Source organism: Streptomyces sp. HUAS MS02 (assembly GCF_055702265.1).
Window position 1 is genome coordinate 227,508 of record NZ_CM146747.1, and the last position, 226,407, is coordinate 453,914.

Consider the following 226,407-nt stretch of genomic DNA (forward strand, 5'->3'; position numbering starts at 1 on the left):
GCCGTCCGGTGATGAAGCTGTCGGCGGCCAAGGTGACGGCCCCGGGTGCCAAACAGGTGTTCCGCCGCCGCGGCTGCGCCGATGTGGTCGGCCTCGCCGACGAGGAGCGACCGGACGACGCCCTGGCGCTGCTGGAGACGGTGATGCGGAACGGACGGCGCACGCGAAGGCCGTCCACGCTCGACGAGTGCCGGGCGAGATGCGCGGACGACATGGCGGAACTGCCGTCTTCGGCCCGGCGGATCAGGGCACCGGTGGCGCCCCGTGCCACGCCCTCGGAGCGGCTGACCGGACTCACCGCACGGGTCCGGCACCGCGTCGAGAACACGGTCGCGGCTCATCGGCCCGTGCCGGGATGAGGAGGAAGGCCATGGCGCACGTGTCGGAATGGAGGGTTCGCCTCCATCTCTTCGAGGACGACGAGGGAAGGACCGAGGCCCGTCTGGTGGTGGACACCGGTGCCACGCAGATCGTCGGCCGCGGCTCGGCGCACCGGCATCCCGCGGACGCCGAGGTGCCGGAGATCGGTGACGAACTGGCGGCGGGCCGCGCGATGAACAACCTCGCCCGGCAGCTGATCAGGGCCGCCGAGCGTGACATCGAGGGCGTGGGAGCCGCACGGCCGAGCAGCTCGCAGGCCACCGGGTGGTCCCTGTGAGGACCGGACGGCCATGTGAAGACCGGACCGGCCCCGGTGATGCCACGACGGGGCGCGAGGCCCGCAGGAGCGAGGAAGCCGAGGAGGAAGCAGCCATGACACATCCCGCACGACACTCCACCACCGCCTCGCCGGGCGCTCTGCGCGAGTTGGACGACCTGCGCGCGCGGGTGGACCAGTTGATGCACGCCGCCTTCGTCGGTGGCGGATGGCCCACGTCCGGCGGTTCCGAACCGTGGGCGCCGGCGGCCGACATCGAGGACGCCGAGGACGCCTACCTGATCGAGCTGGAACTGCCCGGCATGGACAAGGAGCAGATCACCGTCGAGGTCTCCGAGGGTGAACTCGATGTCCACGGTGAGGTCCGGCAGAAGGAGCGCACGGGGGCGGTCCGCAGGCACACCCGGCGCATCGGCCAGTTCGACTACCGCACGACCCTGCCACCGAACGCCGATGCCGAGCGCATCAGCGCCGAGCTGAACAACGGCGTGCTCACGGTGCGGGTCCCCAAGACCGAGAAGGGCAGGGCCCGGCGGGTCGAGATCACCGGCTGAGCCCCGTCGTGCGGGCCCGAGGGCCGACGGGTGGCCTGCGTCGGCCCGACCTCGCCGCCACGGGCCCCGGTTCGTGGCACGGCACAGGAAGACTCTGAGAAGTGGGGCGACATGCAAGCTCATCTCGGCGACCAGCTCGTCATCGAAAGCACGACGTCCGGCGCCGCCCGGCGGGACGGGGAGATCGTCGGACTCCACCACGAGGACGGAACACCGCCCTACGAGGTGCGCTGGTCGGACACGAACGAGGTGACGCTCGTGTTCCCCGGCCCCGACGCCCACGTCAACCATCTCGAGTCCGCAGCGCCCGCGACGGCCTCCCGCGCGGCGCACGACGGACCCGCCGACGCCGAACGGGCACCGTCGTCGGACGCCGTCGGTCCCGGTGACATCGGCCGACGCGTGCGCGCGGAACGAGAGCGGCGGGGGCTCAGCCGCGAGGAGACGGCCCGACGCGCCCGGATGTCGCCCGGCTACCTGGCCTATCTGGAGGAGTATCCCGCCGACCCGACCAGGGCGGCCCTCATCAGCCTGGCCGACGCGCTGGGCACCACCGCCACCGCTCTGCGCGGAGGGGGCGTCGATCAGCCGCCCGGCCAGGGGCGGGCACTGCCGCATCCGCGGCTGAGGGACCTCGACGTGGACGAATGCCGGGGGCTGCTGTCCACGCACGGCGTGGGACGCGTCGCGGTGACGGCCCCCGACGGCCGCCCGGCGGTCGTCCCGGTCAACTACGAGGTCGTCGGCGACACCATCGCCTTCCGGACCGCCCCCGAGTCGCTGCTCGCGGCAGCCGTCGGAACGGAGGTCGCCTTCGAGGTCGATCACGTGGACGAGCCGCTGAGCCAGGGCTGGAGCGTGCTCGCCGTCGGCCCCGCGAGCGTCGTCACGGAAGCCGGCGCCGTACGCCACCTCACCGAGCGGGCGCACACGACGCCCTGGTCGGGCGGCACGCGCGACATGTGGGTGTCCATCCGGGCCGAGCGCCTGACCGGTCGACGGATCACGCCGGCGGAGGAATGAGGTGGCGCCCCGGCCTGCGGCCGCTGGTCAGCGCTCGTCCGCGGGGCCGGGGGCGGCGTCCACGTCGCCGAGCCGGGAACGCACGTCCACCACGCCCTCCACAGCGCGGACCAGCCGCTCGGCGACCCAGCCCAGCGCGGGATCCCGGACCCTGCCGACGAGGGTGACGACCCCGTCGTGCACGGACACATGGATCGTGTGACTGAGTGCGGGGAAGAGGTAGGCCACCACCGTGCGGCGCACTTCCTCCTCGATGTCCTCGTCCGACCGCAGGAAGACCTTCAACAGGTCACCACGGCTGACGACGCCGAGCAGCCGTCCCTCGTCGTCGATCACCGGCAGACGCTTGACCCCGTTGACGGCCATGATCCGGGCCGCCTGCCCCAGCGTGACGTCCGGCGCCACCACGATCGCGGGCGCGCTCATGACCTCCTCCGCGGTCACCGCCCCCGCCTTGGCGAGGTCGGACATCCGCCGGAGCTGCTCGGCCCGGGTGAGGTCGCGGTCCCGGAACTCCTCCTTGGGCAGCAGGTCGGCCTCGGAGACCACACCGACGACCCGTCCGTCCCCCTCCACCACCGGCACGGCACTGAGCTGCCGGTCCGTCATGGCCCGCACGACGTCCTTGAAGAGTGTGTCGCGCCGGACGGCCACCGCCGGGAGGGTCATCACGTCACTGACGATGTGGGGGGTGTCGGGCATGGGCACGGGTCCCTTGGGAGCGGAGGTTCGAGATCACTTGTGGTCAGGTGACCCGGGACGGGTTTCGACCGCACGTCTCCAGCATCGACGGGCCGTGGGCCCGCGCAACCCGGGCCGCTCGCCGACCGGTCCGTGTCGCGACGGTCCTCGGGTGGTGCGACGGTGTTTCCGAAGGAGTCTCGACAGCAGGCGGACGGGAAGGCGGAGATGGTGATGGAACTGCCGCTGGTCGTGGGCGTCGACGGATCCGAGTCCAGCCTGCTGGCGGTCGACTGGGCGGCGGACGCGGCCGCACGGCACGGACTGCCCCTGCGCCTGGTGCACGCCTCCCGCTGGGAACGCTACGAACGGGCCGTGCCGTCCTTCTCCACCGGTCGTCCCGCCGGGGACGTGCTGGCGGAGCACATCGTCGCTTCCTGCGCGGAGCGTGCGAGGCTCCGCGCCCCCGGGGTGAAGGTGTCGGGCGAGGCGGTGCCCGACGACGCCGTACCGGCCCTGCTGCGGACGGCCACCGAGGCGTTCGCCCTGGTCGTGGGAGAGCGCGGGCGAGGTGAGCTGGCCGGGCTGCTGCTCGGCTCGGTGAGTCTGGCGGTGGCGGCACGCGCCGTGTGCCCGGTCGTCGTGGTCCGTGGCCCGGAGCCCCGTGCCGCGGACCACGGCCCGGTCGTGGTGGGCGTCGGCGACGACCCCGAACACACGGACGCCGTACGGTTCGCCGTCCGTGAGGCCGAGTTGCGCGGCTGTGCCCTGACCGCCGTACGGGCGTGGCGCAGTCCGGCCCATGAGCGCATGGACAGTCCGCTGCCCGCGGACCACACCGATCAGGGGTACCGGGAGAGGGCCTCGGCCGATCTCGACGAGGCGCTGAACGAGGCCGTACGGGAACACCCCGGCGTCGAGATCCGACGCCACCCGGTCGAGGGTCCCGCACACCGTGTCCTGCTGGACGCCTCGGTGGACGCCGGCCTCGTCGTCGTCGGAGCCGTGCGTCGCCAGGGGCATTTCGGTCTCCAGCTCGGCCGGGTGGCCCACACCCTGCTGCACCACTGCGCGTGTCCGGTCGCCGTGGTCCCGCGGCGGACCGGGCGTGCCCACGGCTCTGCACCAGCAACACCGAACGCACCGCGGCCCTGACACACCTGCGACCACCACCACTGGGCGGGCAGGAGGTGAGTCAACGGTCGATCAGCCGTGGACGCGGGGCCTCACCCGTGGACTCCGCGTCGGTGTCGTCGGTGCCGACCGGGCCGTGGGGAAGCATTCGGTCCAGCCACTTCGGCAGCCACCAGTTGGTCCGGCCGAGGAGTGTCATGGTCGCCGGTACCAGCACCATGCGTACGACCGTGGCGTCGATGAAGATCGCGGTGGCCAGGCCGAGCCCGAACATTTTGGTGGAGGGGTCCTCGGCGACGGCGAAGGACAGGAAGACCGCCACCATGATGAGGGCGGCCGAGGTGATGATCCGGGCGGTGCCCGAGACGCCCTCGACGATCGCCGTGCCGTTGTCGCCGGTGCGCAGGTACTCCTCGCGTACGCGGGAGAGGAGGAACACCTCGTAGTCCATCGACAGGCCGAACAGGATGGCGAAGAGGAACATGGGGATGAACGACACGATCGGAACGGTCGCTTCCAGCCCGATGAGTGCGCCTCCCCAGCCCCACTGGAAGACCGCGACCATGATGCCGTAGGCCGCGCCGATGCTCAGCAGATTCAGCAGGACCGCCTTGAGCGGCACGAGTATCGAGCGGAAGACCAGCATCAGCAACAGGAACGACATCGCCAGCACGGCGGCGACGAACACCGGCAGGCGCTCGCTGGTGCGTCGGCCCACATCGGACAGGCTCGCGGCGGCGCCGCCGACGTGGGCCCTGGCCGGGCCGTGCCCGACCGCCGTGGGCAGCACGTCGGTGCGCAGCCGGGCGATGGTGGCGGCCGTGGCCTTGTCCTGAGGGCTGGTGGTCGGGAACACCACGAGGGTCGCGATGCCGGTGGCCCGATCGATCTGCGTCGGCGCGACGGACGCGATACCCGGATCCGCCGCGACCGCCCCGACGAGTCGGTCCAGCACTCCCGGATCACCGGCGGGGTCCGCGGCGATGACGAGGGGACCGTTGGTGCCCGGGCCGAACCCCTCGGCCACGAGGTCGTAGGCCCGGCGCTCGGTACGGCTGTGGGGCAGTGAGCCGTCGTCGGGCAGGCCGACGCGCAGGCCGAGCACGGGCAGCGTCGCGGTCAGCAGCAGCCCCGCCGCGCCGACCGCGTAAGGCACCGGGTGCCGGCCGACGTGCCCGATCCAGCGGCGCCACCCGGCGGCGGGGGCGTTGCCTGCCGCCGGGTCCCGCCGCCGTGCGAGGCGGCCCGGCTTCCGGGTCTGCAGAGCCCGGCCGATCCGGCCGGCCCGGGCCAGGCGTGGGCCGGCGGCGCCGAGGAAGGCCGGCAGCAGCGTCACCGACGCGACCACCATGGTCAGAACGACGATCGAGACGGCGAGCCCGCCCACCGTCATGAACGGTACGTTCGCGACCGCCAGGCCGAGGATCGATACGACGACGATGCCGCCGGCGAAGACCACCGGCCGCCCCGCCGTGGCCACCGCTCGCCCCGCCGCCTCGTGCGGATCGAGCCCGCGCACGAGGTACTCCCGGTGCCTGGCGAGCACGAACAGCGCGTAGTCGATGCCCACTCCGAGCCCGACCATGCTGCCCAGGACCGGTGCGAAGGTGGGGACGTCCGTCACCCCCGCCAGTACCGTCATCGTGGCGACCCCGACGGTCAGTCCGAAGACCGCCATGCCGATCGGCAGCGCGGCGGCGACGAGCGAACCGAACGCCAGGAACAGGATCGCGGCCGCGGCGAGGAGGCCGATCAACTCGCTCACGCCGCCGTCGGGTTCGGAGAAGGCGTAGAAGAGGCTCCCGCCCATCTCGATGCGCAGGGGCAGTTCGGCGCGCAGCCGGTCGCCGAGATCGACGAGGGCGTCGAGGTCTGCGGCCGACAACCTGCTCTGGTCGGGGTACTGCACCCGGACGACCGCGATCCGCCCGTCGGCCGAGACGAGGCCGCCGCGCACGGCGGTGTCCCCGCCCGCGCCGAGCGCCCCCGCCGGGTCGCTCGTGCCGAGCACGTGCGGCAGCCGCTTCACCTCGGTCCGCAGCCGCGTGAGAGCGGTACGCGCACTGTCGTCGTCGACGAACGTCGCGGCACCGTCGAGGGGGGTGACGACCACTTGGGCGGTCATCCCCTCCTGGTCGGTGCCGGCCCGCTCGATCAGTTCCGCGGCCCGTTGGGAGTCCAGTCCCGGAGCGGTCATCGAATCCGCATTCCGCCCGCCGAAGGCGACGGCGGCGAGGACGGCGAGCGTGGCGGCGATCAGCCATGCCGCGATCACCCGCCAGGGATGGCGAGCGGCGCTTGCGCCCATACGCAACAGGGCTTTCGAGAGCATCGGGTCCTCCAACCACCTCGTCGGCCGTCCTTGTACGGCCGCCGCTGCCGAGGTTGGTCGCCACGGCGCTCTGCGGCATCGGCTCCTGGGCCTCGGATGCGTCGGCCCCAAGTCGGAGTGACACCCCGTCCTTTCGGCCGATGCGCGGCACGGCGGGGTCTCTAGGCTGAGAACCGTGCTGCGAGACGACCTGCGAAACCTGTGGACCGAACCCCGGCCGCCCGGCGCGCCCGCCCGGGTGTGGCGGGACTGGGCGCTGCTCGCCGTGGGCCTGGGCGGTGTGGTGCTGGAGGCCACCCTGCGCGACGACGTCGTGTGGCGGCCGGTGGCGGTGGTGTTCGCCGTAGGGCTGTGCCTGCTGTCCCTGTGGCGCCGGACCCGCCCGCTGGCGATGGTCACGCTGGCGTTCGGCTCGGTGATGCTGCTCCAGGTGGCCTCGTTCGTCGCCGCGTCGCGCGAGCCCGTCGGCCTGTACACCGGCATGGTCGTGCTCGTGCTGGTGTACGCGCTGCCCCGGTGGGGATCGGGACGGGAGATCGTGCTGGGCGGCGCGGTGATCCTCACGGTCGGCGTGCTGTGTTCCGTCACGGACGAGACGCCGGTCGTCGAGAACGTCGTGGGCATCGTCTTCCTGCTGCTGCCCGGCGTGGTCGGGGCTGCCGTGCGGTTCTGGGTGACCGCTCGCGAGCGGCAGGTGGAGCAGGTACGGTCCCGCGAGCGCGAGCAGCTCGCCCGGGAACTGCACGACACGGTGGCCCACCACGTGTCGGCCATGGTGATCATCGCCCAGGCGGGCGGGGTGCTCGCCGGCGCCGACCCGTCCGCCGCCGTCAAGGCGCTGGAGGAGGTCGAGGAGGAAGGGGCGCGCACGCTGGAGGAGATGCGCGCCATGGTCGCCGCGCTGCGCGACCGCGGAGTGGGCGCCGAGCTGGCGCCCCCTGCCGGAGTCACGGATCTGGAGCGCCTGGTGCGCACCCCGGGTGGCCGCCTCAGGGTCGACCTGGGGCTCGACGGCGAACTGGACTCACTGCCCCCGGCCGTGGACGCGGCCGTCTACCGCATCGTGCAGGAGTCGGTGACCAACGCGCTGCGCCATGCGGTCGACGCGACCGAGCTCGTCGTTCGAGTCGCCGCGCAGCGGCACACGGTACGGGTGAGCGTGCGCGACAACGGCCGGCGCACCGGCCGGGGTCGCGACGGATACGGGCTTACCGGGCTGCGCGAGCGCGCGACCCTGCTCGGCGGCACACTACGAGCCGGCCCGGGTACCGACCGGGGCTGGCATGTCGAAGCCGAACTGCCGAGAGCGAGGAACGACAGCGGTGTCCATTCGCGTCCTCGTCGCTGACGACCAGACGATCATCCGCACCGGGTTGCGGATCATGCTGAACGCCCAGCCCGGCATCGAGGTGGTCGGCGAGGCCGCCGACGGACACGAAGCGGTACGCCTGGCCCGCGAACTGCGCCCCGACGTCTGCCTGTTCGACATCCGCATGCCTCTGCTGGACGGACTCGAGGCCACCCGGCTGATCGCCGGCCCGGGCGTCGCCGACCCGATGGTCGTGGTCGTCATCACCACGTTCGACCTCGACGAGTACGTCTACGGCTCACTCCGTGCCGGCGCCCGCGGATTCCTCCTCAAGGACACGGGGCCGGACCTTCTGGCGCAGGCCGTACGGTCGGCGTCCGACGGCGAGGCGCTCATCGCACCCAGCGTCACCGTCCGTCTGCTCCAGGCGTTCGCGGACCTGCCCGCCGGCCGGCCCGCGGCCCAGCCGGTCTCCCCCGTCACCGCCCGTGAGGAGCAGGTGCTCCTGGCCGTCGCTCGCGGGCTGACCAACACCGAGATCGCCGATGCGCTGCACATCAGCCTCAGCACGGTGAAGACGCACCTGGCGAGCCTGATGGCCAAACTCGGCGCCCGCAACCGGGTCGAGATCGCGATGTGGGCCTACGAGACGCGCCGTATCCTCCCCGGGACCTGAGCACGTCCTGGTCGACGGCCGTGAGTCGGTGCTCGTGCCGGTCGTGCGCGCGGACAGGCGGATGGCCGCCATGGTGCCGGACGTGCCGCCGCCGAGGACGCCGATGTGTGTGCCCATGTCCCCACCGTCGTACGGGAGATGACCTCGACGGGCGCCCTCACCCGGAGTCCCGCTGACGCCTCGCACGCATCCTGATAAAATACCCGGCAGGGTATATAAACCGCAGAGGCGGGCACGAGGGCCGTCGGCCGGTCCGCTCCCATCGTCGGCCACTCCCCACGCCCCCGCGGTCCACCGAATCCTCGAGCGGTGGACACGAGCGAGAAGGGCCCGGCCATGACCGCGAGCACGCCCCAGAGCCCCGGCCGGCGACGGCGCGGCGACATCGTGGATCGCGTCCGCCGCGGCCTCATCGGCGACGACGAGGTCCTGGAGGGCCCCTACGGGCCGAAGCGGATCGTCTACGCCGACTACACGGCCTCCGGCCGCTCGCTCGACTTCATCGAGGACTTCGTGCGCGAGCAGGTGCTGCCGCGCTACGGCAACACCCACACGGAGAGTTCCAGCACCGGGGCGCAGACCACCCGGCTGCGCGAGGACGCCCGCCGGATCATCCACGAGGCGGTCGGCGGCACCGAGGACGATCTCGTCGTCTTCTGCGGCTCCGGAGCCACCGCGGCGGTCAACAAGCTGGTCGGCATCATGGAGTTGCGGCGTCCGGACCGGCCCCGGCACGCCCGGCGTCCCGTGGTGTTCGTCGGACCGTACGAACACCACTCCAACGAACTGCCGTGGCGCGAGTCCGTCGCCGACGTGGTGGTGATCGACGGGGATCCCGACGGTCACATCGACCTCGCCCGGCTCGAAGCGGGACTGCGGCGTCACGCCGACCGCCCGCTGCGCATCGGCAGCTTCTCCGCCGCCTCCAACGTCACCGGCATCCTCACCGACACCGACCGCATCGCGCGCCTGTTGCACGCCCACGGCGCACTGTCCTTCTGGGACTACGCGGCGGCGGCGCCGTACATCCCGATCCGGATGGGCGAAAGCGCCCCCGGCGCCGGGGACCACAAGGACGCGCTGTTCCTGTCCCCGCACAAGTTCGTCGGCGGCCCGCAGACACCGGGCGTCCTCGTCGTGCGGCGGGAACTCGTGCGCAACCCGGTGCCCACCGTGCCCGGCGGCGGCACGGTCTCCTTCGTCGATCCGCTCGTCCACCGCTACCTCGACGACCCCGTGGTCCGTGAGGAGGGCGGTACCCCGGCGATCATCGAGTCCATCCGGGCCGGACTGGTCTTCGCCCTCAAACAGGCCGTCGGGGCGGACGCCATCCAGGCCGCCGAGGAGCGCCACTGGCGCCACGCGCTCGCGCACTGGGATCGCGCGCCCGGTATCGAGGTCCTCGGGAACCGACACGCCCGCCGCCTGTCCATCGTCTCCTTCCGCATCAGGTACGGCGAGCACGGCTATCTGCACCACAACTACGTCGTCGCCCTCCTCAACGACCTCTTCGGGATACAGGCCCGCGGCGGCTGCTCCTGCGCCGGCCCCTACGGACACAGACTGCTGGCCATCGACGCCGCCACCTCCCACGCACTGCTCGACGAGGTCGTGCACGGCTGCGAGGGCATCAAGCCCGGCTGGACACGCGTCAACTTCAACTACTTCATCAGCGACACCGTCCGCGACTACCTCGTGGAGGCCGTGGACCTGGTCGCCAGGCAGGGGCACCGGCTCCTGCGGGACTACCGCTTCGACCCGCACAGCGGACAGTGGCACCACCGCAGCGGCCCGACCGCGTCCCCGCTGCGGCTGACCGACCTGCGCTTCGACTCCGACGGGCCGATCGTCGCCCCGGCCCCCCGGCATCGCCGACTGGGCGAGGAAGCGCTGGCCGGACAACTCGAACGCGCCCGTGAAGTACTGGCGGCCCAGCCCGCCTCCGTCGACGACGGTCCCACCGGACTGCCGGCCGGCTTCGAGCACATGCGGTGGTTCCCGCTGCCGCCCGTCTGCCTGGAACAAAGCCGCGCCGGCACCGGTTGAACCGGGCGGCCGGATGCCCCGCGGGGTATCCGTGGGCGTAGCACGACCGATGGTCGACACCCACCCGAATCGGGGCATAGAGTACCCCCAGGGGTATTAAGCGAGGAGTGATCGTGAACTTGGAGCTCGAGGGTGCGGACCTGCGGACCGTCCTGAACCGGCTGCGCCGCGCGCAGGGCCAGATCTCCGGCGTGATCCGGATGATCGAGGAGGGACGGGACTGCGAGGACGTCGTCACCCAACTCGCGGCCGCCTCCCGCGCCCTGGACCGGGCCGGTTTCGCGATCATCGCGACGGGCCTCCAGCAGTGCGTGACCGACATCGAGTCGGGCCGCCGCGACGGCGAGGCCACCGAGCAGACGCGCGCCCGCCTCGAGAAGCTCTTCCTGTCCCTGGCCTGAGCACCCTCGTCACGCGGGACGCTCACGCGACGCGCGTGCACGCCGGACGCCGACCGACCCCCCACAGCCGACGGCTCGCTCGGCCGCACGCCGCACGCCACACGCCGCACGCCGCACGCCGCACGCCGCACGCCGCACGCCGAGAACGAGTCCGGCGCCCGTCCGGCGACACGGCTCACACAGGTCTGCCGCCCCTCCCCCACCGTCACGCGTCCCGCGTTGCGCATCGCTCCTCACGCACGTGCGACACGGGTACATCGTTCTCGACAGAGATACGCCCGGGAGTGTCCTGGGCACCCCCCAGGGGGTATTTCCCGACCAGGCGGGACGACCGAAGGGCAGGCCATCGCCTTGCACTACGACCGCACCGTGCGCCTCGGCGCCGACTTCACCACCACCGCCTCGACGCCGCCCTGGCCTCGCTCGTGAAGGGCGACACCGGGAGCTGACACCGCGAGACCCGCGGGCACCGCGCGTGGCTCACTCGTGGGGGACGACGGCCACCGGGCAGGTCACCCGATGGACCGCGGCGTGGGTGACCGGTCCGGTGCGCGGGAACGTCGGCCGGTCCGTCAGGCGGTGGCCCACGACGAGGAGGCTCGCCGCCGAGGCGGCACGGACCAGCGTGGTCGCGGCCCTGCCCTCTGCCACGGTCTCCAGCACGGTCGTCTCGGGGTACTTGTCCCGCCACGTCCGCAGCACCGCGGACATGAACCCCTGCCACTCCTGCCCCTGAAGCACCTCGTCCACCAGGCCCACGTCCCCGGGTCCCAGAGAGATCGCGGACGGGGTCTGCCAGGCGTGCACGACCCGCAGACGGGCGTGGCGCAGTCGAGCCGCCTCGAACGCGAACTCGATCACCTCGTCGCACGGATCGTTGAGGTCGAGGCCCAGCACCACGTCCCGGTGGCCGGTGAGGGCCGACGCGCCGCCGTCCGCCCCGGGCGGACGCTCGTCCGCGGCCTGTTCCTCGGCCCGTACGAGGACGACGGGGCGCGTGGCCTTCGCGACCACGCCCAGGGCGACGGAACCGACCAGGAACCCCGTGAAACCGCTCAGTCCTCGCGAGCCCAGCACGAGCAGTTCGGCCTGCTCCGCGGCCCGCAGCAGGGCCGGGGTGGCCGGGCCCTCGGCCTGCTCGTCGGTCAGTCGCACCGTGGGGCACACGGCACGGACCCGTTGCTCCGCCTGGCGCAGGATCCGTCGGCCCAGGTGCCGCTGAACGGCGTGCTCGCTTTCGCTCTCCGAGGAGCGGGGTTGCCAGTTCCAGGCGTGTACTAGACGAAGGGCGCGCCCCCGGAGGGCGGCCTCGCGCGCCGCCCACTCCGCGGCGGCCAGACTCTGCGCCGATCCGTCCACACCGGCGACCACAGGCGGAAGCATGATGTGTCCCTCCCCTATTCGATCCACTCGTCGATGCGATCCACTCGTCCCGGTCGGCTCGCGGTCGACTCGTCACCCTCAGCGTCGTGCCGCGTCGGGTCCCGCGGGCATGGGCCACCAGGTCTGCGTGCGGGGCCGACCGGCCCAAGCGCGCCGGGTCCCGGGCTGGGCGAGACGACGGGCCGGCCGTCGGCGCCGACCGTCCCCCGTGCCGGTCGGCCGATCGCCGGTGTCGAGGGACGAGCGGCCCCGCTCTGGTGCCCGTTCAGCCCCTGGGAACGGAGCCCCGACCCTCCGAGGCTGGAAGCGAGGAGCCGACCCGGGAGGGGCCGCCGGACGACGGCGGGGCCCGTCCGCCCCAGGGTTCCTCTCTGCCCCGGGGACGGCCCGGGTCCGCAGCAGGAGGAGATCATGATCCCGTTCATTCTGATCGGCGCGGCGGTGCTCGGTGCCTGCCTGGTCTTCGGCTACAGCTCGCTCGTCGTCGGCTTCGTCCTGATGGCATTCGGCTTCCTCGGACTCATCGCCTTCCTGGGAACGCCCGGTGTGGTCCGGCGGCCCGGCGAACGCGAGGTCGTCCTGGAGGAGCGCCACTACATCGGCGAACACGACGACCATCGCCACTACCGACAGTGATCAGCACAGTGCCGGGGGGACCGAGAACAGCTGGGAAAGGACCCGAGAACCATGGCATCGGAAACAGTCCCGCCGAGTGCGCGTCCCCTTCAGCCGGTCCGGGTGACCGCGACCTGTGATCCACAGCTGTCCCGCTGGCTGTGGCTCGTGAAGTGGCTGCTCGCGCTGCCCCACTACATCGTCCTGGCCCTCCTGTGGGTGGCGTTCGTCGTGGTGGGCATCGTGGCGTTCTTCGCGATCCTCTTCACCGGCCGCTATCCACGCCCCCTGTTCGACTTCAGCACCGGAGTGCTGCGCTGGAGCTGGCGGGTGGCCTTCTACACGTACGGCGCCCTCGGCACCGACCGCTACCCGCCCTTCACCCTCGCCGAGGTGCCGGACTACCCGGCACACCTGGACGTGGCGTATCCCGAGCAGTTGTCCCGCGGGCTGGTCCTGGTGAAGTGGTGGCTGTTGGCCATCCCCCACTACCTGGTGCTGGGCATCATCGGGGGTGGCATCCACGTCACCTGGACCTCGGGAGGGCTCATCTCGCTCCTGACGTTCTTCGCCGGGGTCGCCCTGCTGTTCACCGGTGTCTATCCGCGCGGCATCTTCGATCTGGTGATCGGCCTGGACCGGTGGGTGCTGCGGGTCGCCGCCTACACGTCGCTGCTCACGGACGTCTACCCGCCGTTCCGTCTCGACCAGGGCGGCAGTGAGCCGGGGACGCGCCCATGACGATTGGGCCGGTCCGTCGTCCCGGCCGGCGGCCGTGTCGGGCCGGCGGCCGGGACGAGGAAGACCGGCCCAGGGCAACGGGCCGTTCGGCCCCTGCTGAGCGGCCGCGTCCCGACGGACGGTGGGGACCATGACGAGGGGCAGCAGGATCGCCGTCATCGGCGTCGGGAACGAGTTCCGCCGTGACGACGGCGTGGGCTGGGCCGTGATCGCCCGGCTGCGGAAGCGGGCGGGCGGCCCGCCGCTGCCGGCGGACACCGTGCTCGCCACCTGTGACGGTGATCCGGCCAGGCTGATCGGTCTCTGGGAGGACGCGGGTCTCGCCGTGGTGGTCGACGCGGCCCACGCGCATCCGGGGAGTCCCGGGCGCGTCCACCGCCTGGAACTCGACGGCGAGCGCCTGGCACGGTCCACAGCGACCAGCTCGCACGGACTGGGCCTCGGTGAGGCCGTCGAGCTGGCCCGCGCCCTGGGGCGGCTGCCGGAGCGTCTGGTCGTCTACGCGGTGGAGGGAGCCGACGATTCCCTCGGCACCGGCCTCTCCCCCGCCGTCACGGCCGCGGTGGACCCCCTCGTGGGCACGGTCCGGGACGAGATCGCGCGGTATCGCGCCGCGTCGGTGGGGAGGCTGCCATGACCGTACGGCCCGAAGCGACGCAGGGGGCGGACCCAGGGGGCGGGAACCGCCCGCCTCCCCAGCGCGGCCCCACGGCGCCCGTTCCGCCCGCCCGTGGCGGAGCCGGCCGCACCGTGCGCCGCTTCCAGGTGGACGGGATCGTCCAGGGAGTCGGCTTCCGGCCCTTCGTGTACCGCACCGCCTCGACGCTCGGGCTGAGCGGCTGGGTGGCCAACGTCAACGGGCACGTGGAGGGCGAGGTCGCCGGAGAGCCCGGCGCCGTCGACGAGTTCGCGGCGCGGCTGCGGATCGACGCGCCGGCACTCGCCCGGGTGCGCCACGTCCGGCTGACGCCCGGCGCGCGGGAGGCCGCGCCCCGGGACGGCTTCCAGGTGTGGCACAGCCCGCCCGGCCGGGCGGGAGGAACACCGCGCGAGCTCCCGCCCGACGCCGGAATCTGCGACGCCTGTCTGCGTGAGCTGCGTGACCCCCGCGACCGCCGCCACCGCTACCCGTTCATCAACTGCACCGACTGCGGGCCACGCGCCACGATCATCGAGGACCTGCCGTACGACCGGACCCGTACGACGATGCGCCGCTTCCCGCTGTGCGCCCGGTGCGCGGCCGAGTACGCCGATCCCGGCGACCGGCGCTTCCATGCCGAGCCCGTCGCGTGCCCCGTCTGCGGGCCGCGCCTGGCGTGGGGGGAACTGCGCGGTGAGGACGCGCTGCGCGCGGCTGCCGAGGCCGTCGCCGGAGGCGGGATCGTCGCGCTCAAGGGACTCGGCGGCTACCAACTGGTGTGCGACGCGGGCGATTCCGCGGCCGTGGCGGAGCTGCGCCGCCGCAAGCGCCGTCCCACGAAACCGTTCGCCGTGATGGTGCGCGACACGAGGGCGGCGGCGCGGCTGGCCCGGATCGGCGCCACGGAGTACGAGGTGCTCACCTCCCCGGCCCGGCCCGTGGTGCTGCTCGCCCGCTGCCGACGCCACGGCGACCTCCTGGCCGAGGGGGTCCACCCGGGTCTGGGCCGCGTCGGCCTGTTCCTGCCCACCACGGGCCTGCACCAACTGCTCCTGGACGATCTGGACCGCCCGCTCGTGGTGACCAGCGGCAACCGGTGCGGTGAACCCATCGCCCTCGGGGACGCGGAGGCCCGGCGGACCCTGAAGGGCGTGGCCGACGGGTTCCTCACCCACGACCGGCCCATCCGGTCCCGGTACGACGACTCCGTGGTGGAGGTGACCGGCCGGGTGCGGGTCACCGTCCGCCGGGCCCGTGGCCTCGCGCCCGCGGCGCTGCCCCTCGACGTACGGGAGCCGGTGGCGGGGGCGGGCGGGCACCTGAAGCACACCTTCACGCTCGCCGCCGACGGCCGGGCCCATCTCGGGCCGCACACGGGCGACCTGGCCGACGAGGCCACGTACGAGGCTTTCCGGGCGTCGTACGACGACCTCAAGCGGCTCACCGGCATCGAACCGACGGCGATCGCTCACGACCTCCACCCCGGCTATCTGTCCACCCGGTGGGCGCGGGAGCAGGGAACACGTCTCGTCCCCGTCCAGCACCACCACGCGCACGTGGTCGCCTGCGCGGCCGAGCACGGGGTGCGCGGGCCTTTCGTCGGTGTCGCCTACGACGGTCTGGGGCTGGGCGACGACGGCACCCTGTGGGGTGGTGAGGTTCTCGTCGCCGACCGGCGCGGCTACCGTCGCGCGGGCAGGTTCGCGACCGCTCCGCTGCCGGGCGGCGACGCGGCGGTACGCCATCCGTCCCGGACCGCCCTCGGCCATCTGCTGGACACCGAGCGTCTGGGCACCCCGCGGCCGTACCCGTGGCTGACCAGGTCCTTCACGGACCGGCTCGATCCGTCGGAGGTCGCGGCGGTACGCGCCATGGTGGCCCGGGACGTCAACTGCCCGCGCGCCTCCAGCGCCGGACGGCTCTTCGACGCGGTCGCCTCGCTCCTCGGCCTCTGCGACGAGACCGGCTACGAGGGCGAGGCCGCCGTGCTGCTGGAGGCGGCGGCCGGGGCCGAGCACGCGCTGCCGCTCGCCCACCGGGTCGTCCGGGCGCAGGGGCTGTGGGTGTACGACTCCACAGCGACCCTCACCGATCTGTTGCGGCGACGGCTGGACGGGGAGCCGGTCACCCGGTTGGCGGCGGCCTTCCATCTGACGCTCGCGACCGTCACCGCCGACCTGGTCGCCCGGATCGTGGCCGACGGCGCGCCCCGCACGGTGTGCCTGGGCGGCGGCTGTTTCGTCAACCGGCGGCTGCTCACCGAGACCCGGCGGCGGCTGCGGGCGCTGGGGGTGCGGGTGCTGGTCGGTGGCGCCGTGCCGGTCGGGGACGGCGGCATCAGCTACGGCCAGGCGGCGGTCGCCGCCGCCCGGCTGGCCGGAGAGGGGTGAACGGAGATGTGCCTGGGCGTTCCGGGGCTGATCCTGGAGGTGCACGAGGACGCGGGGCTGCGCATGGGCACCGTCGACTTCGGCGGCGTACGGCGCGAGGTCTGCCTCAGCTGTACGCCCGACGCGGGTGTCGGGACGTATGTGATCGTGCACGTCGGCTTCGCGATCACCGAGGTGGACGAGGCGGAGGCGCACCGGACGCTGGAGGTGCTGCGGGCGATGGCGGGTGCGGTGGAGGCGGAGCTGGGCGCTTCGCCGACCTTGCCGTCTCCCGGCTCCGCCACAGAGCCGTGAGGCGCCGCGGACCGTCCGCCGCGGCGGCCCGGCCGGCCACGACCGGGCCCGACCGGCCCGGTCCAGGGGCCTTACGGCCCCTGCCGTGGACACCGGGACCGGCCGGACGCTGGAAGTCAGGCGCAGGCAACCGCCTCGACGGAGGAGGAACGCGATGACCCGCACGGCGCCCCCGGCGGTACTGGACCGCGACGGCCTCGACGCCTTGGTCGCGGCCCTGGTGGCCGACGGCCGGACCGTCGTCGGACCGACGGTCCGTGACGGCGCGATCGTGCTCGCGGAGCTGGACTCGGCGGCCGAGCTGCCCTATGGCTGGGGAGTCGAGCTGGAGGCCGGCCGGTACCGGCTCGTCCCCCGCGAGGACGGCGCCGCGTTCGCGCACAGCGCGGGTCCGCAGTCCTGGAAGAACTTCCTCCGCCCGCCGCGGGAGAAGCTGTGGAGTGCCGACCGGACGGCCGACGGCGAGCCGGTGTTCACCGCGCACCAGCCCTCGGCACCGGCGTACGCCTTCCTCGGGGTCCGGCCCTGTGACCTGCGGGCCATCGCGATCCAGGACCGGGTCCTGACCGGGGGGCGGTACGCGGACGGCGGCTACGGCGAGCGTCGCGGACGGGCGCTGCTGATCGCGGCCGAGTGCACCGAGCCGGGCGCCACCTGCTTCTGTGTGTCGACGGGCGGCGGCCCCGCCGCCGATCCCGGGTACGACCTCGCGCTCACCGAGGTCGTGGACGACGACGGACACCGCTTCCTCGTCCGGGTCGGCAGCGACGAGGGGGCCCGGCTGCTGGACCGGGTGCCGCACCGCGAGGCCGACGCGGGCACGCGGGACACCGCCCGCGCCTCGGTGGACGCGGCGCGGGAGCGCATGGGCCGGTCCCTGCCCCCCGTCGACCTGCGGACGCTGCTGGGCGCCAGCCTGGAGGCCGAGCGCTGGGACGACGTGGCCGCCCGTTGTCTGACCTGCGGCAACTGCACGATGGTCTGCCCGACCTGCTTCTGTGTCACCACCGAGGAGGTCACCGACCTGACCGGTGACCACACCGAGCGCTGGCAGCGCTGGGACTCCTGCTTCGACCTGGACTTTTCCTACCTGCACGAGGGCCCGGTGCGCTCCTCGGGGCGCTCCCGCTACCGGCAGTGGCTCACCCACAAGCTCGGCACCTGGCACGACCAGTTCGGCACCTCCGGATGCGTGGGCTGCGGACGGTGCATCGTCTGGTGCCCGACCGGCATCGACATCACGGAGGAGGTCGCCGCGCTGGACGCGGAACTCGACCCCGACCGTCGCGAGCCCGCCCCGGAGGCATGAGCGATGAGCGTCTCCCCCATGCTGCGCCTGACCCACGCGCTGCCTCCCGAGCATCGCGACCGGCTGCTGCGCGTCGCCCGCGAGGTCGATCTACCGCCGGGCCTGCGGCTTTTCGAGGAGGGCGCACGCGCCGACCGCTTCTGGGTCGTGCGCAGCGGCCGCGTCGCCCTCGATCTGCACGTACCCGGTCGTCACGCGCCGGTGATCGAGACCCTGGGCACCGGCGACCTGGTGGGCTGGTCCTGGCTGTACGAGCCGTACATCTGGCAGCTCGGCGCCGAGACCGTCACCCGGGTGGCGGCGCACGAGTTCGACGCCGTCGCCGTGCGCCGGATGTGCGAGGAGGACGCCGAGTTCGGCCGGGCCGTCGGTCACTGGGTGGGCCGGGTCGTCTCGCAACGGCTCAACGCGGCCCGCGCCCGTCTGGTGGACCTGTACGGCTACGCGCCTGGCGGGGGTGCGCGATGACCGCCGTGCCCGTCCCGCATCTCGTGGTCGACCGGCGGCGGGAGACCCCGGAGACGGTCACGCTGCGGCTGGAACCGGTGGGCGAGACGCTGGCGGACTTCGCGCCGGGACAGTTCGCGATGGTGCACTGCTTCGGCCGGGGCGAGATCCCCCTGTCGGTCAGCTCCGTTCAGGGCACGGGCGGCCTCGCGCACACCGTCCGGGGGGTGGGCGCCGTCTCGGACGGGCTGTGCGCGGCCCGGGCGGGTGACGTACTGGGCGTGCGCGGGCCGTACGGCACCGGCTGGGAGGTAGGGCGGGCGCGCGGCCGGGACGTCCTGGTGGTGGCGGGTGGCATCGGCCTGGCTCCGTTGCGCCCGCTGATCCTGAGCGTGCTCGCCGAGCCCGGGGCCTACGGCCGGCTCAGCGTGCTCGTCGGGGCCCGTACACCGGGCGACCTGATCGGCCGGGAGGAGGTCGACGGCTGGCCGACGGCGTACACCGGGGTGACCGTCGACCGGCCCGACCCCGGCTGGCGGGGAGATGTCGGCGTGGTCACCCAGCTCCTGGGCCGGGCACCGTTCGAGCCCGACCGCACCTGGGCCTTCGTCTGCGGCCCCGAGCCGATGATCCGCGCCACCGCCCGGGACCTCGCTCACCGCGGGGTACCCGCGGAACAGATCCGAGTGTCCTTGGAGCGGAACATGCGGTGCGCGACGGGAACGTGCGGGCACTGCCAGCTCGGTCCGCTGCTGGTGTGCCGGGACGGTCCGGTCGTCGGCTGGGACCGGGCCGAACCCCTGTTGTCCGTGAGGGAGTTGTGAGATGACCGTGCCGAGGCTCGCCGTGTTCAAACTCGCCTCCTGCGACGGCTGCCAGCTGACCCTGCTGGACTGCGAGGACGAACTCCTCGCGCTGGCGGGGCAGGTGGACGTCGCCCACTTCCTGGAGGCCTCCAGCGCGGTGGGGGACGGACCGTACGACCTGGCTCTCGTCGAGGGTTCGGTCACCACCGCCGAGGACGCGGAGCGGATCCGGGAGATCCGGGCCGCCTCGCGTCGACTGGTCACCATCGGGGCCTGCGCCACCGCCGGCGGCATCCAGGCGCTGCGCAACTACGCGGACGTCGACGAGTACCGGCGGGTCGTCTACGCGCATCCGGAGTACGTCTCCACCCTGGCCACGTCCACACCCGTGTCGGCCCACGTGGACGTCGACTTCGAACTGCGCGGCTGCCCGATCGACAAGCGGCAGCTCATCGAGGTGATCACCGCGTTCCTCGCCGGTCGCCGGCCGGACGTGCCCGACCACAGTGTGTGCTTCGAGTGCAAGCGGCGCGGCACGGTCTGCGTGATCGTCGCCCACGGCACGCCCTGCCTCGGACCGGTCACCCACGCCGGCTGCGGGGCCCTGTGTCCGGCGTACGGGCGCGGCTGCTACGGCTGCTTCGGGCCCTCGGGCACGGTGAACCTGCCCGCGCTGATCCCCGTGCTGCGCCGGGACGGCCTCGACGAGGACGCCACCGACCGCATGCTGCACACCTTCAACGCCCCTGCTTTCGAAGAGGAGTTGACGAAGTGACCCATCGCGGCTCCCGAGTGCTGCACGTCGGTTCGCTCGCCCGGGTGGAGGGCGAGGGCGCGCTGCGGCTGAGCGTCCACGACGGTACGGTGCGCGAGGCCCGGCTCGACATCTACGAACCGCCCCGCTTCTTCGAGGCGTTCCTGCGTGGCCGGGCGTACACCGAGCCGCCCGACATCACCGCCCGGGTGTGCGGAATCTGTCCGGTGGCCTACCAGATGAGCGCGTGCGCGGCCGTCGAGGACGCCTGCGGCGTCACCGTCGACCCGCGGATCCGTGACCTGCGCAGGCTGCTGTACTGCGGCGAGTGGATCGAGAGCCACACCCTGCACGTCTACCTGCTGCACGCGCCGGACTTCCTGGGCCGGGCGAGCGCGATCGAGCTGGCGCGCACGCACCGGGCCGAGGTCGAGCGGGGGCTGAGGCTGAAGAAGGCGGGCAACTCCCTGATGGAGCTGCTGGGCGGACGGGCCGTCCATCCCGTCAACGTGCGGCTCGGGGGCTTCCATCGCACTCCGACCCGTGCCGAACTGCGGCCGCTGGCACAGGAGTTGCGGAGAGCTCTCGACGACGCGCTGGAGACCGTGCGCTGGGTGGCCGGATTCGAGTTTCCCGAGGCCCGGGTCGATGCCGACCTGTTCGCGCTGGCCTCTCCCGACACGTACGCCATCGAGGGCGGCACCCCGACCGTGCTGCGCTCCGACGGCACCCTCCGGTCCTTCCCGGTGCGGGACTTCACCGACCACGTCACCGAGACCCAGGTGCCGCACTCCACGGCTCTGCACGCCCGACTGGACGGGCGACGCCATCTCACCGGTGCCCTCGCCAGGTACGCGGTGGGCGGGCGTCTGCTGTCACCGCCGGCGCTGGAGGCCGCCCGTGCGGCGGGGCTCGGCGATCCGCGCGAGGGCGTGGTGTGCCGCAACCCCTTCCGGTCGATCCTGGTGCGGGCCGTGGAGGTCGTGTACGCCGTCGACGAGGCGCTGCGGATCATCGACGCGTACGAGCCGCCGCCCCGCCCGTACACCGAGGTGCCGCCGACCGCCGGGGTCGGCCACGGAGCCACCGAGGCCCCGCGCGGACTGCTCTACCACCGCTACGCGCTCGACGCGGACGGCATCCTCACCGACGCCCGGCTCGTGCCGCCGACCGCGCAGAACCAGGGCGCCATCGAGGACGATCTGCTGCGCCTCGCCCAGGACGCGATCACCGACGGCGACCCGGACGACGCGGAGCTGACGGCCCTGTGCGAACGGGCGATCCGCAACCACGACCCGTGCATCTCGTGCTCCACCCACTTCCTCGACCTGACCGTCGTCCGCACCTGAAGGAGGCCCCGATGCCTGACTCGCCGTACACCGTGAGCGATGTGATGACGCACACCGTCGTCGCCGTGGGACGTGACGCGCCCTTCAAGGAGATCGTCCAGCTGTTCGACCAGTGGAAGGTCAGCGCCCTGCCCGTACTGGAGGGCGAGGGCCGGGTCGTCGGCGTGGTCTCGGAGGCCGACCTGCTGCACAAGGAGGAGTTCCGGGACGCCGACGACACCCGGGGCGAGCTCGCGGACCGCCTCAAGGCGGGTGCGGTGACCGCCGGTGAACTGATGAACGCCCCCGCCGTCTCCGTCCACGCCGACGCCACCCTGGCCGAGGCCGCCCGCATCATGGCGCGCCGCAAGGTCAAGCGGCTCCCGGTCGTCGACCGGGTCGGCATGCTCCAGGGCGTGGTCAGCCGCGGGGACCTGCTCAAGGTGTTCCTCCGCCCCGACGAGGAGATGGCCGAGGAGATACGCGATTCCGTCCTCACCTCGCTCCCGTCCACGGAGGCGATCACGGTCACCGTCACGGAGGGCGTGGTGACGCTGGGCGGTTCGCTGCCCGAACGCGCACTCGTGCCCGTCCTGGCCCGTGCCGTGCGGGCGGTCGAGGGTGTCGTCGACATCCGTCTCGACCTCTCGCACCGCTGATCGCCCCCGGGCCGGGCCCGACGACTCGCCCGAGGTCTCCATGAAGTACCTGGACGAATACCGCGACCCCGTGCTCGCCCGGCAACTGCTGGACGAGCTGGCGGGCACCGCCACGCGTCCGTGGCGGATCATGGAGGTGTGCGGGGGCCAGACCCACACACTGGTGCGCCAGGGCATCGACGAACTGCTGCCCGCCGGGATGCGGATGATCCATGGTCCCGGCTGCCCGGTCTGTGTGACCCCGCTGGAGGTCCTGGACCGGGCCATGGCCGTCGCGGCCCGCCCCGAGGTGATCCTCACGAGCTTCGGTGACATGCTGCGCGTGCCCGGCACGCACACGGACCTGCTGTCGCTGCGGGCCCGGGGCGCCGACGTACGTGTCGTGTACGCCCCCATGGACGCCGTACGCCTGGCCGCCGAACACCCCGACCGAGAGGTCGTCTTCCTCGCGGTCGGGTTCGAGACGACCGCGCCCGCCAACGCCACCGCCGTGCTGCACGCGGCCCGGCTGGGCCTCACGAACTTCTCCGTGCTCGTCAGTCACGTTCTCGTGCCGCCGGCGATCACCGCGCTGCTGGAGGATCCCGACTGCGAGGTGGAGGCGTTCCTCGCGGCCGGGCACGTGTGCGCGGTGATGGGCTGGCGCGACTACGAACCGATCGCCGAGACGTACCGGGTGCCGATCGTGGTCACCGGCTTCGAACCGCTGGACCTGCTGGAGGGCATCCTGATGGCGGTGCGGCAGCTGGAGGCCGGGCGGCACGTGGTGGAGAACCAGTACGCGCGGGCGGTGCGGCGCTCGGGCAACACCCGGGCGCAGGACGCGGTGCGGGCCGTCTTCCGGGTCACCGACCGGGCCTGGCGCGGCATCGGCACACTTCCCGCCAGCGGGCTCGAACTCACCGACGCCTACCGGAGTTTCGACGCGGCCCGCCGCTTCGCCGTGGACGGACTGCGGTCCGTGGAGGATCCCGAGTGCATCGCGGGCGCCGTGCTCACCGGAGCGCGGCTGCCCACCGACTGCCCCGCCTACGGCACCCGTTGCACGCCCCGCCACCCCCTCGGCGCCCCCATGGTCTCGTCCGAGGGCACCTGCGCCGCCTTCCACGGCGCGGGACGCGCGAGGACGACTTCCCCACCGACGACAAGGAGCCCGGGATGACCATCGAGTGCCCCACCCCGACGCACGAGGACGAGGTCGTGCTGCTGGGCCACGGCGCCGGCGGACGGCTCACCGCCGAGCTGCTCGACCGGCTCGTCCTGCCGTCCCTCGACGGCGCGCCGGGCCCTCTGGAGGACGCGGCGCTGCTGCCCGGCTACCGGGAGCTGGTGATCAGCACCGACAGCTTCGTGGTGAGCCCGTTGTTCTTCCCCGGCGGGGACATCGGTTCCCTCGCCGTGCACGGCACGATCAACGACCTCGCCATGCGGGGCGCCTGGCCGATCGCCCTGTCCGTCTCCCTGATCATCGAGGAGGGGCTGCCGCTGGCGGAACTCCACGCGGTCGTCGCCTCCTTGGGGAAGGCCGCTCGGTCCGCCGGGGTCCCCGTGGTCACCGGCGACACCAAGGTCGTGGGGCGCGGGGCCGCCGATCGGCTCTTCGTCAACACCACCGGCGTCGGGCAGCGGCACGGTGCGTTGCACCCGTCCGCGGCCCTCGCCCGACCCGGGGACGCGGTGCTGCTGTCCGGGCCGATCGGACTGCACGGCACGACCGTCCTCAGCACCCGGGAGGGGCTCGGCTTCGAGAGCGACATCGCCTCGGACAGCCGTCCGCTGCACCGCCTCGTGGAGGCGCTCGCACACGTGGCCCCGGACGTTCATGCCCTGCGCGACCCGACCCGGGGCGGGCTGGCCGCCGCGCTCAACGAGATCGCCCGGGACTCCCGGGTCGCCGTCGAGATCGACGAGAGCGCGGTCCCGGTGCCCGAGGCCGTCGCGTCCGCCTGCGACCTGCTCGGCCTGGATCCGCTGACCGTCGCCAACGAGGGCTGTCTGGTGGCCTTCGTCTCGGCGCCGGTGGCCGAGACGGCCCTGGCCGCGATGCGGTCCCTGCCGGAGGGCGCGCGGGCGGTGCGGATCGGTGAGGTGGCGGCGCGAGGACCGGCCGGACGGGTGACCCTGCGGACGAGGGTGGGCGCGCGGCGGATCATGGACATGCCGCTGGGCGAGCAACTGCCGCGTATCTGCTGAGAGTTCGAGCGACGTTCCCGGATCCGGCCTGGAGCCGCACGGCGCGCACGTCCGCGGTTCGTCAGCCTGTCGCCCGGTCGAGGCCGTCGAGGATGAGGTCCAGTCCGTAGAGGAACTCGTCACCGTAGGAGTACCCGGGGCGCATGACGTGAGCGGTCGCGATCTCGGTCAGGTAAGGGTACTCACCGTCACCGAAGCCACCCATGATGGATTCCGCCAGTTCGGCGGTCTGCTCGGGGGACTCGAAGGGCAGGCTCTTCTCCTGCAGGGCGAACCCATAGATGTAGCTGTCCAGGACCGAGATGGCGTGGGCGGTCAGGGTGAGGGTCAACCCGCCCTGGCGGAGGCAGCCGAGAACGGCGTCGTGGTGACGCAGAGTGGCCGGCCCCGGAGTGGACCGGGACTCCATCAGCCCGATGGCCCAGCGGTGCCTGGACAGCGCGAGGCGCATGGAGATCGCCCGCTGCCGCATCGCCTGTCGCCAGTCGTCGCCGGGCCGGGGCAGCTCCACCTCGCCGAAGACCAGGTCGACCATGCCGTCGAGCAGGTCGTCCTTGTTGGCCACGTGGTTGTAGAGGGACATCGCCTCGACCCCGACGGCCTCGCCGAGCTTGCGCATGCTGAGCGTCTCCACGCCGCCGGCGTCGGCGAGTTCCACGGCGGCACGCAGGACGCGCTGCCGGGTGAGCGGCTCACGGTCGGTCTGTGGGGTCGAGCGTCGGGGCACGGTGGGCGTCGCTTCCTCTCGCGGTCTCTCTTCGGCATTGACGAGCTTACGGTGTAAGTGTTTACTTACGGCGTAAGTAAACACTTACACCGTAAGTTCATGGAGAGGGAACAGGGACGATGACGACAAGGAAGAGGAGCCGACCGACCGCGACCGACGAGAGCGCGACCATGGCGGCGGTCGTGCAGGAGCGGTACGGCACCCGGCCGGAAGCAGTGCTCCGCATGGCGCGGACGGCCCGGCCCGAGATCGCGCCCGGCGAGGTACTGGTACGGGTCCGCGCATCCAGCGTCGACCGGGGCACCTGGCACATGATGGCCGGACTGCCGTACGCGGTCCGCCCCGTGAGCGGGCTGCGCGGGCCGAGGCTCGCCAATCCCGGCCGCAACCTCGCCGGTGTCGTCGAGGCGGTCGGGCCCGCCGTCACCGGTTTCGCACCCGGCGACGAGGTCTACGGCACGGCACCCGCCGCATTCGCCGAGTACGCCGCGGCCCGCCCCGACAGGATCGCTCCCAAGCCGACGGCTCTCACCTTCGAGGAGGCGGCGACGGTACCCGTCAGTGGGCTCACCGCACTCCAGGCGGTCCGCGACAAGGGCAGGGTCCAGCGGGGTCAGCAGGTACTGATCACGGGAGCGGCCGGCGGCGTGGGCACCTTCGCCGTCCAGCTCGCCCACCATCTCGGAGCCCGGGTCACGGCGGTCGCGAGCACCCCCAAGCTCGACGCCGTACGGTCGTTGGGCGCCGATCGTGTGATCGACTACACGCGCGAGGACTTCCTCGCCGACGGGCGCCGTTACGACACCATCATCGACATCGCGGGCAATCGCGGTCTGGCGGATCTGCGCCGCGCCCTCACACCCCGCGGCAGGCTGGTCATCACCGGCGGCGAGACGAGCGGTCGCTGGCTCGGCGGCACCGACCGGCAACTCCGTGCGCAGCTGCTGTCCCCGTTCATCCGCCGGCAGCTGGGCACCTTCATCGCGTCCGAGCACGCCGACGGGCTGCGCGACCTGACCGCGCTCATCGACGGGGGAGCGCTCAGCCCCGTCGTGGACCGCGTCCACCCGCTCGCCGACACCGCCGCGGCCGTCCGCCACCTCCTCGACGGCCGGGTCACCGGCAAACTGGCGCTCGCCCTGCCCTCCGCATGACGCCCGCCCGGCCACGGCGGACACACGGTCGGACCGTCGGACCCCGCTCCAGGCAGGCTCCGCGTCAGCTCGTCCGCTGCCCCCACTGCGGGCCGAACCGCGCCCACTCCGTGTCCCACTGCGCCATCCGCCGCCGTTCGGCGCGACCGTGGACGACCCAGCCGAGGCAGGAGACGGTCACGGCGGTGCCCACGGCGGTGGCCGTGCCCAGGGCGACGCCCTGGACCGCCGCGTCGTCCCTGTCGAGAGGCGCGGGTACGACGTTGCCGTGGCGGTCCAGCCACACCCGGACCGTGGCGCCGCCGTCCGTGCCGGGCTCGACCCGGGCCGACCCCGTCCGGGGTGTGCCGTCGGCCGCCGTCCAGCGCACCTTGGCCCACACCTGGCCGCCGGTACCGGCGGTCGCGGAGACGGTGGCGGGAGCGTCCTCGGTGAGGACCGCGGAGACAGCGTGCCGCTCGGCCCTCCGCTCGTTCAGGTTCCGCTCCACGCCGTGCGCGGTCGCCGCGCCGACGAAGGCGCCCAGGGCGACGGCGAGCACGCTGACCGCCAGCAGCAGCCAGCCCTCCACGATGTCGCTCCGGCGCCGGAGCGGGTTCGCCCGCCAGCGCCACAGCCACAGTCTCCGCGTCGTGCGGTGACGACTGCGAGCCATCGTTCGACACCCCCTCGCACCTTCTCGTGGTCGTGAGGACCCGCCGGACACGGCGGCCTCCTTGAGGGAAAATCTCCCAGCGCGATGCCCGGGCGGGCAGGGGCCGACCGGGTCCCTCCCCGGGACCTTCCGGGCCGCACCGGGCCCGGAAGGTCCCGGGTCAACGCTCCGCCACCGTCATGTCCACGACCGAAGCTCCACCCGGGCGGGCTCCCCGGGCACGGTCTGCGACGACACGCGTCCCCGCCGGACGGCTCCCGTGGAGCACGGCCGCGGTCGGCCGACGAGGTGACGTGCGTACGCACGCCGAGTGCCCGAGGCGCAGGACCAGCTGCGGGTGACGGTCCCCGGTGAGTCTCGCCCGCAACTCGGCGCGTCGGTCCGGTAGTTCGAGCGGCTGGGTGTGGAAGGCCGCCATGACCCCGTGGACCGCCGCGTACAGCAGCACCCGCTGGAGCGCCTGTCCCGCCCGCAGCCAGTCCAGGCGCGTGTCCTGGGGGGTCGACAGCACGACCACGGTGCCCGTCCGCGGGGTCCACCGCCGGGACCGGCCTTCGCACACGGTGGCCAGGCCCGCGTAGTCACGACCGGCGAGCAGCAGGCGGTCGGGGTCGAGGCGGTACGCCTGGGGCACCCGCTCCCGCCACGACCGCCGTGCGTGTCCGGACCAGCCGGACACCTCGGAGACATGGCCGGGGTCGGCACGGTGCACGGACTCCGCCGCCCGTACCGACCTCGCGAGCATCCGCAGCTTCTCCGGGTTGTCGACCGTGTGCAGCACAGCGCCCTCGGCGCGTGCGTGGGCACGCAGCTCCTCGACCAGGGACCACGGCACGGGCTCGGGCCCGAAGGGCCCACGGTGTGTGTGCCGGTACGTCATCGCGCGCTCCATCAGCCTCACCTCGCGGGACTCGGGGAGGTGGGCACCCCAGGCGACACGGGCCAGGAAGGCCGCCTGCGCCGGATCCGGGAGCAGCGTCACGATCGGCCGGAAGCCGAGGTGCCGTACGGCGACCCGCGCGTTGAACAGCGCGGCTCCACAGCTGATCACCATCTCCCGGCCCGCCGGGTCGGTCAGGGGCAGCCGTCGCGCGGCGTCGGCGTGCACCTCGAAGCCCTGGTCCCCGCCCTCGTCGACGAAGAGCCAGGGCTGGGTGTTGTGGATCGACGGCGCCCAGGTGGCGGCACGGGCCAGATGGAAGGCCGCGTGACCGAGGAGCTCGGGAGCGGGGGACGAGGGAGCAGCGATCTCGTACGACACGGACATGGTGTTCCGCCCTTCGTGAACCATCCGCCTCCAGCGTCCGGGACCGGTGGGGCCCGGCGGGAGGGGCCGTCCGTCCCTCTGCCTGGACTGTGCGGCCCCGGGCCGGACCGCCGCTTGTGCGGGACGCTGGGATCGGAGCCCTGCGCCGACCGAAGGCCCGTCCAGCGAGCGGAGCCGCGCCGGACGGGGCGAGGAGGCCGGCTGATGCGTGCGCGACTGGCACGGTACGGAACGGACGCGCTGCTGTTGGCGGTGACCACGGCGGCGCTCGTCGCCGGCGGGATCGCCTGGCTGGCGGACGCGCCCGAGGTGGCGGATCTGTGCTGGGCGGCAGGCACCGTGGCAGCGGTGGCGCCCTCGGTGATCTGGATCCTGCGCGCCCTGCACCAGGGACACGCGGGCGTCGACGTGATCGCCGTCCTGGCCCTGGGCGGCACACTCGCCGTGCGCGAGTACCTGGCCGGGGCCCTGATCGCGGTGATGCTCGCGACCGGCCGGGCGCTCGAGGCGGCGGCGCGGCAGCGGGCCTCCCGCGATCTGAGCGCGCTGGTGCGGCACGCCCCGCGATCGGCGCGCCGCCGCGTCGGGGACGAGGTGCGCACGGTCGCACTGGCCGAGGTCGCGGTGGACGATCTGCTGGTGGTCGGCCCCGGAGAGGTCGTCCCTGTGAACGGGCGGGTCGTCGACCGCGTCGCCGTCCTGGACGAGTCGGTGCTCACCGGTGAGTCCCTTCCTGTCGAGCACGGCCGGGGAGAACTGGTGCGCAGCGGGGCCGTCAACGCGGGTACCGCCTTCGAACTGCGGGCCACCGCCACCGCGGAGGACAGCGCGTACGCCGAGATCGTCCGGCTCGCCCGGCAGGCCGGTGCCGAGACCGCCCCCGTGGTGCGGCTGGCCGACCGGTACGCCGCCTGGTTCGTGCCGCTGAGCCTGGTCGTGGCGGGTCTGGCCTGGCTGCTCGGGGGGTCGGCCACGTCCGCGGTCGCGGTGCTGGTGGTCGCCACACCCTGTCCGTTGCTGCTCGCCGCGCCGGTGGCGATCGTCTCGGGGCTCTCGCGGGCGGCCCGCCGGGGTGTCGTCGTCCGTGACGGCGGCGCCCTGGAGAGCCTGGGCCGGGCCCGCACCCTGGTTCTGGACAAGACGGGCACGCTCACAGCGGGGCGTCCCCGTGTGGTGGACGTCGCCGCGGCCCCGGGCACCGATCCGGCGGAGGTGCTGCGCCGGGCCGCCTCCCTCGACCGGTTCTCCCCGCACGTCCTGGCCCAGGCCCTCGTGGACGAGGCGCATCGGCGCGGGCTGGAACTGTCCATGCCTGCGGACGTCCACGAGGAGCCGGGGCGCGGTGCCACCGGCTCCGTGGACGGTCACACGCTCTTCGTGGGCCGGATGCCCGTCGGGCCGGAGACCGCCGCATGGGTCCGTGCGGTCGACAACCGGTCCGTGCTCGACGGGGCGACCGTGGTCTGGGTGACGGTGGACGGGGAGGTGGCCGGTGCCGTCCTGCTGCGTGATCCCCTGCGCCGGGACGCTCCGAGGACGCTGCGGCGGCTGCGGGCGGCCGGCATCCGGCGGCTGACGATGCTCACCGGCGACCGCTCGGAACCCGCCCACGAGGTCGCCACCGTCCTCGGGCTCGACGACGTGCGGACCGGGCAGTCCCCCGCCGACAAGGTCGCCGCGGTCCGTGCCGAACGCGCCCACGCCGTCACCGTGATGGTCGGCGACGGCGTCAACGACGCTCCGGCGCTGGCCGCCGCCGACGTCGGGGTCGCCATGGGGGCGCGCGGTTCCAGCGCGTCCTCCGAGGCGGCCGACATCGTGCTCACCACGGATCGGGTGGACCGGCTCGCCGACGCCATGGGCATCGCCGTACGCGCCCGCCGCATCGCCGTGCAGAGCGCGCTGGGCGGCATGGTCATGTCGCTGGCCGCGATGGTGGCGGCGGCCTTCGGGTTGCTGCCTCCGGCCGCCGGAGCCCTCCTCCAGGAGGGCATCGACGTCGCCGTCATCCTCAACGCGCTGCGCGCGCTGCTCCCGGGCCGTGAGGACACCCAGGTACTCACGCCCACCGCGGAGGAGCTGGTGCACCGGTTCGCGGCCGAACACGACGACCTCCGGGAGGTGGTCGAGGCTGTCCGGGCGGCGGCGGACCGGCTGTCGCAGGCCCCGCAGGGGCAGGCGCGGGAATCCGTCGAGCAGGTGCACCGGCTGCTGACCGAGCGGCTGCTGCCGCACGAGCACGCCGAGGAGCACCAGCTCTATCCCGCGCTCGCCGACTCGTTGGGAGGCCCGGAGGCCACGGCCACGATGAGCAGGGCTCACGCCGAGATCGACCGTCTCGCCGACCGCATCGCCACGCACCTCACCCTCACCGACGCGGACGGCGGGCTCCGCCCGGAGAACCTCGACGACCTGCGGGCCTGCCTGTACGGGCTGTACGGCGTCCTGCGGTTGCACTTCGACCAGGAGGAGGAGAACTACTTCTCGCTGGCGCCGTGAGGTACCTGGCCGTGAGGGACCGGCCCGGAGCAGCCGCGGAAGAAGGAAGAAGCGGGACACACGGTACGGCGGGAGGCCCGCCGTACCGTGTGTCCCGCTTCACCGCCCGCTACCCCTTCCAGGTCAGCGACTCCTCTCCCCCTGGGGCACCCCCAGCAGCTCCTTCGCGATCCGGCCCGCCCACGCCTCGATCGCGGGAAAGTCCCGGAAGTCGCCCCCCTTGCCGGACTCGACGATCTTGTGGGCAATGAAGCCCTTCGCGCCCTTCTCCAGACAGCCGCCGAAGGTGATGTGCTCCCTGGCGTCGAACCGGATCATGGCCCTGCGGACGCCGGGCACGGGCGGGATGTCCCGCTCGGAGGCGGAGGCGTCGAGGGGCCCGCTGCTGAACAGCCACAGCGGGCGGTCGGGCAGTTCGCGGCGGTGCCGGCGCAGGAAGCGACGGGCGTTCTTCTGCCAGCGGCCGGCGTAGACCCCGCCGCCGACCACGACGGCGTCGTACGGCAGCAGGGTGACGACCGATTCGGCGGGCCGGGCCTCGGCCGTCAGCCCCTCCTTGTTGAGGGTCTCGGCGATGGTCTCGGCGATCCGTGCGGTGGATCCGTTGGTCGTCCCGTAGGCGACCAGGACTTTGGCGTTCATGACGTTGAGCCTCCCTCTCAGGGCCCTGCGCGGCGGCCCGCCCTCGCGGACCGCGCGTCACGGCCTGCCGTTCACAGCCTGCGCAGCCAGGGGTCCGCGACGCCGTGCAGTGCCTGTTCGGCGGGGTCGATGTGTGCGTCGTCCAGCCGCCAGGTGAGTTTGTCGACGACGCCGACCACCCCGTCGACCTGGCGGGTCATCGAGACGGCGATCTCCGTCTCGCTCTTGCGTTCCATCTGGCCCGAGAGGGTGACGACGCCCTGGTCCACGGTCACGTCGACGCTGTGCGGGGCCAGCCACAGGGTGCGCACCACCACCTCCCGGGTCACGGTGGAGCGGATCTCCTCGTCGGGCCGCAGGAAGACCTGGAGCAGGTCGCGCCGGGTGACGATGCCGACGAGGCGCTCCTCCTCGTCCACGACGGGCAGCCGCTCCACGCGGTGCTGGGCCATGGTCCGGGCCGCCTCGACGACGGTGTCCTCCGCGTGCACGGTGATCGGCGGCTCGGTCATCAGCCGGCCCGCGGTGCGGGCCTCGGCCTTGGCGGCCTGCCGTCGTGCCCTGCGGGTCAGCGCGCCGAAGGGGTGGCGCCTGCGCGGCTCGTAGGGGTCGGGAGCCTCGGCCTGCCTGGCCATCAGATCGGTCTCGGAGATGACCCCGATGACCTTCTCGTCGTCGTCGATCACCGGAAGTCCGCTGATCCGGTGGTCGGCGAGCAGTCGGGCGACCTCCTTGAACGGGGTGTCGTACTCGGCACGGACGACGTCGGTCGTCATCACGGAGCCGACCTTGTCATGCTTCATGGCTCTTCCCTCCTCAGCGAAGGCGCCGCAGATAGGGGTCCTGGGGCCTGCGGGGCAGCAGGCGCACGCGCGCGTCGAGCACGGAGACTCCGGCCGGCGTCGCGAGAACGGGGTTGAAGTCGGCCTCGGCGAGCTGCGGCAGGTCGGCCGCCATCCGGGACAGCCCCAGCAGCAGCCGCTCCAGGCGTTCGAGGTCGACCGGTCCGCTGCCGCGCGCGCCGAACAGCAGCGGGGCGCAGCGCGGTGCGGTGATCAGGTCGTGGACGTCGTGGTCGGTGAGCGGGGCGAGCCGGGCGGCGTGGTCGCCGAGCACCTCGGTGGCGGTGCCGCCGAGTCCGAACAGCACGAGCGGGCCGAAGACCTCGTCCTGGACGACGCCCGCGAAGAGTTCGGTGCCGCGTGGGGCGAGCGGCTGGACGATCACGCCGGCCAGCAGGTCCCCGAAGCGGGTCTCGAAGTCGCGGAAGGCGGCGCGGACCTGCGAGTCGCCCTGGAGGTCGAGGTGGACCGCGTGCTGTTCGCTCTTGTGCACGAGACCCGGCCAGTGGGCCTTCATGACCACGCGGCCGTCGGGCCCGCGCAGCCGGTCGGCGGCGAGGACGGCGGCGTCCTCGGTCTCGGCCCAGGCCCAGGGGATCTGCGGGATGCCGTAGCAGGACAGCAGGTCGGCGCAGGTCCGCGGGTCGAGCCAGCCGCCGTCCGGGTGGACGGACAGGAACGTGTCGGCGATGTCGTGGGCGCGGCTCGTGTCGATGCCGTCCAGGTGCGGCACGGTTCCGGCGGGGCGGGCCAGCCAGGCGGCGCGGCGGGCGGCGTGGGTCAGGGCCCGTGCCGCGGCCTGGGGTTCGGCGTAGGACGGGACGGTGCCACCGCCGGTGGCGGGCAACAGCCTGACCGGCAGGTCCTGTTCGAGTCGGACCGCGACGACCGGTTTCGGCCTGGGGCCGGGGGCGTCGGTGAGGGCCCTGACGAGGTCGTCGCCGGTCGCCTCGGCGACGGCCGTGGGGACGAGGGCCAGCAGCACGGCGTCGATCCCGCCGTGCCGCAGCACCCGTTCCACGGCGTCCTTCAGCTGTTCCTCCGTGACGGCGGCCGTGGCGTCCACGGGGTTGCCGACGCAGGCGCCACCGGGCAGCACGGCGAGCAGGTCGTCGGCGAGTTCGGGGGTGAACGCCGGGAGGAGCAGTCCGGCCTCCACACAGGCGTCGGCGGCCAGGACGCCCGCGCCTCCCGCGTTGGTGAGGACGGCGACGCGGAATCCCTTCGGCAGGGGCTGGGAGTGCAGGAGGGCGGCGGTTTCGAGGAGTTCGCCGACCGAGCCGGTGGCGGTGACACCGGCCTGGGTGAACAGGGCCCGGCGGGTCATGGTCGGGGTGGCGGCGGCGGCCGTGTGCGAGGCGGCGGCCCGCCGCCCGGCCTCGGTGCGACCCGCGTCGACGGTGAGCACCGCGCGCCGGGTCACCCGGCGCGCGGTGCGCGAGAACGCCCTGGGGTTGCCGAAGGACTCCAGGTGGAGCAGGGCGAGGTCGGTGCGGCCGTCGCTCTCCCACCACTGGAGCATGTCGTTGCCGCTGACGTCGTACTTGTCGCCGAGCGAGGCGAAGGACGACACGCCGATGCCCAGCCGGGAGAGCCCGTCGAGCAGGGCGATGCCCACCCCGCCGGACTGCACGGCGACACCGGCGGTGCCGGGGCTCGGATGGCCGGCGGCGAAGGTCGCGTCGAGGCGGACGGCGGGGTCGGTGTGGGAGATGCCCAGGCAGTTGGGGCCGACGAGGCGCATGCCGTGTGTGCGGCAGGCCTCCCGCAGAGCGCGCGCCTGGTCACGGTCCAGGCCCGCCGTGACCACCAGCAGGGCACGTACGCCGGCCTTGCCGCATTCCTCGGCCGTGGCGGGGACCGCGGCGGCGGGTACGGCGACGACCGCGAGGTCGGGGGTCTGGGGCAGTGCGGCGACGGACGGGTGGCAGGGCACGCCGAGGAGGGACGCGGCGGCGGGGTTCACCGCGAACAGCCGTCCGGTGAATGCGCCGGTGCGCAGGTGGTGCAGGACGGCGCGTCCGACGGAACCCGGCTTGCGGCCCGCGCCGATCACGGCGACGGTGCGGGGTCGCAGCAGCGGTTCCAGGCTGGCGACGTCGGCGGCCCGGCCGCGGGCCTCGACGGCCGTGAGGTAGGTGTCGTCCTCGGTCAGGGTGATGGTGCAGCGCACCTCGGGGCCGTCGAACCTGCGGGACATGCCCAGTCCGAGGTCGGAGAAGAGCCGGAGCACCTCGCTGTTCTCGCTGAGCGCGTCGGCGGTGAAGGTGGTGATCCCCTCCGCGCGGGCGGCCGAGACGAGGTGTTCGATCAGCAGGGTGCCGACGCCCCGGTGGTGCAGTCCGTCGGCCACCGCGATGGAGATCTCGGCCGTGCCGGCGTCCTCGCCGGTCTCGTACTCGGCGAGGCCGATCACCTGGCCGGCGCGCTCCGCCAGGAGCGCCCGGTACCCCTGACGCGGTGGGGCACAGGCCCGGTCCGCCGCCAGCTTGGCCGAACGCCGGCTCGCCGCGAAGAACCGCAGCCGCAGATTCTCCGAGGACATCTCCTCGTAGAGTCCTTGGAGCTGATCGTGATCGCCTCGCTCCACGGCCCGGATGCGAACGGTCGTTCCGTCCGCGAGCAGGGCGTGGACAGGGGGGCGGCTGAGCAGGTCGTCCGTCATGGCAGGTCTCCTCCGGGCCGGTGACACTTCGAGCATCCAGCGGATCGGAAGGTGATCCCATGGGCTGTCCGGGGGCGGGCAGGGGGCCGGTCGGCCCTAACCGGACGCCTCCGGAGGCCCCGGGCCGGCACCGCGACCGCACGGCAGCGGACCGAGCCGGTCGGTACGGCGGCACCGCCGGACGGGGCCGGCGCGGGTCACCCCACCTGGTCGTACCGGCCGAGGAGGCGGAACTTCGCGTCCTCGACCTGGTACAGGAAGCTCGTGTTCTCGGGTTCCAGGCTGTGGGTGAGGTCCTGGGTGAAGCGGATGGGTTTGGCCACGCCCTCGTAGCTGAGTGTGAAGATGCGTTCGGCGACCTGCCCGGGGGTGATGCCGACGCCGCCGCCGAGGGCTTCCAGGGCCGCGGTGACCAGCCCCACCGCGTCGTGGGCTTCCGCGGCCCAACGGGCGGGAGGCAGGCCGTAGCGGGCGCGGTGCGCCGCGGTGAACGCTTTGGCGGCCTCGGTGTCCGACGACTGCGGTCGGCTGTAGGGCGCCTCGATCACCCAGCCCTCGGCCGCCTCGCCCGCGGTCTTCGTGAAGGCCGGGCGCATGACGGGTTCGTAGGTCACGCGGGGGCCGGTGAAACCCGCCGAGGCGAGGGCGCGGGCGCAGGCCGCGGCCCGGGTCGGAGAGGTGCCCGCGTAGACGACGGCCTCGGGGTGCGTGGCCAGCGCGGCGGCGACGGCCGGGCCGAAGTCCTCCGTACCGGAAGCGACAGGATGAACCGTGGCGCTGCCCTCGCTGGGCGGAGACTCCCGCAGGTTGCGAGCGGTCTCGGCCATCCCGGGCGCGGCCCGGTCATGGACCACGGCGGTGCGCTCGACCCCGCGTACCCGGGTCAGGTAGGAGAGCACGGGCAGGTTCCGGAAGCTGGACGGGACCACGGTCGCGCAGCGGGTGCGGGTCCCGGTCGAGGACGGCCCCACAGCGCTGGAGTCGGCCGAGACGAGCAGGACCGGCGTGTACGCCTTCCCGTACAGGGGGACCGCCACGCGGGCGGCGGCGACGGTGGTGGGGCCGATCACCGCGCACAGCGACCGCTCCGCGAGGAGCGTACGGGCCCCTTCCTTCGCCCGCCCGGCCTCGCCCCGGTCGTCGTACGAGCTCAGGGCGAGCCGGAAGCGGGTGTCCTCACGGGCGTTGTGAGCGGCCACGGCGAGCCGGGCGCCGCGCTCCTGCGCCAGTCCCGCCTCCTTGTGGTCACCCGTCAGAGCTGCCTGGAAGCCGATGACATGGACGGGCAGGTCCTGCGCCGAGCCGCCCCGCGTGGCGCCCTGACGGCCCGTCAGTAGCAGCGCGGTGCCGGACGCGGCGAGCACCGCGCCGACCGATCCGCCGATGGCGAGGAGCCGGCGCCGGGAGGGCGCGCGGCCCTCTTCCACGAGCGTGGGCTCCAGCTGGGCCACGGGTCCGCTCTGCCGGGGCGGCGGGTCCAGCGCGCGGGTGGAGCGGTCGGCGACCATGCGGAGCACGGCGGAGGGGAGCCAGTCGGCCGGGGCGCCGGAGGCGGGGGTGAACTCGTCTGCGGGGGCTGCCTGTTGTCGGAGGGCGTCCTGTCGGACGGGCCCGGTCGCCGTCGTCGGAGGGTTGTCACGCAGGGAGCGGGCGAGTTCGGCCGCCGTGGGCCGGTACGCGGGGTCCTTGGCCAGGCAGCCGGTGATCGCCGTGCGCAGAGGGAGCGGCAGCCGGTCGAGGCCGGGCACGTCGGGTTCCTCGTGCACGGTGCGGTACAGGACGGCGGCCGGGTCGCCCAGGCCGAAGGGCCGCTGCCCGGTGAGCGCGTACGCCAGCACACAGCCCAGGGCGAACAGATCGCTCGCCGGGGCCGCCTCGCCGCCGGTCCGGGCCTGCTCGGGGGACAGATAGCCGGGGGTGCCGACGATCACGTCGGGGTCGGTCAGCGCCGTGCCGCCCGGCGACCGGGCGATACCGAAGTCGATCAGGCGGGGGCCGTCGAGGGCGAGCAGGACGTTGCCGGGCTTGACGTCCCGGTGCACCAGGCCCGCGGCGTGCACCTCGGCCAGCGCCTCCGCGAGCCGGGCGCCCAGCACGGTGACGGCGGTCGGCGGCAGCGGGCCGTGGCCGTCCACGGCCTCGGCGAGGGAGGGCCCCGGCACGAAAGCGGTGGCGAGCCAGGGCTCGCGGGCCTCGGCGTCGGCGTCGGTGACGTTCACCAGCCAGCGGCAGGCGAACGCCCTGGCCAGCCGTGCCTCGCGCCGGAACCGTTCCCGGAAGGCACGGTCGGCGGCGTACTCGGCGCGGATGACCTTCACGGCGACCAGGGCCCCGTCGGCGGTCCGGGCCAGGTAGACCACGCCCATGCCGCCCGCGCCGAGCCGGGCGAGCAGCCGGTGCCCGCCCAGTTCGCCGGGGTCGTGCGCGCGCAGCGCCCGCATCAGTCCTGGTCCTCCGGTCCCACGAACCTCCTGGGCGCCGCCCGGCGCCTCCGCTTCCAGCGCATCGGCTCAGCTTCCGGTGACGTCCATGGCGCCCACGTAGGCGAACCGCCCGTCCTGGACGCGGTACCGGTGGAGCACCTGCCGCTTCATCCGCTTCCGGTCGTCGAAGGCGTAGGTCGCGGCCACGCCGGTGAACCGGGCCGCGGTGAGGGCCCGGGTGACCCGGTCGTGGGTGGGCCGCTTCCCGCCCTTCGGGGCGAGGGCGGTGAGCCGGTCGGCGAGCAGGCGCGTCACGTCGTACGCCTCGGCCGCCCACGGGCCCGGCGCACCGCCGTAACGCTTGCGGTGGGCGGTGGCGAAGGCGCTGACGGGCGCGGAGTCGGGTCCGATGTACGACGTCAGCACCTGCCAGCCCTCGGCCGCCCGGCCGGCCCCGGAGAGGAAGGCGGCGGTGGCGGAGGCGGCGTCGAGGTAGCGGGGCCCGGTGAAGTTCCGCTCCGCGAGGGTGCGCGCGACGGCGGCGGCGCGATCGGGGGTGCCCAGGTAGTAGAAGCCGTCGACCCCGCGGCCGAGCATGTCGACGGTGACGGGTGCCAGGTCGCCGGTGCGCGCGAGGGCGGGCACCACGCGCAGATACAGGTCGAGTCGGCCCTGTGCCTGAAAGCCGACGACGAGCATGGACTCCATCCCGGCCAGCCTGCCCGCCCTGTCGCCCAGCAGGCCCAGCCTGCCCACACCGTCCGCGCCGAGTGCGGCGACGGTGGCGAGGGCACCGTACGCGGACAGCGTCGCGGCCTGGAAGTACGAGCGGGGGGTGTCGCCGGCGATGGCCGATTCCGCGGCGCTGGTCGAGAGTTCCGACACCGTCACCAGCGGCATCCCCGCGCCGTCGTAGACCTCCAGCGCGGCCTGTGCCGAGGAGTAGCCGGTGGGGCCGAGCACCGCGAGGACATCGGCGGAGCCGGTCAGCCGCCGCGCCGCCCGGACCGCGCGGGCCGGCTCCCCCTGATCGTCCTCGGTCCTCAGGGCGAGCGTGAACGGTCTGCCCTCGCGGGCGTTGAACCGCTCCACCGCCAGCCGCGCACCCCGCTCCTGCGCCCGTCCGGTCTCCCGCAGCGGGCCTGTCAGATCCGCGTGGAGGCCGATGACCCAGGGGCCGCTCGCGGCGGCAGCCCCCGAGGTGTCCTCGTCGTCGCGCAGCGCCGCCCACAGCGCGGCACCTCCACCCGCCAGCAGCAGCGCCGCGCCACCGCCGAGGGCGAGGATCCCGCGACGGCTGCGGCCGAGCGGCTCCCGCGACACCTCGGTGGGCTCGATGCCCGGCAGCGCGAGCATCTGCGCCGACCGGTCGGCGATCATCCGCACCACCGGGTCGGGCAGCCAGTCGACGGTGCCGACCGGGGCGTCCTCCACCAGTTCCGCGTCCACCTCCGAGGCTGTGGGCCGCTGCTCCGGCTCCTTCGCCAGACAGCGGACGAGCAGCGCCCGCAGGGCGGCGTCCGCCACGCCGTCCAGTTCGGGCTCGTCGTGGACCGTGCGGTACAGCAACCCGTCCACGGCTCCGGTGCCGAACGGCGGGCGCCCGGTGGCCGCGTACGCGAGCACGCACCCCAGCGAGAAGACGTCGCTCGCCGCGCCCACCTGCCGCGCCCGCGCCTGCTCGGGAGAGAGGAACCCGGGGGTGCCGACCACCATGCCGTCCGAGGTGAGCTCGGTCTCGTCGGCCGCCGTCGGGCGGGCGATGCCGAAGTCGATCAGGCGGGGGCCGTCGAGGGCGAGCAGGACGTTGCCCGGTTTGACGTCCCGGTGCACCAGACGTGCCTCGTGCACGGCGGCCAGGGCGGTCGCCAGCACCTTGCCCAGCACCCGTACCGCACGGTCCGGCAGGGGACCGCAGGCCGCGACCGCCTCGGCCAGGGAGGGGCCGGGCACGAACGCGGTGGCCAACCAGGGCGCGGCCGCCTCCGTGTCGGCGCCCACCACCCGTACCACCCAGGGGCTGTCGACCTGCCCTGCGGAGGACGCCTCGCGGCGGAAACGGGCCCGGAAATCGGCCTGTTCGGCGTACTCGGGCTGGATCACCTTCACCGCGGCCAGGTCGCCGGTCCCGGTGCGGGCCAGGTAGACCACGCCCATTCCGCCGGCTCCCAGACGACCCAGCAGGCGGTTGCCGCCGAGGCGGGAGGGGTCGGTGGGAAGCAGCCGCTCCATCACTCGCCGCCCTTCCCGTCCTCGGCGCCAGGACTGCCGGAAGGGGCGGCCGGGTCCGGTGAGGACGAACCGGACCCGACGGGACTTCCGATCGCGTCCTGCACCCGCAGCAGCATCCTCACCGCCACGTCCACCCCGTCGATCGCGCCCTCGCGGACCCCGCACACGGACGTGGAGACCACGACCGACCCGAAGACGGACTGCGTCCAGTCGTAGTCGTACGGGCCGCCCCTCGTGTCGCTGACGCACGTGCCCGTCTCCGTCAGCGAGTCGTCGCTGGTCATGTTGGCGTTCTCACCCCACGCGGCGGCGATGGAGGAGAGACCGGTCAGGCGCTCGCCGGGCCGTAGCGTCTGCTCGCGGCAGGCGACGGCCTCCTCCAGCATCCCGGCCTGCTCCCAGGCCGCGTCCAGCGCCGTCCGGTGCACCGTGACGGTGGTCGACAGCCACGCCGGCGCCTCGGTGCCCTTCACGGGTACCTCGAAGTGGCGGGTGAGGGTGGCCAGTACGTCCTTGGGCAGCCGCTGTCGCTGCCATGCGCAGTCCTCACCCAGCACGGCCCAGGTGTTCGGGTCGCTCTCGTACGGCGTCGCCGGTACCGCTCCCGCCCCCAGATACTCCGGATCGACGATCACCTTCCGGACCAGCGCCCGCGCCTCGGCCGCGGTGCGCGGCTGCTTCGCCGGGTCCGCCTGTTCGGTCGGCGAGACGGCGGGGAGGACGTCGGCGTCGGTGACCGAGCCTGTGCCCTCGTCCGCGGGCTTCCCGCTCCCGGTGGCGTCCGGGCCGGACTCCGCCTTGGTCCCGTCGCCCGGACCGCTGCCGCCGTCCGTGCAGCCTGCCAGCAGCATCGCGCACATCAGCATGCTTCCGCAGACCAGCCGCGTTCTCGCATACGTCACGAACCCTCCCCTCGCCGTGTCCTCGCTTCAGGAATTCCGCGCCTCGCCGACGCGCGCACCACGGGCCGTCACCACCGGTACCGACGCCACGCCAGTATCCGGCGGTTTCCACCAACACCCTTTTCTCTCAAGATAGTTGAGAGCACGCGGATCCATCAGGACCATGCGGTGACCGCTCGGGCACCCGCCAGGCGTCCTCAGTTCGGAAGGACGAGCGTGCGGGACTCCCCCGGCGCGACGGAGACCGTGCGGTCGCCGAGGGCCACGGTGATGGGGTCGCGGTCGGAGTCGGGCACGGTGATGTGCAGCTGTCCGGACCGCAGCCGCAGGTGCACACCCCAGTGGCCCCGGTAGCGGATGGAGAACCCGTACTCGGAGAGCTCCGGGATCGGCACGGGGGCGAGCCTCAGCGTGTCGCCGCGCGTCTCCAGGCCGGTCAGCCCGCGCTGCACGAGATCGAGGGTGCCCGCCATGGCTCCGAGATGGATGCCCTCACCGGTGGTGCCGCCCTGCAGGTCGGCGATGTCGCCGGCGAGCGCTTCCTGGACGAAGGTCCATGCCTCCGAGCGGCGGGCCCTGGCGAGTACCCAGCCGTGCACGAGCGCGCTGAGCGTGGAGCCGTGGGACGTACGGGCCAGGTAGTAGTCCACCGTGCGCCGCCAGGTCTCGTCGTCCAGCCGGTACCCGAGCCGGTCGAAGAGCGCGCGCAGTTCGGCGGGTGAGAAGAGATGGCCGAGCATCAGCGCGTCGGCCTGCTTGGACGCCTTGTACCGGTTGACGGTGTCGCCCTCGGCCTCCAGGATCCGGTCCAGTCGGCGGATGTCGCCGTACTTCGCCGTGTACGCCGCCCAGTCGAGTTCGGCCAGCTCGCCGTACCCCTCGAACTGGCTGATCACACCGGCGTGGAACGGTACGTGGAGGGAGCGGGAGACGTCCTCCCACAGTTCGAGTTCGCCGCCGTCGAAGCCGGTGCGGTCGGCGAGCTCGCGGCGGCGCGGCCACGGGAGCGTCTCCAGCAGCTCGCAGGCGCGGGCGAGGACCCAGGCAGCGGTGACATTGGTGTACGTGTTGTCGTCGAGTCCCGGCCGGTCGGACCCGGGGTAGGCCTCGTGGTACTCGTCGGGCCCGACGACACCGCGGACGCGGTAGCGGCCGAGGCCCTCGTCCCAGGTGGCCGCGTTCGCCCAGAAACGGGCGATCTGGAGCAGCATCTCGGCGCCCTTGGTGTGCAGGAACTCGGTGTCGCCGCTGGCTTCGTAGTACCGCCACACGTTGTAGGCGATGGCCGATCCCACATGGTGCTGGAGGTGCGAGTGGTCGGGAAGCCAGCGCCCCGAACGCGGGTTGAGGTGCAGTCGCTGGGTCTCCTCACGGCCGTCGCTCGCGCTCTGCCAGGGGTACATGGCCCCGGTCCGCCCGATGTCCCCGGCCGCGGTCAGGGCCCGGGCCAGGCGGCGGTGACGGTAGGTCAGCAGGGCCCGGGAGACCTCGGGGAAGTGCAGGTTCAGATAGGGCAGGACGAACAGTTCGTCCCAGAAGACGTGTCCGCGGTAGGCCTCGCCGTGCAGTCCGCGCGCGGGGACGCCGACGTCGAGGTCGGCGGTGTGCGGGGAGAGCGTCTGCAGGACGTGGAACAGATGCAGCCGGAGGATGTGGCCCGCCTTCCCGGGCACCTCCAGATCGGCGCGCCGCCACAGCAGGTCCCACGCGGTGAGGTGGGACTCCAGCAGCTCGTCGAAGCCGGGGGCGTGGCCGACCCGGTCGACGGCCGCCTGGAGCGGGTCGTCGATCGCCGGGTCGCGGGAGGTGAACAGGGAGACGGTCTTGTCCACGGTGACGGTGCGGCCGGGCGTCAGGGCGAGGCGGAACCGCTGGACGGCCCGCCGTCCCGCGTGCCGGGCCTCGGACGGCTCCCCGCTCGCGCTGACGGTCCGTGCCGCCATGCCGATACGGATGTCGGAGGCGCTGGTGCGGCAGCGCAGCCACACCGTGTCGGCGTCCGCCGAGTCGGAGTGGACGTGCACGAGGTGCCTGGTCTCCAGGTCCCGGTAGCGCGCCACTCCGGTGTTGCGCACCCGGCCGTCCAGGGCGGCCTCCACCTCCAGTTCCCCCGAGAAGTCCTCGGCGGTGAACTCCGTGCGCAGGGCGGCGAGATGGGGATCCCCCATGTGCACCAGCCGCAGCTGCCGTACGCGCAGCCGGCGGCCGGCGCCGTCCTCGTACGTGGAGCGGCGCTCCAGGAGGCCGGTCCCCGGGTCCAGGCCCAGACTGTGGTCGAGCAGCCGGTGGCGGTCCGGGCTCAGCCACTCCCCGCCGGTGAGCCGGAAGCGCAGCGGCAGCCAGTTGGGCAGGTTGACCATGTCCTCGTTCTCGACGCGGTGGCCCGCCACCTCGGAGGTGAGCCGGTCGTAGCAGCCGGCCGCGTAGGTGCCCGGGTAGTGCACGGAGTCGGCGCCGCACTCGGGCAGTGCGCCGCGGGTGGCGAAGTAGCCGTTGCCGAGGGTGCACAGCGCCTCGCGCAGGCCCTCCTGCCCCGGGTCGTAGCCCTGGTACTCCCAGATCCAGTCACGCATCCGGTCCTCCGGCACGTCGGGCTCCGCGCGGCCCGCTGCGCGGCGGGGCCGCGCGGAGCCCGTGGGCGTCCCATCGTTCTGTCGAGCCTAGGCCCGCCGCCCCCGGTTCGACGCGGGCACGGCGGCAGACGGGGGATCGTGCTTCCTCGTGCTTCCCCTGTGTCCTCAGTCGTCGGCGACCAGTGCGGTCAGGTCGAGGAGGCGGTTGGTGTAGCCCCACTCGTTGTCGTACCAGCCGAAGACCTTGGCGAGGGTGCCGTTCACCTGGGTGAGGGCCGGGTCGAAGACGCAGGACGACGGGTCCCCGATCACGTCGCGGGACACGATGGGGGCCTTCGACACGCGCAGGACGCCGTGGAGCGGCCCGTCGGCGGCCGTCGTGAACGCGGCGTTGACCTCCTCGGCCGTGGCCTCGCGCTCCAGCACGACGGCCAGGTCGGTCAGGGAGCCGTCCTCCACGGGCACCCGGACCGCGATCCCGTCCAGGGCGCCGGCCAGCTCCGGTACCACCAGTCCGACGGCGCGGGCGGCGCCCGTGCTGGTCGGGATGATGCTCAGTGCCGCCGAGCGGGCGCGGCGCAGGTCCTTGTGCGGGCCGTCCAGGAGGGCCTGGTCGTTGGTGTAGCCGTGGATGGTGGTCATGACGCCGCGTTCGATGCCGAAGGCGTCGTCGAGGACCTTCACCATCGGGGCCACGCAGTTGGTCGTGCAGGAGGCGGCCGAGACGATCCGGTCGCGGTGGCGGTCGTAGGTGCCGTCGTTGACGCCCATGACGATGGTGGCGTCCACGCCCTTGCCGGGAGCGGACAGCAGCACGGTGTGCGCGCCCGCCTTCAGGTGCAGGGCGGCGGACTCACGGTCGCGGAAGCGGCCGGTTGACTCCACGACGATGTCGGCACCGTGGTCGGCCCAGCGCAGGGCGGCCGGGTCGCGTTCGGCGGTGACCGTGATGCGCCGGCCGTCGACGGTGATCGAGCTGTCGTCGTGGCTCACCTCGCGTCCGATGCGTCCGAACGTCGAGTCGTACTCCAGCAGGTGCGCGAGCGTGGCCGGCGAGGTGATGTCGTTGATCGCGACCACCTCGACGTCCTGGGTGCCGGCCTCGGCGCGGGCCAGGGCGGCGCGCAGGTAGGTGCGGCCGATACGGCCGAAGCCGTTGATGCCGACGCGAACGGTCATGGCGGTGTGCTCCTCACGGGGTCGGGAACTGCGGGCGGGTCGGGCGAGGAGGGGCGACCGTGAGGGTCTCCCCGGCCTCCTGGCCGGGGAGACCCTCCCCCCTCGGCCGGACTCCCCGATTGCAGCGTCGTGGTGGCGGGTCCCCGGGGAGCAGGGGCCGCAGGTCCCCCGCCGGGGCCGACCGGCCCATGGAGCCCTGCCCGGCACAGGCGGAGAGTGGGTGGGAGGCAGCTGGAGAGACACGAGTGTTTTCAGGAGGCGAGGACCATGCGGCACCGGTTGGTGAGCGACCTCATGACCATGTCGGTCGTCCGGGTGCACCCCGACACCGGGTTCAAGGAGATCGCCAAGCTGCTCGCCGAGTACGACATCACGGCCGTACCGGTGGTGGACGACGACGACCGTCCCGTGGGCGTCGTCTCAGAGGCGGACCTGTTGCGCAAGGAGGCCGCACAACTGGATCCGGCCGGTCTGCTGCCGGTGCTGCACCCGAAGCCCGCCGGCCGCGCGAAGGCGGAGGCGGCGACGGCCGCGGGGCTGATGAGCACTCCGGCCGTGACCGCCCGACCGCAGTGGACGGTGGTCGAGGCCGCCCAGGTCATGGAGCGCCATCGGGTCAAGCGGCTGCCGGTCGTCGACGAGGCGGGCCGGCTGGTCGGGATGATCAGCAGGGCGGACCTGCTCCGCGTGTTCCTGCGGGGCGACCGCGCCATCCGCGAGGAGATCAACGGAGACGTCCTCCTGCGCACCCTGGGCATCGCGCCGGACGCGATCCTCGTACGAGTGGTCGACGGACGGGTCACGCTCCGTGGCACCGTCGAGCGCAGCTCCCTCGTCCCGGTCGTGGTGCGGCTGTGCGGCGGTGTGGACGGAGTCGTCGACGTCTCGGCCGACCTGGAGCATCGCATCGACGACTCCGACACGTCGGCGGGCTCGGACCCGGGCACGTCGCGCCGGTCGCAGCTGGCGAGCTGAGCGATCCCGTCGGCGTCCTCTCCAGGAGGGGCCGGTCCGCCCGGAGGGCCGGGGCCGAACGGCCCTACCGCGGCACGGGCGATCACCGTTCCATGGAGGCCGCCCATGCCTGATGCCGTCAGCACGCACACCCACCCGCGCGGAAGACCACTATGCCGATCAGCGAACCCAACGGAGCCGCCAAGTCCCGGCGGTCAGTCGACCTCGACAGTGACGAGGCACTGCGGCTGCTCGGCAGTGTGTCCTTCGGACGGATCGTCTTCACCCGGCACGCGCTGCCGACCGTCCGTCCCGTCAACCATGTGCTGGACGACGGCGACATCGTCATCCGCACCCATGAGGGCACGGCACTGACCGCGCGGGCCCAGGAGGCGGACGACCTGGGCGTCGTGGTGGCGTACGAGGCCGACGCCATCGATCCGGAGACGCACCTCGGCTGGAGCGTGGTCGTCACCGGCTACGCGCGTCCGGTCACCGATCCGGAGGAGCTTGCCCGCTACCAGGCGATGCTGCGGCCCTGGGTGAGCGGAACCATGGACCACGCGGTCCGTATCCGCCCGGATCTGGTCACCGGCATCCGCCTCACGGCCGTCGAGGCCGACGCCTGAGGCCGACGTCTGAGGCCGACCGGGAGACCGGTTGGAACCGGGGCGCCGGGGCGCCGGTCGGGACCGGGACACGGGCGTCCCCGGGCGTCAGGTCGGCGCAAGCCGGATCGGCTCAGGGGTGCGGGACGACGGCCACGGGGCAGCCGGCGTGGTGCAGCACCGCGTGGGTGACCGGACCGACGTGCGGACCGATCCCGAGACGGGTGTCCCGGATCCGGCGTCCCACGACGACCAGACCGGCCCCGGTCGCTGCCTGTACGAGCGCGGTGGCGGCCCGTTCCCGCACGACGCTCTCCACGACGGGGACCCCGGGGAACTTGTCGCACCAGGGGCGCAGCGTCGCCACGACGGCACGCTCCCGCGCCGCGAGCAGCTCGGGTGCCGGTGTCGGTACGGAGGTGTCGTCCACGGTGTGGGCCGCGGGGACCCGGTACGCGTGGACCACGCGGAGCCGGGCGTCACGCCGCGCCGCGGCGGCGAAGGCGAACTCGACGAGTTCGTCGCAGGGACGCGAGGTGTCCAGCCCGAGGACCACGTCTCGGTAGGGGGTCTCGGGTATCTCCTCGGGCGAGATGCCGTCCGGGGCCGGGAGGTGTTCGTCGGCGAGGGTCTGCCGGGCCCGGACGAGCACCACGGGACGAGGCGACCTGGCGACCAGACGCTGTGAGACCGAGCCGACGACGAACCCCGTGACCGCGCCCAGTCCACGGGAGCCGAGCACCAGCAGTTCCGCCTTCTCGGCCTCCTCCAGCAACGTGTCCACCGGGGAGTCCGCGACGAGCCGGTCGACGAGCCGCAGTCCGGGGTGTGCGGACCGCACGCTGCCGACCGCCCGGTCCAGCGTCTGTTCGGCCCAGCGGAGCTCACTGACGTCGGCCGGTACGGAGGCGGGCGGACGCGGGTGCCACGCCCAGGTGTGCACGAGCCTCAACTCGGCGCCCCGGCGCAGGGCTTCCCTGGCCGCCCAGTGCGCCGCGGCGAGGCTCTCGGTCGATTCGTCGATTCCGACGGTCACGTGTCGCTGCATGGTGCGCGCCTCCTGCTCTCGGGCCTGGCTGCTCCTGTGCGCAGCCTCGTGGAGGACCACCGCGCGCGCAGGGGGCCGCACAGTCCTTTCGCCGGGCCCTTCGGCCCCAACTGCCGCGCGGGGCGGGGCACCCGGGCCGACCGGCGGGGGGCGGGACCGTACGGCCCATGCCGCGCCCGGGGCGGGGCCACCACACTGGGCAGGGTCCGCCTCCAAGGCCCACCGGCTCCGCGTACGCGGGGCGGGGAGGAGTTTCTGATGTGGTCCGAGACCCTCGACGCCCGGACGCTGGAGACACTGATCTCGGCGGCCGTTGCCGCGCCCTCCATCCACAACACCCAGCCCTGGCGGTTCCGGCTCGATCCGGACACGGTGACGCTGGAGATCCGCGCCGTCGCGGATCGCGGCCTGCGCCACATCGACCCCACGGGCCGCGCCCTGCACCTCTCCGTCGGATGCGCCGTCCTCAACCTCAGGGTGGCGGTGGCCCACTTCGGCCGGGAGCCGGTGACCCGGCTGCTGCCCCGGCCCGACGAGCCGGACCTGCTCGCCACCGTACGGTTCGGCGGCCCGGTGCGGACCACGCCGTTTCCCGGGTTGTTCGAGGCGCTGTGGCGCCGGCACAGCAGCCGGTTCCCCTTCTCCGACGTGCCCGTGCCCACCGCGCTGGCGGCGGAACTGGCCGAGGCCGCCCACAGCGAGGGTGCTCTGCTCAGGCGCCCCGGCCCCAGCGCCACGGACCGTCTGCTGCGGCTCACCCGTGACGCCGAGCACCGCAACACCGCCGACGCCGACAGGGCCGCGGAGAGCCGTCGTTGGGTGCACGAGCCCAACGCGGGGTCCCTGGGCATGCCGCCGGCGACGGTGGGTCCGCAGGACTTCCGCGAGCGGGTTCCCCTGCGGGACTTCGGCGCCCACCGGCACCCCTCCGCACTGGCCAGCCGGCCCTTCGAGACGCGGCCGTCGATCAACGTGCTGTTCACCGCGCACGACCGCAGGGCCGACTGGCTGCGGGCCGGACAGGCCCTCGAACGCGTCCTGCTGGTGGCCACCGCCCATGGGCTGCGGGCCTCCCTGCTGCACCAGGCCCTGGAATGGCCGGACCTGCGCGAGCGGCTCGTCCCGCCGGAGGAGGGCCGCCGCGCCCATGCCCAGATGGTGATCCGCCTGGGCTACGGGCCGGAAGGCCCCCCTTCACCTCGGCGGTCGGCGGGGCAGGTACTGGACGAGAACGTGGTGCCACTGTCCCGGTGAGCCGGGCCCGGTCCTCCCGTCGGGCCGACCGCACGGGAGGAGGGTCGTCAGGGTCGTCAGGGTCGTCGCAGCGTCGATCGCGCACCGCGGACGGCCAGTTCGGCCAGAAGCACGGTGGAGGCGGTGAGCGCGCACACGGCCCACTCGGCCGCGGTCAGGGGCACGGTGCCGAAGACGGCGCGCCCCCAGGGCAGGTGGACGGCGAGGACCTGGATGGCGAGGACGCCGGCCAGGCAGAGCCAGAGCGCGCGGTTGCGCAGCTGATGGCGGCCCAGGAGCGGCCCGTCGTCCGCGCGGGCGCCGAGCGCGTTGAACAGCTGGAACAGTACGAACGTGGTGAACGCCATGGTCAGCGCGGTGTCCGTGCCGACGCGGGGACGGGCCACGGCCAGCAGGGTCACCGTGCCGACGGCCATCACCGCACCGGCCCGCCCGACGGCGAGGAGGCGGCGGAGGTCCAGGATCCGCTCGCCCGGGTCGCGCGGCGGGTGTCGCATGACGTCGTCGGGCGCGGGGTCGACGGCCAGGGCCATCGCCGGGGGTCCGTCCATGATGATGTTGATCCACAGCAGCTGGGTGGCCGTGAGCGGGGAGGGCAGACCGGCGAGGGTGGCGCTGAGGAGGGTCAGGATCGCGCCGATGTTGGTGGCCAGTTGGAAGCGGACGAACTTGACGATGTTGGCGTAGATGGCCCGTCCTTCGCGGACGGCCCGCACGATGGTGGAGAAGTCGTCGTCGGTGAGGACCATGTCGGCGGCTTCCTTGGCCACGTCCGTGCCGGTGACGCCCATGGCCACACCGATGTGGGCGGCGCGCAGGGCGGCCGCGTCGTTCACCCCGTCCCCGGTCATGGCGACGATGTGCCCCCGGCTCGCCAGCGCCCGTACGATCGCGACCTTGTGCTCGGGAGCGACCCTGGCGAACACCCCGATGTCCTCGATGCGGGCGGCGAGCCGTTCCTGCGTCATCGCGTCCAGCTGCGCACCGGTGACGACCTCGCCGCCGATGTCCAGTTCACGCGCGATGGCGGCCGCGGTGTCCGCGTGGTCACCAGTGATCATCTTGACGTGGACGCCGGCGGTGCGGCACAGGTGGACGGCGTCCCGCGCCTGCGGGCGGGGCGGGTCGGCGATGCCCGCGACGGACACCAGGGTGAGAGCGGGCAGTCCGCCCGGTTCCGGTACGCGGTCGGTCACGGCGGTGGCCGCGCCGAGGACCCGCAGTCCTTCGCCGCCCAGCCGCGACGTCACACCGAGGATCTCGTCCCGGAGCGGCTCGTCGAGGTCGCGCACCCCGTCCTCGGTCCGCGCCCGGACGCACAGACCGAGCAGCACGTCCACCGCGCCTTTGACGTGGACGCGGGTACGGCCGTCGGGTTCGGTGTGGAAGGTGGCCATGTACTTGGTGGCCGCGTCGAAGGGCACCTCGCCGACGCGCGGCCGATCGCGGCGTTCCTGGTCGGCGTCGACACCGGCCTTGGCCGCGAGCACGACCAGCGCGGCCTCCGTCGGGTCGCCGAGAAAGCCCTCGCCGGTCAGACGGGCGTCGTTGCACAGGGCGAAGGGCAGCACCGCCGCGCGGACCCTCCCGGAGGGCACGTCGACACCGCGGACGGCACCTTCCGTGCCGTAGCCCTCGCCCGTGACGTCGTACAGCCTCCCGGCGGCCCACAGTCTGCGTACCGTCATCTCGTTGAGGGTGAGCGTCCCGGTCTTGTCGCTGCACACGACCGTCGCCGCGCCGAGCGATTCCACCGAGGCGAGCCGCTTGACGATGGCGCCGCGCCGGGCCATGCGATGGACGCCGAGGGCCAGCGTCAGGGCCAGCACGGCGGGCAGTCCCTCCGGGATCGCGGCGACCGCCAGGGCCACCGCCCGCAGCCCGATGTCCGAGAGGCTCTCGCCCCGGACCAGCGCGACCAGCGCGTAGGCCGCGACCGCCGCACCACTCAGCAGGGCGAGCCGTCGGCCGAGGCTGTCCAGCTGGACCTGGAGCGGGCTGGGCGGCTCGGCGCCGGTGCGCAACGCCTCCGCGATCGCGCCCAGTTCGGTGCGCATGCCGGTGGCGGTGACGACCATCTCGGCACGGCCGCGGGTCAGGGCGGTGTTCATGAACAGCATGTCGGTGCGTTCGGCGAGCGCCACCTCGCCCGACGGGCCGGCGTCGACGGCCGCGACGGCCTTGGCGACGGGCTGGGACTCGCCGGTCAGCGCCGCTTCGGCCACCTCCACGGTCTCCGCGACGGTCAGCCGTCCGTCGGCGGGCACCCGGTCCCCGGCCTCCAGCAGGACCACGTCACCGGGCACGAGGGCATGTGCCTCGACCACCCGTTCCGCAGCGTCGCGGCGCACCCTGGCGGTGGGCACGAGCATGCGGCGCAGGGCTTCGAGACTCCGTTCGGCGCGCCGCTCCTGGAGATAGCCGAGCACGGCGTTGATCTGGAGGACGACGGTGATGACCACCGCGTCCTTGACGTCGCCGATGGCTCCGGCCACCACGGCGGCGATCAGCAGGATGCCGATGAGCCAGTTGCGGAACTGGTCGAGGAACTTCAGCCACTCCGGCCGTCGGGCCGGTTCGGCCAGCCGGTTGGGACCGTACGCGGCCGCCCGCTCGGCGGCCTCCCGGGCGCTGAGCCCCACGGCCGGATCGACACCCACCCGGTCCGCCACCAGCGCGGGCGGCAGCCGATGGGCGTCCCGCACCTGGTGGGTGGGCCGGGGCCGTCCGGGGGCCTGTGACGTCGGTACGTCCACCCGTCACTCCTTCCCCGAGCGGACGACGGTGACGGGGCAGTGCGCGTGGTGCAGCACGGCCTGGCTCACCGACCCCAGACGCAGCCCGGCGAAGCCACCCCTCCCGCGTGCCCCGACCACGAGGAGCTGGGCCTCGGCGCTCGCCTCGATCAGCGATGCCCGTACCCGTCCCCTGACCAGCCGCCGGTGCACGGTCACCTCCGGGTGCCTCTCGCGCATCCCCGACAGCGACTCGGCGCACAGGCGCTCCTCCTCGTCGCGGAGCCGGTCCTCGTCGTACGTCACGAAGGGCGGGTCGGCGGCACCGTCGTAGACCCGTTCCGTCCGGGTGTTCCAGACGTGCAGCGCGACCAGGTCCGTGCCGCGCATCGAGGCCTCGGCGAAGGCGAACTCCACGGCGCCCTCGGCCGCCGGGGAGCCGTCGACGGCCAGCAGCACGGGATCCTCCGGATGCGGGGTGCCGCGCACCACCATGACCGGGCAGTGGGCGTGGGCGGCCAGGTGCGCGGAGGTCGAGCCGAGCAGCAGGGCCGCGAAGGCACCCAGTCCCCGGCTGCCCACCACCACCAGCGCCGCGGTGCGCGACTCGATCTCCAACACCATGATCGGTTCGCCCGCGACGACCTCACGGCTGATCTCCACCCCGGGCGCCACGGTACGGGCCCGTCGCTCGGCCTCCGCCATGGTCCCGTCCACCATCTCGCGCAAGCCGGCCCCGGCCGGATTCCAGGGCGGTACGCCGGGCGGCACATGTGTGCCCGGCCATCCGAAGGCATGGACCAGCCGCAGGCCGATTCCACGCGCACCGGCCTCGCGCGCGGCGGTCTCCACGGCGGCCAGGCCGGACGGCGAGCCGTCCACTCCGACGACGACGGGAGCACTCATCGCGACTCTCCTCTCTCCCACCCCTGCCCGGGGCTCTCTCCCGCCCCTGTCCGGGGCGCGGACGCACACACCGGCCGGAGCGCCGGGTCAGACGGACGGGCGAGGGCAGCGCTGCGCGGCCGGACCGCGTGGGCCCGGCTGCCCCGCGCCGTTCCTTCGCACCTCAGCCTCTCCCCGCCGACCACATCCCGCACGGGGCCGGAAGGCCCCGGGGTACGTCCCGTCCGGCCCTCGCCCCGCCGCTTCCCCGCGAACACACTGAGTGGCGACTTCAGCGGGGCGAACCGATGTCGCGGTGGCCGCGGCGACGCCCGCCTGTCACCCCGGAGGTGCGCCATGACCGGCCCCGTCATCGTCGGGCTCGACGGCTCCCCCGCCGGCGTCACGGCCGCGTGGTGGGCCGCGCGCGAGGCGACGCTCCGGCGGCTGCCGGTCGTCCTGCTCCACTCGTGGACCACCCAGCCGCTGGACGTGCCGACGGTGCCGCAGGAGGCCCGCAGCAAGGAGCGGTACGGCCGCGAGATCCTGCACCGGACCGCGGCCGAACTGCTGCACCGCTACGGCGATCTGGAGCTCGGCACGGATCTCGTGTCGGCCCCGGCCGCGCGGGAACTCGTGGAGCGCAGCCAGGACGCCTCCCTGCTCGTGCTCGGCACCCGTGGTCACGGCTCCCTGGGAGGCTTCCTGCTGGGCTCCGTCAGCCTGCACGTGCTGGGACTCGCACGCTGCCCGGCCGTGGCCGTACGGGCCGGTGACCCGGCCGTCGAGAACGGCTGGGAACACCCCGCGGCAGCCGACCGGGGCGAGGTCGTGGTCGGCGTGCGGGAGTCGGGGCCCGCAGCCGACCCATTGCTGGAGTTCGCCTTCGCCGAGGCCGCGTCCGGCGGAACGCCCTTGCGTGTGCTGCGGGTTCTGCCCAGGGCCACGCTGTGGCCCCGCCCGCACACTCCGCACACCGCGGCGCACGGCGACTCGGCGGCCGGGGCGCGGGAACAGGCCCGGCTGGCCGCCGCGGTGGCGCCCTGGCGGCGGAAGTTCCCCGAGGTCTCCGTCACCGAGGAGGTCGTCACCGGCCGCCCTTCCCAGGTGTTGCCGGCGGCCGCGGCGCACGGCCGGCTCCTGGTCGTGGGACGCCGGCAGCACCCGGGCCACCTCACCTGGCGGCTCGGGCCGGTCGCGCACGCGGCGCTGCACCACGTGCCGACCCCGGTCGCGGTCGTCCCGCACGACTGAGGTCCGCGGCCCGGGGCGGCGGTCCCTGTCGGCGTCCGTCTCGTCCGTCTCATCCGTCTCGTCCGTCGGGAAGTCCACACCTGTCGAAGGGATGCCATGAACGCCGTGCTCGAATGCGCCCATCTGGTCCGCCGGTTCGGGGACCGCACGGCCGTCGACGACGTCGGCCTGCGGATCGCGCCCGGCGAGACCTACGGTCTGCTCGGGCCGAACGGCGCGGGCAAGACCACCACGATCAGGATGGTCTGCGGGCTGCTGCGGCCCGATGCCGGAACCGTGCGGGTGGCCGGCCGGCCGATGACGACGGCCGCGGGACCGGCCAAGCGGCTCATCGGTTTCGTCCCGCAGGACGTGGCGCTGTACCCGGACCTCAGCGTGCGTGAGAACCTCCGCTTCTTCGGCCGGCTGTACGGTCTGCGGCGCGGGCTGCTGGACCGGCGGGTGGACAGGGTCCTCGACCTCGTGGAACTGGGCGACCGGGCCGGCGACCGCGTCGACTCGCTGTCCGGAGGTATGCGCCGACGGCTCAACATCGGCGCCGGCCTGGTGCACGCGCCGACGCTCCTGGTGCTGGACGAGCCGACGGTCGGGGTCGACCCGCAGTCTCGGCACGCGATCCTCGAGAGCGTCCACCGTTTCGGCGAGGAGGGCATGGCCGTCCTCTACACCACGCACTACATGGAGGAGGCGGAACGGCTCTGCGACCGCGTCGGCATCATCGACCGGGGCCGCCTGGTCGCCGAGGGCACACCGCGCGAACTGGTGGCACTGGTGGCCGAGCGCGACCGGGTGCGGCTGACGGCCGCCGGGGACCTGGCCGGGTACACGGACGCCTGCCGCCGGCTGACCCGCGTGGAGGGCGCGGCACGCGGCGGCGACGTGCTCGAACTGGTCGTCAAGGACGCTCGCAGCCTGCTCCCGGAACTCCTCGACCTCGCCCACGACCTGGATGTCGACATCCGCGGCGTGGAGATCGACGAACCGGACCTGGAGGCGGTGTTCCTCCATCTCACCGGCACCGCTCTGAGGGAGTGAGCCGCCGTGCGTGTGGTGATCGCCGTCGCGGCCAAGGACCTCAGGCAGCGCCTGCGGGACCGTTCGGCCTGGGTCATCGTCTTCCTCGCGCCCGTCCTGATCTCGGCCCTGATGGCGCTGGCGTTCGGGAACAGCAGCGAGTTCCGCGCGGAGATCGGGGTCGTCGACCTGGACCGGGGCCCCGCCGCCACGGGCCTCACCCAGGTGCTGCGGAGCCCTGAGCTGGAAGGCACCGTCCAGGTCCGGTCGTACGACACCAAGGGCGCGGCACGCGGGGCCGTCGACGCCGGGGACGTGCATGCCGCGATCGTCGTGCCCGCGGGGTTCAGCCAGTCGCTGCACGGCGACGGGGCGGCGCCGGTCAGGGTCCTGGGCAGCGTCGACTACGGCCTCCAGGCCCAGCTCGCCCGCGCGGTCACCGAGTCGTACGTGGCCCAGGTCAACGCGGACCGGCTCTCGGTGGCCACCGCCGTGGCCGCGGGTGTCCCGGAGGCCGACGTGCCCGAACTGGCCGCCAGGGCGGCCCTGCTGCGGCTGCCCGAGGAGGTCGGGGCACAAGGGCTGAGCGGTGATCCGCTGAAGGTGATCAGCTACTTCGGCCCCAGTATGGGCATGTTCTTCGTGCTGTTCTGTGTCGGCTTCGGCGCCCGCGGCTACTTCGTCGAGCGTCAGCAGGGGACCCTCGACCGGATCGCCGCCGCGCCGGTCGGGCGCGGTGCGTTGCTGCTCGGCAAGTCGTTGTCGACGTTCGTCTACAGTCTGGCCGGGCTCACCACCGTGACGCTGGTGTCCTGGCTCGCCTTCGACGCGCGGTGGGCCGATCCGGTGGGGGTCGCCGCGCTCAGTGTGGCGATGGCGGTGTGCGTGGTGTGTCTGACCGCCCTGGTCATCTCGCTCGTCCGGACCGAGCAGCAGGCGCAGGGGCTCGCCTCGATCCTGGTCTTCGCGCTCGTCCTGCTCGGCGGGAACTTCGTGTTCGCCTCGAACAGCACGCCGACGATCCGTACCCTCGCCCTCTTCACGCCCAACGGCTGGGCCCTGCGCGGCTTCACCGACCTGGGCACCGGAGTACGCGGCTGGGACGCGGTCGGTGCCCCGCTGCTCGGCATCGCGGTGTTCTCTCTGGCCGTGGCCGCGACGACCACACTGATCCTGTGGCTGAGGAGGACGCCATGACCGCGCTCGCCGTGACCGGGGCGACTCTCACGCGCATGCTGCGCGACCGCACCGCGCTGTTCTTCATGGTGCTGCTGCCGGTCGCCATCATCGTGCTCATCGGCGTCACCGTCAGCGGGTTCGACCGGTTCCGGGTCGGACTCGTCCCGGCCCACCGAGCCGGCCCCGTGGCAGGCGAGTTGGTGTCGGAGCTGCGGGAGGCTCCCGGGCTGCGCACCCGTGGTTACGAGACCCTGGGCGACGCCCGCACCGCGCTGCGGCGCTCGGAGCTGGACGCGGTCGTCGTGATACCGGACGGTCTCGACACGGACGTGCGCGCCGGGCGGCCGGTGACCGTGCGGGTACTGGTGGAGCCCTCGGGCAGTGCCGGGCACGGGGCCGTGTCCTCGGTGTCGGCCGTCGTCGCCGGGCACGCGGCTCGGTTGCAGGCAGCCCGGTTCGCCGCCGCCGAGACCCGGGGCTCCTTCGACGACGCCCTCGCTCTCGCCCGTGGCGCCGAGGATGCCGCGTCCCCGATCGTGGTGCGCGGCGAGACCGTCGACGGCGACAGCGACTTCCTGCCGCTCGGCTACAGCTACAGCACCCCCACCATGCTGGTGCTGTTCGTGTTCATCAACGCCCTGGGCGGCGGGGCGACCATCGTGCAGACCCGTCGCACGGGTGTGTACGCCCGCGCCCTGGCCGCCCCGGTCTCCGCCCGCACACTGGTCGCCGGCGAGACCCTCGCCCATCTGCTGCTGGCGCTGGCGCAGTCCCTGCTGATCGTCACCGTCGGCGCGCTCGCCTTCGACGTGGCCTGGGGCGATCCGGTGGCCGCCGGAGCACTGGTCACGGTGTGGGCGCTGGTCGGCACGGGCGCCGGTCTGTTGGTCGGTGCCCTGTTCCGGACCCCGGAGCAGGTCCACGCGATCGGCCCGGCCCTCGGCATCGGGATGGGCATGCTGGGCGGCTGCATGTGGCCGCTGGCCCTCGTGCCCGACTGGCTGCGCACCGTGGGCCACGCCGTGCCGCAGGCCTGGGCCGTCGACGCGTGGACCACCCTGCTCTCCCGGGCGGGCGACCTGTCGGCGATCCTGCGCGAACTCGCCGTCCTCGCGGCGTTCGCGACCGCCCTGCTGGTCCTGGCGGCGCTGGCCCTGCGGCACCGGCTGACGACGGGCATGGGGACCTGACCGGCAACGGTCCCACGTGGGACCGGCCTCGCGGGCCGGCGGCCGGTAGGGCCAGGGAGCGGGCGGGCGCCCGTCAGGTGATGTCGAGGACGTCACGGACGGGGCGGCGGGGCGTGGCCGGGCCGTGCGGGCCGTAGCCGAGTCGCAGCACCATCTGGACGTACCCCAGCCCGGAGAGCGGGTCGCGGGCGAGGGTGCGCAGGTCGTCGTTCTCCAGCGGGTGAGAGGTGAGCGCGCCGGCCAGTCCGGCTGTGGTGGCCTCCAGCAGGACGCGTTCCAGCGCCTGCCCGGCACGCAGCCAGTCGAGGACCGTGTCACCACGGGTGTACAGCAGGGCCAGGTGGGGGCTGCTCTCGAAGGCGGTGCTGCCGCGGTCGGCCACCGGCCGTCGCCCGGCGAAGTCCCGCAGCGGGGCCCGGCCGTCCCGGCGGCGGGGGCCGAACGCGTACTCGGGTACGCCGTCGGTGGCGATGTCGGCCTCGGGGCCGAGCCGGGTCCAGCGCTCCAGGTCCTCGCGGCCTCCGGGATCCAGGATGTCGCGGCTCTCGGCGTCCCGGACCAGTTCCAGGACGGTGTCGAGGTGCCAGGCACCGGGGAACGTGAGCTCGGCGTCCTCCCGGGCGGCGGCGACCCTCAGCCGCGACCGCACGTCCTCGGGGACGTCCCGGTCGTCGAAGGGGTAGCGGCTGGTGTGCCGCTGGCGGATGGCGGGGTGCAGCCGGGCCAGATCCTGCTCGTCCGCCGTCGGCCCCCTGTGGTCCACCGGCTGCGCGGCGGCCAGCTGGACGGCGGCCAGCAACCGGGGGTCGCCCGGGTCGGGCAGCAGCCGGACCAGCGGCGACAGGCCCGCGTGCGCCGCGGCGACGCGGAGGTTGAACAGCGCCGCCCCGCAGCCGATGTGCAGGGCCCGGTGGGTGGGGTCGGTGCGGCGCATGGCCCGGTCGAGGTCGGCGCGCAGCAGCAGGACGCGCTCGTCGGTCAGGAACCGGAAGCGCCAGGGCTGCGCGTTGTGCATGGACGGGGCGGCCGTGGCGTCGGCCACGAGATCGGTCACCGTCTTCGTGTCCAGCTCTCGCGTGGTCATCGCAACCTCCCGGCGAGGCGATCCGGTATCCGCTCCACGAAAAGTCTGCGGCGCGTGAAAAAACGGCCCAGGAAAAGTCTGCGGCGGTGCCGCCGATACCGCGAGGGACCGTCCGGCCCTCACCTGGGCCGAAGGCCCCTCGCGCGCTCGCACCACTGCGCGGTGCAATGGAGGGAACGGCAGGAGGCGCCCTTTCTTCCACACCGACTCCCCCGCTTCGTCGCGGTGGGCGCACGAGGAGGTGGCGTATGCCCTTCGACGACCGCACGGACGCCGGACGCCGACTGGCCCGGCGTCTCGGGAACCTGCGCGGCGAGGATGTCGTGGTCCTGGGACTGCCCCGGGGCGGCGTGCCGGTCGCGTACGAGGTGGCCGGAGCACTGGAGGCACCGCTGGACGTGCTGGTGGTGCGCAAGCTGGGGGTGCCGTGGCAGCCGGAGCTGGCCTTCGGCGCCATCGGCGAGCACGGTGTCCGCGTCCTCAACCAGGACGTGATCGACAGCTGCGGGCTGCGGGACGAGGAGCTGGCCGACGTCGAACGCGCCGAACGGGCGGAGCTGGAGCGGCGTGTGGCCCGTTACCGGTCCGGGCGTGCCCGTGTGTCCCTGGCGGGTTGCACCGCGCTGGTCGTGGACGACGGGCTGGCCACCGGCGCCACGGCCGAGGCGGCCTGCCGGGTGGTGCGGGGCCAGGGCGCGACGAGGGTCGTCCTCGCCGTCCCGGTGGGCTCGGTGGAGGCCGTCGCCCGGCTGAGCGCGGTGGCCGATCACGTCGTCTGCCCGGAGACGGTGGAAGGCCTGGGCTCGGTCGGCGCGTGGTACCGCGACTTCACGCAGACGCGCGACTCCGAGGTGATCGGCCTCCTCACCCGTGCCGCCCCGGCCCAGTCGCCGCCTCCCGCTCCCGGCGCTGTCATGCTCGAACCGCCCTTCCCGGGCCGACGGACGGCTGTCCCGGCCGGCCGGGCCGGGGAGAGGTCCACGGGCCCGTCCCGGCGCCCGTCCCCGTCCCGGCGGTCGGAAGGGCCCGCGGGCCGCGAAGTGCGGGTGCCCGCCGGACACGTACGGCTGCCCGCGCGGCTGGTGTTGCCCGACGCGGCCCCGGTGGTGGTCGTCTTCGCACACGGCAGCGGAAGCAGCCGGCACAGTCCGCGCAATCGGTATGTCGCCGACGTCCTCGACCGGGCGGGCCTGGGCACCCTGCTGCTCGACCTGCTCACGGCGGAGGAGGAGGGCGACCGCCGCAATGTCTTCGACGTCGCGCTGCTGGCCGGTCGACTGCACGCCGCCGCCACCTGGCTGCGTGAGGGAACCGGCGTGCCGGTGGCCTTCTTCGGTGCCAGCACCGGAGCCGCCGCCGCCCTGGAGGCCGCGGCCGCGCCGGGGGCCGACATCCGCGCGGTCGTCTCCCGGGGCGGGCGCCCCGACCTGGCGACCCCGGCGGCTCTGGGCCGGGTGCGGGCCCCGACCCTCTTCGTCGTGGGGAGTCTGGACTCCCGGGTGCTCAGCCTCAACCGGCTCGCCGCCGACCGGCTCCGCTGTGAACACCGGCTCGCTGTCGTGCCCGGCGCCACCCATCTGTTCGAGGAGCCGGGGACCCTGGCCACGGCGGCCGAACTGGCCCGCGACTGGTTCACCACTCACCTCGCCAGGCCGGACACCGGACACCGCCGCCCGGCCTGAGCACGGCTGGACACGCGCGCCGCCGGGCCGACGGCTGCCGTCGCCGCCCGGAGCCGGAGTCCTGAACGCGCCGCGCCGCGAAGGCCGGGGACCTACGGGCCCTGGACCGTCCCTTGGGACCGGCGCACGCTGAGAAGTGGAAGACGAGAAGCGGGACGGAAGTGATCATGATGGAAGCCAAGCGGTGGACCGTCCAGATCTACATCAGCGAAGAGGGTGACGAGACCCACGCACGTGCCGTCCTGGGCACGCGGGACACCTCGCACCTCACCGGCAGGGGGGTGGCCCGGCGCAACCCGATCGACCGCCCCATCCCGGAGATCGGCGACGAACTCGCCGCGAGCCGTGCCCTGGAGGACCTGGCCATCCGCCTCCACGACGTCGCGTCCGACGACATCGTTCAGCTCACCGGCCCTGTCCAGGCGTGAGAGCGAACCGTGGGCTCGGAGGGGCCGCCGGGCGGCCCGGCGGCAAGGGGCCGTTGGGCACGCGGACGGGTCCCCCGGCCCACGGCCCGCGGCGTCGGTGAGAGGCACGGTGGGACCAGAGACCGTCCAGGGAGGCCGCCATGCCGAACCCGACCACCGGGAAGAACCGTATCGTCGTCGGCGTCGACGGATCCGACGCGTCCGTGGCCGCGCTGCGCTGGGCCGTGCGGCAGGCCCAGGCCCAGCGCGCGGACGTCGTCGCCGTCCACGCCTGGGAACGGGTCGGCCCCGCGCTCGCCCCCTACGCTCCGGCGTCGGCCCACCCGGGCGCCGCCGAGCAACGTCTTCGGGCCGCGCGGTTGCTCGCGGGAGCGGTGCGCCAGGCCCTCGGCCCGCGCTTCGACGGCGCCGTGCGCGCCGTCGTGGTGGAGGGGTCGCCCGCGCGGGTCCTGCTGCAGCACGCCCGCGGCGCGCACCTGCTCGCCCTGGGGCGCGGCGACCACCACGAGTACGGGCACCCCGCAGTCGGCGCGGTCGCCCGTGACTGTCTGCGGCACGCCACGGTCCCCGTCGTCACGGTGCCCGTCACCGAACGGCACGCCTCACCGCCGGACCCCTCCGGCACGCCGCCCTTCGCCGGACGGCGGACCGCGTAGGCGACGGTCGGCGGGGTGCTGCCCGTCCGTGCACCGGGCCGTCGGTCGGCGCGTTGTGCGCCTCGGCGCCCTGTGCACCCCGCGCGGCGGCCGCGCGGGTTTCGAGCCGCGCGGCCGGACAACGTGACACCCGACGCCCCCGACCAGCGCAACGGCCCCGACCCGCGTTCTCGTACGTCCCGTAGCCCCCGGACCTGCGAACACCCTCCGGGCGTCCCCTGCCCCACTGAAGACCGGCGACCCTGCGCGCGCAGACATGGGCGCAGCCGAGATGGTGGTCGGCTGCGCCCACGGTGTGGTCCGGAACCGCCCCGGTCAGGCAGCCCGCACCGGGATCGTCCGGGTGGCCGTCCTCGTCTCCGGCACCGGGACCGTGACGGTCAGGACGCCGTCCTTGTACTCCGCGGTCGCCTCGTCGCCCCTGGCTCCGGCCGGGAGCCGTACGGACCGGGTGAAGGTCCCGTAGCGGAACTCGGTGCGGTGCTTCTCCGCGATCTCCTCACGACGCTCGGCCCGCAGGGTCAGCACACCCTCGGTGACCGTGATCTCGACGTCCTTCTCGGGGGTGATCCCCGGCAGTTCGGCGCGCACCACGTACCTGCCGTCCGCCAGGTGCTCCTCGACACGGATGCCGTGCGGCCCGGTCAGGCCGGTCTCGGCCCAGCCGAACAGGTCGGGCAGTGCCGGCCAGAGGGGCAGTCGCTCGATCATGCCGCTCATGTCTGCCTCCTTCCTCGTCACTTTCAGCGTCTCTCCGCGGGGCAACCGGCCGCGTGAGCCGATCGGGCCCGAAGGGAGCCTGTCGGTCCTGGACTTCCGCGGTGTCCTGGCTCTCGGACAGCGGACGTGACAGGACGGGCATTTGAGGCGCCAATCATGCAAATTCATTCGATAGAAGCACAGTTGCTGACAAACAGCGGCCCACCCGGCACGGATGCAGTGGGATGACCCGATCGTCAGGGAAGGCGGGGTGGGACGGACATGGACGACTTCGTCCCGGTGGGGTCGGCGCGACGCGCCGGGACCACCGATCGTGAGTGCGGTCGCTGCGGTGTGCGACTGGAAGGCGGCGGTGGACCGAGCGTGGTCGAGGAGCGGTTCCGGGGGCTGCTGGAGGCCGCGCCGGACGCCATGGTCATCGTCGACGACACAGGAACCATCCGGCTGGTCAACGCCCAGACGGAGGCCCTCTTCGGCTACCGGCGCGAGGAACTGCTGGGCAGGCCGGTCGAGTTGCTCATCCCGCACCGCTTCCGCGACCACCACACCCGGCACCGCGACGGGTACGCCGCCAACCGGCAGGTGCGCCCGATGGGTGCCGGACTGGAGCTGCACGGGCTGCGGAGGGACGGCACGGAGTTCCCGGTCGAGATCAGCCTCAGTCCGCTGGAGACCGCGGACGGGCTGCTGGTGTCCGCCGCCGTCCGTGACGTCAGCGACCGCAAGGCCGCCGAGCGGCGTATCAACGAGCTGGCCGCGCTCGTCGAGTCGTCGCAGGACGCGATCCTCGCCAAGACCCTCGACGGCCACATCACGTACTGGAACGCGGCCGCCCACCGGTTGTACGGCTACACGGCCGAGCAGGCCATCGGCCGCCACATGTCGTTCCTCGCCCCGATGGACCGCAGGCACGAGATCAGCGCGCTCATGGAGCGGCTGCGGCAGGGCGAGAAGGTGGAGCACTTCGAGACGCTGCGCCTGACCCGGGCGGGGGCCCTGCTGGACGTCGACGTCACGCTGTGGCCGACCAGGGACACCGACGGCACGGTCGTCGGTGCCTGCGCCATCGTGCGGGACATCAGTGACCGTAAACGCGCCGAGGCCGAACTCACCGCCCTGTACGAGCAGCAACGGCACATCGCCCTCACCCTGCAGCGCAGCCTGATGGGTACGCCGCCCGCGATCACCGGACTGGCCACCGCGAGCCGCTACCGGCCCGCCACCCAGGGCGCCGGCGTCGGCGGCGACTGGTTCGACCTCGTCCCGCTGGGCGCGGGCCGGGTCGGCGTGCTGATCGGTGACGTCATGGGCCGCGGCCTGGAGGCCGCCGCCGTGATGGGCCAGCTGCGGTCCGCCGCGCACGCACTGGCCAAGACCGGTATGCAACCGCGTCAGCTGATGCAGGCCCTCGACACCTGCGTCGCCGACCTCGACGTCCCCGACCAGCTCGTGACCTGCTGCTACCTGGTCATCGCGCCGGACACGGGCACCGTGACCGTCTGTTCGGCCGGCCATCTGCCGACGCTGATCGCCTCTCCCGGCGACCGCGTCCGCCGGCTCACCACACCCGTCAACGCGCCCCTCGGCGTCGGGGGCATCCTCTACCAGCAGTCCTGCGAGGAGATCCCGCCGGGGGCCACGCTCGTCCTCTACACGGACGGCCTGGTCGAGACCCCCGGCAGCGACATCGACGACCACATCGGGGAACTCGTCTCCTCCCTCGACGGGTTCTTCGTCCAGGACTCGTGTCTGGAGGCGGCCGCCGACCACGTGCTCGCCCGGCTGCTGCCCGACGCCGAGAGCCACAACGACGACGTCACGCTGCTCCTCGCCCAGCTGCCGGCCGCCCCGCTCGCGTCCGTCACCACCGATCTGCCGGCCGTTCCCTCCTCGGTGCCCGAGGGCCGGGCGTTCCTCACCAAGGCGCTCACCTCCTGGGACTGCGCCGAGCCGGCCGACCACGCGCTGCTGCTGCTCTCCGAGACCCTGACGAACGCCGTCCAGCACGCCGAGGGCCCCGTCGGACTGCGGGTGTGCCGTACGGCCACGGATCTGACGGTCGAGGTCAGCGACAACAGCCCGCAACTCCCCCAGCCGCGCCTCGCGGCGGAGGACGAGGAGTCGGGGCGTGGTCTGCATCTGGTCCGCACGCTCTCCGAGAGCTGGGGGGTGCGCCCGACGGACGACGGGAAGACCACCTGGTTCACGCTCAAGCTGTGACACCGCCGACGGGACCCGGCCGAGCCGGAGGGCTCCCCCGCCCTCCGGCTCTCCCCGGACCTCCCCCCCGATCCCGTCCTGCCTCTCAGCCGACGAACTCCCGTACCGCCGACTTCAGTTGTGCCAGCCCCTTCTTCGCGTCGGTGAAGAACATCCCGGTCCTGGGGTCGGTGTAGAGCTCGTTGTCGACGCCCGCGTAGCCGTGTCCCATGGAGCGTTTGATGACGACGACGCTCTTGGCCCTGTCGACATCGAGGATCGGCATTCCGGAGATGGCGTTGCCGGGGCGGCGGGCCATCGGGTTGGTCACGTCATTGGCGCCGACCACCAGGGCCACGTCCGCCTGGGGGAACTGCGGGTTGATGTCCTCCATCTCCTTCAGCTGCGTGTAGGGCACGTTCGCCTCCGCCAGGAGCACGTTCATATGGCCCGGCATTCGGCCCGCGACCGGATGGACGGCGTAGCTGACGTCGATGCCGTGGTCCGTCAACAGCTGTGCCAGGTCGCCGAGTTCGTGCTGGGCCTGGGCCGCGGCGAGCCCGTAGCCCGGGACGATGACGACCTTGCTCGCGTACGCCAGCTGGATGGCCACGTCGTCGGCGGAGACCGCCCGCACCTGGGCGGGTGTCCCGCCCGCGGCTGCTGTCACCGGGGCGCTGTCACCCGTACCGAAGCCGCCCACGACGACATGGGCGACGGACCGGTTCATGGCGTCGGCCATCAGCTTGGTGAGGATGCCGCCGGAGGAGCTGACGAGCATGCCGGCGACAATGAGCGCCGTCTCGTCGAGCACGAAGCCGGCCATCGCGACCGCCGACCCGGTGAAGGCGTTCAGCAGGGCGATGACCACCGGCATGTCGGCGCCGCCGATCGGCAGCACCATCGTCACGCCGAACAGGAGTGCCACGGCCGTCAGTCCGTACAGGGCCGGGCGGGAGTCCGGGGCGAGCACCAGCCAGACGGTGCCGACGACGAAGGAGACCGGCAGCAGCGCGTTGAGCAGCCGTGCCCCGGGGAACACCACCGGCGCCCCGGACACGAGGCCCTGGAGTTTGCCGGCGGCGATCAGGGATCCGGAGAAGGTCACCGCGCCGATGACGATGTCCAGCGCCCCGGGAAGCGTGACCCTGGCGCCGATCGCGGCCGGGTCGTCGGCCCGGAGCAGATCGTTGATCGCGATGAGGGCGGCGGCGCCACCGCCGACGGCGTTGAAGACACTGACCAGTTGCGGCATCGCGGTCATCCGCACCTCACGCGCGGCCCACAGACCGAGCGCCGCACCGACGAGTCCGCCGGTGCCCAGGACGAGCCAGCCGGCCCGGTCGATCACGCCCTCGTCCACCACCAGCCAGACGGTCGCCGCGATCGCCGCCGCCATGGCCATGGCGGAGAGGGTGTTGCCGCGGCGGGCGGTGCGGGGATGGTTCATCAGGTGCAGACCCAGCACGAAGCACGCGGCAGCGCCGAGAAAGATGTAGTGGACGGCGTTCGAGACGGTGTCCATGCCGCTCACACCTCCGCCTTCTCATGTGTGCCGGTGACGGACGGCTCCGGCTTCGGTACGGCCGGCCTGGCCTTGAACATCTCCAGCATCCGGTCGGTGACGACGTACCCGCCGACGACGTTCATGGCACCGAACACCATCGCCACGAAGGCCAGCGTCCAGCCGATCCAGTCGTGCGACTCGGCGGCGATCAGCATGGCGCCGATGACGACGATGCCGTGCACGGCGTTGGAGCCGGACATCAGGGGTGTGTGGAGGGTCGCGGGGACCTTGCTGATGACTTCGACACCCACCAGCACGCTCAGCACGAACACGGTGATCGCGGTGAGCAGATCGAGGTCGTTCATGATGTTCCGCCTCCCGTCAGGGCTCCGGTGATCTCGTCCGTCGGGTCGAGGACGAGTTCTCCGTCGCGCACGAGGTGGCGCAGCAGCGCGACGAGGTTGCGGGCGTACGCCGTGGACGCGGCGGTCGCCATCGCCGACGGCAGTCGCCCGGCGCCGATGACGGTGACCCCGCCCGCTCGCACGTCCGTCTTGTCGGGCTCGGAGCCCTCGACGTTCCCGCCGAGTTCGCCGGCCGCGAGGTCGACGACGACCGAGCCCGGTCTCATCCGCGCCAGTGCCGTGCCGGTCACCAGCAGCGGGGGCTTGCGTCCCGGGACCTGGGCGGTGGTGATCACCACGTCGGAGCGGGCGATGTGCGCGTCCAGCGCCTCGCGTTGGGCCCGCTGCTCGTCCTCGGTCAACTCCCGTGCGTAGCCGCCCTTCCCGGCGCCCGATTCCTCGTGGTGAGGGCTCTGGATGTCGAGGAACCGGGCGCCGAGGGATTCCACCTCCCCTCGGGACGCGGGGCGTACGTCGTACGCCGTGACGACGGCGCCGAGGCGCCGGGCGGTGGCGATCGCCTGGAGCCCGGCGACGCCGGCACCGAGGACCATCACCTGGGCGGGCCGCATGGTGCCCGCGGCGGTGGTGAGCATCGGGAAGAACCGGTCGTAGGCGTCGGCGGCGAGCAGGGCCGCCTTGTAGCCGGCGACGCTCGCCTGGGACGTCAGCGCGTCCATGGACTGGGCGCGGCTGAGGGTGCGCGGCAGCAGGTCGAGGCTGACCGTGCGCACTCCGCGGCCGGTCAGCTCGGCGACGAGCTCGGGGTGGCGCAGTGGTTCGAGCAGGCCGACGAGGGTCTGGCCGGGACGCAGCAACCGTGCGGTGTCCGGGTCGGGCGGCCCCACGCACAGGACGACGTCCGCGGCCGCGAACAGTTCGCCCAGGACCACGACGGTCGCGCCCGCCTCGGTGTACTCGGCGTCGGTGAACCAGGCGCCGGCTCCGGCTCCGGTCTCGACGAGGACGTCGAGACCGGCCCGGCGCAGCAGGGTGACGGTCTCGGGGACGAGGGCGACGCGGCGTTCGCCGGGCGCTCGTTCCCGTACGGCTCCCACGGTGACGGTGGCCATGATCTGCTGCCTCTCCCTGCGGTCCGGGGTTCCGGGCCTCAGAACTGGAAGACGAGCCGTGCTTCGGCACGTCCGCCGAGCACCTCGTCGAAGGAGTCGTTGACCTGGTCCAGGCGGCGCGGCTCGGCGATGACCTGGGTGCGTCCGGCGGCGTGCAGGGCGAACACCTCGGTGAGGTCCTGACGGGTGCCGACGATGGAGCCGATGACGGAGATCCCGCCGAGCACGGTCTCGAAGATCGGCACGTCGATCGACGCGTCGTCGGCCGGCAGGGCGACCATGACCAGGCGTCCACCGCGGTTGAGCGACCGGTAGGCCTGCTCGAACGCCTTGGGTGCGGCGGCGAGCACGACGGCCACGTCCGCGCCGCCCGCGTTCCTGATCTCCTCGACCGGGTCGTGCGTACGGGCGTTGACGAGGTGGTCGGCGCCGAGCCGGTGGGCGAGGCCGAGCTTGTCCGGTTCGAGGTCGACGGCGGTGACGAAGCCTCCGACGAGCCGCGCGTACTGGACGGCGAGGTGGCCGAGTCCGCCGATGCCGAAGACGGCGACGCGTTCGGCGGGGACCACGTGCGCGACCTTGACGGCCTTGTACGTGGTGACGCCCGCGCAGGTCAGGGGTGCCGCGTCGAACGAGCTCACGCCCTCGGGGACCCGGACGACGGCGCCCGCGTCAGCGACGGCGTACTCGGCGTAGCAACCGTCCACGGAGTAGCCGGAGTTGACCTGGCTCTCGCACAGGGTCTCCCAGCCGGAGACGCAGAATCGGCAGGTGCCGCAGGACGAGCCGAGCCATGGGACGGCCACCCGGGTGCCGACCAGGTCGGCCGGTACGCCCGCGCCGACGGCGTGGACCGGGCCGATGCCTTCGTGGCCCGGGACGAACGGCGGCCGCGGCTTGACGGGCCAGTCGCCGTGGGCCGCGTGGATGTCGGTGTGGCAGAGCCCGGAGGCCTCCATCCGGACGAGCACCTGACCGGGGCCGGGCTCGGGGACGGGGAGTTCCTGGATCTCCAGGGGCTTGCCGAAGTCGGTGACGACCGCTGCCTTCATGATCTTTCCCTCTCTCAGCGTGGTCCTGCGGTGCGGTGGCTGCCTGCCGGTCAGCCGGCCTTGCGGCGGGGTTCCTTGACGCGGGTCACGAATCTCAGCCCCTCCCCGGCCGGAAGGGAGAACCCGCCCGGTGTGCCGGGCTCGACGTCCAGGACGAAGAGGGGGCGGCCGAGGGCTTCGTACTGGTCGGCGTCCATGTGGAAGGTGCAACCGACGATCACACCGACCAGCATGTCGCCCTCACCGACGGCGAACTCCCCGGCGGGGAAGCACATCGGGTCGCTCCCGTCGCAGCAGCCGCCGGACTGGACGAACATCACCGGCCCCCCGTGGGCGGCACGCAGGGCCGCGATGGCCCGGCGCGCCGCCCGGGTGGCCGTGACGCGCCCGACGGTGCCGTACTCGACGTTCGCGGGCATGTCCGACCCCTCCCCTCAGAACAGTCCCAGGGGCTTGTCGCTGTAGCTGACCAGGAGGTTCTTGGTCTGGCTGTAGTGGTCCAGCATCATCTTGTGGGTCTCGCGGCCGATGCCGGAGACCTTGTAGCCACCGAACGCGGCACCGGCCGGGTACTGGTGGTAGCAGTTGGTCCAGACGCGGCCCGCCTTGATGGCGCGGCCCATGCGGTAGGTGCGGGCGCCGTCGCGGCTCCACACCCCGGCCCCGAGGCCGTACAGCGTGTCGTTGGCGATGCGCAGCGCCTCGGCCTCGTCCCTGAAGGTGGTGACGGCGAGGACGGGGCCGAAGATCTCCTCCTGGAAGACCCGCATGCGGTTGTGCCCCTTGAGGACGGTCGGCTCGTAGAAGTAGCCGTCGGCCAGTTCTCCGTCGAGGGTGGGCCGGTGGCCTCCGACGAGCAGTTCGGCGCCCTCCTTGACGCCGATGTCGACGTAGGAGGCGATCTTCTCGACCTGCTGGCGGGACACCTGCGGGCCGATCATGGTCTCGGTGTCGAGCGGGTGCCCCTGCTTGATGGCGCGGATGCGCTCCAGGCAGCGGCCCATGAACTCCTCGTAGATGTCCTCCTGGATCAGTGCGCGCGAGGGAGCGGTGCAGACCTCGCCCTTGTTGAACGCGTACAGCACCAGTCCCTCGACCGCCTTGTCGAGAAAGTCGTCGTCGTGGGCCAGTACGTCGTCGAAGAAGATGTTCGGCGACTTGCCGCCCAGCTCCAGGGTGACCGGGATGATGTTCTGGGCCGCGTACTGCATGATCAGCCGGCCGGTGGTGGTCTCCCCGGTGAAGGCGACCTTGGCGATGCGCTTGTTGGCGGCGAGCGCCTTGCCGATCTCGGCGCCCGGTCCGTTGACGACGTTGAGGACGCCGGGCGGCACGATGTCGCCGATGACTTCCATCAGCTTCAGGATCGACCACGGGGTGGGCGACGCGGGCTTGATGACGGTGGCGTTGCCCGCGGCGAGCGCGGGGGCGAGCTTCCACGCGGCCATCAGCAGCGGGAAGTTGAACGGGATGATCTGTCCGACCACTCCGAGCGGCTCGTGGAAGTGGTAGGCGATGGTGTCCTTGTCGATCTCGGTGATCTCACTCTCCTCCGCGCGGATCGCCGCGGCGAAGTAGCGGAAGTGGTCGGCCGCGAGGGGGATGTCGGCGGCGAGGGTCTCACGGACCGGCTTGCCGTTCTCCCAGCTCTCGGCGACGGCGAGTTCCTCGCGGTGGGCGTCGATGGCGTCGGCCACCTTGTTCAGCACCGCGGCCCGCTGGGCCGTGGAGGCCTCGCCCCACGCGTCCTTCGCCGAGTGCGCGGCGTCGAGGGCGAGTTCGATGTCCTCGGGCCCGGACCTGGGGATGTCACAGATCGGCTTGGCGGTGGCCGGGCACAGATTGGTCGTGTACTGACCCGTGGTGGGTGCCTCCCACTTGCCGCCGATGAAGTTCTCGTACCGGGGAGCGACATCGACGACGCTGCCCGGCCTGCCCGGAGACTCGTATTTCATGACCGTCCCCTCTCCCTTCGGTGTCCCGTCACGACGATCGGGGTGATGGTCACCACGCTAGGAAGGGGAACGCTGCAACTCCGCTGCATACCGCCGGGCCTGGGGTGGCACGAGGGTCTCGGGGACCAGTGCGCGGGCGCGGGCCGCCGCGGCGGCGCGCTGTGCGGAACCGCCGGGGAGCAGGTGGGCGAGTGTCCGCCACGCGACGGCGTCGTCGGCACCCGAGGCGCTGTCGACCCAGCGGCGCAGCAGCCGGGGGTCGCCGGCGCCGAGCACGGCACCGCGCACCTGTTGTTCCAGGGCGCGCCGGTGTTCCACGACGACCGGCGCCTCGGAGCGTGGCAGCAGCGGTCCGGGGTACCGGTCCAGCGCCTGCTCCGCCCGCCCTTCGGCGAGCAGCGCGGCGACGTCCCCGAAGTCGCTGCGCACGGGCCGCAGCAGCGCGTAGGGCCGGGAGCCGAGGAGGCCGGGACCGAGCTCCGCGCGCAGCCGGGTGAGTTCGGCCCGCAGCGTCGACGGGGGCACCTCCCGTTCGGAGAGGTCCACGGCGAGTCGGCCGCCGGGCACGCCCCGGCCCTCCAGAGCGAGCGCCACGACGATCTCGCTGTGCCGTGGGCTGAGCCGGTGCACGCGGCCGGCGTGCGCCAGCAGAACGCTGTCCCGGCCCAGCGCGGTCAGCCCTACGTCGGCGCCGTACCGGGCGGCGACGGCGTCAGGTGGGCTCAGCGGTCGTCCGTCGGGGCCGAGCAGGACGGGCGGTGCGGGGAGTCCGCGGGCGAGTTCCGCCTCGGCGGCCAGCGCGGCGGCACGCACCGCCGCGAGCGCGGGGGGTGTGGCGATGGTGCTGCCGCCGGTCAGGTCGACGACGCCCAGCAGCAGCCCGGTGGCGGGGTCGCGTACGGGGGCCGCCGCGCAGGACCAAGCGTGTGCGGCGGAGTTGTAGTGCTCGTCGTTCACGATCTGGACGGGGTGGCCCAGCGCCAGTGCGGTGCCGGGAGCGTTCGTTCCGGCCTGCCCCTCGGACCACCCGGCTCCTTCCGCGAAGTGCATCCTCTCGGCGCGCGCGACGGTCCTGGTGTCACCCTCGACCCACAACAGGGTTCCCTCGGCGTCCCCGACCGCGAACACGTGCCCGTCGTCCGCCGCACCGGAGCCGAGCAGCTCCCGTAGCAGGGGCATGACAGCGGCCAGGGGGTGCGTGCTCCGGTAGGCCGCGAGATCCCGGGACGTGCGGCGCAGCGGCGGCAGTCGGCTTCCGTCGGGCCGCACGCCGCACGACGCACAGCGCTGCCACGACTCGAACACCAGAGGTCGCGTGTCGGGCGGGGCTCCGTGCGAGGGCTCGGCCACGTACGACTCGTGCGTGGCGAGCGGCGCGGACAGCGACGGGGAGGTCGACGCGTCCATGGCACCTCCCGCGTCCTTGCTTCCTGTCTGCCCCCACAGCCTCGCCCGGGTGCCGCGACGCTCCTTAGATGCCGAAAGGCCCTCGGGGCAGGGCCTGTTGGCCCCACCCGTGACGATCACGGGGGCAGCGGGTCACGCTCGCGTGTCGAGCGGTTCGAGGAACGTCAGCACCGAGGCGTCCTCCTCGATCAGCGGGGTGAGGGCGGCGTTGAACGGGGCGCCGTAGGGAGCGTTCAGATGTGCCTGGAAGGCGTCCTCGTCCCGGTAGACCTCGAAGATCCAGTAGGCGCGCGGCGCGGCCTCCTTGGTGTAGACGTCGAAGGCGAGGTTGCCTTCTTCGGCGCGCACCTTCAGGGCGTAGTCCCGGATCAGGCGGGAGACCTCGTCCTCCGCACCTTCTCGGGCGGTGAACTCGGCGAGCAGGGTCTTCGTCATGGTTGCGTGTCCTTGTCCGTGGGTGGGCCGGGGAGCGGGTGGGCCGAGGTGAGTGAGGGGGCCGCGTGTCGGGGTCGCCGGATTCAGTGGCCGGGCGGCGTACGCGCCGTCACGCGTCGGCGGCGGTCACCGGTTGCGCCACCTGCTCCCGCCAGGGCGGATTGGGGCCGGCGACCGAGCAGGTCAGGGCGGCGACCCGGGCGGCGAAACGGCAGGCCTCGGCCACGTCGTCGACGTCGAGACCGGCCAGCCGGCCGCCGAGGAGGTCGCGTTCCGCGAGGTGGTGCAGCAGCCCGGCGGTGAAGGAGTCCCCGGCGCCCACGGTGTCGACGACCCGGGTCGTCACGCCGGGCACCCGCACCCGTTCGCCGTCGAGGGAGGCGAGGGCACCGTCGGCGCCGAGCGTGATCACGACCAGGCGCACCCCCGCGGCGTGCCAGATGTCGCACGCCTGCTCCGGCGCGGTGCCAGGCAGCAGCAGTTCCAGGTCGTCCTCGCTCAGCCGCAGGATGTCGGCGAGGCGGCACCAGCGCGCGAGCCGCTCCCGGTAGACGTCGGGGTGGACCAGCAGCGGCCGGACGTTGGGGTCGATGCTGACGGTGGTCCGGGGCGCCGCCCGGTCCAGGAATTCCTCCACCGCGGTCGCGCCCGGCGCGCGGACCAGCGCCAGTGAGCCGGTGTGCACGCAGGCGGCTTCCGACAGGTCCACCCGCTCCAGTTCTCCCGGAGTCCATTGCCAGTCGGCCGTGTTCTGGGCGTGGAAGGAGAACGCGGCCTGCCCCCGTGCGTCCAGCTCCGCCACGGCCAGCGTGCTGGGCTCGGCGGCGGCGACGGCGTACGACAGGTCCACGCCGGACGCCTCCAGATGGCTCCGGAAGAGACGCCCGAACAGGTCGTCGGAGAGGCGGGCGAGAAAGCGTGCCGGGGTGCCCAGACGAGCCAGTGCCACCGCCGTGTTCGCTGGTCCGCCGCCGGGCAGGACGCGCAGCGCGAGTTCGTTCGGGGCGGCCGGGGTTTCGGCGAAGGCGTCCGCTACGCACTCCCCCAGGACGGTGATCTGGCGCGGGCTCATGGGCTGCTCTTCTCTCCGGGAGGACCGGGACAGCGGGCGCTCGGTGACACGGCCGCGGAACGGGGCGCGGGGCCCGCGGTCGTGGACGTTGCCGATTTGTGACGGGTACAAGGCATTGACGTTGCCGCGAGACGGAGTCCATCATCCTCGCCATGCAGTGTCAACGATGACATAAGTCAGCGATGACACATCGGGGCGGCATGCTCCGAACTCCCGGCCCCGTGCCGCTCGAAATCCCACAGGAGTGTCCATGTCTCGCACCGCTCGCCTGTCCTCCGCCGTCCTCAGAACCGCCGCCGTGACCGGTGTCGCGGCACTCGCCCTCACCGCCTGCGGGCCCGGTTCCGGCGCCGACTCCGGCTCGGACTCCTCCGGCTCCGGCTCGGGCGACGTCAAGGTCGGTCTGATCACCAAGACCGACACCAACCCGTTCTTCGTGAAGATGAAGGAAGGCGCGGAGAAGACCGCGAAGGCCGAGGGCGTCGAGCTGATGACCGCGGCCGGCAAGTTCGACGGGGACAACGCCGGTCAGGTCACCGCCATCGAGAACATGGTGGCCGCCGGGGTCAAGGGCATCCTGATCACCCCCAGCGACTCCAAGGCGATCGTCCCCGCGATCGAGAAGGCGAAGGCCAAGGGCGTCCTGGTCATCGCCCTGGACACCCCGACGGAGCCGGAGAGCGCGGTCGACGCCCTCTTCGCCACCGACAACGTCAAGGCGGGCGAGCTGATCGGCGAGTACGCCAAGGCCGCGATGAAGGGCAAGGAGGCGAAGATCGCCGCCCTCGACCTCGCGCCCGGGGTCTCCGTCGGCGTGCAGCGCCATGAGGGCTTCCTGAAGGGCTTCGGGGCCACCGACAAGGACGTCGCCTGTGCCCAGGACACCGGCGGCGACCAGGCCAAGGGCCAGACGGCGATGGAGAACTGTCTCCAGAAGGAGCCGGACATCAACGTCGTCTACACCATCAACGAGCCGGCCGCCCTCGGCGCCTACACCGCGCTGAAGGCCAAGGGCCGGGAGAAGGACGTCCTGATCGTCTCCGTCGACGGCGGCTGCACCGGCACCCAGGCCGTCAAGGACGGAAAGATCGCCGCGACCTCGCAGCAGTACCCGCTGAAGATGGCCGCCGAGGGCGTCAAGGCCGTGGTGACGTACGCGAAGGACGGCAAGAAGGCGTCCGGTTACACCGACACCGGCGTCACGCTGATCTCCGACAAGGCACAGGACGGCGTCGCGTCGAAGGACACCGCCTACGGCCTGGAGAACTGCTGGGGCTGAGCCGCCCAGGCCCGTACGAGACCGCCACCTCCCTGAGCGGGGCGGCCGGCCCGCCACCTCCCCGACCGGTGGGGGCGGCGGCCGCCCCCCTTGTCCTGGCGACAAGGATCTGTCTTCCGACAAGGACTTCGCATGACAGCCACGTCCACGCCCCCGAGCACCTCCTCGCCGTACGCGGAGCTGAAGGCTCCGACGACGGCCCGCAGGCTGCTCACGGCTCCGACCACCGGGCCCCTGGCCGCCCTGCTCCTGGCCTGTGCCTTCTTCTCCCTCTCGACCGACCAGTTCCTCACCGGCGGCAACTTCTCCCTGATCATCCAGCAGGTCATGGTCGTCGGCACGCTCGCCATCGGCCAGACCCTGATCATCCTCACCGCCGGCATCGACCTGTCGTGCGGTGCCGTGATGGCGTTCGGCAGCATCGTGATCGCCAGGATGGCGGCCGAGGGCACGCTCCCGCCGCTGGCCGCCATCGGCCTGGGCCTGGTCGTCTGCGGCGGATTCGGCCTGCTCAACGGGGTGTTGGTACAGAAGATCCCGCTGCCGCCGTTCATCGTCACCCTCGGCATGCTGAACGTGGCGTTCGCCCTGACCCACATCTACTCCGAGGAGCAGACGGTCACCAACCTGCCCGGTCCGCTGACGGCGCTCGGAGAGACCTTCCCGCTCGGCTACACCGACGTGACGTACGGCTCGCTGGTCACCATCGCCCTGTTCCTCCTCCTCGCCTACGCGCTGAGCAGCACCGGATGGGGCCGACACGTCTACGCGCTGGGCAACAGCCCGGAGGCGGCCCGGCTGAACGGTATCCGCACCTCCCGCCTGACCATCGGCGTCTACACCGTGGCGGGCGTGCTCTACGGCATCGCCGCCCTGCTGCTCATCTCCCGTACCGGCGTGGGCGATCCGCAGGCCGGGCAGACCGACAACCTGGACAGCATCACGGCCGTGGTCCTCGGCGGCACCAGCCTGTTCGGCGGACGCGGCTCGGTCCTGGGCACCTTCATCGGTGTCCTGATCGTCGGTGTCTTCCGCAACGGGCTGCAGTTGATGGGCGTCGCCTCGATCTACCAGACCCTGATCACCGGTGTGCTGGTGATCCTCGCGGTGACCGTCGACCAGATCTCCCGGAAGAAGGCCCGATGACCGCCACCCCGATCCCCGTTCTGCAGGCCCGCGGTCTGGTCAAGCGGTACGGCCATGTCACCGCCATCGACGGCGCCGACTTCGACCTCATGCCGGGCGAGGTGCTGGCCGTCATCGGTGACAACGGCGCCGGCAAGACCAGCATGATCAAGGCCCTCACCGGCGCGGTGACCCCGGACGCGGGCGAGATCCGCCTCAACGGGGAGCCCATCACCTTCTCCGGTCCGCAGAGCGCACGCGCCCACGGCATCGAGACGGTGTACCAGGACCTCGCCGTGGCGGCGTCCATGGACATCGCCTCGAACATGTTCCTCGGCCGTGAGCTGCGCCGCCCCGGTGTGCTCGGCAGCGCCTTCCGCATGCTGGACAAGAAGCGCATGCGCCAGGAGGCCGCGGAGCACATGGCCGACCTGAAGATCGGCCTGCGCTCGCTCACGCAGGCCGTCGAGACCCTCTCCGGAGGGCAGCGGCAGGCCGTCGCGGTGGCCCGCGCCGTCGCCTGGGCCCGCAGCGTCGTCGTCATGGACGAGCCCACCGCCGCCCTCGGCGTCAAGGAGTCCGGTCAGGTCCTCGACCTCATCCGCCGGGTCCGTGACAAGGGCATGCCGGTCGTCCTGATCAGCCACAACATGCCGCATGTCTTCGAGATCGCCGACCGGATCCACGTGCACCGCCTCGGCAGGCGCGCGGCCGTGATCAAGCCGTCGGACTACTCGATGGCGGAGGTCGTCGCCATCATGACCGGCGCGCTCACCGTGGACGCGGCCGGCGCTACTGTCGTAGCGGATTCGGAGGCCGCGAAGGCCGCCGGAGTACAGGCCACCTGACAGCACGACACGCTCTCGCAGTTCCGGCCGAAGGCCGCGGCCGGGACCGAGAGCCCACAGGAGACTTTCCTCCATGGCAGCGAACCGCCGCCCCACCCTGGCCGACGTCGCCCGAGAAGTCGGCGTCAGCGCCAAGACGGTCTCCCGCGTCCTCAACGAGGACGGCCCCGTCTCGGCGCAGACCCGGGAGCAAGTCCTCGCCGCGGTGGCTCAGTTGGGCTTCCAGCCGAACCTCATGGCACGCAACATGCGCGTCGGCGGCCCGGACACCACCGTCGGACTGGTCGTCCCCGACCTCGGCAACCCGTTCTTCGGGGCCGTCGCCCGGGGCATCGAGGACAGCGTCCGCGAACGCGGGCTGACGCTGCTCATGGGATCGTCCGCCGACGACCCCGACCGTGAACGCTCCCTGACCGCCAAGTTCCTGGCCCGGCGCGTGAGCATCCTGATCGTCGTGCCGTCCGTCGGCGCCGACCACTCCCACCTGCGGGCGCAGCGTACGGCGGGGCTGCCCGTCGTCTTCCTCGACCGCCCCGGCGTCGGACTCACCACGGACAGCATCGTCAGCACCAACCGGGCGGGGGCCCAGGACGGCGTCGCCCACCTCATCGCCCACGGGCACCGGCGCATCGGCTTCGTCGGCGACCTGCCGGCCAAGCTGTACACCCGCCGCGAGCGGCTCGCCGGCTACCGTGCCGCCCTGGGAGAGGCGGGCATCCCCTACGACCCCGCGCTGGTCGCCGACGCGCACGACCAGCGGGGTGCCGAGGCCGCGACCGCCCAGCTCCTCGAACTGCCCGACCCGCCGACCGCCCTGTTCGCCGGGAACAACATCATGGCGCTCGGGACAGTGGCCGAACTCGCCCGCGGCAAGCGCAAGGAGGTGGCGGTCGTCGCCTTCGACGACGTGTCGCTCGCCGAGGCGCTGGAACCCGCCCTGACCGTCGTCGCGCAGGACCCCGAGGAGCTCGGCCGGACCGCCGCGACCACCGCTCTGGCCCGACTCGACGGCGACCGCTCCCGCGCACGTACGCTCACCGTCCCCACCCGGCTGATCGTCCGGGGTTCGGGCGAGCAGCCGGCGCCCGCCTCGTAGGACTCCTCGCCGAGGGGTCCTCCGCTACCGAACACTTGCCCAGTGCTCCAGCCTTCAGGGTGGAGGTGCAGGGCATCCTTGCCTCGGCGGCCCGTAGGGGAGCAGCGTCGCCGCTGAAGTCGCTCTGTCCGACAACGTGGCTGGCGGACCTACCGCCGGACGGGCGGAAAGTCAGGCCTGTGGAGGCCTTGTGAGACCACTTCCGGGTGGCAGGGGCCCGTGAAGCAGGAACCCGGGGTGGCACCGCGTAGCGGTGCTGACCGGAATCGACTGCTTTCACGCAGGCGAGGGCGTCAACGGCCGTGCTTCGACGGCACCCGCCACACGAGGGTCGTGCCGCCGCCGGGCGGGCTGGTGGTCTCCAGCTCCCCGCCCGACTGCCGGGCGCGTTCGGCCATGTTGCGCAGTCCGCTGCGGCGGCCCTCGGCGGGAATGCCCACCCCGTCGTCGGCGACCGTGAGGCGCACCTCTCCCTCGGCGGCCTCCACCACCACGTCGGCCCGGGACGCGTGGGCATGCCGGGCGATGTTGGTCAGAGCCTCGGAGAGTACGGCCACCACATGGTCGGCGACCTCCTTCGGCACGTCGGTGTCGAGCAGTCCCTCCAGGCGCAGGCTGGGGGCGAAGCCCAGGACGGGTGCCGCCTCGCCGACCACACGCACCACGCGGGCCCGCAGGCCGACGCCGGTGGCACTCTCGCGCGACCGGAGGCCGAAGATGGTCGACCTGATGATCTTGATGGTCTCGTCGAGGTCCTCCACGGCCCGCAGTACCCGCTCGGAGGCCTCCGCGTGCTCGATGAAGCGGCCCGCGCTCTGCAGGGTCATACCGGTGGCGAACAACCGCTGGATGGCGAGGTCGTGCAGGTCGCGGGCGATCCGGTCGCGGTCCTCCAGCACCGCGATCTGTTCGGCGTCCCGCCGGCGTTCGGCCAGTTCCATGGCGACCGCGGCCTGCGCGGCGAAGCCCTGGAGGCGTTCGATCTCCGGCTCGGTGAACACCGTCCGGCCCTCCGCGCGCGCCAGCAGCAGGATGCCGCGCGTTCCCTCCCCCGATCCGATGGGGACGGCCACGGCCGGTCCGAGACCGGTGAGGCCCGGCACGCCCGTCACGCCCGTCACGCCGGATTCGTCGCGGGAGACGTCCACGCTGGTGACGGGGGCGGCGTCGGAGAAGGCCCTGCCGATCAGATTGCCCTCCAGCGGCAGCACCAGCCCGCGGTGGGCCGTCGCCTCCTCACCGATGGCGAGATCGACGGTGAGCGAGTCGGTGCCCGCCATCGGCACCGCGACGACCGCGAGAGCCGCGGCCATGATCTCCCGGGCGCGTTCGGCGATCACCTGGAGGACCTCGCCGGACTCGCCGCCGGACATCAGGCTGTGGGTGATCTCGGCGTTGGCCCGCAGCCACCGCTCCCGCAACCGCGACTCCTCGTACAACCGCGCGTTGTCGATCGCCACACCCGCCGCCACCGCCAACGTCGACAGCACCGACTCGTCCTCCTCGTCGAACTGCGCCCCACCCCGCTTCTCCGTCAGATACAAATTCCCGAACACCTGCTCACGCACCCGGATCGGCACACCCAGGAACGAATTCATCGGCGGATGATTCGGCGGAAAACCGTACGACGCCGGATGCTCCGACAACCTCGCCAGACGCAACGGCTCCGGATGACTGATCAACTCCCCCAGAATCCCGTGCCCCTCCGGAAACGGACCGATCCGAGCAATCCGCTCCTCACTCACCCCCACCGTATGGAACGCCGACAACCGCTTCCCGTCCGGCCCGATCACACCCAACGCCGCATACTCCGCGTCCACCAGCACCGCAGCCGCCTCCACGATGCCCCGCAACGCCTGCTCCAACTCCAGCTCACGCCCGACCGACAGCACCGCCTCCAACAGACTGTGCACCCGATCCCGCGTCCCCCGCGCCGCGTCCAGACGCGCCTGCAACTCCTCCAGCAGCTCATCCAGCCTCAGCTGCGGCAGCAATACACGAGCCTCCCCGGCCCTCTCCACGCCTGCCACCGGTACTCCTCCACATCGCCGCAGCCTGCCGGCGCCACCCGCTCCGCCGCTGTCGTGGGCCACGGTAACGGCCCGTCAGAGGGGACGGTAGCGGATCCGGTCGCGCACGGGTTCGACATGGACGCGGTCCACCCGTGCCTGCCCCGACCGGGCGGACGCACGGCGTCCGGCCTGCGGCTTCACCCGGCGTCCGCGGCCTACTGCCCCTCCTGCCGCAGCCGGTCCTGGGCCTGGGTGGCGATGACGGCGGCCTGCACGCGCCGCTCCACACCGAGCTTGGCGAGCAGACGGGAGATGTGGTTCTTGACCGTCTTCTCGGCGAGGAAGAGCCGCTGACCGATCTGGCGGTTGGTCAGGCCCTCGCCGATCAGGGCCAGGATCTCCCGCTCCCGCTCGGTCAGACCCGGCAGCGCCTCGGGCTCCTGCTCCTCCTTCGGGCCCTGCCGCAGGCGCGCCATCAGCCGCGCGGTGGCACTGGGGTCGAGCAGGGACTGGCCCGCGGCCACCGTGCGCACCGCCGACACCAGGTCCGAGCCCCGGATCTGCTTCAGGACGTACCCGGAGGCCCCCGCCATGATCGAGTCCAGGAGGGCTTCCTCGTCGTCGAAGGAGGTCAGCATCAGACAGATGAGGTCCGGCATGCGCGAGCGCAGTTCCCGGCACACGGTGATCCCGTCGCCGTCGGGCAGGCGGACGTCGAGCACCGCCACCTGCGGCCGCAGGGCGGGGACGCGCACCAGGGCCTGCTCCACGGTTCCGGCCTCGCCGATCACCGAGATGTCCGGCTCGTCGTTCAGCAGGTCGCGCACTCCACGACGTACGACCTCGTGGTCGTCCAGCAGGAAGACCCGGATCGGGCTCTCCGAACCCGGCTGCTCGCTGACCGGCATCGCTTCACTCCTCGGTTCCGCACTCACGCCGCCCTGTCCGCCACGAACAGTATGGGCCTCGACCAGAAGATCCTCGTCGTATCGGGGCCGTACGGCCAGGGCCTGTCGGCCCTGATTCCCGCGAGATCACCGGCTGATCGGAGCCCGTCGGGCCGTTCAGTCCCGACGAGGGACCATCGGCACCTCCGGGATCCGGCCGCGGCGGACGAGAGTGAGCGGCTGAGCGACATCGGTCCCAGGGCGGCGGCCCAGGGCCTGTTGCGAAGGTGGCGCCTGCCGTGCGACGCCACCTTCGTAGCAGGCCCCAGTGCGGCGCCGCCCTTCACCCCGTACGCCACCGCTCCCCCAGCGGTGGCGCTCGACCCCGGAGGCATTCCTCATGACCCGTCACGACCGTGGCCCCGAGGCCACCACGACCACCGAGGCGCCGTCCCGGACGGCCGTGGCCGTGGACCGTCTGGTCACGGACGGCCTCAAGGCACTCGCCGACTACGACGGCCTCACCCAGGAACAGGTCGACCACATCGTCAAGAAGGCGTCGGTGGCCGCTCTGGACCAGCACACGGCCCTGGCCCGCCTCGCGGTGGAGGAGACCGGCCGCGGTGTGTTCGAGGACAAGGCGGCCAAGAACATGTTCGCGTGCGAACACGTCACGCACAGCATGGGTCCGATGAAGACGGTCGGCGTCATCGCGCGCGACGACATCGAGGACATGGTGGAGATCGCCGAACCGGTGGGGGTGGTGTGCGCGATCACGCCGGTCACCAACCCGACGTCGACCACCATCTTCAAGGCGTTGATGGCCCTGAAGACCCGCAACCCGATCGTCTTCGCCTTCCATCCCTCCGCCCAGCGATGCAGCGCGCGGGCGGCGCGCGTCATACGCGACGCGGCCGTCGCGGCGGGGGCTCCCGAGCACTGCGTCCAGTGGATCGAGACCCCGTCCGTCGAGGCGACCGGCCTGCTGATGCGGCACCCGGGCGTCTCGCTGATCCTCGCCACCGGCGGCAACACCATGGTCAAGGCCGCCTACTCGGCCGGCAAGCCGGCTCTGGGCGTCGGGGCGGGCAACGTCCCGGCGTATGTGCACAGGAGCGCCGAGCTGCGGCGGGCCGTCAACGACCTGGTGCTGTCGAAGTCCTTCGACAACGGGATGATCTGCGCCTCCGAGCAGGCCGTCGTCCTGGACGACGAGATCTACGACGCGGCACTCGCCGAGTTCCGCACCCTGCGCGCCCACCTGGCGACCGCCGAGGAGAAGGAGAAGCTGGAGTCCTTCCTCTTCCCGGGCGATAAGGGCGTGGGCGGCGGCTGCGAGCCGAGGGTCAACTCCGCGGCCGTCGGGCAGAGCCCGGAGTGGATCGCCGAGCAGGCCGGCTTCTCCGTGCCCGCCGGCACCTCGCTCATCCTCGTCGAGGCCGAACGGGTCGGTCCCGCGGAGCCGTTGACCCGGGAGAAGCTCTGCCCGGTGCTCACGGTGCTGCGCGCCGGTTCCCAGGAGCACGGCTTCGAGCTGGCGGCCGACATGGTCGCCTTCCACGGCCAAGGGCACAGTGCCGTGATCCACGCCGAGGACCGGGCGGTCACCGAGGCGTACGGCAGGCGGATGAAGACCGTACGGATCATCGTCAACTCCCCCTCCTCACAAGGCGCCATCGGCGGCATCTACAACAGTCTGCTGCCGTCGCTGACGCTGGGCTGCGGTTCGTGGGGGAGCACCTCGGTGTCCGACAACGTCTCCGCCGCGCAACTGCTGAACGTCAAGCGGGTCACCGCCCGACGCAACAACCTGCAGTGGTTCAAGGTCCCGCCGAAGATCTACTTCGAGCCGCAGGCCATCCGGTATCTCCAGTCGATGCCGGACGTCCACCGGGTCACGGTCGTCACCGACGCCACGATGACCCGGCTGGGCTTCGTCGACCGGGTCAACCGCGTCCTGCAACGACGCCATGAGCCGGTGACCGTGCAGGTCATCGACAACGTGGAACCGGAGCCGAGCATCGACTCGGTGCGGCGCGGCGCCCGTCTGATGCGCGACTTCCGCCCGGACACGATCATCGCGCTGGGCGGCGGTTCGCCGATGGACGCGGCGAAGGTGATGTGGCTGCTGTACGAGCAGCAGGCCGCCGGCCGGGAGATGGACTTCGCGGACATGCGGCAGAAGTTCTCCGACATCCGCAAGCGTGCCTTCCGCTTCCCGGTGCTCGGGGCGCTCGCCCGCCTGGTGTGCGTGCCCACCACGTCCGGGACGGGTGCGGAGGTCACTCCCTTCGCCGTGATCTCCGACCCGGCGACCGGCAAGAAGTACCCGCTGGCCGACTACGCGCTCACCCCGAGCGTGGCCATCGTCGACCCCCTGCTCACCACCGAGCTGCCCCCGGCCCTGGCGGCCGACAGCGGGTTCGACGCCCTGACCCACGCCATCGAGGCGTATGTGTCCGTGTACGCCAACGACTTCACCGACGGGCTCGCCCTGCACGCGATCCGACTGGTCTTCGACCACATCGAGGCGGCCGTCAACGATCGCGCCGCCAGCCCTCGGGCCAGGGAGAAGATGCACAACGCGGGTACCATCGCGGGCCTGGCCTTCGGCAACGCCTTCCTCGGCATCGTCCACGCCATGTCGCACACCCTCGGCGCCACCTTCCACATCGCCCACGGCCGCACCAACGCGGTCCTGCTGCCCCATGTCATCCGCTACAACGGCACCGTCCCGACGAAGCTGACCGGCTGGCCCAAGTACGAGCACTACCGCGCACCCGAACGCTTCCAGGACATCGCCCGCACGCTCGGCCTGCCCGCCGCCACTCCCGCCGAGGGCGTCGAAAGCCTGGCCGCCGCCGTGGAGCGGCTGCGGGAGGCCGTGGGCATCGAGCCGTCGTTCCGGGCGCTCGGCGTCGACGAGCGGACCTTCCTCGACGCGCTGCCCCAGCAGGCCCTGAACGCCTACGAGGACCAGTGCGCCCCCGCCAACCCGCGTATGCCGATGCTCGCCGACATGGAGGCCCTGATGCGCGCGGCGTACGAGGGGGCCGGGCACGGCGGCGCGAACACGGCAGAGAGCCCGACAGCAGCCGTGTGAGGGCGCCGCGCCGCCCGGCGCCCCACGGTTCGGCCCTTCGACCGGTGCGGCGGATGCGGCGGATGCGGCGGATGCGGCGGATGCGGCGGATGCGGCGGCAGCAGGCTGGGGCGCCTCGTCGTGTGAGCACCGACCGCAAGGGCCGCCGCCCGCCCCTGCGGTCACCCAGAGAACGCCCCGTACCGCCCACCGGGGTTCCGGAGGGCGGTACGGGGCTCAGGCCTTGGGGGCCCTGGGGCTGAGGCCCTGGGGCTGGAGGTCAGTTCGTCAGATCCACCCCGTACATCGTCCGGCCGCCGACGAGTTCGCGGCCGGTGACCAGTTCCGCCTGGATCCGGACGAAGACGTCCCGCGGCGCGGCGACCCACGAGCGCGGGCCGGTACGGGCCAGTCTCGCGCGCTCGGCCGGATCGGTCACGATCGTCGCCCTCCCGGTGACGACGACACTCCAGCCCGAGTGGGCGAGCGTGTCGACCTCGTCGGCCTCGAAGGCGACGACGACTCCGTCCACGGCGCGGGCGAGTTCCGACGCGGCCGACGTACGCAACAGCACCGAGCCCTCCGGGTCCAGGCAGAAGTTGACCGGCAGCACGGCCGGCAGCGCCTGGCGGGTGTGGACGATACGGCCGAGGGGCGCCCTCGCCAGCAGCCGCAGGCACTCCTGCCTGTCCAGTTCGCGGAATCCGTCGTTGGCGTACATCGGCCCATCCGTCTCCTGCTTCGCGCTCCACCCACCCGGACATCGGGTGTGCGCTCCATCGTCCGTCCGGTGCGGGCCCGGGATGAGGGCCATCGGTCCCTGCCGGGCCGGAGAGCGGCCCCCTCCTGCGGAGGTCCGTCCGGCCCGGTCCCGCCGGACACGTTCCGAGGGCCGATCAGGCCGGAACGGCGACGACGTCGTGCCGGGGCCCGCCGAGCACGACCTTGAGCGCCCCGGTGTCGGCCGCGCGGGAGAAGACGTCGTACGCCTCCTCCATGTCGTCCAGTGGGAAGGTGTGCGTGACCAGGGACGAGGTGGGCAGTCGGCCGGCGGCGGCCATCCGCAGCAGGGTGGGCGTGGAGTGGGTGTCCACCAGGCCCGTGGTGATGGTGACGTTCTTGATCCACAGGTCTTCGAGGTGCAGCGTGGCCGGTTTGCCGTGCACGCCGATGTTGGCCACATGTCCGCCGGGACGCACCATGCGGGTGCAGAGCTCGAAGCTCTCCGGTACGCCGACGGCCTCGATCACGACGTCCGCGCCGAGCCCGTCGGTGAGGTCGGCGACCAGTTGGTCCGGGGCCTCCCGGGCGTCGGCCACGGCGTCCGCCCCGAGCCGCCTCGCGGCCTCCAGTCGCGCGGGGGCCAGGTCCACGGCGACGATCCGCTCGGGCGAGAACAGCCGCGCGGTGGCGATCGCCGCGAGGCCGATGGGGCCGGCGCCCACGACGGCGACGGTGTCGCCGGGGCGGACGCATCCGTTGACCACGCCCACCTCGTAGGAGGTGGGGAAGATGTCCGCCAGCAGCACGGCGTCCTCGGCGGCAAGCGTGCTGGGCAGCGTGTGGACGGACAGGTCGGCGTACGGGACGCGGACGTACTCGGCCTGGGTTCCGTCGATCAGGTGGCCGAGGACCCAACCTCCCCCGCCCAGGCACTGGCCGTAGGCTCCCTCCCGGCAGTAGCGGCACCGGCCGCAGGCGGTGATGCAGGAGACGAGCACCCGGTCGCCGGGCCGCACGGTCCGTACGTCGCTGCCGACCTCGACGATCTCCCCGACGGCCTCGTGCCCCAGGACCGTGCCGGGTCGGACCTCGGGCACGTCACCCTTGAGGATGTGCAGGTCCGTCCCGCAGATCGTGACGGTGTCGACCCGGACGATCGCGTCGGTGGGGTCCTTGATCCCCGGGTCGGGCACCTCCTGCCACGACGACTCTCCGGGGCCCTGGAAGACCAAGCCCTTCATGACGATCCCTGCCTTTCTCTGTCTCCCCCGGGTCCGCGGACCGGTCGTTCACCCATGGACCGCTGCGCCCGGGCACAGGTGCGGTGCCGGGATTGCCCCGCAGATCCAGCTTGGCCCTCCCGGCCGGACCTCGCATGGGCCGGTCGGCCCTCTGGTCGCCGGGCCCCGACCGGGCCAGGGCTGAAGGTCCCTTCCGGGCATCGGACTTGGTCCCGATCGGCCCGGCGTCGGCGCCTGCTCGGCCCATGTTCTGGCCGTTCCCCGGCTGTCACCTTCCTGAAGAGACGGCGACGAGGAGGCTGGGACCGATGAACGGCGGCAGGCACCCGAGGAAGACGAGCAGGGCACTGTGGCGGTGGCGGCGGAACCCGCTGCGCCGACGCGACGACGCGGCAGAGGCATGGATCGTGCTGGCCGTGTGGATCGCCGTGGTCGTCGGTGGCACGCTCACCGGGGTCATGACGGCCCGCGCCGCCGAGGGGGTGTTCGCCGAACAGCGTGCCGACCGTCGTCCCGTCTCGGCCGTGCTCGTCTCCGACGTCCCGCGGACGGCCACGGGCGTGGGCGGCACGTACGACAGGACCTCGGCGAAGGTGCGCTGGACCACCCCCGAAGGCGTCACCCGTACGGCTTCGACCCTGGTGGAGACCGGACAGCGGGCCGGGACCGAGGTGGAGGTCTGGACGGACGGTCGGGGCGGGCTGACCACGGAGCCGCCCACGCCCACCGAGGCGGCCGTGGAGGCGGGCGTCCTGGGCGTCGCCGCCGGGCTCGCCCTGACTGGTCTGGTGTTCGGCGTCGGCGGCGCCGGACGCTGGTGGCTCGACCGGCGGAGGATCGCGTTGTGGGGGACGGAGTGGGCCCGGATCGGCCCGCTGTGGAGCCAGAAGACGGGCTGACCGGGCGGGAGCCGAGCCCGGAACCAGGGCCGCGCGTCTCGTGCGGTGTGGGTCCCGGCCGGTTCCTCACTGCTTCCTCACTGCTGAGGTCCGCCGTCGAGGAGTTCACCGAGGTCGCCGACGACGAGGTCGGCACCGTGCCGCAGCAGGCGCTCGCCGGTGTCGGGGCCCTGGGCACGGTCCACTCCGACGACCAGGAGGAAGCCGCCGCGCCGTCCCGCCTCGACTCCCGCCAGGGCGTCCTCGACGACGGCCGCACGGTCCGGGGGGACACCCAGTCGGCGGGCCGCCTCCAGGAACAGGTCGGGGCACGGCTTGCCGGCCAGGCCCAGCCGGGCCGCCTCGGCCCCGTCGACCAGGGCGTCGAAGAGCTCCACCACCCCCGCCCCGGTCAGCAGCTCACGGGCGTGCCGGGACGCCGACACCGCCGCCACGGGGACGCGTGCCGCCCGCAGGGCACGGACCAGCCGTACCGTGCCCGGGTAGGCGTCGACGCCCTGTTCGCTCAACCGCCGGGTGAACAGCCGTTCCTTGTCCGCCGCCACGTCACGCACCGTCCGCTCGGACGGCTCGATGCCACGCGACGCGAGGAAGGCCGCTGCCCCGTCGAGTCGGGACCTGCCGTCCACGAAGCGCAGATAGTCGTCGCGGACGTCGAAGGCGCGCCCCTGCTGCGGGTCGTCGGGCGGGTGCGCGCGCAGGAAGGCGTCGAAGGCGGTCTTCCAGGCCGCGGCATGCACCCGTGCCGAGTCGGTGATCACTCCGTCGGTGTCGAACACGACCGCCCGGACCTGTCCCAGCGCCGGAGCGAGCGGTTCCCGGGCTACGCCGGCCATGCGGCCTCCTTCACGGTCGAGCGTGCGTTTCCCCTGTCCGGGGCGCTGCTTCACGATCCGACGCGCCGGTCGAGGTCGGGGCGGGCGCCCGGGCCGGTGAGCCCGCAGTCGACGTCCACGACACCCTCGACGGCGCGTGCGAGACGAGTGGCCACCGGGACGAGGGCGGCGTGCCGGACCCGGCCCCTGAGGATCACGACGCCCTTGCGCACATCCACCCGAACCGGTTCGTCGGTGTCCGGGGTGAGCCTCGGCAGGACGTCGCGCCGGATCTCCTCGGCGATGTCGACGTCGTCGCGCAGGAACACCTTCAGCAGGTCGGAGCGGCTGACCACACCGCACAGCCGACCGTGGGCGTCGATCACGGGAAGCCGCTTGACCCGGTGCCGGGCCATCAGCCGGGCGGCTTGGGCCAAGGTGGTGTCCGTGTGGACGGTGACGGCCGGCGCGGTCATGAGTTCCCCGGCCTCCACCGCGGCCGCCTTGGAGAGGTCCGACAGACGCCGGAGCGGCGGATACGGGGGTCCGGCCGCGGAGGTGTGTCCGGCCCTGGGCAGGTCCGGGTCACCGTCACGCAGTGCTTCCTTGTGCAGCAGGTCGGCCTCGGAGACCACGCCCACGACATGCCCTTCGTCGTCCACAACGGGAACCGCGCTGACGTGCCACTGCCGCATGGCCCGCACGACGTCCTTGAATGCCGCCCGGTGGCGCACGGCCCCCACGGTGCGTGTCATCACATCGCTCACGAGATGGGGAGTGCCGGCCATGGCGACCTCCAGGGCGCTCGGGTGACGCAGCGCTACACCTTCAGCGTCGGACTCCTGGCCTGTCCCGGCACGGGGCCGAGCGGCCCCTTCGCCGCGCCGGACGTCCCCTACGACCGCGCCAACGGCACCCGCCACACCAGCGTGGTGCCGCCGTCCTCGGGGCAGTGCCACTCCATCCGGCCGCCGAGCTGCCCAGCCCGTTCGGCCATGTTGCGCAGACCGCCGCGGCGGCCCTCCGGCGGTATGCCGACCCCGTCGTCCCGGACCGTCAGCACCAGCTCCCGTCCGTCGGTCGTCACCACGACCTCGGCGCGGTCCGCCCGGGCATGGCGGGCGATGTTGGTCAACGCCTCGGACAGCACGGCGACCGTGTGGTCGGCGGTCTCCTTCGGTACGTCGGTGTCGATCAGCCCCTCCATCCGGATGCTCGGGGCGAATCCCAGGATCGGCGCCGACTCCGCGGCGACCCGCACCACGCGGGTCCGCAGGCCGACGTCGTCCGCGCCGTCCCGTGTGCGCAGCCCGAAGATGGTCGATCTGATGATCTTGATGGTCTCGTCGAGGTCGTCCACGGCCCGCAGCACCCGCTCGGATGCCTCCGGGTGCTCGATGAGGCGACCCGCGCTCTGCAGGGTCATGCCGGTGGCGAAGAGACGCTGGATGGCGAGGTCGTGCAGGTCCCGGGCGATCCGGTCGCGGTCCTTGAGGACCGCGACCTCCTCGGCGTCCCGTCGGCGTTCGGCCAGTTCCATGGCGATGGCCGCCTGGGCGGCGAAGACGCGCAGCGGCTCGGTCTCCTTCGTGGTGAAGGGCGACTGTCCCGCCTCCCGGACCAGCAGGACGACGCCACGGATGCCCTCGTCGCGGGTGCCGACGGGGACGGCCACGGCCGGACCGAGACCGGCGAAGCGGGGCGGTCCGGCCCACACCCGCTCGTCGTTGGTGACGTCCTCGCTGGTGACCACGGTCGCGCCGGCGAAGGCCTCGCCGATCAGAGTGCCCTCGACGGGCAGGACCAGCCCGCTCAGCGTCCGCGCCCCCTCACCGATGGCGAGATCGACGGTGAGCGAGTCGGTGCCCGCCATCGGCACCGCGACGACGGCCAGTGCCGCGCCGGTGATGTCCCGGGCGCGTTCGGCGATCAGGCGGAGCACCAGGGCCTGCTCCGCTCCCGACATCAGGTCGTGGGTGATCTCGGCGTTGGCCCGCAGCCACCGCTCCCGCAACCGCGACTCCTCGTACAACCGCGCGTTGTCGATCGCCACACCCGCCGCCACCGCCAACGTCGACAGCACCGACTCGTCCTCCTCGTCGAACTGCGCCCCACCCCGCTTCTCCGTCAGATACAAATTCCCGAACACCTGCTCACGCACCCGGATCGGCACACCCAGGAACGAATTCATCGGCGGATGATTCGGCGGAAAACCGTACGACGCCGGATGCTCCGACAACCTCGCCAGACGCAACGGCTCCGGATGACTGATCAACTCCCCCAGAATCCCGTGCCCCTCCGGAAACGGACCGATCCGAGCAATCCGCTCCTCACTCACCCCCACCGTATGGAACGCCGACAACCGCTTCCCGTCCGGCCCGATCACACCCAACGCCGCATACTCCGCGTCCACCAGCACCGCAGCCGCCTCCACGATGCCCCGCAACGCCTGCTCCAACTCCAGCTCACGCCCGACCGACAGCACCGCCTCCAACAGACTGTGCACCCGATCCCGCGTCCCCCGCGCCGCGTCCAGACGCGCCTGCAACTCCTCCAGCAGCTCATCCAGCCTCAGCTGCGGCAGGCTCACACGGGCTTCGTCGGAGCGTGCCACCGTGCTCCTCCGTCCTCGGTCCCAGCAAGGGGCACCGACCGTTCCGGTCATGAGCCACGGTAGTCCGCGCGGCCGGGGACGAACAGCGGACCAGGGCCCATCGGCCCGCCGCGGGGGACGGACAGCACCTGCCGGGCGGAGCACCGTCCGTTCGACGCTGGAGCCGAAGCGAGTCCGCAGCCAACCCGAGGAGACCGGCGACATGGGCCGTTACGTGTACGACTTCGCGGAGGGCGGCCGGGACATGGCCGACCTGCTCGGCGGCAAGGGAGCGAACCTGGCCGAGATGACCCGGCTGGGTCTTCCGGTCCCGCCCGGTTTCATCGTCACCACCGAGGCCTGTCGGGCCTTCCTGGCCACCGGTGACGAACCGGAGGGGATGACGGAGGAGATCTCCCGGCACCTGACGGCCGTGGAGCGGGCGGCCGGACGGTCCCTGGGGCAGCGGGACGACCCGTTGCTGCTGTCGGTCCGTTCGGGGGCGCGGTTCTCCATGCCCGGCATGATGGAGACGGTCCTGGACATCGGTCTGAACGACGAATCCGTCCAGGGACTCGCCAAGACGTCGGGGAACGAGCGGTTCGCCTGGGACTCCTACCGTCGACTCGTTCAGATGTTCGGCAGCACGGTGCTGGGGGTCGACGCGGCCCTCTTCGAAGGCGCCATCACCCTGCTCAAGGAGGCTCGGGAGGTCCGGGACGACGTGCAACTCGACGCGGGCGACCTGGCCTGGCTCGTGGAGACCTACAAGTCCCTGATCCGCGACGAGACCGGGGAGGACTTCCCCCAGTCCCCGGCGGAGCAGCTGCGCCTCGCCGTCCTCGCGGTCTTCCGTTCCTGGAACGGCGAGCGCGCCCGCCTGTACCGCAGGCGCGAGCACATCCCCGAGGACCTGGGCACCGCGGTCACCGTGCAGCGCATGGTCTTCGGCAACCTCGGGAACGACTCCGGCAGCGGTGTGGCCTTCACCCGGGACCCGGCCACGGGGCACCCCGGGCTCTACGGGGACTATCTGTCCAACGCCCAGGGCGAGGACGTCGTCGCCGGCATCCGCAACACCGTCCCGCTGACGGACCTGGAACGGCTGGACCCGGACGCGTACCGGCGGCTGCGCGACCACATGGGCACCCTGGAGCGGCACTACCGCGACCTGTGCGACATCGAGTTCACCATCGAGCGAGGTCGGCTGTGGATGCTGCAGACCCGGGTCGGCAAGCGCACCGCCGAGGCCGCGTTCGCCATCGCCGCCGAGCTGGTCGAGGAGGGGCTCATCACGCCGGACGAGGCGCTCGCCCGGGTGAGCGGGGACGGGCTGGCACGGCTGATGTTCCCGCGCTTCGACACCACCGCGACCGGTGAGGCCCTCGCCCACGGGCTGCCCGCCTCACCCGGTGCCGCGGTCGGCGCGGCGGTCTTCGACTCGGCCGAGGCCGTACGCCGGGCCGCCACCGGCGAGAAGGTCGTCCTCGTACGCCAGGAGACCACCCCCGACGACCTGCCCGGGATGCTGGCCGCGGAGGCGGTGCTGACCAGCCGCGGCGGCAGGACCAGCCACGCCGCCGTCGTGGCCCGCGGCCTGGGCAAGGTCTGTGTGTGCGGCGCCGAGGACCTCACCGTGAACACCGACGCCCGCCGCTTCATCACACCTGACGGCACCGTCGTCGAGGAGGGCACGGTCGTGTCGGTCGACGGATCGACCGGTGCCGTGTACCTGGGCGGCGTTCCGTTGGTGGCCTCGGCGTTCATGCGCCACCTGGAGACCGGCGAGCAGGCGGACACGGTCGTCGCGGCCGGCGCCCGGGCCCTGCGACACGCCGACTCCGTGCGACGGCTGGAGGTGCGCGCCAATGCCGACACGCCGGAGGACGCGGCCCGCGCCAGGCGGTTCGGCGCGCAGGGCATCGGGTTGTGCCGCACCGAGCACATGTTCCTCGGCGAGCGGCGCGCGCTGGTCGAGGCGATGATCCTGGCCCGCTCCGACGCCGAGCGCGAGCGGGCGCTCGGGGCGCTGCTGCCCCTGCAACGACGGGACTTCGTCGGCATCCTGGAGGCGATGGACGGCCTGCCGGTCACCATCCGTCTGCTGGACCCGCCGCTGCACGAGTTCCTGCCCGACCGCACCGAGCTCGCCGTCCGTGTCGCCACCGCCGAGGCCCGGGGTGAGCTTCCCACCGCGCACGACACCGAGCTGCTGGAGGCGGTGAACCGCATGCACGAGGAGAACCCGATGCTCGGGCTGCGGGGCGTGCGCCTCGAACTGGTGGTGCCCGGTCTGGTCGCCATGCAGGTCCGGGCGATCGCCGAAGCCGTCGTGGAACGTGTCCGGGCCGGTGGCGCGCCGCACGCGGAGATCATGGTCCCGCTGGTCGGCGCGGTGGAGGAGCTCCGGCTCGCCCGCGCGGAGGTGGAGCAGGTGCTGGCCCGGGTCGAGGAGGAGACGGGTGTGGCCGTGCGCTGTCCCGTCGGCACGATGATCGAACTGCCCAGGGCCGCGCTCACCGCGGGCCGGATCGCCGAGGAGGCGGAGTTCTTCTCCTTCGGCACCAACGACCTCACCCAGACCGTGTGGGGCTTCTCCCGCGACGACGTCGAGGCGGCCTTCTTCTCCGCCTACCTCGACAAGGGCGTCTTCACGGCCTCCCCGTTCGAGACGATCGACCGTGACGGTGTGGGCCGCCTGGTGCGGATCGCGGTCGACGAGGGTCGCGCCGCCCGTCCCGACCTGACGATCGGGGTGTGCGGCGAGCACGGCGGCGACCCGGAGTCCGTGCACTTCTTCCACGCGGCGGGGCTCGACTACGTCTCCTGCTCCCCGTTCCGCGTCCCCGTGGCCCGCCTGGAGGCCGGCCGGGCCACCCTGATCGGGACCAACGGCACTCGTGCGGCATCGCGGTCAGCGGGACAGTGAGAGACAGGAGCGGCACCGATCCCCCGCGGTGTCGCTCCGCCCCGTACCCGAGAGACGCCCGTCCCACGAAAGCGCCGCCCTGCCCCTCCTGTCCGGGGGCGGGGCGGTCGGGTGCCGCGTCAAGGGTGCCGCGTCAACGGTGCGGGACGACGGCCACCGGAGCCCTTGAGCGCCGTACGACCGCATAGGTCACGGGACCGATGTGCGGGGCCAACGGGGTTCGGCGGATGCGGCGGCCCACGACCACCAGGCAGGCGTCGGCGGAGGCGTCCACCAGATGCGCGCCGGCGCGGCCGACCACGGCCTCCTCGGTCACCCGCACGCCCGGGAACTTCTCCCGCCAGGGAGCGAGTACGGCGGACGACTCCTGCTCGTCCTCTGCCTTTGACGGCCCCTGCTCGGCCCCGGTCTCTCCTCTGTCTCCGTACGGCGACGTGCCGTGTCCGTGGACGACGCGCAACCCCGTCGCACGCCGTGCCGCCGCTTCGAAGGCGAACGCGACGACCGTGTCGTGGGGATCGTCGAGGTCCAGCCCCAGCACGACGTCCCGGTCGGCGGTCGTCCCGATACCGGGGGCGTCGGTCCGGTACTCACCCGCTGCCTCGGCGCGGACGAGGACGACCGGTCGTCCGGCCCGCGCCACCACGGCCGCCGCGACCGAGCCGAGCAGGAACCCGGCGGCCCTGCCCAGTCCCCGTGACCCGAGCACCAGCACCTCGCTGTCCTCGGCCACCGCGACCAGGGCCGACGCGGGGTGCCCGGGGATCCGCTCGGCCTCGACCCGCAGACCGGGGTAGCGGTGGGCCAGTCGGGTGACCGACTCGCGCAGCAGCGCGGCGGAGCGGTCGGCGCCGGGCGGAGCGATGCGTTCGCCGGCGAAGGGCACGTAGCTGTGCGGGGGAAGGTCGTCGGCGTGCACGACCCGGAGGGGCAGGGAGTACATCCGGGCCTCACGTGCGGCCCAGTCGGCGGCGGCGCGGCTCTCCGACGATCCGTCCAGTCCGGCGGCGATGAAACGGGACGGTGACATGGGCAGGTCTCCTTGCGTCTCCACGGTCACGCGGCGGGTACGACGACCACCGGGCAGTGCGCGTGGCGCAGCAGGACGGGGGCGACCTGCGTGTGGGGCGGGGCGACGGCGGACGTCCGGTGGTGCGAGCCGACGACCACCAGACCGGCCTCACGGGTCGACGCCAGCAACGCCTCCGGCGCGCTCGTCCGCACCGTGACGGCTTCCACCGTGACATCGGCGTACCGCTCCCGCAGCGCGGCGAGGGCGAAACGCGGGACGGCCTCCTGCACCCGCTCGTGCGAGGTGGCCGGGTCCCGTCGTGGGCCCTGTGTGCCCACGAGCGGCGGCAGTGCGGGTGTGACGCGGCGGTGGGGCCAGGAGTGCAGGACACGCAGCCGGGTGCCGCGTCGCCGGGCCTCCTCGAAGGCGTAGACGGCGGCCCGCTCGTCCCTGTCGTCCTCCAGGCCGAGCACCACCTCACGCCCGCTGTCGCACGGGTGGTCCCCGCGTACGACGAGCAGAGGGCCGCGCGCACGTCGGGCCAGCCGCAGGCCCACCGACCCGAGGACCAGGCCGGCGACGCGCCCCATGCCCCGGGAGCCCACGACGGTGAGCGCCGCGTCGGCGCCCTCCCGCGCCAGCGCCCGTACCGCGCCGCCCTCGGCCGCGACGGTCCGCACCGGGAGGCCGGGGTGCCGCGCGCGGACGCGTGAGACGGCGGCGGCCAGGATCGGCACCGTCTCGGCGCGGTCCGCGGCGGCGCACACCAGCCGCAGCTGGGCGTCACGGCGGATCGCTTCCCCGGCTGCCCAGTCCAGGGCCCGGGTGGAGGACAGGGTGCCGTCCACTCCGACGACGACGTGGTGGTGGGTCATGGCTCGGCTTCTCTCTCGACAGGCTGTGACCGGGGAGCACCGGACGGTGGCTCTCACCCACGATGTTCGCCGTGGTCCACCTCGGGGGGCAGGAGCCGGGAGAACCCGGCGGTGTGCCGAACGGCCCCTGTCCGCAGGGACGTTCGGGCCGTGGCGCGGGGTCGCGACGTGCGGGGTGCCGGGTGGGACGGGCCGAGCGGGCCATGCGGGATCCGCGGTGGGTACCGAACGGCCCTACCGCGGATCGCACGGGTTGGCTTGTCTTTCTCCATGGACGGCAACCACACGAGGTCCTCCCCGTACCGCACGGCGCGGGCGGCCGACGGCAGCACGGTCGTGACGCTGCACGGCGAGCTCGACCTGCTGGCGGTACCGGCCCTCTCGGCGACCCTGGACGCCCTGACCGCCGTGTCCCGTCCCGACCTGGTGCTGGATCTGCGTTGCGTGACCTTCGTCGACTGCTCCGGTCTCGGTGTCCTGTGCCGGGCGAAGAGCCGGATCCGGGCCCGGCACGGCCGGCTGCGGCTGGTCACGCGCGCGAGCGCCTTCCGGCGGCTGCTGCGGTGCACGGGGCTGAGCGACGCCTTCGAGGTGCACCCGGACCTGCCCGAGGTGCTCGGCGACGAGGTGCCGGTGCAGCGGGCCACGGCCTCACGCGGGTGAGACCGTGGCCCGGCGGCGTCAGGCCCAGTGCCAGTCGGCGATCTCCGGCAGATCGGTCCCGTGCTCGCGGATCCAGGCGTGGTGACGGGTCCGTGCGTCCGCCATCTGCTGGCGTACGGCGGCGGCGCGGACGGCGAGCCCGGGGACGCGGTCGATGACGTCCATGACGAGGCGGTAGCGGTCGAGGTCGTTGCGGACGACCATGTCGAACGGGGTGGTCGTCGTCCCGGACTCCTTGTAGCCGCGGACGTGTGTGTTGGCGTGGCCCGCGCGGCGGTAGGCGAGGCGGTGGATGAGCCATGGGTAGCCGTGGTAGGCGAAGATCACCGGCTTGTCCGTGGTGAAGAGGCCGTCGTACTCGAAGTCGGTCATGCCGTGCGGGTGCTCCTCGCGGGGCAGCAGCCGGGTCATGTCCACGACGTTGACCACCCGCACGGCGAGCTGGGGCAGATGGCGGCGCAGCAGCTGTGCGGCGGCCAGGACCTCCTGGGTGGGCACGTCGCCGGCGCAGGCGAGCACGACGTCCGGTTCGCCGCCGTTCTCGCTGCCCGCCCAGTCCCAGATCCCGGCGCCGCGCGCGCAGTGGGCGCGGGCCTCGTCCATCGACAGCCAGTCGAAGCAGGGCTGTTTGCCGGCCACGATCACGTTGACGTAGTCCCGGCTGCGCAGGGCGTGGTCCGCCACCGACAGCAGCGTGTTGGCGTCCGGCGGCAGGTAGACGCGGACGACCTCGGGGCTCTTGTTGAGGACGTGGTCGACGAAGCCGGGGTCCTGGTGGGAGAAGCCGTTGTGGTCCTGGCGCCAGACGTGCGAGGTGAGCAGGTAGTTGAGGGAGGCGATGGGGGCCCGCCAGGGCAACTCCCGTGATGTCCTGAGCCACTTGATGTGCTGGTTGACCATGGAGTCGACGATGTGCACGAACGCCTCGTAGCAGGAGAAGAGTCCGTGCCGGCCGGTGAGGAGGTAGCCCTCCAGCCAGCCCTGGCAGAGGTGTTCGGAGAGGATCTCCAGGACCCGGCCGTGCCGGTCGAGGTGTTCGTCGACCGGCAGGTGCTCGGCCTGCCAGGCCTTTCCGCTGGCGTCGAAGACAGCCTGCAGGCGGTTGGAGGCGGTCTCGTCCGGTCCGACGACGCGGAAGTCCCGGCGCAGGCGGGTGTCCTTCATGACCTGGGCCAGGAGATCGCCGAGGACCCGGGTCGGCTCGTGGAGCGTCGTGCCCGGCTTCTCGACCGGTACGGCGAAGTCGTCCAGGGAGCGGACGGGCAGGTCGCGGACGAGGAGTCCGCCGTTGGCGTGCGGGGTGGCGCCCAGTCGCCGGGTGCCGGAGGGGACGCAGGCCAGCACGTCGTCGACCGGGCGGCCGTCGGGGCCGAACAGCTCGTGCGGCCGGTACGAGCGCAGCCATGCCTCCAGTTGGCGCAGGTGCTCGGGGTTCTCCCGTACGCCGGCGAGCGGGACCTGGTGGGCACGCCAGGTGCCCTCGACGGGTTGCCCGTCGACCTCGGCGGGGCCGGTCCAGCCCTTGGGGGTGCGCAGCACGATCATGGGCCAGCGCACGCGTTCGGCGACGCCGTCCTCGCGGGCGGTGCGTCGCATCAGCTCGATGCTGTCCAGCGCCTCGTCGAAGGCGCGCGCCAGGGCGCGGTGGACGGTGGCCGGGTCGTCCCCGGTGACGTGCAGGGGGGCGTGGCCGTAGCCGCGCAGGAGGGCGTCGAGTTCGGCCTGCGGGAGACGGGAGAGCACCGTCGGGTTGGCGATCTTGTAGCCGTTGAGGTGCAGGATGGGCAGCACGGCCCCGTCGTGGACCGGGTCGAGGAACTTGTTGGAGTGCCAGGAGGCGGCCAGGGGGCCGGTCTCCGCCTCGCCGTCGCCGATGACACAGGCCACCAGCAGGTCGGGGTTGTCGAACGCGGCGCCGTAGGCGTGGGCGAGGGAGTAGCCGAGCTCACCGCCCTCGTGGATCGAGCCCGGGACCTCGGGCGCCACGTGGCTCGGCACCCCGCCCGGGAAGGAGAACTGCCGGAAGAGCCGTTCCATGCCGGGCGCGTCGCGGGTGACGTCGGGATAGGTCTCGCTGTAACTGCCGTCCAGCCAGGAGCCGGCCAGGACGGACGGCCCGCCGTGGCCGGGGCCCCAGACACACAGGGCGTCGAGGTCGCGCGCCTTGATCACCCGGTTGAGGTGGGTGTACACGAGGTTGAGGCCCGGCGAGGTGCCCCAGTGCCCGAGCAGCCGCGGCTTGATGTGCTCCGGGAGCAGCGGTTCGGTCAGCAGCGGGTTGGCCATCAGGTAGATCTGTCCGGCCGCGAGGTAGTTGGCGGCCCGCCAGTGGGCGTCCAGGGTGCGCAGCTCGTCGTCGGAAAGTACGGTGACGTTCTGGTGTTCGACCTGGGTCATGGGTGACTCCGGAACTCATCGACGGGGTCGTCGGGCGGTGGAGGACGGCATGGCCGGCAAGAAGGCGACCAAGGTGTCGCGTGTGTCGCGTGCGGCGTACGAGCAGGAACTGCTGCGCCTGCAGACGGAGTTGGTGAAACTCCAGGAGTGGGTGCGGGCCGAGGGCGCCCGGCTGGTCGTGGTCTTCGAGGGGCGGGACGCGGCGGGCAAGGGCGGCACGATCAAGCGGGTCGCCGAGCACCTCAACCCCCGTGTCGCCCGGATCGCCGCGCTCCCCAAGCCGACGGAACGCGAGCGCACCCAGTGGTACTTCCAGCGGTACGTCGAGCAGTTGCCGGCCGCCGGGGAGATCGTGCTGTTCGACCGGTCCTGGTACAACCGGGCCGGTGTGGAGCACGTCATGGGCTTCTGCACACAGGAGGAGTATCAGCTTTTTCTCCGCCAATGCCCCATTTTCGAGCGCATGTTGATCGAGGACGGGATCCTGCTGCGCAAGTACTGGTTCTCGGTCAGCGACACCGAGCAGCAGGACCGCTTCCGACGGCGTGTGGAGGACCCGCTGCGGCGCTGGAAGCTGTCGCCGATGGACCTGGAGTCGCTCACCCGCTGGGAGGCGTACTCGCGCGCCAAGGACACGATGCTGGTGCACACCGACATCACCGAGGCGCCGTGGTACGTCGTGGAGAGCGACGACAAACGCCGGGCCCGGCTGAACATGATCGCCCATCTGCTGGCGTCCGTGCCCTACCGCGAGGTGCCGCCCCCGGTGATCGAACTGCCGGAGCGCCCGCCGTCGACCGGCTACGAGCGTCCGCCGCGTGATCTGCAGACCTACGTCCCCGATCACGCGGCGGGTCTCTGAACAGCCGGTCACCCTGCTCACTCCGGCTCGGGCACGATCACGACCGGGCAGGCGGAGTGGTGCAGCACGCCGTGCGTCACCCGGCCCAGCTGGAGCCCGAAGTGCCGCTGCCTGCGCCTGGCCCCGATGACGAGCAGGTCGGCGTCGCGGGAGGCGTCCGACAGCACGGTCCGGGCATGGCCCTCGGCGGTACGGCGGCGCAGCCGGACGTCGTCGGGGGCCTTCTCGAGGGCGGCCTCGAGCCCCTCGACGGCCCGCTCCTCGTGCAGCCGGTCCAGGTCCCCGGTCAGCAACGGGTGGTCGGCGGTCTCGTGCACGGGGCACCGCCAGGCCCGTACGGCCTCGACCTCGGCGCCGCGCCGCCGGCCCTCCTCGAAGGCGAACCGGACCGCCGCCGAGGACGTCGGCCGCTCCCCGACACCGACGACGATCCGGCCGTGCGTGGCGGGCAGGGCCCGGTTGTCGTGGCTGCCGCGGACCACGACCATCGGGCAGTGGGCGTGCGCGGCCACCGTCAGGCTCACCGAGCCCAGGAGGGCCTCGGCGAGGCTGCTGCGGCCCCGGCTGCCGGTCACCAGCAGGGAGGCGGTGCGGCTCTCCCGGAGCAGCGTGTACTCGGGTTCCTCGGGCAGCACCTCGGTGGTGATCTTCACCTCCGGGTGGCGGAGGCCGGCCCGCTGGGCGGCGCTCTCCACGATCACCTCGGGCCGCTCCCCCTCGGACGTCTCGCTCACGTCCTCGGCCACGTGAGCGCCCTCGTAGCGCTCCCACAGCGAGGCGTACACCAGCCGCAGCGGCGCCCCGCGCAGCGCGGCCTCGTCGGCGGCCCAGTCCACGGCCCTGAGGCTCGACTCGGAGCCGTCCACGCCGACGACGACCGGCAGGTCCCGCTTCATCCCGCTCACCGTCCCGTACTCATGTCGAACACGATCCGGGCCTTGACCTGGCCGCGCAGCACCTCGTCGATGGAGTCGTTGACGGAGGCCAGCGGACGGGTCTCGCTGATGACCCTGGTCCGGCCGGCCGCGTGCAGCTGGAAGACCTCGGCGAGGTCCTGCCGGGTGCCCACGATCGAGCCGATCACACTTGTGCCGTTCAGGACGGTGTCGAAGATCGGGATCTGGACGGTGCCATGGGCGGGCAGGGCGACCATGACGAGCTTGCCGCCGCGCCTGAGGCCCGTGTTGACGGCCGCGAAGGCCGCGTCGTTCACGGCGAGGGCGATGGCCGCGTGGGCGCCGCCGTGCCGCTTGAGCACCTCGCCCACGTCCTCCTTGCGGGCGTCGACGACGAGGTCGGCACCGAGTTCGGCGGCCAGTTCGAGCTTCTCGTCGGTGACGTCGATCGCGGCGACGGTCGCTCCGGCGATCTTGGCGTACTGCACGGCGAGGTGGCCGAGTCCGCCGACCCCGGAGATCGCGACCAGCTGAGAGGGTCGCACGTCGGCGACCTTGAGCGCCTTGTACGTGGTCACGCCGGCGCACGTGAGCGGTGCCGCGTCGACCGCGGTGACGCCGTCCGGCACGGGCTGGGCGAAGTCGGCCCAGGCCAGCATCTTCTCGGCGTACCCGCCGTCGCAGCCGTAGCCGGTGTTGATCTGCTGCTCGCACAGCGTCTCCCAGCCGGACAGGCAGTGCTCGCACCGCCCGCAGGCCCTGCCGAGCCAGGGCACGGCCACACGCTGGCCGAGGCGGAGGTGGGTGACGCCGTCACCGAGCTTCTCGACCAGGCCGACGCCCTCGTGACCGGGGACGAACGGCGGGCTCGGCTTGACGGGCCAGTCGCCGTGGGCGGCGTGGATGTCGGTGTGGCACAGCCCGGACGCCTCGACACGGATGCGGACCTGGCCGGGGCCGGGCTCGGGGTCGGGGCGGTCCTCGATGACCAGGGGCTCGCCGAAGGCTCGGACGACCGCTGCCTTCATGGGTTCAACTCCTCGGTTGGTGGCGTCAGTTGTGCGGGACGACGGCGACGGGGGCGGTGCTGTGGTGCAGGACCGCGTGGGTGACGGGGCCGATGTGGGCGCCGAAGGGGTTGCGGCGGATCCGGCGGCCCACGACGACCAGGGAGGCCTCGCGGGACGCGTCGACGAGGTGGTTGCCGGGGGTGCCGTAGTGCGACTCCTCGGTGACCTCGACGTTCGGGTGCTTCTCGCGCCACGGGCGCAGGACCTCGGCCAGGAAGGTGGTCTCGCGTCGGGCGAGGGCACCGTGGAGTTCCAGATCGACGGAGAGGCCGTACGCGTAGTAGGGCGGCGGGTTCCAGCCGTGCACGACACGCAGGGAGGTGTTCCGGCGGGCGGCCGCCGCGAACGCGAACTCGATCAGTTCCTCGTCGGGGCTCTCGATGTCGAGGCCGAGGACGACGGGCCGGAACGGTGTCGCCGCGGACGGGATGCCGGCCGGGTCCATCTCGTGCTCGTCCGAGGCCAGTTCGGCGGCGCGGACCAGGACCGTCGGCCGTTCGGCGTGCGCCACGACCGCCAGCCCGACCGAGCCGACCATGAATCCGCCGATGCCGCTCAGTCCGCGGGAGCCCAGGACCAGCAGTTCGGCGTCCTTCGCCTCGTCGACCAGCACCTCGGAGGGGCGACCGGAGACGTGCTCGGTGACGACCTCCAGCCCGGGGTGGCGCAGGCGGATGCCCTCGGCCGCCTCGCGGGGGACGCGCTCGGTCCAGTGCTGCTGCGTCTCCGTGCCGAGCAGCGGTGCCTGCGCCATGGGTGCCGGGACGGGCTCCCAGACATGGACCAGCTTCAGCGGCACACCGAGCAGCTGGGCCTCACGGGCCGCCCACTCGGCCGCCGAGCGGCTCTCACGCGAGCCGTCGAGGCCGACGGTGACGGTGCGGTTCATGATCTCCACCTTTGGGGTCGGGGTACTGATCGGAGGGGTGGCGCAAGGGCTTCGGGGTCCCGGTTCGAGCTTCGTCCGCCGGGGCGGTTCCCGGCAGGGGCCGCAGGTCCCTCGGGTGGGCCGACCGGCCCTGCCCGGGGGCATGGTGGAGCCGCGGGCCCACCCTCGGGCCCGCGGCCCCTCCTGCGGTCAACGCAGCCAGGGGCTGCGGCGCACCAGCGGGAGTCCGGCCCAGAACCTGCCCAGGCCGAGGGTGTTGCCGGCGGCCGTGGCGGCGAGCACCACCATGACGACGGCGTAGACGAGGTGGTACTCCGCGAACGGGTTCGTCGACATGCTCGGCGAGCCGTCGGACAGGTGCTGCGCGGGCGGCCATTCGGCGATCCACATCAGCGCCATCATCACCGTGCCGGCGACGGCCGCGAGCCGCAGCGCCACACCGGCGGTGAGGGCGACTCCGATGCCGAGGAGACCGAGCATGAAAAGCCAGTCGGCCCAGGCGTCCCCCGCCCAGGAGTGGAAGGTGGACTCCATGGGCCCGACGGCCACGGAGCCGAGGAAGCCCTTGGTCGGCGAGCCGCCGTCGATCCAGCCCTTGCCGGACTGGGTGGCGTAGCCGAGGCCGAAGGTCTTGTCGAGGAACGCCCACAGGAAGACGAATCCGGTGAGCAGACGCAGGGAGGCGAGGGCGTAGGCCGCCACCACGTGCGTTCCGGTCGCCTCCGCGAGGGCGGGCTCGGTCGGCGAGGCGGTCCGGCCCGCGCGGAAGGACGGCAGGTGGAGGCCCGGCCTCCGGTGAGGGTGCTCGTGCACGGCCATGATGGGCTTCCCTTCGGGAACGGTGGGGACCTTGTGTGTTGCCTTCACTCTCGTCGCGTCAGGCCCGCCGCGCCGGATGCCGAAGGTCTGCGGCCGGTGGGCTGAACGTCCCTGCGCACAAGGCCTGTTGGGCGCCGGGGCCGGAGCCGGATCAGTAGGCGCGCACGCCGTGCGTCCTGAACCGTTCGCGGACCCGTTCGGTCAGGTCGGCGTCCGGGCAGGGGGTGTCGCGGAGCGGGAACGGCAGCCCGAGGGCCTCGTACTTGGCGGCGCCGAGCCTGTGGAACGGCAGGACGTCCACGCGGTCGACCGCGCCGAGGCCGGCCACGAAGCGGGCGAGGCCCTCGACGGATTCCGGTTCGTCCGTCCAGCCGGGCACCAGGACGTATCTGATCCACATCGGGACGCCGAGCCGGTCGAGGCGGGTGGCGAAGTTCAGGGTGGGGCGCAGTTCGCCGCCCGTGAGCCGCCGGTAGGTGGTGACGTCGAAGGACTTGATGTCCAACAGGACCAGATCGGTGACGGCCAGGAGTTCGTCGGTGGCGCGGGCGCCGAGGAAACCCGAGGTGTCGAGGGCGGTGTGGAGCCCCAGCTCCTTGCAGCGGCGCAGGACCTCACCGGTGAAACCGGACTGGAGGAGGGGTTCGCCGCCCGTGAGGGTGACCCCGCCGCCCGCCGTGGTGAGGAACGCGTGGTACTTCTCGATCTCCGCCATCACCTCGTCGACCGTGGTCTCCTTCCCGTCGCGCATGTGCCAGGTGTCGGGGTTGGCGCAGTACAGACAGCGCAGCGGACAGCCGGCGACGAAGAGGACGAAGCGGGTCCCGGGACCGTCCACGCCGGTGGACAGGTCCCAGGAGTGGATCCGGCCCGTGGGCGAGTGCATCCGGCTCACATCGACCCGTGGAAGGTGCGGCTGATCACGTCGAGCTGCTGCTCGCGGGTGAGCCGCACGAAGTTGACGGCGTATCCGGAGACGCGGACGGTCAGGTCGGGGTACTTCTCCGGGTGCTCCATCGCGTCCTGGAGCGTGGCGCGGTCCAGCACGTTGACGTTCATGTGGAAGCCGCCCGCGGCCGTGTAGGCGTCGAGGATGCCGACGAGATGGCCCGCGCGCTCGTCGGGACGGTGGCCGAGTCCCTCCGGGGTGATGGTCGTCGTCAGCGAGATGCCGTCGCGGGCCTGCTCGTACGGCAGCTTCGCCACCGAGAGGGCCGAGGCGGCGACCCCGTGCCGGTCGCGGCCGTTCATGGGGTTGGCGCCGGGCGCGAAGGGCTGTCCGGCGCGGCGGCCGTCGGGGGTGTTGCCGGTGTGTTTGCCGTAGACCACGTTGGAGGTGATGGTGAGGACCGACTGGGTGTGTTCGGCGTTCCGGTAGGTGGGGTGCGCGCGCACCTTCGCCATGAACGACTCGACCAGGTGGACGGCGATGTCGTCGGCGCGGTCGTCGTTGTTGCCGAAGGTCGGGAAGTCCCCCTCGGTACGGAAGTCGACGGCCAGGCCGGTGGCGTCCCGGAACACCTTCACCCGTGCGTACTTGACGGCCGACAGGCTGTCCACGGCGACCGACAGCCCCGCGATGCCGCAGGCCATGAAGCGGTGCACCGGGTGGTCGTGCAGCGCCATCTCGATGCTTTCGTAGGCGTACTTGTCGTGCATGTAGTGGATGACGTTGAGCGCGTCGACGTACGTCGCGGCAAGCCAGTCCAGGACGCGGTCGTACGCCGCGGAGAGCTCCTCGTGGTCCAGGTACTCCCCGGTGAGCGGGGGCATGGCAGGGGCGACCTGCTCGGAGGTCATCTCGTCCCGGCCGCCGTTGACCGCGTACAGCAGTGCCTTGGCGAGGTTCACCCGGGCGCCGAAGAACTGCATCTGCCGGCCCACGGTCATGGCGGAGACACAGCAGGCGATCGCCGTGTCGTCCCCGGTGCGGGGGCGCGTCAGCTCGTCGGACTCGTACTGGACGGCGCTGGTGTCGATGGAGACCTGGGCGCAGAACCGCTTGAAGCCCTCGGGCAGCCGCGGCGACCACAGCACCGTGAGGTTCGGCTCGGGGGCGGGGCCCAGGTTGTACAGCGTCTGCAGGAAGCGGAAGGAGGTGCGGGTGACCAGCGGGCGTCCGTCGGCGCCGATGCCGCCGATGGACTCCGTCACCCAGGTGGGGTCGCCGGAGAAGAGGGCGTCGTACTCGGGGGTGCGCAGGAACCGTACGATCCGCAGCTTGATGACGAAGTCGTCGATCAGCTCCTGGGCGCGGGTCTCGTCGAGCACTCCGTCGGTCAGGTCCCGCTGGAGGTAGACGTCGAGGAAGGTCGAGGTGCGGCCCAGCGACATCGCGGCGCCGTTCTGTTCCTTCACGGCGGCGAGGTAGCCGAGGTAGAGCCACTGCACGGCCTCGTGGGCGGTGGCCGCGGGGCGGGAGACGTCGCAGCCGTAGCCGGCGGCCATCCGGGTCAGCGCGCCCAACGCCCGGATCTGCTCGGCGAGTTCCTCCCGGTCCCGGATGACGTCGGCGGTGGAGGGCCGGGCGTCCAGCAGGGCCCGCTCGGCCTTCTTGGCCTCGGTCAGCCGGTCCGTGCCGTAGAGCGCCACGCGACGGTAGTCGCCGATGATCCGGCCCCGTCCGTAGGAGTCCGGGAGCCCGGTGATGATGCCCGCCCTGCGGGCGGCCCGCATCTCGGGGGTGTAGGCGTCGAAGACACCGTCGTTGTGGGTCTTGCGGTAGGTGCCGAAGACCCGGGTGACGAACGGGTCGGGCTCGTAGCCGTAGGCCCGCAGGCCGTTCTCCACCATCCGCAGCCCGCCGTTCGGCATGATCGCGCGCTTGAGCGGCGCGTCCGTCTGCAGGCCGACGATCAGTTCGCGGTCGCGGTCGATGTACCCGGGCGCGTGCGAGGTGATCGTCGAAGGGGTCGCGGTGTCGACGTCGAGGACGCCACGGCTGCGCTCCTCGGGGAAGAGCGCGACGATCTTCTCCCAGACCGCGCGGGTACGGTCCGTCGGGCCGCTCAGGAAGCCGGCGTCGCCCTCGTACGGGGTGTAGTTGGCCTGGATGAAGTCACGCACGTCGACCTGTTCGCGCCAGTGCGTCCCGGCGAAGTCCCGCCAGGCGTCGCTCGTTCGGCTGCCCACGGTCGTGGTCGCGGTCATCGCCGGTCCTCTCCTCGGTTCGTCGCACCTGCCTGTCCCTCGGATGCTGGTCGCTCGACGCCGGGCGCGGGGAGTGCCGAGGGGCGCACGCGACCGGGCCGTTGGGCCCTTTCTCCGGTGCCGGGCGGCCCGGGACCCGGCGGCGGCGTGCGCTCACTGCGTGGGCAGCCCGGGGCGGATCAGCGTGCCCGAGAGTCCGTGGACGATCTGGTAGGCCGCGTCCAGGGCGCCGATGGCGGCCAGCCCTCCGGTACGGCTGACGAACCGGGCGGCGGCCTCGGCCTTCGGGCCCATGGAACCGTCGGGGAAGCGGCGCCCGCGCAGCTGGTCGGGGGTGGCGTCGAGGAGGGGGCGCTGCTCCGGTGTGCCGTAGCCGTCGTACACGTAGGGCACGTCCGTGAGGATCAGCAGGAAGTCGGCCTTCAGTTCCTCGGCGAGCAGGGCGGCGGTGAGGTCCTTGTCCACGACCGCCTCGACGCCGGTGAGCGCACCGGTGACAGGGTCGGCGGTGACCGGTACGCCACCGCCGCCTCCGCAGATCACCAGCGTGCCGGTGGCGAGGAGTTCACGCACCGTGTCGGTCTCCAGGACGCGTTCGGGGCTCGGGGAGGGTACGACGCGCCGTCGGCCCTCGCCGGCCGGCGCCATGTGCCAGCCGTGCGTGCGGGCGAGGCGGCGGGCGGCGTCCCGCGGATACACCTGGCCCACCGGCTTGGCGGGCCGGTCGAAGGCCGGGTCGTCACGCCGGACGAGGGTGTGGGTCACCAGGGTGGCGATCCGGCGGCGCGGCATGGCGTTGTGCAGGGCGCGGGCCAGCAGGGAGCCGATCATGCCCTGGGTCTGGGCCCCGAGGAGGTGCATCGGGTAGGGCGCGCTCAGCGCGGCGTCCGACTCGCTCTCCCGCGCGAGCAGCCCGAGCTGGGGGCCGTTGCCGTGGGTGACCACGATTTCGTGGTCACGGGCCAGAGCGGCGAGGGCGGTGGCGACCCGGTCCACGTTCGCCTGCTGGACGGCCGCGTCGGGGCGATCGCCCCGGTGCAGCAGGGCGTTGCCGCCGAGGGCGACGACCATACGCATGACTCGGTCCTCCAGGGGCGGCGAGTACGGTCCTGACGGTGTGCGGCCGGTTTTCGGGCCGGCGCCTGCCGCGGCCCGGGCGGCCCGGAGACGGGTGCTCCGGGCCGCCCGGGCCGCCCACGGTCGCTGCCCGGTCGCCGTGTCCCCGGACGGGGGCCGGCCCCTCAGTGGTGTGCCGGCGTCCGCCGGGGCGGGGGCGGGGTGCGGTCCGCCGGGGTCACGGGCGGGTGATCGGGTGTGCGGTGCGCGGGGGTCGCGGGCGAGCGGTCGGATGTGCGGTGTGTCGGGGTGGGGGACGGCCCGCCCGGGGTCCCGTCCGTGTGGGCGGTGGGCTGCCGGTCCCGCCGGCGCCGCAGCCGCCGCACGTACAGCGCGTCCAGCAGGGCGCTCACCACGAACGTGAGCGTCGCGGACACGGCCAGGAGGACGGCGAACAGCCTCCAGAAGTCGGGAGTCAGTGAGGTACCCACGGTTCTCATCCCCCTCGCTCGGGCAGGTCTTCCCATGTCTCCATGGAACAGCGGGGCCCGGGCCGCCACAGGGTGCCGGAAGGCTCGTCCGCCGTGCCGACCGGCCCGGGTGGAGGACCGGACGGCCCATGGCGGGTGGGGGCGGCGCGGCACAGGCTGGGCATGGCAGTTCCGGTAGACCGCCTGGAGGCACGCCATGATCACCACACCCACGCCCAGCATGCTGCGGGCGCTGCCCGCCGAGCACCGGCAGCGGCTGATGCGCGTCGCCCGTGAGGTGGCCTTCCCACAAGGGACACGGCTGTTCGAGGAGGGGAGCCGGGCCGACCGGTTCTGGATCATCCGCACGGGCAGCGTCGAACTCGACATGCGGGTGCCGGGCCGCCGGCCGGCCGTCATCGAGTCGCTCCGGCACAACGAACTCGTCGGCTGGTCCTGGCTGTTCCCCCCGCACGTCTGGCACCTGGGCGCCGAGGCGACGACACCGGTGCGGGCGTACGAGTTCGACGCCACGGCCGTGCGTCTCATGTGCCAGGAGGACCCGGACATGGGCCGGGCCGTCGGCCTGTGGGTAGGAGAGGTGCTCGCCCACCGTCTGCAGGCGGCACGGACCCGGCTGCTGGACCTGTACGCCCCCTACGGAGCCGGCAACGTCGGCTGAGGCCACTCGCCCGCCCTCCCCAGCACGGCCCAGCACGGACTTCGAAGGAGAGATCATGCACGGCACACCGCACGTCGTCGGCGACGTCATGACCCGGACGGTCGTGACAGTCGGCCGTGGGACGGTCTTCAAGGAGATCGTCCGGCTGATGCGGGACAGGCGGATCAGCGCCGTGCCCGTGGTCGAGGCAGGGGGCCGGGTGGTCGGTGTCGTGTCCGAGGCGGACCTGTTGCCCAAGGAGGAGTTCCGCGACAGCGACCCCGACCGGTACACCCAGCTGCGACGCCTGGCGGATCTCGCGAAGGCCGGTGCGGTGACCGCCGAGGAGCTGATGACCTCCCCCGCCCTCACGGTCGGTTCGGGGGAGACGCTCGCCCAGGCGGCCCGCACGATGGCCCGGGCCAGGGTCAAGCGCCTTCCGGTGGTCGACGCGGGCGGGGTGCTGGTGGGCGTCGTCAGCCGCGTGGATCTGCTGAAGGTGTTCCTCCGGACCGACGAGGAGATCGCCGAGGAGGTCCGGCGTGAGGTCGTCGCCTACCTCTTCCCGTCCCCGGACTCCGCGGTCCGGGTGGACGTGCGGGACGGTGTCGTACGACTGGGCGGCCGGGTCCGGGACACCTCGTTGGTACCGGTGGCGGCCCGGCTCGTCCGTGCCGTGGAGGGTGTGGTGTCCGTCGACTTCGACCTGACGCCTCCCGGAACATCGGCCCAGTCGCAGGAGGCGGCCGCGCCCCGATGATTCGCCGGACACAGCGGGACGGGCCGACGCCACTCCTCGTCGGCCCGCCCCGCTGTGTCCGGCGTGCATGTGGCGACGGTCGATGCGGCCCGTCACCGAGGTGCTGGGCCGCATCACTGCCCGCCACCCGGAGGCGAGGGGCTCCGTGACCGAGCCGCGCGTACGAACGAGACCGCGTCCCGGCACTGCGCTCGCCTCTCACCTCCGGCGCACCGGGACCGCGCACACCATCGTCGAGCCGCCCTCCGTCGAGCCCTCGTCGAAGCGGGGCAGCGTGATCACGGCCGTCCCCTCGGCCCGTTCGAGCAGGGTCAGTTCGGGGACGACGCCGCCAGGTCGAGATTCCAGCGGCCTCGCCCGGCCTCCCCCTCCCCCACCGGAAGCCCAGCGAGCCGCCTGGGACCCGGTTCGCCGGAACCCGGTCCAGGAGGGCGATCCCTCTGGGGTGGACGCCGGTTCACCCGGGTCACGCCACCGCGTTCAACAGGTCGGCCAGTACGTCGGGCCGTTCCAGGGCGATGAAGTGGCCGGCCTGCGGCACCTCGGTGAAGTCGGCGCTCGGGAGCAGTCGCCGATCGGCCTCCCGGTCCGCCGGCCGGGACCAGTCCTTCTCGCCGTAGACGAGGTGGACGGGGGCCTTGACCTCGGGGTAGCGCGCGCGGGCCGCGATGAGGCTGGGCAGGGCCTGGTACACGCCCCGGGCGACGGCCGGGTAGCCGGGGCGGCCTCCGACCCGGAGGAGTTCGTCGACGTAGTCCTCCCGCAGTGCGCTCCTGTCACCGAGGCCGCCCCGGAGGATCTTGCTGAGGGCGGCCCTGGGCTCCACCCCGGCGATCAGCGGGCCCACTCCCGGCGCGAGGACGCCGCCGACCACCAGCCGGGCGAGCAGCGAGGACCGGGCGATGCCGCCGCGGAAGTCGTAGGTGTTGACCGCGACGACGCGCCGTACCCGCTCCGGGAGATCGGCCGCGGTGGTGAGGGCGAGCACGGCCCCCATGGACTCTCCGACCAACGTGACGTCCTGGAGGTCGAGTTCGGCCAGGAGACGCTCCACGCCCGCGCGCATGGCCGGCTCGTCGTACGACGCCCCGGGCACGATCTCGGAGTAGCCCATCCCCGGCAGGTCCAGGGCGTACACGGTGTACCGGTCCGCGAGGGAAGGGATGAGGTGACGGAAGTGCTCGGCCTGGGTGCGCACGGTGTGCAGCAGGACCAGGGGGGCGCCGGAGCCCGCCTTCAGGTAGCGCAGTGTCCCCTCGCGGCCCCGGAGTTCCGCGCGCGGGGCGATGGTGTGGCTCGTGGTCCCCGGGATGTGGATCGTGGGCCCTGACTCCCGTACGGGCATCTCGCCGCTTCCCCTCTCCTACGCGGCCAGCTGGGCGTACAGCCCGGCCAGGTCACCGGACAGGCCCGCCTTGACCTGCCGCGAGATGTCGTCGGCGAGCACCTCGTACGCGCCCGTCTCGACCCCGTCGAGGGCCAGTGCCGCGACGTCACGGGGGTCGGACTTGGGCGCGTCGACGCCGGCCGCCAGATCGGTGTCCACGTACCCCACGTGCAGTCCGGTGACGGAGATGCCGCGCGGCTGGAGCTCCAGGCGCAGGGAGTTGGTCTGCGACCACAGGGCGGCCTTGGAGGCGCTGTAGGAGCCGCCGAGAGCCAGCCAGGAGAGCACGGAGTGGACATTGAGGAGGTGGCCGCCGCCGTTGCGCTGGATGACGGGCGCGAAGGCCCGGGTGAGGAGGAGGGGGCCGTAGAAGTTGGTCTCGAACTCCCGGCGCACGTCGTCGACCGGGGAGTCGAGGAAGGACGCGCCGACCGAGGCACCGGCGTTGTTGATCAGCACGGTGACGTCCTCCGCCCGTGCGGCGGCGGCCGCGACGGAAGCGGGGTCGGTGACCTCCAGCGCCACGGGGACCGCGTCGGGGTGCGTCACGGTGCGCGGGTCGCGGGCCGTGGCGTAGACCTTGCCGGCACCGCGCGCGAACAGCTCCTCCACCAGCGCCTTGCCTATGCCACGGCTGCCGCCGGTGACGAAGACGTGTGCGCCCTTCAATGCGGTCATGACTACCTCCGAAGAATGGGAAACCGATCGGTTTCCCTCACCGTAAACCGATCGGTTTCCAGGCGCAAGGCCGGGGGCCGATCCGCCACGGGTGCGCAGACCCCCACTGGAAACCGATCAGTTTTCATTCGGCGTGAATCGCGTTAGCCTCGCGGTATGACCACCGAGGCGAAGCCCAGTCCCCGGGAGCGGCTGCTCAGCGCGGCGGCCACCCTCACCTACCGAGAGGGCGTCGGCATCGGCGTCGAGGCCCTGTGCAGGGCGGCGGGGGTGTCGAAGCGCTCCATGTACCAGCTGTTCGAGAGCAAGGACGACCTGCTGGCGGCGAGCCTGGAGCAGCGCACCGCCCACTACGTGGCGGCGCTCCTGCCCGCGGCGGAGGACGACCGGCCGCCCCGGGAACGGATCCTGCACGTCTTCCGGCAGATGGAAGCGCAGTCGGGAACGCCCGAGTTCCACGGCTGCCCCTACCTGGCAGCCCAGATCGAGCTGAAGGACCAGAACCATCCCGCCAGCCGTGTCGCCCGGCAGGTCAAGCAGAACCTGACCGGCTTCTTCCGCACCGAGGCCGAGCGGGGCGGGGCGAAGGACCCCGACCTGCTGGCCCGGCAGCTCAGCCTGGTCTTCGACGGCGCCGGCGCCCGCGCGGGCATCGGAGCGGACACTCTCACGGGCCTCGTCGAGCCCACGGTGACCACGCTGCTCGACGCGGCGGGCATGCGCTGACCGCGTCACCTCCGGGTCTCCCGCGAGACCGGGCCCCGGGGGCCGAGAGGGCTGTCGGTCGCGGCAACTATGCTCCCGCCCATGAACGAGGACGACAGAGGCCCCGTCAGACGAGTCGTCGACGGGCGCTTCGAGTTGGAGACCCGCCTCGGCGGGGGCGGGATGGGGACGGTCTGGCGGGCCCGGGACCTGGTGCTGCACCGGCTCGTGGCGGTCAAGGAGGTCCGCCCGCCCGACCGGGACCTCGCCGAGTACGACCCGGACGGCGCGCGGACGCTACGGGAACGGGTGCTGCGCGAGGCCAGGGCACTGGCCCGCATCGACCATCCGAACGTCGTCACCATCCACCACATCGTCGACGGCGGCGACGGCACCTACCCGTGGATCGTGATGGAACTGGTCAGCGGCGGCTCGCTGGCCGACCGGCTGACCCAGGGCCCGATGCCGCCGGCCGAGGCCGCGCGGATCGGCCGGCAGGTGCTGGGCGCACTGACCGCCGCGCACGACGCCGGGATCCAGCACCGTGACGTCAAGCCGGCCAACGTCCTGCTGCGCCCCGACGGGCGCCCCGTCCTGACCGACTTCGGTATCGCCGCGATCCGCGAGACGAGCGGTCTCACCGCCACCGGCTCCGTCATCGGCACGCCCGACTTCATGGCACCGGAACGCATATCGGGGCACGAGGGCGGATCCGCCTCCGACCTGTGGTCGCTGGCGATGATGCTGTACGCCGCCGTGGAGGGACACCACCCGCTGCGCCGGGGCTCCACCCTGGCCACGCTCGCGGCGGTCCTCAACGACGACGTGGCGCCCCCGGTGCGCGCCGGCGCGCTGGGCGACGTCCTGATGAGCGTGCTCGTGCGCGATCCGGCGGCGCGGCCGTCCGCGGCCGTACTGGACGCGCGACTCGCCGAGGTCGAGTCGGGGACGGCCACCGTGCCCGCCACCCCGCCCGTGCGGGACGAACCCACGTCGTATGCGCTGCATCCGCCGACTCCCGGCACCGGGGTCGGGCCGGGAGTTTCCGGCACCACGCGCGTCACCTCCGCGGGCTTCGGTCCGCCGCCCGCCCAGTCACCCCCCGTCCACACACCACCCGTTCACTCACCGCCACACCACTCGCCGCCCGTTCAGCCACCGCTGGGCCACGCCCCGCTGGTCCAGTCGCTGCCGGGCTCGGGGCCGTACCAGCCGACGACCGCGCCCGTGAAGGAGGTACGGCGACAGGGGCCCCGTCTCGCGGTCCTGCTGAGCCTGTCGGGGGTGTCGCTCGCCGGTGTCCTGGTCCTGCTGTGGTGGCTGCTGCCCCTGGACGACGCCCGTGACACGAACGCGAACGCCGGGCCGACCACCTCCACCTCGGCCTCGGAGTCGAAGTCGAAGTCGTCCGCCGCACCGTCCGACGACGCGTCACCGACCGAGGACGACCAGGACACCCAGCAGTCGAGCGACGTGGCAGTCGGCGGCATGCTGACCCCGAACGGCATCCGCACGGCGATCAAGGCGTTCGAGAAGGAGACCGGCCGCGACAGGTACGGGGACTTCTCGGTCTACCCGGACTACGTGTCGGCCCAGCTCATGGTCGAGGGCAGTGACACGAAGTACGACAGCTACACCTACCGCCCGGGGCGGGGCGTGGAGAAGGGCATCATCAAGGGCACGCTCGCCGGTGGCGAACAGCCCGTCAGCCTCGACGACTTCGACTGGGACAAGGTTCCCGCCCTGTTGAAGGAGGCGGAGAAGAAGCTCAACGTTCCCGATCCGGAGAATCGTTATCTGCTGGTCAAGCAGCCCAACGACATCTTCGACACCCCGGCCGGAATGGCCGTGTACCTGAGCGACGAGTACAACCAGTCCGGCTACCTGGAGGCCGACACCGACGGCAAGGTGACCCGGGTGTACCCCGCGGCGGACTGACACGACACCCCGGGGCGTGGGGTCTCCCACGCCCCGGGGTGCCAAGCTTCCGACTGGTGCCATGCTCCTGGCGGGTGCTCGCCCGTCAGTCGCGCTTCGGCATGGGCGCGCCGTCGGCTTCCCTCATCCGCTCGGGCGTCCAGTACTGCCGGACCTTCTCCGGCTCCTGTCGTGTCTCATGGGCCGTGGTGCCGGAGTCCGGCTGCGAGTCGGGGTCCGAGGCGGTGGCCGCGGTGCGCCAGGCGGCCACCGCCACCACGACGGCCGCGACAACGGCGGCGGCCGCCGCCCAACGGCTCGTACCGCTACGACGCATGGCTGCCTCCTGTTCCTGTCAGGTGCTTCAGACGTTTCAGGTACTGAAGGTGCTTCAGGTGCTTCAGGTGACGCCGCCCTGGGCGTCGTACATTCCCTTGACCGCGTCGTCGAAGTAGGCGGCCTCGTTCCAGCCGGTCGAGGTGACGGTGCTCATCACGCCGTTGACCGATCCGAGGCCGTTGGAGTCGTTGAACACACGCAGCCATGGTCCTCCGCTGGACCCGCCGCCGAAGTTGCACTGGAGCTCGATGCCGTTGTCGCTGGCCGCCCGTGTCGTGCCCGTGCAGGCCCACTGGATCTCACCGCTGTCGAAGTTCCCCGGGTAGCCGAGGATGGTGACGGGCTGCGTGCGCGAGAAGTTCCAGCTCATCCCGTGGCCGCCGGTGACATTGACGATCTTGTTGCCGTTGAGGGGCCACGTGGTCACCATGGCCACGTCCCGCCTGAGGTCGCTGCTGTTGATCCAGGCGTTGAACGTGCGCATCTGCTTGGCGGCGAAGGTGCCGAACGGGCGGGCCCCGGAGCGGTAGCGCGGCACATAGACCCAGTTCGTCATCCAGGTGCCGCCGCTGCCGCCGTGGACGCAGTGCCCGGCCGTGACCACCATCTGTTTCGAGTCGCTGTTGAGGGCGCTCGCCGAACACGCGTACGTGCCGCCGTTGCTGGGGTTGGTGAAGAACACCTTGCCCACCGCCGCGGATTCGTTGATGCGCGGGGCCGCCTGGTCGGAACGGGCGGGGGCGGACGGGATCGTGCCCGGTTTCCCGGTGGGGCCGGCCTTCGTGGTGGCGGCGCCGGAGGACGCGGGCGCTCTGTCGAGCGAGACGGCCTTCGCCATCCGCTCCGGTGTCCAGTAGCGCTCCAGCGCGGCGATGTCCTGGGCCGAGTCGACCGGGTCACCGCTCGACAGACGTGCGGTCCGGCCGGCGCTGGTCGCACCGCTCCCGACGGCGGTGGGATCACCGCCGGCGCGCTCGGTCTGGGTGCGGGTCTGCGCCGGGGCGGGGGCCGCCTCGGCTGTCGTTGCCGCACCTATCAGCGCGAGGACGGTGGCCGCGGCCAGCGGGAGTATCGCGTGTCTGAGACTGCGCACGAAGTAGCTCCTTCGAAGATCGTGGGAGGGCGCACTCGGGAGTGAGTGCGTACTTCTGACGGCATGACCGACATGGCCGATCGATGTGCGGGCACAGCGAACCTAGGCCGGGCGAGGACATGCCAAACAGCCTCAGATCAGCCGCTCTGTCCTTGACTCGGGGTAACCCTGCTTATTCGGCCGGTCCGGATTTCCGCTTGCTCTCCGGCGGGGCATGGCCCACGCATGGCGGACCGCTCAGCGGGCCTTGGTGAGGTGCTCGACCCTGAGGCGCCACTCCTGACGTGGTGTCCGGACTCCGGCTTCATCAGAACACTGCGCAGAACGCGCGCCCCGTCGGCGCGGATGCGCGCGGATGCGGAGTCGACAGCGGTCAGGGTGGCCGGTTCGACGTTCGGGAAGTAACCGACGATGTCCGGTTCGGGCTGTTGGTGGAGTGTCAGGTACTCGGGTGGTGGGCGAGCTTCGGACCGACCCGTCGCGGGCACCCGGGCATCCCGCGGATGCCCGGGTGCCCGCCACCGGCCTCACGCCATGTGAAGGGTCGGGCGTCAGCCGCCCAGGGCCGTGAGCACCACGGACCGGGCCTCCTCCTGGACCCGGGCCAGATGGTCCGGGCCGAGGAAGGACTCCCCGTAGATCTTGTAGACGTCCTCCGTGCCCGAGGGGCGGGCCGCGAACCAGGCGTTGGCGGTGGAGACCTTGATGCCGCCGAGGGCGGCTCCGTTGCCGGGGGCCTCGGTGAGGACCGATGTCACCGGGTCACCGGCGAGGGTGTCGGCGGTGACCTGGCGCGGCGACAACTTGGCCAGTAGCGCCTTCTCCTCGCGGGACGCCGGGGCGTCGACGCGCGCGTAGGCGGGGGCGCCGAAGCGGTCGGTCAGCTCGGTGTAGTGCCGCGAGGGGGTCTTGCCGGTGACGGCCGTGATCTCGGAGGCGAGCAGCGCCAGGATGATGCCGTCCTTGTCGGTGGTCCACACCGAGCCGTCGCGGCGCAGGAAGGACGCGCCGGCCGACTCCTCGCCGCCGAAGCCGAGCGTGCCGTCGGACAGTCCGTCCACGAACCACTTGAAGCCGACCGGGACTTCGACCAGCGGGCGGCCGGCGTCCGCCGCAACCCGGTCGATCATGCTGGACGACACCAGGGTCTTGCCGACGCCGGCGCCCGCGGGCCACTGCTGCCGGTGCGAGAAGAGGTACGAGATCGCCACGGCCAGATAGTGGTTGGGGTTCATCAGGCCCCCGTCCGGTGTGACGATGCCGTGCCGGTCGGCGTCGGCGTCGTTGCCGGTGGCGATGTCGAACCGGTCGCGCCGCTCGATGAGGGAGGCCATGGCGTACGGCGAGGAACAGTCCATGCGGATCTTGCCGTCCCAGTCCAGCGTCATGAAGCGCCAGGTGGGGTCGGTGAGCGGGTTGACCACCGTCAGGTCGAGCCCGTGCTGTTCGGCGATGCGGCCCCAGTAGGCGACCGAGGCGCCGCCCAGGGGGTCGGCGCCGATCCGTACGCCGGCGGACCGGATCGCCTCCAGGTCCAGCACCTCGGGGAGGTCCGCCACGTAGGCGCCGAGGAAGTCGTACCGGCCGGTGCCGGGGGCCGCCAGGGCGCGGGCGTACGGGACGCGCCGTACGTCCTTCAGGCCCCCCGCGATGATGTCGTTGGCGCGGTCCTGGATCCAGGAGGTCGCCTCCGAGCCGGCCGGCCCGCCGCTCGGCGGGTTGTACTTGAAGCCGCCGTCGGCGGGCGGGTTGTGCGAGGGCGTGACGACCACGCCGTCGGCGAGGCCGGACGTACGGCCACGGTTGTGGGTGAGGATGGCGAGCGAGACCGCCGGGGTGGGCGTGTAGCCGTCGGTCTGGTCGATGAGGACGGTCACGTCGTTGGCGGCGAACACCTCCAGGGCCGTGATCCGCGCGGGCTCGGACAGGGCGTGGGTGTCGGCGCCGAGGAAGAGGGGGCCGTCCGTGCCCTGGGCGGCGCGGTACTCGCAGATGGCCTGGCTGGTGGCCGCGATGTGATCCTCGTTGAACGCCGCCGCGAGGGACGAGCCGCGGTGTCCCGAGGTGCCGAAGGCCACCCGCTGGCCGGGCTCGGCGGGGTCCGGCCGCAGCGCGTAGTACGCCGTGACCAGACGGGCCACGTCGATGAGGTCCTCGGGCCCGGCGACCTGCCCCGCTCGCGCGTCCTGCATGCCCCGCTCCTCCGCAAAGGTCGACCGTCGAGGACCGTTGAACACGGTCCTCCGAGTACGGTCCTCATTCTCCCCTGCCCGGCCCGCCGTGACGCACGCGCACCGGGCGGCCGTTGTGGCGTGTGTCCCGCGGGTGCGACCATACGGGTCGATGAGCGAAGGGACGCCGACGTGAGGCAAGAGGACCAACGGCCGCCCGCCGCGGCGCTGTTCGACGCGCTGGGTCCCTCCTACGAGAAGGCGTTCGCGCGTGCTCCCGCCCATCTGTCCGCGCTGGACTGGCTGATCGAGCGGCTGCCGCCGGCGGCGCGGACGCTGGACGTGGGCAGCGGCACGGGGCGGCCCACGGCAGCCGCGCTGGTCGAGGCGGGCCACTCCGTGCTGGGCGTCGACGTCTCCCCCGTCATGGTGGAACTCGCCGCCCGTCAGGTCCCCGAAGCCGAGTTCCGGCACGGCGACATCCGGGATCTCCCCCTCGACGCCGACTCGTTCGACGGCGTGTGCGTGTTCTTCTCGCTGCTGCAGATGACGCGCGCCGAGCAGACGGCGCTGACGCGGCGGCTGGCTCTCGCCCTCAGGCCGGGCGGGCATCTGGTGCTGGCCACCGTGCCCGCGGACGTGGAGGACGTCGAGGTGCTCTTCATGGGCCTGCCGGTCCGCGCGACCAGCTTCGCCGAGGAGGGCGTCGTCGGCATGGTGGAGGCGGCGGGGCTGACGGTCCTGTCCCGGCACAGCGCCGTGTTCACGCCGGACCATCCCGGCGCCGGGCCCGAGCCGCATCTGTTCCTGTACTGCCGTCGCGACGAGAACGGGAACTGAAGCGCGGCTGACGCGAGACTGATGTGCGGCTGACGCGCTTCCGGGAGGCTCTCGTTCGGTGTTCGGGCGCGCTCCTACGGTCGCGTCGAAGCCGAGAGCGGCACGAGCATGGTCACCGCGTCCTGCAGTCCGGACGGCCGCGGCAGTTCCTCCGGAGTGCGGCGGCCCCAGCCGGGGCCGCACAGAAGCACGGGGCTCTGTCTGCGCGCGCCGCGGATCCCCCAGCGGGTCGCGGCGATGTGCTGGGCCAGCGCCAGGCCGGCGGTGGCCCGCGACTGGGCCCACAGGGCGACCGCGGCCGGGGCGACACGTCGTACGGCCGCGTCCAGTGCCTCGGCCGGGACCGCTCCGCCGAGCATCAGCACCGGGACGCGCCGCTCCGCCAGCGCGGCGGCGAGCGCCTCCAGAGGCAGCGTGTGGTGCTCGTCGGGGAGACAGGCCAGCAGGACGGGCGCGGCCTCCCCCGCCGGTCCCGGCGTCGAGAGGTACATGTGCCGCAGTGTGGTGGAGATGTGCCAGGACAGCAGGTGCTCGACCTCCACGTACCGGTCGCCGGAGGACTCCCACTTGCGGCCGACCGCCCGCAGGGTGGGCGCCATCACCTCTTCCCACGCCACGGCGAGCCCGTAGGCGCGCACGACGGCCAGAAGTTGTTCCTGGACGGCCGCCGCGTCCAGCCGGACGGCGGCACGGGCCAGCCCTCGGCATTCCTGGCGCACGTCGCCCAGGGGCAGGGCGGAGGCCGGGGGGTGACCACGCCGTACCCGGACGGCCGGGGCAGCGGGTGCGGGAACGCCCACGTCACCGGGTTGCGCGCCCGGGGACACGGGGGTCGCGCGGGGCGCCTCGGCGGCCTGCCCCCTCGCCCGCTCCATGGCGGCGCGGGCGGCCTCCGCCGGAGGCACTCCCGCGGCCGTCAGCCGGCACATCTCCTGGAGCATCGCCACGTCCTCGGGCGACCAGCGGCGCTGGCGGCCCTCGGCCCGTACGGCGGGCCCCAGGCCGTACCGGCGGTCCCAGGAGCGCAGCGTCGTCGGTGACACCCCGAGCCTGCGCGCGAGGAAGCCCGTCGTCACCCCGTGGCGGGGCAGTTCGGCGACCCGCTCGGGCACAGCAGCGAGGGAGCCGGGCGTGGGACGTCCCGCCATGGTTCCTGCCTCCTTCCACACCCTGCGTGAGCCACGAGCCGCCCGAGCCACGAGCCGCCCGAGCCAGGGCCGCCCGAGCCACGGGCCGCCCGCACGGCTTGTCTTCCGGCGGACATGGCCGAACGGATGCGCGCACGGAGTCCGAGTTCACCCCGGAAAGCGGCCCGTGGAACGCAGGTGCCAGCGCCGCTCCGCGTAGGCCAGGTCGTCGCGCCACAGGCGGCCCGCGGCAGCTCGTACGAGCGGTCGCAGCAGCGGCGCCGCCTTGCGGGCCAAGGCGAACCCGGGCCGGTCCGAGGCGGCCACGACGGCCTCCACGACGGCTGTCCGGGGCCGGCCCCGATCGTCGGGAGCGAGCGGTGTCGCATGGGTCTCCACCACCGAGCCCTCGCCCTCGCCCTCGGTGATCCGCATGACGACCGTGCGCGGCTCGGGCGCGGTGAACACCGCCCGCACTGGCACGACGAGTCGCCCGGTGAGCCTGAAGGACACGTCGACCGTGAACCCGTCCTCCTCCCCTGCGGGCGCGTCGACGACGGTCAGATCGACGAAGGAGTACGGGTGGAACCAGGCGCCGTGCCACGGATCCAGCCGGTTGGCGACCACGTCCTCCGGCTCGCAGACGCCGACGCCGACGTAGACCGCCGACAGCGAGGCCGCGCGGTCCGGCCGTACCGGCACCACGGGTGCTTCGAGAGGCGACTCGCCGCCCACGTCGTCCAGGCGTACCCAGACCAGCACACCGTCGTCGTACGCGGGCAGCGGCTCCCAGCCCGCGAACGGGGCGCCGGACAGGGCGAGTCCGTGCCAGTGGCACAGGAGGGTGCCGCAGCGCACCGGGCTGTCCTTCAGCGGCGCGCCCAGATGGGGGCAGACGCCGGGCCCGGCGACCAGACGGCCGTCCGCGGCGCGCCAGACGACGATCTCCCGGCCCGCGATCGTCCGGGCGAGCGGACGGTCGTCCCGGACGTCCCGGGTCGCGCCGACGACGTACCAGTTGCCCGACGGGCGGGCCTGCGCGCGCTTGAGGGCCTCGGCGATCACGGCCGGGCGGGCCTCGCGCCAGGTCGGCCGCTGGCGTTCCCAGGGCACCGGGTCGCGGTTCAGGGACAGGGGATACCGGCGGCGGCCGCGGTCGGGGCGTCGGGGGCTCACGCGACCTCCTCGTGGAGCGGGTGGGGCGGGGCGGTGACGGCGGTCGGCTCATGTCCGGAGGCGGGCGCGGCGGGCACGGTGTCCGGCTGCCGCGGTCCCGGGCGCCGTGCCCCGGCGCGCGCCGCCCGTGCCGCCGCCGCGCGTGCCGCCGTCAGGCGTACGAGTCCGTCGACGGCCACCGCTGCGCGCCGTCGGCGGGGGACCACGGCCCGGCGGTGCAGCACCGCGTAGCCGTCGCGGGCGACGGCGTCCAGGATGCCCCCGTACAGCACGAACGCGGTGCGGATGCAGGGGCGTGAGACGGGGTCGAGCAGGGCGAGGCCCGGGGCCGCCTCGCGGTAGACGCCACGGGTGAGGTCCTCGAAGGCCCGCAGTGCCTCGGTGATCCGCCCGTCGCGCCGGCCGGTGCGGCGGCTCCACGACAGCAGTTCCCGGTCCACTCCGTGCGCGCTCAGCAGATCGGCGGGCAGGTAGAGGCGGCCCCGGTCGAGGTCCTCGCCGACGTCCCGCAGGAAGTTGGTCAGCTGGAAGGCCACCCCGAGGGCGGCCGCGTGCGGGGCGGCCTCCTCGCGCGGGACCACCGTGCCGAGGATCGGCAGCATCTGCAGCCCGATCACGGCGGCGGAGCCGTGCATGTAGGTGCGCAGGTCGTCGTAGGTCGGGTAGTCGGTGACCTCCAGGTCGCTGCGCATGGAGGCCATGAAGTCGCTGAAGTGCCGGTGGTCGATGGCGTACCGGCGGGCCGTGTCGGCGAGCGCGAGGACGACCGGCTCGTTGCCGATGCCGTCGCCGATGCCCTGGCTGTCGGTCCGGGCGTGGGCGTCGGTTCGGGCGTGGGCGTCGCGCAGTCCTCGTTCCAGCCCTTCGTGGAGGAGCGCGAGGTCCGCCGCGCGGTGGTGCGCGGGCGCGTCGGTGTCCAGGGAGTCGACGATGTCGTCGGCCCAGCGGGCGAAGCCGTAGAGCGCGTGCACGGCGGGGCGGCGTTCCACGGGCAGCAGCCGGGTGGCGAGGAAGTAGGTCCTGCCGTGCCGGGCGTTGAGGCGGCGGCAGCGTGTGTAGGCGTCGCGCAGCACCGGGCCGGTGATGCCCGCCGCGTCGAGTTCGCGGGCGGTCATGAGGGGGTTCCTTCCGGTGCGGCCGACGCGGTGCGCCGACGTCTGGGGACGGGGGTCGCGTGTCGGCCGGTGATGCGGGCGGCGGCGAGCTTGCCGGACAGCAGGACTGTCGGCACGCCCACGCCGGGGGTGGTGCCGCAGCCGGCGAGTACGGCGTTGGCGGTGCCGCGTACGAGGTTGCGCGGCCGGAACGGGCCGGTCTGCGCGAAGGTGTGGGCGGCGGAGAAGGGGGTGCCCGCCGCGTGGCCCTGGGCGTGCCAGTCGGCCGGGGTGACGAGCGCCTGCTCCTCGACGGCGTCGGCGAGGCCGTCGAAGCCGCGGCGTTCCAGCTCCCGCAGGATGCTGTCGCGGTAGCGGGGAGCCAGGTCGCCCCATGCGGCGGCGTCCGGTCCGATGTCGGTGTTGGGGCAGGGCGCGAGGATGTAGTGCAGGTGGTGGCCGGGCGGGGCGAGCGTCGGGTCGGTGGCGGTCGGGCGGGTGATCAGCAGGGACGGGTCGCTCATCAGGCTTCCGGTGCGGGTGAGTTCGTCGAAGGTGCGTCGCCACGCGGTGCCGAAGGACAGGGTGTGGTGGGCGAGTTGCGGCCAGGTCCGGTCGGCGCCGGCGTGCAGGACGACGGCCGACGGCGCGTGTCTGATCCGCAGCGGGCGGCGCGGCGGGCGGCCCAGCAGGGCGTAGGCCACGGGCAGATCGGGGGTGAGGACGACGGCGTCGCACGGGATGCGCTCATGTGCGGTGACCACGGCGGTGACGCGGTCGCCGGAGCGTTCCAGCCGGGTGACGTCCCGCCCGAACCGCAGGTCCGCGCCCGCTTCGGCGGCGGCGTCCGCCATGGCCTGCGGCAGGGCGTGCATCCCGCCGCGGGGGAAGTACACGCCGGCCACGGTGTCCATGTAGGCGATCACGGCGTAGGCGGCGAGGGCACGCGCCGGCGGGACGCCCGCGTAGAGCGCCTGGAAGGAGAAGACCCGGCGCAGGCGTTCGTCGCGCAGATGGCGGCCGATGCCGGCGTCCAGCCGTCCGAAGCCGCCGAGCGCGGCTAGCCGCGCGAGGTCCGGGGTGAGCAGCTGGAAGGGGGAGTCGAAGTTGGTGTCGATGAAGCGTCTCATCTGCGCCCGGTACAGCCGCTCCAGCCAGCCGCGCAGCCGCCGGTAGCCCGCGGCCTCCTCGGCGCCCGCGAAGCGTTCGACCTCCGCCTCCATGGCGTCGGCGTCGGTGTGGACGTCGAGGCCGCTGCCGTCGGCGAACAGGGCCCGGTAGGCCGGGTGCAGGGGGATGAGGTCGACGCGGTCGCGCAGGGTCGCGCCGACCGCGGCGAAGGCCTCGTCGGCGAGCTCGGGCATGGTCAGCACGGTGGGGCCGGTGTCGATGCGGTAGCCGCCGCGCTCCAGGCGTCCGGCGCGGCCGCCGGGCAGCGGGTCGCGCTCGACGAGGGTGACCCTGCGGCCGGCTCCGAGCAGGTGCAGGGTGGCCGCCAGGCCGGAGAGTCCGGCGCCGACGACCACCACGTGGTCCGTGCGCCCGGGAACGGTCCTGGTCATCGGGCGGCCCCTTCGACGGCGCCCAGCAGCAGCGAGACCGGCACGCCGTCCAAGGGGCCGTGGGCGGCGGAGGAGGGAGGCGGCGGTGCTGGGGCACCTGCCGTGGTGTGCAGGAGTTCCCGAAGGCGCAGTCGGCCTTCGGCCTCCAGTGGGGCGGACTCCAGGTGACGCAGGCCCTGGGCGACGAGACGCTCGATCTTCGCCTCGACGATGTCGCGCGCGCCGGTGCGGACCAGGACGTCGCGGACCTCGGCGAGACGGTGCTCCGGCAGATCGGCCCGGCCGAGGGAACGCCCCAGTACGGCGAGGGCGTGGCGGTCGTCGGCCGCCTCGGCCCGGGCCTGTGCCACGGCGACCAGGTAGGTGGGCTTGCCGGCCCGGATGTCGCCCCCGGTGGGTTTGCCGACGTGCCGGGGACCGCCGAAGACGTCGCCGAGGTCGTCCCGGAGCTGGAAGGCGATGCCGACGCAGCGGCCGGCCGAGCACAGGGCCCGGGTCCGCGCGGCGTCCGCGCCCGCCAGCGCCGCCCCGAGGGCCAGGGGTCGCTCCACCGAGTACAGGGCGCTCTTCAGGCAGGCGGCGCGGATCGCGCGGGCCAGGGACCTGGAGGAGGTCGCCTGGCCCTGGATGTCCAGGTACTGACCGGCCACCATCTCGGTGCGCATGGTGCTCCACAGCTCGCGCACGGCGTGCTCGGCGGCCGGTGTCGCCCTGGTGGCCGCCACGATGTCGTCCGCCCAGGCCAGGGCCAGATCGCCGGCGAGGATGGCCGCGGCCTCCCCGAAACGCGTCTCCCGCGTCCCGTGGGCCGGCTCCGTGACGTCGGCGTACTGCGCGGCGATGTCGGCGTGCAGGGCGAGTCGGCCGCGGCGCAGCCGGGAGCCGTCCATGACGTCGTCGTGGACCAGCGCGCAGGTCTGGATGAGTTCGAGCGCTGCGCCGATCCGCAGAGCGGCCTCCGTCTCGGCGGCCCCTCCCCCACATGCGCGCAGGGCCCACCAGACGAAGCGCGGCCGCGTGAGCTTGCCTCCGTCCAGGGCGAAGCGTGCCACGCGCTCGGCCAGATCCCCCGCGAAGACCGGGTCGAGCGCGGCGGCCCGCTCGGTGCGCTCCGCCAGCAGACCCTCCAGTACACGTCGTACGGCCCCGGGGACGTCGCGGTCGACGGCCTGCGGCCCGCGGTCGACGGCGTGCGGACCGCACGCGTCGTCCGCCGGCACGGTTGAGGGGTCCTCCTCACCGGATCCGGGCGGTGACGCTGCCGCGGGGTGTTCCTTCGCGTCGCTGGGGCCCATCAGGGTTCCTTCCGTCGCCGGCAACAGCGGTGTCTGCTTCAACGCCTTCCGTGGCAGAGGCGCGCACGGATGCGCCGGAGGAGTGAAAAGGTGCGGCCGGTTCGCGATGAGCACCCGGCGCGCCCGGCGCGCCCGGCGCGCGCGACAGCGCGGCGGGCGCGCCGGCGAAGCGATGTGAAGCGACGCGCACCGCTGCGAAGCGACGCGGTACGACGCAAAGCGCTGCACAGGCGATGCAAGTTGTCTCCCTTCGGTCCGCCCTCGCAGGGTGGAGGAGTCGCAGCGGCCGGCGCGCGAGCCGGTTCGAACGGGACGGGTGCCCCGCAGTCCGTCCGTCACCCCGTGGGACCCGACGGACCACAGCCCGCACAAGGAGCAGACGCCATGACTGCCATGACTGCCATGACCGCGATGACCGCCATGACTGCGCAGCAGGCCACCAGGCACACCCATGACGGCGTACCGCCCCGGACCCCGGCGGACGACTCCCCCGCGGGCGAGGACCTGGCCGCCGGTTTCGTCGCGGGGGACGAGGGCAGCCTGACCGCCGCCTACCACCGGTGGGGCCCCCTGGTGTTCACTCTGGCCCGGCGCTCCCTCGGCGACGCCCGCGAGGCGGAGGACGTCCGGCAGTCGGTCTTCCTCGCCGCCTGGCGCGGACGCGCCGGGTACGCCCCGGAGCGCGGCCCCCTGGGTGCCTGGCTCGTCGGCATCACCCGACGCAAGATCGCCGACGCCCTGGCGGCGCGGACGCGGCGGGCCGAACTCGTGGCGGCGGCCGGGGCGCGCCTGACCGAGGCGCCCGTCAACCCGGACTCGCTGCCCGACGCCGTGCTCGACCGGGTCTTGATCAGCCGGGAGTTCACCCGGATCCCGGCCCCCCAGCGCCTGGTGCTCACCCTCGCCTTCTACGACGACCTGACACAGACGCAGATCGCCGAGGTCACCGGCTGGCCGCTGGGGACCGTCAAGAGCCATGCGCGGCGCGGGCTGCGGCGCCTGAGTCACCGCCTGCGGGAGGAAGGCGTCCCGGGCGTCCCGGACGTCCCGGACGCCTTGGCGTGAAACGGGAGTCGATACGGCCGGCCCGCCCTGCGGCGGGCTCGGCCGACACGGGAATCGATGCGGAATCGACGCGATCGATCTGGAGTTCGGGGACCTGGCGAACCGCTCCCCGTCCGTCGAGCCTGTCGCCGAGGCGGCCCCCGAGGCGGAAAGCTTGCGGAGGGCCACCACGAGGAGGGAGCGGCACGTGCTGGAAGCTGATGTGGCCATTGTCGGCGCGGGGGCGGCCGGACTGTCCCTCGCCCACCGTCTGTCACGACGCGCCCCCGGCGAACCCCGCCTCTCGGTGATCCTGCTGGACGCGCCTCCCGGCCCGCTGCGTCCCCCGAGCCGCACCTGGTGCTTCTGGGAGAACGGGCCCGGCCCGTACGACGCGGCCCTCAGCGCCGTCTGGCGGCGGCTGCGGACGCGCACCCCCGAGGGCCGCGTCCTCCAGCACGACATCGCGCCCCTGACCTACAAGATGCTCCGCTCCGACGACTTCGAGGACCTCGTCACCCGCGAACTGGCCCGCGGCGACGAGGTCCGCCGGCTGGAAGCGGCCGTCGAGACGGTGGACGGCGTCCCCGGGGGAGCCGAGATCCGCGCCCGGTCCGGTCAGGGCACCCCGCTGACCGTCCGCGTCCGCTGGGTCTTCGACTCCCGGCCCCTCGGGAGCCTGCCCCCCGCCCGCACCACCCTGTTGCAGCACTTCCGCGGCTGGTTCGTCCGCGCCCCTCGACCGGTGTTCGACCACGAAACGGTGGAGTTCATGGACTTCCGGGTACCGCAGCCACCGGGCGGGCTCGCCTTCGGCTATGTCCTGCCCACCGACAGCCGCCGGGCGCTGGTGGAGTACACCGAGTTCTCCCGGGCCGTCCTGCCCCGCGACGCCTACGACGCCGCGCTGCGTCGCTACAGCGAGGACGTGCTGGGGCTGCGCGGCTTCGAGGTCGTCGCAACGGAGAGCGGGGTCATCCCGATGACCGACGCGCGTTTCGACCGCCGGACGGGCCCTTCGGTGTTCCGCATCGGTACGGCGGGAGGCGCCACTCGGCCCTCCACCGGCTACACCTTCTCCGCGATCCAGCGGCAGACCCGAGCGATCGCCGCCGCGCTCCGCGCCGGCCGGAACCCCGTGCCTCCCCCGGCCCACACGGCCCGTTCGCGTGCGATGGACGCGGTGCTGCTGAGGGCGCTGGACAGCGGCCGTGTCGACGGCGCCGCGTTCTTCACCCGGCTGTTCTCGCGGGTTCCGGCGGAACGGCTGCTGCGGTTCCTGGACGGGGAGACACGCCTGCACGAGGACCTCGCCCTCGGCCTGCGCACGCCCGTGCTGCCGATGCTCCGCTCCGCGGCGGAGCTGTCCTGGCTGCCCCGCGTCCCCGCCGAACACCTCGCCCCCACCGAGCCGGCCTCCCCCACAGATCGGCCTTCGTCGGCGGAACAGCCCTTCTCCACCGACCGGCCCTCCCCCGCAGAACTGCCCTGCTCCGGCGAGCCGTTCCCCGACCGCGACCCCGGTCGCCCATGACCGGCACGGCGACCTTCCGTGCACCCGACCGAGGAGATCCCATGACGCTGCTCCGCGACGAGGACCTGGCCGCCGCGTTCGACCACGCCTCGCGCAGCTACGACACTCTGGTGTCCGCCAATCCCGGCTATCACGGCCAGTTGCGCCGCTCGGCGCGCCGTCTCGGACTCCCCGCGTGGGGGGCCGGTCTGCGTGTCCTCGACCTCGGCTGCGGGACCGGCGCGTCCACCGCCGCGCTCACCGCCGTCCTCCCCGAGGCCGAGATCACCGCCGTGGACGCCTCGGCGGGCATGCTGGAGCGCGCGGCCCGCAAGCAGTGGCGCGAGGGGGTGAACTTCGTGCACGCGCCCGCCGAACGGCTGGCGGAGGCCGGTGTGGAAGGGCCGTTCGACGCGGTGTTCGCCGCCTATCTCTTCCGGAACGTCACCGATCCCGACGCCGTCCTGTCGACCGTGCGCGACGTCCTGGCTCCCGGGGGCCGCCTGGCGGTGCACGAGTACACACTCAGCGGCCGGCCCGTCGACCGCGCTGTGTGGACGGCCGTCTGCCGCGGCCTGGTCCTGCCTGTCGCGACCGTCCTCGGCGACGGCGGCCTCTACCGCCATCTGTGGCGCAGCGTCGTGGAGTTCGACACCGCCGACGATTTCGCCGCCCGGCTCCGCTCCCACGGCTTCGAGGCCGTGCGGGCCCTGCCCCTGCCCGGCTGGCAGACGGGCATCGCGCACACGATCGTCGCCCGCCGGCCGGCCACGGCGGAGGACGGCCGATGAGGGCCCGCCGGGGAAGCGACCCGCTGAGGCCGGGCAGGGACCGCCGGATCCGCAGGATGAACCCGGTGCCGGGCGCCCCGCGCTTCATGGGCGAGCGGCCCCCGACGACCGCTGTCGTCGGGGGCGGCATCGCCGGACTGGCGGCCGCGACGGCGCTCGCGGAACGCGGTGTGCGGGTCACCCTCCACGAACGGGAGGCGACCCTCGGCGGACGTCTGGCCGGTTGGCCGACCGTGCTGTCCGACGGGACCACCGTCACCATGAGCCGCGGCTTCCACGCGTTCTTCCGCCAGTACTACAACCTGCGCGGACTGCTGCGGCGGACCGACCCCGGCCTGACCCGTCTACGGGGCCTGCCGGACTACCCTCTGCGACACGCCGACGGAATGTACGACAGTTTCCGCCGCGTCCCGCGCACCCCGCCGTGGAGCGCGCTGGGATTCGTCGCCCTGAGCCCCTCCTTCGGCCTCCGGGACCTGTTCCGTATGAACCCGGTCGCCGCGCTGCCCCTCCTGGACGTGCGGGTCCCCGAGGTCCACACCCGTCTCGACGACGTCAGCGCGCGCGACTTCCTCGACGCGATCCGCTTCCCCGAGGCCGCGCAGCACCTCGCGTTCGAGGTGTTCTCCCGCAGTTTCTTCGCCGACCCGCGCGAACTGTCAGCGGCCGAGATGGTCCTCATGTTCCACATCTACTTCCTCGGCTCGGCGGAAGGACTCCTGTTCGACGTCCCCGGCGAGCCCTTCCCCACCGCCCTGTGGGACCCCCTCGCCGGCTATCTGCGCGGCCACGGCGCCGACCTGCGCACCGGGACCCCGGTCGAGGCGGTCGAGCCCACGCCCGACGGCGGCTTCCTCGTCGCCGGCCAGGAGGAACGGCGTTACGACGCGGTGGTCCTGGCCCTGGACACGGGGGGCCTTCGTTCCCTCGTCCAAGGCTCCCCGCGGCTGGCGGACGCCGCCTGGCGCGAGCGGGTGGCGGCGCTACGGAGCGCGCCGCCCTTCCTGGTCTCCCGTCTGTGGCTGGACCGCCCCGTCGCCGCCGAGCGTCCCGGCTTCCTGGGCACGGCCGGCTACGGCACGCTCGACAACGTCAGCGTGCTCGAACGCTGGGAGGGCGAGGCCGCGCGCTGGGCCGCCCGCACCGGCGGGTCCGTCGTGGAACTGCACGCCTACGCCCTGTCGGACCGCACGCCCCACGACGTCGAACAGAAGCGTCTGCTGGAGCAGTTGCACCGGGTGTACCCCGAGACGCGTGCGGCGACGGTGCTGGACGAACGGCACGAGTGGCGGGCCGACTGCCCCCTGTTCTCAGTCGGCGGGTACGGCGACCGGCCCACGGTGCGCACCAGCGACCCCGCTCTGGTGGTGGCCGGCGATCTGGTCCGCACCGGTCTCCCGGTCGCCCTCATGGAGCGGGCGGCCACCAGCGGATTCCTCGCCGCCAACGCGCTGCTGGAGCGATGGGGCGTCAGGGGCCAGACCCTGTGGACCGTCCCCGACGGCGGCCGCGGCCCCTTGCCGCGCCGTCTGGCCCGCCTCGGCGGTCCGGTGACGCCGTAACCAGAGGGAGGTCACGGACCACAGCCCGGTGAAGACCACCAGAAGGAGCACGGACGCCCACATGGGCCGGCTCCCGGGACGCGTCCACCCCTCCGCGAGCGCCGACACCGCCCACAGGAAGGCTGCGGTCCCGTAGAAGGTGCGGATCCTGCGGAGTTGCCGCACGGCGGGCGGCGGCATCAGGTGGTCTTCTCTCGGCGTCATGCCGCCCCGTGTACCCGTATCCCCACGGTTAACCGTCACGCGTGGAGAAGGCGCGGCGGTCAGTGTGGCCGAGCTGGGCGCCCCGGCAGGACGGACGCGACGCGAACGCGTTCGCACCTGTCCGGCCGGGGGCCGGCGGACGCCGAGGGAAGCCGAGGGAAGCCGACGTAAACGGGCCCGCTCCTCAGAGGTCGCGTCGTACCAGGTACGCCGACAGCGCCCGTAGTTCGTCCGCGGCCCCGCCCTCCGACGAGACGTCGGCCAGCGCGGCCTCCGCGGCGGCGATGTGAGCCCGTGCCTCGTCCAGCGCCGCCGTCCGGCCGCCCGCCGCCTCGACGAGCTCGGCCGCCTCCCGCGGATCGCCCCCCGACCGCAGCAGCACGGCCAGCCGTCGCGCCGCGGAGGACGGGGAGTCGAGCGCGGCGAGGACGGGGAAGGTCTTCTTGCCTTCCCGCAGATCGCCGTGCACGGGTTTGCCGGTGACGTCGGGGTCGCCCCAGATACCCAGCACGTCGTCGACGATCTGGAACGCGAGGCCGAGACGGCGGCCGACCCGGTCGAGCGCCGAGACGACGGGCGGCCTGCCACCGCCGAGCAGCGCGCCGAGCGCGGCCGCGCTGCCGAGCAGCGCCCCGGTCTTGTGCTCGGCCATCACCCGGTACTCCCCGGGCCGCACCCGCTCGGGCCCCGTCCAGGGGCGCGCGGCGAACAGCAGGTCCTCCGCCTGCCCGTGCACCAGGTCGCCCAGCGCCACCGACAGTACGCGTGTCGCGGCGGCACCCGCCTCGGTGGCCGCGAGCGTCTCGACGGCCAGCGCGAACAGGGCGTCGCCCGCGAGCACCGCGGGCCCCGTGCCGTAGGCCTTCCACACGGCGGGGCGACGGCGGCGGGCCGCGTCCCCGTCCATGATGTCGTCGTGCAGCAGCGAGAAGGTGTGCACCAACTCCACCGCGACCGCCGCGGGCACCCCGGTCCGCCCGGGGGCGCCCACCGCCTCGGCCCCGAGCACGGCCAGTGCCTGTCGCACCCCCTTGCCCCCGGGCGCGGTGGCGGGGGCTCCGCCCACCTCGCACCAGCCGAGGGAGTACGCGGCCATCTCGCCCACCCAGGGGTGCGTCCGGCCGATGGCCTCCACCAGCGCCGGGCGCACCAGTTCGCGGCAGCGTTCCAGCACGAGGGGGACGTCCGTCGCCGCCCGCACCGCCGAGGAGACCGGCGTCACCGTACGACCTCCGCCCGCACACCGCGATCTGCTGCCCGCGCCCGACGAGCCGCCCCGTCGCCGAGATCCGCCTGCTCGCCGCGCACCGCCCGGCCGCGTGCGGCGCGCTCGACATGCCGGCCCGGACCGACTGCGGCCTGGTCCCGCAGACCGAGTTCGTCCCGCGCCCGCGCCACCATCTGCCGCGCGTGCCGTAGCCCGATTCGGTCCAACTCCCCTACCAGGTAGTCCAGTTCGGCAGCGGTCTCGGCGTGGCTCCGGCCGAGCCGGGCGAGGGACTTGGCCAATCCCAGCCTGGCCAGCGCTTCCCCGCGCGGCTCGCTCATCTCGCGGAACTCCGCGAGCGCCAGCTCGTAGGTGTCCCGCGCCTCGGCGTAACGCCCCGCGCGGTAGAGGACGTTGCCGCGCATCTTGTGGTTGTAGGCCAGCGCGCTGGAGAGCCGCATCTCCCGGCAGACGGTCTCCGCCTCCGACAGCAGGGTGAGCGCCCGCTCGACGTCACCGTCACGTGCCGAGACGATGTCGGCGAGCCCGCGCAGTGCCCAGGCGTGCCCGCGTCGGTCGTCGGCGCCCTCGGCTATCGCGGCAGCCTCTTCGAACATCGCGTAGGCACTGTCGTAGGACCCCCGCTGGCGGTGGATCTGCGCGATGCCCTCCAGCGCCCACACCGTGTGCCGCGCCTCCCCTCGCCGACGGGCCTCGGCCAGCAGCTGTTCGTGCAGGTGGGCGACGGCCTCGTAGTCGCCCTGGATCCTGCCCGTCTCGGCCAGTCCCGCGAGGGAGTAGCCGCGTACGACGACGTCCCCGCCCCGTTCGCCCATCTCGGCCGCCAGCCCGAGCAGCCGCCGGGCCAGGGCGAACGAACCACGTTGCCGGGCCAGCGTGCCGCCGCTCCACAGGGTCCAGGCCATCGCTCCCTGGTCACCCACCGCTCTGGCCGCACGGTAGCTCGCCTTCCACGCCCGGTCGGCCTCCCCGATCTGCCCCAGCCGACGGTGCGCCTCGGCCACGGCGAGCCCGGAGCGGGCCGCCTCGCCGTGTTCCCCCACGCTCTCGGCCTCTCTCAACTGCCGTGTACCGGCCGCCAGTACCTCGGTGAGGGAGGAATTCACGGACAGGGTGGTCAGAGCGCCCTGGTATTCGGGGGCGAACGCCTTGCCGTACATGGAACCCTTTCGGTGGATGCGCTCTATACACTCTGCGTATACATGACGTGTATAGAGCGCGAAAATCGACGCCGCCCCAAGGAGTCGGGGCGGCGCCCGTCACCGATCAAGATGCCGTGCGCGCCGGGAGGGTTGCTCGTGAGGCGTAGATCACCCCGCCGGGCGCCGTGGGAGGCGGCCGACCGTCAACCGCCGACGCACAGCGCTCAGTTGGGGTTGCCCGCGTGGGTGAGCGTCGCCCAGGCGTTGAAGTAGTTGTCCGTGCCCGACGGCCTGCGCGCCTCGGTGTATTTCTGGGTGTTGGACATCGTGATGCCGAGGCGGTGGTGGAGGGCGTTGAAGGCGACCTCGGTGACACGGCCGAGCCCCTTGGCGACCGAGCCGCCGCACAGCCAGGAGGGTACGGCGGTGCCGTTCTCGTAGGAGGTGTGGAAGCCGAGGGCGTGGCGCAGCCGGTCCTGGATCCTGGGGTAGAGGTCCTGGCCCTGGATCCGGCTGGTCTCGGCGATGTTCGCGAGGGAGGCGATGCCCCAGCCGGTGTGCCCGAAGTCGCGGCAGGTCTCCTGGGCGAGGCCGTCGGTGAAGGTGCTCTGCCCCTGCCAGTACTTGATGATCTCGGCGCTGGTGTCGATGCTGCTGCCGGCGGGCGGCTCGGGCAGGTCACCGTCGCCGTTCAGATAGACGTACGCCGGTACGCGGGCGAGGTAGGTGCGGACGGCCTTGTCGTAGGCGGCGCGGTCCTCGATGAACACGGAGATGCCCAGCGCGGCCTCGGTCATGACCAGTTCCCAGTTGCCGTTCTTGGTGGCCGCGCCGTTGATCACCTCGGGGAGGTACACGTCGCGCAGCATGGTCGCGAACCGGCCCGCGCCCGGCCAGCCGCCGTCGTAGGTGTACTTGATGATCTCGGCGGCGCGCGGCCAGGTGGAACCCGCCCAGCCCGTCTGCAGCGGGGCGTTGCTGTTGGTGTGGTCCCTGATCGTCGCGGACCAGGCGTCCATGATCTCGATCGACTTCCTGGCGTACCGGCTGTCCCGGGTGAAGTACCAGGCGAGCGCCTGCGTGTAGGCCGCGATGGCGTCCTGGCGCTCGTCGGTGCAGCCGTTGTTGGGGTTGGACGACGAACCGCACTCCACGACGGGCCGCGGTTTCGCGGCACGCGACAACGAGGCGTAGGAGCTGGCCATCATGGCGTCGTACGCGGCCTTCCACGGCTGCCGGCCCGCCTGCACCTGCGACCGGGCATGGTCGAGCTGGCCCCGGCTCACCAGCACACCGGGGTGGGTGAAGACGGCCGGCGCGGCCGACGCGCGTGGGGCGGGGCCGGTGAACTGCACGCTCAACAGTCCGGCCAGCAGGGCGAGTACACCGAGCAGGGCGGTTCTGGTCCGTGGCATCCGATGACCTCTTCCATTCAGACGGTCCGTTCAGGAACAAGAACACCGTTCCGCATGCAGAAGCTTGGTCCGGACCATAGAAATCAATCGTGCACATGTCAACACGGTCTCCGTGTCCCCACCACAGAGCACGCCGGTCAGGCGGCCGGCGCGCCGCTTCGTTCCGCTCGGCGGCGGCGCGCGGACAGACGCGAGCCGGACTCGCGGCGGGCTGCGCGGCGCAGCAGGGGCACCGCGAGAAGGAACCCGAACACCGCCCAGGCCGTCAGCACCAGGGCGACCAGGGGGAGTTCCCAGGAGCCGGCCACCTCGGCGGTCCGGGCCGAGTCGGGGAGCAGCGCCGAACGCAGGCCCTGCGCCATCCACTTGAGCGGGAAGACCGCGGCCACCTGCTGGACCGGGACGGGCAGCATGGTGATCGGGAAGACCACTCCGGAGATGAGCAGGAGCCCCATCGTCGGCAGCATGATCAGCGCCAGCGCCTCGCGGGGGTTGGGCAGTACGGCTCCGATGGCCGCGCCCAGCGGTACGACAGCGAGCAGCCCGAGCGTGGTGACCCACAGCAGCGTCAGCCAGTCGCCCGGCCCCCTCGGCACCGGCCCGTCCACCACCAGCGCCCCGGCCGCCAGGAGCAGGGCCAGGGTGCCCACGGCCACGACGACCACCAACAGGCACTTGGCGACGAGGTAGGCCGGTATCCCGCCGGGCGTGGCGCGCAGCCGCAGCAGGGCGCCCTCCTCCCGCTCGGTCACGAGTATCTGCGGGAGGTTGATCAGTCCGACCTGGAACAGCAGATAGGCGGCGAAGCCCGCCAGCACCAGATGGCTCATCGGGATCCGGGTGCCGGGCACGTCGTCGCCGAGGAAGGCGGCGACGAGCAGCGCCACGGCGACGTTAGTCAAGTGGCTGAACAACTCCTTGCCGTTGCGCAGGAAGTGCCGCAGTTCGATGCCGCCGCGCCGGATCCCGGCCCGCAGACTGTTCGTCATCGGTGTCTTCCTCATGCGACCCTCACCTCTCCGTCCGGGCCCGTGTCCGTGTCCGCGCCCCCGTCCCCGTCCCCGTCCCCGTCCCCGTCCCCGTCTACGTTCTCGGCCCCGTGCGTGCCGTCGGCCTCCTCGCGCACCATGTGCAGGTAGGTGTCCTCCAGCGTCGGGCGGCGGACCTCCAGATCGGCGATCGGGCCGTTCGCGTGCCGGTGCAGTTCCCAGACCAGTCGCGAGGGGTCCTCGGTGCGTTCGCGGCGGGACGTCCCGTCGTCGGCCGTCCAGCGGACCTCGGCCCGGGCCGCGGCGCGCCGGGCCAGTTCGGCGGGCGTGCCGCAGGCCCGGATCCGGCCGCCGACCAGCATGGCGATCCGGTCGGCGAGCCGCTCGGCCTCCACGAGGTCGTGGGTGGTGAGCAGGACGGTGACGCCCTCGGCGCGGGCCAGCCGTTCCACCAGGAGGTGGAACTCGTGCCGGGCCTCCGGGTCGAAGCCGGCCGTCGGCTCGTCCAGGAAGAGGAGTTCGGGACGGCCGACGATGCCGAGCGCGACGTCCAGCCGCCGGCGCTGGCCGCCCGACAGCCGGTCCACCTGTCGCCCGGCTTGTTCGGTGAGGCCGACCAGGGCCAGCAGTTCGGCCGGGTCGCGCGGGTCGGGATAGTACTCGGCGAAGTGCCCGAGCAACTCGGCGACCCGCCAGCGGCCGTGGTCGCGCCAGGACTGCAGGACCAGTCCGATCCGGCCGCGCCACGCGTCGTCGCCCCGCTCCGGATCCGTGCCGAGAACGCGCACCTCGCCGCCGGAACGCCGCCTGAAGCCCTCCAGGATCTCGACGGTGGTGGTCTTCCCCGCGCCGTTGGGTCCCAGCAGCGCGAAGACCTCGCCGCGGTCGATGTCCAGGTCGACGCCGCGGAGGACGTCCGTGTCGCCGTACGTCATCGTCACGCCGCGCGCGTGGACGACGGGCCGGGCGGGTGTGTGCTCCTGCGTCATCGGCCTGCCCCCGAGTGGTGCCGCCGCCCTGACGGTGCTTCGGAAGTCACCGGGGCACCCGCGCCCTCGACGATGGCCCGGAGCGCCGCGACGTGCCCCTCGAAGGCGGTGCGGCCCCGCTCGGTCAGCCGGACCCGGGTGCGCCGCTTGCGGCCGCCGCCCTCCTTCTGGAGCTCCAGATAGCCGGCCTCCTCCAGGGTGTGCAGCTGTTTGGAGAGCGCGGAGTCGCTGAGCGAGAGGCTGTCGCGAACGAACGCGAAGTCCGCCCACTCGGTGGCGGCGAGCAGCGCGACCACCGACAGCCGGGTGGCGGGGTGGATCAACTCGTCGAAACCGGCGGGGGTGCTCATCGGCACGCCTCCTCGTCGGCCACCGGTTCGCCGCCGCGCCGCACCGAGTCGGCCGCCCAGCGGTTGGCGGGACCGAGGCAGAGCAGGTACACGGCCACCGCGGCCGTGGCCTGGAGGGGGCCTGCGTAGAACGGCTCCAGTGGCTCCGTCAGGTGGTCCGCCAGCACGATCGTCCCGCCGACCAGCACCGCCACCGCGCCGAACGCGGCCCACATGCGCCCGGGACAGCGCGTGTGGTGCAGTTGCATCCGGCTCCTGCGGCTGTTCAGCACGACCAGCACGCTCAACAGGCCGACGTAGGCGGTCACGAGCAGTACGACGCCCCACTGGGGCAGGTCCATGCCCACGCCGGCGAGGAACACCCACATGAGCGCGGCCGTGCCGTAGGTCATGCGGCGCCCGCCGGACACGGCGTGCTCGAACTCGTCGTACACCCGTTCCTGCGGCACTCGGATGCGTTGCAGATCCCTCCACGCCTGTTCGGCGTCCACCGGCATGCCCACGTCGCTCGCCCTCCCGCGCCAACTCGACTTTCCTGTAGGGAAAGTTAACTCCCGACTTTCCCAGTGGGCAAGTCGGGAGCGCGTCATGTTCGCCGCGTTCGGGGCGTCCGGCGGGCCACCGGCGTCACTTCACGGATCCCGCCATCACCCCCTGGACGAAGTGCCGTTGGAAGGCGAAGAACACGGCGACCGGCACGATCAGGGACAGGAAGGCACCCGGCGCCAGTACGTCGATGTTGCTGCCGAACTGCCGTATCTGTGACTGGAGTTCCACGGTCAGCGGCTGTGCCGAGCTGTCGGCGAACAGGAGCGCCACCAGCATGTCGTTCCACACCCACAGGAACTGGAAGATGGCGAGACTGGCCAGGGCCGGCCGTCCCACGGGCAGGACGAGACGGGTGAAGATGCGCCACTCACCGCCGCCGTCCATGCGGGCCGCCTCCAGCATCTCCTTCGGCATCTCGGCGAAGTAGTTCCGCAGCAGGAAGATCGCGAACGGCAGACCGTAGGAGACGTGGAAGAGGACGACTCCGGGAATGGTGCCGAACAGCCCCAGCTGGCCGAAGAGTTTGGCCACCGGCAGCAGGCCGATCTGCACCGGTACCACCAACAGGGCGACCACCAGCAGGAAGAGCGGGTCACGGCCGGGGAAGTCCAGCCAGGCGAAGGCGTATCCGGCGAGGGCCGCTATGACGACGACGAGGACGGTCGTGGGCACCGAGATCAGGACCGTGTTCCAGAACGCCCGGGTGATGCCGGCGTTGCCCAGCAGCGCGGAGTAGTTGTCGAAGGACAGCTGACCGGGGCTGGTGAGCGCCGTCCACCAGCCGCCCCTGGCCGTGTCCTCGGTGGATCTCAGGGAGGACAGCAGCAGTCCGGCGAGCGGGGTGAGCCAGACCAGGCCGACGACCACGAGGAAGGCCTGGACGAGACTGTTGCCGAGCGCCCGCCTGAGCGCGGTGACGTTCATCGCTGACTCCCTTTGAAGCGGCGGACGTTGAAGACCATCGCGGGGACGACGAGCAGCAGGAGCAGGACGCCGAGCGCGCTGCCGAGCCCCTGGTCGTTGCCGCCGCCGAAGGACACCAGCCACATCTGGGTGGCGAGCACGGTGGCGTCCTCCTGCACCGGTCCCGGCGCGATGATGTAGACGAGGTCGAAGACCTTCATCACGTTGATGACGAGGGTCACGAAGACCACGGTCAGCACGGGGGCCAGCAGCGGCACGGTGATCCGGCGGAACACCTGCCACTCGTTGGCGCCGTCCATCCGCGCCGCCTCCAGCGTGTCCCGGGGCAGGGTCGACAGGCCCGCGCCGATCAGCACCATCGCGAAGCCGGTCCAGATCCACAGGTAGGCGCCGATGACGGCCGGGGTGACGAGGGTCGGACCGAGCCAGGAGATGCCCTCGTAGGCCGGGGCGAAGTTCGAGCCGGGGAGTGTCACGGTGTAGGCGCCCGCCTCCAGTTCCGGGAAGCGGAAGGAGCCGTCGGCCGCCGTGGTCGTGCTCGCGACCGTCCTCCCCTCCCGCACCGCCTCGACCTTCATCGCCGGCAGTCCGCTCTCCCGGCGGTCCACCGCGCCCTGCTTGCCGCCCCCGCCGGGGGTGAAGTCCAGGAAGACGACGCCGCGCAGTTCGCCGGGCTCCGCCGCGCGGGCCGCCGCGGCATGGGCGGGCTCGGCGCCTTCGAGGTCCTTCGGCGCGACGCCGACCAGCCCGAGGGCGACTGTGTCGCCCGGCGACACGGTCGCGGTCGTACGGTACGAGCCGTCGGCGCCCGCCGTGAGGCCCTGGCCGTCACGGGCGCGGGCCGTGGGGTACGAGGAGGTGCCGCGGAAGGCGTCGTGGACGCCGACGACCGCCGCGTTGAGGACGCCCTTGTCGGGGTCCTCGTCGTAGGCGAGCCGGAAGATGATGCCGGCCGCCAGGAAGGAGACGGCCATCGGCATGAAGAGCAGCAGCTTGAACGCCGTGGCCCAGCGGACCTTCTCCACCAGTACGGCGAGGATCAGCCCCAGCCCGGTGAGCAGGGCGGGCGCCACCACGACCCAGACAGTGGTGTTCCGGACGGCCTTGAGGGTGGCCGGGTCGCGGAACATCTCGGTGTAGTTGTCGCCGCCCACGAACCGGGTGCCGGAGGCGTCGAAGAAGCTGCGGCCGACGGAGAACAGCACCGGGTAGAGGACGAGGGCGCCGAGCAGGACCAGCGCGGGAAGGACGAAGAGCAGGGCGACGGTCCGGCCCCGCCGCCGGGCGCGCCGCTGGGGTGCGGCGCCTCCGGCGGCGGGCGCGGGCGCCACCTTCGTGAGTGTGGCGGTCATCCCGGTCAGCCCTTGTACGCCTTGGCCGCGGCGTTCTCCAGCTGGGCCGCGGTCGCCCGCGGGTCGGACGGGTCGCGCAGGAAGTCCTGGAGGATCTTCCACTCCCCCGCGCCCTTCGTGCCGCCGAACGCGGCCGGTGCCTGGTCGGACATGTCGAAGCGGACCGAATCCCCGGCCTCGATCAGGGACTTGGCGGTCGTCCGGGTGACGTCGTCGCCGTAGGAGGACAGGTCGAGTCCCTTGTTCGGGGAGAGGAAGCCGCCCGCCTCCGCCCACACGGCGGCGGCCTCGGGGGTCGCCAGGTACTCCAGGAGGGCCATGCCGGCCTCGGTGTTCTTGCCGTCCTTCAGGACGACGGCCGCGTCACCGCCGCTGACCACGGGTGCCTTCCCGCCGCCGACCGGCGGGAAGGGGAAGAAGTTCGCGTCCTCGCCGATCTTCCGGCCGAACTGGTCCTTCGCGATTCCGGCGACGAAGTCGCCCTCGTAGACCATGCCGGCCTCGGGCTCGGGGCCGAAGACCTTCTCGACGGAACCGGGGAAGTCGGTGTTGAGGGCGCCCTTCTGTCCGCCGGCCAGGAGCTGCTTGTCCTCGAAGAGGTCACCGAGGGTGGTGAGCGCGTCGACCACGCTCCGGTCGGTCCACTTCAGCTCGTGCGCGGCCAGGGCGTCGTACTTCTCGGGGCCGGCCTGGGAGAGGTAGACGTTCTCGAACCAGTCGGTGAGCGTCCAGCCGTCCTGTCCGGCGACGGAGAACGCGGCGAGGCCCGAGTCGGAGACGGTCCGCCCCGCCTTCAGCATCTCCTCGTACGACTTCGGCGGCTGGACGCCCGCCTGGTCGAGGGCGTCGGGGCTGTACCAGACGGTCGACTTGTGGGCCGCCTTGAAGTACAGGCCGTACAGGGTGCCGTCGACGCTGCCGTAGTCCTTCCAGACCTCCGCGTAGTCGGCGTCGACGGACTTGGCGGCGGTGGCGGACAACGGCTTGAGCCAGCCCGCCTCGGCGAACTGCTGGAGCACGCCGACCTGCGGGACCATCACCACGTCGGGGGCGTTGCCGCCCTCGATCTTGCTGCCGACGACGGTGGAGACGTTGTCGCCGGTGGACACGAACTGCGTCCTGGCGCCGGTCTTCTCGGTGAAGGCGTCCAGGACCTTCTGGAAGTTCTTCTGCTCGGCGCCGGACCAGACGCCGGCCACGGAGACGGTCCGGCCGCTCAGCGGCTTGTCGCCGCCGCCCGCCGAGACGGGGTCGCCGCCCCCGCAGGCGGTCGCGCCGAGCGCCAGCGTGAGGATGAGGGCGGTACAGCTCGCGGGCAGGGTGGTACGTGGTCGCATCATCGTCGATGTCCCTTCGGAAGGTGATGGAGCGGACGGCCAGGACGGATCGGTCCGGTGGGGGAGGCCGGGAGGTGCGGGGGTTCAGGAATCGGTGTCGTCGCCGATCCACCAGGCGGCCGTGGCGCCGGGGAGGACCCCGGCCGGGCAGGGGCCGCTGGACAGCAGAGGGGTGCCGGAGACGGGCGCCGGCTCGGGCGCCGTACCGAAGTTGACGGCGCAGACCAGGCCGTCGCCGCGGACGAAGCCGAGGACACCGGGCCGGGTGTCCAGCCAGCGCAGCGTGCCCTCGCCCAACTGGGGCAGCGCGGCGCGCAGTTGCAGTCCGTCGCGGTACAGGTGCCAGAAGGAGCGGGTGTCGGCGAGGGCCCGGTCGGTGGCGTACTCGGCGAAGTACTCGGGCTGCGGCAGCCAGGGCTTGGCGCCCTCCACCCCGGAGGTGAAGCCGAAGGGCGAGGCCTGCCCGGACCACGGCAGCGGGACCCGGCAGCCGTCGCGGATGCGGGCGCGGCTTCCGGTGCGGCGGAAGATCGGGTCGGTGAGCACGTCGTCGGGCAGGTCGACGACCTCGGGCAGGCCCAGCTCCTCGCCCTGGTAGATGTACGCCGCGCCGGGCAGTGCCAGCATCAGCAGGGCCGCCGCGCGGGCGCGGGCGGCGCCGAGACCGCTGCCCTCGGTGGCCGGTTCGCCGTAGCGGGTGACGGTGCGGACCTGGTCGTGGTTGTTCAGGACCCAGGTGACGGTCGAGCCGGTGCCGGCGATGTCCTGCATGGCCTCGGTGATGACCTTGCGGAAGGCGTCGGCGTCCCAGGAGGCGCTGAGCAGGTCGAAGAAGAAGGCCTGGTGCAGCTCGTCGGGGCGGACGTAGCGGGCGTGTTCGCGTGCCGTCGGGACGGAGACCTCGCCGACCAGGAGCCGCTCACGGCCGTCGCGTGCGGTGTACTCCTCGCACACCGCGCGCCAGTGCCGCCAGACGTCGTGGACCTCGGGCTGGTTCCAGGCGAGCGGGTTGACGGAGTCACGGGTGCGGGCGTCGGCCTCGGGGTCCGGCGAGTCGGGCAGCTCGGGGTGCTTGAACAGCCCCGCGGCGACGTCGATACGGAAGCCGTCGACGCCCCGGTCGAGCCAGAAGCGCAGGACGCCGTCGAAGTACGCGCCGACCTCGGCGTCGCGCCAGTTCCAGTCGGGCTGCTCGGGCGTGAACATGTGCAGGTACCACTGGCCGGCGCCGCCGTCGGCCTCCGTGACGCGGGACCAGGCGGGTCCGCCGAACATGGCGTGCCAGTTGTTGGGCGGCTCGGCCCCGTCCGGTCCCCGCCCGTCGGCGAAGTGGAAGCGGGCCCGGGCCGGGCTGCCGGGCGGCGCGGCGAGTGCCTCGCGGAACCAGGGGTGCTCGCTGGAGCAGTGGTTGGGCACGATGTCGAGCAGGATCCTGATGCCCAGCCGCCGGGCGTCCGCCACCAGCAGGTCGAACTCGGCGAGGTCGCCGAAGAGCGGGTCGACGTCACGGTAGTCGGCGACGTCGTAGCCGTGGTCGTGCTGCGGCGACGGGTAGAACGGGCTCAGCCAGATCCCGTCGACGCCCAGCTTCCTCAGGTACGGCAGCCCGGCCCGGACGCCGGCGAGATCGCCGACACCGTCGCCCGTGCTGTCCAGGAAGCTGCGGACGTACACCTGGTAGATCACTGCGTCGCGCCACCAGCGACGTGTGTCGATGTGCTTGGAGCTCACCCGTTGACCTGTCTGTGCGACCTGACGGTTATGCATGCATGTTAGGTAGGCGTGTCACGCAGGTGTCAACGAGTTGACGGAAGCTACCGGGCAGTTGGGGCTTTAAATACGGACTTATCAGGGCATCTAAGCGCCACCTGAGATCGCCGCGTTACCTAACATGTAACTAGGGGAGCCCGCAGGAAGTACGCGGAGGACTAGCCCTGGGAGATGGCGGCGAGTTCGCGGGTCAGCCGCCGCACCGTCTCCTCGGGCGTCCGGTGCCCGGCCATCGCGTCGTGCACGACCGCCTGGACGACCATGCTGACCTGGTCGTACCGCGGGCTCTTCGGACGTGGCGCGGCCGCGAGGACGCTGGCGCGCAGCGTCGGCAGGTACGGGAACTCCCGCACCAGTTCCGGGTCCTCGTACAGCTCCGCGCGTACGGGAGGCAGCGCGCCCCGGGTGAGGACCTGCCGCTGGACGCGCTCGCCGGTGAGGTACGCGATCAGGCGCGCGGCGGTGTCGGGGTGCTCGGCGTGGGCGCTGACGGCCAGGTTGGAGCCGCCGAGCACACTGGTCCCGGGCCCGTCAGGACCCGGCAGCGGCACGGCGCCGACCTTCCCGGCGACCGCGGAGCCCGGGGCGGAGGCGCTGACGTAGGCGTAGGGCCAGTTGCGCAGGAAGAGCAGCCGGCCGTCCTGGAACGCCCGCCGGGACTCCTCCTCCTTGTACTCCAGCGCCTCCCGGGGGATCCACCCCTCGCGCACACCGCGGGCGAGGAAGCCGATGCCCTCGCGGGCCGCCGAGCCGACGGTGACGCGTTCGCCCTCGTCGCCGAGGATGGTGCCGCCCGCCGAGTACACGGCCTCGGCCGCGTTGACGGTGAGGCCCTCGTAGGGCAGGAACTGGCCCGCGTAGCCCTCCAGTCCGTGCCGGGGCGCGACGGTCTTCGCGTAACGCTCCAGCTCGGCCCAGGTGCGGGGCGGCGGCAGGCCCTCCTGCGCGAGGACGTCCGAGCGGTACAGGAGCAGACCCGCGTTGGTGACGTACGGGACGGCGTAGAGCCGGCCGTCGTACGTGGCCGTGTCCACGACCGGCGGGAGGAAGCTGCCGAGCGGGAAGCGGTTCCTCGGCAGCGGACGGATCCAGTCGGCGGCCGCGAACTCCGACGTCCAGGTGACGTCGATGTTGAGGACGTCGAAGCGGCCCCGTTCACCGGCGCGCAGATCGGTGATCATCTGGGCGCGGGTCTCGTCGGCGGAGTCCGGCAGCTCGACGAGGGTGACCTTCTCCCCGGGGTGAGCGCGGTTCCAGCCCTGGAGGAGGGGGCCGAGATAGCCGGTGAGGTCGCCCGCGGTGGCGAGGGTCAGCGGACCCCGGCCCCTGAGTCCGCCGTCGGCCTGGGCGCCGGAGGCGCCGTAACCGGCCAGAACGACCGCGAGGACGAGAAGGCCCCTACCGGCGGCGCGTATCCACCGCATAGGTTCCTCCCTGTACACCGGCACCGGGCACCTTCGCCCGGAGTCAGAGGCCATGTATACCTGTTAGGTATGGGCGATACTAGGGCCTGGAACACAATACGAGGCTGCGAGGAGGACAGCTCGAGTGCGCCTGCCCCTCCTGGCCCTGCTGGCGCGCGGCCCGGCCCATGGCTACGAGCTCAAGCAGGACCTTGAGCAACTGCTGGGCGCCGCGTACCCTCAGCCGAACGTCGGCCAGATCTATGTGACCCTCGGCCGCCTCGAGAAGTCGGGCCTGATCGAGGGCGAGGAGGTCGAGCAGTCGAGCCGGCCCAACAAGAAGATCTACCACCTCACCGACGCCGGGCGGGAGGCGCTGCGCGCCTGGTACGAGGAGGCGGCGGACGAGCCGCGGGTCCGGGACGAGTTCTTCATGAAGCTCGCGCTCGCCCCGCAGACCGGTCTCGCCGACCAGATCGCCCTGATCAACAGACAACGGCGCCACTACCTGAACACCATGCGCAATCTGTCGAAGCTCTCCACAGCCGAGAACGGCCGGGACAACCGTGTCTCCCGGCTGCTGATCGAGGGCGCCATGCTGCACCTCCAGGCCGACCTCGACTGGCTGGAGCGCTGCCAGGAGGAGCTGGAGGAGCCCGGGTGAGCGACGCCCCCATCCCTGTGCTGCGGGCCGAGGGCCTCGTCAAGACCCATCACGGGCAGGGCGCGCCCGCCCATGCCGTGCGCGGAGTGGACCTGTGCGTACGGGAGGGCGAGTTCGTGGCCGTCACCGGTCCCTCCGGGGCGGGCAAGTCGACGCTGCTGCATCTGCTCGGCGGGTTGCAGCGGCCGGACAGCGGCAGCATCTGGCTGGGCGGCGAGCGCACGGACGACTACGGCGAGGCGCGCTGGGCCGTCGAGCGCCGGCGCCGGATCGGCATCGTGTTCCAGTTCTTCAACCTGGTCTCCGACCTGTCCGTCGCGGACAACGTGGAACTGCCGGCGCTGCTGGCCGGGGTCTCCGCCAAGAAGGCGCGCGCCGAGCGCGAGGAGCTGCTGGCGGAGCTTGGGCTCACGGGCAAGGAGCGCAGCATGCCGGGCGAACTGTCCGGCGGCGAGCAGCAGCGCGTCGCACTCGCCCGCGCCCTGGTGAACCATCCCCCGCTGCTGCTGGCCGACGAGCCCGCGGGCAGCCTGGACAGCAAGGGGACCCGTGAGGTGACGCGGGTGCTGTCCCGTTTCCACCGGCGCGGGCAGACGATCCTCCTGGTCACGCACGACGCCCGTCTCGCGAGCGCGGCGGACCGGGTCATCAGTTTCTTCGACGGCCGCATAGCCGACGACGTCGAGCTGGACGGCACGCCGACGCCCGGCGCGGGGGTGCCCGCCGTGCTGGAGCTGAGGGACTGACCGATGCGAGCCATGTTGCGCTGGGCGCACTCGGACCTGCGGACCCATCGCGGCGAGGCGCTGTTCCTGGTCCTCGCCACCGTCGGCATCGTCACCTCCCTGCTGCTGGCGGCGGCCCTCTTCGGCTACGCGACCAACCCCTGGCAGCGTGTCTTCACGCAGTCCCGGGGCGCCCATGTGTGGATCCACACCGCCGCCTCCGCCGAGGCCTCCGACCTCACCGCGCTGGACGACCTGGACGGGGTCGAGGCCGTCGCGGGCCCCTACCCCACCGCCGCCACGACGCTCGCCTCCCGCGGCACGCGCGCCTCGGTCGAGCTGCGCGGCACCGGCGAGCGGCCCGTCACCGGCCGCCCGCTGCTCACCTCCGGCCGCTGGCTGGATCCCGCCAGGTCGGACGGGGTGGTGCTGGAGAGCGGCCTCGCCCAGGCACTGCTGGCCGGACCCGGGGACGTCCTCACCCTGCCGGGCAGCGGCGGGACGCTGACCGTCCTCGGGGTCGCCGACAGTGCCGAGCCCGGTTACCGCAAGGGCGAGCGGCCCGGTGTGGTCTGGGCGGCGCCCGCCGTCCTGCCCCGATCCGGCGGCGCCGGCGGCCAGGTGATCGGGCTGCGGCTGACCGACCCGGACGCCACCGACTACGCCGTCCAGCGGGCCGTCACCCTGCTCGGGGCCGGCGCCGTCAGCGAGGTCTCCTCCTGGCAGCAGGCCCGGTCCGAGGCCCAGGGCGACGACCGGCTGCTCGGCCAGGTGCTGGGGCTCTTCGGGTTGGGTGCGCTGGTCGCCGCGGGACTCGCCGTGCACGGGGCGATCGGCACCCGGGTCCGGGGGCATCTGCGGGACATCTCGATCCTGAAGGCGATCGGGTTCACCCCGGGCCAGCTGGTGCGTGTCTTCCTGCTCCAACACCTCGCCTACGCCCTGCTGGGGGCGGTGGCCGCGGCGGTGCTCACCGAGGCGCTGGCGCCCCGGCTGCCGGGCCGGCTCGGGGACGCGGTCGATGTGTGGCAGGGCCTGCCGGGGCACACGACGGCCCTCGTCGTGGTGCCGGTGGCGGTGGTGCTGTTCATCGGCGCGACCACCGGCCTCGCGGCCTGGCGGGCGGGGCGGGTCCCCCCGGTGCCGGTGCCCCGGGCCGCCCTGCCGGCCGGCGGGCCGCTGTCCGCGCCGGCACGCCGGGCGCTCGCCCTGCGGCTGCCGCCCGCACTGGTGCTCGGCTGGCACAAGGCGTTCACCCGCCGACCGCGCACCCTCGCCACCGTCGGGCGGCTCGCGCTGCCGTTGACGCTGATCGTGGTGGCGATGAGTGCGTGGACGACCATCGACCGCTTCCAGGGCCACCCGGAGCGGATGGGCCTGCCCGCCGCGCTGACCGTGCGTGCCGACGACGGTGCGAACGCCGCGGCCACGCAAGCTCTCCTGGCCCGTCATCCGGACGTGACCGCCGTCCACCCCGGGGTCGAGGTGGCCGCCCTGGTGCCGGGCCAGACGGCGACGATCGCGCTGCGCGGCCTCGGCACGGACGCGGACCCCTTCCCCTTCACGCTCGCCGAGGGCCGTACCGCCCGGGGACCCGACGAGGCGGTGGCCGGGCAGGGGCTGCTGGACCTGCTGGACGTCGGCGTGGGCGACTGGGTGCGCATGACGGTGGGCGGCCGGCCGCAGATCCTGCACATCGTGGGCCGCAGCATCGAACCGGACAACGCCGGCCGCGTCATCTCCACCTCCCTGGACACGCTCCGGGAGAACGACCCCGCACTCCGCTCCACGCTCTACCAACTGCGGCTGCGCCCCGACGCCGATCCGCAGGCGGTCGCGGCCGATCTGACCGGAGCGGCGGACCGGGGACAGCTGGAGGCGCACGCCGTGACGAACCCAGCCGACGGCCTCTCGCCGCTGCGGGGTGTCGTCGTCGGTCTGCTGGGCGTTCTCGCGCTGATCGGTCTGGTCGAGCTGCTGACCGTCATCGGCGGCACGGTGCGCGAGGGCGAACGGGACCTGCTGGCGCTCAAGGCGGCCGGACTGTCCCCGCGGCAGATCACCGCGATCACCGTGACCGCCACGGGCTGCACCGCCCTGGCCGCGCTCACGGTCGCCCTGGCCCTGGGTCTGCCCCTCGCCCGATGGCTGATCGACGCGCAGGGCCGGTCGAGCGGCATCGGGGCCGGCATCGCGCAGGGGCCCTCCCTCCTGGCGTTGACCGCTTTCGGTGCTGCGGCGCTGCTGGGTGCGCTGGCCCTGGCCGCCGTACCTGCGGCTCGCGCGTCCCGCCGACGTCTCGCGGACACGCTGAGCGCGGTGGCGTAGCGGGACTCACGCGGACACCGGGACCTCGTCCCGGTCAGAGAAAGCGGCGGATGGGCCGTACCGCGGTCTCCCGGGCCCTCTGCAGGAGGGAGCGCCGCTTCCACCGGCCGGGCAGGATCGCGTCGCTCGACGCGATGTCCGCCTCGAAGTGCGCGTCGAGGGTACGGGTGAACTCCTCGTCGAGCACGGCCAGCATGATCTCCTCGTCGTGGTCGAGGGAGCGGCGGTTGAAGTTGGTCGAACCGATCAGCGCGGCGACACGGTCGACGGTGACGATCTTCGCGTGCATCATCGTCGGCCGGTACTGATGGATGCGCACTCCGCAGGCGATCAGGTCGTCGTAGTAGTGCTGACCGGCCAACTGGCAGACCCGCTTGTCGGTGTGCCGCCCCGGCAGGAGGATCTCCACCTCCACCCCGCGCCGGGCGGTGGCGCACAGCAGATCCACGAAGTACGCGTCCGGCGAGAAGTAGGCGGTGGCCAGGCGGAAGCGTTCCTCGGCGGACTCCAGCATGACGCGCATCAGGGTCTGCATGTCCTGCCAGCCGAGGCTGGCCGAGCCACGGACCACCTGGACGATCGCCTCGCCCTGCGGGCGGTGCTCGATGAACCGGTCCCGTTCGTCGAAGAGTTCGTCGTGGCACTCGGCCCAGTTCTGCGCGAACGCGGCGGCTATGCCGTCGACCGCGGGCCCGCGGACCTCGACGTGCGTGTCGCGCCACTCGTTCTCGTCACGCGCGTCACCGCACCATTCCTGGGCGATGCCCACCCCACCGGTGAACGCCGTCTCCTCGTCGACGACGAGGACCTTGCGGTGGCAGCGGTGGTTCTGTTTGAGCGGTGAGAGATAGAGCGGTTTACGGAACCACGCCACCTGCACACCGGCCCGCTCCATCGTCTCCAGTTGCTCGGTCTCGATCAGCCGACTGCCGAACCCGTCGAGGAGGAGCCGTACCCGCACCCCGGCGCGGGCCCGCTCCGCGAGCGCCTGGGCGAACTCGCGGGCGATGTCCCCCCTCCAGTACACGAACGTCATCATGTCCACCGTGTGCCGGGCACGACGGATCGCGCCCAGCATCGCGGTGAAGATCTCGTCCCCGTTGCGCAGCGGGGTGAGCGCGTTGCCCTCGGTCGCCGCGACTCCTATCAGCCGTTCCAGCCGTCGGCGCAGACGCAGGACGCGGTACTCCGCGGACGGCGTGCCAGGGCCTTCGAGCAGTCGGGGAGCCGACTCGGGCGTATGTCTTGTACCGGTCGTGTCTCGCGTACGGGTCATGGCCGTCGGCATCTCGCTCGCGTCACCATCGGTACCAGCGGCCACGGCCACCACCGGCGTGGGTGGAGCGCATCACGAAGCCCAGCAGCCACAGCACCAGGACGGCGAGCGCCACCCACCACAGCACTTCGAGGGCGAAACCCGCACCGAAGAGGATCACGGCGAGAAGCAGAACCAGAAGCAGGGGAACCATTGTCATCAACCTCCTGCGCCACCGTTTGCCCTGCCAATGCTTCACCAATCCCCCAATTTTCCTTGTTTGTGAAGGCACAACTGGGGCATGGGTGGATCTCATTCAGGATTGCCGTGCCAGTCCAGCACCAGGACCGTGGCGTCGTCCTTGAGGTGGCCGTGACAGGCGTCGAGCACGGCGGCGGTCAGGCTGCGGACGACGTCCCTCGGATGCAGGTCGCGGGTGTCCTTCAGGACCGAGACCAGATCGGCGGCCGCCGCGCCGCGGTCCTGCATCCCGTCGGTGAGCAGGATCAGGCGGTCACCGGGGCGCAGGCGCAGTTCCTGTACGCGGTAGGGGACGGGGGCCGACACTCCGAAGGGCAGGTTGACGGCGAGTGCGACCTCTTCGACGGCGCCGTCACGCAGCCGCAGCGGCCAAGGGTGTCCGGCGTTGACCAGTTCGCACAGGCCGGTCGCCAGGTCGACGCAGAGCAACTGCCCGGTGGCCAGGCCCCGGCTGTGGCGCAACAGGGCCTGGTGGGCGTGCGAGGCCTGGGCGAGGGCGTCACAGCCGCTGCGGCGCGCCTGTCGTAGCGCGCCGACCAACAACGTGGCGAGCAGGGCGGACTGGGTGTCGTGGCCCATGGCGTCGGTGATGGACAGGTGCAGGGTGTCTCGGTCGAGTGTGTAGTCGTAGGTGTCGCCCCCGATGTCGTCGGCCGGGACGAGCCCGGCCGCGAGGGTGAACTGGGCCGCCTCGCAGCAGGGCGACGAGGGCAGCAGTTGGTGCTGGATCTCGGCGGCCAGACTGGTGCGGGTGGTCCGTCTGCCCAGGTGGTACAGGTCGGTGAAGCGGCGGTCCGTGACGATGATGTAGGCCAACGCGTGGGCCGCGTCGCGGACCTGCCGGAGCACGGGGTCCGCGGTGTGCTGCAGGGTCACCTCCAGGACGCCGATGCAGTCACCTCGGTTGGTGACCGGCGTGATGACGCGCTGTCCGCCCTGTCCGTCCGGTTCCATGTGCTGGCGCTGGCTCCGCAGTACGTCGTCGTAGACGCTGCCGTGCAGATCGATCGGCTCGGTCCGGTCCACGAACTCACCGGCCGGTGCGGGGAGCCGTACGAGCCGCTGCCCCATGAGGTCGACGAACAGGAACGACACATGCTCCGCGCCCAGCCGCTTCTGCAGATCGTGCGCCACCACTTCGACGGAATCGCCGGGCGGGGCCGCCTCCGCAGCGGCCAACAACTCACCCAGTTCCAGGTCTGCACCTTCCACGACAACCTCCGATCGGTTGCCGCACCTTCTTCCCCGAGTTTTCGTGACATCACCCGACGCGCCCACGAGAAGGCGGTCACAGCCCGCGTCACGCGCGCTGCCGTGCTGCGTCCACCTGCGGGAACGCCGTACGAGCTCAACGCCGTCGTGGGACGTTTCGATCTGCTCAGGAGCGGGACCGCCGGGATGCGGGACGCGGATGTCGTCCCGCTCCGCCGGGGCATGGGGCTGGTTCCTGTCACTACCCGGCTCCTCGCGGAGCCGATCCCGAGCAACTGCTCCCACGGCGGGCCGATCGCCTTGGTGGAGGCGGACTTCCACGGAGGTGTCGGCCACCAGACCGCCGCCGTGTGGCGAACCGGCACGAAGGTCTGGGGCCCGGCCCACACCCGGGACTTCACCGGCCCACGGGAGGAGTGGCCGATCAATGCCGCGCTCGCCCTGGTCGATGTCGTGGTGGAGGGCTCCGAAGAGGCGGGCCGTCACGACCTGTTCCAGGAACTGGGGCTCGGCCGGGAACAGGACATGGGCGGCTGGCGGTCGGCCGGCCGGACCGCTCGGTGGGCGGCCGCGTACGACGAGTGGCATCGACGGCAGTCGGCGGAGCGCGAGCAAGCGGCGCGTGCCGCTGCGGAGTTCGAGAGGTGCGGGAGGCTCCCCCGACGTCCCGGTGGCGCTGGACGGCAAGGCGATCATGGAGCTGCTGGAACTGCCCCCGGGCCCGCTGATCGGTGCGGCCGCTCGCCATCTGCAGGATCTGCATCTCGCACGCGGCCCGTTGTCACAGGAAGAGGCCGAGACCCTGCTGCGGACCTGGGCCGCGGAGCAGGATTCGGGGCGCAGCGACGGCCGAACTCACGTGCTGCCGTAACGAGGAGGAACCAGTATCGGCCCAGCGGGGTCTACTTCTTGCCACGTTCCCTATTCTTGCTCCGCCCACGGGGGCTTGGCGGATTTCGAGCGCTCGGTCCCCGCGACTCGTCGGGAGCGGGCGGAACACCTCACATGGACCGAAGGGGAAGCGGTGGAGACGACGAGTACGAGGGTGCGGCACGGCACCATAGCTCCTGTCACCGCGGCGCGTTGGGCGCTGTGGACGTTCGTCGTGGTCAACCTGGCGATCGTCGAGATCCTGTTCTTCACCACGGGCACGGGCAAGAACGGGGTGCTCACGGTCGCCAAGTTCTTCGGTCTGCACGCCGCCGTGCTGATGCTGTTCCAGCTGCTGCTCGTCGCCCGGCTGCCGTGGCTCGACCGTCGTATCGGCATGGACCGGCTGACGGTGTGGCACAGGTGGGTCGGTTTCACCCTGCTGTGGACGCTCCTCACCCACGCCGTGCTGGTGGTGCTGGGCTACGCGAGGCTCGACGACGCGTCGATGGCGAAGACCTTCTTCGCGCTGGCAGGGGTGCCGGCCTCCCTGCTCGGGATGCTCGCCGCGGCGATCGTGGTCGTGGTCGCCGCGGTCTCCGCCCGTGCGGTGCGCCGACGGCTGCGGTACGAGACCTGGCACGGCCTGCATCTGCTGCTGTACGTGGCGCTGGGGCTGGCGTTCGTCCACCAGTTGCTGGAGACCACGACGTTCGCCTCCTCCGCGTTCGCGTGGGCCTACTGGTGGGCCCTGTGGCTGTTCGCGTTCGGCGCCCTGGTCGCGGGCCGGTTCGTCCTGCCCGTGTGGCGCAACGCCTACCACCGGTTCCAGGTCGCGGCGGTCGTACCGGAAACGGACGACGTGGTGTCGGTGCACGTCACCGGCCGCCACCTCGACCGGTTGCCGGCCCGGGCCGGCCAGTTCTGCGTCTGGCGGTTCCCCGGACACAACCACTGGTGGCTGGCCAATCCGTTCTCGCTGTCGGCGGCGCCCGACGGCCGGACGCTGCGACTGACCGCCAAGGCGGTCGGCAGCGGCAGCGCCGGACTGCGCGAACTCCCGGTGGGGAGCCGCGCGTTCGTCGAGGGCCCGTACGGTGCGTTCACCTCGCTGCACCGGACCCGGCCCGGTGCCCTGCTGATCGCGGGCGGGGTGGGGATCACCCCCGTCCGTTCCCTGCTGGAGGAGGAGGCGACCGGTGACGTGGTCGTGCTCTACCGGGTGCGCAGCGAGAGGGACGCCGTGCTGGTCGACGAGGTACGGGCGCTGGTCGCGGCCCGCGGCGGGCGACTGCACCTGCTGACCGGCCGCAGGGGCGAGGGAACCCCGCCGTTCGAGCCGGGCAGCCTGCGGGCTCTGGTCCCCGACATCACCGAACGCGACGTGTACGTCTGCGGCCCGCCCTCGATGACTGCGACCGTTCTCGGCGCCCTGCGTGAACTGGCGGTCCCACGACGGCAGGTGCACGCCGAACGGTTCGGCCTGGCCTGACGACACGGCCGTACGTCCCGGCGCCGACAGGGTCTCTGTCGGCGCCGGGGGCACCGCGGAGACGGCCCTGGCTCGTGCGACGAGCTGCCGCAGCAGGGTTGTCAGGGGCATGCCTGCGCTCCTACAGTCCGGAACAGAACGGAAATGGGAGCGCTCCCATACGGGGAACCGAGGAGCGCCCGAGCCACCCCATGTCCCGGCCGTACCTCCGAGAAGAGGTCCCCCATGCGACCCTCCCCCCATCTCCCGCGCACCGCGCGCGGCGCACTGGCCGCGTTCGTCACCGCGCTCGCGACCATCGCGGCGCTCTTCGCCGCCACGCCCTCGGCCCAGGCCGACACGACCGTCTGCGAGCAGTACGGATCGAGCGTGATCCAGGGGCGCTACGTCGTCCAGAACAACCGCTGGGGCACGAGTCAGCCCCAGTGCGTCACCACCACGGACACCGGCTTCCGGGTCACCCGGGCCGACGGTTCCGTCCCCACCAACGGCGCCCCGAAGTCGTACCCCTCCGTCTTCAACGGCTGCCACTACACCAACTGTTCGCCGGGAACCCGTCTGCCCGCCCAGCTCTCGGGCATCTCCAGCGCGCCGAGCAGCATCTCGTACGGCTATGTCGGCGACGCCGTCTACAACGCCTCGTACGACATCTGGCTGGACCCGACGCCCCGCACCGACGGCGTGAACCGGACCGAGATCATGATCTGGTTCAACAAGGTGGGCCCGATCCAGCCCATCGGCTCCCCGGTGGGCACGGCGACCGTGGGCGGGCGCTCCTGGCAGGTGTGGTCGGGCGGCAACGGGACCAACGACGTGCTGTCCTTCGTCGCCCCGTCGGCGATCGCGAGCTGGAGCTTCGACGTGATGGACTTCGTCCGCCAGGCCGTGTCCCGGGGGCTGGCCCAGAACAACTGGTATCTGACCAGCGTCCAGGCCGGGTTCGAGCCCTGGCAGAACGGCACCGGGCTGACCGTGAACTCCTTCTCGTCGACCGTGGAGACCGGCGGCAGCGGCCCCGGCACCCCGGGCGGCGGCACGGCCTGCGCGGTGTCGTACGCCACCACCGTGTGGCCGGGCGGCTTCACCGCGAACGTCACGGTCACCAACACCGGTTCGGCGCCCGTCGACAACTGGCGGCTGGCCTTCACGCTGCCCTCAGGCCAGAGCGTCACCGGCGCCTGGAACGCCTCCCTCTCCGCGTCCTCGGGCCCGGTCACGGCGAGCGCCCTGACGCACAACGCGACCATCTCCCCCGGTGCCAGCCAGAACTTCGGGTTCCAGGGCACCTACGGCGGCACCTTCGCCGCGCCGACCGGCTTCAGCCTGAACGGGACCGCCTGCACCCGAACCTGACCCGACCGGCGCCGGACGCCGTGCGGGCGTCCGGCGCCGGCCCGCGGCTTCAACGTCCGCCGGTGCATCGCCCCGAGGGACCGCGGCACGTCCGCCGTCCGGGTCAGATCCTCCAGGAACGCAGGGTGTCCGCGACCTCGTAGATGGTCAAGCGGCTCTCGCGGACCTTCCTGATCAGGTCCGACAGGGCGCCGTAGGGCGGATCGATGCCCTGTTCCGCCTGCTCCATGTACTGGGCGGCGACGAAGGCGGCGACGAGGCTGTTGCGGTGCGGCAGGGGCTCCAGGCGCGCGATGGTGTGCAGCAGCGCGGCCGCGCGCCAGGCGGCGTCGGGGTTCGACTTCTCCAGGGTGGGCATCCGGGTCTTGTGCCGGGCGACGGCCGCCACCAGGGCGGAGTAGTCCGTGACCGACACGTCCTCGCTGCCGAGGGCGGCCTCCTGGACGTCCAGCAGCCAGGAGACGTCGACGTACAGGGTCTCGCTCATCAGGCGGCGGTGACTCCCTGATCGCGCTGGGACGGCGGCACCTCGTCGGGGAAGGCCTCGTCGAACTCGCCGCGCAGCCGGTCCGCCCACGCGGTGGCACCGGCGACGAACCGCTTGCGGTGCATCTCACGGACCCCGAGATCGTGCATGTACTGCTTCAGGCTCTTGCCCTCGGCCGCCGCGGCCGCCCGCACACCTTCCATTTCCTCGTCCGTGAAGGACACGTTCAGTGATGGCATACCCGGCATGGTACCTACTTGGCACCAGCCTGCGCCACCGGCTGTGGCACGGGCTCGGACGCCTCCGCCGACCGGGTCCGGGGCGGGGCCGACGGGAGGTCCGCCTGCTGGAGTTCGGCGAGCAGTTCGCTCTGTCCCGCGAGCAGTTCGGTCAGGATCCGGCGGGCCGCGCGGAGCAGTTCGGCCACGTCACCGCCGGCGAGGGCGTAGCTGACGGTGGAGCCCTCCCGGATGGAGACGACGATGCCGGAGCGGCGCAGGACGCCCAGCTGCTGACTGAGACTGGACGGTTCGATCTCGATCTCGCTCAGCAGGTCGCGCACGGGCAGCGGGCCGCCTTGGAGCAGTTCCAGGACCCGGATGCGCACCGGGTGCCCGAGCATCCGGAAGAACTCGGCCTTCGCCTGGTAGAGGGGCACCTGCATGAGAATCGCTCGCTCCCTGCCGCTTTCGACGGACTCCGTGGGCACGGCGGCCTGTGTGCCACCGCAGGCCGTACTGCGTCCCCATCCTCGTGGATCCGGCCCCGCACACCCAGGGGATTGACCCGATCTGGATATGTCCACTTGAAGAAATCTTCAACTCATGGGCGTGCGAGGCCATGGAGAACGCGTTTGTCTACACGTCGAGTTCGGCCCCGATGCGCCTGAGCTGGTGGCGGGCCATGGCCAGGTTCGACTTGGTCCGGTCGAGCACGAGGTAGAGGAAGAGCCCGTTGCCGCTGCGGCCCTTGAGCGGCTGGATGATGTGGTACTGACTGCCGAGGGTGATGAGCATGTCCTCGATCGCCCCCGTCAGTCCGAGGTGTTCCATGGTGCGGGTCTTGGCGCGGATCACGTCCGTGTTCCCCGCCGCCGCGACCGTCAGGTCGAGATCCTTTCCACCCCCCAGCGTGCCCAGCGCCATACCGCTGGTGTAGTCGACGAGCGCGGTCCCCAGGGAACCCTCGATCGAGGTCATGATCTCCTTCAGGGAAATCTCCACATTGGCCATGTCGGCATCTCCTGTCGCTCGCTGCGCGGCTCGGGCAGTGCCCTCTCCGCCGGTATGAGGAACGTACGAGCTGCCCGGCGACGACACCCGCGTAGTTCCGCTACTGAACGAGGCAGTCGCACATCACCGCGCCCGCGGATCACTTGCGATCGCCTGTGTTCGCCGGGCGACCGCTCAGGGCGACTGACCGGATCGGTCCGCTCGGGGACCCGATGCGGCCTGTCGCCACCGGGTCCGTACGGCCGAGGCTGGGGACATGACCCGAGCACTGATCGTCATCGATGTCCAGGAGTCCTTCCGCGCCCACCCCCTGTGGGAGGCGGTCTCCGATCCGAAGGTCGCCGACAAGGTGGACCGGCTGGTCCGGCTGGCTCGCCGGGCCGGGGACCTGGTGGTGTGGGTCCTGCACGCCGAGCCCGGGAGCGGCGACGTCTTCGACCCGGCTCTCGGCCACGTCCGGCTGCACGCGGGGCTGGAGCGCCGGGAGGACGAGGAGCCACTGCTCCACAAGACCTCGCACAACGCCTTCAGCACCACCAACCTGCAGCAGCTCCTCACCGAACGCGGGATCCGGCAGCTCACCGTCTGCGGCATCCGCACCGAGCAGTGCGTGGAGACCACCGCCCGCCTCGCGAGCGACCTCGGCTACCTGGTCACTTTCGCCGTCGACGCGACCGCCACGCACCCGATCCCGCACCGCGACGCCCCCGCCGACCAGGCCGTCGCCGAACTGCTCGCAGACCCCCGAACCCTGCCCGCCGACGAGGTCGTCCGCCGCACCGAGTACGCCCTCGCCGGCCGGTTCGCCACCATCGCGACGGTCGACGAGCTGGAGGCCGCGGCGGACCTTCCGGCATGATGACCGCATCGTGAGCCGGATCGTCTTCTTCCTGGTGCCCGGAGTCCATCTGCTGGACCTGGCCGGCCCCGCGCAGGTCTTCTCCACCGCGGCCGACTTCGGGCACCCCTACACCCTCACCTACGTCGCCGAGCGGCCGGAGGTCCTCTCGGCCCAGGGGCTGCCCCTCACCGCACGGACCGACTGGCCCGACCTCGCACCCGAGGACCTGATCGTGGTGCCCGGCTGGCGGACCGTGACCCTGGCCGACTCGCCCGCCGTCACCGACGCCTCCCTCAGGGCGCTGACCGACCACCACGCGCGCGGCGGCACCGTGGCCAGCGTCTGCGCCGGCGCGGAAGCGCTCGGCCGGGCCGGTCTGCTCAAGGGCCGCCGCTGCACCACCCACCACGACGTGCAGGACGAGCTGGCGCTGCGCCACCCCGGGGCGGTCGTCGTCCGCGACGTCCTGTTCACCGCCGACGACCGGGTGATCACCTCGGCCGGTATCGCCAGCGGCATCGATCTGGCCCTGCACCTCGTCGCCGGACGGCACGGGCCCGCCGTCGCCGCCCAGGTCGCACGCGACATGGTCGTCTACGCCCGCCGCAACGGCGACGAGCCGCAGTCCAGCGCGATGTTCCGGCACCGGTCCCACCTCGACGACACCGTGCACCGTGTCCAGGACCTCATCGACACCCGCTTCGACCGGCCTCTCCCGCTGGCCGGACTCGCCGCGGCGGCCGGCGTCAGCGAACGCACCCTGACCCGGCTCTTCGGCCGCGCCACCGGTCTCACCCCGCTGCGCTACCAGCAGACCCTCCGTCTGGAGCGCGCCGAGCACCTCATCAGCCACGGTGCGACGATCGACGCGGCCGCCCGCTCGGTCGGCTTCGAGGACGCCCGCATGCTGCGCCGCCTGCGCGCCCGCGCGTGGAAGACGCCCTAGCGTGCATCCGGGCAGGGTGTTGGGGCGGCGGCTTCAGCCGATGTCCAGGTCGGTGTGGAGCAGGTGGTGGTCCGAGACCTCCGTGAGCCGCACCTCGTGCCGGAGCGCGGTGATGCCGCGCAGGAAGACGTAGTCGAACTTGCTCTGCCAGTCGGTGGTCACCTCGCAGTCGCCGGCCAGTGCGGGACGGCACCCGGGATCGGTGTCCGTGGCCAGCTTCCACAGCGGGGCGAGTTCGGGGGCGTCCGGCACCGCGTTGAAGTCGCCGACGAGGACGGCACGGTCGTACCGGGCCACGACCGGGGCGAGCACCCGGATCTGCCGCGCCCGGACCTCCGGCTGCTGTCGTTGGGCGAGGTGCGTGTTGAAAACCCGGACGGACCGGCCGTCGATCTTCGTGGTGACCGCCATGTATCCACGGTCCTCCGATCCGCCGTCGGGGTACTCCACGTTGACGCGGTCCGTCATCGGTGCCGCCGAGAGGATCGCCTGGCCGTAGCCGCCCGGGCTCCACGGCACGCCCCCGCAACGGTTCCAGTTCCGCAGCACGGTTCCGTACTCGACGTGGTAGACCAGCCCGTGCAGGCTCTCCAGGTACTCCCGGATCCGCTCGACGTCACGCGCGCACGCTTCCTGCAACCCGATGACCTGCGGTGCGTACCGGGCGATCTCCGCCGCCCGGTCGACGTTGCTCTCCTTGCAGGGGTTGCACATGTTCCAGGTCATCACCCGGTTCGGTACGACGTCCTTGACGGGGTCGACGGGCTGCGACCGGGCGAAGAGGCCGTCGCCGGGCGAGCTGGAGCCGAGCATCACCACACAGACCACGGCGACGGCGCCCGTGAGCAACCGCGTTCCCTTTCCGAACACCATCGCCTCCCTGCGTGGATTCCGGCGGCAACCTGCCTGTCCCTGCACGAGGTTATGGGACGAGCCTGTGAGCGGCGCGCGGCCGCCGCCGGGCGGAGATCACGTGTGCCGACGTCGGCCGGAGAGCACGGACGGCCGCTACTGGCCGATGATGTCGAGCGCGGTTCCATGGAGCAGTCACGCTCTGATCAACTTCCCCGGGCCCGCCGATATTTCCCGGGCAGGCGGTCCGGCACCCTTGCTATGGTGCGCCGATGTCATCGATCAAGACGGTCCAGGTCACCTTCGACTGTGCGGAACCCGAGCGCGTCGCTCGCTTCTGGTGCGAGGTGCTGGGGTACGTCGTACCGCCGCCGCCGGAGGGGTTCACCTCCTGGGACGAGTACGACCGTTCCCTGCCGCCCGAGCGTCAGGGTGCGGGGTTCGTGTGCATGGACCCCTCCGGGGTCGGACCCCGGATGTACTTCCAGCGCGTTCCCGAGGGAAAGGTCGTCAAGAACCGGGTGCACCTCGATGTGCGGGTGGGCACGGGGCTCGTGGAGGACGAGCGGGTCGCCGCGCTCGAGGCCGAGTGCGCACGGCTGGTCGCGCTCGGCGCGGTACGCGTACGCCTGCTGCGTGCCGACGAGTACAACGAGTCGTGCCTGCTGATGCAGGACATCGAGGGCAACGAGTTCTGCCTCGACTGAGCTTGGCCGGTCCGGTCGAGCGGCGCTCCTAGGGCGTTGTCGTCCACGGGCGCAGCTTCTCCGGGTTTCGGATCGCCCAGATGCGGCTGACGTGGCCGTCGGTGACGTCGAACGCGGCCACGGTCATGACGACGCCCTCGCGCCGGGCCACCAGGCCCGGCACGCCGTTGACCGACCGCTCCAGGAGTTCGAGGCCGGGCGCCCTGTCGGCGATGGCGACCATGTACTGGGCGATCCGCGCGCCGCCCTCGACGGGGTGCAGCGCGGCACCGACCACGCCGCCGCCGTCGGCGGTCATCACGGCGCCCGGGTCTAGGAGGCCGACGAGGGCGGCGATGTCCTTGCTCTCCCACGCCTGTTTGACGTGTCGCACGACCTCCGCGCGGTCGGCCGTCGGCTCAGGGGCACGTGCGGCGCCCGCCCGTCGTCGGGCGGAGGCGGCCAGTTGCTTGCAGGCCCCGGGACTTCGCCCGAGAACGTCGGCGATCTCGGCGAACGGATACCGGAAGACGTCGTGCAGCACGAACGCCACCCGCTCGGCCGGCGTCATGGACTCCAGGACGACGAGGAAGGCCATGCCCACCGATTCGTCCAGCACGATCTGGTCGGCCGGATCAGCGGGACGCGCGGGGCCGACGGGGTCGCAGGAGCTCCCGGCGTGGACGCCGACGGCCGCGTGCTCCCACTCGGTACGGTCCGGCAGCGGCTCGGGCAACCACACGCCCACGTAGCGCTCACGGCGGGCCCGCGCCGAGCGAAGCAGGTCCAGGCAGATTCGGCCGGTGACGGTCGTCAGCCACGCGCCGGGTGACTCGATCTCCTGACGCCTGCGGCTCGGCAGCCCGTACCAGCGCGCGTAGGCATCCTGTACCGCGTCCTCGGCCTCCGTCGCCGAACCGAGCAACCGGTAGGCGACATTGAGCAGTTGACGTCGCTCCCCGTCCACCGCCCGCACGCCGGTCGATCCGTCCACCGCCGCCCCCTCGCCCAACTCGCCTTACCTTTCGCCGGCCCACGTCGTCGGACTGGTGAGACCTTATCGATCCACTGCCCGAGGGCGTGAAGGAGACCGCGACATGGCCACCCAGGTGACGACGACGGTGACGGCGAACACCCAGCGCACTTCCTCATTCCTGCGGACCGCGATCGCGCTGCAGACCCTGACGATCTTCCTCCAGGCGATCTCCGCCGGACTGTTGCTGACCTCGACTTACGGCGCGACGCTGCACAGTGTCGGCGCGCGGGTGATGTACGGGGCGTCGATGCTGTACGTGCTCGCGGCGGTGCTGGCGTGGAAGCCGGGCGGCGGCTCGCCCCGGCCCGTCCTGCACGCGACCGGCTTCCTCGCCCTCGCCTCGGTGCAGGTCGTGGTCGGCATCGCCCATGTCCCGGCGGTCCATCTGCCCCTGGGAGTCCTGATGTTCGGCCTGAGTGTGCTGGCACTGGCGCGGCGCTGAGACCCCGGATGCCGCCCCTGCCTCCATCGGCCGGCTAGAAGATGCCGGCCTGCATGTGGCGTACGAGGTCGGCCAGGATCTCGCGGAGCCACGGGCTGCGGGCGGCCGGCAACCGGGCCAGGGTGTGCCGAAAGGCGCCCGGGTCCATCCGGAACGGATACCTGGGACGCGGTGGGGGCGGATCGTCGCGGAGGATGTCGGCGTGCTTTCCGCCCGATGCGAGCAGGGGCGGCGACGGTTCGGGGAAGACCAGCCACCGCCACACCCCGAACGGCAGCGGCACCAGGCGGGCGGCCGACGCCACTGGAGTGGGTGCCTGGGTGGGTGCCCCGGTGGCCGCGCGGGACCGGCCGCCGAGGGGTGTCCACAGCTCCCCCGTCTGCGGATGGACCGGTACGAGGAGGAAGTCGGCGCCGGAGTCGGGGGCGGGGCACTCCGGCCCTGCGAGGACGGCTCGTAGCGCCGACGGGTCGGCGGGCGGCCGCAACGGGCCGGCCGGCAGGAACGCGTCGAGGGCGCGCCGGAAGACCTCCGCCGTCAGGCCGTCCGGGACCGTCACCGGCCGGCCGTCCGAGGCCGCCAGCAGGTGCGCGAGCGCCCTGCCAGCCGCAGCTTCCCACTGCGGGCTCCACGACCACCAGTGGTACGTGCCCGAGCGCGAACCCCATGCGGCGATCGGCTCGAACGGGGGCGTGATCTGCGCCGTCTCCATCAACTCCGACCAGGACAGCAGCGGGCTGTGGCCCACGCGGCGGCGGCGCACGGCGTTCGGGGAGAGCCACACCGCCTGCCAGAGCGAGCAGTCGTCGATTCGGCTCGCCACGGGCAGGCCGCAGGCCTCGCAGGCCATGTTGGGGCCGTCGGCCCCGTCGAGACCGCAGCAGTAGCCGCCGGCCTTCTCGGGGATCAGCAGGGTGCCGCGGGCGTCTCCGGGGGCGATGACCACCGCGCCGGGCGGGCCGTAGGACAGGGCAGGGACCGGCGCGTGGATGCCTCGGGCCGCCGCCACCTCAGGATCGATCTCCTCCCACAACCGCCACGGTGGGCCGCTGGGCTCCACCTCCACGGCGAAGGTCCCCGACTCCATGAGCACCGGCAGCTGAATCCCATTCCCGTACTTGTGATGGGCGTGAACCGGCAGGACGACCCGGGACAGCGGGGCGGTCAGCGCAGCACCGCACCCCGCACACTCAAAAACGAACAAACGTCCTCCGCTGGAAAATCAGATGGGCATCGTCGCAGTCCGGCGACGGCGAGCCAACGTGTTTTCCGTTCGTGGCGGTACAGAAGCGCCGCCCTGGCGCCCCGGGACGGCGGAGCACCGGCGGGCTGCGGCCGCGGCGAGACCCCCGCGTGATCCGCGGGTAGGCGCGGCGGGGATACTGGTGGACGCACGTACCCCTGCTTCCCGATGGACTCATGCCGACCTCCCCCACAGCTCGTCCCACTCCCCCGACGGTGTGGCCGGCTCGCGGCCGCCACATCGGACCCGACGCGGAGGACGTCCTCCGTCGTACTCTGCGGCAGCTCAAGGACAGTCAGCTCATCGACGACTTCCTCGAAGTGCCCGACCCCGGGGGCGAGTCCCCGGAGCGGGTCTTCGAGGCCCGTTGGCGGGTCGCCGACGACGTGACCGTGCGTGCCCGGCTCGCCCTCTCGCCCGACCAGGGCAGCGGCCGGGAATGGACCCTCCTCGCGGAGGCGGAACAACCGTGGGATCCGGCGTGGCCCTCCCCCGTCACCCGGTTCTGGCCGGAGTACGGGGACTGGGACCACGACGCCGTCACCGGCCTGTCGCTGAGCAGGATCAACGCCCTCCCCGAGGACGACAAGGACGTACGGCGCGTGCTCCGGGACGCGGGGCGCGGAGGGTGGTGCGTGCACGTCGTCGTCCATGAGGCGATGACCACGGACGAGCGCGGGCAGTTGCCCCTGGCCCGCTGGCTGTCGCCGAGTCTGCGCCACCGCGTGGTCGAGCACCGTGCCGCCCCGCACCAGGTGCGGGTCGTGAACTGGGCGCTGCGTGAGTTCGATGCCGAGGTACCGCGCGGCGGCGCCGTGGTGCTGCCCGGCACTCCGGCTCCCTCCGGCTACGACGCCGAGGACTTCACCGTGCGCACGGTGTTCCTGGACGGTTCGGAACCGGTCGACCTCGTCGCGGCGGTCACGCGGTTCGCCGCGCTGTCGCGCCCGCTGCCGGACGGCGCCGACGAGGCCCTCACGGCGCTGCGGGACGACTGGCACCTGCTCACTCTCGAGGAGGAACTCGCGCGGGAGCGGAAGCGGGTGGCGATGTACGCGGAGGCGCTGGAGGCCATGACCGCGTCCCGGGACCTGTACCGGGAGGCGACCGAGCGCGCGCATGAGGCGCTGGCCGCCTACCGTGAGTCCGCCGAGGCGGCCCCCGCCCCACAGCAGCCGTCCGGGAAACCGGCGGTGTCCCCGTTCCAACAGCTGGCGCGCACGCTGGAGCGCTTCAAGGGCGGCCCCAAGACCTCCTCGCGTCCCGCCGCCACCGATCAGAGGAAGGAATCCGCGGAGGGCGGCCCGTCCACCGGATCGGAACCCGGCTCGGAACGCGGCGCGGAGCGGCGGGGCAGCGACGGGGCGTAGCCCCCGGGTCCACGGTCTCGGGTCTACGGTCTCGCGGGCGGGGCCTTGATGACGGGTGTCAGGCGAAGGCTTCGCGCAGGGCGGGCAGCAGGGTCGTCTCGGACCAGTCCAGGTACGCGGGTTGGGACTCGCCGCCGATCTGCACCAGGGCGATCTCGGTGAACCCGGCCTCGGCGTACGGGCGTACGGCCTCGACGAACGCGTCGGGGTCGTCGCCGCACGGGATGGACGCGGCAACGTCGTCGGGCGTGACGTACTGCGTGGCCGACTCGAAGGAATCCGGGTGCGGCAGTTCCGAGTTGACCTTCCAGCCGCCGCCGAACCAGCGGAACTGGTCGTGCGCGCGCCGCACGGCCGTGGCGCGGTCGGGGTCGTAGCAGACGGGAAGCTGGCCCACCCGCGGCTTGCCCGTGCCGCCGTGCCGGTCGAACGCCTGGAGCAGCCCGGCCTCGGGCTCCGTGGCGATGACCAGGTCGCCGAGCCTGCCCGCGAGGGAGCACGACTGCTCGCCGGAGACGGCGATGCCGAGGGGCGGCGGGTCGTCCGGCAGGTCCCAGAGGCGGGCGGACTCCACGTCGTAGTGCGTGCCGTGATGGTTCACATGGCCGTCGCCGAAGAGCGCCCGGATGATCTCCACCGCCTCTTCGAGCATCTCGTGCCGGACGTTCACGGACGGCCAACCGCCGCCCACCACGTGTTCGTTGAGGTTCTCCCCGGAACCGAGCCCCAGCCGGAACCGCCCCTCGGACAGCAACTGCATCGTGGCCGCCTTCTGCGCCACCACCGCCGGGTGGTAGCGGAACGAGGGGCAGGTCACGTAGGTCATCAGCGGGATGCGTGACGTGGCCTGGGCGGCCGCGCCGAGCACACTCCACGCGTACGGTGAGTGACCCTGCGAGCGCAGCCACGGGAAGTAGTGGTCGGAGGTCACCGAGAAGTCGAACCCCGCGCCCTCCGCCCGCACCACGTGGTCGACGAGGTCACGGGGGCCTGCCTGCTCGGTCATCATCGTGTAGCCGATTTGCACCATAATCAGGCGGGTCCCCGCCTGAGCGGATCAGAAACAGTCGGCAGGAGGGTCAGGTGGTGGGTGCCGCCCGCCACGCTTCGAGCACGGCCCCCAGCTGCCGCAGCGGGTCCTCGCCCACAAAGCGCAGGACGACCGTGTCGGCGCCGGCATCCGCGAGCGCCCGGACGGCGCCGGAGGCCCCGGCGGCGTCGCCGGAGACGGTGAAGACCTCCTCCTGGGGACGGCCCAGCCAGGCGCCGTGCCCCTCGGTATGGGGGTGGAGGGTACGGGCGACCTCGCCGGGGTCGTCACCGACGCAAGCGAAGGCGAAGACGGTGAGGGTGTGGTCGGCGGTCGCGCCCCCCTTGGCGACGAGCTCGCGGGTGTGCTCCAGGTCGCGCGGCCCGTGGCCCTCGGCGATCAGTGTGCCGTCGGCGACGCGGCCGGACAGTTCGAGGGAACGGGGCCGCACCACGCCCGCGACGACCGGCGGGACCTCGGTCGGCGTGTGCACCAACTCGACTCCGTCCAGCCGTACTTCACGCCCCGCCAGTTCCACGCGCTCACCGCGCAGCAGCGCGCGAACGGAGGTGATCGTCTCCTCCAGGAGCGCCAACGGGGAGCGGGGCGCGACGCCGACCTGGGCCATCCATTCCCGTACGCCGTGCCCGATGCCGGCCACCAGTCTGCCGGGGAACACCCGGGCCAGCGTGGCCAGTTCCATCGCCAGCAGCGCCGGGCTGCGCAGCGGGGCCGGAGTGATGCCGATGCCCACCCGCAGACGCTGTGTCGCGCCCAGGGCCACGGCCGCCGCCGTGACGCCACCGTTCCAGCCGAGGTCCTCCACCACCCACAGGTCGTCCACCCCGAGCGCCTCGGCCCGCCGCGCGAACTCCGGCAACCCTTCCGGGGCCCAGTCGCGGTCGTACATCACACCGATCCGTACGTTCGTCATACGGGCGAACCTACGTGGCGGACGACGAGCGGATCAACGGCGTATCCGCCCCGCGCCCGGACCGTGAACGGCGACCGACAACCGACACCGACAGAGACAGCGACGGAGACAGCGACAGCGACAGCGACAGCGACAACCGGCGAAACGCCGTGTGCGTCCTACTGGGTCCGCGGAGGCGTCGCACCGCACACAATGAGCCACCGACGAACCTGGGAGGAACCACAGTGGCCGACTACTCACTGACCCTCGACGACTCGGAGATCGCGCGGTACCGGCTCATGGCCGACCTCGCCGAGCGGCGCGAACGCGAGCTGTGGGCGGCCGCCGGGGTGGCACCCGGGGCGCGCATCGCGGACGTGGGATGCGGGCCGGGCGCGCTGTCCGTGCGGCTGGCGGACATCGTCGGGCCCGAGGGTGGTGTGTGGGCGGTGGACCGCGACGCCGACGCGCTGGCCGTCGCCTCCGCGCTCGCCGAGCGCACCGGCGTGCGCGTGCACACCAGCACCGGATCCGCCGACGCCACCGGCCTGGCCGAGGGCACCTTCGACGTGGTGATGCTCCGTCATGTGCTGGCCCACAACGGCGGCCGGGAGCAGGCGATCGTGGACCATCTCGCCGAGCTGGCCAGGCCCGGCGGCGGCGTGGTGTACCTCGTCGACGTCGACGCGACCGGTTTCCGGCTGCGGGGCGCGCCCGCCGCGTACGACGAGATGCACGAGCGCTACCGCGAACTGCACCGGCGCCGGGGCAACGATCTCGCGATCGGGACCCGGCTGGACGAACTCCTCACCTCGGCCGGCCTCGACGTCATCGCCTACGAGGGCCACATCAACGTCATGACTCCCCCGCCCGGCATGCGCGGTCCCGCCTGGGCGGCACGTGACGCCCTGCTCTCCGAGGGTCTCGTCACCACGGAAGACATCGCCCGCTGGGACGACGCGTTCGCGGACATCGGACAGGACCTGAGCGGCCTGCGGTTCTTCGGCAACACCTATGTCGCCCTCGGCCGACGCGCCTGAGGCTGATCACTCGAAGGAGCAGCCCGGGTTAGGGGCGTCCTCCGAGAACGGGGAGCCGTGGGGCAGGACGTACAGGACGACCAGGACGAGCGGGGTGTCGCCCAGGTTGCGGCCGATGTGGACGTAGTCGGGGCCGGCCGGTTCCTGGATACGGTCGCCGGTGCGGTAGACGCCGTCGGTCTCGCAGGTGGAGTCGTAGTGGCTGAGGGTGCCCTGCTTGACGAAGCCGTACAGCGGTCCGTCGTGGTAGTGCCAGCCGGTGGCCTGACCGGGCGGGATCGTGACCTCCCGCAGGATGTAGTCGGTGCCGTTCACGGTCGTCTGGCTGAGGACCCGGCCGCTGACTCCCGGTCCCGCCGGCGTGGCGTGCGCGGTGCCGCCCCATACGAGGGCGGCGGCCGTCACCGCCCCGGCGACGGCGGTACGGAACGTGCGGCGCATGCGGGCCTCCTGCAAGGCGAGTGAGCACTGTGAGGGCTGCGAGGGCAATGAAGACGGTGAGGGCATCGAAGACGGTGAGGACATCGTCTTCGCCGTGAACATAGGCTGTTTCAGGGGCTGTTGGGTCCGCCTCCCGTGAATCCGCACACGTCCTGGCGAAAGTCGACGCGTTCTCGTCGACGGGCGTCGGCCACGCGGGGTCACCGGGCCGGCTGCCGCCGAGCGGTGCGGAACTCGCCGTCCGGCCGAGCGGACTCGGCCGAGGGGACGGGGCCGGGCGGACTCGGCCGGGCGGCGAGCGGGCGCGTCAGTCCACGATCACGTGGGGGAGCGCCTCCGGGGTCCGTCCGACGAGCAGACCACCGAAGTTGTCTTCGACCTCCGCCTTCTCCGCCGCGTTCGGATACGGGTTCTTGCACGCGGTGCCGGCGGTGGAGCCGGACATCAGGCTGGAGCACGGTCCCGGCTTGCGGTCGGGCAGGCCCAGGATGTGGCCGAGTTCGTGGGCGGAGATCCGGATCGTGTCGTAGCCCTGGTCGACGGCCTGGCGTCCGATGTAGACGGTGCCGTTGCCCAGGGTCGTGGGCAGGGCGCGTGGCCAGCCGTTGTCCGCGAGAACCCGGATGTTCGCGCGCTGGCCGGCCGCGGCCGGCCGCAGCTCGACGGTGTCGACGCTCTCGTTCCAGATCGCCGCGCCCCGGTCGACGGCGCTCCTGAACTCCGCGGAGCCACGCGCGTCGTAGGTGAGGACCCGGGCGGCCAAGGGGGCGGCGGCCGCGTCGGGAGCGGCGGCGACCGCTTGGCCGCCGACGAGGGACAGGGACACCATCAGGGCCGCTGTCAGGCCGCCGGTCAGCGTACGGATGTGCATGATCGACCTCCTTGTGGGGGAAGGTTAGTCGTGCTCATGACACTATCGGAGCTGCCCGCCCGGGACGGCGATGAATCCGTCAATCGGCCCGCCCGGACATGGAGTTGTCGCGTGGCGTGTCATGCGAACGGGAGGGGGCGGGCGGTGCAGCGGGGTCGCCCGGTCCGTGAGAGCCTTGGTCCGATCATGGATGGATCGATCGGTGTCGAGGCCGGAGGACAGGACATGGCCATCAACCGGCCGGGGCTGGGCGAGGATCTGCCGTCGGCGGAGGTGCTGTGGGCGCGGTGGGCCCTGATCGCCGTGCTGGAGACGACCACCGCGGACGAGGAAGAGGGGATCCACCGCACGGGGACCTGGGTGGACGACGAGGGACTCCATCTGGACGACTGCGGCTGTACGTGGTGGGGCTTCGCGCCCCGCGGTGAGGGCCGTTATGTGCTCTACGGCGAGGACGAGTCGAGCGGGGTCAAGTGGCACGAGCCCCCGGTCGACATGTTCGTCGGCGCACCCGACTGGCTCCCCCACGAGCAGCTGCGGGATCTGCTGTCGGGTAATCAACTGGGCTGTGTCTATTGGTTCGAGAACGGCGACTGGGCCCGCGCTCCCTATCCGGCGAGCCTCGGCGACGACGGACTCGACTGCGGGATGAGCCGCTTCGTCGACCGGAAGGACGTGCTCAGGACGATCGCCGACGAGGACCACGGCGCCATGCCCACACAGGACGCCGAGACACTGCTGGAGCACGCCGAGAACTACCGGCTGACGCCGGACCTGCTGATGTCGCTCGTCAACGAACCCGACTGGCGTGAGCTGGACCGGCCCGCGATGACCAGAGCCCTGCGTCTCGCGGGCCTGTACCGGACGTAGACATGTCCCGTGCCGCCCGGTTGGCCGCGCACAGCGCCGTCGCCGCGTCGCTGGCGCGGTGCGGCGACCGCGAACTGCGGGAGCTGGTCGACGCCGCCACCCCGCTGGGCTCCGGCATCGGCGGAACGTCGGTCCTGCTGGATGTCGACGCGACACCGGTCTTCGTCAAGCAGGTGCGCCTGACCGATCTGGAACGCCGCCCGGAGCACGCCCGGTCCACGGCGAACCTCTTCGGGCTGCCGGTCCACTGCCAGTACGGTGTCGGCAGCGTCGGCGGACCGGGGTTCGGGGTCTGGCGCGAGCTGGCCGTACACGCCATGACGACGAACTGGGTGATCGCGGGAGATCACGAGGGCTTCCCCCTGATGCATCACTGGCGCGTCCTCCCCGACGCCGGTCGCCCGCTCCCCGAGGAACTGGCGGACGTGGAACGGGCCGTGGCCTACTGGGGAGGCGGTCCGGGCATACGCCGCCGGATCGAGGAACTGCGGCACTCCTCGGCGAGCCTCACGCTGTTCCTGGAGTACATCCCGCACAACCTGCACGACTGGCTGGGCGTTCGGATCGGGGCCGGTGACGAGGCGGCCGAGCAGGCCTGCGCCATGGTGGAGGAGGAGCTGGAAGCGGGCGTGTCGTTCATGAACGACCACGGGCTCCTGCACTTCGACGCGCACTTCCAGAACATCCTCACCGACGGCCGACGGCTCTACTTCGCCGACTACGGCCTCTCCCTCGCGTCGAGCTTCGAACTCACCCGGGCCGAGGCGGACTTCTACGACGTGCACCGCACCTACGACCGGCACTACACCGTCACCCATCTGGTGAACTGGCTGGTCGTCGCCCTGTACGGGTGCGCACCGGAGGAACGTCGGGAGTTCGTGCGCGCCTGCGCCCGGGGCGAGTTCCCGGCGGGCATGCCGCCGGCGATCGCGGCGGTCCTCCGTCGTCACGCGCCGGTCGCCGTGGTGATGGGCGACTTCCACCACCGCTTCCGCCACGAGAGCAGGACCACCCCGTACCCGCTGGAGGCGCTGAGCCGGGCCCCGCACGGTGACGCGCGGGGCCCGGGGTCCGACGGGCGGGTCAGGGGCAGCTGAGGCGGGTGTCGCCCGCGTCCGTGGTGCAGGTGTCCGTGTTGGGGCCGCCGTTGGCGGTGTCGTTGCCGGAGACCTGGTCGACCGTGTTGAGGTTGTCGGTGCCGAAGTTGCCGATCAGGTTGTCCGTGCCGGGCCCGGCGTTGAGGGTGTCGTTGCCGTTGCCGCCGTCGACGCGGTCGTTGCCGTGACCGCCGTGCACGGTGTCGTTGCCGGAACCCGCGTTGACGGTGTCGTCACCGCCGAGGGCGCAGATCACGTCGTTGCCGAAGGTGCCGGTGATGGTGTCGTTGCCGCTGGTGCCGATGCGGGTGCAGCCACGGGAGTTGTTGACCGTGGTGGTCGCGGTGGCGGTGTTGTCGCCGGTGTTCGGGTCGGTCTGGGTGGCGCCGACCGTCACCCGATCGGTGAGGGTGCCGGTGGCCCGGGGTTCGGCGGCGACGGTGACCGTGGCGGCTGCACCGGGGGCGAGGGTGCCCAGGGAACAGGTCGCGCCGGTCGCGGTCGTGGTGCAGGTGCCGGAGGTGGTGGTCGCCGAGACGACCGAGGCGGCGACCCCGCTGAACGTGTCGGAGAGGTTCACGTCGGTGGCGGAGGTGGTGGTGCTGTTGTTGGTCACGCGCACGGTGTAGGTGGGACGGTCACCGATGGCGGCCGTGGCCGGACCGGACTTCGTCACCGACAGGTCCACTCCGGCGGGTGGCGGCGGGACGCTGCCACCACCCTGGAAGCGGGCCAGGGCGAAGTCGGCGTTCGGCCCTCCCCCGCCCGCGGCGACGATCCCGCCGCCGGACTGCAGGGCCAGGCCGCGGGCGCTGTCGCTGCCACCGAAGTCGGCGGTCGCGACGCCCCCGGCACCGAAGCCGGTGTCCAGTCTGCCGTCGGGGTTGTGGCGCAGCACGGCGAAGTCACCGTTCGTCCCGCCGGCGCTGACGATCCGTCCGTCCGGCTGGAGGACCATGTCGGAGGCGAAGGCGCCGGGCGTGAGGACCCGGCCGTCACCGTCGAAACTCGGGTCCAGGGTGCCGCCCGCGGTGTACCGGGCCAGGGCGACCCGGGCGTCGCTGGAGCCGCCGGCGACGATCTTGCCGTCGGGCTGGATCGCCAGTGCTCGCACCCCGTCGTAGCCGCCGAAGTCGGTGCGGACGATGCCGGCGGTGCCGAACCCGTTGTCCACGGTGCCGTCGGCGTTGAGGCGCATCAGCACGAAGTCGAAGCTGGTCGATCCCACCTCACCCCCGACGACGATCTTCCCGTCGGGCTGCAGCGCCAGGCTGCGGGCGTCACCGCCCGCCTCCTGGGTGTTCGGGTTCGGGTCGACGGTCACCACCCCGTCACCGCCGAACGAGGGGTCGGGGGTGCCCTGGTCGTCGAAGCGGGCCAGCGCGACGAACCCGCCGCTGTAGCCGGCCGCCACGATCCTGTCGTCGGCGTCGATCGCCACGTCGAGGGCCTCGGTCGGTCCGCTGATCTCAGCGAAGACCCTGCCGTCGTCGCTGAAGGTGTCGTCCAGGGTGCCGTCGGGGTTGTAGCGGGCCACGACGAACCAGCAGCAGTTCTCGTACTCCCGCCAGCTCATGCCCGCCACGACGATCTTGCCGTCGGACTGCAGTGTCACGGCGCTGGCCTCGCTCCACTGGAAATTCGGGCCCATGTTGTTGATCGGGGTGGTGACCCTGCCGTCGCCGTCGAACCCGGTGTCCGGGGTGCCGTCGGGGTTGTGCCTGGTCAGGGCGAAATGGCTCTCCGTCACCGAATGGTCGGCGGAGGCACCGACCGACACGATCTTCCCGTCGGGCTGTACCGCCACGTCGCCCGCGTGATCGTCGTCGGCGAAGCCGGTGAGCACCCTGCCGTCGCCGCTGAAGGTGGGATCCAGGTCGCCCGGGGCCGCGGAGGCGGTGCCGGGGAAGGACAGCAGGAGTGCCAGGACGGCGGCGGCGACGGTGCCGGCCCGGGCCGGGGAGAACCGGCGGGGGCGTTCACCAGACCGCCGCCACGCTGGTCGCGCAAGAGGTGTGAGCATGTGCGACAGCCTTCCGCCGTTCGCACACGCGGACGGACGCCTGCTGCGGCATTGCACCCGCCCGGCTGCGGCGATTCCATCCGGCTGGGCGAGTACGGGCGAAGACGACCAGGCGCAGCAGCGCGAAGCGCGCGACGCCGGTGAGGGCGGAGGCGGACAGGTAGACGACCTGTTCGAGCACCGGCCCGGGTGCCGCCACCAGCTGGTGCAGGACGAGTATCGCGCCGCAGGTCACCGCGTACGCGGCCGCCGCCGAACCGGCCGACTGTGCGTGCTGACGCCAGGTCGCGCGCCCGCCCGCCCCGAAGGTGAAGCGCGCGTGCAGCTCGGTGGCGAGCAGCGTGGAGGCGGCCGTGATCAGGGCGTTGGCCAGGGCCCAGGGGATCCAGGAGGCCAGGGCCGCGACGGCGAAGCTGGAGCCGATCCCCACTCCCCCGCCGCAGAGCACGAAGCGGGCGAAGGCGGTGCGGGCGCCAGGTGCCGCCTGCCGTCGGCTGTGCGCTGTCTCCATGGCCTGCCCCCTCGATCGCCCACCGTTTCTCGATGCGGAAACGCTACGTTGCGTTCATAGATTCAGCAACACAGATAGAGCGCAGAGATTCGATAGGAGCAGTTCAAGAGCTGCTTTTCATTGCAACGACCCCACGATCAACGCAACGAAACCAGCCCATAGCGTTGCAATGAATGAAGGTGAAAGCTATGACTCCAGAGCGCGCGCACCCGGCGCGCAGGTGTCCCGCAGGACGGCCCGTTCCGCGGCAGGCAGGGTGGCCGCCGAACCGCGCCGGCCATGGTCGAGCAGAGCGGATCCGGCGCGCAGCCACCGAGGGTCGGGCGCCACACCGATGAACCCGGCCAGGCGGGTCAGCTCCTCGACGGGGTGGTCCAGGAGGTTCTCGTACGAGAGGGTGGCGCGCCGGTCGGCGGGGAGTCCGCGGAGGAACTCCGTTCCCTCGGTGACGAGTTCGGACCACAGCGTGCCGAAGGTCCGCAGGGGGATGTGCCGGTCGCGCACGAGGGACGGGTCGAAGCGGTCGTCGAGCAGGGGCGCGAGGTCGGGCGGCAACGCGCGGACGTGCTCGGTGGTCAGATCGGCGAAGCTGTCGACACCGGAGCGGGTCCTGATCTCCCGGAGCAGGGAGATCGCGCGGTACCCGGGGTGGCGGCTCATGGACAGGGCGCAGTCCGGGCCGTCGCGGAACATGTGCACGAACCTGGCCTCGGGGAAGGCCTCCCGCAGACCCGGGGCCCAGCCGGTCGAGTAGCCGGAGCGCTCCACGACCGCGGTGCGTCCGAACCGGGCGCAGAGCAGGTCGAACAGGACCCGGTGGTGTTCGGCGGCGGGGCGCTCCGGCCACCGGACCACCGCCGCGCCGAGTTCGTCGAGGAGGGTGTCCGGGTCGTCGGTGAGGTGGGGCAGCACCATCAGGGAGAGCGCGGGGATGCCGGAGGTGCGCGCCGAGTATCGGCCGGGGCGCCGGGTGTGGAGGAACTCCGGCAGCGGCAGCCCGCTGCGGATCATCCGTTCGAAATGCGGGGCGGGCCGGGAGAGCGCCCGCCAGAACTCCTCGCCGTCCACCCGCCCCGGGGGAAAGGCCGCGTCGCCCACCGAGGCCATGTACTCGTTGAGGCTCAGGACGTCCGGGTGGGCGTTGAGGATGCGTGACAGCGCCGTCGAGCCGCTGCGTCCCGTACCGAAGACGAAGGTCAGAGAACGCATGTTCCTCTTTCGGGGTGAAGGCCGGCCCCGGCGGGTGGCCCCGCCGGTTCAGATGTGCCTGGGGTAGCGTCGCACGCCCACGAGGAGCACGCCGACACCACCGAGCAAGTCGAACACGGCTGCGATCAGCAGGAGTTGACGGTTCGGTGGGGGCGTGCCCGGACCCTTATGATCTTGGGCATGACTGTGCAGAACGTTGACAGAACCCTCTCCCGTAAACAGCGGCTTCAGGAGAAGCAGCGCCGCCAGCTGTCGGTCGTCGACACCGTGGACAAGGCGGAGGGCAAGGTCCGCAAGGCGGAGGCCGAACTCGCCGTGGCCGTCACCGAGGCGGTTCAGGTGTTCGGGGACGAGCAGTCGGCGTCCGACGCGCTCGACATGTCGGTCGAGGCGATCCGGCGTTTTCTGCACATGGCCCGCAGCGAGGCGGACGCCGCCGACACCCCGGCCGAGGCTACGGCCAAGTCCTGAGCCGGCGTCGCCGCCGAGTCCCGAGCCCGCGTCGCCGCCGACTCGGGGGCACGCGTCGCCGCCGACTCCGGGGCCCGCGTCGCCGTCAGGGCCTGCGCGGGCGCACCCTGACGTCGGTGCCGTTCACCCGGACGGTGACCCTGCCCCGGCTCCGCGCCCGGTCGGCCACGATCTCGTAGGACGTGACCTTGCCGTCGCGCCACTCGCAGGCGACCTGGTAACCGCCCCGGGCGCGCAGGCCGGTGAAGGACCCCTCGGTCTTCCACGCGTCCGGCAGGGCGGGCAGCAGGTGGATGCTTCCGTCGTGGCTCTGCAGGAGCATCTCCGCGACGGCCCCCGAGATGCCGAAGTTGCCGTCCATCTGGAACGGCGGGTGGTTGCAGAACAGGTTGGGCAGCGTGTTGTAGCTCAGCAGGCCGCGCAGCATGATCCCGGCGCGGTGCCCGTCGCCGAGGCGGGCGAAGAGGGCCGCGCGCCACGGCCAGGTCCATGAGCGGCGGCTGTCGCCCGACACGGTCGCGGCCGTGAACGGTACCCCGTCCTTCTCTCCGCAGCGCGCCTTGAGGGAGACGAGGGCCGCCGCCGCGAAGTCGGGCGTCCTCGGGGTGATCTGGCGTCCCGGGTAGACCGCGAAGAGGTGCGAAGTGTGGCGGTGGATGTCGGTGGGGCTGTCGATGTCCTCCTGCCACTCCTGCAACTGCCCCCATCTGCCGACCTTGTTGGGCGCCAGACGGGCCTGCATGTCCGCGACCTCGGCCCGGTACTCGGGGTCCGCGTCGAGGACCGCCTCGCAGTCGAGGTAGTTCTGGAACAGGTCCCAGATGATCTGCTGGTCGTACATGACGCCGTCCTCGCGGGGCCCGTGCTCCGGGGACCAGCCGTTCGGCGCCACGAGGAGTCCGTCCGCACGCTCCTTGAGCTGGTCCTCCCAGAACTCGCAGATCTCCTTGATCATCGGATGCGCGAGGGTGCGGAGGTAGGTCAGGTCCTGGGTGAACGCCCAGTGTTCGTAGAGGTGTTGGGCGTACCAGGCGCTCGCGACGGTGTTCCACTCCCAGGCGTTGCCGCCGAAGACACTCTGGCTGGTGCGCGCGGTCCACCCACGGGTGTCGGCGCCGAAGGCATTGCGGGTGGCCACCCGGCTGGGCACGGCCACCTGCTCGATGAACCCGACGAGCGCCTCGTGGCACTCCGGCAGGTTCGTCGTCTCCGCTCCCCAGTAGTTCATCTGGACATTGATGTTGGTGTGGTAGTCGGCGGCCCACGCCGGCTGGTTGCTGTCGTTCCACAGGCCCTGGAGGTTGGCGGGCAGGCCCTTCGGGCGGGAGGAACTGATCAGCAGGTAGCGGCCGTAGTCGAACATCGTCTGTTCGAGGGTCGGGTCCTCCCCGCCCGCCGCGTAGCGCGCCAGCCGGGCGTCGGTCGGCAGGGCGAGGACGGCGTCCTCGGTGGTGCCCCAGTCGACCGAGACACGCTTCATGAGGGCGCGGGTGTCGGTGGTGTGCCGCTTGCGCAGTGCGGCGTAGGAACGGGCGGCGGCCTTGTCGAGCGTCCGGTCGACGGCTGCCTGCGGATCGGGTCCGCGCCATCCGGCGGCGGCGTCGAGCCGGTAGTCGGTGCGGGCGTCCAGGAGCAGGGTCAGCGTCGTGCATCCGCTGAACCGGAGGACCGACCCGTCGGCGCCGAAGTCGCCGTCGGTGTGCACGGCCCGGACGGTGCACGCGTGCTTGAGGCCGTTGCCCATGACGCCCTTGAAGGCGATCCGGCGGGCGGCGGCGTCCACGGTCGTCGGGGCCTGTTCCTGACCGGAGGTCAGCGAGATCGCTCCGGAGAGTCCCTCGGGCGCCTCCGTCGTGTACCGGAAGACCATGACGTCGGCGGCGCGGCCGGCGAAGGCCTCCCGGACGACGCGCCGCCCCGGTGCGCCGAAGCGGGTGACGTGGACACCGTCGACGAAGTCGAGGGCGCGCCGGTAGTCGACGACCGTGCGCCGGGTGCGGGTGTCGAAGTCCTCGCCCGCCAGGGCGATCTCGGCGATCCGGCAGGCTCCGGCGGAGGCGTCGGGGGTCAGGGTGAGCCGGTAGACGCGGTAGGCCGTGGTGTTGGTGAACCGGAAGGTGCGCGTCTCGCCCCGGTCGGCGAACGGCCCACCGGGCCGCCGTGTGTCGAGGGTCACCCAGGTGCTGCCGTCCTTCGACGCCTCCAGCGTCCAGTGCCGGGGGTCCTCCTGGGCGCGGTCCGGGGCCGCCGTCAGGGTGTACGAGGTGACGGCGACCGCGCGGGGCAGATCGGCCTGCCAGACCAGCGCGGGTGAGGTCCCCGCGACCCGCCAGACCGTGGCCGGGTCGCCGTCCACGGAACATGAGATGTCCGTGGAGCGGGCGCCGGAGCCGGACCCGTGGGAGGACCCCTCGGTCTCCCCGCTCGGCGACGACAGGTACACCGCCCCGGACGCGCCGAGGTCGACGCCGGTCAGGCCGATCTCACCGACCTGGAAGTGGCTGACGCCGGCCTTGGGGACGAAGTCGAACCGGTAGAAGCGGTAGGCCGCCGGGTTCGCGCAGGTGAACCGCTTCGTCTGGAAGCGGCTCTCGAAAGGCGCCCCGAGCGTGCGGCTGTCCAGCACGGTCCAGGCGGCACCGTCGGCGGAACCGGAGAGCGTCCACTCCTGCGGGTCGCGCTGCGGCACGTCATTGGCGCTCGTCAGCCGGTACGAGGCGACCTCCACGGGGGCGGGGAGCTCGACCTGCCACAGCACCTTCGCCCCGGGGCCCTCGACGCACCACTTGGTGGCCGTCTCGCCGTCGTACGTCTTGTCGACGCCCTCGGACGGAGAGCTGCTGTACGGTCCCCCCGGAGCCGTGACCTCGGCCCGGGGCGCGTCGGCGAAGGTGATCACGAGGTCGCCGAAGTCCCGGTACGAGCCGAAGCCGTTCATGCCGGTGTCGAAGTCGCTGTCCGGTCTGCCGGCGAGGGCGTTGTCGTAGTCGTTCACCCCGCCCCACAGGCTCTGTTCGTTGAACTGGACGCGCTCCTCGTGGGGGTCGGCGAAGAGCATGGCGCCGAGCCGGCCGTTGCCGATCGGCAGGGCCTGCGCCTCCCAGTTCATGGCGGGGACGGTGTAGCGCAGGGCGTCGCGCGTGAGGGCCGGCGGGCGGACGGACTGCGGGTCGCGTGTCCCGGTGGCGGGCTGTGCCGTGGCGGTGGTGCCCGTCAACCCGGTGGCCAGAGGTGCGAACGCGAGGGCACCGCCGAACTTGAGGAGGCTTCGTCGCTGCGGTGGGGATGCATCGATCACGGTGAGATCTCCCGGCCCAGTCATCGGCTCTTTACGGCAGTTTCGGCGCCACGTCGACCTCGGTCGGAGGCTCGATCATCGTTGCCGGACAATACATCGGATGTCTAGGGGTGTGCGCGAACGCCAGGGAGAAGGCAGCGGCACAATGACGCCATGTCACGCCACACGGGCCCCAACTGCCCTCCGTCATCGGATCCTTGGGCGTGCCAGGAGAGGACCCCGTGAGCGAGGACCAGACCGCCGACGTCGCGCGTGAGCGCCCGGAGACCCCGGAGACCCCGGACACCACGACGGCGCACAACGCCCGCGTCTGGAACTACTGGCAGGGCGGCACGGACCACTACGAGGTCGACCGGCAGGTCGGGGATCACGTCGCCGGGATGATCCCCGTCATCCGGGACATCGCCTCCGCCGACCGGCGGTTCCTGGTCCGCGCGGTGCGCCGGCTGACCGCGGAGCACGGGATACGCCAGTTCCTCGACATCGGCACCGGACTGCCCGCGCTGGAGAACACCCACGAGATCGCGCAGCGCATCGCCCCCTCGTCGAGGATCGTGTACGTCGACAAGGACCCGCTGGTGCTCGCCCACGCCCGCACCCGGCTGACCGGCACCGAGGAAGGCGCCGCGGTCTACATCGACGCCGACGCCCATGACGCCGACACGATCCTGCGCATCGCAGGAGAGACACTCGACCTCGGCGAGCCCGTCGCGCTGATGCTGCTCGGCATCCTCAACTTCGTCCTCGACGACGCCGAGGCCCGCGCCATCGCCCGGCGGCTCCTCGAACCACTCGCCCCCGGCAGCTTCCTCGTGCTGACGCACCCCACGACCGAGCCCGAACTCGGCGGCGACCTGCAACTGGAGGCCATGGAGTTCTGGAACGCCCACGCCGAACCACCGGTCACCGCCCGCGGCAGCGCGGAGATCGCCCGGTACTTCGACGGTCTCACCCTGCTGGAGCCGGGCCTCGTCCCCTGTTCGCGGTGGCGCCCCGACCCTGGTGACGAGCGCACGGTGGTACCGCAGTTGGGTGCGGTGGCGCGCAAGCCATGACCTCCGCCGCCCGTGGTGTCAGGGCCGGGCGAGCCGGGGGACGAGGAGTTCGGCGTTGCCTCCCGAGGCGAGTTCGACGGCAGAACCGGGAGCGCGGCGGAGGCGGCCCGGCGGCCTCACTCCCGGTTCTGCCGTCGGGGCCGCGGCCGGTGCGCCGCCGCGCTCAGCACTCGATGACGTTGACGGCGAGGCCGCCGCGGGCGGTCTCCTTGTACTTGACCTTCATGTCGGCACCGGTCTCCTTCATGGTCTTGATGACCTTGTCGAGGGAGACGTGATGACGTCCGTCGCCCCGCATCGCCATACGGGCGGCGGTGACGGCCTTCACCGCCGCCATGCCGTTGCGTTCGATGCAGGGGATCTGGACGAGGCCGCCGACGGGGTCGCAGGTGAGGCCGAGGTTGTGCTCCATGCCGATCTCGGCGGCGTTCTCGACCTGTTCGGGGCTGCCGCCGAGGACTTCGGCGAGTCCACCTGCCGCCATGGAGCAGGCGGAGCCGACCTCACCCTGGCAGCCGACCTCGGCGCCGGAGATGGAGGCGTTCTCCTTGAAGAGGAGGCCGATGGCACCGGCGGCGAGCAGGAAGCGGACGATGCCGTCGTCGTCGGCGCCCGGCACGAACTCCAGGAAGTAGTGGAGGACGGCGGGGATGATGCCGGCCGCGCCGTTCGTCGGCGCGGTGACGACCCGGCCGCCGGCGGCGTTCTCCTCGTTCACGGCCATCGCGTAGAGGGTGATCCACTCCATGGCGCGGGCCAGCGGGTCACCCTCGCTGCGCAGGGCGCGCGCGGCCGCGGCGGCCCTGCGGCGCACCTTCAGACCGCCGGGGAGGATGCCCTCCCGGCCCAGGCCGCGTGCGATGCAGGCCTCCATGACGTGCCAGATCTCCAGCAGGCCCGCGCGGATCTCCTCCTCGCTGCGCCAGGCCTTCTCGTTCTCCAGCATCAGCGCGGAGATCGACAGGCCGGTCTCCCGGGTGAGCCGGAGCAGTTCGTCGCCGGTGCTGAACGGGTGGGGCAGCACGGTGTCGTCGAGTGTGATCCGGTCCGCGCCCGCGGCTTCCTCGTCGACCACGAAGCCGCCGCCGACGGAGTAGTACGTCTTCTCCAGCAAGGGTGCGCCGTCGGCGTCGTACGCGAAGAGGATCATGCCGTTGGCGTGGTACGGCAGTGAGCGCCGCCGGTGCAGGACCAGGTCGGCCGCGGTGTCGAAGCCGATCTCGTGCGCGGGGCCGATCTCGGCGCCGAGCAGACGGAGGCGCCCGGTGGCGCGGATCCGTTCGACGTCCGCGTCGGCTCCGGCGACGTCGACCGTGTGCGGCTCGTTGCCCTCCAGGCCGAGCAGCACCGCCTTGGGGGTGCCGTGGCCGTGGCCGGTGGCACCGAGGGAACCGAACAACTCCGCCCGCACGGCGGCGGTCTGGGCCAGCGCTCCGTCCTGCTTCAGCCGCCTGACGAACATCCCGGCGGCGCGCATCGGGCCCACGGTGTGCGAGCTGGACGGGCCGATGCCTATGGAGAACAGGTCGAAGACACTGATTGCCACGCCACGCTCCGTGGGTTGGAGGGGCGTGCCGATCGGTGTCGGCACGCCCGCTGCGGGAGGTTGTCTCTCTTACAGGCCGGGGTAGAGCGGGTGCTTGTCGGCAAGTGCCTTGACCCGGGTCTTGAGCGCTTCGGCGTCGTAGGCCGGCTTGAGTGCCTCGGCGATGACGTCGGCGACCTCGGTGAAGTCCTCGGCGGTGAAGCCCCGGGTGGCCAGGGCGGGCGTGCCGATGCGCAGGCCGGAGGTGACCATCGGCGGACGCGGGTCGTTGGGGACCGCGTTGCGGTTGACGGTGATGCCGACCTCGTGGAGGCGGTCCTCGGCCTGCTGCCCGTCCAGCTCGGAATGGCGCAGGTCGACCAGGATCAGGTGCACGTCGGTGCCGCCGGAGAGCACGTCGACACCGGCCTCGCGGGCGTCCGGGGCCGTCAGCCGCTCCGCCAGGATCCGCGCGCCCTCGACCGTGCGCCGCTGGCGCTCCTTGAACTCCTCGCTCGCGGCGACCTTGAACGACACCGCCTTCGCCGCGATGACGTGCTCCAGCGGACCGCCCTGGAAGCCGGGGAACACCGAGGAGTTCAGCTTCTTCGCGAACTCCTTCTTCGCCAGGATGATGCCGCCGCGCGGTCCGCCGAGCGTCTTGTGGGTGGTCGAGGTGACCACGTCCGCGTACGGCACCGGGTTGGGGTGCAGCCCGGCGGCGACCAGACCGGCGAAGTGCGCCATGTCCACCCACAGTCGGGCGCCGACCTCGTCGGCGATCCGGCGGAACTCCGCGAAGTCCAGCTGACGCGGGTACGCCGACCAGCCCGCGATGATCACCTTGGGCCGGTGCTCCTTGGCCAGGCGCTCCAGCTCCGCCATGTCGACCAGGCCGGTCGCGGTGTCCACGTGGTAGGCGACGACCTCGAACTGCCTGCCCGAGAAGTTCAGCCGCATGCCGTGGGTGAGGTGGCCGCCGTGCGCCAGGTCCAGCCCGAGGATGGTGTCGCCGGGCTGGGCGAGGGCGAACAGCGCGGCCTGGTTGGCGGAGGCGCCCGAGTGCGGCTGCACGTTGGCGTACTCGGCGCCGAACAGCTCCTTCACCCGGTCGATGGCGATCTGCTCGGCGACGTCGACGTGCTCACAGCCGCCGTAGTAACGGCGGCCCGGGTAGCCCTCGGCGTACTTGTTGGTCAGGACCGACCCCTGCGCCTCCATGACCGCCACCGGAGCGAAGTTCTCCGAGGCGATCATCTCCAGGGTGGACTGCTGACGATGCAGCTCGGCGTCGAGGGCGACGGCGACCTGGGGGTCGAGGTCGTGCAGGGACTGGTTGAACGAGGTCATCGGCGGTCTCCTGTGCGGTTTCCGGAGGGAGGAGGCGAGGGCGGGACGCTCACGAGCGGGACGCTCAGGACACGGCGACCGCGGCGACGGGGACGAGGGTGCGGCGGAGCCGGTTGAAGAACTTCGGCTGGTTCAGGGAGAGCACGGCCACCGGGTCGCCCTGGTGGCGGTAGACGGCGGTGAAGGTACGGCTGTCCGGATCGCCTTCGACGACCTCGGGGACGGCGCCCGGGGCGACGTACCCGGCGAGCTGGATGCGCGTGCGGTACTGGTCGGACCAGAAGTAGGGGGCGGTGACCGGGGAGGGCGCGGACACCCCGGTCAGCAGGGTGCGGGCGGCGGTCCTCGCCTGCTCGGTGGCGCTGCTCCAGTGCTCGACACGGGCGTGCCGTCCGGTGAACGGGTGGGGGCAGCGGGCCACGTCGCCGACGGCGACGACACCGGGGACGGTGGTCGCGCAGCCGGTGTCGCACACCACGCCGTCGTCCACCAGCACTCCGGAGCCGGCGAGCCAGTCGGTGTTGGGCCGGACGCCCACGCCGACGACCACGATGTCGGCGGGCAGCACCCGTCCGTCCGCCAGCCGGACACCGGTGACCCGGTCCTTGCCGAGGAGTTCCGCCACGCCGGTGCCGCACAGCAGGGCGACGCCGTGGTCGGTGTGCAGGGAGGAGCAGACCAGGCCCATCTCTCGGCCGAGTTGCCGCTCCAGCGGTACCTCGGCCGCCTCGACGACGGTGACGTGCAACCCCAGCCGGTGGGCGGTGGAGGCCACCTCGGCGCCGATGAACCCGGCGCCGATGACGACCAGCCGGGGCAGGCCGTTCAGCAGCTCCGAGCGCAGGGCCAGGGCGTCGTCCAGGGTGCGCAGGGTGTGGACGCCGGCCAGTCCGTCGGAGCCGGGGAGGGTGCGCGGGCTCGCGCCGGTGGCGACGACCACCCCGTGGGTGCGCACCTGACGGCCCCCGGTCAGGGTGACGGTCCGGGCGGCCGGGTCGAGGCGCACCGCCCGTTCGCCGAGCAGCCAGTGCACGTCCAGGTCGTCGTACTCGTCGGGGTCGCCGAGAGCGAGCGCGTCGGCGTCGAGTTCGCCCTTGAGGAAGTCCTTGGACAGCGGCGGACGGTCGTAGGGAGCGTGGCGCTCCTCCCCCACGACGACGATCTCGCCGTCGTAGCCCTCCGCGCGCAGCGCGCGGACCGTGCTCAGGCCCGCCAGCGACGCTCCGACGACGGTGATGCTCCTCATGCGGGCTCCAGACGGGAGGGTGTCTCACATCGCACAACGACGCGCATTATGTGCAACATGGTTTCGGCGGAATTCTGAGGTGTCAAGGGGCCGGGACGGGGTCAGTGCCCCGGGGCCACGTCGAGCTTGTTCTGCAGCCAGGTGTGGAACTCGCCGATGTGGTGCTCGCTGGGCACCAGCACGCCACCCTTGGCGTAGGCCTTCGAGCTCATCGCCGGCTGGGTGCGCTCACAGGCGTCGAAGTCCTGCTGGTTCACCCGGTGGAAGAGCTCCACCGAACGCTCCACGTCCTTGCCGCTCTCCACGACGTGCGGCAGGTAGAGCCAGTCGCACTCGACGATCGTGCGGTCGGCCGCCATCGGGTACATCCGGTGGAAGATCACGTGGTCGGGCACGAGGTTGATGAACACCTGCGGCTTGACCGTGATCGCGTAGTAGCGGCGGTCCTGGTCCTCGGCCACACCCGGGATGCGGTCCAGCCCCTCGGAACCGTCGACGGTGAACCCCTGGACCTCCTCACCGAACTCCGCGCCATGGCCCACGTAGTACTGGGCCGCATACCCGTCCGCGAACTCCGGCAGCACCTCGGTCAGTTCGGGATGGATCGTGGCACAGTGATAGCACTCCATGAAGTTCTCGATGATCAGCTTCCAGTTCGCCTTCACGTCGTACGTGATCCGGCGCCCCACGGACAGGTTGCCGATGTCGTACCGCTCGATCGACTCCAGGTCACCGAGCCGCTCGACGACCGCGCCCAGCACCTCCGCCTCGAAGGACGGCGGCTCGTCGGCCAGGCACACCCACACATAGCCGAGCCACTCCCGCACATGGACGTTGACCAGGCCGTACTCGGTGCGGTCGATGTCCGGCATCGAGGTCAGGTTCGGCGCGGCGATCAGCTTGCCGTCAAGGCCGTACGTCCAGGCGTGGTACGGACACTGGAAGGCCCGCTTGACCTCGCCCGACTCCTCCAGGCAGAGCTTGGCCCCGCGGTGCCGGCAGATGTTGAGGAAGGCCTTGATCGAGCCGTCCCGGGAGCGGGAGACGAGGACGCTCTCGCGGCCGACCTGGTAGGTGCGGAAGGCGCCGGGCTTCGCCAGCTCGGAGGCGCGGGCCACACAGAACCACATGGCCTCGAAGACCCGCTCCTGCTCCTGGGCGAAGACTCCGGGGTCCGTGTAGTACTCGCCGGACAGCGTGGGGATCAGGCTGGGCGGCAGATTCGTGAGGGTCATCGAGTCACCTTCGGAAAATGTCGGGAAGCGGGGCGGGCGGTTCAGTGGCCGCGGGTGATCCACTCGTCGAGGTGGGGCGCCTCGGCGCCGATCGTGGTGGTGTCGCCGTGACCGGTGTGGACGGTGGTGTCGGCGGGGAGCGCCAGCAGCCGGTCCCGGATGGAGGCGATGATGGTGCCGAAGTCCGAGAAGGAGCGACCGGTCGCGCCGGGGCCGCCCTGGAAGAGGGTGTCGCCGGAGAACAGAGCGTTCAGCGCGGGCGCGTGAAGGCAGACCGCACCGGGCGAGTGGCCGGGGGTGTGCAGCACCGTCAGCTCGACGCCGGCGACACCCAGGGTCTCGCCCGCGGCCAGTTCGCGGAACTCGGGCGCTCCCTCGCCGTGCGCCATCTTCCACAGGACGGTGTCGGCGGGGTGGAGCAGGATGGGCGCCTCGTGACGGGCGGCCAGGGCCGGGGCGGCGTTGACGTGGTCGTTGTGGGCGTGGGTGCACACGATGGCGACCAGGCGGCGGTCGCCGACGGCGGCGGAGATGGCGTCCGCGTCGTGGGCCGCGTCGACGACGAGCACCTCCTCGTCGTCGCCGATCAGCCAGACGTTGTTGTCGACCTCCCAGGTGCCGCCGTCCAGTTCGAACGTGCCGGAGGTGACGAGGCGCTCGACGCGGGCGGTCACAGGACCACCACCGAACGCAGGACGTCGCCGTGGTGCATCTTGGCGAACGCGGCCTCGACGTCGTCCAGGCCGATGGTCTCGGTGACGAACTCGCCGAGGTCGAAGCGGCCCTGGAGGTAGAGGTCGATCAGGGCGGGGAAGTCGCGGGAGGGCAGGCAGTCGCCGTACCAGGAGGACTTCAGGGCGCCGCCGCGGCCGAAGACGTCCAGGAGCGGCAGTTCGAGCTTCAGCTCGGGCGTGGGGACGCCCACCAGGACGGCGGTGCCGGCCAGGTCACGGGCGTAGAAGGCCTGCTCGAAGGTCTCCGGGCGGCCCACCGCGTCCACGACGACATCGGCGCCGAAGCCCCCGGTGAGCTCGCGAATCGCCTCGACGGCGTCGGTCTTGGAGGAGTCGACGGTGTCGGTGGCGCCGAACCGCTCGGCCCACTTCAGCTTCCGCTCGTCGACGTCGACGGCGATGATGCGGCCCGCTCCGGCGACCTTGGCGCCCGCGATCGCGGCCATGCCCACGCCGCCGCAGCCGATCACGGCGATGGAGTCGCCGCGCCCCACGGCACCGGTGTTGACCGCGGCGCCGAATCCGGCCATCACACCGCAGCCGAGGAGGCCGGCGGCGGCCGGGGAGGCCATGGAGTCCACCTTGGTGCACTGTCCGGCGGCGACCAGGGTCTTCTCGGCGAAGGCGCCGATGCCGAGAGCCGGGGAGAGCGGGGTGCCGTCCGCCAGGGTCATCGGCTGGGTGGCGTTGTGCGTGGCGAAGCAGTACCAGGGCCTGCCTCTGCGACAGGCGCGGCAGGTGCCGCAGACGGCACGCCAGTTGAGGATGACGAAGTCGCCGGGGGCGACGTCGGTGACGCCCTCGCCGACCGACTCCACCACGCCCGCCGCCTCGTGGCCGAGCAGGAAGGGGAACTCGTCGTTGATCCCGCCCTCCCGGTAGTGCAGGTCGGTGTGGCAGACACCGCAGGCCTGCACCCGCACCAGCGCCTCACCGGGGCCGGGGTCCGGCACCAGCACGGTCTCCACCGAGACCGGGGCGCCCTTCTTGCGGGCGACGACGGCGCGTACCTCGTGTGTCACGGTCGATCTCCTCGTCGAGGGAGGGAGGGGAGGGGGCGGCGTGGGGGGACGGAGTGGGGAGGGGAGGCACTTCATCGGGCCCGGGTGGAGACCGTGGCCGGGCCCCTCCGATCGCTACGTCTCATATAGCGCAACCATCTTCGCTATGAGCAACGACGACCAAACTGTCTCCTCGGGGACACCCACTGTCAAGGGGTTGGCCGCGCCGACTTGCCCGCTCCCCCTCGCCGCCTCCCCCTTCCCCGACCGGGGAGGTCCGTGCGAGCATGCGAGCGACTGGTTCCGGCCAAGGTCACCGCACTCGCCGAGCCCCTCGGAACCTCCGGGGCGACTGCGTATAGTTGCACCATGAGCAACTACGCGGCAGAGGGCGCAACGACGGGTCCCGCGGTGAACGGCGTGCAGTCCGTAGACCGTGCCGTCAGCGTGTTGGAGATCCTCGCCCAGCGCGGCGAGGCCGGGGTCAGTGAGGTCGCCGCCGAGATCGACGTCCACAAGTCGACCGCGTTCCGTCTCCTCGGGGCGCTGGAGGCACGCGGACTGGTCGAGCAGACGGCCGAGCGGGGCAAGTACCGGCTCGGCTTCGGCATCGTGCGGCTCGCCGGCGCCGTCACGGGCCGGCTCGACATCACCCAGCAGGGCCGGCAGGTCTGCGAGCGACTCAGCGAGGAGATCGGCGAGACCGTCAACATCGCCGTGCTCCAGGAGCACTACGCGGTCAACCTCCACCAGGTACGCGGCCCCGGGGCGGTCGGCACCCACAACTGGGTCGGCCAGCTCACCCCCGTGCACGCCACGTCCAGCGGCAAGATCCTGCTGGCCCACCTCCCGGAGCGGGAGCGGGCCGAGGTGCTGGAGGCGTCCGGACTGCGCAGGCTGACACCGCACACGCTGACGTCAAGGACGAAGCTGGAGCAGGCGCTCACCGAGGCGCGCGAGCGCGGGTACGCGGTGACGCTGGAGGAACTGGAGATCGGACTGCACGCCATGGCGGCCCCGATCCGCTCCCGCGAGGGCGAGGTCATCGCCGCGCTCAGCGCCTCCGGCCCGGCCTACCGCTTCACCGAGGAACGCATCCGTGAACTCGTGCCCGTCCTGACCCGGGGCGCGGAGGAGATCAGCCGCAGGATGGGCTATCTGGGCTGAGCGCCCGTGCGGGGCCCCGCGCCCGGCGCCGCGAGGCCCCGGACGACGGGCAGCACCCGCCGCAGCTCCCCCTCGACCGACGGCCGCACCGCGCCGGGACCGGTGGACTCACCGCCCACGTCCACGATGTCCGCGCCCTGACTCCAGCAGGGCGCGGACATGTGCCACGGCCGCGTGAGCCGCGACGGTCACCGGTGTCCGGCCTTCGACGCGCTGACCGGGACTGACGGGGACGCGCAGGGCTCAGACGTACTCCGTCGCCGCGTCGAGCAGCCAGTCCGCCAGATAGCCGGCGAACGACGAACGCACCAGGACCCAGAAGCCCGCGCCGGGCTCCTCCCGCGCGACCAGGACGACCTGGGCGCGGGCCAGGGTGGTCTGGGCGCAGCGGCCGGGACCGAAGGCCCTCGGGTGCAGGTCCAGCGCGCAGCCGTGGGCCAGCAGGTCGCGGGCGGCGGAGCCCGCGACGAGGACCGTGGTGCGCTGCGCGGAGACGTCGGTGACGGAGACCGGCTCCTCCCCGGCGGCCTCCCGGATCCGGCTCTCCAGCTCGCGCGCGCCGCCCGGCGGCCCCACGAGCAGCCACTCGTCGGGGCCGAGCCACAGCGCGGTCAGCTCCCCCGCGCGGGCGACGGTGTCGGGCTCCAGCGGCAGCGGGAGGCCCAGCGCGAGGCCGACGGCGTCCGCCGCGGCCCCCTTGGCGTCGAGACGTACGTCGAGCTGGGTCAGGAAGGGCAGTTCGGCGAGCCTGAGCTTCCCTCCGGAGGTGCGGGTGGCGGCGGCCAGCCGGTCGGCGGCCCCCGACAGGGGGCTGCGGAGCCGGGAGGTCGGGGCGGTGTCAGCCATCGCGGCGGGCTCCCTCGGGATCGTAGAGGACAGGGCTGGCGACGGTCACGGGGACCAGCCGGTCGCCCACGGGGGCGTACAGCCGCTCGCCGATGCGGTCCCGGCCGCCCTTGACCAGGGCGAGCGCGAAGGTCCGGCCGAGGGCGGAGCTGCGGTAGCTGGAGGTGACATGGCCGAGCATCGGGACGGGCGGGGCCGGCAGCACGCTGTCGGCGACCAGGTGGGTGCCCTCGGGCAGGAAGTCGCCCGGGTCCTCGGGGAGGAGCCCGACCAGGTGCTTGCGGTCGGGCCGGACGGTGTCGGGGCGGGTGTAGGACCGCTTGCCGACGAAGTCCGACTTCTTCTTCGAGACCACCCAGCTCATACCGAGGTCCTGCGGGGTGACGGTGCCGTCGGTGTCCTGGCCGATGATGGGGTAGCCCTTCTCGGCCCGCAGGACGTGCATGGTCTCGGTGCCGTAGGGCGTGATGCCGTACGGGGCGCCGGCCTCGTACAGCGCCTCCCAGAGGGTGAGGGCCTCCCACGGCGAGACGTTGATCTCGTAGGCGAGTTCACCGGAGAAGCTGATCCGGCAGACCCGGGCCTCGATGCCCGCGACGGAGGTCTCGCGCCAGGCCATGAAGGGGAAGTCCTCGTTGGCGACGGCGAGCCCGGGGGCGAGGGAGCCGATCACCTCGCGGGACTTCGGACCGACGAGGGCGACGGTGGCCCACTGCTCGGTCACGGAGGTGCAGTGGACCTTCAGCTCGGGCCACTCCGTCTGGAGCCACTCCTCCATCCAGTCGAGGACGGTGGCGGCGTTGCCGGTCGTCGTGGTGACCAGGAAGCGGTCCTGGGCCACGCGGATGACCGTGCCGTCGTCGAAGACCATGCCGTCCGGGCGGCACATGACGCCGTAGCGGATCATGCCGACCTTCAGGGTGCTCATCATGTTGGTGTAGAGCAGGTCGAGGAAGACACCGGCGTCCGGGCCCTGCACGTCGATCTTGCCGAGGGTGGAGGCGTCCATGAAGCCCACGCCCTCACGGGTGGCGGCGCACTCGCGCAGCACGGCGGTCTCCATGTCCTCGCCGTCCTGGGGGTAGTACCAGGGGCGCTTCCACTGCCCGACGTTCTCGAACAGCGCGCCGTGCCCGACGTGCCACTCGTGCAGGGCGGTCGTCCGGACCGGATCGCTGAGCACGCCCCGGTCGCGGCCCGCGAGGGCGGCGAAGGAGACCGGGGTGTACGGCGGACGGAAGGTGGTGGTGCCGAGGGCCGAGACGTCCACGCCGAGCAGTTCGGCGACGGCGCCGCTCGCCAGCACGCCGGAGGTCTTGCCCTGGTCGTTGGCGGTGCCGGCCGTGGTGTACCGCTTGGTGTGCTCGACCGAGCGGAGGCCGGCGCCGGTCGCGCGGGCCAGGTCGGCCACCGTGACGTCGCGCTGGAGGTCGACGAACCGGGGGGCGTCCGTCTCTCCCGGGACGACGTACACATGCATCGGCGGCGTCGGGGCGGGCCGCGCGGCCACCACCGGGAGACGGGGCGCCTCAGCCGTGTACCCCTCGGCCTCGATCGCGCGGGCACCGGCGGCGGCGCCCTGGGCGAGGACGTCGGCCGGGTCGAGGAGACCGCTCGCGCTGCCGACGACCTCCACCGCCTGGCGGCCGGTGTCGGGCACGAAGGATCCCAGCGACTCGTCGTGGCGCAGCTTGCCGCCCGACTGGCTGAACAGGTGCGCCACCGGGTTCCAGCCGCCGGAGACCAGCAGCAGGTCGGCGGCGAACTCCCGCTGTCCGGCGGTCTCGCCGTACGGGGCGACGGTCACGGAGGTGAGGCGGGGCTCGCCCTCGGTGCCGGTGACGGCGTGCCCGGCCAGGACCTCGATGCCGGCGGCCGTGGCGCGCTCGGCCCACTCCCCCGGTTCGGGGCGGGTGTCGACGATCGCGGTGACCGTCAGGCCCGCCGAGGCGAGGTCCAGGGCGGCCTCGTAGGCGCTGTCGTTGGTGGTGAGGACGACCGCGTGGCGGCCGGGCAGGGCGCCGTGGCGGTTGACGTGGGTACGGGCCGAGGAGGCCAGCATCACGCCGGGGCGGTCGTTGTCCGCGAAGGCCAGGGAGCGTTCGTGGGCGCCGGTGGCGAGGACGACGCGGCGGGCGCGGATGCGCCAGACGCGTTCGCGGGAGACGTGTCCGGGAGCGGCGCCGCCGAGGTGGTTGGTGCGGCGCTCGACGGCGAGGAGGTGGTTGTCGTCGTAGTAGCCGAAGACGGTGGTGCGGCGCAGGACCCGGACCTCGGGGGCGGCGTCGAGCAGTGCGGCGGTCTCGCCCACCCAGTCGAGGTGTTCGCCGGTGCCGAGGAGGCTGCCGCCGGGTTCCGGCTGGTCGTCGGCGAGGATGACACGGGCGCCGCTGTGCGCCGCCGCGGCGGCCGCCGCGAGGCCGGCCGGGCCCGCGCCCACGACCAGCAGGTCGCAGTGGGCGTGCACGGCGTCGTAGCGGGCCGGGTCGGGCTCCGTGGCGAGGCGGCCCTGGCCGGGGAGGCTGGTGGCGACCAGGCCGTCGTAGAGCTCGACGGTGGTCGCGGGCAGCATCGGCTCGGGGAAGGGCTCCTCGATCTGGATGACCGCGTTGGGCTCTTCGACGCCGGCGGAGAAGATGCCGCGGGGGCGGCCGAGCTTGATGCTGGTGCCTGCCTGGACGACGCCGTTGGCGAGGAGGGCGGAGGCGAGGGTGTCGCCTCGGTGGCCCTGGTACTCGGTGCCGTCGAAGGTGAAGGTGAGGGTGGTGTCGCGGTCGACGCGGCCTCGGGTGGGGTGGCGGAAGGGTTGGGTCGTCCCGCCCCCGCCGCCCCTACCCGTCCCGTCCCTGGGAGCTGCGCCCCCAGACCCCCCTTCGGCCTGAACGGCCTCGTCCTCAAGCGCCGGACTGGCTGAGTGTGCCGGGCTCGGCTCAGAAGTGACCGGAAGCGGCTCCGACTCGGACTCCGGACGGGCTGGAGGTACCGAGCCGGGCCGGGGTGTGAGCCCCTCAGGGGTCTCCGGGCGTTCCTCGCCCGAGCGGTACACCGACAGGATCTCGTTCGTCGCGGTGTCACGGACCGCGTTGAACCAGCGGCGGCAGCCCGCCGCGTGACTCCAGCGCTCGGCGAACGGGCCCTTGGTGTTGTCACGGAAGAAGAGGTAGCGGGCCCACTCCTCGTCGGTGAGGGCCGAGGGGATCTCGGGGTAGGCCACATGGGCCTGGCCGCCGTAGTGGAACTCGGCCTCGTCGCGGGGCCCGCACCACGGGCAGGTGATGAGCAGCATGGTTGGGCTCCCTAGTGGGCCACCGCGGCCGCGCCGTGCTCGTCGACGAGCGCGCCAGTGGTGAAACGGTCGAGCGAGAAGGGGGCGTTGAGGGCGTGCGGGGTGTCGTGGGCGATGGTGTGGGCGTAGACCCATCCGACGCCCGGGGTGGCCTTGAAACCGCCCGTTCCCCAGCCGCAGTTGAGATAGAGGTTGTCGACGGGACTGAGCCCGATGATCGGCGAGGCGTCGGGGCTGACGTCGACGATGCCGCCCCAGGTACGCAGCACATGGGCGCGGGCGAAGACCGGGAAGAGCTCCAGGGCCGCGGCCATCTGCTCCTCGACGATGTGGAACGCGCCGCGCTGGGTGTACGAGTTGTACGCGTCGATGCCCGCGCCCATCACCAGCTCGCCCTTGTGCGCCTGGCTGACGTACACGTGGACGGCGTTGGACATCACGACCGTGGGGTGCACCGGCTCCAGGAGTTCGGAGACCAGGGCCTGCAACGGGTGGCTCTGGACCGGCAGTCGGATGCCGGCCATGGCGGCGAGGACCGAGGTGTGGCCCGCCGAGCAGAGCGCGACCTTGCCGGCCGCGATGCGGCCCCGGGTCGTCTGCACGCCGACGACGCGGTTGTCGACCACGTCCAGGCCGGTGACCTCGCAGTTCTGGATGATGTCGATGCCGGCCGCGTCGGCGGAGCGGGCCAGGCCCCAAGCGACGTGGTCGTGCTTGGCGATGCCCGCGCGCGGCTGGTAGGTGGCACCGAGGACGGGGTAGCGCACGTCCTGCGAGATGTTGACGATCGGGCAGACTTCCTTGACGCCGTCGGCGTCGAGCCACTCCGCGTCGACGCCGTTGAGGCGGTTGGCCTCCACGCGGCGCACACTGTCGCGGACGTCCTGGAGGCTGTGCGCGAGGTTCAGCACACCGCGCTGGGAGAAGAGGATCGGGTAGTCGAGCTCCTCCTCCAGTCCCTCCCAGAGCTTGAGGGCGTGCTCGTAGATGCCGGCGCTCTCGTCCCACAGGTAGTTGGAGCGGATGATCGTGGTGTTGCGGGCCATGTTGCCGCCGCCCAGCCAACCCTTCTCCAGCACCGCGACATCGGTGATGCCGTGGTTCTTCGCCAGATAGTGGGCGGTGGCCAGGCCGTGGCCGCCGCCGCCGACGATCACCACGTCGTACGACTTCTTCGGCTCGGGGTCACGCCACAGCCAGTCGGGGTGCTCGGGGAGGTCTGCGCCTGGGGTACGGGGGCTCATCGGACGTCTCCGTCTTCCGAAAGGTGCGGATGCTGCAGGTACGGGGGGACGTGGGCGTTCATACGGCGGTGGCGTTCCTCTCGGCGGCCTCGACGACGTTGGCCAGCAACATCGCGCGGGTCATGGGGCCCACTCCGCCGGGCATCGGCGCGATCCAGCCGGCGACCTGGGCGGCGTCCGGGTGGATGTCGCCGACCAGGCCCTGGTCGGTGCGGGTGATGCCGACGTCCAGGACGGCCGCGCCGGGGCGCAGCATGTCCTTGGTGATCAGCCCGGGTGAACCGGCCGCCGCGATGACGATGTCGGCCTCGCGGGTGTGCCAGGCCAGACCCTTGGTGCCGGTGTGGCACAGGGTGACGGTGGCGTTCTCGGAGCGGCGGGTGAGCAGCAGGCCGATGGGACGGCCGACGGTGATGCCCCGGCCGACCACGCAGACCCGGGCGCCGGCGAGCGGCACCCCGTGGCGGCGCAGGAGTTCGACGATGCCGCGCGGGGTGCAGGGCAGCGGGGCGTCGACGCCGAGGGTGAGCCGGCCCAGGTTGACCGGGTGCAGTCCGTCGGCGTCCTTGGCCGGGTCCATGCGTTCGAGCACGGCGTTCGCGTCGAGGTGGCGCGGAAGCGGGAGCTGGACGATGTAACCGGTGCAGGCCGGGTCGGCGTTCAGCTCGTCGATGACGTCCTCGACCTGCTGCTGCGAGGCGTCGGCGGGCAGGTCGCGGCGGAGGGAGGCGATGCCGACCTGGGCGCAGTCGCGGTGCTTGCCGGCCACGTAGGCGTGGCTGCCGGGGTCCTCGCCGACCAGGACGGTGCCGAGGCCCGGCGGACGGCCGCCGATGGCGGTCAACTTGGCCACGCGCTCCGTGAGTTCGCGGCGGATGTCGGCGGCGGTCGCCTTGCCGTCGAGCAGCTGTGCGTTCACCGGCGGTGTTCCTCCCTCTGCGGTCGCGGCCGGGTGTCAGCCACGGAGGCGGGACATGGTGGGATCGAACAGGGGCTCCTCGGTGACGACGGCCTCGACGCGCTGATCGAAGTAGCCGATGTGCAGCGCGGTCCCGGGTGCCGTGAGTTCCGTGGGAAGCCAGGCGTAGGCGATGCCCTTGCCGATGGTGTAGCCGTAGGCGGCGCTGGTGACGTAGCCGACGGGGCGGTCGCCGTCGAGGACCGGTTCCTTGCCCATGACGACCGACCGGGGGTCGTCGATGACGAGGCAGGTCAGCTTGCGCCGGACGTTCTCCTTGCGGCGCAGCAGCGCGTCCTTGCCGATGAAGTCGTCCTTGTCGAGCTTGACGGCGAAGCCGACGCCGGCCTCGTAGGGGTCGTGCTCGTAGGTCATGTCGGTGCCGAAGGAGCGGTAGCCCTTCTCCAGGCGGAGGCTGTTGAAGGCGCCGCGGCCGGCGATGACGCCGCCGAGGGGCCTGGCCGCCTCCCACAGGGTGTCCCAGAGCTTCTGGCCCTGGTCGGCGGTGGTGTAGATCTCCCAGCCGAGTTCGCCGACGTAGCTCAGGCGCATCGCGGTGACGGGCACCGAGCCGATGTACGCCTGCTTGGCACGGAAGTACTTCAGGCCGTCGTTGGTGAAGTCGGCGTCGGTGAGGGGCTGGAGGACCTTGCGGGCCAGCGGACCCCACAGGCCGACGCAGCAGGTGCCGGGGGTGATGTCACGGACCTGGACCGTGCCGTCGGCCGGGAGGTGGCGGGTGATCCAGTCCAGGTCGAGGTTGCCGTTGGCGCCGATCTGGAAGGTGTCGCGGGCGAGCCGCGCGACGGTGACGTCGCTGCGGATGCCGCCGTCGTGGTCGAGGAAGAGGGTGTAGGTGACCGAGCCTACGGACTTGGCGACCTTGCCGGTGCACAGGCGCTCCAGGAGGTCGGCGGCGCCGGGGCCGCTCACCTCCAGGCGTTTGAGGGCCGTCATGTCGTACATCGCGACGGTCTCGCGGGTGGCCTGGGCCTCGGCGCCGACGATCGGGGACCAGTACTGCGCGGCCCAGTCGTTCGGGGTGGGGATGGAACGGCCCTCGACGAGGCCGGCGTTGGCCTCGTACCACTGCGGGCGCTCCCAGCCGCCCGCTTCCAGGAAGAAGGCGCCGTGCTCCTTCTGCCGGGCGTGGAAGGGGCTGGTGCGGATCGGGCGCGGGTCGCCGGACGGCTGGAGGGGGTGGAGGATGTCGTAGACCTCGACGAAGTTCTGGCAGTCGCGGGCCAGGACGTACTCCGGGGAGAGCTGGTGCGGTTCGAAGCGGTTGACGTCGCACTCGTGCAGGTCGAAGGAGGAGCAGTGGCCGTCGACCAGCCATTCGGCCATGGCCCGGCCGACTCCGGCGGAGTGGGTGACCCAGACCGCCTCGGCGACCCAGAAGCCCTTGACGTCCGGGGACTCGCCGAGCAGCGGGAAGTTGTCGGTGGTGAAGGAGAACAGACCGTTGATGCCCTCCTCGATGTCCGCCTCCTTGGTGGAGGGGAGCAGCGACTGGGTCTCGGTCCAGGCGTCGGCGAAGTCGTCCTCGGTGAACTTCAGGACCGACGGCATGCTGTCGGCCTCGTCCACGGAGAGGATCTCGTCGGCGGTGATGGGCATCGGGCGGTGGCCGTAGTAGCCGATGCCGATGCCGTCGAAGCGGTCGCGGTAGTAGAGGTCGGCGTCCTGGTGGCGCAGGATCGGCCGGATCGCCTCCTCGGTCTGACCGGCGAGGGCCGGGATCGGGCCCGTCCAGGCGAGCTGGTGGGCGAGCGGGGTCAGCGGGAGGTTCATCCCGACCATACGGGCGATCTTCGGGCCCCAGATGCCGGCGCAGCACACGACGATGTCGGCGGGGATCTCGCCCTGGTCGGTGAGGACCGCGGTGACCTCGCCGTCGGCCTTCAGGACGTCGAGGACCTCGTGGCGGGCCAGGAAGGTCACGCCGCGCTCGGTGGCCCGGCGGATCTGCGCCTCGACGGCGAGGACGGCCTTGGCGAGGCCGTCGGTGGGGACCAGGAGGCCGCCGAGGACCTTGTCGGGGTCGATGAGCGGGTGGCGCTCGACGCACTCGTCCGAGGTGAGCAGGCGGGCCTCGATGCCCCAGGCGGTGATCCAGCCGTGCCGGCGGCGCAGTTCGGTCAGGCGCTCGGGGGTGGTGGCCACTTCGAGGCCGCCGACCTGGAGGAAGCAGGGCTTGCCGTCCACGTCGAGGGAGCAGAACTTCTCGACGGTGTACCGGGCCAGCTCGGTCATCGTCTTGGAGGAGTTGGTCTGGAAGACCAGGCCCGGGGCGTGTGAGGTGGAGCCCCCGGTGGCGGGGAGCGGGCCCTGGTCGACCACGGTCACCTCGGTCCAGCCTCGCGCGGAGATCTCGTCCGCGAGAGCCGCTCCCACGACTCCCGCTCCGATGATGACCACTCGGGGTCCCGCCATCGCCGCACCTCCGCCTTGTTGACCGGTCAAGCCGATCGAGTTGCTGTTTACGCAACGCGATTCAGGTTGCGCAACTCAATGTGCCTTCCGCGCAGGTGGGTGTCAAGGGCCCCGGGACCTCGGAAAACGGGCCGGAGAAGAAGCCGTGCCGGAGACCGGGGAAGAGGCCGGAACACGGCGATGCCCGGTGGGCGGCGCGCAACCCGCGCGCCGCCCACCGGGCATTTCTCCGACCGGATTCCCGCGTCCGGCCCCTGCCGCTACTTCAGCCAGGCGTCCACCTTGACGCGGTTGTCCTCGACCCACTTCTTCGCCGCGGCCTCGGGCGTCATCTTGTCCACCGCGATGTACTTGGCCACGATGTTCTGGTCGTCGTTGGTCCAGCTGAAGTTCTTCACCAGGTCATAGGCCGGACTGCCCGACTCGGCGAACTTCTTGCTGACGATCTTGTCCAGTGTGTAGACCGGGTAGTCGCAGTTCACCTTCTCCGCGTCGGCGTCGCAGCCCGCCTTGTAGTCGGGCAGCTTGACCTTCACCAGCGGCACCTCGGACATGAACCACTGGGGCTCGTAGAAGTAGCCGATCACCCATTCCTTGTTCTTCTCCGCCTTGCGGAAGGTCTGGATGAGGGCGGTCTCGCTGCCCGCGTACACCACCTTGTAGTCCAGGTTCAGGTTCTTCACCAGAGCCTCGTCGTTGGTGACGAACGACGGGTCGCCGTCGAGGAGCTGGCCCTTGCCGCCGGACTCGGACGTCTTGAACTTCGCCGCGTACTTGTTGAGGTTCTTCCAGTCCGTGATGTCCGGGTGCGCCTTGGCCAGCCACGGCGGCACGTACCAGCCGATCAGGCCTTCGTTGCCGGTCGCACCGGCGTCCACGGCGGTCTTCTGGTCGGTGATGTACTTCTTCTTCAGGTCGTCGTGGCCCCAGTTCTCGACGACCGCGTCCACCTCACCGGTCCCGAAGCCCTGCCAGGCGATCTCCTCCTTCAGGTCCTTCTTGGTGACCTTGCAGCCGAGGTCGTTCTCCGCCACGTAGGCGAGAACCGCCGCGTTGGCCTCGTAGCCGACCCACGGGTTGACCGCGAGGTTGAAGGTGCCGCACTTGGCGGAGCCACCCGAGCCGCCCGCGTCCGAGGAATCCTCACCGACCTTCGCACCGCCGCAGGCGGTGAGGGTGAGGCCGAGAACCGCGATGCCGGCCGCGCCGACTCTCCATCGTGTTGCATGCCTTGCCATGGTGACTTGCTCCTTCATGCGCTGGTTCGCCGCGCCGCGGCCTGAGTGATGCGGTCGAACATGACTCCGAGAAGGACGATGGCGAGCCCTGCGGCGAGCCCCTTCCCGAACAGTTGGCCCTGCGAGAAACCGGCCACGACGTCGTAGCCGAGGGCGCCGGCGCCTACCAGGCCGCCCACCACAACCATCGACAGTACATAGATCAGACCCTGGTTCGTCGCGAGAGTCAGGGCGCCGCGTGCCATCGGCAGCTGGACCTTGGTGATGATCTGCCAGGTGTTGCACCCGGCGGAGGTGGCCGCCTCCACGGTCGTCGCGGGCACGTTCCGCACCCCGTCCGCGATGATCTTCATGGCGACGGGGGCCGCGTAGACGATCGCGGCGACGATCGCCGTGAAACGGGTCGCGCCGAACAGCGCGAGGAACGGCACCAGATAGACGAACGGCGGCATGACCTGTGCCGCGTCCAGGCTCGGCCGCAGCATGCGGTCCACCAGCCGGCTGCGGCCCATCCACACGCCGAAGCCGACACCGAGCAGCATCACGAGGACGGTGGCGACCACGGTCGACGCCAGCGTCGTCATGCTGTCGGACCACACCCCGGTGGCCACCAGCAGGCCCACGCACACCGCCGTGGTGACACCGGCCCGCCAGCCGCCGAGGACGACACCGAGCGTGATCAGCACGGCGCCGACGAGCCACCACGGGGAGTCGGTGAGCAGCGACTGGAACGGGTTGAGCAACCCGTTGGTGATGAGGTCGCGGACGGTGTTGGTGACGCCCGAGAGGTTGTCCTGCACCCAGGTCGTCGCGGTGTCGGCCGCGCTCGCGATGGAGCTGCCGACACCGCCCTCGCCGGGGAACTCCGCCGCCCACACATAGGTGTGCGACATGTAGACCAGGACGGCCGTGACCGCCGCGCCCGCGCCGAGCAGCGGCCGCCGCCAGGCGAGGAACCGGTTCTTCGAACGCCGGGCCTCCTCCTCGCGGGCGCTGGCCGCGGTCGTGACCCGGTCGAGGACGATCGCCATGACGACGATGGACAGGCCCGCGTTGAAGGCCGTGCCCACGTCGAGCGACTGCAGGGCCTGCACGACGGTCTTGCCGAGGCCCGGGGCGTCGATGAGGGCCGCGATGGTCACCATGGCCAGGGCGGCCATGATGGTCTGGTTGACGCCCATCACCACGGTCCGCTTGGACATGGGCAGCAGCACCTTCAGCAGGGCCTGCCCGCGCGTCGCCCCGAGGGAGTCGGCGGCCTCCACGGTCGTCTCCGGCACGGTCCGGATGGCGTGCGCGGTGATACGGATCGCGGGCGGCGCCGCGTAGATCACGGTGGCGATGGTGGCGGAGGCTCCGCCGATGAGGAAGAAGAGGGTCAGCGGGGCCAGGTAGACGAAGGTCGGCATCGTCTGCATGAAGTCCAGCAGGGGCGTGATGACCCGGTTGACCCGGTCGGACAGCCCCGCCCACACACCCAGCGGGATCGCGAACAGCAGCGCCACGCACACCGCGGAGACGGTGAGCGCCAGGGTGTCCATGCTCTCCTGCCACAGGCCCTGCAGGCCGAGGAAGGTGAAGCCGGCCACCGCCAGCAGCGCGACGCGCCAGTTGCCGAACGCCCAGGAGACGTAGCCCGCGATGCCGACGACACCGAGCCAGCCGATCTGTGGCAGGGGGCGGTCGGCGGAGGGCTGTGAGATCAGCTCCTGCACGAAGGTCACCAGGGTGTCGATGACCAGGCGGATCTCGTTGAAGAAGTACAGGAACAGGGGGTTGGAGTTGCGGTTCGCGCCGATGGAGTCGTTGACGTCGTTGAACCACCGGTGCAGATCGGTCAGGTCCGCCGCCGCGAGGGCGAGGGTCTGCTTGCCGCGCAGGACGAAGAAGAGGACCAGCCAGACGAGCAGGATCGCGCCGATCACCATGGACCGGCTGACGCGGCGGGGTTCCGGGGCCGGGGCAGGCTCCTCGGCGGGCCGGATCGTCTCCGGCCCGCCCGGCGGCTCGGTCTTCTCCACGACGACGGTCATCACGCGCCGCCTTCCTGCCCGGCGACCACGGCGAGGATCTCCTCGTCGCCGACGATGCCGAGCAGCTTGCCGTTCTCGACGACCTTGACCGGCTTGTCGGCGGCGAGCACCGCCCGCGTGGCCTCCTTGACCACGACGTCCGGTCCCAGCTCGGGGCCGTCCAGGGCGTCGCCGTCCTCCAGCGGCCGCATGATCCAGCGCAGGGTGAGCACGTCGCCGCGCGGTACGTCCTTGACGAACTCGCGCACGTAGTCGTCGGCCGGGGCGCCGACCAGTTCGTCGCCGGTGCCGCACTGGACCATCTTGCCGTCGCGCATGATCAGGATGCGGTCGCCCAGCTTGAGGGCCTCGGAGAGGTCGTGGGTGATGAAGACCATCGTCTTGCCGACCTCGTGGTGCAGCCGGATGACCTCGTTCTGCATGTCGCGGCGGATCATCGGGTCGAGCGCCGAGAACGGCTCGTCGAAGAAGAGCACGTCCGGGTCGCCGGCCAGCGCGCGGGCCAGTCCGACCCGCTGCTGCATACCGCCGGAGAGCTGGTCGGGGTAGGACTTCTCGTAGCCGGCGAGGCCGACCAGCTCGACGACCTCCTGGGCCCGCTTGACGCGCTCGGCCCGGCCCAAGCCGCGGATCTCCAGCCCGAAGGCCACGTTGTCGAGGACCCGGCGGTGGGGCAGCAGTCCGAAGTGCTGGAAGACCATGGAGAACTTGCGGCGGCGCAGCTCACGCAGGCGCCTGTCGTCGGCCTGGCGGATGTCCTCGCCCTCGAAGACGACCTCGCCCGAGGTGGGTTCGATCAGCCGGGTCAGACATCGCACCAGGGTGGACTTGCCGGAGCCGGACAGGCCCATGACGACGAAGACCTCGCCGGGCGAGACGTCGAAGTTCACGTCGCGCACGGCGGCGGTGCAGCCGGTGCGGTCCATCAGTTCGCGGCGGGAGAGCCCGCACAGTTCCTCGGACTCCGGCACCCGGTCGGCCTTCGGCCCGAACACCTTCCACAGCCTGCGCACGGAGATGACCGGGGTGGGACCCGAGTCCTGGGGCGTGCCGCGCCGCTGCGGCACCTCGGTCTGGGTGGTCATGTTCGACCTTCTTTCGGCGTTCAGCCGCTGAACCAGCGCTGCGGCCGGGGTTGGATGTTCTGCCAGATGTGCTTGGGCTCTCGGTACTCGTTCAGGCCGGTCGGTCCCAGCTCCCGGCCCACACCCGAATGCCCGAAACCGCCCCATTCCGCTTGCGGCACATAGGGGTGGTAGTCGTTGATCCACACCGTGCCGTGGCGCAGCCGCCGGGCGACCCGCTGGGCCTTGCCCGCGTCCTCGGTCCAGACGGCCCCGGCCAGCCCGTACTCGGTGTCGTTGGCGATGCGTACGGCGTCGTCCTCGTCGGTGAAGCGCTCCACGGTGAGCACGGGTCCGAAGGACTCCTCGTGCACCACCCGCATGTCCTGCCGGCACTCGTCGAGGACGGTGGGCAGGTAGTAGTGGCCGTCCGCCAGCGCCGGGTCGTCGGGGCGGGCGCCGCCGCAGCGCAGCACGGCTCCCTCGGCGAGGCCCGAGGCGACATAGGCCTCGACCTTCTCCCGGTGCTGTGCGGAGATCAGCGCCCCGGTCTCGGCCTCGGCGTCGTAGGGGCCGCCGAGCCGGATGAGCCGGGCCCGGCGGACCACCTCGTCGACGAAGCGGTCGTGCAGGGAGTCCTCGACGATCAGCCGGGCACCGGCCGAGCAGACCTGGCCCGAGTGCAGGAAGACGGCCGTGAGGGCGAAGTCCACGGCCGTCTCGAAGTCGGCGTCGGCGAAGACGACATTGGGGTTCTTGCCGCCCAGCTCCAGCGCGACCTTCTTCACGGTCGCAGCGGCGGTGGCCATGATCCGTCTGCCGGTGTCCAGGCCGCCGGTGAAGGAGACCAGGTCGACGCGGGGGTCCTCGGAGAGCGGGGCACCCACCTCGGGTCCGGCGCCCAGCACCAGGTTGGCGGCGCCGGCCGGCAGCCCGGCCTCCTCCAGCGCCCTCATCAGCAGGATGGAGGTGGAGGGGGTGAGCTCGCTGGGCTTGAGGACAATCGTGTTGCCGGCCAGGAGCGCCGGGGCGACCTTCCAACTTGCTTGCAGGAGAGGGTAGTTCCAGGGGGTGATCAGTGCGCACACCCCGACCGGCTCATAGACGACCCGGCTGACGGCGTCGTCACGGCCGGTGTCGATCACCCGGCCGGCGTCGGTACCGGCGAGTCCGCCGTAGTAGCGGAAGCAGGAGACGACGTCGGCGATGTCGTACTCGCTCTCCACCACCCGCTTACCGGTGTCGAGCGACTCGGCGCGGGCGAAGCTCTTGGTGTCGCGCTCGATGATGTCGGCGGTGCGCAGCAGCAGTGCGCCGCGCTCCCGCTCGGGTGTGCCCGGCCAGGGGCCGGCGTCGAAGGCCTCCCGGGCCGCGGCGATCGCCGCCTCGGTGTCGGGGCGCGTCCCTTCCGAGACGGTCGCCGTGAGCGTGCCGTCAGCGGGACATCGGATCTCCCGGTGACCGCCGGCCACCGGAGCCCGCCATTCGCCATTCACGTACAGGTCTGCCACGCGCCGAGCCTTTCAACTGAAATTCGTTGCGCATCGTGCACCCGATTGCTTGTGATGGAACACCCTGGCCGCTGGCCAGACGGACGTCAAGATGTTGACTGATGACGATTTGGCCATGCGGCCACTTACCCGTCCACCCTTGACCGCAAGCCACGCCGACCCGACCATGTTGCGTATCGCTCACCTTGTTGTGCAATACGCACCGACGGAGGCCGCCGTGTCCATGAGGTTCCCCCGACCGCAACCTGGCCGCGAGTTCGTTCTGACCCTTTCCTGCCCCGACAGTGCCGGGCTGGTCCACGCCGTGAGCGGCTATCTCGTCAGGAACTCCGGAAACATCCTCGAAAGCCAGCAGTTCGACGACCGACTTCAGGGCCGCTTCTTCATGCGGGTCCACTTCGACGTCTCCGACCCGAACGTGGACCTGGAGGGCCTGCGGTACCGCTTCGGTCCGGTAGCTCAGGCCTACGGCATCTCGTGGTCCCTCAGCGACGCCTCCACGCCGACCCGGACCCTGATCATGGTGTCCAAGTTCGGGCACTGCCTGAACGACCTGCTCTTCCGCCAACGGGCGGGCGCGCTCAACATCGAGATCCCCGCGATCGTCTCCAACCACCGGGAGTTCGAGAAGCTCGCGGAGACGTACGACATCCCCTTCCACCACGTGCCGGTGACCCGGGAGACCAAGCCCGAGGCCGAGGCACGGCTCCTCGAACTCGTCCGTGACCTGGACATCGACCTGGTCGTCCTGGCCCGCTACATGCAGATCCTCTCCGACGACCTGTGCAAGGAGCTGGAGGGCCGGGCCATCAACATCCACCACTCCTTCCTCCCCAGCTTCAAGGGCGCACGCCCCTACGACCAGGCCTACGACCGCGGTGTGAAGCTCGTCGGCGCGACGGCGCACTATGTGACCTCGGACCTGGACGAGGGCCAGATCATCGAGCAGGACGTGGTCCGGGTGGACCACTCGCTGGACCCCGCCGCGCTGGTCACGGTCGGCCGGGACGTGGAGGCCCAGGTGCTCGCGCACGCGGTGAAGTGGCACAGCGAGAGCCGGGTGATGGTCGAGGGCAACCGCACGGTCGTCTTCCGCTGAGCGGTACCGCCTCCGTATACGAACGCCGGACGGGTCGAGAACCCGTCCGGCGTTCTGCGTTCTGCGTTCGACGGATGGCGTCCTGCCTGCGGGGGCGCGCTCAGGCATCCAGCCGGTCCAGCAGGGACCGCCGCCACCTCTCCGTCTCCGCGATCTGGTTGAAGGTGAACACGTGCAGCCCCGCCACCCCGGAGGCGGGGTCGGTGAGGGCGTTCTCCGCGCGCGTGAGCAGCTTCTCGGGCGAGTAGCCGCCGGGCGCGGCGAAGCGCACGAACCACGACGCGTGCCGGGTGAGGAAGCGGGTGGACTCCCCCACCCCGATCTTCGTCGCCATCGCCAGCAGCTTCGCGCGCTGCACGGGCCCGGCGACGCCCACATGGACCGGCAGGGCCACCTCCCGGCGCCGTACGCGCACGAGCCAGTCGCCGAGCACCCGCGGGTCGAAGCAGAGGTTGCTCACGATGTACGTGGCGTGCTCGCGCTTGTCCCACATCGCCTGGACGGTGATGTCGTCGTGGATGAGCGGATGGCTCTCGGGATAGCCGGTGACGCCGACATGGGCGAAGGGCCCGCCCAGCTCGCCGAGCCGGCGCAGCACCGGCAGCGCCCCGTCGTAGGGCCCGGCCGGCGGGTCGGCGTCGCCCGCCGGGACGAACACGTCGTCCACGCCCGCCTCGCGCAGCCGGCCCGCGACCTCCTTCAGGTGCAGGTCGTCCCGCAGGAGCCGGGCGGGGACGTGCGGGACGACCCGGTAGCCGTGCGCGGCGAGCCGGCCCGCGAGGTCGAGGGTGGGTTCCAGGCCCTTGACCGGCGAGGCCGTCACGGTGACGACGACGTCGCGCGGGACATGGGCGAGGACCTTCTCCTCGGTGGCCTTCGCGGGCAGCACCTCGTAGCGCACCGTCTTCAGCAGTGTGCGCAGCCCCCCGGCGCCCAACGCCTACTCCGCCTGCTTCTGGACGTCGCGGTGGCGGTAGTACGCGGCCTTCGAGGGCGCCAGCGGCTCCTTGCCGAGGATCAGGTCGGCGGCCTTCTCGGCGATCATCATCACGGGCGCGTAGATGTTGCCGTTGGTGACGTAGGGCATGACGGAGGCGTCCACGACGCGCAGACCCTCCACGCCGTGCACGCGCATGGTGTTCGGGTCCACGACGGACATCTCGTCGGTGCCCATCTTGCAGGTGCAGGACGGGTGCAGGGCGGTCTCGCCGTCCTTGGCGACCCAGGCGAGGATCTCCTCGTCCGACTCGACGGACGGTCCGGGTGAGATCTCCCCGTCGTTGTAGGGGGCGAGCGCGGGCTGGTTGAGGAGCTTGCGGGCCACCCGGATGGCCTCGACCCACTCGCGGCGGTCCTGCTCGGTGGAGAGGTAGTTGAAGCGCAGGGCGGGGTGCTGTCGCGGATCCTTGCTCTTGATCTTCACCGAGCCGATGGCGTCCGAGTACATGGGCCCGACGTGCACCTGGTAGCCGTGGCCGCCCGCCGGCACCGAGCCGTCGTAACGGACCGCGATGGGCAGGAAGTGGAACATCAGGTTGGGGTAGTCGACGTCCTCGTTGCTGCGGGCGAACCCGCCGGCCTCGAAGTGGTTGGTGGCGGCCGGGCCCTTGCGGAAGAGCCACTGGAGCCCGATGAAGGGCGCGCGCCACTTCGCCAGGTACGGCTGCATGGAGACGGGCTGCTTGCAGGCGTACTGGATGTAGACCTCCAGGTGGTCCTGCATGTTCTCGCCGACGCCCGGGAGATCGTGGACGACGTCGATGCCCAGCGCCCGCAGTTCCTCGGCGTTGCCCACGCCGGAGAGCTGGAGCAGTTGCGGGGAGTTGATCGCGCCGCCGCAGAGGATGACCTCCTTGGCGCGGACCTGCTTCGGGGCGCCCTTGCCGCGCTGGTACTCGACGCCGACGGCCTTCTTGCCCTCGAAGAGGACCCTGGTGACGAGGGCGCGGGTGGTGACGGTCAGGTTGGGGCGCTTGCGGACGGGCTTCAGGTACGCCTTGGAGGCCGAGAGCCGACGGCCGCGGTGGACATTCCGGTCGAACTTGGCGAAACCTTCCTGCCGGTAGCCGTTGACGTCGTCGGTGGGGGCGTAGCCCGCCTCCTCGGTGGCCTTGAGGAAGGCACCGAAGAGCGGGTTGTCCGCCGGACCGCGCTCCAGGACGAGGGGGCCGTCGTGACCGCGGAACTCGTCGTCCGGGTCGGCCGCGAGACAGTTCTCCATGCGCCGGAAGTACGGCAGACAGTGCGCGTAGTCCCAGGTCTCCATGCCCGGGTCGGCCGCCCAGCGCTCGTAGTCCATGGGGTTGCCGCGCTGGAAGATCATGCCGTTGATGCTGCTGGAGCCGCCCAGCACCTTGCCGCGCGCGTGGTAGACGCGCCGGCCGCCCATGTGGGGCTCGGGCTCGGACTCGTACTTCCAGTCGTAGAAGCGGCTGCCGATCGGGTAGGTCAGCGCCGCGGGCATGTGGATGAAGACGTCCCACGGGAAGTCCGTCCGGCCCGCCTCCAGGACCAGGACTCGGTTCGCCGGGTCGGCGGACAGCCTGTTTGCCAGTGCACTGCCCGCGGAACCACCACCGACGATGACGAAGTCGTACTGCACAGGAGCCATGGTGCCTCGTCTCGCTCGCGCCGTAGATATGCGAGGCATGCTAGACCGGTAGCGCGATACGCACCAGGTTGCGAACCGCGCAACTTCTGGAACTTCGTTTCGCGCCGGTTACTTGCAGGTGTGTTGTTTACTGCGCGTATAGTTGCACTGTGAGCAACTACAGCCTTGACACGGAAACGTCGAATTCACACGCCGGCCCGGGCGGGGTGCAGTCGGTGGATCGCGCCATCAGCGTCCTGGAGATCCTCGCCCAGCGCGGCGAAGCAGGCGTCAGCGAGGTGGCGGCGGAGATCGAGGTGCACAAGTCCACGGCCTTCCGCCTTCTCGGCGCCCTGGAGGCACGCGGCCTGGTGGAACAGGCAGGCGAACGCGGCAAGTACCGGCTCGGCTTCGGCATCGTGCGGCTGGCCGGCGCGGTCACGGGTCGTATCGACATCACCCAACAGGGCCGTCCCGTCTGCGAACGGCTGGCCGAGGAGATCGGCGAGACGGTCAACATCGCCGTGATGCAGGAGCATTACGCGATCAACCTGTACCAGGTGCGCGGCCCCGGAGCCATCACCGCGCACAACTGGGTGGGCCAGCTGACCCCCCTGCACGCCACGTCCAGCGGCAAGATCCTGTTGGCCCACCTGCCGGCGAAGGAACGCGCCACGCTGCTCTCGGACTCGGGCCTGAAGAAGGTCACCCCGCACACGATCACCGCGAAGACGAAGCTGGAGAAGAACCTCGCCGTGGCACGGGAGCGGGGCTACGCCTTCACCCTGGAGGAGCTGGAGATCGGTCTGCACGCCATGGCCGCACCGGTTCGCAACCGGGACGGCGAGGTCATCGCCGCCCTCAGCGCCTCCGGCCCCTCCTACCGGTTCACCGAGGAGCGTCTGCACGAGCTGTCCCCGGTGCTGCTCGACGGCGCCGCCGAGATCAGCCACCGGATGGGGTTCCTGGGCTGATTCACCCCTGAGAAGTCCCGAGGCGCTCGTTCACCCAGTCGTGGAACGCGCCGATGTGGTGCTCGCTGGGCACCAGCACACCGCCCTTGGCGTACAACCGGGAGCTCATGCCGGGCTGGGTCCGCTCACATGCCTCGAAGTCCTGGAGGTTGACCCGGTCGAAGAGTTCCACGGACCGGCTGACGTCCTTGCCGCTCTCGACGACGTGCGGCAGGTACAGCCAGTCGCATTCGACGATCGTGCGGTCCACGGAGACCGGGTACATCCGGTGGAAGATCACGTGGTCGGGCACGAGGTTGATGAACACCTGCGGCTTGACCGTGATCGCGTAGTAGCGGCGGTCCTGGTCCTCGGCCACACCCGGGATGCGGTCCAGCCCCTCGGAACCGTCGACGGTGAACCCCTGGACCTCCTCACCGAACTCCGCGCCATGGCCCACGTAGTACTGGGCCGCATACCCGTCCGCGAACTCCGGCAGCACCTCGGTCAGTTCGGGATGGATCGTGGCACAGTGGTAGCACTCCATGAAGTTCTCGATGATCAGCTTCCAGTTCGCCTTCACGTCGTACGTGATCCGGCGCCCCACGGACAGGTTGCCGATGTCGTACCGCTCGATCGACTCCAGGTCACCGAGCCGCTCGACGACCGCGCCCAGCACATCCGCCTCGAAGGACGGCGGGTTCTCCGCGAGACAGACCCAGACATAACCGAGCCATTCGCGCACGGCGACGCTCACCAGGCCGTACTCGGTACGGCCCACGTCGGGCATCTTGGTGAGATTGGGCGCCGCGACGAGCTTGCCGTCCAGACCGTACGTCCAGGCGTGGTACGGACACTGGAAGGCCCGCTTGACCTCGCCGGACTCCTCGGTGCAGAGCTTGGCCCCACGGTGCCGGCAGACGTTGAAGTACGCGCGGATCGAGTTGTCCCGGGCCCGGGTGACGAGGATGCTCTCGCGGCCCACGTCGACGGTGCGGAAGGCGCCGGGCTTCGCCAGCTCGGAGGCGCGGGCCACACAGAACCACATGGTCTCGAATATGTGCTCCTGCTCCTGGGCGAAGACCACCGGATCGGTGTAGGAGGAGCCGGGGAGAGTGGCGATCAGGCTGTCGGGCAGACCGGTCGAGGTCACGGGGCACTCCTCGGGGAACGTCGCGGAGGGGTGAGGCGGACGCCGGGAGGAACGCCTCCGGTCGGCGTTGTGCATGGAGCAACGCTGCGCGCTGTGGGCAACCGCAGCATGAGGTGACGCCGGGACGGTGTCAAGACGTGGTGGCGGCCAGCTCCTTGCGCACCCGCATGAACAGCCGCGGCTGGTTCATCCCGAGCACGGCGACCGGCCGGCCGGCGCGCCGGTAGACGGCGAGGACGTCGCGGCCCTCGGCCGAGCCCGCCTCGACGGTGACACTGTCGGCCTCGGCCGCGTGGCCGGCGAACTGGATACGGACGCCGTACTGGTCCGACCAGAAGTACGGCGGCCTGGGTACGCCGGGCTCGACCGCGCCCCCCGCCAGCAGGGTGGCTACGGCGGCCTCCGGACGCTCGCGCGCGCCGGTCCAGTGCTCCACGCGGCGGTGGTGGCCCGCGCGAGGGTCGTACCAGTTGGCGCAGTCGCCGACCGCGACCACACCGGCGAGGCTGGTCCGGCCGTCGGCGCCGCACTTCACGCCGTTGTCCAGCGCGACACCGGAACCGGCCAGCCACTCGACACACGGCCGGGCCCCGACGCCGACGACGACGAGGTCGGCGGGGATGCTGCGGCCGTCCTCCAGCAGAACGGCGTCGACCCGGTGCTCGCCGCTCAGGCCCTTGACCCCCACTCCGCACAACAGGCGTACGCCGTGGTCGGCGTGGAGGCCGGAGACGACGGCGCCCATGGTGTCGCCGAGCGGTCCGGCCAGCGGGGTCGAGGCCGCCTCGACGACGGTCACCTCCAGGCCGAGGGCGTACGCGGTGGAGGCGACCTCGGCGCCGATGAAGCCGCCGCCGATCACCACCAGGCGTCCGCCGCGGGCCAGTTCGTCCCGCAGGGCGCGGGCGTCGTCCAGGGTGCGCAGGGTGTGCACTCCGGCGAGGCCCGCCGAGCCGGGCAGGGCCCGCGCGACGGCGCCGGTGGCGATGACGAAGCCGTCGGCGCGCACCTCATGTCCGTCGGCCAGGCGGACGGTGCGCGCGGTGTGGTCGAGTCCGGTGGCACGGGTGCCGAGCAGCCACTCGGCCGCCAGGTCCTCGCCGTCCGTCTCCAGGGCGAGTTCGGCCTCGCCGAGGGTGCCGGCCAGGAACTCCTTGGAGAGCGGGGGCCGGTCGTAGGGACGGTGCAGCTCGTCGCCGATGACGACCAGGCGCCCGTCGAAGCCCTGCTTGCGCAGGGAGCGAGCCGCCGACAGGCCGGCGAGCGAGGCGCCGACCACGGCGACGGTTCTCACGCGGGACCTCCGGCGAGCCTGGCGGAGATGCAGGGCGGCAGGTTCGGAGCGTCCGTGGAGAGCCGGACGTAGATCATGCCGTCCTCGACGACGACCTCGTGCGTCCGCACCGGCAGCTTGGCCGGCGGGGAGTCGACCGCGCCGGTGCGCAGGTCGAACTTGGAGGCATGCAGCGGGCATTCCACCTCGCAGCCCTCCAGCCAGCCGTCGGCGAGCGAGGCGTCCTGGTGGGTGCAGGTGTCGTCGATGGCGAAGACCTCGCCGTCGTCGGTGTGGAACACCGAGACCGGCGGGTCGATGTCGAGCCGGAAGGCCTCACCTCGCGGGAGATCCGCGAGACGGCACGCGGGAATCATCATGACACCTCGGGTGCATATAGCGAAACGGATTGCGGTAAGCGCAACATCAGTCTGGGGTCGCCCCGAACCCTTGTCAAGGCATCCCGAAAGCCCCTCTGGGCCACTTCTCACGTTGCGGCATCCACAACTCACCTCACATAGAACAACGGGAGCCGCACCCTGAAGGCGAAGACCACGAAGCCCGGGGCGGCGAGGACGAAGGCCCGAAGATCGGCCGGGGGTGGGCGGTGGCCGCACCGCCTCCCGGCACTCCCACGGCCGCGTCAAAGAAGAGTCGAGGTGGAGACCGGCTCCTGACGGACGGCGATCGACTTCGACGTGGGGTGTTGCCGATCGCCGCCGTGGAGTCCAGGGGGACCATAGGCCGACACGGGGTGCCACGGCCGGACGCGCCGGCGGCCGACCGCGGCCCGGGTCCCGGGACACGCGACGAGCCGTGGTCGGGCGCCCGACCACGGCTCGTCCGTCGTGCTCCGCGGCTACGCCGACGCGGCCGCGGTCCGCTCTGTCACCCGCCCGTCAGAGGACCACCACCGAGCGCAGGACGTCGCCGCCGTGCATCCGCTCGAAGGCCTTCTCCACGTCGTCGAGCCCGATGGTCTCCGTGACGAAGGTGTCCAGGTCCAGGCGCTTCTGGAGGTAGAGGTCGATGAGCATGGGGAAGTCACGGTCGGGCAGGCAGTCGCCGTACCAGGAGGACTTCAGGGCACCGCCGCGGCCGAAGACGTCCAGGAGGGGCAGTTCGAGCTTCATCTCCGGAGTCGGCACGCCGACGAGGACGACCGTGCCGGCCAGGTCACGGGCGTAGAAGGCCTGCTTGTAGGTCTCCGGGCGGCCGACCGCCTCGATGACGACGTCGGCGCCGAAACCACCGGTCAGCTCGCGGATCGCCTCGACGGCGTCGGTCTCGCGGGAGTTGACGGCGTGGGTGGCGCCCAGCTTCCTGGCGGTCTTCAGCTTGTGGTCGTCGATGTCCACCGCGATGATCTTCGCGGCGCCCGCCAGCTCGGATCCGAGGACCGCCGCGGCCCCGACACCGCCGCAGCCGATCACGGCCACCGTGTCGCCCCGGCCGACGTTCCCGGTGTTGATCGCGGCACCGATGCCCGCCATCACCCCGCAGCCCAGCAGTCCGGCGACCGCCGGAGCGGCGGCCTTGTCGACCTTGGTGCACTGGCCAGCGGCCACGAGCGTCTTCTCCGCGAAGGCGCCGATGCCCAGCGCCGGGGAGAGCTCGGTGCCGTCGAGCAGGGTCATCTTCTGCGTCGCGTTGTGGGTGGCGAAGCAGTACCAGGGGCGACCGCGCCGACAGGCCCGACAACTACCGCACACCGCACGCCAGTTGAGGATGACGAAATCACCGGGCGCGACATCCGTGACCCCCTCCCCCACCGACTCCACCACACCGGCCGCCTCATGACCGAGCAGGAAGGGGAAGTCGTCGTTGATCCCGCCCTCGCGGTAGTGCAGATCGGTGTGGCAGACGCCGCAGGCCTCGACCTTCACCAGCGCCTCACCCGGCCCGGGGTCGGGCACGACGATCGTTTCCAGGCTGACGGGGGCACCCTTGCCCCGCGCGACGACAGCACGGACCTGGTGAGCCATGGCCACTCCTCGGCTGGTACGAGACCTGTGTCTGATGTTTCTCATCGCGATACGCATAGCGTGTACCGCAACACAGCATCGTGGAGTGCCGACCGGGGGTCAAGGAGTCGCACGGCCGTCCGCGCCGCGTGGGCGGACGGCCGGCCGGACCCTAGACCGCCCGCTCCTCGTCGGTGAGTGCCTGCTCGGCCCAGATGGTCTTGCCCGTGCGGGTGTGGCGGCTGCCCCAGCGCTGGGTGAGCTGAGCGACGAGCAGGAGCCCCCGGCCGCCCTCGTCGAAGGCACGGGCCCGGCGCATGTGCGGAGCGGTGGCGCTGGAGTCGGAGACCTCGCAGATGAGGGTGGCCTCACGGATCAGCCGCAGCTGGATCGGGGACCCCCCGTAGCGGATGGCGTTGGTGACCAGTTCGCTGACGACGAGTTCGGTGACGAAGGTGAGTTCCTCCAGCCGCCAGGCGGCGAGCTGGTCGCAGGCCAGTTTGCGGGCCCGCCCCACGGACGCGGGGTCGGCGGGAACGTCCCAGACAGCGACCCGGTCGTCGTCCAGGGCCCGGGTCCGGGCCAGCAGCAGGGCGACGTCGTCGACGGGACGGTCCGTCAGCAGGCTCCCCAGGACTCCGTCGCAGGTCTCCTCCAGCGGGCGGCCCGTGCCACAGAGTGCCTGGCGCAGCCGGTCGAGCCCGTCGTCCAGGTCGCGGCCGGCCGCGTGGACGAGGCCGTCGGTGTACAGGGCGAACACGCTGCCCTCGGGGACGTCGAACTCCGCGGTCTCGAAGGGCAGACCGCCCACGCCCAGCGGCGGCCCGATCGGCAGGTCGAGGAAGGCGGCCTCGCCGTCGGGGCCGATCAGGGCCGGCGGCGGGTGGCCGGCCCGGGCCATGGAGCAGCGGCGCGCGACGGGGTCGTACACCGCGTACAGACAGGTGGCCCCGATCTCGCCCGGGCTCTCCGTGTCCGCGTCCTCGGCCTCGTCCGCCGTCCGCTCCGAGTCCAGCCGCAGCACGATGTCGTCGAGCTGGGTGAGCAACTCGTCGGGGGCGAGGTCGACGTCGGCCAGGGTGCGTACGGCCGTCCGGAGCCGGCCCATGGTGGCGGACGCCTGGACACCGTGGCCGACGACGTCGCCCACGACCAGCCCCACCCGGGCCCCGGACAGCGGGATGACGTCGAACCAGTCGCCCCCGATGCCGGCGCGGGTACTGGCCGGCTGGTAACGGGAGGCGACCTCGACGGCGGACTGCCGGGGAGCGCGGTGCGGCAGGAGGCTGCGTTGCAGTTCGAGGGCGATGGCGCGCTCGCGGGTGTAGCGGCGCGCGTTGTCGACACAGACGGCGGCGTGGGCGGCGAGCTCCTCGGCCAGCAGCAGGTCGTCCTCGCCGAAGGGCTCGGCCGTGCGATGCCGGGAGAGGATCGACAGGCCGAGGGTGAGGCCGCGGGCGCGCAGGGGCACGGCCATCATCGAGTGGATGCCGTGGACCTCGATGCTGCGGGCCCGCTCCGGTGAGCCCCCCGCCCAGCGCAGCCTGGTGACGTCGTCGGCCTCGTACAGCAGGGCGCGCCCGGTGGCCAGCGCGCGGCCCGACGGCGACCCCTCGTCGTAGGTGTGCCGGCTGCCGACCGGGACGACGGCCTCGGGGCAGCCCTCCAGCACGGACCTGTGGGCGGCGCGGCGGAAGACCAGGGGGGCGGCGTCGGGCGAGGGGGTGGCCTCCTCACCGGCGAGCACGGAGTCCAGCAGGTCCACGATGACGAAGTCGGCCAGATGGTCCGTGCACACCTCGGCGAGTTCCTCGGCGGTACGGGACACGTCGAGGGTGGAGCCGATCCGGTGGCTGGACTCGTTGAGCATGCTCAGGCGTCGGCGGGCCAGGAACTGCTCCGTGCTGTCGATCGCCGCCAGGCACATGCCCCGTACGTTGCCGGAGGCGTCCTTCAACGGGCTGAGGGAGACCAGCCACGCGTGTTCGTGCGCCTCGCCCGGCGCGCGCAGCCATGCCTCGTACGGCATCGGCTCACCCGTTCGCAGCACCCGCCGCACCACGTCGTCGAGGCCCTCGAAGCCCGGCAGCCGGCGCTGCCCGTCGACGGACACCCCCACCCGTCGGCCGAGCAGGTCCTGCTGCGGCCTGCCCATCACCCGCTCCATGGCCGAGTTCGCGGACACCGCGAGCCCGTCCTGGTCGAAGAGCGCGATCGGGACGGGGAGCTGGTCCAGGGCCCACCGGCGCAGCCGGGCGGCGGGCTCCGGCACCGTGGCCGTCAGGAACCACTGCGTCCGGCCCGCGGAGTCCAGCAGGGGATGCGCCTCCAGCTCCAGCTCCACGTCGTGACCGTCCCGGTGCCGTGCGTGCACGGGGCCGCGCCAGTCGGCCGGTTCGGTGAGACGGCTGCGCGCCGCCGCGGGAAGCGCCCGGGCCAGCAGGTCGGCCGCGCGGCGGCCGAGCACCTCGCCGTGCTCGTAGCCGAGCACCCGTCGCGCGGTGTCGCTCCACGCGACCACCAGTCCCCTGGCGTCGACCGCGGCCGTGGCGACACCGTGCTCGCCCATCGTTCCTTCTCTCCGTACGACCGGAGCCGTGGTCCCTGGGCTCACAGATCGACTGCGGGGCACTCTTCCAAGCTTCATTGTGCGCCGGGCGCGCCAGACATGGCGCGCGACCACCCGGAGCACCCGCGCTCCTACCCTGCCACGTCCCGTACCGTCCGGATGCCCACTTGCGACGTCGTCCGGCGGCCCCGGTCGCCGGACCACCCGTGTCCTCCCCCCGCGGCGGGCGGTGGAGCCGGGTGCTCGAGATGTAGCCGCTCCGCGTCGTTCGTGTGCGGTCACTGGTGCCGGACAGGTGACTGCTGAAGACTGGGGAGCGGTGGTGCGACCCGCGGCACGGGGGAACGGGGAGCCGCCGGGCCCCTCGGGGAGGTGCGGCGATGCCGAGCAGGGAGGGACCGCTGGACGACGGGGACGGTCCGTTGGTCGAATTCGCCGCGGGACTGCGGCAGTTGAGGCGCAAGGCCGGTAATCCGCCGTACCGGAGACTGGCGGACCGGGCGCACTACTCGATCTCGCCCCTCTCCTCCGCCGCGTCCGGGCAGCGGCTGCCCACACTGGCGGTGACGCTGGCCTACGTCCGCGCCTGCGCCGGGGACACCGAGGGTGGCGGGAGCGCTGGCCGGCGGCCGCCGAGCTGCTGGGCGAGGTGGCCTAGGGGTCCGAGGCCGACGTCGGCCCGGCTCCCCCGTACACGGGTCTGCGGTCCTTCCGGGAAGGGGACTCCGCGTGGTTCTTCGGGCGGGAGCGGCCGCTGGAGGAGCTGGCCGGGCGGCTGGAGCGGCAGCGGTTCGTGGCGGTGATCGGGGCCTCGGGATCGGGCAAGTCCTCGCTTCTGCGGGCCGGGCTGGTACCCCGGCTGCGGCGGAGCCCGGGCACGACGGTGGTCGTCCCGACGCCTGGGGCACGGCCGTTGGAGGAGTGCGCGGTACGACTGGGGGCGCCGGCGGGCCTGGCACCCGGCGCTCTGTACGGCGAGTTGGGGCAGGACCCGGCCAACCTGGGCCGCGTGGTGCGGCAGATCACCTGCCGGCCCACCCCCGGCCGGGAGCCCGGCGCCGAAGGCCGCCGCGAACTCGTGCTGATCGTCGACCAGTTCGAGGAGTCGTTCACGCTCTGCCGGGACGCCGCCGAGCGGAACCGCTTCGTGGAGGCCCTCGTGTCCGCCGCGGCCGACAGCGGCGGCCGATGTCGTGTCGCCCTGGGCGTCCGCGCCGACTTCTACGCGCACTGCACCCGCCACGCGCCCCTGGTGGAGGCGAGGCCTGGGCCCTGGGCCCGGGACAGCGCCCCCGGCCGGCGCGCACCGTTCCCGGCCGGATCGGGCACGTCAACACGCTGGCGTTCAGCCCGGACGGCCGCACCCCGGCCACCGGCGGCGAGCAGGGCACCGTACGCCTGTGGAACACGACCGACCTCCGCCGCCCCCGCCCGCTGTCCGCCCTGCCGGCCGGCGGCGCCGCCGTCGAGTCCGTGGCCTTCGCGCCCGACGGCCGGACGCTGGCCGGCGCGAGCGCGGACAAGAGGGTGCGGCTGTACGGGCTGACGGCCGTCGGCGACGCCAGTGAACCGGTGCTGCTGAGCGCCCACGCCAAACCCGTGGACACCCTCGCCTTCAGCCCCGACGGCCGCACACTGGCCACCGGCAGCGAGGACTGGACCGCCCTGCTGTGGGACCCCGACGCCGAACACGTCGCCGCCCGTATCTGCGATACGGCCTTCCCGACCGTCTCCCGGGCCGAATGGCGGCAGTACTTCCCGCGCTGGGGGTACCGTCCGCCCTGCGGGGATCGAGGGGATCGAGGCGACCGGACGTCCGAGTGCTCGTCCGCTCGGCGGACTCGGCGGGCTCGGCGGAGAGTGAGGACACCTTGGTGGAGTCGGAGGGTGGCGCGGCCGAGGTTCGGGGGCGGCGCCGGGGCCTGTTCGTCGGGTTGTGCACCTTGGACGTCGTGCAGCTCGTCGACCGGGTGCCGGGGGCGAACGAGAAACTGACGGCACGCGAGCAGCTGGTGGCGGCGGGCGGTCCCGCGGCGAACGCGGCGGTCACGTTCGCCCATCTGGGCGGTTCGGCCACCCTGCTCACGGCGATCGGCCGCCATCCGCTGGGGGCCGCCGTCACCGCGGACCTGGTCCGGCTGGGCGTGACCGTGGTGGACCTGGCGGCCGACTCGGTCGAGCCGCCTGCCGTGTCGTCCGTGCTGGTGACCGCGTCGAGCGGCGACCGGGCCGTCGCCTCGACCAATGCGACGGGCCACCGGCTCGACCCGCCGGACGGCCTCGCCGCGCTGGTGGCGGCCTGCGACATCGTGGAGTTCGACGGCCACCACATGGAACTGGCCGTGGCCGCCGCCCGGGAGGCGCGGGCCGCCGGCCGTCGGACCGTGCTGGACGGTGGCAGCTGGAAGGCCGGGACGGAGCGGCTGTTGCCGTCGGTCGACGTGGCCGTCTGCTCGGAGGACTTCCGCCCGCCCGGCACGGACACGCCGAGGAGCGCGCCCGCCGACATCCTGCGGTTCCTGCGGGACCACGGGGTCTCCCGGTCGGCGGTCAGCCGGGGCGGGCGGTCCCTGGTGTGGGCGGGCCCCGACGGCGGGGGCACCGTGGCCGTTCCCGCCGTGCGGGTGGCGGACACGCTGGGCGCGGGTGACGTCCTGCACGGGGCCCTCGTCCACGGCCTCGCCGGGCGTGCCGTGTTGACGTCGAACGCTTTCGTCGAGGCCCTGCGGGAAGCGACGGCGGTGGCCTCGCGGGCGTGCGCGTCGTTCGGGACACGGGCGTGGCTGCACGAGGGGTGAGCCGACGACCGTGACACCGTGACGCCCGGCCGGCAGCTCCGGCACACGCCGACGGGCGCGGGAGGTGGTGGCGCCGGCCGACCTCGCGGCCGAAACCGGCGACCCATCGGCGGCGTTCCACCGCCTCGACGAGGCTCAGTCGGTGGCCGACGGCAGCTTCGCAGCAGACCCCGGAGCCTGTTCCTCCGGCCGCGACGCGGGCGCGAGGCGTACACCCGCGGGAGGTGCGAGGCCGGTCAGGAGGCCACGGTGGACGGAAGGGGGTGGACTCCCTGGGGGGTGGGGGGCGTCTCGCGGACGGCGCTGGGAGCGGGGGTCGTCTCGCGGGCCGCAAGGCAGTCTTCGAGGAAGGCGAGCGCGCGCAGATGGTAGGCGCGGGCGGCCCGCCCGAGGCTGATGTTGTGTCCGGCCCCCGGCTGACGCTCGACGCTCACCCTCGGTGCGGCCGTGAAGTGCGCGACCAGGTCGGTGAGGGCCTCGTCGTCATGGCGCCACCAGCTCTCGTGTTCGGCGAAGGTCAGCCGTACCGGCACGCGGACGCGGGGGGCCGTGGAGCGGAACAGCAGCGGCCAGCGGGCCAGTTCGGCCCGCTCCAGTGCGGGCACGGGCTCGACGATCGAGCCGCTCTCCCGGAAGGTGCCCGAGGGATAGAGCCGCAGCGGCCCCCAACTCCTGCGCAGTTGCCCGCTGTTGTGGGCGGTGGGCAGGTCGTGCGGCTCGACGGCGTACAGATGGCCGCAGCCGGAGATGTCGATCCCGAGCAGATGCGGCGGGCCGGCGTCGGCGGCCGCGGTGAGGGCCACCTTGCCGCCGTAGGAGTGGGCGAGCAGGAACAGGCCGGCGCCCGTGTCGTGACGGGAGGTGAAGTCGCGCAGCGCCGCGCGCAGCGACAGGGCCTGTTCCGCCAGGCCCTGTCCCTCGGGCAGCCGGGCGGCGGAGTGCCGGTAGCCCGGCCGGTCCACGGCCAGGACGGTGTGGCCGAGGCTCGCCCCCAGCGTGAGCAGCGACTGCTGGGGATGGGCCCGGCAGTCGAAGTAACCCGCGTTCATGCCGCCGCCGTGCACCGCGACGACGACGGCGCGCGGGGAGCCGCCGGGCGGCTCGCTGAGCAGCGCGGAGAGCGGCAGCCCGGCCGCGTCCAGGGTGATCCGGCGTACCCCGTGCGGGGACTCGTGGGCCGGTCCGGTCATGGGCGTTCTCCTCCGTGGCTCGGCGTTGGCGGGTACCTGCGGCCACCGGCCGAGGTCAGGGTCCCCCGTCCCGCCGGTGCCCGCACCCGGGCCGCGGCGAGCGGGTGAACGGCCGTCACGAGACGGGCGCCGCCCATTCGACGAACTGGACGACCACACCGTTGGGGTCGGTGACCCGGAAGAGGCGCTCGCCCCACGGCTCTTCCCGCAGCGGCAAGGGTGATGTCGACGCCCGCTGCCCGGAGTCCGTCCTCTTCCTGGGCGATGCCCGAGTCGAGGGTGAACGCGAGGATGAGCCCTCCGGCGCGTTGGTCGCGCTGATCGGCCGGCAGGACCTCCGTGCCGCGGCGCAGTAGGACGATGTCGGCGGCGGCGGTACGGCCCATCGCGGAGATCGCCTCCGCCGCCCGTGTCGCCAAGAAGACCGTGACCAACTACTTCCCGCGCAAGGAGGACGTGGCCCTCGACCATCAGGACGCGTTCGTGGCGGGCCTGGCCGAGGCCGTCCGCACCCGTCCCGCCGGGGAGTCCGCCCTCGGGGCGCTGCGCCACGCCTTCGAGGCCGCAGTCGCCGCCCAGGACCCGGTCATCGGTTTCGCCGGCCCGGACTTCTCCCGGATGGTCCATGAGAGTCCGACCCTCTCGGCCTGCCTGCGCACCCTGCACGACCGGCGCGAGGACGCACTCGCCACCGCCCTCGCCGAGGCCACCGGCTGCTCCCCCGACGACATCACCGCGCGCACCGCCGCGGCCCTCCTCTCGGCGGTGCACCGCGTCCTGTTCCAGCGCGTCCAGGAGCTGACCCTCGCCGGCCGTTCGAACGACGACATCGCCGCAGTCGTCGCGAGCGAGACCGCCGATGCGTTCGGCCTGCTGGAACCTGCCCTCCGGCACTACGCGGTGGCCTGAGCGCCACCGCCCGAGCCGGGACGGCGGCGGCGCGGGCGCCCACGTCGGCGGCGGGGCTCCGGCGCGCACAGCAGCCAGGCGGCGAGGGCCGTGGCGAGAACGGCCGCCCACACCACATGCGCGTCGTCCCAGCGGGGATCGAGCGGGGGCACGAAGAGGGCGAAGCGGGGAGGCAACAGGACACCCGCCGTGATCGGGAGCGCCACGACGGCGCCGGCCACGGCGGGCCCCGGTGCGCGCGCCTGGCCGAACCGCACCGCCGCGGCGGCGAGGGCGAGCGCGGTCACGCACAGGGCGGCGGCCTCGACGGTCACCGCCCCCGACGGCAGCGCGGCCCGGTGCTCGGGGTCGGCGCCGACCCGTGCGACGGCCAGGACCGCCGTCCACCACACCACGACCGCCGGGACCACTACGGCCGCCCGCAGCGCCTGGCGCAGCGGGCGCGGCACGGGCGGGACACCGGTGGTGTGCCGGGCCGGATCGTCCAGGACGAAGGCCGTCCCCACCGCCCCGCACAGCGCCGCCGCCCGCATCACATTGACCAGCACCTCCGCGGGGAGGTCCAGGGAGAGCAGGGCCGGTACGGCGGCGATGACCAGCCCCAGTGCCCAGCCGGCGGCCGCCGTCCTCCACGGCAGCGACCGCGCCGTGGGCCGCAGCAGCGCCACGACCACCGGAAGCCGCCGACGGCCGCGCACCGGCGGCTCTGCCCTGCGCACGGACTCCCGCGCCGTGCACACGGACTCTCGCGTCATGCGCACTGGTACTCCCGGTCGTCGGCGGTCTCGGCCGGGGCGGTGACACCGAGCAGGGCCGCGGCACGGTCGGTGGTCGTACCGGGAGCGGACAGCTCCGCCCAGGACGCCTTCACCGCGCGCTCCACCTCGCCCCGCGGGCGCGCGAACAGGGCCTGGACGACGGCGAGTTCGCGGCCCCGCAGGGCGACGGCGGTCGCGGGGGCCTGGATCACTCCGGGACTGTTGTGGTCGTCGCCGGTCCTGTCGAACACGGCCTCACCGTCCCGGGTGGCGCGGACCGCCAGCCACACCATCAGAACGCCCCGCGCGTCGCAGTACGCTCCCTCGTACCGCTCGTGCCCGACGACGAGGCCCCGGGCGACGCCCGCCGCGAACTCCAGTTCCCGTGCACCGCCCCACGCGGTGCTGGCCGTCACCTCACCGGGCGCGGCGGGCGCGAGCTCCCTGACGCCCGAGGGCCCGTCGAGCGCGGCGACCCGCTGCCGTACGGTCAGTGCCCGCTCCGCGTCCGGTGCGCCGGCCAGCGCTCGCACCCGGTCGGTGACCCGGGCCCAGTCGTCGATCCAGGGGGTGAACTCGGGGAAGGCGCAGTACGTCGTGGTCCCGTGCCGCTCGCAGTCCTGCACCTGCGCCGGGTCACGGGTCGCCACCTCCCGGGCCGCGCGCACCGCGTCCGAGGGCGCCGTCCCCTGGAGGACGACGGCCAGCACGGTCACGCCGAGCGCGCCCAGGGCGGTGGCCCGAACCGCGCGCGTACGGCCCCCGCTCAGCAGCACCGCACCCGCCGTCACCAGGACCGCGAGCGCCAGCAGATACAGCGCGTGGCTCGCCGCCGGCCTGCCCAGCAGGTCGGACGGCAGCGGCCTGGCGCCCTCGTCGAACATCACGGGGGCCAGCCCGCGCACCCACGCCGGGCTGCTGGAGTCGGCGACGAAGACCATGGTGAACGCCAGGAAGGCGACCACGGCCAGCGGGGCGACGAACGCCGACCGGGCGACCCGCGCGAGCAGCACTCCCACGGCGCCGGGCAGGAGGATCAGCAGCGGCCCGGTCACCAGCTCGGACACCGAACCGTGGCCGACCGCCCCGGGTTTCAGTGCCGCCGCCGTGAACTGTCCGGCCACGATCAGCGCCCCCACCAGGACGGACGGCAGCACGGACAGCGCATGCGCGACCGTGCGCCGCCACGGCGGCAGGACCAGCACCGAGAAGGACGCGTCCGTGCCCCGCCGGTGGGAGCGGAGCACCGCCAGATTCACGGCGACCAACACCGCCAGTCCCAGCAGCAGTTGTCCCGTCTGGGTCTCGCGGTCGATGTCCTGGAGGACCGGATGGGCGTCCTCCGGCTCGGCGCCGGGCCACAGGACGAGGGTCAGATACGCCACCAGGGCGATCAGCACGAGGGGGTGCAGCAGCAGACGCCGTGCCTCGACCCGGGCGAGCGCGAGCATGGCCCGTCGGCCGCCCCGGACCCGTACCGGATCCGGCTTCGGTCGCGGCGTCGGCTTCGGCGCGGTCGCGGGGCGGCCGGTGATGGCCGTCATGCCGTCACCTCCGCCACCGGGGCGCCGCCGAGCGCCAGCAGGTAGCCGTCCTCCAGCGTCGGTTCGACCAGCCGGGCGCCCTCGGGCGGGTCCCCTACGTTGCGGAACTCGCCCGTCCCGGTGCGCCATCCGGCTCTGGCGCCCGGCTGCCGTTCCCCGCTGTGCCACACCCGGCCGTCCGCCACCGCCGTCAGTTCGGCGGCCGTACCGTCGAACCGCACGCGCCCCTTGTCCATCACCACCACCCGATGGCACAGCATCGCCACGTCCTCGGTCTGGTGGGTGGACAGCAGCACCGTCCGGCCCTCGCCGGCCTCCGCGATCAACTCCCGGAACCGCATGCGCTGTTCGGGATCCAGGCCGACCGTGGGCTCGTCCAGGACGAGGAAGCCGGGGTCGCCGACCAGGGCCGCCGCGAGGGCGACGCGCTGTCGCATGCCGCCGGAGAGCCGCCGTATCCGCTTGCCGCGCTCGCTTGCGAGACCGACCGCGTCCAGGACCCGTCGGGCCTCGGTGTGGCGGGCGCGCCGGTCTGTCAGTTCCTTGAGGATCGCGACGTAGTCGATGAATTCGAAGGCGGTGAAGTCCGGGTGGAATCCGGGGTTCTGCGGCAGGTAGCCCAGGGCCCTGCGCGCGTTCTGCCGTCCGTGGACCGTGCTCGGATCGTGCCCGAGGACGGTGAGGGCGCCGTGGTCGGGGGGCGTCGCCGTCGCCAGGATCCGCAACAGCGTCGTCTTGCCCGCGCCGTTCGGGCCGAGCAGCCCCGTCACCCCTTCGGCGAACCGCAGCGTCACGTCGTCCACCGCTCTCGTACCGCGATAGCTCAGGGTCAGCCCGGCGGCCGAGACCGTGGGTCGTGTCATGACAGCCTCCAGGCTGTGGATCAGAGGGATCGAGAACGTCGTGGGGAGCGGAAGGAAGGGCTCTGGGCGCGGCCGCTGTCGAAGCGGTCCCGTGCCGCCACCAGCAGCACCGACGCCAGCACCGCGATGCCCGCCGCCGCGCCCTGGCCCTGCGCGGTGAAGGGCAGTGGCGTCCCGGACGCCAGCAGTCGGCTCAGCACCACCAGTGCGGTCCAGCCGGCCCCGACCAGCGCAGGCGCGAGGACGGGGCCGAGCCGAGCGGTCAGCGCGACGCCCGTCGAGGTCAGCGCGAGAGCGGGCAGCAGCCAGCCGAGCGCCGCCAGGCCGTACGACGGCAGGGCAAGACTCGCCAGCGCGCTGAGCGCCGTCGTCGTCGCCAGCACCGCGACCGCCCGCACCATCAGCAGACGGAAGGTGTGCATCGGCGCGACCACGGCCGTCTCGTACGTCGGGTCGAGCCCCGGCCCGAAGGAGACCGCGACCCCCGCGAGGGGCAGCAGCGGCGCCGTGGCCAGGAGCATCAGCGGTGACGCGGCCAGGCCCACGCCGACCGCGAGCAGCAGCGTGAGGACCACGGCGCCGAGCCAGGAACGGCGCAGCACCGGGGTGGCGGCGAGCAGTCGCGCGGTGTGGTCGGCCACTCCCAGCCGGATCAGCGACGACTCGACGGGGCCGGGCCTCGGGGTGTCCAGCGCGGCCTCCAGCCGGGCCCAACCCGCGCTGATCTCGGCGGGCGGGACGTGGGACGACAGGGCGGCCCGGCAGTCGGCGCAGGCCGCGAGGTGCGTCTCGACGGACCACAGCCGGGGGGCCGCGAGCGTTCCGCAGGCGTAGTCCCGCAGGTCCTCGTCGTCGGCGTGCCAGCTCATGTGAGGCCCTCCCGCAGTTGCTTCCGGGCGCGCATGGCCCGGGTCTTGACCGTGCCCGGGGGAATGCCGAGCAGGACCGCCGCCTCACGTGTCGTCAGGCCGTCGATCACGGTGGCCTGGAGGACCGCCCGCAGTTCCGGGGAGAGTCCGGCGAGCGGGTCGGCGAGGTCGCCGTGCTGCACCCGGGCCAGCACCTGTTCCTCGGCCGACGCCTCGTCACGCTGCCGCAGCCGGGCGAGCATCTGGCGCAGTCGGCCCCGGGCCCCGTCGCCCCGCAGCGCGTCCACCAGCCGCCGAGACCCGATGCGCCACAGCCAGCCGGCCACGTCGCCCTCACGGTGGTAGCGGGCGGCGCCCCGCCAGACGTCGAGGAACGTCTCCTGGACGACGTCGTCGACCAGCACCGGATCGGCGCACCGTCCGCGCAGCCGCAGCACGAGCCAGGGCGCGTACCGGCGGTACAGCTCCTCGAAGGCGCGACGATCCCCGTCCGCGACCGCCCGCAACAGCTCGGCGTCGCCCGGACTCCCCCGTTTCAATTCGCTCACACCCCCTCATCGGACGAGGTGCCCCGAACGGTTCACACCGCGACCGACGAGGTTCCCCGGTAAGGGAGTCGACCATGGCGAAGGGCTCCGCACGAGACGTTCTCGTGCGGAGCCCTTCGCCGGAGCGGACGACTGTGTGTCAGCCGACGGTTCGCCCGGGGCTCCGCACACCCTGCAGAAAGCGTCCTCGGACGGCTCACAGGACTGGAAGCTCGTCCGCTAGGGGTCCGGGGCGGGGCCGGAATCCTTGACGGAGTCACGGCGGAGGCTGTCAGCGTGATCCGATGACCGCGACGCCGCCGAGCACCGGCGGCGGGAAGCGGACCGCCTTCGTCACCCGGCTCCCATCCACCGCTGGACCACGGTGAAGTCCCCGACACTCATGCCGACTTGGGGTTCGACGCGGTGCAGGAGGGCCCGTCCCGGGTGATGACGCGCCACCCAGGCGCGGTCGAGGCCGGTGATCTCGTCGTCGACCCAGACGAACGGGCGCCCTGCGGCCTCGCGGACGAGGGCCCGGGTCTTCCAGTGCAGCAGATCCGCCCGATCCTCCTCCGGTGCCTCCGGCAGGTCGACGACCGGCCACCGGGGCAGCCCGAGCAGCGGGGCTATCACCTCGTTGGCATCGTCCATCCACGCCGTGGCCCACATCGGCTCGCAGGTCAGCCCCAGCAGGCGCGGCCCGTGCGCGCGGTCGATCCGCGCCAGCTGCGGATTCGACGTGTGCTGCCAGGCGACCCACTCGCCGGCGGCCGAGGGGAGCCGTGCCCCGCCGTAGGGCAGGAGGGTGCCGTCGACGTCCAGGAAGAGCAGCGGGCGGTGCGTGTCCGTGGTCATGACCGCGCCCCGGCCGTGGAGCCGTCGGTCTCCGTGCGGTCATCCATGGCCCTGGGACCGTCGGTGTCGGCGGGCCCGCCGGTGGCCGTGGGGTGGCCGCCCTCCCAGCGGAGCAGGTCTCCCGGCTGGCATTCGAGTACCTCGCAGAGCGCGGCGAGGGTGGTGAAGCGGACGGCCTTGGCGCGGCCGTTCTTGAGCACCGCCAGGTTCGCGGGGGTGATGCCGACGCGTTCCGCGAGTTCACCCACGGACATCTTCCGCCTGGCCAGCATCACGTCGATGTCGACGGCGATCGGCATCAGATCACCTCGGCCAGCTCGGCCCGCATCCGGGTCGCCTCGATGTCACGGTTGACGGCCTGCGCGAGCAGCATGCGCAGGACGAGGACGATGAGCACCATCCCCAGCACCGCCAGGCCGGCACCGCCGACCAACAGGACGACGCCGGGGGCCACCGCCTCTCCCGGGGCCAGCACCACCCCGAGCGCGAACACCAGGAGCGCCGCCGCCACCATCGCGCCGATCACCCCGTGCACGTAGCGGAAGGCCGCGTGGGAGAAGACCGTGTCACGCCGGACCATCGTCACCAGCCGCCACACACAGCCGAGAACGACCTGGACGGTCACCACGCCGAGGACCACGATCACCAGCGTCGGCGTGCGGATGTGCGCCACGTCCGCGTCGAGCCCCTTCAGATCGGCGGCCAGCAACGGCACCATCACCACCTGCACGAACACCGCACCGACGAACAACCCCACGATCACGACCCGCAACGCCAGCACCGTCAGCTTCCCCATGACAGCCTCCTTCACCCCTTCGCTCGAACCACGGTAGAAACCTATCGATATTCGATAGATTCATCAACCGGCCAGGGGTGGCCGTCAGAACGACACGTCGAAGCAGCCGATGTCCTGGAGGGCGACCTCCAGACCGGCGGCTCGGCGGCCACCGTCCTTGAAGCACACCTCCTGGAGCCCTTCCGCCACGATGTCGCGCAGGCACTGATCACCCGCTCCTTGGCCCTGGACCTCGAACAGCCGGCGCGCGTCTCCACGGTGATCCCGCCCGTGGTGGAGACCTGCGTAGCCTCGCGCAATCGGCTACGCAAAGGTGGGTGAAGGGGGCGCCGGCGCGGAGGGCAGGCCGGTCGGGATCGTGGCTCCGAGGTCAGGGCATCAGGGCATCAGGGCGAGGAGTCTGATCTCCGGGGCCAGGGCTCCGGGCCGGCCGAGGGAGCGGAAGTCGGCCTCGACGGCGGCCGGATCGAGCACGCCGGCGTACCGGACGACCGACCACAGGAAGGCGTCCAGGTTGTCGTACTGCGTGTCGGCCTCGACGACCTGCTCCTCGTGGAACCACGCCGCGACACGGCCGCTGGTGAGGACGACGTAGTAGTCGCCTCCGCCGTCGCAGCCGATGGACCACACGTCGTCGTCGGAGAGTTCCGTCTCGTGGTCGGTGTCCAGGATCACCGCGTCGTTCTTCGCGAACTCGAAGGCGTACGACCAGTCGGCGATGTCGAGGAACCGCACCATGGCTCCCGAGTGGACCCTGCGGTCGAACGCGGCCGGCGCGGTCGCGGCGGCGGGCGGGAGTCCGGTGAGGAAGGGGGCGACCGGGCGGGTCGACGCGCAACGTCGACGCGCTCCTCGTCGGGGAACAGCCCGCCAGGTCGGCGTCCAGTCCGCTCTCCACATATCCCGTCAACTGATCGACGGTCAAAGGCGTACGGGGAGGCCAACCGAGGCGTACGGGGCGGAGAGCGCCTGCTCAGCGAGTTACGTATGCCTCTGCGTACTTCCACCGACGTCCGCTCACGCCGTCACACCGAGATGAACGGCTCCGTCAGATGCGGCGTCGCCAGGTGCAGCGTGGTGGCGGTTCCACGGTCGAGCATGCGCTCCCTCGCGTGCCGGGCCGCCTCAGGGTCGGCCTCGTGCGAGTAGGCGAGCTCGGGATGGAGCAGTTGGAGTGCGTGCACCAGGAGATCGCCGGTGACGAGCGCCCGTTCACGTCCGTCGGCGACCAGCACGCTCTGGTGCCCGGGCGTGTGACCGGGTGTGGCGACCACGCGCCCGGCGCGCAGTGCCGTGTCCCCGTCGAGGAGCCGGAGCTGACCGGTCGCCAGGAGCGGGTCGGTGAGGGTATCGCGAAGGTGCGGGTTGAGCACGTCGAGGACGTCGAACTCGGCCCGCTGAAGCAGGTATTCGGCGTTCGGGAAATAGGGGCGGCGGCCACTGGTCGAGACGCCGGTCGAGGCGTTGCCGTCCACGGTGCCGCCCGCCGAGAGGACGACCGCTTCCGTCACGACCGCCCAGCCGACGTGGTCGGTGTGCAGATGTGTGAGCACCACCGTGTCGACGTCGGCCGGGTCGATGCCCGCGGCGGTGAGCGACTCGGGGAGCACGCCGGGCACGGGCGCCCACGAACCGGCCGGGCTGTCCGCCGGACCGATCCCGGCGTCCACGACGGTCAGGCCCCTGTCGCTGCGGATCGCGTACGCGCGGAACCGGAGCCACCAGCGGCCCTCGGCGTCGACCGCGCCCGGGTCGTAGCGGTCGGCCTCGGCCCACTGGGCGGCCGTTGCCTCGGGGAAGGCCTCGGTGCGCGGGGAGAAGAACGGGCCCTCGGCGTCGGCCAGAGCGATGATCTCGGTCGAGCCGATCCGGAGGCGGGGAACGCTGATTGGCATGGCCGCGATCCTTCCATGCCCTGTACGCAGGCGGCGGTTCACCACGTGCCGTGACGATCTCGGTGTGCAGGCGTGATCTCGGACACGGCACTGTCTCTGGGTATCGGCGCCGTCGAATGGGTACCGGCGCCGTCGAAGCTGAGTACGCGCACTCAGGATCCGGTGCCGCGGCCGCCCCGACGATGGGGTCTTCCTCATCGAGATCGGGAGAGACCTCATGTTCAGCCGCCTCGCCGACGTCCTGGTGCCCGCCGTCGGACGTCTCACGGTGACCACCGATGCCGGATCCGTCTGCGCGCCGGGCAGCATCGTCGTCGCGAACCACACCTCCCTCGCCGATCCCGCTGTCGTGCTCGCCGCGCTGCACCGCCTCGGCGTCGAACCCGTCGCCATGGGCGCCGCGGGTCTCTGGCGGATCCCGCTGCTGGGCCGCGCGCTCACCCGCGAGGGGTACATCCCGGTGTACCGGAGGGACCCGCGCGCCGCCGACGCGCTCGACCTGGCCGCCGCCGCGCTGGCGCGGGGCCGGACGGTCCTCATCTACGCCGAGGGCGGGATCCCGGTCCGCAAGGACGCCGCCGAAGCCGCGCCCGGGGAGTTCCGCAGCGGTCTGACCCGGCTCGCGGCACGCACCGGGGCGCCCGTCGTCCCGGTCGGGCAGGCCGGGGCCCGCCGGGTCACCTCCGGCGGTACGGCCAAGCAGCTGGCGGGGTTGTTCACCGCGCCTCTGCGCAGGCCCGCACTCCACGTCCACGTGGGGGCGCCGCTCTCCCTCACCGCCGATCACACCGCGAACACCCGCCAGGCGCACGCGGCGGTGACCGCCGCCTGGCGCACGGCCGCGGCCCGCCTCGGCGAACCGGCCGCGCTCGCCGCGTGACTTCCCGGCCCACCCTGCCCGCGTTCCCGACCACCGACGACACCGAACCCGACGTCGCCGCCACGGCTCGGCGACCAGGAAAGCGCTGCGACGGCTCGGGCTCGCTATTCGGTGGCCGTCCGGCTCCACGCGTCGTCACGGTCGTCGCATGATTCACGTCCTGCAGCTCGTCCAACGTGGTGGGCGCCCCGTCCGGCGCTCTCCTCGCACCAGGGGGCCGGGGGCCGCGGGCCCTCCTGACCACGGCCGGCGCGGCGGGTACGGCCTGCCGCGCAGTCACCACCAGCGGTGGCGGTCCCCGGCCACACGCCGGTCACCGAGCGGCTGCACGGCGCGGGCGTTGCCCCTCGGGAAGACCTTCCGGTAGTGGGCCAGCGCGGAGGCGGAGGCCTGGATCGGATGGGTCAGCAGGGTCCAGCGCACTCCGGGGGTGTAGGGGCAGACGGTGGTGGAGCCGACGTAGCGGTACGACTCGGTGCAGGACGGCAGGAGGGCGTCGAGTGCGACGCCGGGGACCTCCCAGGGCTCCTCGTTGCGACGGGCGGAGGTGAGCAGTCGGTCGAGGGAGTCGTTGGCCTGGCCCGGGTGCACGAAGACGCCGACGACCGCGAACCCGCTGTCCTCGCCCGCGTCGCCCTCGCCGGCCTCGTCGGTCACCCGCCGGTACTTCATGTGCTGCTCCATCGGGAACGCCACGCCTGAGACGGTGTGTTCGGACGGCGTGTGCCAGTGCACGTCGACCAGCTCGTAGCGGTCGGCACCCACCCGCACCAGGCATTCCCCGCCGGGCGGCGGCGCAGCCTTCACAGTCCCCTCGTCGTCCCGTACACAGTCGGGCCGGCCGCCCTGGGCCTGCGCGAGGCCGGTTCGGGGCCGAGGGGTCTCGGGGGCGTCGAAGTGCAGTTCCAGGTCCAGCGCCGGCGGGTGGGCGAACCGCAGCGGGGGCAGCGCCGAGAGGTCGATGTCCTGCGGCCGGATGTCCACCGGGCTCTGCTTGCCGCGCGAACGGCCGACGGCGGACGACGCGGGCACGGTCTGGGTCATGGGCGAACACCTTCGACTGGGCGGGAGTTGGGGACCGGACGCACCGCATCCCTCCCCGTGCCGCCGCGCCGGAACGCGCCGCCTCACCCGGACTGACGAACGGGCGGCACGGCCTTGACGCCGGGGCCGGCACGGCTCCCGTGACGAGCGTGCGGGTCCGCGTCAGACCCCGGCGTCCTCGCTCGGCGAAGGCGCGGCGCACGGCCGCAGGACCATCAGCGAACCTTCCATGGACGCCACCATGGCGAAGTGGAACCGGTCGAGTTCCAGACAGAGCGCGACGTCATCGGGATGGACCCCTTTGCGCACACCCTGCGCCAGGTCGACGGCGGCCCGCGACGCGGCGGCACGGCGCAGGAATCCGGCGGCATCCGTCCCCACCCCGGGGTCCCTCCCCGTCCCGGCGGCCGTCCCCGCTCCGGCCTCGGCCTCGTCGGCTCGCCGCGCGATGTACTGGGCGCAGGCCAGATCCTCGTCGGCCCGCCCGTCCTCTCCCGTGACCACGTACGTGACGCTCTCACCGCCGCGCGCCCGCAGCACCCGTGCCGTCGCCTCGGCCACCACGAAGCCGGCGCAGAGCACCAGCGAGGCGTCCTTCACGGCGAGCGCGCCGACCGTCCCCGCCGTGGTCTTCTGCACGACGGTCCGTCCGCCGAGATCCATGGACCGCAGCAGGCCCGGCGAGTTGACGGCGTCGAATCCCGGCGCGGGCGGCCCGTCCTTGAGCGCCACCCAGTCCGGGTGAGCGGACTTGAGCGCCGCCGCGTCGTCCAGCGACCCGGCCAGGACGATCTTCTCCGCGCCCCGGGCGAAGGCCCACGCGGCGACGGTGTACGCACGCATGACGTCGATGACGACGGCGACGGACGGGGCTTCGCGCAGCTCGGGGATGCCGAGGAAACGAGCGTTCATCCTGATCATGATCGTGGCCACCGATCCCGAGACGATCAGAGAGTGACGGACCCCACAACAAGGGTTCCCGGGAACCCGTCCCTGGCTGAGCTGCGGGGCGTCGGAAAATCGGGTGGCCCGGGGCCCCTCCCCACGTGACAATCAGGGGCCATCAAGGGGAGGAACACATGAGCCAGGCCCACCTGACTCTTCATGAGCTGCTGCCGCCGGACGAGCTCGCGGCGGCGCTCGAAGCGGGGCACGTCACGCGCAAGGCGCACCCGGAACTGCCACTGTCCATCTACACGTACACGCGGACATGTCAGTACGAGCGGGTGTGGAACCGTGTGACCACGCGCTGCCGGGGCCTCGTGGCCGACGACGGCACCGGGGAGATCGTCGCGCTGCCGCTGCCGAAGTTCTTCAACGTCGGTGAGCACGAGGCCGGTCAGCCCTACGCCCCGAGCCTCCCGGACGAGCCGTTCGAGGTGTACGACAAGGTAGACGGCAGCCTGGCGGTGGTGTTCCACTACGCCGGCCGGTGGCGGGTCGCGTCCAAGGGGTCGTTCGTGAGCGTGCAGGCCACCTGGGCGCAGCGGCTGCTGGACGCGAAGGACACGTCCGGTCTCGTGCCCGGGGTGACCTACCTGGCCGAGATCCTGTACCCGGAGAACCGGATCGTCGTCGACTACGGCGACCGTCGGGACGTGGTGCTGCTGGCCGCGTTCGCGAAGGACGGCACCGAGGTCCCCCTGGCGGAGGCCGCCGTGGGGTGGCGGGGTATCGGCTCGGTCGTCACCGTGCGGCCCGCCGTGCCGCTCGCCGACCTGCTGGCGATGACGGACGGCAACCGGCTGCCGGGCGGCCTGCCGGCAACCGGCACCGACGCGGAGGGCTTCGTGCTGCGCTTCGCCTCGGGTGTACGGGCCAAGGCCAAGTTCGCGGAGTACGTGCGGCTGCACAAGGTGCTGACCGGGGTGACCGAGCGGGACATCTGGCGCGG

General features: G+C 72.4%; 199 protein-coding genes and 2 pseudogenes (2 of these 201 running past the window's edge). 79 read left to right on the forward strand and 122 right to left on the reverse strand.

Annotated features, from left to right (window positions below; all coding sequences use genetic code 11):
- The 4 genes from ACZ9QC_RS01045 to ACZ9QC_RS01060 all read left to right on the forward strand — a co-directional run.
- A protein-coding gene (locus tag ACZ9QC_RS01045) for a nicotinate phosphoribosyltransferase (RefSeq protein WP_472918315.1) crosses the window boundary here: on the forward strand, positions 1–359 show its end. It extends 997 nt beyond the left edge of the window; the window shows 359 of its 1,356 coding nt (coding positions 998–1,356); the start codon falls outside the window, past its left edge; the stop codon is at positions 357–359.
- Positions 360–370: 11 nt separating this feature from the next.
- On the forward strand, positions 371–658 hold the full coding sequence (locus tag ACZ9QC_RS01050) for a DUF1876 domain-containing protein (protein WP_472918316.1): 288 nt from the start codon (positions 371–373) through the stop codon (positions 656–658).
- A 95-nt stretch (positions 659–753) separates the two neighbouring features.
- The gene (locus tag ACZ9QC_RS01055; protein ID WP_472918317.1) at positions 754–1,212 is read left to right on the forward strand and encodes an Hsp20/alpha crystallin family protein; all 459 of its coding nucleotides are present in this window, start codon (positions 754–756) and stop codon (positions 1,210–1,212) included.
- A gap of 111 nt (positions 1,213–1,323) precedes the next feature.
- Positions 1,324–2,235, forward strand: coding sequence for a DUF1918 domain-containing protein (locus tag ACZ9QC_RS01060; protein WP_472918318.1), 912 nt, complete (start codon positions 1,324–1,326; stop codon positions 2,233–2,235).
- A 27-nt stretch (positions 2,236–2,262) separates the two neighbouring features.
- Here ACZ9QC_RS01060 and ACZ9QC_RS01065 read toward each other — a convergent pair whose 3' ends face one another.
- Entirely contained in the window at positions 2,263–2,937 is a 675-nt protein-coding gene (locus tag ACZ9QC_RS01065; protein ID WP_472918319.1) for a CBS domain-containing protein, read from the reverse strand.
- A gap of 213 nt (positions 2,938–3,150) precedes the next feature.
- Here ACZ9QC_RS01065 and ACZ9QC_RS01070 point away from each other — a divergent pair, with 213 nt between their 5' ends.
- A complete protein-coding gene (locus ACZ9QC_RS01070; RefSeq protein ID WP_472918320.1) occupies positions 3,151–4,071 on the forward strand; it encodes a universal stress protein in 921 nt (306 codons plus the stop codon).
- Between the two features lie 40 nt (positions 4,072–4,111).
- On the opposite strand, the gene ACZ9QC_RS01075 is transcribed toward ACZ9QC_RS01070, so the two are convergent.
- Positions 4,112–6,382, reverse strand: a complete 2,271-nt coding sequence (locus ACZ9QC_RS01075) for an MMPL family transporter (protein ID WP_472918321.1) — start codon at positions 6,380–6,382, stop codon at positions 4,112–4,114.
- A 175-nt stretch (positions 6,383–6,557) separates the two neighbouring features.
- Between ACZ9QC_RS01075 and ACZ9QC_RS01080 the strand changes: the two genes are divergently transcribed.
- From ACZ9QC_RS01080 to ACZ9QC_RS01095, 4 genes are all read left to right on the forward strand, one after another.
- Positions 6,558–7,730, forward strand: coding sequence for a sensor histidine kinase (locus tag ACZ9QC_RS01080; RefSeq protein ID WP_472918322.1), 1,173 nt, complete (start codon positions 6,558–6,560; stop codon positions 7,728–7,730).
- Positions 7,705–8,367 carry a response regulator gene (locus ACZ9QC_RS01085; RefSeq protein WP_472918323.1) on the forward strand — a complete coding sequence of 221 codons (663 nt, stop codon included), beginning with the start codon at positions 7,705–7,707 and terminating at the stop codon, positions 8,365–8,367. The genes ACZ9QC_RS01080 and ACZ9QC_RS01085 overlap by 26 nt, the downstream gene beginning before the upstream one ends.
- Before the next feature lie 336 nt (positions 8,368–8,703).
- Positions 8,704–10,413: an aminotransferase class V-fold PLP-dependent enzyme gene (locus tag ACZ9QC_RS01090; protein WP_472918324.1), complete on the forward strand. Its 1,710-nt coding sequence runs from the start codon at positions 8,704–8,706 to the stop codon at positions 10,411–10,413.
- A gap of 113 nt (positions 10,414–10,526) precedes the next feature.
- Positions 10,527–10,814 (forward strand): metal-sensitive transcriptional regulator, encoded by a 288-nt coding sequence (locus tag ACZ9QC_RS01095; protein WP_472918325.1) that lies wholly within the window; start codon positions 10,527–10,529, stop codon positions 10,812–10,814.
- A 480-nt stretch (positions 10,815–11,294) separates the two neighbouring features.
- On the opposite strand, the gene ACZ9QC_RS01100 is transcribed toward ACZ9QC_RS01095, so the two are convergent.
- Positions 11,295–12,197 (reverse strand): universal stress protein, encoded by a 903-nt coding sequence (locus tag ACZ9QC_RS01100; protein ID WP_472918326.1) that lies wholly within the window; start codon positions 12,195–12,197, stop codon positions 11,295–11,297.
- 411 nt (positions 12,198–12,608) lie between these two features.
- Between ACZ9QC_RS01100 and ACZ9QC_RS01105 the strand changes: the two genes are divergently transcribed.
- The 13 genes from ACZ9QC_RS01105 (at position 12,609) to hypE (ending at position 24,373) form a co-directional block, all read left to right on the forward strand.
- Positions 12,609–12,833 (forward strand): hypothetical protein, encoded by a 225-nt coding sequence (locus tag ACZ9QC_RS01105; RefSeq protein WP_230223559.1) that lies wholly within the window; start codon positions 12,609–12,611, stop codon positions 12,831–12,833.
- A gap of 51 nt (positions 12,834–12,884) precedes the next feature.
- Entirely contained in the window at positions 12,885–13,553 is a 669-nt protein-coding gene (locus tag ACZ9QC_RS01110) for a DUF4389 domain-containing protein (protein ID WP_472918327.1), read from the forward strand.
- Positions 13,554–13,683: 130 nt separating this feature from the next.
- Positions 13,684–14,190 carry a hydrogenase maturation protease gene (locus ACZ9QC_RS01115; RefSeq protein WP_472918328.1) on the forward strand — a complete coding sequence of 169 codons (507 nt, stop codon included), beginning with the start codon at positions 13,684–13,686 and terminating at the stop codon, positions 14,188–14,190.
- Between the two features lie 113 nt (positions 14,191–14,303).
- Positions 14,304–16,583 (forward strand): carbamoyltransferase HypF, encoded by a 2,280-nt coding sequence (hypF, locus tag ACZ9QC_RS01120; protein ID WP_472918329.1) that lies wholly within the window; start codon positions 14,304–14,306, stop codon positions 16,581–16,583.
- Positions 16,584–16,589: 6 nt separating this feature from the next.
- A complete protein-coding gene (locus ACZ9QC_RS01125; protein ID WP_472918330.1) occupies positions 16,590–16,877 on the forward strand; it encodes a HypC/HybG/HupF family hydrogenase formation chaperone in 288 nt (95 codons plus the stop codon).
- 154 nt (positions 16,878–17,031) lie between these two features.
- Positions 17,032–18,186 carry a 4Fe-4S dicluster domain-containing protein gene (locus ACZ9QC_RS01130; RefSeq protein ID WP_472918331.1) on the forward strand — a complete coding sequence of 385 codons (1,155 nt, stop codon included), beginning with the start codon at positions 17,032–17,034 and terminating at the stop codon, positions 18,184–18,186.
- Between the two features lie 3 nt (positions 18,187–18,189).
- Positions 18,190–18,654, forward strand: coding sequence for a Crp/Fnr family transcriptional regulator (locus ACZ9QC_RS01135; RefSeq protein ID WP_472918332.1), 465 nt, complete (start codon positions 18,190–18,192; stop codon positions 18,652–18,654).
- Positions 18,651–19,457: an FAD/NAD(P)-binding protein gene (locus ACZ9QC_RS01140; protein WP_472918333.1), complete on the forward strand. Its 807-nt coding sequence runs from the start codon at positions 18,651–18,653 to the stop codon at positions 19,455–19,457. The genes ACZ9QC_RS01135 and ACZ9QC_RS01140 overlap by 4 nt, the downstream gene beginning before the upstream one ends.
- 1 nt (position 19,458) lies before the next feature.
- On the forward strand, positions 19,459–20,214 hold the full coding sequence (locus ACZ9QC_RS01145) for an NADH-quinone oxidoreductase subunit B family protein (protein WP_472918334.1): 756 nt from the start codon (positions 19,459–19,461) through the stop codon (positions 20,212–20,214).
- A complete protein-coding gene (locus ACZ9QC_RS01150; RefSeq protein ID WP_472918335.1) occupies positions 20,211–21,542 on the forward strand; it encodes a Ni/Fe hydrogenase subunit alpha in 1,332 nt (443 codons plus the stop codon). The genes ACZ9QC_RS01145 and ACZ9QC_RS01150 overlap by 4 nt, the downstream gene beginning before the upstream one ends.
- Before the next feature lie 11 nt (positions 21,543–21,553).
- A complete protein-coding gene (locus ACZ9QC_RS01155) occupies positions 21,554–22,180 on the forward strand; it encodes a CBS domain-containing protein (RefSeq protein WP_472918336.1) in 627 nt (208 codons plus the stop codon).
- Positions 22,181–22,220: 40 nt separating this feature from the next.
- Positions 22,221–23,342 (forward strand): hydrogenase formation protein HypD, encoded by a 1,122-nt coding sequence (hypD, locus tag ACZ9QC_RS01160; protein ID WP_472918337.1) that lies wholly within the window; start codon positions 22,221–22,223, stop codon positions 23,340–23,342.
- Positions 23,339–24,373: a hydrogenase expression/formation protein HypE gene (hypE, locus tag ACZ9QC_RS01165; RefSeq protein WP_472918338.1), complete on the forward strand. Its 1,035-nt coding sequence runs from the start codon at positions 23,339–23,341 to the stop codon at positions 24,371–24,373. The genes hypD and hypE overlap by 4 nt, the downstream gene beginning before the upstream one ends.
- Positions 24,374–24,434: 61 nt before the next feature.
- Here hypE and ACZ9QC_RS01170 read toward each other — a convergent pair whose 3' ends face one another.
- Positions 24,435–25,100 (reverse strand): TetR/AcrR family transcriptional regulator, encoded by a 666-nt coding sequence (locus tag ACZ9QC_RS01170; protein WP_472918339.1) that lies wholly within the window; start codon positions 25,098–25,100, stop codon positions 24,435–24,437.
- Positions 25,101–25,219: 119 nt separating this feature from the next.
- Here ACZ9QC_RS01170 and ACZ9QC_RS01175 point away from each other — a divergent pair, with 119 nt between their 5' ends.
- Complete coding sequence (locus tag ACZ9QC_RS01175; RefSeq protein WP_472918340.1) at positions 25,220–26,254, forward strand: NAD(P)-dependent alcohol dehydrogenase; 1,035 nt, start codon at positions 25,220–25,222, stop codon at positions 26,252–26,254.
- A gap of 64 nt (positions 26,255–26,318) precedes the next feature.
- Here ACZ9QC_RS01175 and ACZ9QC_RS01180 read toward each other — a convergent pair whose 3' ends face one another.
- Both ACZ9QC_RS01180 and ACZ9QC_RS01185 read right to left on the reverse strand, forming a co-directional pair.
- Positions 26,319–26,909: an Rv1733c family protein gene (locus tag ACZ9QC_RS01180; protein WP_472918341.1), complete on the reverse strand. Its 591-nt coding sequence runs from the start codon at positions 26,907–26,909 to the stop codon at positions 26,319–26,321.
- A 160-nt stretch (positions 26,910–27,069) separates the two neighbouring features.
- Entirely contained in the window at positions 27,070–28,176 is a 1,107-nt protein-coding gene (locus tag ACZ9QC_RS01185; RefSeq protein WP_472918342.1) for an Acg family FMN-binding oxidoreductase, read from the reverse strand.
- Positions 28,177–28,380: 204 nt separating this feature from the next.
- Here ACZ9QC_RS01185 and ACZ9QC_RS01190 point away from each other — a divergent pair, with 204 nt between their 5' ends.
- Positions 28,381–30,675, forward strand: a complete 2,295-nt coding sequence (locus tag ACZ9QC_RS01190; protein WP_472918343.1) for a heavy metal translocating P-type ATPase — start codon at positions 28,381–28,383, stop codon at positions 30,673–30,675.
- A gap of 123 nt (positions 30,676–30,798) precedes the next feature.
- Here the strand turns inward: ACZ9QC_RS01190 and ACZ9QC_RS01195 are convergent, their stop codons facing one another.
- From ACZ9QC_RS01195 to gap, 8 genes are all read right to left on the reverse strand, one after another.
- Positions 30,799–31,317 carry a flavodoxin domain-containing protein gene (locus ACZ9QC_RS01195; RefSeq protein ID WP_472918344.1) on the reverse strand — a complete coding sequence of 173 codons (519 nt, stop codon included), beginning with the start codon at positions 31,315–31,317 and terminating at the stop codon, positions 30,799–30,801.
- A 71-nt stretch (positions 31,318–31,388) separates the two neighbouring features.
- Positions 31,389–32,120, reverse strand: coding sequence for a CBS domain-containing protein (locus tag ACZ9QC_RS01200; RefSeq protein ID WP_472918345.1), 732 nt, complete (start codon positions 32,118–32,120; stop codon positions 31,389–31,391).
- A gap of 13 nt (positions 32,121–32,133) precedes the next feature.
- The gene (locus ACZ9QC_RS01205; protein WP_472918346.1) at positions 32,134–34,824 is read right to left on the reverse strand and encodes a bifunctional acetate--CoA ligase family protein/GNAT family N-acetyltransferase; all 2,691 of its coding nucleotides are present in this window, start codon (positions 34,822–34,824) and stop codon (positions 32,134–32,136) included.
- A 197-nt stretch (positions 34,825–35,021) separates the two neighbouring features.
- The gene (locus ACZ9QC_RS01210) at positions 35,022–37,265 is read right to left on the reverse strand and encodes a bifunctional serine/threonine-protein kinase/ABC transporter substrate-binding protein (protein WP_472918347.1); all 2,244 of its coding nucleotides are present in this window, start codon (positions 37,263–37,265) and stop codon (positions 35,022–35,024) included.
- Between the two features lie 69 nt (positions 37,266–37,334).
- Entirely contained in the window at positions 37,335–39,479 is a 2,145-nt protein-coding gene (locus ACZ9QC_RS01215) for a bifunctional serine/threonine-protein kinase/ABC transporter substrate-binding protein (RefSeq protein ID WP_472918348.1), read from the reverse strand.
- On the reverse strand, positions 39,479–40,381 hold the full coding sequence (locus ACZ9QC_RS01220) for a hypothetical protein (protein WP_472918349.1): 903 nt from the start codon (positions 40,379–40,381) through the stop codon (positions 39,479–39,481). Before ACZ9QC_RS01220 ends, ACZ9QC_RS01215 begins: the two co-directional genes overlap by 1 nt.
- 197 nt (positions 40,382–40,578) lie before the next feature.
- Complete coding sequence (locus ACZ9QC_RS01225) at positions 40,579–42,954, reverse strand: glycoside hydrolase family 65 protein (protein ID WP_472918350.1); 2,376 nt, start codon at positions 42,952–42,954, stop codon at positions 40,579–40,581.
- A gap of 165 nt (positions 42,955–43,119) precedes the next feature.
- Positions 43,120–44,133: a type I glyceraldehyde-3-phosphate dehydrogenase gene (gene gap / locus ACZ9QC_RS01230; RefSeq protein ID WP_472918351.1), complete on the reverse strand. Its 1,014-nt coding sequence runs from the start codon at positions 44,131–44,133 to the stop codon at positions 43,120–43,122.
- A 267-nt stretch (positions 44,134–44,400) separates the two neighbouring features.
- Between gap and ACZ9QC_RS01235 the strand changes: the two genes are divergently transcribed.
- Both ACZ9QC_RS01235 and ACZ9QC_RS01240 read left to right on the forward strand, forming a co-directional pair.
- Positions 44,401–45,108 (forward strand): CBS domain-containing protein, encoded by a 708-nt coding sequence (locus ACZ9QC_RS01235; protein ID WP_472918352.1) that lies wholly within the window; start codon positions 44,401–44,403, stop codon positions 45,106–45,108.
- A 152-nt stretch (positions 45,109–45,260) separates the two neighbouring features.
- Positions 45,261–45,716, forward strand: a complete 456-nt coding sequence (locus ACZ9QC_RS01240) for a pyridoxamine 5'-phosphate oxidase family protein (RefSeq protein ID WP_472918353.1) — start codon at positions 45,261–45,263, stop codon at positions 45,714–45,716.
- A gap of 112 nt (positions 45,717–45,828) precedes the next feature.
- Here the strand turns inward: ACZ9QC_RS01240 and ACZ9QC_RS01245 are convergent, their stop codons facing one another.
- The gene (locus ACZ9QC_RS01245) at positions 45,829–46,743 is read right to left on the reverse strand and encodes a universal stress protein (protein ID WP_472918354.1); all 915 of its coding nucleotides are present in this window, start codon (positions 46,741–46,743) and stop codon (positions 45,829–45,831) included.
- A gap of 258 nt (positions 46,744–47,001) precedes the next feature.
- On the opposite strand from ACZ9QC_RS01245, the gene ACZ9QC_RS01250 reads away from it, so the two are divergent.
- Positions 47,002–47,997 carry an Acg family FMN-binding oxidoreductase gene (locus ACZ9QC_RS01250; RefSeq protein ID WP_472918355.1) on the forward strand — a complete coding sequence of 332 codons (996 nt, stop codon included), beginning with the start codon at positions 47,002–47,004 and terminating at the stop codon, positions 47,995–47,997.
- A gap of 56 nt (positions 47,998–48,053) precedes the next feature.
- Here ACZ9QC_RS01250 and ACZ9QC_RS01255 read toward each other — a convergent pair whose 3' ends face one another.
- Positions 48,054–50,753: a cation-translocating P-type ATPase gene (locus ACZ9QC_RS01255; RefSeq protein WP_472918356.1), complete on the reverse strand. Its 2,700-nt coding sequence runs from the start codon at positions 50,751–50,753 to the stop codon at positions 48,054–48,056.
- Positions 50,754–50,756: 3 nt separating this feature from the next.
- The gene (locus tag ACZ9QC_RS01260) at positions 50,757–51,638 is read right to left on the reverse strand and encodes a universal stress protein (RefSeq protein WP_472918357.1); all 882 of its coding nucleotides are present in this window, start codon (positions 51,636–51,638) and stop codon (positions 50,757–50,759) included.
- 336 nt (positions 51,639–51,974) lie between these two features.
- On the opposite strand from ACZ9QC_RS01260, the gene ACZ9QC_RS01265 reads away from it, so the two are divergent.
- The 4 genes from ACZ9QC_RS01265 (at position 51,975) to ACZ9QC_RS01280 (ending at position 56,254) form a co-directional block, all read left to right on the forward strand.
- On the forward strand, positions 51,975–52,871 hold the full coding sequence (locus tag ACZ9QC_RS01265) for a universal stress protein (RefSeq protein WP_472918358.1): 897 nt from the start codon (positions 51,975–51,977) through the stop codon (positions 52,869–52,871).
- Positions 52,872–52,967: 96 nt separating this feature from the next.
- Positions 52,968–53,906 carry an ABC transporter ATP-binding protein gene (locus tag ACZ9QC_RS01270; RefSeq protein ID WP_472918359.1) on the forward strand — a complete coding sequence of 313 codons (939 nt, stop codon included), beginning with the start codon at positions 52,968–52,970 and terminating at the stop codon, positions 53,904–53,906.
- A 6-nt stretch (positions 53,907–53,912) separates the two neighbouring features.
- Positions 53,913–55,082 carry an ABC transporter permease gene (locus ACZ9QC_RS01275; protein WP_472918360.1) on the forward strand — a complete coding sequence of 390 codons (1,170 nt, stop codon included), beginning with the start codon at positions 53,913–53,915 and terminating at the stop codon, positions 55,080–55,082.
- The gene (locus ACZ9QC_RS01280; protein ID WP_472918361.1) at positions 55,061–56,254 is read left to right on the forward strand and encodes an ABC transporter permease; all 1,194 of its coding nucleotides are present in this window, start codon (positions 55,061–55,063) and stop codon (positions 56,252–56,254) included. Before ACZ9QC_RS01275 ends, ACZ9QC_RS01280 begins: the two co-directional genes overlap by 22 nt.
- Positions 56,255–56,327: 73 nt before the next feature.
- On the opposite strand, the gene ACZ9QC_RS01285 is transcribed toward ACZ9QC_RS01280, so the two are convergent.
- Positions 56,328–57,338 carry an Acg family FMN-binding oxidoreductase gene (locus ACZ9QC_RS01285; protein WP_472918362.1) on the reverse strand — a complete coding sequence of 337 codons (1,011 nt, stop codon included), beginning with the start codon at positions 57,336–57,338 and terminating at the stop codon, positions 56,328–56,330.
- A gap of 248 nt (positions 57,339–57,586) precedes the next feature.
- Between ACZ9QC_RS01285 and ACZ9QC_RS01290 the strand changes: the two genes are divergently transcribed.
- From ACZ9QC_RS01290 to ACZ9QC_RS01300, 3 genes are all read left to right on the forward strand, one after another.
- Entirely contained in the window at positions 57,587–59,020 is a 1,434-nt protein-coding gene (locus ACZ9QC_RS01290) for a phosphoribosyltransferase family protein (RefSeq protein ID WP_472918363.1), read from the forward strand.
- Positions 59,021–59,187: 167 nt separating this feature from the next.
- Positions 59,188–59,448, forward strand: coding sequence for a DUF1876 domain-containing protein (locus ACZ9QC_RS01295; protein WP_308010742.1), 261 nt, complete (start codon positions 59,188–59,190; stop codon positions 59,446–59,448).
- Between the two features lie 140 nt (positions 59,449–59,588).
- A complete protein-coding gene (locus ACZ9QC_RS01300) occupies positions 59,589–60,104 on the forward strand; it encodes a universal stress protein (RefSeq protein ID WP_472918364.1) in 516 nt (171 codons plus the stop codon).
- Between the two features lie 315 nt (positions 60,105–60,419).
- Here ACZ9QC_RS01300 and ACZ9QC_RS01305 read toward each other — a convergent pair whose 3' ends face one another.
- Positions 60,420–60,824, reverse strand: coding sequence for an Hsp20/alpha crystallin family protein (locus tag ACZ9QC_RS01305; RefSeq protein WP_184903167.1), 405 nt, complete (start codon positions 60,822–60,824; stop codon positions 60,420–60,422).
- Positions 60,825–61,085: 261 nt separating this feature from the next.
- Between ACZ9QC_RS01305 and ACZ9QC_RS01310 the strand changes: the two genes are divergently transcribed.
- Complete coding sequence (locus ACZ9QC_RS01310; protein ID WP_472918365.1) at positions 61,086–63,044, forward strand: PAS domain S-box protein; 1,959 nt, start codon at positions 61,086–61,088, stop codon at positions 63,042–63,044.
- Positions 63,045–63,129: 85 nt separating this feature from the next.
- Here the strand turns inward: ACZ9QC_RS01310 and ACZ9QC_RS01315 are convergent, their stop codons facing one another.
- The 9 genes from ACZ9QC_RS01315 to ACZ9QC_RS01355 all read right to left on the reverse strand — a co-directional run bounded on the left by ACZ9QC_RS01315 (position 63,130) and on the right by ACZ9QC_RS01355 (position 71,928).
- Positions 63,130–64,548: an NAD(P)(+) transhydrogenase (Re/Si-specific) subunit beta gene (locus tag ACZ9QC_RS01315; protein WP_472918366.1), complete on the reverse strand. Its 1,419-nt coding sequence runs from the start codon at positions 64,546–64,548 to the stop codon at positions 63,130–63,132.
- Between the two features lie 5 nt (positions 64,549–64,553).
- Positions 64,554–64,895 carry an NAD(P) transhydrogenase subunit alpha part 2 gene (locus tag ACZ9QC_RS01320; protein ID WP_472918367.1) on the reverse strand — a complete coding sequence of 114 codons (342 nt, stop codon included), beginning with the start codon at positions 64,893–64,895 and terminating at the stop codon, positions 64,554–64,556.
- Entirely contained in the window at positions 64,892–66,007 is a 1,116-nt protein-coding gene (locus tag ACZ9QC_RS01325; protein ID WP_472918368.1) for an NAD(P) transhydrogenase subunit alpha, read from the reverse strand. The genes ACZ9QC_RS01320 and ACZ9QC_RS01325 overlap by 4 nt, the downstream gene beginning before the upstream one ends.
- Before the next feature lie 38 nt (positions 66,008–66,045).
- On the reverse strand, positions 66,046–67,059 hold the full coding sequence (locus ACZ9QC_RS01330; RefSeq protein ID WP_472918369.1) for a zinc-dependent alcohol dehydrogenase: 1,014 nt from the start codon (positions 67,057–67,059) through the stop codon (positions 66,046–66,048).
- 50 nt (positions 67,060–67,109) lie between these two features.
- Entirely contained in the window at positions 67,110–67,478 is a 369-nt protein-coding gene (locus ACZ9QC_RS01335; RefSeq protein WP_472918370.1) for a DUF779 domain-containing protein, read from the reverse strand.
- A 15-nt stretch (positions 67,479–67,493) separates the two neighbouring features.
- On the reverse strand, positions 67,494–69,014 hold the full coding sequence (locus ACZ9QC_RS01340; RefSeq protein ID WP_472918371.1) for an aldehyde dehydrogenase family protein: 1,521 nt from the start codon (positions 69,012–69,014) through the stop codon (positions 67,494–67,496).
- Between the two features lie 57 nt (positions 69,015–69,071).
- Positions 69,072–70,421: a GAF domain-containing protein gene (locus ACZ9QC_RS01345; RefSeq protein ID WP_472918372.1), complete on the reverse strand. Its 1,350-nt coding sequence runs from the start codon at positions 70,419–70,421 to the stop codon at positions 69,072–69,074.
- 132 nt (positions 70,422–70,553) lie between these two features.
- Positions 70,554–70,856, reverse strand: coding sequence for a putative quinol monooxygenase (locus ACZ9QC_RS01350; protein ID WP_472918373.1), 303 nt, complete (start codon positions 70,854–70,856; stop codon positions 70,554–70,556).
- 109 nt (positions 70,857–70,965) lie between these two features.
- Positions 70,966–71,928, reverse strand: a complete 963-nt coding sequence (locus ACZ9QC_RS01355) for a carbohydrate kinase family protein (protein WP_472918374.1) — start codon at positions 71,926–71,928, stop codon at positions 70,966–70,968.
- A 250-nt stretch (positions 71,929–72,178) separates the two neighbouring features.
- On the opposite strand from ACZ9QC_RS01355, the gene ACZ9QC_RS01360 reads away from it, so the two are divergent.
- The 4 genes from ACZ9QC_RS01360 to ACZ9QC_RS01375 all read left to right on the forward strand — a co-directional run bounded on the left by ACZ9QC_RS01360 (position 72,179) and on the right by ACZ9QC_RS01375 (position 76,276).
- On the forward strand, positions 72,179–73,207 hold the full coding sequence (locus ACZ9QC_RS01360) for a substrate-binding domain-containing protein (protein ID WP_472918375.1): 1,029 nt from the start codon (positions 72,179–72,181) through the stop codon (positions 73,205–73,207).
- 132 nt (positions 73,208–73,339) lie between these two features.
- Positions 73,340–74,353: an ABC transporter permease gene (locus ACZ9QC_RS01365; RefSeq protein WP_184903146.1), complete on the forward strand. Its 1,014-nt coding sequence runs from the start codon at positions 73,340–73,342 to the stop codon at positions 74,351–74,353.
- Positions 74,350–75,180, forward strand: coding sequence for an ATP-binding cassette domain-containing protein (locus tag ACZ9QC_RS01370; protein WP_472918376.1), 831 nt, complete (start codon positions 74,350–74,352; stop codon positions 75,178–75,180). Before ACZ9QC_RS01365 ends, ACZ9QC_RS01370 begins: the two co-directional genes overlap by 4 nt.
- Before the next feature lie 73 nt (positions 75,181–75,253).
- On the forward strand, positions 75,254–76,276 hold the full coding sequence (locus ACZ9QC_RS01375; protein WP_472918377.1) for a LacI family DNA-binding transcriptional regulator: 1,023 nt from the start codon (positions 75,254–75,256) through the stop codon (positions 76,274–76,276).
- A gap of 293 nt (positions 76,277–76,569) precedes the next feature.
- Here ACZ9QC_RS01375 and ACZ9QC_RS01380 read toward each other — a convergent pair whose 3' ends face one another.
- Together ACZ9QC_RS01380 and ACZ9QC_RS01385 are read right to left on the reverse strand one after the other, a co-directional pair.
- Complete coding sequence (locus ACZ9QC_RS01380; RefSeq protein WP_472918378.1) at positions 76,570–78,306, reverse strand: sensor histidine kinase; 1,737 nt, start codon at positions 78,304–78,306, stop codon at positions 76,570–76,572.
- A gap of 197 nt (positions 78,307–78,503) precedes the next feature.
- A complete protein-coding gene (locus ACZ9QC_RS01385) occupies positions 78,504–79,196 on the reverse strand; it encodes a response regulator (RefSeq protein ID WP_472918379.1) in 693 nt (230 codons plus the stop codon).
- A 379-nt stretch (positions 79,197–79,575) separates the two neighbouring features.
- On the opposite strand from ACZ9QC_RS01385, the gene adhE reads away from it, so the two are divergent.
- Positions 79,576–82,278: a bifunctional acetaldehyde-CoA/alcohol dehydrogenase gene (gene adhE / locus ACZ9QC_RS01390; RefSeq protein WP_472918380.1), complete on the forward strand. Its 2,703-nt coding sequence runs from the start codon at positions 79,576–79,578 to the stop codon at positions 82,276–82,278.
- Positions 82,279–82,537: 259 nt separating this feature from the next.
- Here the strand turns inward: adhE and ACZ9QC_RS01395 are convergent, their stop codons facing one another.
- Positions 82,538–82,978 carry a pyridoxamine 5'-phosphate oxidase family protein gene (locus tag ACZ9QC_RS01395; protein ID WP_472918381.1) on the reverse strand — a complete coding sequence of 147 codons (441 nt, stop codon included), beginning with the start codon at positions 82,976–82,978 and terminating at the stop codon, positions 82,538–82,540.
- A 175-nt stretch (positions 82,979–83,153) separates the two neighbouring features.
- On the reverse strand, positions 83,154–84,221 hold the full coding sequence (locus ACZ9QC_RS01400) for a zinc-dependent alcohol dehydrogenase family protein (RefSeq protein WP_472918382.1): 1,068 nt from the start codon (positions 84,219–84,221) through the stop codon (positions 83,154–83,156).
- 308 nt (positions 84,222–84,529) lie between these two features.
- Between ACZ9QC_RS01400 and ACZ9QC_RS01405 the strand changes: the two genes are divergently transcribed.
- Complete coding sequence (locus tag ACZ9QC_RS01405; protein WP_472918383.1) at positions 84,530–85,120, forward strand: Rv1733c family protein; 591 nt, start codon at positions 84,530–84,532, stop codon at positions 85,118–85,120.
- 77 nt (positions 85,121–85,197) lie between these two features.
- Here ACZ9QC_RS01405 and ACZ9QC_RS01410 read toward each other — a convergent pair whose 3' ends face one another.
- From ACZ9QC_RS01410 to ACZ9QC_RS01420, 3 genes are all read right to left on the reverse strand, one after another.
- Positions 85,198–85,956 carry an HAD family hydrolase gene (locus ACZ9QC_RS01410; protein ID WP_472918384.1) on the reverse strand — a complete coding sequence of 253 codons (759 nt, stop codon included), beginning with the start codon at positions 85,954–85,956 and terminating at the stop codon, positions 85,198–85,200.
- A gap of 50 nt (positions 85,957–86,006) precedes the next feature.
- Positions 86,007–86,723 (reverse strand): CBS domain-containing protein, encoded by a 717-nt coding sequence (locus ACZ9QC_RS01415; protein ID WP_472918385.1) that lies wholly within the window; start codon positions 86,721–86,723, stop codon positions 86,007–86,009.
- Positions 86,724–86,830: 107 nt separating this feature from the next.
- Positions 86,831–88,549 (reverse strand): sensor histidine kinase, encoded by a 1,719-nt coding sequence (locus ACZ9QC_RS01420; RefSeq protein ID WP_472918386.1) that lies wholly within the window; start codon positions 88,547–88,549, stop codon positions 86,831–86,833.
- Positions 88,550–88,751: 202 nt separating this feature from the next.
- Here ACZ9QC_RS01420 and ppdK point away from each other — a divergent pair, with 202 nt between their 5' ends.
- Positions 88,752–91,457, forward strand: a complete 2,706-nt coding sequence (gene ppdK, locus ACZ9QC_RS01425; protein ID WP_472918387.1) for a pyruvate, phosphate dikinase — start codon at positions 88,752–88,754, stop codon at positions 91,455–91,457.
- Between the two features lie 133 nt (positions 91,458–91,590).
- Here the strand turns inward: ppdK and ACZ9QC_RS01430 are convergent, their stop codons facing one another.
- Positions 91,591–92,487, reverse strand: coding sequence for a universal stress protein (locus ACZ9QC_RS01430; RefSeq protein WP_472918388.1), 897 nt, complete (start codon positions 92,485–92,487; stop codon positions 91,591–91,593).
- A gap of 26 nt (positions 92,488–92,513) precedes the next feature.
- On the reverse strand, positions 92,514–93,344 hold the full coding sequence (locus tag ACZ9QC_RS01435; protein ID WP_472918389.1) for a universal stress protein: 831 nt from the start codon (positions 93,342–93,344) through the stop codon (positions 92,514–92,516).
- Between the two features lie 270 nt (positions 93,345–93,614).
- Here ACZ9QC_RS01435 and ACZ9QC_RS01440 point away from each other — a divergent pair, with 270 nt between their 5' ends.
- Positions 93,615–94,007, forward strand: a complete 393-nt coding sequence (locus ACZ9QC_RS01440) for an STAS domain-containing protein (protein WP_472918390.1) — start codon at positions 93,615–93,617, stop codon at positions 94,005–94,007.
- Positions 94,008–94,025: 18 nt separating this feature from the next.
- Here ACZ9QC_RS01440 and ACZ9QC_RS01445 read toward each other — a convergent pair whose 3' ends face one another.
- Positions 94,026–96,404 (reverse strand): phosphoketolase family protein, encoded by a 2,379-nt coding sequence (locus tag ACZ9QC_RS01445; RefSeq protein ID WP_472918391.1) that lies wholly within the window; start codon positions 96,402–96,404, stop codon positions 94,026–94,028.
- 49 nt (positions 96,405–96,453) lie between these two features.
- Between ACZ9QC_RS01445 and ppk2 the strand changes: the two genes are divergently transcribed.
- The gene (gene ppk2 / locus ACZ9QC_RS01450) at positions 96,454–97,266 is read left to right on the forward strand and encodes a polyphosphate kinase 2 (RefSeq protein ID WP_472918392.1); all 813 of its coding nucleotides are present in this window, start codon (positions 96,454–96,456) and stop codon (positions 97,264–97,266) included.
- Positions 97,267–97,283: 17 nt separating this feature from the next.
- Here ppk2 and ACZ9QC_RS01455 read toward each other — a convergent pair whose 3' ends face one another.
- The 8 genes from ACZ9QC_RS01455 to ACZ9QC_RS01490 form a co-directional block, all read right to left on the reverse strand.
- On the reverse strand, positions 97,284–98,162 hold the full coding sequence (locus ACZ9QC_RS01455; RefSeq protein WP_472918393.1) for a universal stress protein: 879 nt from the start codon (positions 98,160–98,162) through the stop codon (positions 97,284–97,286).
- Between the two features lie 5 nt (positions 98,163–98,167).
- The gene (adhP, locus tag ACZ9QC_RS01460) at positions 98,168–99,190 is read right to left on the reverse strand and encodes an alcohol dehydrogenase AdhP (protein ID WP_472918394.1); all 1,023 of its coding nucleotides are present in this window, start codon (positions 99,188–99,190) and stop codon (positions 98,168–98,170) included.
- Between the two features lie 25 nt (positions 99,191–99,215).
- Entirely contained in the window at positions 99,216–100,121 is a 906-nt protein-coding gene (locus ACZ9QC_RS01465; protein ID WP_472918395.1) for a universal stress protein, read from the reverse strand.
- 189 nt (positions 100,122–100,310) lie between these two features.
- Positions 100,311–100,940 (reverse strand): hypothetical protein, encoded by a 630-nt coding sequence (locus ACZ9QC_RS01470; protein ID WP_472918396.1) that lies wholly within the window; start codon positions 100,938–100,940, stop codon positions 100,311–100,313.
- Between the two features lie 151 nt (positions 100,941–101,091).
- The gene (gene pflA / locus ACZ9QC_RS01475) at positions 101,092–101,826 is read right to left on the reverse strand and encodes a pyruvate formate-lyase-activating protein (protein WP_472918397.1); all 735 of its coding nucleotides are present in this window, start codon (positions 101,824–101,826) and stop codon (positions 101,092–101,094) included.
- A 5-nt stretch (positions 101,827–101,831) separates the two neighbouring features.
- Positions 101,832–104,090: a formate C-acetyltransferase gene (pflB, locus tag ACZ9QC_RS01480; RefSeq protein WP_472918398.1), complete on the reverse strand. Its 2,259-nt coding sequence runs from the start codon at positions 104,088–104,090 to the stop codon at positions 101,832–101,834.
- Between the two features lie 153 nt (positions 104,091–104,243).
- A complete protein-coding gene (locus ACZ9QC_RS01485; protein WP_472918399.1) occupies positions 104,244–105,167 on the reverse strand; it encodes a carbamate kinase in 924 nt (307 codons plus the stop codon).
- 164 nt (positions 105,168–105,331) lie between these two features.
- The gene (locus tag ACZ9QC_RS01490; RefSeq protein WP_472918400.1) at positions 105,332–105,637 is read right to left on the reverse strand and encodes a hypothetical protein; all 306 of its coding nucleotides are present in this window, start codon (positions 105,635–105,637) and stop codon (positions 105,332–105,334) included.
- 196 nt (positions 105,638–105,833) lie between these two features.
- On the opposite strand from ACZ9QC_RS01490, the gene ACZ9QC_RS01495 reads away from it, so the two are divergent.
- Positions 105,834–106,298, forward strand: a complete 465-nt coding sequence (locus ACZ9QC_RS01495; protein WP_472918401.1) for a cyclic nucleotide-binding domain-containing protein — start codon at positions 105,834–105,836, stop codon at positions 106,296–106,298.
- Positions 106,299–106,353: 55 nt separating this feature from the next.
- The gene (locus tag ACZ9QC_RS01500) at positions 106,354–107,037 is read left to right on the forward strand and encodes a CBS domain-containing protein (protein ID WP_472918402.1); all 684 of its coding nucleotides are present in this window, start codon (positions 106,354–106,356) and stop codon (positions 107,035–107,037) included.
- Positions 107,038–107,503: 466 nt separating this feature from the next.
- On the opposite strand, the gene ACZ9QC_RS01505 is transcribed toward ACZ9QC_RS01500, so the two are convergent.
- Both ACZ9QC_RS01505 and ACZ9QC_RS01510 read right to left on the reverse strand, forming a co-directional pair.
- Complete coding sequence (locus tag ACZ9QC_RS01505) at positions 107,504–108,382, reverse strand: alpha/beta fold hydrolase (RefSeq protein WP_472918403.1); 879 nt, start codon at positions 108,380–108,382, stop codon at positions 107,504–107,506.
- Positions 108,383–108,400: 18 nt separating this feature from the next.
- The gene (locus ACZ9QC_RS01510; protein ID WP_472918404.1) at positions 108,401–109,102 is read right to left on the reverse strand and encodes an SDR family oxidoreductase; all 702 of its coding nucleotides are present in this window, start codon (positions 109,100–109,102) and stop codon (positions 108,401–108,403) included.
- A 156-nt stretch (positions 109,103–109,258) separates the two neighbouring features.
- On the opposite strand from ACZ9QC_RS01510, the gene ACZ9QC_RS01515 reads away from it, so the two are divergent.
- Positions 109,259–109,828, forward strand: a complete 570-nt coding sequence (locus ACZ9QC_RS01515; protein WP_472918405.1) for a TetR/AcrR family transcriptional regulator — start codon at positions 109,259–109,261, stop codon at positions 109,826–109,828.
- Positions 109,829–109,909: 81 nt separating this feature from the next.
- A complete protein-coding gene (locus ACZ9QC_RS01520) occupies positions 109,910–111,745 on the forward strand; it encodes a serine/threonine-protein kinase (protein ID WP_472918406.1) in 1,836 nt (611 codons plus the stop codon).
- An 85-nt stretch (positions 111,746–111,830) separates the two neighbouring features.
- Here the strand turns inward: ACZ9QC_RS01520 and ACZ9QC_RS01525 are convergent, their stop codons facing one another.
- The 3 genes from ACZ9QC_RS01525 to pgm all read right to left on the reverse strand — a co-directional run bounded on the left by ACZ9QC_RS01525 (position 111,831) and on the right by pgm (position 115,348).
- The gene (locus ACZ9QC_RS01525) at positions 111,831–112,061 is read right to left on the reverse strand and encodes a hypothetical protein (protein WP_472918407.1); all 231 of its coding nucleotides are present in this window, start codon (positions 112,059–112,061) and stop codon (positions 111,831–111,833) included.
- Between the two features lie 63 nt (positions 112,062–112,124).
- On the reverse strand, positions 112,125–113,156 hold the full coding sequence (locus ACZ9QC_RS01530) for a trypsin-like serine peptidase (protein ID WP_472918408.1): 1,032 nt from the start codon (positions 113,154–113,156) through the stop codon (positions 112,125–112,127).
- A gap of 551 nt (positions 113,157–113,707) precedes the next feature.
- Positions 113,708–115,348: a phosphoglucomutase (alpha-D-glucose-1,6-bisphosphate-dependent) gene (gene pgm / locus ACZ9QC_RS01535; RefSeq protein ID WP_472918409.1), complete on the reverse strand. Its 1,641-nt coding sequence runs from the start codon at positions 115,346–115,348 to the stop codon at positions 113,708–113,710.
- 171 nt (positions 115,349–115,519) lie between these two features.
- Here pgm and ACZ9QC_RS01540 point away from each other — a divergent pair, with 171 nt between their 5' ends.
- Complete coding sequence (locus tag ACZ9QC_RS01540; RefSeq protein ID WP_472918410.1) at positions 115,520–116,167, forward strand: class I SAM-dependent methyltransferase; 648 nt, start codon at positions 115,520–115,522, stop codon at positions 116,165–116,167.
- Between the two features lie 74 nt (positions 116,168–116,241).
- Here the strand turns inward: ACZ9QC_RS01540 and ACZ9QC_RS01545 are convergent, their stop codons facing one another.
- The 5 genes from ACZ9QC_RS01545 to ACZ9QC_RS01565 form a co-directional block, all read right to left on the reverse strand.
- Complete coding sequence (locus tag ACZ9QC_RS01545) at positions 116,242–117,315, reverse strand: MerR family transcriptional regulator (RefSeq protein WP_472918411.1); 1,074 nt, start codon at positions 117,313–117,315, stop codon at positions 116,242–116,244.
- A gap of 147 nt (positions 117,316–117,462) precedes the next feature.
- The gene (locus ACZ9QC_RS01550; protein WP_472918412.1) at positions 117,463–118,470 is read right to left on the reverse strand and encodes a DUF5914 domain-containing protein; all 1,008 of its coding nucleotides are present in this window, start codon (positions 118,468–118,470) and stop codon (positions 117,463–117,465) included.
- Complete coding sequence (locus ACZ9QC_RS01555; protein ID WP_472918413.1) at positions 118,467–119,585, reverse strand: phytoene/squalene synthase family protein; 1,119 nt, start codon at positions 119,583–119,585, stop codon at positions 118,467–118,469. Before ACZ9QC_RS01555 ends, ACZ9QC_RS01550 begins: the two co-directional genes overlap by 4 nt.
- On the reverse strand, positions 119,582–121,126 hold the full coding sequence (crtI, locus tag ACZ9QC_RS01560; protein WP_472918414.1) for a phytoene desaturase family protein: 1,545 nt from the start codon (positions 121,124–121,126) through the stop codon (positions 119,582–119,584). Before crtI ends, ACZ9QC_RS01555 begins: the two co-directional genes overlap by 4 nt.
- Positions 121,123–122,421 carry a polyprenyl synthetase family protein gene (locus ACZ9QC_RS01565; RefSeq protein WP_472918415.1) on the reverse strand — a complete coding sequence of 433 codons (1,299 nt, stop codon included), beginning with the start codon at positions 122,419–122,421 and terminating at the stop codon, positions 121,123–121,125. Before ACZ9QC_RS01565 ends, crtI begins: the two co-directional genes overlap by 4 nt.
- A 420-nt stretch (positions 122,422–122,841) precedes the next feature.
- Between ACZ9QC_RS01565 and ACZ9QC_RS01570 the strand changes: the two genes are divergently transcribed.
- The 4 genes from ACZ9QC_RS01570 to ACZ9QC_RS01585 all read left to right on the forward strand — a co-directional run bounded on the left by ACZ9QC_RS01570 (position 122,842) and on the right by ACZ9QC_RS01585 (position 127,331).
- On the forward strand, positions 122,842–123,486 hold the full coding sequence (locus ACZ9QC_RS01570) for an RNA polymerase sigma factor (RefSeq protein WP_472921977.1): 645 nt from the start codon (positions 122,842–122,844) through the stop codon (positions 123,484–123,486).
- A 187-nt stretch (positions 123,487–123,673) separates the two neighbouring features.
- Complete coding sequence (locus tag ACZ9QC_RS01575) at positions 123,674–124,999, forward strand: lycopene cyclase family protein (protein WP_472918416.1); 1,326 nt, start codon at positions 123,674–123,676, stop codon at positions 124,997–124,999.
- 41 nt (positions 125,000–125,040) lie between these two features.
- Positions 125,041–125,769 (forward strand): class I SAM-dependent methyltransferase, encoded by a 729-nt coding sequence (locus tag ACZ9QC_RS01580; RefSeq protein ID WP_472918417.1) that lies wholly within the window; start codon positions 125,041–125,043, stop codon positions 125,767–125,769.
- A 56-nt stretch (positions 125,770–125,825) separates the two neighbouring features.
- Entirely contained in the window at positions 125,826–127,331 is a 1,506-nt protein-coding gene (locus ACZ9QC_RS01585) for an FAD-dependent oxidoreductase (RefSeq protein WP_472918418.1), read from the forward strand.
- A gap of 388 nt (positions 127,332–127,719) precedes the next feature.
- Here ACZ9QC_RS01585 and ACZ9QC_RS01590 read toward each other — a convergent pair whose 3' ends face one another.
- The 12 genes from ACZ9QC_RS01590 to ACZ9QC_RS01645 form a co-directional block, all read right to left on the reverse strand.
- Positions 127,720–128,757 carry a polyprenyl synthetase family protein gene (locus tag ACZ9QC_RS01590; protein WP_472918419.1) on the reverse strand — a complete coding sequence of 346 codons (1,038 nt, stop codon included), beginning with the start codon at positions 128,755–128,757 and terminating at the stop codon, positions 127,720–127,722.
- Positions 128,754–129,923, reverse strand: a complete 1,170-nt coding sequence (locus ACZ9QC_RS01595) for a tetratricopeptide repeat protein (RefSeq protein WP_472918420.1) — start codon at positions 129,921–129,923, stop codon at positions 128,754–128,756. Before ACZ9QC_RS01595 ends, ACZ9QC_RS01590 begins: the two co-directional genes overlap by 4 nt.
- A gap of 206 nt (positions 129,924–130,129) precedes the next feature.
- The gene (locus ACZ9QC_RS01600; protein WP_472918421.1) at positions 130,130–131,320 is read right to left on the reverse strand and encodes an alginate lyase family protein; all 1,191 of its coding nucleotides are present in this window, start codon (positions 131,318–131,320) and stop codon (positions 130,130–130,132) included.
- Between the two features lie 137 nt (positions 131,321–131,457).
- Complete coding sequence (locus ACZ9QC_RS01605) at positions 131,458–132,309, reverse strand: ABC transporter permease (protein ID WP_472918422.1); 852 nt, start codon at positions 132,307–132,309, stop codon at positions 131,458–131,460.
- Between the two features lie 11 nt (positions 132,310–132,320).
- Positions 132,321–133,298 (reverse strand): ABC transporter ATP-binding protein, encoded by a 978-nt coding sequence (locus ACZ9QC_RS01610; protein ID WP_472918423.1) that lies wholly within the window; start codon positions 133,296–133,298, stop codon positions 132,321–132,323.
- On the reverse strand, positions 133,295–133,648 hold the full coding sequence (locus tag ACZ9QC_RS01615) for a transcriptional regulator (RefSeq protein WP_472918424.1): 354 nt from the start codon (positions 133,646–133,648) through the stop codon (positions 133,295–133,297). Before ACZ9QC_RS01615 ends, ACZ9QC_RS01610 begins: the two co-directional genes overlap by 4 nt.
- Complete coding sequence (locus ACZ9QC_RS01620; RefSeq protein ID WP_472921978.1) at positions 133,645–134,145, reverse strand: hypothetical protein; 501 nt, start codon at positions 134,143–134,145, stop codon at positions 133,645–133,647. The genes ACZ9QC_RS01615 and ACZ9QC_RS01620 overlap by 4 nt, the downstream gene beginning before the upstream one ends.
- Positions 134,146–134,275: 130 nt before the next feature.
- Complete coding sequence (locus tag ACZ9QC_RS01625) at positions 134,276–135,121, reverse strand: carbohydrate ABC transporter permease (RefSeq protein ID WP_472918425.1); 846 nt, start codon at positions 135,119–135,121, stop codon at positions 134,276–134,278.
- On the reverse strand, positions 135,118–136,473 hold the full coding sequence (locus ACZ9QC_RS01630) for an ABC transporter permease subunit (RefSeq protein WP_472918426.1): 1,356 nt from the start codon (positions 136,471–136,473) through the stop codon (positions 135,118–135,120). The genes ACZ9QC_RS01625 and ACZ9QC_RS01630 overlap by 4 nt, the downstream gene beginning before the upstream one ends.
- 5 nt (positions 136,474–136,478) lie before the next feature.
- Positions 136,479–137,813, reverse strand: a complete 1,335-nt coding sequence (locus ACZ9QC_RS01635) for an ABC transporter substrate-binding protein (RefSeq protein ID WP_472918427.1) — start codon at positions 137,811–137,813, stop codon at positions 136,479–136,481.
- 81 nt (positions 137,814–137,894) lie between these two features.
- On the reverse strand, positions 137,895–139,541 hold the full coding sequence (locus ACZ9QC_RS01640) for a glycoside hydrolase family 13 protein (RefSeq protein WP_472918428.1): 1,647 nt from the start codon (positions 139,539–139,541) through the stop codon (positions 137,895–137,897).
- Between the two features lie 197 nt (positions 139,542–139,738).
- On the reverse strand, positions 139,739–141,004 hold the full coding sequence (locus ACZ9QC_RS01645; protein WP_472918429.1) for an ABC transporter substrate-binding protein: 1,266 nt from the start codon (positions 141,002–141,004) through the stop codon (positions 139,739–139,741).
- A 124-nt stretch (positions 141,005–141,128) separates the two neighbouring features.
- On the opposite strand from ACZ9QC_RS01645, the gene ACZ9QC_RS01650 reads away from it, so the two are divergent.
- The 3 genes from ACZ9QC_RS01650 to ACZ9QC_RS01660 are packed head-to-tail and all read left to right on the forward strand — an operon-like array spanning position 141,129 to position 144,700.
- Positions 141,129–141,647, forward strand: coding sequence for a PadR family transcriptional regulator (locus ACZ9QC_RS01650; RefSeq protein ID WP_472918430.1), 519 nt, complete (start codon positions 141,129–141,131; stop codon positions 141,645–141,647).
- Entirely contained in the window at positions 141,644–142,393 is a 750-nt protein-coding gene (locus ACZ9QC_RS01655; protein ID WP_472918431.1) for an ABC transporter ATP-binding protein, read from the forward strand. Before ACZ9QC_RS01650 ends, ACZ9QC_RS01655 begins: the two co-directional genes overlap by 4 nt.
- 3 nt (positions 142,394–142,396) lie before the next feature.
- Positions 142,397–144,700, forward strand: a complete 2,304-nt coding sequence (locus tag ACZ9QC_RS01660) for an ABC transporter permease (protein ID WP_472918432.1) — start codon at positions 142,397–142,399, stop codon at positions 144,698–144,700.
- 34 nt (positions 144,701–144,734) lie between these two features.
- Here ACZ9QC_RS01660 and ACZ9QC_RS01665 read toward each other — a convergent pair whose 3' ends face one another.
- The 3 genes from ACZ9QC_RS01665 to ACZ9QC_RS01675 all read right to left on the reverse strand — a co-directional run bounded on the left by ACZ9QC_RS01665 (position 144,735) and on the right by ACZ9QC_RS01675 (position 147,428).
- Entirely contained in the window at positions 144,735–145,976 is a 1,242-nt protein-coding gene (locus tag ACZ9QC_RS01665) for a phospholipase D-like domain-containing protein (RefSeq protein WP_472918433.1), read from the reverse strand.
- Between the two features lie 22 nt (positions 145,977–145,998).
- Positions 145,999–146,169 (reverse strand): hydrophobic protein, encoded by a 171-nt coding sequence (locus ACZ9QC_RS01670; protein WP_215457531.1) that lies wholly within the window; start codon positions 146,167–146,169, stop codon positions 145,999–146,001.
- A 98-nt stretch (positions 146,170–146,267) separates the two neighbouring features.
- Positions 146,268–147,428 (reverse strand): PP2C family protein-serine/threonine phosphatase, encoded by a 1,161-nt coding sequence (locus ACZ9QC_RS01675; protein WP_472918434.1) that lies wholly within the window; start codon positions 147,426–147,428, stop codon positions 146,268–146,270.
- 622 nt (positions 147,429–148,050) lie between these two features.
- On the opposite strand from ACZ9QC_RS01675, the gene ACZ9QC_RS01680 reads away from it, so the two are divergent.
- From ACZ9QC_RS01680 to ACZ9QC_RS01690, 3 genes are all read left to right on the forward strand, one after another.
- Complete coding sequence (locus ACZ9QC_RS01680) at positions 148,051–148,299, forward strand: hypothetical protein (RefSeq protein WP_472918435.1); 249 nt, start codon at positions 148,051–148,053, stop codon at positions 148,297–148,299.
- 153 nt (positions 148,300–148,452) lie between these two features.
- Positions 148,453–149,790: a ferredoxin reductase family protein gene (locus tag ACZ9QC_RS01685; RefSeq protein WP_472918436.1), complete on the forward strand. Its 1,338-nt coding sequence runs from the start codon at positions 148,453–148,455 to the stop codon at positions 149,788–149,790.
- Positions 149,791–150,015: 225 nt separating this feature from the next.
- A complete protein-coding gene (locus ACZ9QC_RS01690; RefSeq protein WP_472918437.1) occupies positions 150,016–151,143 on the forward strand; it encodes a glycoside hydrolase family 12 protein in 1,128 nt (375 codons plus the stop codon).
- Positions 151,144–151,246: 103 nt separating this feature from the next.
- Here the strand turns inward: ACZ9QC_RS01690 and ACZ9QC_RS01695 are convergent, their stop codons facing one another.
- The 4 genes from ACZ9QC_RS01695 to ACZ9QC_RS01710 form a co-directional block, all read right to left on the reverse strand.
- Positions 151,247–151,630: a toxin Doc gene (locus tag ACZ9QC_RS01695; RefSeq protein WP_472918438.1), complete on the reverse strand. Its 384-nt coding sequence runs from the start codon at positions 151,628–151,630 to the stop codon at positions 151,247–151,249.
- Positions 151,630–151,869, reverse strand: a complete 240-nt coding sequence (locus ACZ9QC_RS01700) for a hypothetical protein (RefSeq protein WP_045561349.1) — start codon at positions 151,867–151,869, stop codon at positions 151,630–151,632. Before ACZ9QC_RS01700 ends, ACZ9QC_RS01695 begins: the two co-directional genes overlap by 1 nt.
- A 14-nt stretch (positions 151,870–151,883) precedes the next feature.
- The gene (locus ACZ9QC_RS01705) at positions 151,884–152,294 is read right to left on the reverse strand and encodes an ArsR/SmtB family transcription factor (protein ID WP_472918439.1); all 411 of its coding nucleotides are present in this window, start codon (positions 152,292–152,294) and stop codon (positions 151,884–151,886) included.
- Between the two features lie 193 nt (positions 152,295–152,487).
- On the reverse strand, positions 152,488–152,862 hold the full coding sequence (locus tag ACZ9QC_RS01710) for a hypothetical protein (RefSeq protein ID WP_215452627.1): 375 nt from the start codon (positions 152,860–152,862) through the stop codon (positions 152,488–152,490).
- 256 nt (positions 152,863–153,118) lie between these two features.
- On the opposite strand from ACZ9QC_RS01710, the gene ACZ9QC_RS01715 reads away from it, so the two are divergent.
- Together ACZ9QC_RS01715 and ACZ9QC_RS01720 are read left to right on the forward strand one after the other, a co-directional pair.
- Complete coding sequence (locus ACZ9QC_RS01715) at positions 153,119–153,721, forward strand: cysteine hydrolase family protein (protein WP_472918440.1); 603 nt, start codon at positions 153,119–153,121, stop codon at positions 153,719–153,721.
- 10 nt (positions 153,722–153,731) lie between these two features.
- Positions 153,732–154,649: a GlxA family transcriptional regulator gene (locus tag ACZ9QC_RS01720; RefSeq protein WP_472918441.1), complete on the forward strand. Its 918-nt coding sequence runs from the start codon at positions 153,732–153,734 to the stop codon at positions 154,647–154,649.
- Positions 154,650–154,682: 33 nt separating this feature from the next.
- On the opposite strand, the gene ACZ9QC_RS01725 is transcribed toward ACZ9QC_RS01720, so the two are convergent.
- Positions 154,683–155,522 carry an endonuclease/exonuclease/phosphatase family protein gene (locus tag ACZ9QC_RS01725; protein WP_472918442.1) on the reverse strand — a complete coding sequence of 280 codons (840 nt, stop codon included), beginning with the start codon at positions 155,520–155,522 and terminating at the stop codon, positions 154,683–154,685.
- A gap of 251 nt (positions 155,523–155,773) precedes the next feature.
- Here ACZ9QC_RS01725 and ACZ9QC_RS01730 point away from each other — a divergent pair, with 251 nt between their 5' ends.
- On the forward strand, positions 155,774–156,208 hold the full coding sequence (locus tag ACZ9QC_RS01730) for a VOC family protein (RefSeq protein WP_472918443.1): 435 nt from the start codon (positions 155,774–155,776) through the stop codon (positions 156,206–156,208).
- Positions 156,209–156,236: 28 nt separating this feature from the next.
- Here the strand turns inward: ACZ9QC_RS01730 and sigJ are convergent, their stop codons facing one another.
- Positions 156,237–157,181, reverse strand: a complete 945-nt coding sequence (sigJ, locus tag ACZ9QC_RS01735) for an RNA polymerase sigma factor SigJ (protein ID WP_472918444.1) — start codon at positions 157,179–157,181, stop codon at positions 156,237–156,239.
- Positions 157,182–157,284: 103 nt separating this feature from the next.
- Between sigJ and ACZ9QC_RS01740 the strand changes: the two genes are divergently transcribed.
- Positions 157,285–157,665 (forward strand): hypothetical protein, encoded by a 381-nt coding sequence (locus ACZ9QC_RS01740; RefSeq protein ID WP_472918445.1) that lies wholly within the window; start codon positions 157,285–157,287, stop codon positions 157,663–157,665.
- Positions 157,666–157,699: 34 nt separating this feature from the next.
- On the opposite strand, the gene ACZ9QC_RS01745 is transcribed toward ACZ9QC_RS01740, so the two are convergent.
- Complete coding sequence (locus ACZ9QC_RS01745; RefSeq protein ID WP_472918446.1) at positions 157,700–158,869, reverse strand: hypothetical protein; 1,170 nt, start codon at positions 158,867–158,869, stop codon at positions 157,700–157,702.
- Positions 158,870–159,084: 215 nt separating this feature from the next.
- Here ACZ9QC_RS01745 and ACZ9QC_RS01750 point away from each other — a divergent pair, with 215 nt between their 5' ends.
- Positions 159,085–160,278, forward strand: coding sequence for a hypothetical protein (locus ACZ9QC_RS01750; RefSeq protein ID WP_472918447.1), 1,194 nt, complete (start codon positions 159,085–159,087; stop codon positions 160,276–160,278).
- A gap of 58 nt (positions 160,279–160,336) precedes the next feature.
- Here the strand turns inward: ACZ9QC_RS01750 and ACZ9QC_RS01755 are convergent, their stop codons facing one another.
- Positions 160,337–161,308 carry an LLM class F420-dependent oxidoreductase gene (locus tag ACZ9QC_RS01755; protein WP_472918448.1) on the reverse strand — a complete coding sequence of 324 codons (972 nt, stop codon included), beginning with the start codon at positions 161,306–161,308 and terminating at the stop codon, positions 160,337–160,339.
- A 49-nt stretch (positions 161,309–161,357) separates the two neighbouring features.
- Positions 161,358–162,242, reverse strand: a complete 885-nt coding sequence (locus ACZ9QC_RS01760) for an LLM class flavin-dependent oxidoreductase (RefSeq protein ID WP_472918449.1) — start codon at positions 162,240–162,242, stop codon at positions 161,358–161,360.
- Between the two features lie 224 nt (positions 162,243–162,466).
- On the opposite strand from ACZ9QC_RS01760, the gene ACZ9QC_RS01765 reads away from it, so the two are divergent.
- Positions 162,467–163,261 carry a methyltransferase domain-containing protein gene (locus ACZ9QC_RS01765; RefSeq protein WP_472918450.1) on the forward strand — a complete coding sequence of 265 codons (795 nt, stop codon included), beginning with the start codon at positions 162,467–162,469 and terminating at the stop codon, positions 163,259–163,261.
- Between the two features lie 6 nt (positions 163,262–163,267).
- On the opposite strand, the gene ACZ9QC_RS01770 is transcribed toward ACZ9QC_RS01765, so the two are convergent.
- Positions 163,268–163,702, reverse strand: a complete 435-nt coding sequence (locus ACZ9QC_RS01770) for a cupin domain-containing protein (protein WP_472918451.1) — start codon at positions 163,700–163,702, stop codon at positions 163,268–163,270.
- 307 nt (positions 163,703–164,009) lie between these two features.
- Entirely contained in the window at positions 164,010–164,573 is a 564-nt protein-coding gene (locus tag ACZ9QC_RS01775; RefSeq protein WP_472918452.1) for a snapalysin family zinc-dependent metalloprotease, read from the reverse strand.
- A gap of 186 nt (positions 164,574–164,759) precedes the next feature.
- Here ACZ9QC_RS01775 and ACZ9QC_RS01780 point away from each other — a divergent pair, with 186 nt between their 5' ends.
- Together ACZ9QC_RS01780 and ACZ9QC_RS01785 are read left to right on the forward strand one after the other, a co-directional pair.
- Positions 164,760–165,443: a hypothetical protein gene (locus ACZ9QC_RS01780; RefSeq protein WP_472918453.1), complete on the forward strand. Its 684-nt coding sequence runs from the start codon at positions 164,760–164,762 to the stop codon at positions 165,441–165,443.
- A gap of 2 nt (positions 165,444–165,445) precedes the next feature.
- A complete protein-coding gene (locus tag ACZ9QC_RS01785) occupies positions 165,446–166,540 on the forward strand; it encodes a protein kinase family protein (RefSeq protein ID WP_472918454.1) in 1,095 nt (364 codons plus the stop codon).
- On the opposite strand, the gene ACZ9QC_RS01790 is transcribed toward ACZ9QC_RS01785, so the two are convergent.
- The 3 genes from ACZ9QC_RS01790 to ACZ9QC_RS01800 all read right to left on the reverse strand — a co-directional run bounded on the left by ACZ9QC_RS01790 (position 166,527) and on the right by ACZ9QC_RS01800 (position 170,283).
- Positions 166,527–168,563, reverse strand: a complete 2,037-nt coding sequence (locus tag ACZ9QC_RS01790) for a calcium-binding protein (RefSeq protein ID WP_472918455.1) — start codon at positions 168,561–168,563, stop codon at positions 166,527–166,529. The genes ACZ9QC_RS01785 and ACZ9QC_RS01790 overlap by 14 nt on opposite strands.
- Positions 168,520–169,074, reverse strand: a complete 555-nt coding sequence (locus ACZ9QC_RS01795; RefSeq protein ID WP_472918456.1) for a GtrA domain-containing protein — start codon at positions 169,072–169,074, stop codon at positions 168,520–168,522. Before ACZ9QC_RS01795 ends, ACZ9QC_RS01790 begins: the two co-directional genes overlap by 44 nt.
- 186 nt (positions 169,075–169,260) lie before the next feature.
- Complete coding sequence (locus ACZ9QC_RS01800) at positions 169,261–170,283, reverse strand: sulfotransferase (RefSeq protein WP_472918457.1); 1,023 nt, start codon at positions 170,281–170,283, stop codon at positions 169,261–169,263.
- Between the two features lie 180 nt (positions 170,284–170,463).
- Here ACZ9QC_RS01800 and ACZ9QC_RS01805 point away from each other — a divergent pair, with 180 nt between their 5' ends.
- Positions 170,464–170,754, forward strand: a complete 291-nt coding sequence (locus ACZ9QC_RS01805; protein WP_472918458.1) for a hypothetical protein — start codon at positions 170,464–170,466, stop codon at positions 170,752–170,754.
- Between the two features lie 85 nt (positions 170,755–170,839).
- On the opposite strand, the gene ACZ9QC_RS01810 is transcribed toward ACZ9QC_RS01805, so the two are convergent.
- A complete protein-coding gene (locus tag ACZ9QC_RS01810; RefSeq protein ID WP_472918459.1) occupies positions 170,840–174,052 on the reverse strand; it encodes a glycosyl hydrolase family 95 catalytic domain-containing protein in 3,213 nt (1,070 codons plus the stop codon).
- A 221-nt stretch (positions 174,053–174,273) separates the two neighbouring features.
- Between ACZ9QC_RS01810 and ACZ9QC_RS01815 the strand changes: the two genes are divergently transcribed.
- Positions 174,274–175,107, forward strand: coding sequence for an SAM-dependent methyltransferase (locus ACZ9QC_RS01815; protein ID WP_472918460.1), 834 nt, complete (start codon positions 174,274–174,276; stop codon positions 175,105–175,107).
- Between the two features lie 163 nt (positions 175,108–175,270).
- Here ACZ9QC_RS01815 and ACZ9QC_RS01820 read toward each other — a convergent pair whose 3' ends face one another.
- The 6 genes from ACZ9QC_RS01820 to ACZ9QC_RS01845 form a co-directional block, all read right to left on the reverse strand.
- Entirely contained in the window at positions 175,271–176,653 is a 1,383-nt protein-coding gene (locus ACZ9QC_RS01820) for an L-serine ammonia-lyase (protein ID WP_472918461.1), read from the reverse strand.
- Between the two features lie 69 nt (positions 176,654–176,722).
- Positions 176,723–177,982, reverse strand: coding sequence for a serine hydroxymethyltransferase (glyA, locus tag ACZ9QC_RS01825; protein ID WP_472918462.1), 1,260 nt, complete (start codon positions 177,980–177,982; stop codon positions 176,723–176,725).
- Between the two features lie 64 nt (positions 177,983–178,046).
- Complete coding sequence (locus ACZ9QC_RS01830) at positions 178,047–179,228, reverse strand: NAD(P)/FAD-dependent oxidoreductase (RefSeq protein WP_472918463.1); 1,182 nt, start codon at positions 179,226–179,228, stop codon at positions 178,047–178,049.
- A gap of 101 nt (positions 179,229–179,329) precedes the next feature.
- Entirely contained in the window at positions 179,330–180,463 is a 1,134-nt protein-coding gene (locus ACZ9QC_RS01835) for an aromatic ring-hydroxylating oxygenase subunit alpha (RefSeq protein WP_472918464.1), read from the reverse strand.
- Between the two features lie 41 nt (positions 180,464–180,504).
- On the reverse strand, positions 180,505–181,137 hold the full coding sequence (locus ACZ9QC_RS01840; RefSeq protein ID WP_472918465.1) for an MBL fold metallo-hydrolase: 633 nt from the start codon (positions 181,135–181,137) through the stop codon (positions 180,505–180,507).
- Positions 181,134–182,219: an S-(hydroxymethyl)mycothiol dehydrogenase gene (locus ACZ9QC_RS01845; RefSeq protein ID WP_472918466.1), complete on the reverse strand. Its 1,086-nt coding sequence runs from the start codon at positions 182,217–182,219 to the stop codon at positions 181,134–181,136. Before ACZ9QC_RS01845 ends, ACZ9QC_RS01840 begins: the two co-directional genes overlap by 4 nt.
- A 348-nt stretch (positions 182,220–182,567) precedes the next feature.
- Here ACZ9QC_RS01845 and ACZ9QC_RS01850 point away from each other — a divergent pair, with 348 nt between their 5' ends.
- The gene (locus tag ACZ9QC_RS01850) at positions 182,568–183,365 is read left to right on the forward strand and encodes an IclR family transcriptional regulator (protein WP_472918467.1); all 798 of its coding nucleotides are present in this window, start codon (positions 182,568–182,570) and stop codon (positions 183,363–183,365) included.
- Positions 183,366–183,385: 20 nt separating this feature from the next.
- Here ACZ9QC_RS01850 and ACZ9QC_RS01855 read toward each other — a convergent pair.
- The 10 genes and pseudogenes from ACZ9QC_RS01855 to ACZ9QC_RS01900 form a co-directional block, all read right to left on the reverse strand.
- Positions 183,386–183,508: pseudogene (locus tag ACZ9QC_RS01855) on the reverse strand (dihydropteroate synthase); the annotation flags it as partial.
- Between the two features lie 100 nt (positions 183,509–183,608).
- Entirely contained in the window at positions 183,609–184,211 is a 603-nt protein-coding gene (locus ACZ9QC_RS01860; RefSeq protein ID WP_472918468.1) for a sarcosine oxidase subunit gamma, read from the reverse strand.
- Complete coding sequence (locus tag ACZ9QC_RS01865) at positions 184,204–187,497, reverse strand: sarcosine oxidase subunit delta family protein (RefSeq protein WP_472918469.1); 3,294 nt, start codon at positions 187,495–187,497, stop codon at positions 184,204–184,206. The genes ACZ9QC_RS01860 and ACZ9QC_RS01865 overlap by 8 nt, the downstream gene beginning before the upstream one ends.
- Positions 187,498–187,508: 11 nt before the next feature.
- On the reverse strand, positions 187,509–188,741 hold the full coding sequence (locus ACZ9QC_RS01870; protein ID WP_472918470.1) for a sarcosine oxidase subunit beta family protein: 1,233 nt from the start codon (positions 188,739–188,741) through the stop codon (positions 187,509–187,511).
- A gap of 58 nt (positions 188,742–188,799) precedes the next feature.
- The gene (locus tag ACZ9QC_RS01875) at positions 188,800–189,660 is read right to left on the reverse strand and encodes a bifunctional methylenetetrahydrofolate dehydrogenase/methenyltetrahydrofolate cyclohydrolase (protein ID WP_472918471.1); all 861 of its coding nucleotides are present in this window, start codon (positions 189,658–189,660) and stop codon (positions 188,800–188,802) included.
- Between the two features lie 36 nt (positions 189,661–189,696).
- Entirely contained in the window at positions 189,697–192,135 is a 2,439-nt protein-coding gene (locus tag ACZ9QC_RS01880) for a GcvT family protein (protein ID WP_472918472.1), read from the reverse strand.
- Between the two features lie 260 nt (positions 192,136–192,395).
- Positions 192,396–193,373: an ABC transporter substrate-binding protein gene (locus ACZ9QC_RS01885; protein ID WP_472918473.1), complete on the reverse strand. Its 978-nt coding sequence runs from the start codon at positions 193,371–193,373 to the stop codon at positions 192,396–192,398.
- 14 nt (positions 193,374–193,387) lie between these two features.
- Complete coding sequence (locus ACZ9QC_RS01890; RefSeq protein ID WP_472918474.1) at positions 193,388–195,406, reverse strand: ABC transporter permease; 2,019 nt, start codon at positions 195,404–195,406, stop codon at positions 193,388–193,390.
- Complete coding sequence (locus tag ACZ9QC_RS01895; RefSeq protein WP_472918475.1) at positions 195,406–196,491, reverse strand: quaternary amine ABC transporter ATP-binding protein; 1,086 nt, start codon at positions 196,489–196,491, stop codon at positions 195,406–195,408. The genes ACZ9QC_RS01890 and ACZ9QC_RS01895 overlap by 1 nt, the downstream gene beginning before the upstream one ends.
- 20 nt (positions 196,492–196,511) lie before the next feature.
- Positions 196,512–197,981, reverse strand: a complete 1,470-nt coding sequence (locus ACZ9QC_RS01900) for an aldehyde dehydrogenase family protein (protein ID WP_472918476.1) — start codon at positions 197,979–197,981, stop codon at positions 196,512–196,514.
- Between the two features lie 223 nt (positions 197,982–198,204).
- Between ACZ9QC_RS01900 and purU the strand changes: the two genes are divergently transcribed.
- Complete coding sequence (gene purU / locus ACZ9QC_RS01905; protein ID WP_472918477.1) at positions 198,205–199,080, forward strand: formyltetrahydrofolate deformylase; 876 nt, start codon at positions 198,205–198,207, stop codon at positions 199,078–199,080.
- 100 nt (positions 199,081–199,180) lie between these two features.
- Here purU and ACZ9QC_RS01910 read toward each other — a convergent pair whose 3' ends face one another.
- Both ACZ9QC_RS01910 and betA read right to left on the reverse strand, forming a co-directional pair.
- A complete protein-coding gene (locus ACZ9QC_RS01910; RefSeq protein WP_472918478.1) occupies positions 199,181–200,017 on the reverse strand; it encodes a methylenetetrahydrofolate reductase in 837 nt (278 codons plus the stop codon).
- A 3-nt stretch (positions 200,018–200,020) separates the two neighbouring features.
- The gene (gene betA / locus ACZ9QC_RS01915) at positions 200,021–201,691 is read right to left on the reverse strand and encodes a choline dehydrogenase (protein WP_472918479.1); all 1,671 of its coding nucleotides are present in this window, start codon (positions 201,689–201,691) and stop codon (positions 200,021–200,023) included.
- Between the two features lie 206 nt (positions 201,692–201,897).
- On the opposite strand from betA, the gene ACZ9QC_RS01920 reads away from it, so the two are divergent.
- The gene (locus tag ACZ9QC_RS01920) at positions 201,898–202,644 is read left to right on the forward strand and encodes an IclR family transcriptional regulator (protein ID WP_472921979.1); all 747 of its coding nucleotides are present in this window, start codon (positions 201,898–201,900) and stop codon (positions 202,642–202,644) included.
- 1 nt (position 202,645) lies between these two features.
- On the opposite strand, the gene ACZ9QC_RS01925 is transcribed toward ACZ9QC_RS01920, so the two are convergent.
- The 5 genes from ACZ9QC_RS01925 to ACZ9QC_RS01945 form a co-directional block, all read right to left on the reverse strand.
- A complete protein-coding gene (locus tag ACZ9QC_RS01925) occupies positions 202,646–203,776 on the reverse strand; it encodes an aromatic ring-hydroxylating oxygenase subunit alpha (RefSeq protein WP_472918480.1) in 1,131 nt (376 codons plus the stop codon).
- Positions 203,777–203,906: 130 nt separating this feature from the next.
- Positions 203,907–205,070 (reverse strand): NAD(P)/FAD-dependent oxidoreductase, encoded by a 1,164-nt coding sequence (locus tag ACZ9QC_RS01930; RefSeq protein ID WP_472918481.1) that lies wholly within the window; start codon positions 205,068–205,070, stop codon positions 203,907–203,909.
- Positions 205,067–205,429, reverse strand: a complete 363-nt coding sequence (locus ACZ9QC_RS01935) for a bifunctional 3-phenylpropionate/cinnamic acid dioxygenase ferredoxin subunit (protein ID WP_316723950.1) — start codon at positions 205,427–205,429, stop codon at positions 205,067–205,069. The genes ACZ9QC_RS01930 and ACZ9QC_RS01935 overlap by 4 nt, the downstream gene beginning before the upstream one ends.
- Positions 205,430–205,948: 519 nt before the next feature.
- Entirely contained in the window at positions 205,949–207,034 is a 1,086-nt protein-coding gene (locus ACZ9QC_RS01940; protein ID WP_472918482.1) for an S-(hydroxymethyl)mycothiol dehydrogenase, read from the reverse strand.
- A gap of 151 nt (positions 207,035–207,185) precedes the next feature.
- A complete protein-coding gene (locus ACZ9QC_RS01945) occupies positions 207,186–209,582 on the reverse strand; it encodes an ATP-binding SpoIIE family protein phosphatase (RefSeq protein ID WP_472918483.1) in 2,397 nt (798 codons plus the stop codon).
- Between the two features lie 700 nt (positions 209,583–210,282).
- Here ACZ9QC_RS01945 and ACZ9QC_RS01950 point away from each other — a divergent pair.
- From ACZ9QC_RS01950 to ACZ9QC_RS01960, 3 genes and pseudogenes are all read left to right on the forward strand, one after another.
- Positions 210,283–210,783 (forward strand): annotated as a pseudogene (locus ACZ9QC_RS01950) (nSTAND1 domain-containing NTPase); the annotation flags it as partial.
- A complete protein-coding gene (locus ACZ9QC_RS01955) occupies positions 210,771–211,577 on the forward strand; it encodes a WD40 repeat domain-containing protein (protein ID WP_472918484.1) in 807 nt (268 codons plus the stop codon). The pseudogene ACZ9QC_RS01950 and the gene ACZ9QC_RS01955, both read left to right, overlap by 13 nt.
- Positions 211,505–212,380, forward strand: a complete 876-nt coding sequence (locus ACZ9QC_RS01960) for a PfkB family carbohydrate kinase (protein ID WP_472921980.1) — start codon at positions 211,505–211,507, stop codon at positions 212,378–212,380. Before ACZ9QC_RS01955 ends, ACZ9QC_RS01960 begins: the two co-directional genes overlap by 73 nt.
- 236 nt (positions 212,381–212,616) lie before the next feature.
- Here the strand turns inward: ACZ9QC_RS01960 and ACZ9QC_RS01965 are convergent, their stop codons facing one another.
- Entirely contained in the window at positions 212,617–213,570 is a 954-nt protein-coding gene (locus tag ACZ9QC_RS01965) for an alpha/beta hydrolase (protein WP_472918485.1), read from the reverse strand.
- A gap of 170 nt (positions 213,571–213,740) precedes the next feature.
- Between ACZ9QC_RS01965 and ACZ9QC_RS01970 the strand changes: the two genes are divergently transcribed.
- Both ACZ9QC_RS01970 and ACZ9QC_RS01975 read left to right on the forward strand, forming a co-directional pair.
- Positions 213,741–213,926 carry a hypothetical protein gene (locus tag ACZ9QC_RS01970; protein WP_472918486.1) on the forward strand — a complete coding sequence of 62 codons (186 nt, stop codon included), beginning with the start codon at positions 213,741–213,743 and terminating at the stop codon, positions 213,924–213,926.
- A gap of 4 nt (positions 213,927–213,930) precedes the next feature.
- On the forward strand, positions 213,931–214,479 hold the full coding sequence (locus ACZ9QC_RS01975; RefSeq protein WP_472918487.1) for a TetR/AcrR family transcriptional regulator: 549 nt from the start codon (positions 213,931–213,933) through the stop codon (positions 214,477–214,479).
- On the opposite strand, the gene ACZ9QC_RS01980 is transcribed toward ACZ9QC_RS01975, so the two are convergent.
- The 10 genes from ACZ9QC_RS01980 to ACZ9QC_RS02025 form a co-directional block, all read right to left on the reverse strand.
- On the reverse strand, positions 214,464–215,234 hold the full coding sequence (locus ACZ9QC_RS01980; protein WP_472918488.1) for an ABC transporter: 771 nt from the start codon (positions 215,232–215,234) through the stop codon (positions 214,464–214,466). The genes ACZ9QC_RS01975 and ACZ9QC_RS01980 overlap by 16 nt on opposite strands.
- Positions 215,231–216,781: an ABC transporter permease gene (locus tag ACZ9QC_RS01985; RefSeq protein WP_472918489.1), complete on the reverse strand. Its 1,551-nt coding sequence runs from the start codon at positions 216,779–216,781 to the stop codon at positions 215,231–215,233. Before ACZ9QC_RS01985 ends, ACZ9QC_RS01980 begins: the two co-directional genes overlap by 4 nt.
- Positions 216,778–217,644, reverse strand: coding sequence for an ABC transporter ATP-binding protein (locus ACZ9QC_RS01990; RefSeq protein ID WP_472918490.1), 867 nt, complete (start codon positions 217,642–217,644; stop codon positions 216,778–216,780). Before ACZ9QC_RS01990 ends, ACZ9QC_RS01985 begins: the two co-directional genes overlap by 4 nt.
- A 20-nt stretch (positions 217,645–217,664) precedes the next feature.
- Positions 217,665–218,513: a cupin domain-containing protein gene (locus tag ACZ9QC_RS01995; RefSeq protein ID WP_472918491.1), complete on the reverse strand. Its 849-nt coding sequence runs from the start codon at positions 218,511–218,513 to the stop codon at positions 217,665–217,667.
- A complete protein-coding gene (locus tag ACZ9QC_RS02000; protein WP_472918492.1) occupies positions 218,510–219,061 on the reverse strand; it encodes an RNA polymerase sigma factor in 552 nt (183 codons plus the stop codon). Before ACZ9QC_RS02000 ends, ACZ9QC_RS01995 begins: the two co-directional genes overlap by 4 nt.
- Positions 219,062–219,394: 333 nt before the next feature.
- A complete protein-coding gene (locus ACZ9QC_RS02005) occupies positions 219,395–219,898 on the reverse strand; it encodes an HAD domain-containing protein (RefSeq protein WP_472918493.1) in 504 nt (167 codons plus the stop codon).
- Positions 219,895–220,197, reverse strand: a complete 303-nt coding sequence (locus ACZ9QC_RS02010; RefSeq protein ID WP_472918494.1) for a helix-turn-helix domain-containing protein — start codon at positions 220,195–220,197, stop codon at positions 219,895–219,897. The genes ACZ9QC_RS02005 and ACZ9QC_RS02010 overlap by 4 nt, the downstream gene beginning before the upstream one ends.
- Entirely contained in the window at positions 220,197–220,694 is a 498-nt protein-coding gene (locus ACZ9QC_RS02015; protein ID WP_472918495.1) for a DUF2975 domain-containing protein, read from the reverse strand. Before ACZ9QC_RS02015 ends, ACZ9QC_RS02010 begins: the two co-directional genes overlap by 1 nt.
- Before the next feature lie 378 nt (positions 220,695–221,072).
- Entirely contained in the window at positions 221,073–221,432 is a 360-nt protein-coding gene (locus tag ACZ9QC_RS02020) for a hypothetical protein (protein ID WP_472918496.1), read from the reverse strand.
- 287 nt (positions 221,433–221,719) lie between these two features.
- A complete protein-coding gene (locus ACZ9QC_RS02025) occupies positions 221,720–222,589 on the reverse strand; it encodes an MBL fold metallo-hydrolase (RefSeq protein ID WP_472918497.1) in 870 nt (289 codons plus the stop codon).
- Positions 222,590–222,806: 217 nt separating this feature from the next.
- Here ACZ9QC_RS02025 and ACZ9QC_RS02030 point away from each other — a divergent pair, with 217 nt between their 5' ends.
- Positions 222,807–223,469: a lysophospholipid acyltransferase family protein gene (locus ACZ9QC_RS02030; RefSeq protein WP_472918498.1), complete on the forward strand. Its 663-nt coding sequence runs from the start codon at positions 222,807–222,809 to the stop codon at positions 223,467–223,469.
- Positions 223,470–223,745: 276 nt separating this feature from the next.
- Here ACZ9QC_RS02030 and ACZ9QC_RS02035 read toward each other — a convergent pair whose 3' ends face one another.
- Together ACZ9QC_RS02035 and ACZ9QC_RS02040 are read right to left on the reverse strand one after the other, a co-directional pair.
- Complete coding sequence (locus ACZ9QC_RS02035; protein WP_472918499.1) at positions 223,746–224,513, reverse strand: carbonic anhydrase family protein; 768 nt, start codon at positions 224,511–224,513, stop codon at positions 223,746–223,748.
- Positions 224,514–224,675: 162 nt separating this feature from the next.
- Entirely contained in the window at positions 224,676–225,425 is a 750-nt protein-coding gene (locus tag ACZ9QC_RS02040; RefSeq protein ID WP_472918500.1) for a 2-phosphosulfolactate phosphatase, read from the reverse strand.
- A gap of 167 nt (positions 225,426–225,592) precedes the next feature.
- Here ACZ9QC_RS02040 and ACZ9QC_RS02045 point away from each other — a divergent pair, with 167 nt between their 5' ends.
- Positions 225,593–226,407, forward strand: the 5' portion of a protein-coding gene (locus ACZ9QC_RS02045) for an RNA ligase (protein WP_472918501.1). The gene runs 394 nt beyond the window's last position; the window shows 815 of its 1,209 coding nt (coding positions 1–815); it begins with the start codon at positions 225,593–225,595; its stop codon lies beyond the right edge, outside the window.

Coding starts and splice junctions, on each gene's coding strand:
- pflB (WP_472918398.1), bottom strand. CDS start 104,090: ATGACCGCGACCACGACCGTGGGCAGCCGAACGAGCGACGCCTGGCGG.
- ACZ9QC_RS01115 (WP_472918328.1), top strand. CDS start 13,684: ATGACGAGGGGCAGCAGGATCGCCGTCATCGGCGTCGGGAACGAGTTC.
- ACZ9QC_RS01670 (WP_215457531.1), bottom strand. CDS start 146,169: ATGGTTCCCCTGCTTCTGGTTCTGCTTCTCGCCGTGATCCTCTTCGGT.
- ACZ9QC_RS01865 (WP_472918469.1), bottom strand. CDS start 187,497: ATGCTGCTCATCACCTGCCCGTGGTGCGGGCCCCGCGACGAGGCCGAG.
- ACZ9QC_RS01345 (WP_472918372.1), bottom strand. CDS start 70,421: ATGGACGCGTCGACCTCCCCGTCGCTGTCCGCGCCGCTCGCCACGCAC.
- ACZ9QC_RS01440 (WP_472918390.1), top strand. CDS start 93,615: ATGGACGGCAACCACACGAGGTCCTCCCCGTACCGCACGGCGCGGGCG.
- ACZ9QC_RS01435 (WP_472918389.1), bottom strand. CDS start 93,344: ATGACCCACCACCACGTCGTCGTCGGAGTGGACGGCACCCTGTCCTCC.
- ACZ9QC_RS01965 (WP_472918485.1), bottom strand. CDS start 213,570: ATGACCGGACCGGCCCACGAGTCCCCGCACGGGGTACGCCGGATCACC.
- ACZ9QC_RS01760 (WP_472918449.1), bottom strand. CDS start 162,242: ATGACGAACGTACGGATCGGTGTGATGTACGACCGCGACTGGGCCCCG.
- ACZ9QC_RS02010 (WP_472918494.1), bottom strand. CDS start 220,197: ATGCCGATCGCCGTCGACATCGACGTGATGCTGGCCAGGCGGAAGATG.
- ACZ9QC_RS01310 (WP_472918365.1), top strand. CDS start 61,086: ATGGACGACTTCGTCCCGGTGGGGTCGGCGCGACGCGCCGGGACCACC.
- ACZ9QC_RS01770 (WP_472918451.1), bottom strand. CDS start 163,702: ATGCGCCGCACGTTCCGTACCGCCGTCGCCGGGGCGGTGACGGCCGCC.
- ACZ9QC_RS01710 (WP_215452627.1), bottom strand. CDS start 152,862: ATGGCCAATGTGGAGATTTCCCTGAAGGAGATCATGACCTCGATCGAG.
- ACZ9QC_RS01610 (WP_472918423.1), bottom strand. CDS start 133,298: ATGACGCAGGAGCACACACCCGCCCGGCCCGTCGTCCACGCGCGCGGC.
- ACZ9QC_RS01110 (WP_472918327.1), top strand. CDS start 12,885: ATGGCATCGGAAACAGTCCCGCCGAGTGCGCGTCCCCTTCAGCCGGTC.
- ACZ9QC_RS01125 (WP_472918330.1), top strand. CDS start 16,590: ATGTGCCTGGGCGTTCCGGGGCTGATCCTGGAGGTGCACGAGGACGCG.
- ACZ9QC_RS01775 (WP_472918452.1), bottom strand. CDS start 164,573: ATGCACATCCGTACGCTGACCGGCGGCCTGACAGCGGCCCTGATGGTG.
- pflA (WP_472918397.1), bottom strand. CDS start 101,826: ATGCACTCGCCCACGGGCCGGATCCACTCCTGGGACCTGTCCACCGGC.
- ACZ9QC_RS01695 (WP_472918438.1), bottom strand. CDS start 151,630: ATGAGCGAGACCCTGTACGTCGACGTCTCCTGGCTGCTGGACGTCCAG.
- ACZ9QC_RS01995 (WP_472918491.1), bottom strand. CDS start 218,513: ATGAGCTGGCACGCCGACGACGAGGACCTGCGGGACTACGCCTGCGGA.
- ACZ9QC_RS01070 (WP_472918320.1), top strand. CDS start 3,151: ATGGAACTGCCGCTGGTCGTGGGCGTCGACGGATCCGAGTCCAGCCTG.
- ACZ9QC_RS01190 (WP_472918343.1), top strand. CDS start 28,381: ATGCGTGCGCGACTGGCACGGTACGGAACGGACGCGCTGCTGTTGGCG.
- ACZ9QC_RS01580 (WP_472918417.1), top strand. CDS start 125,041: ATGACGCTGCTCCGCGACGAGGACCTGGCCGCCGCGTTCGACCACGCC.
- ACZ9QC_RS01990 (WP_472918490.1), bottom strand. CDS start 217,644: ATGACACGACCCACGGTCTCGGCCGCCGGGCTGACCCTGAGCTATCGC.
- ACZ9QC_RS01835 (WP_472918464.1), bottom strand. CDS start 180,463: ATGACCCTCACGAATCTGCCGCCCAGCCTGATCCCCACGCTGTCCGGC.
- ACZ9QC_RS01470 (WP_472918396.1), bottom strand. CDS start 100,940: ATGGCCGTGCACGAGCACCCTCACCGGAGGCCGGGCCTCCACCTGCCG.
- ACZ9QC_RS01850 (WP_472918467.1), top strand. CDS start 182,568: ATGAGCAACTACGCGGCAGAGGGCGCAACGACGGGTCCCGCGGTGAAC.
- ACZ9QC_RS01870 (WP_472918470.1), bottom strand. CDS start 188,741: ATGAGCCCCCGTACCCCAGGCGCAGACCTCCCCGAGCACCCCGACTGG.
- adhP (WP_472918394.1), bottom strand. CDS start 99,190: ATGAAGGCAGCGGTCGTCCGAGCCTTCGGCGAGCCCCTGGTCATCGAG.
- ACZ9QC_RS01510 (WP_472918404.1), bottom strand. CDS start 109,102: ATGACCGCATTGAAGGGCGCACACGTCTTCGTCACCGGCGGCAGCCGT.
- ACZ9QC_RS01700 (WP_045561349.1), bottom strand. CDS start 151,869: ATGCCATCACTGAACGTGTCCTTCACGGACGAGGAAATGGAAGGTGTG.
- ACZ9QC_RS02035 (WP_472918499.1), bottom strand. CDS start 224,513: ATGACCCAGACCGTGCCCGCGTCGTCCGCCGTCGGCCGTTCGCGCGGC.
- ACZ9QC_RS01320 (WP_472918367.1), bottom strand. CDS start 64,895: ATGAACGACCTCGATCTGCTCACCGCGATCACCGTGTTCGTGCTGAGC.
- purU (WP_472918477.1), top strand. CDS start 198,205: ATGAGGTTCCCCCGACCGCAACCTGGCCGCGAGTTCGTTCTGACCCTT.
- ACZ9QC_RS01250 (WP_472918355.1), top strand. CDS start 47,002: ATGTGGTCCGAGACCCTCGACGCCCGGACGCTGGAGACACTGATCTCG.
- ACZ9QC_RS01520 (WP_472918406.1), top strand. CDS start 109,910: ATGAACGAGGACGACAGAGGCCCCGTCAGACGAGTCGTCGACGGGCGC.
- ACZ9QC_RS01495 (WP_472918401.1), top strand. CDS start 105,834: ATGATCACCACACCCACGCCCAGCATGCTGCGGGCGCTGCCCGCCGAG.
- ACZ9QC_RS01225 (WP_472918350.1), bottom strand. CDS start 42,954: ATGCGTGACTGGATCTGGGAGTACCAGGGCTACGACCCGGGGCAGGAG.
- ACZ9QC_RS01750 (WP_472918447.1), top strand. CDS start 159,085: ATGCCGACCTCCCCCACAGCTCGTCCCACTCCCCCGACGGTGTGGCCG.
- ACZ9QC_RS01135 (WP_472918332.1), top strand. CDS start 18,190: ATGAGCGTCTCCCCCATGCTGCGCCTGACCCACGCGCTGCCTCCCGAG.
- ACZ9QC_RS02005 (WP_472918493.1), bottom strand. CDS start 219,898: ATGACCACGGACACGCACCGCCCGCTGCTCTTCCTGGACGTCGACGGC.
- ACZ9QC_RS01585 (WP_472918418.1), top strand. CDS start 125,826: ATGAACCCGGTGCCGGGCGCCCCGCGCTTCATGGGCGAGCGGCCCCCG.
- ACZ9QC_RS01600 (WP_472918421.1), bottom strand. CDS start 131,320: ATGCCACGGACCAGAACCGCCCTGCTCGGTGTACTCGCCCTGCTGGCC.
- ACZ9QC_RS01325 (WP_472918368.1), bottom strand. CDS start 66,007: ATGGCCACCGTCACCGTGGGAGCCGTACGGGAACGAGCGCCCGGCGAA.
- ACZ9QC_RS01180 (WP_472918341.1), bottom strand. CDS start 26,909: ATGGCTCGCAGTCGTCACCGCACGACGCGGAGACTGTGGCTGTGGCGC.
- ACZ9QC_RS02040 (WP_472918500.1), bottom strand. CDS start 225,425: ATGAACGCTCGTTTCCTCGGCATCCCCGAGCTGCGCGAAGCCCCGTCC.
- ACZ9QC_RS01515 (WP_472918405.1), top strand. CDS start 109,259: ATGACCACCGAGGCGAAGCCCAGTCCCCGGGAGCGGCTGCTCAGCGCG.
- ACZ9QC_RS01605 (WP_472918422.1), bottom strand. CDS start 132,309: ATGACGAACAGTCTGCGGGCCGGGATCCGGCGCGGCGGCATCGAACTG.
- ACZ9QC_RS01205 (WP_472918346.1), bottom strand. CDS start 34,824: ATGACGGACGACCTGCTCAGCCGCCCCCCTGTCCACGCCCTGCTCGCG.
- ACZ9QC_RS01545 (WP_472918411.1), bottom strand. CDS start 117,315: ATGGCGGGACGTCCCACGCCCGGCTCCCTCGCTGCTGTGCCCGAGCGG.
- ACZ9QC_RS01060 (WP_472918318.1), top strand. CDS start 1,324: ATGCAAGCTCATCTCGGCGACCAGCTCGTCATCGAAAGCACGACGTCC.
- ACZ9QC_RS01145 (WP_472918334.1), top strand. CDS start 19,459: ATGACCGTGCCGAGGCTCGCCGTGTTCAAACTCGCCTCCTGCGACGGC.
- ACZ9QC_RS01940 (WP_472918482.1), bottom strand. CDS start 207,034: ATGGCTCACCAGGTCCGTGCTGTCGTCGCGCGGGGCAAGGGTGCCCCC.
- ACZ9QC_RS01860 (WP_472918468.1), bottom strand. CDS start 184,211: ATGGCTGACACCGCCCCGACCTCCCGGCTCCGCAGCCCCCTGTCGGGG.
- ACZ9QC_RS01285 (WP_472918362.1), bottom strand. CDS start 57,338: ATGACCACGCGAGAGCTGGACACGAAGACGGTGACCGATCTCGTGGCC.
- ACZ9QC_RS01400 (WP_472918382.1), bottom strand. CDS start 84,221: ATGAAGGGCTTGGTCTTCCAGGGCCCCGGAGAGTCGTCGTGGCAGGAG.
- ACZ9QC_RS01740 (WP_472918445.1), top strand. CDS start 157,285: ATGGCCACCCAGGTGACGACGACGGTGACGGCGAACACCCAGCGCACT.
- adhE (WP_472918380.1), top strand. CDS start 79,576: ATGACCCGTCACGACCGTGGCCCCGAGGCCACCACGACCACCGAGGCG.
- ACZ9QC_RS01635 (WP_472918427.1), bottom strand. CDS start 137,813: ATGATGCGACCACGTACCACCCTGCCCGCGAGCTGTACCGCCCTCATC.
- ACZ9QC_RS01100 (WP_472918326.1), bottom strand. CDS start 12,197: ATGCTTCCGCCTGTGGTCGCCGGTGTGGACGGATCGGCGCAGAGTCTG.
- ACZ9QC_RS01340 (WP_472918371.1), bottom strand. CDS start 69,014: ATGAAATACGAGTCTCCGGGCAGGCCGGGCAGCGTCGTCGATGTCGCT.
- ACZ9QC_RS01780 (WP_472918453.1), top strand. CDS start 164,760: ATGGATGGATCGATCGGTGTCGAGGCCGGAGGACAGGACATGGCCATC.
- ACZ9QC_RS01445 (WP_472918391.1), bottom strand. CDS start 96,404: ATGACCCAGGTCGAACACCAGAACGTCACCGTACTTTCCGACGACGAG.
- ACZ9QC_RS01615 (WP_472918424.1), bottom strand. CDS start 133,648: ATGAGCACCCCCGCCGGTTTCGACGAGTTGATCCACCCCGCCACCCGG.
- ACZ9QC_RS01500 (WP_472918402.1), top strand. CDS start 106,354: ATGCACGGCACACCGCACGTCGTCGGCGACGTCATGACCCGGACGGTC.
- ACZ9QC_RS01730 (WP_472918443.1), top strand. CDS start 155,774: ATGTCATCGATCAAGACGGTCCAGGTCACCTTCGACTGTGCGGAACCC.
- ACZ9QC_RS01075 (WP_472918321.1), bottom strand. CDS start 6,382: ATGCTCTCGAAAGCCCTGTTGCGTATGGGCGCAAGCGCCGCTCGCCAT.
- ACZ9QC_RS01885 (WP_472918473.1), bottom strand. CDS start 193,373: ATGGCAAGGCATGCAACACGATGGAGAGTCGGCGCGGCCGGCATCGCG.
- ACZ9QC_RS01595 (WP_472918420.1), bottom strand. CDS start 129,923: ATGTACGGCAAGGCGTTCGCCCCCGAATACCAGGGCGCTCTGACCACC.
- ACZ9QC_RS01305 (WP_184903167.1), bottom strand. CDS start 60,824: ATGAGCGGCATGATCGAGCGACTGCCCCTCTGGCCGGCACTGCCCGAC.
- glyA (WP_472918462.1), bottom strand. CDS start 177,982: ATGACCTCGTTCAACCAGTCCCTGCACGACCTCGACCCCCAGGTCGCC.
- ACZ9QC_RS01935 (WP_316723950.1), bottom strand. CDS start 205,429: ATGATGATTCCCGCGTGCCGTCTCGCGGATCTCCCGCGAGGTGAGGCC.
- ACZ9QC_RS01555 (WP_472918413.1), bottom strand. CDS start 119,585: ATGACCGCCCGCGAACTCGACGCGGCGGGCATCACCGGCCCGGTGCTG.
- ACZ9QC_RS01140 (WP_472918333.1), top strand. CDS start 18,651: ATGACCGCCGTGCCCGTCCCGCATCTCGTGGTCGACCGGCGGCGGGAG.
- gap (WP_472918351.1), bottom strand. CDS start 44,133: ATGACCGTTCGCGTCGGCATCAACGGCTTCGGCCGTATCGGCCGCACC.
- ACZ9QC_RS01295 (WP_308010742.1), top strand. CDS start 59,188: ATGATGGAAGCCAAGCGGTGGACCGTCCAGATCTACATCAGCGAAGAG.
- ACZ9QC_RS01265 (WP_472918358.1), top strand. CDS start 51,975: ATGACCGGCCCCGTCATCGTCGGGCTCGACGGCTCCCCCGCCGGCGTC.
- ACZ9QC_RS01290 (WP_472918363.1), top strand. CDS start 57,587: ATGCCCTTCGACGACCGCACGGACGCCGGACGCCGACTGGCCCGGCGT.
- ACZ9QC_RS01980 (WP_472918488.1), bottom strand. CDS start 215,234: ATGACGCGAGAGTCCGTGTGCACGGCGCGGGAGTCCGTGCGCAGGGCA.
- ACZ9QC_RS01370 (WP_472918376.1), top strand. CDS start 74,350: ATGACCGCCACCCCGATCCCCGTTCTGCAGGCCCGCGGTCTGGTCAAG.
- ACZ9QC_RS01485 (WP_472918399.1), bottom strand. CDS start 105,167: ATGCGTATGGTCGTCGCCCTCGGCGGCAACGCCCTGCTGCACCGGGGC.
- hypD (WP_472918337.1), top strand. CDS start 22,221: ATGAAGTACCTGGACGAATACCGCGACCCCGTGCTCGCCCGGCAACTG.
- ACZ9QC_RS01090 (WP_472918324.1), top strand. CDS start 8,704: ATGACCGCGAGCACGCCCCAGAGCCCCGGCCGGCGACGGCGCGGCGAC.
- ACZ9QC_RS01800 (WP_472918457.1), bottom strand. CDS start 170,283: ATGCGTTCTCTGACCTTCGTCTTCGGTACGGGACGCAGCGGCTCGACG.
- ACZ9QC_RS01665 (WP_472918433.1), bottom strand. CDS start 145,976: ATGACCCGTACGCGAGACACGACCGGTACAAGACATACGCCCGAGTCG.
- ppdK (WP_472918387.1), top strand. CDS start 88,752: ATGGGCCGTTACGTGTACGACTTCGCGGAGGGCGGCCGGGACATGGCC.
- ACZ9QC_RS01715 (WP_472918440.1), top strand. CDS start 153,119: ATGACCCGAGCACTGATCGTCATCGATGTCCAGGAGTCCTTCCGCGCC.
- ACZ9QC_RS01330 (WP_472918369.1), bottom strand. CDS start 67,059: ATGAAGGCAGCGGTCGTCACCGACTTCGGCAAGCCCCTGGAGATCCAG.
- hypE (WP_472918338.1), top strand. CDS start 23,339: ATGACCATCGAGTGCCCCACCCCGACGCACGAGGACGAGGTCGTGCTG.
- ACZ9QC_RS02025 (WP_472918497.1), bottom strand. CDS start 222,589: ATGCCAATCAGCGTTCCCCGCCTCCGGATCGGCTCGACCGAGATCATC.
- ACZ9QC_RS01525 (WP_472918407.1), bottom strand. CDS start 112,061: ATGCGTCGTAGCGGTACGAGCCGTTGGGCGGCGGCCGCCGCCGTTGTC.
- ACZ9QC_RS01890 (WP_472918474.1), bottom strand. CDS start 195,406: ATGACCGTCGTCGTGGAGAAGACCGAGCCGCCGGGCGGGCCGGAGACG.
- crtI (WP_472918414.1), bottom strand. CDS start 121,126: ATGACCAGGACCGTTCCCGGGCGCACGGACCACGTGGTGGTCGTCGGC.
- ACZ9QC_RS01830 (WP_472918463.1), bottom strand. CDS start 179,228: ATGAGGAGCATCACCGTCGTCGGAGCGTCGCTGGCGGGCCTGAGCACG.
- ACZ9QC_RS01395 (WP_472918381.1), bottom strand. CDS start 82,978: ATGTACGCCAACGACGGATTCCGCGAACTGGACAGGCAGGAGTGCCTG.
- ACZ9QC_RS01725 (WP_472918442.1), bottom strand. CDS start 155,522: ATGGTGTTCGGAAAGGGAACGCGGTTGCTCACGGGCGCCGTCGCCGTG.
- ACZ9QC_RS01895 (WP_472918475.1), bottom strand. CDS start 196,491: ATGACCACCCAGACCGAGGTGCCGCAGCGGCGCGGCACGCCCCAGGAC.
- ACZ9QC_RS01245 (WP_472918354.1), bottom strand. CDS start 46,743: ATGCAGCGACACGTGACCGTCGGAATCGACGAATCGACCGAGAGCCTC.
- ACZ9QC_RS01705 (WP_472918439.1), bottom strand. CDS start 152,294: ATGCAGGTGCCCCTCTACCAGGCGAAGGCCGAGTTCTTCCGGATGCTC.
- ACZ9QC_RS01945 (WP_472918483.1), bottom strand. CDS start 209,582: ATGGGCGAGCACGGTGTCGCCACGGCCGCGGTCGACGCCAGGGGACTG.
- ACZ9QC_RS01065 (WP_472918319.1), bottom strand. CDS start 2,937: ATGCCCGACACCCCCCACATCGTCAGTGACGTGATGACCCTCCCGGCG.
- ACZ9QC_RS01430 (WP_472918388.1), bottom strand. CDS start 92,487: ATGTCACCGTCCCGTTTCATCGCCGCCGGACTGGACGGATCGTCGGAG.
- betA (WP_472918479.1), bottom strand. CDS start 201,691: ATGGCTCCTGTGCAGTACGACTTCGTCATCGTCGGTGGTGGTTCCGCG.
- ACZ9QC_RS01210 (WP_472918347.1), bottom strand. CDS start 37,265: ATGCGGGCGCTGCGCGCGCACGACCCCGGCGAACTGGGCGGGCACCGG.
- ACZ9QC_RS01185 (WP_472918342.1), bottom strand. CDS start 28,176: ATGTCCGTGTCGTACGAGATCGCTGCTCCCTCGTCCCCCGCTCCCGAG.
- ACZ9QC_RS02020 (WP_472918496.1), bottom strand. CDS start 221,432: ATGGTGCGGTTCCTCGACATCGCCGACTGGTCGTACGCCTTCGAGTTC.
- ACZ9QC_RS01795 (WP_472918456.1), bottom strand. CDS start 169,074: ATGGAGACAGCGCACAGCCGACGGCAGGCGGCACCTGGCGCCCGCACC.
- ACZ9QC_RS01755 (WP_472918448.1), bottom strand. CDS start 161,308: ATGGTGCAAATCGGCTACACGATGATGACCGAGCAGGCAGGCCCCCGT.
- ACZ9QC_RS01660 (WP_472918432.1), top strand. CDS start 142,397: ATGCGAGCCATGTTGCGCTGGGCGCACTCGGACCTGCGGACCCATCGC.
- ACZ9QC_RS01880 (WP_472918472.1), bottom strand. CDS start 192,135: ATGGCGGGACCCCGAGTGGTCATCATCGGAGCGGGAGTCGTGGGAGCG.
- ACZ9QC_RS01360 (WP_472918375.1), top strand. CDS start 72,179: ATGTCTCGCACCGCTCGCCTGTCCTCCGCCGTCCTCAGAACCGCCGCC.
- ACZ9QC_RS01620 (WP_472921978.1), bottom strand. CDS start 134,145: ATGCCGGTGGACGCCGAACAGGCGTGGAGGGATCTGCAACGCATCCGA.
- ACZ9QC_RS01955 (WP_472918484.1), top strand. CDS start 210,771: ATGTCGTGTCGCCCTGGGCGTCCGCGCCGACTTCTACGCGCACTGCAC.
- ACZ9QC_RS02030 (WP_472918498.1), top strand. CDS start 222,807: ATGTTCAGCCGCCTCGCCGACGTCCTGGTGCCCGCCGTCGGACGTCTC.
- ACZ9QC_RS01645 (WP_472918429.1), bottom strand. CDS start 141,004: ATGCGGTGGATACGCGCCGCCGGTAGGGGCCTTCTCGTCCTCGCGGTC.
- ACZ9QC_RS01195 (WP_472918344.1), bottom strand. CDS start 31,317: ATGAACGCCAAAGTCCTGGTCGCCTACGGGACGACCAACGGATCCACC.
- ACZ9QC_RS01055 (WP_472918317.1), top strand. CDS start 754: ATGACACATCCCGCACGACACTCCACCACCGCCTCGCCGGGCGCTCTG.
- ACZ9QC_RS01625 (WP_472918425.1), bottom strand. CDS start 135,121: ATGAACGTCACCGCGCTCAGGCGGGCGCTCGGCAACAGTCTCGTCCAG.
- ACZ9QC_RS01175 (WP_472918340.1), top strand. CDS start 25,220: ATGACGACAAGGAAGAGGAGCCGACCGACCGCGACCGACGAGAGCGCG.
- ACZ9QC_RS01385 (WP_472918379.1), bottom strand. CDS start 79,196: ATGCCGGTCAGCGAGCAGCCGGGTTCGGAGAGCCCGATCCGGGTCTTC.
- ACZ9QC_RS01415 (WP_472918385.1), bottom strand. CDS start 86,723: ATGGCCGGCACTCCCCATCTCGTGAGCGATGTGATGACACGCACCGTG.
- ACZ9QC_RS01130 (WP_472918331.1), top strand. CDS start 17,032: ATGACCCGCACGGCGCCCCCGGCGGTACTGGACCGCGACGGCCTCGAC.
- ACZ9QC_RS01300 (WP_472918364.1), top strand. CDS start 59,589: ATGCCGAACCCGACCACCGGGAAGAACCGTATCGTCGTCGGCGTCGAC.
- ACZ9QC_RS01630 (WP_472918426.1), bottom strand. CDS start 136,473: ATGACCGCCACACTCACGAAGGTGGCGCCCGCGCCCGCCGCCGGAGGC.
- ACZ9QC_RS01335 (WP_472918370.1), bottom strand. CDS start 67,478: ATGCCCGCGAACGTCGAGTACGGCACCGTCGGGCGCGTCACGGCCACC.
- ACZ9QC_RS01315 (WP_472918366.1), bottom strand. CDS start 64,548: ATGGACACCGTCTCGAACGCCGTCCACTACATCTTTCTCGGCGCTGCC.
- ACZ9QC_RS01405 (WP_472918383.1), top strand. CDS start 84,530: ATGAACGGCGGCAGGCACCCGAGGAAGACGAGCAGGGCACTGTGGCGG.
- ACZ9QC_RS01105 (WP_230223559.1), top strand. CDS start 12,609: ATGATCCCGTTCATTCTGATCGGCGCGGCGGTGCTCGGTGCCTGCCTG.
- ACZ9QC_RS02015 (WP_472918495.1), bottom strand. CDS start 220,694: ATGGGGAAGCTGACGGTGCTGGCGTTGCGGGTCGTGATCGTGGGGTTG.
- pgm (WP_472918409.1), bottom strand. CDS start 115,348: ATGCAGGACGCGCGAGCGGGGCAGGTCGCCGGGCCCGAGGACCTCATC.
- ACZ9QC_RS01355 (WP_472918374.1), bottom strand. CDS start 71,928: ATGAGCCCGCGCCAGATCACCGTCCTGGGGGAGTGCGTAGCGGACGCC.
- ACZ9QC_RS01365 (WP_184903146.1), top strand. CDS start 73,340: ATGACAGCCACGTCCACGCCCCCGAGCACCTCCTCGCCGTACGCGGAG.
- ACZ9QC_RS01565 (WP_472918415.1), bottom strand. CDS start 122,421: ATGGGCCCCAGCGACGCGAAGGAACACCCCGCGGCAGCGTCACCGCCC.
- ACZ9QC_RS01790 (WP_472918455.1), bottom strand. CDS start 168,563: ATGCTCACACCTCTTGCGCGACCAGCGTGGCGGCGGTCTGGTGAACGC.
- ACZ9QC_RS01240 (WP_472918353.1), top strand. CDS start 45,261: ATGCCGATCAGCGAACCCAACGGAGCCGCCAAGTCCCGGCGGTCAGTC.
- ACZ9QC_RS01690 (WP_472918437.1), top strand. CDS start 150,016: ATGCGACCCTCCCCCCATCTCCCGCGCACCGCGCGCGGCGCACTGGCC.
- ppk2 (WP_472918392.1), top strand. CDS start 96,454: ATGGCCGGCAAGAAGGCGACCAAGGTGTCGCGTGTGTCGCGTGCGGCG.
- ACZ9QC_RS01050 (WP_472918316.1), top strand. CDS start 371: ATGGCGCACGTGTCGGAATGGAGGGTTCGCCTCCATCTCTTCGAGGAC.
- ACZ9QC_RS01350 (WP_472918373.1), bottom strand. CDS start 70,856: ATGACGAAGACCCTGCTCGCCGAGTTCACCGCCCGAGAAGGTGCGGAG.
- ACZ9QC_RS01215 (WP_472918348.1), bottom strand. CDS start 39,479: ATGGAGCGGCTGCTTCCCACCGACCCCTCCCGCCTCGGCGGCAACCGC.
- ACZ9QC_RS01985 (WP_472918489.1), bottom strand. CDS start 216,781: ATGACGGCCATCACCGGCCGCCCCGCGACCGCGCCGAAGCCGACGCCG.
- ACZ9QC_RS01235 (WP_472918352.1), top strand. CDS start 44,401: ATGCGGCACCGGTTGGTGAGCGACCTCATGACCATGTCGGTCGTCCGG.
- ACZ9QC_RS01805 (WP_472918458.1), top strand. CDS start 170,464: ATGACTGTGCAGAACGTTGACAGAACCCTCTCCCGTAAACAGCGGCTT.
- ACZ9QC_RS01410 (WP_472918384.1), bottom strand. CDS start 85,956: ATGGCCGGCGTAGCCCGGGAACCGCTCGCTCCGGCGCTGGGACAGGTC.
- ACZ9QC_RS01455 (WP_472918393.1), bottom strand. CDS start 98,162: ATGAAGCGGGACCTGCCGGTCGTCGTCGGCGTGGACGGCTCCGAGTCG.
- ACZ9QC_RS01785 (WP_472918454.1), top strand. CDS start 165,446: ATGTCCCGTGCCGCCCGGTTGGCCGCGCACAGCGCCGTCGCCGCGTCG.
- ACZ9QC_RS01155 (WP_472918336.1), top strand. CDS start 21,554: ATGCCTGACTCGCCGTACACCGTGAGCGATGTGATGACGCACACCGTC.
- ACZ9QC_RS01200 (WP_472918345.1), bottom strand. CDS start 32,120: ATGAAGCATGACAAGGTCGGCTCCGTGATGACGACCGACGTCGTCCGT.
- ACZ9QC_RS01465 (WP_472918395.1), bottom strand. CDS start 100,121: ATGAACCGCACCGTCACCGTCGGCCTCGACGGCTCGCGTGAGAGCCGC.
- ACZ9QC_RS01260 (WP_472918357.1), bottom strand. CDS start 51,638: ATGAGTGCTCCCGTCGTCGTCGGAGTGGACGGCTCGCCGTCCGGCCTG.
- ACZ9QC_RS01570 (WP_472921977.1), top strand. CDS start 122,842: ATGACTGCGCAGCAGGCCACCAGGCACACCCATGACGGCGTACCGCCC.
- ACZ9QC_RS01975 (WP_472918487.1), top strand. CDS start 213,931: ATGTCGGCGGCGGCGGTACGGCCCATCGCGGAGATCGCCTCCGCCGCC.
- ACZ9QC_RS01375 (WP_472918377.1), top strand. CDS start 75,254: ATGGCAGCGAACCGCCGCCCCACCCTGGCCGACGTCGCCCGAGAAGTC.
- ACZ9QC_RS01505 (WP_472918403.1), bottom strand. CDS start 108,382: ATGCCCGTACGGGAGTCAGGGCCCACGATCCACATCCCGGGGACCACG.
- ACZ9QC_RS01270 (WP_472918359.1), top strand. CDS start 52,968: ATGAACGCCGTGCTCGAATGCGCCCATCTGGTCCGCCGGTTCGGGGAC.